The organism is Kocuria sp. CPCC 205297 (assembly GCF_040981035.1).
In the GTDB taxonomy this organism is placed as follows: domain Bacteria; phylum Actinomycetota; class Actinomycetes; order Actinomycetales; family Micrococcaceae; genus Kocuria; species Kocuria marina.
The window spans coordinates 1-162990 of the sequence record NZ_JAVKPY010000009.1; the positions used below are offsets into that span (position 1 = coordinate 1).

The 162990-nt window shown below is 68.9% G+C and carries 141 protein-coding genes and 1 pseudogene; 32 read left to right on the forward strand and 110 right to left on the reverse strand.

Going from position 1 to position 162990, the window contains the following annotated elements:
* Nucleotides 1–151: transposase (locus RF650_RS09555; protein ID WP_368814314.1), on the forward strand; the 151-nt coding region annotated here is incomplete at its 5' end.
* Nucleotides 152–676: 525 nt separating this feature from the next.
* On the opposite strand, the gene RF650_RS09560 is transcribed toward RF650_RS09555, so the two are convergent.
* The 4 genes from RF650_RS09560 to RF650_RS09575 form a co-directional block, all read right to left on the reverse strand.
* Nucleotides 677–1639 carry a hypothetical protein gene (locus RF650_RS09560; protein WP_368814774.1) on the reverse strand — a complete coding sequence of 321 codons (963 nt, stop codon included), beginning with the start codon at nucleotides 1637–1639 and terminating at the stop codon, nucleotides 677–679.
* Nucleotides 1640–1987: 348 nt separating this feature from the next.
* On the reverse strand, nucleotides 1988–2293 hold the full coding sequence (locus RF650_RS09565; RefSeq protein ID WP_368814775.1) for a hypothetical protein: 306 nt from the start codon (nucleotides 2291–2293) through the stop codon (nucleotides 1988–1990).
* Nucleotides 2294–2340: 47 nt separating this feature from the next.
* A complete protein-coding gene (locus RF650_RS09570) occupies nucleotides 2341–4401 on the reverse strand; it encodes a hypothetical protein (protein WP_368814776.1) in 2061 nt (686 codons plus the stop codon).
* Between the two features lie 31 nt (nucleotides 4402–4432).
* Nucleotides 4433–5269: a prolyl oligopeptidase family serine peptidase gene (locus tag RF650_RS09575; RefSeq protein ID WP_368814777.1), complete on the reverse strand. Its 837-nt coding sequence runs from the start codon at nucleotides 5267–5269 to the stop codon at nucleotides 4433–4435.
* Nucleotides 5270–5729: 460 nt separating this feature from the next.
* On the opposite strand from RF650_RS09575, the gene RF650_RS09580 reads away from it, so the two are divergent.
* On the forward strand, nucleotides 5730–8312 hold the full coding sequence (locus RF650_RS09580) for a hypothetical protein (RefSeq protein ID WP_368814778.1): 2583 nt from the start codon (nucleotides 5730–5732) through the stop codon (nucleotides 8310–8312).
* A gap of 706 nt (nucleotides 8313–9018) precedes the next feature.
* On the opposite strand, the gene RF650_RS09585 is transcribed toward RF650_RS09580, so the two are convergent.
* Together RF650_RS09585 and wecB are read right to left on the reverse strand one after the other, a co-directional pair.
* Nucleotides 9019–10365, reverse strand: coding sequence for a UDP-glucose/GDP-mannose dehydrogenase family protein (locus RF650_RS09585; protein WP_368814779.1), 1347 nt, complete (start codon nucleotides 10363–10365; stop codon nucleotides 9019–9021).
* A 42-nt stretch (nucleotides 10366–10407) separates the two neighbouring features.
* A complete protein-coding gene (wecB, locus tag RF650_RS09590; protein WP_368814780.1) occupies nucleotides 10408–11556 on the reverse strand; it encodes a non-hydrolyzing UDP-N-acetylglucosamine 2-epimerase in 1149 nt (382 codons plus the stop codon).
* Between the two features lie 340 nt (nucleotides 11557–11896).
* Between wecB and RF650_RS09595 the strand changes: the two genes are divergently transcribed.
* Complete coding sequence (locus RF650_RS09595) at nucleotides 11897–12652, forward strand: hypothetical protein (protein WP_368814781.1); 756 nt, start codon at nucleotides 11897–11899, stop codon at nucleotides 12650–12652.
* A 34-nt stretch (nucleotides 12653–12686) separates the two neighbouring features.
* On the opposite strand, the gene RF650_RS09600 is transcribed toward RF650_RS09595, so the two are convergent.
* The 4 genes from RF650_RS09600 to glgC form a co-directional block, all read right to left on the reverse strand.
* Nucleotides 12687–14384: an ABC1 kinase family protein gene (locus RF650_RS09600; protein ID WP_368814782.1), complete on the reverse strand. Its 1698-nt coding sequence runs from the start codon at nucleotides 14382–14384 to the stop codon at nucleotides 12687–12689.
* A gap of 17 nt (nucleotides 14385–14401) precedes the next feature.
* On the reverse strand, nucleotides 14402–15580 hold the full coding sequence (locus RF650_RS09605; protein ID WP_239318462.1) for a hypothetical protein: 1179 nt from the start codon (nucleotides 15578–15580) through the stop codon (nucleotides 14402–14404).
* A gap of 115 nt (nucleotides 15581–15695) precedes the next feature.
* Entirely contained in the window at nucleotides 15696–18392 is a 2697-nt protein-coding gene (gene pepN, locus RF650_RS09610) for an aminopeptidase N (protein ID WP_368814783.1), read from the reverse strand.
* 208 nt (nucleotides 18393–18600) lie between these two features.
* On the reverse strand, nucleotides 18601–19845 hold the full coding sequence (glgC, locus tag RF650_RS09615; protein WP_368814784.1) for a glucose-1-phosphate adenylyltransferase: 1245 nt from the start codon (nucleotides 19843–19845) through the stop codon (nucleotides 18601–18603).
* 178 nt (nucleotides 19846–20023) lie between these two features.
* On the opposite strand from glgC, the gene glgA reads away from it, so the two are divergent.
* Nucleotides 20024–21217, forward strand: coding sequence for a glycogen synthase (glgA, locus tag RF650_RS09620; protein WP_368814785.1), 1194 nt, complete (start codon nucleotides 20024–20026; stop codon nucleotides 21215–21217).
* A gap of 163 nt (nucleotides 21218–21380) precedes the next feature.
* On the opposite strand, the gene RF650_RS09625 is transcribed toward glgA, so the two are convergent.
* A complete protein-coding gene (locus RF650_RS09625; RefSeq protein ID WP_368814786.1) occupies nucleotides 21381–22091 on the reverse strand; it encodes a TetR/AcrR family transcriptional regulator in 711 nt (236 codons plus the stop codon).
* Between the two features lie 25 nt (nucleotides 22092–22116).
* Between RF650_RS09625 and RF650_RS09630 the strand changes: the two genes are divergently transcribed.
* From RF650_RS09630 to RF650_RS09645, 4 genes are all read left to right on the forward strand, one after another.
* Nucleotides 22117–23244 (forward strand): ABC transporter permease, encoded by a 1128-nt coding sequence (locus RF650_RS09630; protein ID WP_368814787.1) that lies wholly within the window; start codon nucleotides 22117–22119, stop codon nucleotides 23242–23244.
* Between the two features lie 611 nt (nucleotides 23245–23855).
* Entirely contained in the window at nucleotides 23856–24224 is a 369-nt protein-coding gene (locus RF650_RS09635; protein ID WP_144996666.1) for a YciI family protein, read from the forward strand.
* Between the two features lie 177 nt (nucleotides 24225–24401).
* Nucleotides 24402–24851, forward strand: a complete 450-nt coding sequence (locus tag RF650_RS09640; protein ID WP_368814788.1) for a DUF3054 domain-containing protein — start codon at nucleotides 24402–24404, stop codon at nucleotides 24849–24851.
* Nucleotides 24852–24948: 97 nt separating this feature from the next.
* Nucleotides 24949–25230 (forward strand): Lrp/AsnC family transcriptional regulator, encoded by a 282-nt coding sequence (locus tag RF650_RS09645; protein WP_239318451.1) that lies wholly within the window; start codon nucleotides 24949–24951, stop codon nucleotides 25228–25230.
* Between the two features lie 112 nt (nucleotides 25231–25342).
* Here RF650_RS09645 and trpD read toward each other — a convergent pair whose 3' ends face one another.
* Nucleotides 25343–26398, reverse strand: a complete 1056-nt coding sequence (gene trpD / locus RF650_RS09650; protein ID WP_368814789.1) for an anthranilate phosphoribosyltransferase — start codon at nucleotides 26396–26398, stop codon at nucleotides 25343–25345.
* 175 nt (nucleotides 26399–26573) lie between these two features.
* Here trpD and RF650_RS09655 point away from each other — a divergent pair, with 175 nt between their 5' ends.
* The 4 genes from RF650_RS09655 (at nucleotide 26574) to RF650_RS09670 (ending at nucleotide 30893) form a co-directional block, all read left to right on the forward strand.
* Nucleotides 26574–27212, forward strand: a complete 639-nt coding sequence (locus tag RF650_RS09655; protein ID WP_098053447.1) for a heme-copper oxidase subunit III — start codon at nucleotides 26574–26576, stop codon at nucleotides 27210–27212.
* Between the two features lie 57 nt (nucleotides 27213–27269).
* A complete protein-coding gene (locus tag RF650_RS09660) occupies nucleotides 27270–28061 on the forward strand; it encodes a c-type cytochrome (protein ID WP_098053448.1) in 792 nt (263 codons plus the stop codon).
* 70 nt (nucleotides 28062–28131) lie between these two features.
* The gene (locus tag RF650_RS09665) at nucleotides 28132–29226 is read left to right on the forward strand and encodes a Rieske 2Fe-2S domain-containing protein (RefSeq protein WP_368814790.1); all 1095 of its coding nucleotides are present in this window, start codon (nucleotides 28132–28134) and stop codon (nucleotides 29224–29226) included.
* Nucleotides 29226–30893 carry a ubiquinol-cytochrome c reductase cytochrome b subunit gene (locus tag RF650_RS09670; protein ID WP_098053450.1) on the forward strand — a complete coding sequence of 556 codons (1668 nt, stop codon included), beginning with the start codon at nucleotides 29226–29228 and terminating at the stop codon, nucleotides 30891–30893. Before RF650_RS09665 ends, RF650_RS09670 begins: the two co-directional genes overlap by 1 nt.
* Nucleotides 30894–31000: 107 nt before the next feature.
* On the opposite strand, the gene RF650_RS09675 is transcribed toward RF650_RS09670, so the two are convergent.
* Complete coding sequence (locus RF650_RS09675; protein ID WP_131332945.1) at nucleotides 31001–31453, reverse strand: hypothetical protein; 453 nt, start codon at nucleotides 31451–31453, stop codon at nucleotides 31001–31003.
* Between the two features lie 224 nt (nucleotides 31454–31677).
* Between RF650_RS09675 and RF650_RS09680 the strand changes: the two genes are divergently transcribed.
* The 3 genes from RF650_RS09680 (at nucleotide 31678) to RF650_RS09690 (ending at nucleotide 32854) form a co-directional block, all read left to right on the forward strand.
* A complete protein-coding gene (locus RF650_RS09680) occupies nucleotides 31678–32121 on the forward strand; it encodes a VOC family protein (RefSeq protein ID WP_368814791.1) in 444 nt (147 codons plus the stop codon).
* A gap of 200 nt (nucleotides 32122–32321) precedes the next feature.
* Nucleotides 32322–32528, forward strand: coding sequence for a hypothetical protein (locus RF650_RS09685; RefSeq protein ID WP_368814792.1), 207 nt, complete (start codon nucleotides 32322–32324; stop codon nucleotides 32526–32528).
* The gene (locus RF650_RS09690) at nucleotides 32525–32854 is read left to right on the forward strand and encodes a hypothetical protein (RefSeq protein WP_312917198.1); all 330 of its coding nucleotides are present in this window, start codon (nucleotides 32525–32527) and stop codon (nucleotides 32852–32854) included. Before RF650_RS09685 ends, RF650_RS09690 begins: the two co-directional genes overlap by 4 nt.
* Nucleotides 32855–32956: 102 nt before the next feature.
* Here RF650_RS09690 and RF650_RS09695 read toward each other — a convergent pair whose 3' ends face one another.
* The 5 genes from RF650_RS09695 to RF650_RS09715 all read right to left on the reverse strand — a co-directional run bounded on the left by RF650_RS09695 (nucleotide 32957) and on the right by RF650_RS09715 (nucleotide 38097).
* Complete coding sequence (locus tag RF650_RS09695; RefSeq protein WP_064845200.1) at nucleotides 32957–33361, reverse strand: cytochrome c oxidase subunit 4; 405 nt, start codon at nucleotides 33359–33361, stop codon at nucleotides 32957–32959.
* Entirely contained in the window at nucleotides 33358–35079 is a 1722-nt protein-coding gene (gene ctaD / locus RF650_RS09700) for a cytochrome c oxidase subunit I (protein WP_064845201.1), read from the reverse strand. The genes RF650_RS09695 and ctaD overlap by 4 nt, the downstream gene beginning before the upstream one ends.
* Nucleotides 35080–35089: 10 nt before the next feature.
* A complete protein-coding gene (coxB, locus tag RF650_RS09705) occupies nucleotides 35090–35896 on the reverse strand; it encodes a cytochrome c oxidase subunit II (RefSeq protein ID WP_368814793.1) in 807 nt (268 codons plus the stop codon).
* A gap of 334 nt (nucleotides 35897–36230) precedes the next feature.
* On the reverse strand, nucleotides 36231–36599 hold the full coding sequence (locus RF650_RS09710) for an iron-sulfur cluster assembly accessory protein (RefSeq protein ID WP_035961960.1): 369 nt from the start codon (nucleotides 36597–36599) through the stop codon (nucleotides 36231–36233).
* A gap of 85 nt (nucleotides 36600–36684) precedes the next feature.
* Nucleotides 36685–38097, reverse strand: a complete 1413-nt coding sequence (locus tag RF650_RS09715) for a dipeptidase (protein ID WP_368814794.1) — start codon at nucleotides 38095–38097, stop codon at nucleotides 36685–36687.
* 105 nt (nucleotides 38098–38202) lie between these two features.
* On the opposite strand from RF650_RS09715, the gene RF650_RS09720 reads away from it, so the two are divergent.
* The gene (locus RF650_RS09720) at nucleotides 38203–38835 is read left to right on the forward strand and encodes a DUF3043 domain-containing protein (protein ID WP_085106043.1); all 633 of its coding nucleotides are present in this window, start codon (nucleotides 38203–38205) and stop codon (nucleotides 38833–38835) included.
* Nucleotides 38836–38907: 72 nt separating this feature from the next.
* On the opposite strand, the gene RF650_RS09725 is transcribed toward RF650_RS09720, so the two are convergent.
* From RF650_RS09725 to RF650_RS09760, 8 genes are all read right to left on the reverse strand, one after another.
* The gene (locus tag RF650_RS09725; RefSeq protein ID WP_368814795.1) at nucleotides 38908–40002 is read right to left on the reverse strand and encodes a quinone-dependent dihydroorotate dehydrogenase; all 1095 of its coding nucleotides are present in this window, start codon (nucleotides 40000–40002) and stop codon (nucleotides 38908–38910) included.
* 185 nt (nucleotides 40003–40187) lie between these two features.
* On the reverse strand, nucleotides 40188–40979 hold the full coding sequence (locus RF650_RS09730) for an isoprenyl transferase (protein WP_131332949.1): 792 nt from the start codon (nucleotides 40977–40979) through the stop codon (nucleotides 40188–40190).
* Between the two features lie 79 nt (nucleotides 40980–41058).
* Nucleotides 41059–41817: a DNA repair protein RecO gene (gene recO / locus RF650_RS09735; RefSeq protein ID WP_131332950.1), complete on the reverse strand. Its 759-nt coding sequence runs from the start codon at nucleotides 41815–41817 to the stop codon at nucleotides 41059–41061.
* A gap of 91 nt (nucleotides 41818–41908) precedes the next feature.
* Nucleotides 41909–43663: a 2-isopropylmalate synthase gene (leuA, locus tag RF650_RS09740; protein ID WP_368814796.1), complete on the reverse strand. Its 1755-nt coding sequence runs from the start codon at nucleotides 43661–43663 to the stop codon at nucleotides 41909–41911.
* A 170-nt stretch (nucleotides 43664–43833) separates the two neighbouring features.
* Nucleotides 43834–45444 carry an LCP family protein gene (locus RF650_RS09745; protein WP_131332952.1) on the reverse strand — a complete coding sequence of 537 codons (1611 nt, stop codon included), beginning with the start codon at nucleotides 45442–45444 and terminating at the stop codon, nucleotides 43834–43836.
* 94 nt (nucleotides 45445–45538) lie between these two features.
* Nucleotides 45539–46588 carry a GTPase Era gene (locus RF650_RS09750; RefSeq protein ID WP_064845849.1) on the reverse strand — a complete coding sequence of 350 codons (1050 nt, stop codon included), beginning with the start codon at nucleotides 46586–46588 and terminating at the stop codon, nucleotides 45539–45541.
* Between the two features lie 52 nt (nucleotides 46589–46640).
* Nucleotides 46641–47096: an rRNA maturation RNase YbeY gene (gene ybeY, locus RF650_RS09755; RefSeq protein WP_231885507.1), complete on the reverse strand. Its 456-nt coding sequence runs from the start codon at nucleotides 47094–47096 to the stop codon at nucleotides 46641–46643.
* Between the two features lie 47 nt (nucleotides 47097–47143).
* The gene (locus RF650_RS09760; protein ID WP_064845851.1) at nucleotides 47144–48229 is read right to left on the reverse strand and encodes a PhoH family protein; all 1086 of its coding nucleotides are present in this window, start codon (nucleotides 48227–48229) and stop codon (nucleotides 47144–47146) included.
* A gap of 144 nt (nucleotides 48230–48373) precedes the next feature.
* On the opposite strand from RF650_RS09760, the gene RF650_RS09765 reads away from it, so the two are divergent.
* The gene (locus tag RF650_RS09765; RefSeq protein WP_368814797.1) at nucleotides 48374–49330 is read left to right on the forward strand and encodes a GerMN domain-containing protein; all 957 of its coding nucleotides are present in this window, start codon (nucleotides 48374–48376) and stop codon (nucleotides 49328–49330) included.
* A gap of 22 nt (nucleotides 49331–49352) precedes the next feature.
* On the opposite strand, the gene RF650_RS09770 is transcribed toward RF650_RS09765, so the two are convergent.
* From RF650_RS09770 to hrcA, 3 genes are read right to left on the reverse strand one after another with little or no spacing between them, the layout of a single operon-like run.
* Nucleotides 49353–50114, reverse strand: a complete 762-nt coding sequence (locus tag RF650_RS09770; RefSeq protein WP_368814798.1) for a 16S rRNA (uracil(1498)-N(3))-methyltransferase — start codon at nucleotides 50112–50114, stop codon at nucleotides 49353–49355.
* The gene (dnaJ, locus tag RF650_RS09775; RefSeq protein ID WP_098053461.1) at nucleotides 50111–51253 is read right to left on the reverse strand and encodes a molecular chaperone DnaJ; all 1143 of its coding nucleotides are present in this window, start codon (nucleotides 51251–51253) and stop codon (nucleotides 50111–50113) included. Before dnaJ ends, RF650_RS09770 begins: the two co-directional genes overlap by 4 nt.
* A 54-nt stretch (nucleotides 51254–51307) precedes the next feature.
* Nucleotides 51308–52330, reverse strand: coding sequence for a heat-inducible transcriptional repressor HrcA (hrcA, locus tag RF650_RS09780; RefSeq protein WP_131332955.1), 1023 nt, complete (start codon nucleotides 52328–52330; stop codon nucleotides 51308–51310).
* Between the two features lie 163 nt (nucleotides 52331–52493).
* Between hrcA and RF650_RS09785 the strand changes: the two genes are divergently transcribed.
* Complete coding sequence (locus RF650_RS09785; RefSeq protein WP_085106033.1) at nucleotides 52494–53372, forward strand: DUF3097 family protein; 879 nt, start codon at nucleotides 52494–52496, stop codon at nucleotides 53370–53372.
* A 213-nt stretch (nucleotides 53373–53585) separates the two neighbouring features.
* Complete coding sequence (locus tag RF650_RS09790; RefSeq protein ID WP_368814799.1) at nucleotides 53586–54017, forward strand: DUF4870 domain-containing protein; 432 nt, start codon at nucleotides 53586–53588, stop codon at nucleotides 54015–54017.
* 5 nt (nucleotides 54018–54022) lie between these two features.
* On the opposite strand, the gene hemW is transcribed toward RF650_RS09790, so the two are convergent.
* Both hemW and lepA read right to left on the reverse strand, forming a co-directional pair.
* Entirely contained in the window at nucleotides 54023–55267 is a 1245-nt protein-coding gene (hemW, locus tag RF650_RS09795) for a radical SAM family heme chaperone HemW (RefSeq protein ID WP_368814800.1), read from the reverse strand.
* Nucleotides 55267–57123 carry a translation elongation factor 4 gene (gene lepA, locus RF650_RS09800; protein WP_064845859.1) on the reverse strand — a complete coding sequence of 619 codons (1857 nt, stop codon included), beginning with the start codon at nucleotides 57121–57123 and terminating at the stop codon, nucleotides 55267–55269. Before lepA ends, hemW begins: the two co-directional genes overlap by 1 nt.
* An 81-nt stretch (nucleotides 57124–57204) precedes the next feature.
* Here lepA and RF650_RS09805 point away from each other — a divergent pair, with 81 nt between their 5' ends.
* The gene (locus RF650_RS09805) at nucleotides 57205–57789 is read left to right on the forward strand and encodes a type II toxin-antitoxin system PemK/MazF family toxin (protein WP_131332958.1); all 585 of its coding nucleotides are present in this window, start codon (nucleotides 57205–57207) and stop codon (nucleotides 57787–57789) included.
* A 165-nt stretch (nucleotides 57790–57954) separates the two neighbouring features.
* Nucleotides 57955–58215 carry a 30S ribosomal protein S20 gene (gene rpsT / locus RF650_RS09810; RefSeq protein ID WP_035961892.1) on the forward strand — a complete coding sequence of 87 codons (261 nt, stop codon included), beginning with the start codon at nucleotides 57955–57957 and terminating at the stop codon, nucleotides 58213–58215.
* A 118-nt stretch (nucleotides 58216–58333) separates the two neighbouring features.
* Here rpsT and holA read toward each other — a convergent pair whose 3' ends face one another.
* The 5 genes from holA to leuS form a co-directional block, all read right to left on the reverse strand.
* Nucleotides 58334–59335: a DNA polymerase III subunit delta gene (gene holA, locus RF650_RS09815; RefSeq protein WP_131332959.1), complete on the reverse strand. Its 1002-nt coding sequence runs from the start codon at nucleotides 59333–59335 to the stop codon at nucleotides 58334–58336.
* Nucleotides 59336–59498: 163 nt separating this feature from the next.
* Entirely contained in the window at nucleotides 59499–61874 is a 2376-nt protein-coding gene (locus RF650_RS09820; RefSeq protein WP_368814801.1) for a ComEC/Rec2 family competence protein, read from the reverse strand.
* 338 nt (nucleotides 61875–62212) lie between these two features.
* The gene (locus RF650_RS09825; RefSeq protein WP_368814802.1) at nucleotides 62213–63172 is read right to left on the reverse strand and encodes a helix-hairpin-helix domain-containing protein; all 960 of its coding nucleotides are present in this window, start codon (nucleotides 63170–63172) and stop codon (nucleotides 62213–62215) included.
* A gap of 356 nt (nucleotides 63173–63528) precedes the next feature.
* Nucleotides 63529–64512, reverse strand: coding sequence for a DegV family protein (locus RF650_RS09830; RefSeq protein ID WP_368814803.1), 984 nt, complete (start codon nucleotides 64510–64512; stop codon nucleotides 63529–63531).
* A gap of 83 nt (nucleotides 64513–64595) precedes the next feature.
* Complete coding sequence (gene leuS / locus RF650_RS09835) at nucleotides 64596–67106, reverse strand: leucine--tRNA ligase (protein ID WP_368814804.1); 2511 nt, start codon at nucleotides 67104–67106, stop codon at nucleotides 64596–64598.
* 178 nt (nucleotides 67107–67284) lie between these two features.
* On the opposite strand from leuS, the gene RF650_RS09840 reads away from it, so the two are divergent.
* Together RF650_RS09840 and RF650_RS09845 are read left to right on the forward strand one after the other, a co-directional pair.
* Nucleotides 67285–68340, forward strand: coding sequence for an alpha/beta fold hydrolase (locus tag RF650_RS09840; protein ID WP_131332964.1), 1056 nt, complete (start codon nucleotides 67285–67287; stop codon nucleotides 68338–68340).
* Nucleotides 68337–69440: a glycosyltransferase family 4 protein gene (locus RF650_RS09845; protein ID WP_368814805.1), complete on the forward strand. Its 1104-nt coding sequence runs from the start codon at nucleotides 68337–68339 to the stop codon at nucleotides 69438–69440. The genes RF650_RS09840 and RF650_RS09845 overlap by 4 nt, the downstream gene beginning before the upstream one ends.
* A 130-nt stretch (nucleotides 69441–69570) precedes the next feature.
* On the opposite strand, the gene RF650_RS09850 is transcribed toward RF650_RS09845, so the two are convergent.
* The 33 genes from RF650_RS09850 to RF650_RS10010 all read right to left on the reverse strand — a co-directional run bounded on the left by RF650_RS09850 (nucleotide 69571) and on the right by RF650_RS10010 (nucleotide 105895).
* Nucleotides 69571–70308, reverse strand: coding sequence for an ABC transporter permease (locus tag RF650_RS09850; protein WP_229566321.1), 738 nt, complete (start codon nucleotides 70306–70308; stop codon nucleotides 69571–69573).
* Between the two features lie 179 nt (nucleotides 70309–70487).
* The gene (locus tag RF650_RS09855) at nucleotides 70488–71666 is read right to left on the reverse strand and encodes an ABC transporter substrate-binding protein (RefSeq protein ID WP_145004743.1); all 1179 of its coding nucleotides are present in this window, start codon (nucleotides 71664–71666) and stop codon (nucleotides 70488–70490) included.
* Nucleotides 71663–72424 carry an ABC transporter ATP-binding protein gene (locus RF650_RS09860; protein ID WP_240505548.1) on the reverse strand — a complete coding sequence of 254 codons (762 nt, stop codon included), beginning with the start codon at nucleotides 72422–72424 and terminating at the stop codon, nucleotides 71663–71665. Before RF650_RS09860 ends, RF650_RS09855 begins: the two co-directional genes overlap by 4 nt.
* Nucleotides 72421–73506: an acyl-CoA dehydrogenase gene (locus tag RF650_RS09865; RefSeq protein ID WP_368814806.1), complete on the reverse strand. Its 1086-nt coding sequence runs from the start codon at nucleotides 73504–73506 to the stop codon at nucleotides 72421–72423. The genes RF650_RS09860 and RF650_RS09865 overlap by 4 nt, the downstream gene beginning before the upstream one ends.
* A gap of 87 nt (nucleotides 73507–73593) precedes the next feature.
* A complete protein-coding gene (locus RF650_RS09870) occupies nucleotides 73594–74133 on the reverse strand; it encodes a DUF4242 domain-containing protein (protein ID WP_318545540.1) in 540 nt (179 codons plus the stop codon).
* 253 nt (nucleotides 74134–74386) lie between these two features.
* A complete protein-coding gene (locus tag RF650_RS09875; RefSeq protein ID WP_368814807.1) occupies nucleotides 74387–76759 on the reverse strand; it encodes a primosomal protein N' in 2373 nt (790 codons plus the stop codon).
* Between the two features lie 29 nt (nucleotides 76760–76788).
* A complete protein-coding gene (gene metK, locus RF650_RS09880; protein WP_368814808.1) occupies nucleotides 76789–77994 on the reverse strand; it encodes a methionine adenosyltransferase in 1206 nt (401 codons plus the stop codon).
* 11 nt (nucleotides 77995–78005) lie between these two features.
* Nucleotides 78006–79301 carry a bifunctional phosphopantothenoylcysteine decarboxylase/phosphopantothenate--cysteine ligase CoaBC gene (coaBC, locus tag RF650_RS09885; protein WP_368814809.1) on the reverse strand — a complete coding sequence of 432 codons (1296 nt, stop codon included), beginning with the start codon at nucleotides 79299–79301 and terminating at the stop codon, nucleotides 78006–78008.
* Nucleotides 79298–79753, reverse strand: a complete 456-nt coding sequence (gene rpoZ, locus RF650_RS09890; protein WP_239318379.1) for a DNA-directed RNA polymerase subunit omega — start codon at nucleotides 79751–79753, stop codon at nucleotides 79298–79300. Before rpoZ ends, coaBC begins: the two co-directional genes overlap by 4 nt.
* A gap of 82 nt (nucleotides 79754–79835) precedes the next feature.
* Nucleotides 79836–80411, reverse strand: a complete 576-nt coding sequence (gmk, locus tag RF650_RS09895; RefSeq protein ID WP_239318378.1) for a guanylate kinase — start codon at nucleotides 80409–80411, stop codon at nucleotides 79836–79838.
* A gap of 111 nt (nucleotides 80412–80522) precedes the next feature.
* On the reverse strand, nucleotides 80523–80837 hold the full coding sequence (gene mihF / locus RF650_RS09900; RefSeq protein WP_064845875.1) for an integration host factor, actinobacterial type: 315 nt from the start codon (nucleotides 80835–80837) through the stop codon (nucleotides 80523–80525).
* Nucleotides 80838–81006: 169 nt separating this feature from the next.
* The gene (gene pyrF / locus RF650_RS09905; protein WP_368814810.1) at nucleotides 81007–82011 is read right to left on the reverse strand and encodes an orotidine-5'-phosphate decarboxylase; all 1005 of its coding nucleotides are present in this window, start codon (nucleotides 82009–82011) and stop codon (nucleotides 81007–81009) included.
* Nucleotides 82004–85324, reverse strand: a complete 3321-nt coding sequence (gene carB, locus RF650_RS09910; RefSeq protein ID WP_368814811.1) for a carbamoyl-phosphate synthase large subunit — start codon at nucleotides 85322–85324, stop codon at nucleotides 82004–82006. The genes pyrF and carB overlap by 8 nt, the downstream gene beginning before the upstream one ends.
* Nucleotides 85324–86508: a glutamine-hydrolyzing carbamoyl-phosphate synthase small subunit gene (carA, locus tag RF650_RS09915; protein ID WP_064845877.1), complete on the reverse strand. Its 1185-nt coding sequence runs from the start codon at nucleotides 86506–86508 to the stop codon at nucleotides 85324–85326. The genes carB and carA overlap by 1 nt, the downstream gene beginning before the upstream one ends.
* 57 nt (nucleotides 86509–86565) lie before the next feature.
* Nucleotides 86566–87060: a hypothetical protein gene (locus RF650_RS09920; protein WP_064845878.1), complete on the reverse strand. Its 495-nt coding sequence runs from the start codon at nucleotides 87058–87060 to the stop codon at nucleotides 86566–86568.
* Between the two features lie 22 nt (nucleotides 87061–87082).
* Nucleotides 87083–88393, reverse strand: a complete 1311-nt coding sequence (locus RF650_RS09925; protein WP_368814812.1) for a dihydroorotase — start codon at nucleotides 88391–88393, stop codon at nucleotides 87083–87085.
* A 10-nt stretch (nucleotides 88394–88403) separates the two neighbouring features.
* Nucleotides 88404–89387 (reverse strand): aspartate carbamoyltransferase catalytic subunit, encoded by a 984-nt coding sequence (locus tag RF650_RS09930; protein WP_064845879.1) that lies wholly within the window; start codon nucleotides 89385–89387, stop codon nucleotides 88404–88406.
* The gene (pyrR, locus tag RF650_RS09935; RefSeq protein WP_368814813.1) at nucleotides 89384–90046 is read right to left on the reverse strand and encodes a bifunctional pyr operon transcriptional regulator/uracil phosphoribosyltransferase PyrR; all 663 of its coding nucleotides are present in this window, start codon (nucleotides 90044–90046) and stop codon (nucleotides 89384–89386) included. Before pyrR ends, RF650_RS09930 begins: the two co-directional genes overlap by 4 nt.
* A gap of 108 nt (nucleotides 90047–90154) precedes the next feature.
* On the reverse strand, nucleotides 90155–90571 hold the full coding sequence (nusB, locus tag RF650_RS09940) for a transcription antitermination factor NusB (protein ID WP_368814814.1): 417 nt from the start codon (nucleotides 90569–90571) through the stop codon (nucleotides 90155–90157).
* Nucleotides 90568–91131 (reverse strand): elongation factor P, encoded by a 564-nt coding sequence (efp, locus tag RF650_RS09945; RefSeq protein ID WP_064845882.1) that lies wholly within the window; start codon nucleotides 91129–91131, stop codon nucleotides 90568–90570. The genes nusB and efp overlap by 4 nt, the downstream gene beginning before the upstream one ends.
* 146 nt (nucleotides 91132–91277) lie before the next feature.
* Nucleotides 91278–92363 carry a 3-dehydroquinate synthase gene (gene aroB / locus RF650_RS09950; RefSeq protein ID WP_368814815.1) on the reverse strand — a complete coding sequence of 362 codons (1086 nt, stop codon included), beginning with the start codon at nucleotides 92361–92363 and terminating at the stop codon, nucleotides 91278–91280.
* Nucleotides 92360–92917 (reverse strand): shikimate kinase, encoded by a 558-nt coding sequence (locus RF650_RS09955; RefSeq protein WP_368814816.1) that lies wholly within the window; start codon nucleotides 92915–92917, stop codon nucleotides 92360–92362. The genes aroB and RF650_RS09955 overlap by 4 nt, the downstream gene beginning before the upstream one ends.
* Nucleotides 92914–94164 carry a chorismate synthase gene (gene aroC / locus RF650_RS09960; RefSeq protein WP_368814817.1) on the reverse strand — a complete coding sequence of 417 codons (1251 nt, stop codon included), beginning with the start codon at nucleotides 94162–94164 and terminating at the stop codon, nucleotides 92914–92916. The genes RF650_RS09955 and aroC overlap by 4 nt, the downstream gene beginning before the upstream one ends.
* A 93-nt stretch (nucleotides 94165–94257) precedes the next feature.
* Complete coding sequence (locus tag RF650_RS09965; RefSeq protein ID WP_368814818.1) at nucleotides 94258–95175, reverse strand: shikimate dehydrogenase; 918 nt, start codon at nucleotides 95173–95175, stop codon at nucleotides 94258–94260.
* Between the two features lie 10 nt (nucleotides 95176–95185).
* Entirely contained in the window at nucleotides 95186–96385 is a 1200-nt protein-coding gene (gene mltG, locus RF650_RS09970) for an endolytic transglycosylase MltG (RefSeq protein ID WP_131332982.1), read from the reverse strand.
* 92 nt (nucleotides 96386–96477) lie between these two features.
* Nucleotides 96478–96981: a Holliday junction resolvase RuvX gene (ruvX, locus tag RF650_RS09975; RefSeq protein ID WP_206398801.1), complete on the reverse strand. Its 504-nt coding sequence runs from the start codon at nucleotides 96979–96981 to the stop codon at nucleotides 96478–96480.
* Nucleotides 96981–99668: an alanine--tRNA ligase gene (alaS, locus tag RF650_RS09980; RefSeq protein ID WP_131332984.1), complete on the reverse strand. Its 2688-nt coding sequence runs from the start codon at nucleotides 99666–99668 to the stop codon at nucleotides 96981–96983. The genes ruvX and alaS overlap by 1 nt, the downstream gene beginning before the upstream one ends.
* Nucleotides 99668–100126, reverse strand: coding sequence for a hypothetical protein (locus RF650_RS09985; protein WP_368814819.1), 459 nt, complete (start codon nucleotides 100124–100126; stop codon nucleotides 99668–99670). Before RF650_RS09985 ends, alaS begins: the two co-directional genes overlap by 1 nt.
* Before the next feature lie 2 nt (nucleotides 100127–100128).
* The gene (locus RF650_RS09990) at nucleotides 100129–100608 is read right to left on the reverse strand and encodes a DUF948 domain-containing protein (protein ID WP_241180694.1); all 480 of its coding nucleotides are present in this window, start codon (nucleotides 100606–100608) and stop codon (nucleotides 100129–100131) included.
* Between the two features lie 224 nt (nucleotides 100609–100832).
* On the reverse strand, nucleotides 100833–101474 hold the full coding sequence (gene rpsD / locus RF650_RS09995; RefSeq protein ID WP_098055916.1) for a 30S ribosomal protein S4: 642 nt from the start codon (nucleotides 101472–101474) through the stop codon (nucleotides 100833–100835).
* 222 nt (nucleotides 101475–101696) lie between these two features.
* Nucleotides 101697–103196 carry a glycerol kinase GlpK gene (gene glpK, locus RF650_RS10000; RefSeq protein WP_207387903.1) on the reverse strand — a complete coding sequence of 500 codons (1500 nt, stop codon included), beginning with the start codon at nucleotides 103194–103196 and terminating at the stop codon, nucleotides 101697–101699.
* 126 nt (nucleotides 103197–103322) lie between these two features.
* Nucleotides 103323–104057 carry an MIP/aquaporin family protein gene (locus RF650_RS10005; RefSeq protein ID WP_064845912.1) on the reverse strand — a complete coding sequence of 245 codons (735 nt, stop codon included), beginning with the start codon at nucleotides 104055–104057 and terminating at the stop codon, nucleotides 103323–103325.
* Between the two features lie 161 nt (nucleotides 104058–104218).
* Entirely contained in the window at nucleotides 104219–105895 is a 1677-nt protein-coding gene (locus RF650_RS10010) for a glycerol-3-phosphate dehydrogenase/oxidase (protein ID WP_206398907.1), read from the reverse strand.
* A gap of 227 nt (nucleotides 105896–106122) precedes the next feature.
* On the opposite strand from RF650_RS10010, the gene RF650_RS10015 reads away from it, so the two are divergent.
* Nucleotides 106123–107091, forward strand: coding sequence for a sugar-binding transcriptional regulator (locus tag RF650_RS10015; protein WP_368814820.1), 969 nt, complete (start codon nucleotides 106123–106125; stop codon nucleotides 107089–107091).
* Between the two features lie 23 nt (nucleotides 107092–107114).
* On the opposite strand, the gene RF650_RS10020 is transcribed toward RF650_RS10015, so the two are convergent.
* The 4 genes from RF650_RS10020 to hisS all read right to left on the reverse strand — a co-directional run bounded on the left by RF650_RS10020 (nucleotide 107115) and on the right by hisS (nucleotide 112738).
* Nucleotides 107115–108647 carry a replication-associated recombination protein A gene (locus RF650_RS10020; protein WP_286737737.1) on the reverse strand — a complete coding sequence of 511 codons (1533 nt, stop codon included), beginning with the start codon at nucleotides 108645–108647 and terminating at the stop codon, nucleotides 107115–107117.
* A gap of 47 nt (nucleotides 108648–108694) precedes the next feature.
* Nucleotides 108695–109147 carry a D-aminoacyl-tRNA deacylase gene (dtd, locus tag RF650_RS10025; protein WP_064845897.1) on the reverse strand — a complete coding sequence of 151 codons (453 nt, stop codon included), beginning with the start codon at nucleotides 109145–109147 and terminating at the stop codon, nucleotides 108695–108697.
* A gap of 221 nt (nucleotides 109148–109368) precedes the next feature.
* A complete protein-coding gene (gene aspS, locus RF650_RS10030; RefSeq protein WP_368814821.1) occupies nucleotides 109369–111186 on the reverse strand; it encodes an aspartate--tRNA ligase in 1818 nt (605 codons plus the stop codon).
* Nucleotides 111187–111382: 196 nt separating this feature from the next.
* A complete protein-coding gene (gene hisS / locus RF650_RS10035; RefSeq protein WP_064845898.1) occupies nucleotides 111383–112738 on the reverse strand; it encodes a histidine--tRNA ligase in 1356 nt (451 codons plus the stop codon).
* A gap of 252 nt (nucleotides 112739–112990) precedes the next feature.
* Between hisS and RF650_RS10040 the strand changes: the two genes are divergently transcribed.
* Entirely contained in the window at nucleotides 112991–114412 is a 1422-nt protein-coding gene (locus tag RF650_RS10040; protein ID WP_368814822.1) for a DUF349 domain-containing protein, read from the forward strand.
* A 226-nt stretch (nucleotides 114413–114638) separates the two neighbouring features.
* Nucleotides 114639–115262, forward strand: a complete 624-nt coding sequence (locus tag RF650_RS10045) for a type IV toxin-antitoxin system AbiEi family antitoxin (RefSeq protein ID WP_368814823.1) — start codon at nucleotides 114639–114641, stop codon at nucleotides 115260–115262.
* On the opposite strand, the gene RF650_RS10050 is transcribed toward RF650_RS10045, so the two are convergent.
* The 13 genes from RF650_RS10050 to RF650_RS10110 all read right to left on the reverse strand — a co-directional run bounded on the left by RF650_RS10050 (nucleotide 115252) and on the right by RF650_RS10110 (nucleotide 131198).
* Nucleotides 115252–117705 (reverse strand): bifunctional (p)ppGpp synthetase/guanosine-3',5'-bis(diphosphate) 3'-pyrophosphohydrolase, encoded by a 2454-nt coding sequence (locus RF650_RS10050; protein WP_368814824.1) that lies wholly within the window; start codon nucleotides 117703–117705, stop codon nucleotides 115252–115254. The two genes, RF650_RS10045 and RF650_RS10050, sit on opposite strands and share 11 nt — an antisense overlap.
* Nucleotides 117706–117967: 262 nt before the next feature.
* Nucleotides 117968–119002: a protein translocase subunit SecF gene (secF, locus tag RF650_RS10055; RefSeq protein ID WP_131332989.1), complete on the reverse strand. Its 1035-nt coding sequence runs from the start codon at nucleotides 119000–119002 to the stop codon at nucleotides 117968–117970.
* On the reverse strand, nucleotides 118999–120912 hold the full coding sequence (secD, locus tag RF650_RS10060; protein ID WP_368814825.1) for a protein translocase subunit SecD: 1914 nt from the start codon (nucleotides 120910–120912) through the stop codon (nucleotides 118999–119001). The genes secF and secD overlap by 4 nt, the downstream gene beginning before the upstream one ends.
* A gap of 102 nt (nucleotides 120913–121014) precedes the next feature.
* Nucleotides 121015–121587, reverse strand: coding sequence for a preprotein translocase subunit YajC (gene yajC / locus RF650_RS10065; RefSeq protein ID WP_242670423.1), 573 nt, complete (start codon nucleotides 121585–121587; stop codon nucleotides 121015–121017).
* Between the two features lie 104 nt (nucleotides 121588–121691).
* The gene (ruvB, locus tag RF650_RS10070; RefSeq protein WP_131333937.1) at nucleotides 121692–122792 is read right to left on the reverse strand and encodes a Holliday junction branch migration DNA helicase RuvB; all 1101 of its coding nucleotides are present in this window, start codon (nucleotides 122790–122792) and stop codon (nucleotides 121692–121694) included.
* A gap of 2 nt (nucleotides 122793–122794) precedes the next feature.
* On the reverse strand, nucleotides 122795–123436 hold the full coding sequence (gene ruvA, locus RF650_RS10075) for a Holliday junction branch migration protein RuvA (RefSeq protein ID WP_368814826.1): 642 nt from the start codon (nucleotides 123434–123436) through the stop codon (nucleotides 122795–122797).
* Nucleotides 123437–123620: 184 nt separating this feature from the next.
* Nucleotides 123621–124346, reverse strand: coding sequence for a crossover junction endodeoxyribonuclease RuvC (ruvC, locus tag RF650_RS10080; RefSeq protein WP_240918839.1), 726 nt, complete (start codon nucleotides 124344–124346; stop codon nucleotides 123621–123623).
* A gap of 4 nt (nucleotides 124347–124350) precedes the next feature.
* Entirely contained in the window at nucleotides 124351–125112 is a 762-nt protein-coding gene (locus RF650_RS10085; RefSeq protein ID WP_064846326.1) for a YebC/PmpR family DNA-binding transcriptional regulator, read from the reverse strand.
* Nucleotides 125113–125198: 86 nt separating this feature from the next.
* The gene (locus RF650_RS10090; protein ID WP_368814827.1) at nucleotides 125199–125930 is read right to left on the reverse strand and encodes a type 1 glutamine amidotransferase; all 732 of its coding nucleotides are present in this window, start codon (nucleotides 125928–125930) and stop codon (nucleotides 125199–125201) included.
* A gap of 9 nt (nucleotides 125931–125939) precedes the next feature.
* Nucleotides 125940–127253: a MurT ligase domain-containing protein gene (locus RF650_RS10095; protein WP_368814828.1), complete on the reverse strand. Its 1314-nt coding sequence runs from the start codon at nucleotides 127251–127253 to the stop codon at nucleotides 125940–125942.
* A gap of 52 nt (nucleotides 127254–127305) precedes the next feature.
* Nucleotides 127306–127881, reverse strand: a complete 576-nt coding sequence (locus tag RF650_RS10100; protein ID WP_144931830.1) for an HIT domain-containing protein — start codon at nucleotides 127879–127881, stop codon at nucleotides 127306–127308.
* Nucleotides 127878–130010 (reverse strand): threonine--tRNA ligase, encoded by a 2133-nt coding sequence (gene thrS, locus RF650_RS10105; RefSeq protein WP_368814829.1) that lies wholly within the window; start codon nucleotides 130008–130010, stop codon nucleotides 127878–127880. The genes RF650_RS10100 and thrS overlap by 4 nt, the downstream gene beginning before the upstream one ends.
* 321 nt (nucleotides 130011–130331) lie before the next feature.
* A complete protein-coding gene (locus RF650_RS10110; protein ID WP_368814830.1) occupies nucleotides 130332–131198 on the reverse strand; it encodes a DUF2382 domain-containing protein in 867 nt (288 codons plus the stop codon).
* 336 nt (nucleotides 131199–131534) lie between these two features.
* On the opposite strand from RF650_RS10110, the gene RF650_RS10115 reads away from it, so the two are divergent.
* The 3 genes from RF650_RS10115 (at nucleotide 131535) to RF650_RS10125 (ending at nucleotide 133751) form a co-directional block, all read left to right on the forward strand.
* Complete coding sequence (locus tag RF650_RS10115) at nucleotides 131535–132026, forward strand: NfeD family protein (RefSeq protein ID WP_368814831.1); 492 nt, start codon at nucleotides 131535–131537, stop codon at nucleotides 132024–132026.
* Nucleotides 132027–132076: 50 nt separating this feature from the next.
* Complete coding sequence (locus RF650_RS10120; RefSeq protein WP_064846997.1) at nucleotides 132077–133297, forward strand: SPFH domain-containing protein; 1221 nt, start codon at nucleotides 132077–132079, stop codon at nucleotides 133295–133297.
* 118 nt (nucleotides 133298–133415) lie between these two features.
* Entirely contained in the window at nucleotides 133416–133751 is a 336-nt protein-coding gene (locus RF650_RS10125; protein ID WP_035961581.1) for an RNA polymerase-binding protein RbpA, read from the forward strand.
* A 165-nt stretch (nucleotides 133752–133916) separates the two neighbouring features.
* Here the strand turns inward: RF650_RS10125 and RF650_RS10130 are convergent, their stop codons facing one another.
* From RF650_RS10130 to RF650_RS10200, 15 genes are all read right to left on the reverse strand, one after another.
* A complete protein-coding gene (locus RF650_RS10130) occupies nucleotides 133917–134657 on the reverse strand; it encodes a polyprenol monophosphomannose synthase (RefSeq protein ID WP_368814832.1) in 741 nt (246 codons plus the stop codon).
* A 188-nt stretch (nucleotides 134658–134845) separates the two neighbouring features.
* Nucleotides 134846–136108 (reverse strand): hypothetical protein, encoded by a 1263-nt coding sequence (locus RF650_RS10135; RefSeq protein WP_368814833.1) that lies wholly within the window; start codon nucleotides 136106–136108, stop codon nucleotides 134846–134848.
* A gap of 48 nt (nucleotides 136109–136156) precedes the next feature.
* Nucleotides 136157–138985, reverse strand: coding sequence for a DEAD/DEAH box helicase (locus RF650_RS10140; RefSeq protein WP_311254175.1), 2829 nt, complete (start codon nucleotides 138983–138985; stop codon nucleotides 136157–136159).
* A gap of 47 nt (nucleotides 138986–139032) precedes the next feature.
* Entirely contained in the window at nucleotides 139033–139845 is an 813-nt protein-coding gene (gene tatC, locus RF650_RS10145; RefSeq protein WP_311254180.1) for a twin-arginine translocase subunit TatC, read from the reverse strand.
* Between the two features lie 195 nt (nucleotides 139846–140040).
* On the reverse strand, nucleotides 140041–140394 hold the full coding sequence (tatA, locus tag RF650_RS10150; RefSeq protein ID WP_368814834.1) for a Sec-independent protein translocase subunit TatA: 354 nt from the start codon (nucleotides 140392–140394) through the stop codon (nucleotides 140041–140043).
* Nucleotides 140378–140758 carry a hypothetical protein gene (locus RF650_RS10155; RefSeq protein WP_035961557.1) on the reverse strand — a complete coding sequence of 127 codons (381 nt, stop codon included), beginning with the start codon at nucleotides 140756–140758 and terminating at the stop codon, nucleotides 140378–140380. The genes tatA and RF650_RS10155 overlap by 17 nt, the downstream gene beginning before the upstream one ends.
* Before the next feature lie 24 nt (nucleotides 140759–140782).
* Entirely contained in the window at nucleotides 140783–143047 is a 2265-nt protein-coding gene (locus RF650_RS10160) for a WYL domain-containing protein (RefSeq protein ID WP_368814835.1), read from the reverse strand.
* Nucleotides 143048–143443 carry an FKBP-type peptidyl-prolyl cis-trans isomerase gene (locus RF650_RS10165; protein ID WP_126874796.1) on the reverse strand — a complete coding sequence of 132 codons (396 nt, stop codon included), beginning with the start codon at nucleotides 143441–143443 and terminating at the stop codon, nucleotides 143048–143050. It abuts the gene before it with no gap.
* A gap of 64 nt (nucleotides 143444–143507) precedes the next feature.
* Nucleotides 143508–144515 carry an FKBP-type peptidyl-prolyl cis-trans isomerase gene (locus RF650_RS10170; RefSeq protein WP_368814836.1) on the reverse strand — a complete coding sequence of 336 codons (1008 nt, stop codon included), beginning with the start codon at nucleotides 144513–144515 and terminating at the stop codon, nucleotides 143508–143510.
* 104 nt (nucleotides 144516–144619) lie between these two features.
* On the reverse strand, nucleotides 144620–146029 hold the full coding sequence (gene pafA / locus RF650_RS10175) for a Pup--protein ligase (RefSeq protein ID WP_368814837.1): 1410 nt from the start codon (nucleotides 146027–146029) through the stop codon (nucleotides 144620–144622).
* Nucleotides 146030–146033: 4 nt separating this feature from the next.
* The gene (locus RF650_RS10180; RefSeq protein ID WP_368814838.1) at nucleotides 146034–146240 is read right to left on the reverse strand and encodes a ubiquitin-like protein Pup; all 207 of its coding nucleotides are present in this window, start codon (nucleotides 146238–146240) and stop codon (nucleotides 146034–146036) included.
* A gap of 52 nt (nucleotides 146241–146292) precedes the next feature.
* Nucleotides 146293–148020, reverse strand: coding sequence for a depupylase/deamidase Dop (dop, locus tag RF650_RS10185; RefSeq protein WP_368814839.1), 1728 nt, complete (start codon nucleotides 148018–148020; stop codon nucleotides 146293–146295).
* Nucleotides 148017–149729 (reverse strand): proteasome ATPase, encoded by a 1713-nt coding sequence (gene arc, locus RF650_RS10190; protein WP_368814840.1) that lies wholly within the window; start codon nucleotides 149727–149729, stop codon nucleotides 148017–148019. Before arc ends, dop begins: the two co-directional genes overlap by 4 nt.
* Nucleotides 149722–150801 (reverse strand): tRNA (adenine-N1)-methyltransferase, encoded by a 1080-nt coding sequence (locus tag RF650_RS10195; protein WP_368814841.1) that lies wholly within the window; start codon nucleotides 150799–150801, stop codon nucleotides 149722–149724. Before RF650_RS10195 ends, arc begins: the two co-directional genes overlap by 8 nt.
* Nucleotides 150802–150950: 149 nt before the next feature.
* The gene (locus RF650_RS10200; RefSeq protein WP_368814842.1) at nucleotides 150951–152129 is read right to left on the reverse strand and encodes a site-2 protease family protein; all 1179 of its coding nucleotides are present in this window, start codon (nucleotides 152127–152129) and stop codon (nucleotides 150951–150953) included.
* Between the two features lie 81 nt (nucleotides 152130–152210).
* Between RF650_RS10200 and RF650_RS10205 the strand changes: the two genes are divergently transcribed.
* A complete protein-coding gene (locus tag RF650_RS10205; protein WP_064846984.1) occupies nucleotides 152211–153107 on the forward strand; it encodes a PAC2 family protein in 897 nt (298 codons plus the stop codon).
* Nucleotides 153108–153135: 28 nt separating this feature from the next.
* Here the strand turns inward: RF650_RS10205 and mshC are convergent, their stop codons facing one another.
* The 3 genes from mshC to RF650_RS10220 all read right to left on the reverse strand — a co-directional run bounded on the left by mshC (nucleotide 153136) and on the right by RF650_RS10220 (nucleotide 155894).
* Complete coding sequence (gene mshC, locus RF650_RS10210; protein WP_131333005.1) at nucleotides 153136–154446, reverse strand: cysteine--1-D-myo-inosityl 2-amino-2-deoxy-alpha-D-glucopyranoside ligase; 1311 nt, start codon at nucleotides 154444–154446, stop codon at nucleotides 153136–153138.
* A 112-nt stretch (nucleotides 154447–154558) separates the two neighbouring features.
* On the reverse strand, nucleotides 154559–155392 hold the full coding sequence (locus tag RF650_RS10215) for an undecaprenyl-diphosphate phosphatase (protein WP_131333006.1): 834 nt from the start codon (nucleotides 155390–155392) through the stop codon (nucleotides 154559–154561).
* Nucleotides 155393–155516: 124 nt separating this feature from the next.
* Nucleotides 155517–155894 (reverse strand): primosomal protein, encoded by a 378-nt coding sequence (locus RF650_RS10220; protein WP_131333007.1) that lies wholly within the window; start codon nucleotides 155892–155894, stop codon nucleotides 155517–155519.
* Nucleotides 155895–155981: 87 nt separating this feature from the next.
* On the opposite strand from RF650_RS10220, the gene RF650_RS10225 reads away from it, so the two are divergent.
* Nucleotides 155982–156179: a DUF5703 family protein gene (locus tag RF650_RS10225; protein WP_094067061.1), complete on the forward strand. Its 198-nt coding sequence runs from the start codon at nucleotides 155982–155984 to the stop codon at nucleotides 156177–156179.
* 13 nt (nucleotides 156180–156192) lie between these two features.
* Here the strand turns inward: RF650_RS10225 and RF650_RS10230 are convergent.
* Nucleotides 156193–157377: pseudogene (locus tag RF650_RS10230) on the reverse strand (acyl-CoA dehydrogenase family protein).
* Between the two features lie 155 nt (nucleotides 157378–157532).
* Nucleotides 157533–158852, reverse strand: a complete 1320-nt coding sequence (locus RF650_RS10235; protein ID WP_368814843.1) for a M20/M25/M40 family metallo-hydrolase — start codon at nucleotides 158850–158852, stop codon at nucleotides 157533–157535.
* 211 nt (nucleotides 158853–159063) lie between these two features.
* On the opposite strand from RF650_RS10235, the gene RF650_RS10240 reads away from it, so the two are divergent.
* The gene (locus RF650_RS10240) at nucleotides 159064–159570 is read left to right on the forward strand and encodes an N-acetyltransferase family protein (protein ID WP_368814844.1); all 507 of its coding nucleotides are present in this window, start codon (nucleotides 159064–159066) and stop codon (nucleotides 159568–159570) included.
* Between the two features lie 255 nt (nucleotides 159571–159825).
* Here RF650_RS10240 and RF650_RS10245 read toward each other — a convergent pair whose 3' ends face one another.
* From RF650_RS10245 to RF650_RS10260, 4 genes are all read right to left on the reverse strand, one after another.
* The gene (locus RF650_RS10245) at nucleotides 159826–160272 is read right to left on the reverse strand and encodes a pyridoxamine 5'-phosphate oxidase family protein (RefSeq protein WP_098055514.1); all 447 of its coding nucleotides are present in this window, start codon (nucleotides 160270–160272) and stop codon (nucleotides 159826–159828) included.
* Nucleotides 160273–160405: 133 nt separating this feature from the next.
* Complete coding sequence (locus RF650_RS10250) at nucleotides 160406–161215, reverse strand: SOS response-associated peptidase (protein ID WP_368814845.1); 810 nt, start codon at nucleotides 161213–161215, stop codon at nucleotides 160406–160408.
* 31 nt (nucleotides 161216–161246) lie between these two features.
* Nucleotides 161247–161969, reverse strand: coding sequence for a biotin/lipoate A/B protein ligase family protein (locus tag RF650_RS10255; protein WP_368814846.1), 723 nt, complete (start codon nucleotides 161967–161969; stop codon nucleotides 161247–161249).
* Nucleotides 161970–162100: 131 nt separating this feature from the next.
* Nucleotides 162101–162535, reverse strand: coding sequence for a hypothetical protein (locus tag RF650_RS10260; protein ID WP_207387829.1), 435 nt, complete (start codon nucleotides 162533–162535; stop codon nucleotides 162101–162103).
* Nucleotides 162536–162990: the final 455 nt, after the last annotated feature.

Sequence of the window (162990 nt, forward strand, 5' to 3'; positions counted from 1 at the left end):
CGGGCCCACGGAAGCGGTCAATGGCGTCATCGAGACCATGCGTCGCGTCGCCCGCGGCTTCCGCAACTTCGGCAACTACCGGTTACGGGCTCTGCTCGCCGCAGGCGGTCATCGCCCCTGGCGGAGAACCGCTACCCACACTCAGCTGTGAAGGCCCGGAATAGGGCGCCGGAACCTACAAGCCTCGCTACGGCTTCGCCCCGTTCAACTCCAGCATTGATTACGGGCCCAGTCGTGGTACCGGTGAGGTCCCGACATGGCTGCTGCGCCACGGTGGGACCACCGCCAACAGCGCGGCCGACCACATCGGCCTCTTCGAAGCCGCCACCGCGGCCCTATCCGAATCGATATACGACCCGGGATGGGGACCTGCTACTGGCACACGCAGCTGAGCACCACGAACTGATCACCGCGCTGCTGGGAGCCATCACCGGCATCGGCGTGCCCGTACACCGTCCCGCGGTGCTGCTCAAGGCCTGACCACCGCGCCCCGCATTGACTAAGAGCACGAAAGCGGAGACCCCGCGGAACAAAGGAACCCCGTGCCCCTCCCGGTGACCCCGGGCCAAACGAGAACACCCAAAAACCACATTCTTCCCTTAGACACGGTAAAATCAAGACCGACCGGCCCACCACCACCGCGACGAGAATTCTGGGTTAGTATAAAAAACTGCATTCAAGTGACGGGTAATTCCCTGCGACGGCGGGCACATGTCAAATACTCGACGACCGCTCGTGCCTCGCGCTGATCATCGTCCGTCCAAGGGATCATGCCGGTAGCTCGAATTCGAGCGCACAGAGCATCATGAGCCTGCGGAGCCTCGATCCCTGATGAGACAGCGGCCACACGCTCATAGAAATCCAACCGAAGGTCTTTAAGAAAATCTTCAAGATCATCGGGTAGGTCTCTAACCATGGACTCGGCCCAGGAACGTCCGGCTCTCTTCGCCACCCACAGAACGAGAAAATCCACTGCGAAGGTCTCACCGAACACGAAATGCGGGCGAGACGGACGCTCAATCTCTGGAAGCTTGATGTCTATACCAAGCATTTTCGCCGAAAGTTCCAACAACACGTGCTTCCGATGAAGTTTTTCTTCTCGAGGGCCCGCCAGGGATACGAGTGAGTCAGAGATGTGATCCCTACAGAGCCTCAATGATGTAAGTGCCGTTCCAACCTCGGTCATTCCCCCCACAGGCCTCACCGCGGCTAAGTCAGTTAGCAGATCGAAGCCAGCGTCGTTGGAACTCTCTTCCGCTACGCCGAGGAAATCGAGCAAGCTGTGGGCCGATGACTCGAGTATCTGGCCAGTAGCAATTCCTGAGGCACCAATCGCTCGTGCCCGCAACAGGGCCGGAACCAGCATAAAATCATGGCCGTGGGCACGCAAATTGGAGCTTACGATATCCGTCTCGACAATGGTGGTTTCAAACTGCTGAAAGAATTTTCGCTCCCGACGGAAGCGGCCTCCAAAATCTATGGAGACTAGATCAATTTTTCTATCCGCCATTAAGGCACGGACCGAAAGCGAGTCTAAGCCGCCGCTAAAACTGAGTACAGTATGATCTCCATTTTGGTAGTCGCTTCGTAGTGATTTCGCTATTGGTGCATCAACGATGGCACCGCAGTATGCCTCCATGCGTTTATGGATATGTGGAGAGATAGCTAGAGGCAGGACAACACGATTGAAAGACGCCCCACTGAGTGCTGCCATAGCCAAGGCCAATGTCTCGTCGTCTTGGGCGAGTTCGGCGTCTCCCAAAAACCGTACGGACTCAGTGCGAGAATTTCCGGAAGGGTCATCTATCCAACAAGTGAATTCAACCCCGTTGTCGGCAAATAGCGACGGTTCTCGGAATTTAATTGTGCGTGTGGGTGTCAAGATCCTGCTCCTAATATTCCATAGTGCGGAGTGACCGAGCTTTACGTGCGCAGCGTACGTCAAACATCTCGAATCACCATTTTTCAGGAAGAAAAAGTTTCCCGTTCACCGGGCTACTTCGGGGTAGTGGGTTGCAAAGGCTTGCCGAAGTATGTCGAATTCCTTCCAATCCGCCTCACCGTGCAAGCCGAGGCCTAACTGATATAGGCGCCGCGCAAGGTCTGGCAAGAGTTTATCCGGAAAACGATTATAAAGGGTCGGATTGGTTCGTTCCACGAAACTGAAATCGAGCTTTGCAATGACTGCGTCAACACCCTCCGGTACATCGAAAATCACTACATCTCGAGCGGCGCGGCGGGCCCCGCGCATGGTCTGCAGCCGCGTTCTGTGAATCGGCATGATCGAGGGCATAGCAACCACCTTGTCGGGGAGAACTGTGGGCTGTTCGGGGGTGGTCCTCAGCTCATGGTACTGGCGTCGGACATGGCGACCGAGTCCGATGTGGTTGTGCCGCACGTTGCGGCGCCATGCTTCGTCCAAGGACTTGTTTCGGCGTAGGGATTGCTCGAGACCGCCCGCGGCGCTTCTTCCGGGGCCATCGGTGTGTAGGAAAGATCGAGGATCCCTGCGTGGGTCGCCCGGCTCCACGACTCCTTGGACATCGTCCGGAGCGCCACAACTTGCACCTCGATCGTGTCCTCCGCCCGCAGATTGTGCACGGTCACCCAGGAGTCGTACGGCCAGGCCGCGCCGTCGGTGCGGAGCAGAGTCTGTCCCGAGACCATCAGTCGGTACTCGAAACGGCCCAGCGAACGCTTGAACGCATAGGTGGAGCGGAACCGGAACTGCAAGGAGCCGTCCACCGGGGTGTGACCGATGACCCGGGTGGCGCTGTAGCCCTCAATGAACTGGTCGGTGGGCAGGAAAAGGTGGTTCGGTCCCGGCGCCGGCTGGAACGCCGGTTCCTCATCCGGTGTGCCGGGCAAGCCGGACAATCGCAGGCCTCGCTCGAGCCAGGCGTTGACGCGTTCCTTCCGCCGGAGATCAGACCGCTTTTCGTCCCGTACCTGCTGGTAGAGATTCCGGTCGTCGTTCTTCCCGAAGAAGTTCAATAACGGGAAATTGCGGTCGATCAACTCAGTGTAGGCGAAGCCATCCCGCCTATCCGCCACGTCGAAGGAGAGCAGCAGCTCGAAGATCGCGCGTACGCTGACGGGCAGGAACGTGTCGAAGCTGATGTCGGTCTCGTTGAGCACCTCGGACAACCACCGTCCCACGCGGAACTCCCAATGGAAGAGGTCCAGTCGGTGGTACCCGTGGAGGTCCTCGTGGTAGCCCAGACGTTGCACGGCTCCGTCGAAGTAGGCGTGCTGCTCGACATTCAGCGCAGGCGTGCCCGAATCCGTGGCGATGACGCCGGCCCGCTGCGCGTAATGCACGCGGACATCCTCGATCCTGTCGTTGTGCGGCCGGGGGTCACGGAAGGCACGGCCGATCTCGAAGGCGTTGCCACGCATGTGCATCACGTCGTCGCCGGGGAACGCCCGGTTGTAGTGGGGGATGAGCCAGCGCCCGTGCTCGAGGATTGAGTTACGGCTCATTAGTTGGGACAGTTCGGGGCTGGACGTGACGCCGGTGTCATCCCGGGAGAAGAACCTGTGGTCCAGGGGCAACAGATCCCGCAGCCCGCCCACAATTCTTTCGTCCTGGGCCAGCCGTTTGCTCCGGCGGCTCCTGACGTTTTTCCCGGGGGTATAGGTGAAGCCGTGTACCACCTGCAGGTGCCGGCGGGCCATGGCCAGCACCACCCGGCTGTCCGAACCACCGGTGACCGACACGACGACGTCCTCGAACGCCGTGGTGAACGCGTCCAGCTCACGCTGCCACATCGCCTCGATCGCAGACAGCTTCCGCCGGGTGGACCACCCGGCGTACCGGTTCGGCTGCCGTGGAAAAAAGCGCTCGACCTCCCACGTGCCCAGCACGAGGCGGTGGTTGGGCACCAGCGCCCGGATGCCCGCCCACGGTGACAGATCCCAGGTATTGGCCGCCCCGGTGGGCCTCAGGGTGGCGAGCGTCGGCTCGTGCGGCACCAGGTCGTGGATGAGATGGGCGTGGGAGGAAACCAGTCCGGCCCCGGGGGAGTAGTAGACGGAACGAGCACCCCCGGCGTCCTGATACACCGAGGCCTGCGTCGCGTCGCCCGCGACGACGACGTGGCGCCCGGCCAGCAGGTCGAGGCCGTCCAGGAACGTGTCCTCGCTCTCCAGCAGTTTCCGCAGCAGCCAGGCCGAGACGTCGACGACCGACTCCTCGCCCACGGGGAAACAGGTGCCGTGGGTCAGGACGAATCGACCGGTCACCTCGTCGACGCACACTGAAGGCGTGCGCAGAGGATCGAAGGAGAAGTGCCAACCGCCAGCCACCTCGAGGGAGCGGAAATTGCCGGGCACTGAGCGCTCGGGAGGAGCATGGCGGCTGAGGACGAAGCCGCGGGGATAGGGGGTGAGCCGTGGCACGTGAACTTCCTTAGGGGGTGGGGGGGAGGGGTCAGTCGAGTCGCGGGGGGCGATTGAGGATTTTCAGGGTCTGCTCCTTGGGCATCGGATTGTGCTCCGCCGCCGGATCCTCGTACGAGAAGATCCTGACGTTGCGTGTCAACCGTGGATGGGATCGGACGAAGTCGATGAACATAGGGTGGTCGACTTCGCGGTCGTGCTTGGACGCGAGGTTGACGTAGTAGTCGATGCTGACGGGCTTGCCGCGTTTGGCGAGCAGATTCAGCGCGTTGGTGCGCACCGGATGCGCCCGCCGCAGCCGGTCGGGGAGCATGTTGTCGAACCGGGCTTCCCGCAGCGGGTTGAGTCCCGTAGCCATCCAGCGCGTCCAGTCGAACTGGGCATTGTTGATGACCGCTGCGGCCCCGGCGTCCCCGGCCAGCAGCGCCAGTGCCATGAAGCCGCCGGCCGAAGAACCGTAGTAAACCCGCCGAGCCGGCTCCCGCACACCGAGCAGGGCAGACAGCGCCTGGGCCGCGCGCGCCGCATCGTAGGCGACCCAGTGCTGCCTGCTGAGTTGCCCCCACGCCAGAGAGAGGCGGTCCTCGCCCAGTGTCCCGGGATCGCAGAAGTAGACCTGGTGGTGGTCGATCTCCTGCCACCAACTGGAGCGTTGGAACACCGGGTGACCTTGGGCTATGTGGTGGTCTACCGCGCCATTGCTGAGCACGAGCACCCTGTCCGCTCCTGCCCGAGGGACCACGAGGAACGGCAGCACGGACCGCTTGCCGATCACATCGAAGCGGTGGGGTGTGTCGGGGGTGAGGTATCCGAGGCGGGTGCTCTCGAGCGCCGCGAGGGTCACAGTCGTGGTGGGGAATTCGTTCATGGAAGGTTTCAGGTGGTGGGGTGGGCCAGGGCCAGGCTGACCCCGCACATGGCCTCCGACCCCGTAATGTGGGTCGTCATGATCGAGGGCATAACAACCACCTTGTCGGGACGGGTACGGACCGCCGGGCTCGCACTGAGCTGTTCGCCCTCAGTTTAGGGGACGCGCCCATGGTTGTGTTCACGAGAGCAGGTTGTGGATGGCCTTGAGGCATCATGATCAGCGGCGCCGTGAGTGCGTGGGGCCCGGGATTGCGGGGGCCGCACACCATGCCGACGATCGGTGACCATCTCGATTCTTCCGTACCGTCGCCGTAGAATTCAGGACAGTCATGGAGTGGTGTTCCTCCTCCCTATGCGTCCACCCCCAATCACCGGGCGCAGGCGAACCGGGCGATTCGTCGGATCTGGGAACCACAGTGAAACGGGAGAGTCGCATGCACCAGCATCAAAACGTTTCCGTGCCCGCCGGGGTCTCCCGGCGCAGCCTCTTCTCGGCCGTCGCGGCTCTCGGATCGGCGGCAGCAGTAATGCCGATCGTGGGAACCCCGGCCCCCGCCACGGCCGCCGTGGTGCTGGGGACGGAGGCGCCGGTCGCGAAGCTGGGGATGTCCGGAACCGAGGTGGGTCGCCATCGGAACATCTTCCGCAGCTTCACTCTGACCTCGTCCGGTGGCATCGGTGTGGTCGCGGTGGGACAGAGCAAATTCGTGGTCACCTTCAACGCCGGGGACGGTTTGGACACGGTCCAGATCTTCAACGCCGACACGGGGGCGCTCCACTACAAAGCATCGACGCCTGCAAAGGCTGCCGGCAACTTCGTTCACGACGGTAAAGGAAACCTCTACTTCTCCTCAGGCAAGTTGTTGATGCATGTGTCCGTGACTGGCAGGACGATCCGCCAGCTAGCGACCGTCCAGGGCGGGATCACGGACTTGTACGACTTCCAGCTCGACTACAAGGGGCGGCTGTGGGCGGGGACCTATCCGACTGGCGTCGTGGTGTGCCTCGACCCGGCCAGCGGCAAGGAAATCACCCGTACGCCGCGACTGGGAACCGGCAACCACTACGCGCGGGGCCTTTCCATATCCCCGGACGGGAAGACCATCTGGGCGGGTACCGGGACCGCGGATCCGAATCTGTTCCGCTTCGACGTCGATGTCCCCTCCACGCCGAAACGCGTGGGCATCCCGGGTATCGGGACCAAGTCCATCGTTTCACGCACGGCTGCCCGGGGGCGCAAGGTCTTCGTCTGGCACAACGACAGAGCCGGCAAAGAGATCCTCTCGGTCTACGACACCGTGGCGCAAACCTGGGCGCCATCTCCGACCTCCTTCGCCGGACGCTCCGTATCCAAGACGGACGCCGCCGGCTACGTCTATGTCAACGCCTGGGGCGTCCTGCGGCGGATGCGCCCGGGCGACGCGGCCATGAAGGCCGAGAACGTGGCCACCGTCTCGGAGAAATCTCTCGTACACCTCGGAATAGCCGGCTCACACCTGTACTTGTTCACCGAGGCGCCGTCCGTGCTGAGGGCAACGAAGATCACCACGGCCGGGGCGCCCGCTGGGAGCGTGGGCTACCGAGTGGTTCCCGTCCCGCTCATGACGCAATCGATGGTCATTGATCCGCGCACAAACACGCTCTTTTCGGGCGGATACCGCGGTGACGGACTGTGTTCCACGAATCTGGCCACGGGGGCGTTTGCGCACTCTGCGCCTGCTTCCGGCATCGAACAGATCGAGGGGATGGTCGTCGACGGCGAGAAGCTCTACGTCGGTTCTTACATCTCCAGCGTGATCGTGGAACACCGGACAAACCGCGGTGTCACCGACTCCGCTTCCTACCGCACTCTTGCAAGGCTGGGACCGTCGCACCGTCAATCGCGACCCTTCGGATGGGCGGTCACCACATCACACGTGGTGTTCGGAACCGTGCCGGAGCCCGGGTATCGGGGCGGGGCATTGGGGACCATTGAGCGCTCCACCGGAAAGGTGACGGTCTACAACAAGATCGTGCCGGAGCTGTCGATCGTGGGCCTCGCCGCCGCGGGCGACATCGTTTATGGCTGCACGTCTGCACGGGCCGGGTACGGTGCGGACGATTACGAGGGCGCCTCCGTGGTCTTCGCAGCGGAATCCCGCACCGGGGCGGTTCGCTGGCGCCGGGCACTGCCCGGGACATCCGAGAATTACGGCCCGGTACTGATGGGCAGCTTCCTCTACGTCGGCACCCTTGACACCGTTGTCGAACTGCGGGCCTCGGATGGCCGCGTCATGCGCACCTTTGTCCTCGATGAGGGACGGTCGGAACGGCCCGCGTGGCAGAACGTGGAACTCGTCCGCATTCCGGGTACCACCAGATTGGCACATCTTGCCTGGGGCACGGTAACGGTCCTGGACATTGCAACCGGGCAGCACGGACGTGTATTGGCCAAAGCGCACAAGCACATGTCTTTCGACTCAACCGGGGCACTGTGGGTGACAACGGGTAACGACGTGGTCAAGTTGCGTCTGGATGCCGTAAATACCTCGGGGGCCATCGGTGCCAAGTATGCCGCCATGGGTGGCGCCCCCATACTGGGTTACCCCGAGGGTCCACAGCTAGCGGTGGCCACGAATTCTGGAATCATGCAGAGGTTCTTCCGCAATGGCAAGGCCACCTCGATCTACTCCTCGTCCAGCACCGGTACGCATGCGGTTGAGACCTCTAGCGCTATAGGCAAGAAATTCGTTGGCCTCGGCAAGGAGGATCGGGGCTATGGACTCCCGAGCACCGACGCTGTGCGATTCTCCGGCGGGGCGTACCAGGTCTTCAACAACGCGGGCCGTACGACTCGGGTGGTCACGACAACCCAGTACGGCACGTTCTCGATCGAAGAATATTGGGGTATCGGCAAGGCATGGGTCGCGGCCGGGCGCGACACAGCCTGGGGCTGGCCGACAGAGGACGAGCACGCCGTGGGCTCCGAGTACGTGCAGAGGTTCTCCAAGAACGTCACCGCGCATCGCGTGCCGGGCAAGTCAGTTTGGATTACGAAGTAGACGGGTATCGTCCGCTTCGGTCGAGGCGACCGCCCCTTTGTTCCCCGAACCTCTGGGGGGGGGGAGAGCCGGACCTGACAGACCACCCGGCAGCCGGATGGGACGACATCATCGACGCCTGAGACCAGGAGCTGTTTTCGGCTTCTAGTCCGGAATCGCTGGCCAGTCATCCGAGGCTGGCACCCACGGACGAGTCCCATTTCTTCCAGAAGTAACCCGCGGGGAACCACCAGAATCGCTACCTGGGCCATTGTCCTTTCTGTGGTCGCAGACATTGTGTCAACTCGTACGTTTTACCACATTTCCGTGTTGGGATATTTCAGTGTCGACAATCCATGAGGGGTTGGAGCAACCCGGATAAAAATTGCTAGACATTAAAACATTCCGTCCCGCCGTAGGTCCTAGTGACATCAGTGGAGACTCTGCAACTCGATAGCAGTTCGAATTTTTTGTTCACGGGCAGGAAAAGTATAGTTCGATAGCGTCTTTCGACTGCCGCAGAGCCGTCGCAGTGCTGGCCCGTCACTGGCTTTGCTTGAGAATCGAGACCGCCCGTTTATGTGGCTGCGGCTAGGCAACTTCAATCGTTGCAACCGGCGATGCCCGGCTATGACACGAATCATTCACGACGGTGGCTGGGGCGCAACCTCGACATCGAGCTGCGAGTGCGGTTCTGACGCTGCGAGTGCCGCCTACTGTGCAGTGGTCAGTGCCGCCGCCCCAACGCTCGATACCGCCACCCCGCATCCTGCCACGCCGCGGGGTCCAGGACGTTGCGGCCGTCGATGATCGTGGGGGTGGCCACCAGGGACGCGACATAGCGGGGGTCCATGTCCCGGAACTCCCGCCACTCCGTGAGCAGGAGGGTGACCTGCGCACCGGACACGGCGGCGTCGAGCGAATACACGTAGTCCAGGCGGGGGTAGCGCTGGGCGGCGTTGGCGTTGGCTTGGGGGTCGTAGAGGCGCACGTCCGCGCCCATCGAGTGCAGCCGGGCGGCGATGTCCAGGGCGGGGGAGTCCCGGACGTCGTCGGACTCGGGCTTGAACGCCGCGCCGAGCACGGCAATCTGCGTGCCGTGCAGGGAACCACCGCATTCCTGGACCGCCAGCTGCACGGTGTATTCGCGCCGTCGCAGGTTGATGTCGTCCACCTCGGCCAGGAACCGCAGGGACTGGTCCAGACCCAGCTCGGAGGCGCGGGCGCGCAGCGCGCGGATGTCCTTGGGGAGGCACCCGCCACCGAATCCCACACCGGCGTTGAGGAACTTGCGACCAATGCGCTCGTCCAACCCGATCGCGTCCGCGAGCGTACGGATGTCCCCGCCCACGGTCTCGGTGATCTCGGACAGCGCGTTGATGAAGCTGATCTTGGTGGCCAGGAAACTGTTGGCCGCGACCTTCACGAGCTCCGCGGTCGCGTAGTCGGTCACGATGAACGGGATCCCCGCCTCGAGCTGGTGCGCATACACCTCACGCAGCACGGCCTCGGCGGCCTGCGCCGCGGAGGTGGGGCGACCGGCGTCGTCGTACTCGAGGCCCAATACCATACGGTCGGGACGCAGGGTGTCCTCCACCGCGTGACCCTCGCGCAGGAACTCGGGGTTCCACACGAGGCTCACGCGCGTGCCCGAGGGCGCCGAGGTCAGGGCCAGTTCCTGTAACCGGGCCGCCGAGCCCACGGGAACCGTGGACTTACCGGCGATCACGCAGTCGTGCGTGGTGGCGCGGGAGATCTGCTCCACAGCCGAGTCCACGTAGGTCATGTCCGCGGCGTGGCCGTTGCGCTTCTGGGGCGTTCCCACCCCGATGAAGTGCACGTCCCCGAAGGCGCCGGCCTCCTCGTAGGACGTGGTGAAGCGCACCGCGCCCGTGGCCACGTGCTTGCGCAGCAGCTCGGGCAGCCCCGGCTCGTGGAAGGGCACCTGCCCGGTGGAGAGCAGATCGATCTTGGCCTGGTCCACGTCCACGCCGAGCACCTCGTGACCGAGCTCGGCCATGGCCACCGCGTGCGTGGCACCGAGGTATCCGGTGCCGATGACTGTCATGCGCATGAAGAGACCGTGATCCTTCCGTTCGAGGCGAGAGGGCTGGGCTTACGCCTGGGAATCGAAGTCCGCCACGCGCCGGCCCACATCGAACATCTGCTCGATCGCGGCCAGGGAGCGTTCGGCGGCCTTGCCATCACCATACGGGTTCACGGCGTTGGCCATCTCGTGGTAGGCGGCATCGTCGTTGAGCAACCGGTCCACCTCGGTCACGATCCGCTCCTCGTCCGTACCGATGAGCTTCACGGTCCCGGCCGTCACGGCCTCGGGGCGCTCGGTGTTCTCGCGCATTACGAGCACGGGCTTGCCGAGCGACGGCGCTTCCTCCTGCACCCCGCCGGAGTCGGTCAGCACCACGTGCGCCACGGACAGCATGCGGGTGAACTCGCCGTAGGCGAGCGGCTCGGTCACGACCACATTGGGCTTGCCCTCGATGGCCGGCAGCACCGCCTCGCGCACCACCGGGTTGCGGTGGGCAGGCAGCACGATGATCAGCTCGGGTTCCGCGTCCGCGATCCGGGCCAGGGCGCGTCCGACGCCGCGCATCGCCTCGCCCTGGTTCTCACGGCGGTGCGTGGTTACCAACAGCACGCGCTTGCCGGAGGACGCGATCTTCTCGAGCTGGGGGTCCGTGAAGGGCAGCTGCTGCTCCACGGTGTGCAGCAGAGCGTCGATCACGGTGTTGCCCGTGACCACGATGTCCTCCTCCGTGATGGCCTCGCGCAGGAGATTCTCCTTGGACGTGGCCGTGGGGGCCAGGTGCAGGGACGTGATCTGCGAGGTGATCTTGCGGTTCGCCTCCTCCGGGAACGGGGAGAACAGGTTGAAGGAGCGCAGTCCGGCCTCGGCGTGGATCACGGGGATCCCGCGGTAGAACGCGGCGATCGCCGCAGCGGTGGAGGTGGTGGTGTCACCCTGGACCACCACGGCGTCCGGGGGAGTGTCCTCGAAGATCCGGTCCAGACCCTCGACCGTGCGGGTCAGCACACCGTTGAGGGTTTGGCGGGGCTGGATGATGTTCAGATCGTGGTCCGGGGTGATCCCAAAGATCTCGTTGACCTGGTCCAGCATCTCCCGGTGCTGGCCGGTCACGGTGACCACGCACTCGAACTGGTCGCTGTTCTGCAGGGCGGTGACGATGGGGGCCATCTTGATGGCCTCCGGACGGGTGCCGTAAATCGGCATGATCGTGAACACGCAATTCATCCTTACCTCGGCCAATGACGCGTTACTTGAGCCGCGGATCACCCAGCCCGGCCCCACACGCCCTGTACGGCCACAGTCTAAGGGAATACCAGGGTTCACGCGGACAAGCTCGGATGATTGTGTCCACCATAGTGGCTACAAAAGTACCGAGGAGTAGGGGCGATGGTGCTCCCCAGGGTGTCCTACAGTGTGTACATATGAATGCAGGTGTGACGTCGGCGAATACCCCTTAGGAAAACGGCGTTATTGCCGGGAAATGTTCCCCCGAACACCCGGACCTCGGTGACCTGCATTACGGAGAAATGTCTCTGCGAGCTCGATGAAAGGCACCGTGGCACGCAACTATCTGGGCACCGTCCCCCCCAAGGCCCGTGTGATCGTCGCCGTCACCTACCGGGATGGCGACGGGCGACAGCTGGCCTTGCCGCAGTCACCGTTGCGCGAGAGCTTCACGGGTTTGCAATTGCTGACCCAGCAGTTGCTCGGGGATGCCAGGGGGATTATCTCTGGGTGGAACCAGGACTTCTCTATCGGCCAGCTGGGCCCATCAGCGTTCGAGATTGAGGTTCGGGCCGAGGCCCCGAAGCGCGTTAGTCTGCGCAGGCCGGCAACCATGGCGAAGCACTTAATGGTCCTGAGTCTGCTGGAGCACCTCACGGATGTCTTGATCGACCTCGGGGATGTTGCGTGTTTCATGGCTGGTCATCCGACGGCCCACCTGCGGTACATAGACGGGTACTACGGGCCCTATTACGAGTTCATACAGGACGGCCAGGCGGTCAAGACGATCGATGCACGCTTGCTGGAGCTGTTGGTGGCCCCGGGTTCCGTGGCCGGAATCCGCGCGGTGGTCGCGAACCTCAAACAACCTGGGGTCGCTTATGCGACAGTAGCCAAGCGCGTTCCTGGCCTGTACTACGTGAGCCACGTCCAAGTCCCTGCCAACGAGCACTTACGGGACTTCGCGAACGGAGGGTCGCTTCCGTTCAGTCAAGCGTGCCTGGATGCGGCGCGAGCCCAGGCTCTATCGGAGCAAACGGCTGACTCATCCTCGTCGAGGGCTTATGACGGGCGGGAGCAGGACTGACCGCCCGGTGGAGCCTCGTGGACCACGTCCGTGCTCAACGCACGGTGCGCTTGGACTTGTTCCCGCGCAGCACCCGCACCACGTGCCGGACGCGTTCCACGTTGGAGGACACGGCGAGATAGCCGCTGAGTGCCGCCACCGTGGACATCCCACCCACGATCAACGGCGTGTGGTACTTCTTCCACCGCTCGGGGTCCGAGGCGATGATGTGCGCAGTGCCGTTGATGGTCGCGGCGATCACGCCGCCGGCCACGACCTGGTGGCCGATCTTGGCGCCGCTCTTGACCAGGGGATCCAGCTCGTCCGTGCGCAGGTGGACGTCGAAGCCGCCGCGTTCGAGCACCACCAGGAAGCGGCGCACGTACTCAGGAACGTCCACGCCCATCTGCACGGCTTCTTCGATCGTGGAGCGCAACCGGTTGAACAGCATGTCCGGGGAGAGCCGGTTGATGATGAACCGCTCCGCGTAGGGCTGCACGGCCGAGACCAGGTCGAAGCCGGGGTCCAGGCCGGTACCCATGGACTCGGCGGTGACGAGCATGCGCAGCAGCAAGGCGGACTCGCGCGGGAGCTGCAGCTTGTGGTGGCGCAGCACGGAGATCAGATCCGCCATGAGCTCGCCCACCCGCACCTCTTCGAGCGGTTTGTTGGCGTAGCGGCGCATCATCACGGAGACGTCGCGTTCCAGGTCCCGCTTGGAGACGTCGTGCTGGCCGCTATCGGTCAAGCCCAGCAGTCCGGTCGCGGCGCGGCGCGGGTTGTTCTGCACGACGCCGAGCAGCAGGGTGATCAGGTGGTCCCGGAACTCCTCACTGAGGTTGCCGACCATCCCGAAGTCGATGACCGCGATCCGCCCGTCCGGCTCCACGAACAAGTTGCCGGGGTGAGGATCCGCGTGGAAGAACCCGTCCTCGAACACCATTTTGCAGATCGCGTCCGTGGCCTCCTTGGCCAGCAGGTGACGGTTGACGCCCTCGGCCTCGAGAGCGTCGTAGTCGTTGATCTTGACCCCGAACATCCGCTCCATGGTCAGCACACGGGAGGTCGTGGCCTCCCAATAGATCTCGGGGATGTGGATCTGCGGGTGGCCGATGAAGTTCTCGGCCATGCGCTGAGAGTTGCGGGCCTCCTGGATGAAGTCCAGTTCGTCCCGCAGGGAGGCGCTGAACTCTTCCACGAGCCCCTCGAGGTCGTAGTCCTGGGCGGCGGTCCAGTAGCGGGCCACCCACGAGGACATGTCCTGCAGAATCTCCAGGTCGCGATTGACCTCGTCGGTCACGCCGGGGCGGCGGACCTTGACGATGACTTCATGTCCCCGGAACACGGCGGCGTGGGCCTGACCGATCGAGCCGGTGGCCACGGGCTCGGGGTCCATGTGCGTGAGGATCTCCTCCGCCTGGGAATCCGGTTCGGCCTCGATCATGGCCCGGATCTGCTCCACGGGGATCGGTGGGGTGTCGTCCTGGAGCTTGAGCAGTTCGTCCGCGTAGCCGGAGGGCAGCAGGTCCGGGCGGGTCGAGACGAGCTGGCCTAGCTTGATGAACGTGGGTCCCAGTTCCTCCAGGGCCATGCGCAGGTGTTCGGGCTGGGAGTGGATGGTCTGCGGATCGATGAGTTTCACGCGCGCCAGGGGGGCCCGCCACTGCGGTTTCAACCCACCGAGAGCGAAACCGAAACCGTGCTTGGTGAGCACTTCGATGATCTGGAGGAACCGTTCGCGGCGAGAAATCATACGGGTGAAAGAACCCCTTACAGCGTTCTGTGCAGGTAGAAGGCCATGAATCCGGTGGCCACGGCCACGATCAACACGAGCGTCGTGGCCAATGGTTCCACACCCAGCAGGATGATGCTCACGAGTACCAGGATCACGGTGAGCGCGGCGAGCGCGGTGACCAGGGGCTTCAGCCCGCTCGTGAGTCCGCCCACCAGCCGGGCCGCACTGGACCCGCCGGTCGCGCGGCGGGGTTCACGCGCGGGGGCGGGTGCTGCGGGTCGGGTCTGGGCGCCGGGGCGGTTGCGAGCGGCGTCGTCGTCGGTGTGGGCGGCGCTGAAACCGCGGCGCCATTTCTTGGCGTTGCGCCCGCGGTCCGATTCCACAGGCACGTAGGCCGGGGGCACCTCGAAATCCTCGGCGTCCGGCAGCAGCTCGGGGACGTCGTTGGGCAGGTCCGTGAACCACTGCTGGGGGACCTCGGAGGCGCGGGCGGCCTGCAAGGTCATGGACACCTCGAACGAGGAACCACGAATCGTCCCCCACACGGCGGTGAGCAGATCCTGTTCGAACGCGTAGTGGATGATCGGGATGAACTGCTGGGACATCTGGGTAGAGAGCCGACCCACCTGTTTGCGTTCGTAGAGCACGTCCACGGTGTCGACGGTGAGCCCGTGGGAGTTCTTGACCTTGTTGACCTCGAGGGTGAGGATCACGCGGCCCTCACCGGAGGCTGGCACGATCGAGTGCAGGTACTCGGCGAACTCCTGTTCGTCCAAAACCTTGATCGAGGAGCCCTGAGGCAGCACGGCCGATTGCGCGGGCGCGGTGTTGAGGGGGAACAGCAGGTCCGGGGGAGCGATGCCGATCGTCGCGCGCGCGGCGACCTCCGCCTGCCCGTCCTGGCGCTGCAACTCGGCCTCCAGGTGCAGCGGGACCACGGGGGTGTAGCCGGAGGCGATCACGCGTGAGAGGGGGTGCCAGTAACGGTGTGCGTCCCCGGAACTGAGGTGGGCCACCTTGTTCCCGCCCACGCGCACGGACACGGTGCGCGGGTCGAAGGGGTTGTCCGGTTCCAGGACCAGCGCGGCCGTCCCGGTCCACGTCTGCGCCCGGCCCACGGAGAGGCCTCCGAACACCCGCATGATCTCGGTGTCGTAGAAGTTCTCGGTGACGACGTCCAAGGACCCTCGGTCGTTGAGCGCGTAATCCCTCATGGTCTCCCTCGCAATAGCGCCGACGCGTGCTCCGCCGCGGCATCACACCACATGCTAACCGTTGATCCCAACGCATCGATGTTCATCCGCTCGGTGGAAAGCGGACCCCCAGGGTTCACCGGGACAGGCACGCCACCTGCAGTTCCACGGCCCTTTCGGCATCCGCCGCGAGTTCCATGATGATGCGTCGCAGGGCCCCCGGGGCGTCCCGGTGGGCGTCCAACCACGCGTGGGTCTCCCGCACCACGGGGTGTTCCTTCGGGTCAGACGACGCCGCCCGCACCTCGATCGCGCGCGGGTACAGTCCGCGCACCATGCGGGTCGCGATCTCCATGGAGTGGGTGTCCCACCATTCGGCGAAGTGGGCGAAGTACTCGGACTCGTAGCGATGCAGCACGGCAGGGGCCGCCAACTGGAAGCCGGAGATCGTGGCGCTCAGCTCGTCGTTGGACAGCTCCCCGGCCACGATCCGCTGCCACGCCTCGTCCTTGGCCCGGTCCGAGCGGATGGCGGCCACGGCCCGGGTGTAGCCCAACCGGCCGTCGCGGGTGGGATCCTGCGCGTGTTCGGTCTCCAGCTCGGAGACCGTGGCGTGACCCGTGGCGGTGAGCGCGGTGAGAAGGGACCAGCGCAGCTCGGAGGACAGGGGCAGACCGGCCACCGTGCCCTCGTCCCCGAGCCACTCCTGCACCTGACGGGCGTAGCTGCCGTCCCGCGCCGCTTCGCGGGCGAAAGCGCGCGCGAGTACCAGCTGCTCACCGGAACCCGCCTCCGCGGCCAGCAGGGCATTGCGCAGGGCCTCGAGGAATTCACGCCGCGAGGCGGTGCGGTACTGGTAGGGCACGTACTCGCCCAGGGCCTGACCCGCGTGGTCCAGCACGGTCGTGAGGATCGCCGCGTGACGCTCCGCACCGCACTCACGCGCCGCCATGGACACGTACTCCCGCGGGGACAGCCGGGCGTCGCGCACCGCGGCCCACACCTGCGAGTGCGCCACCGCTCGCGCGAGCGGGTCCTCGATCGCCCCCACCAGGCGGGTGATGGCCGCAAGCGATCCCGGGTCCGGATGGGCCAGGCAGTACGTGAGGTCAGTGTCGTTGACCAGCAGGAACGACTCGCCGTCCTGGGCCTCGCTGCTCGGGGCGTCGCCTAGACCCGTGACGGGAACGGGCGTGTCCGAGGCCGGCACCCGTACCTCGGTGCGCGCCGTGGTCACCACGGCATCGCCATCCCGCGTGTACCGGGCCACGGTCAGCCCGTGCGGACGCAGCGACGCCGCTCGCTGGGTCAGCGTGGCGCTTGCCGCCGCGGTGCCGTCCCCTGCGGCGGGGTCACCGGACCCCGCGCCGTCGTGCGTGGCATGTGCACCCGGCGCCGCGGCGTCGTCGTCCACCGAGCCCGGGAGGCGGACCTCCAGGACGGGGACACCCGTGGTGTGCAACCACTGCTGGGCCCACGCGCGGACGTCGTGATCGCTGGCCTCGTCCAGGACCTCCAGGAAGTCGTCCAGGCTCGTGTTCTCGAACGCGAACCGGCGGAAGTACGCACGGCACGCGTCCATGAACGCTTCCTCACCCACGAACGCCACGAGCTGCTTGAGCACGGAGGCGCCCTTGGCGTAGGTGATGCCGTCGAAGTTCTGCCGCGCGGCCTCCAGGTCCGGGATGTCCGCGACGATCGGGTGCGTGGTGGGCAACTGGTCCTGGCGGTATGCCCACTCCTTACGGGCGAGCGCGAACGTGACCCACGCGTCCGTGTACTCGGTCGCGTGCACGGACGCGTACGCGCCCATGAACTCCGCGAAGGACTCCTTCAACCACAGGTCGTCCCACCACCGCATGGTCACCAGGTCCCCGAACCACATGTGGGACATCTCGTGCAACAGCGTGTTCGCCCGCCCCGCCAACTGCGCCCGCGTGGCACCCGACGGGAACAGGTACGCCTCCGTGAACGTCACGAGCCCCGGGTTCTCCATGGCCCCCAGGTTGTACTCCGGCACGAACGCCTGCTCGTACTTCCCGAACGGGTACGCGAACGCGAACAACCGCGGGAAGAAATCCAGACCCTGCTTGGTGAGCATGAACAGCTCCTGGGTGTCCATGTACTCAGCGAGCGCCCGCCGGCAGTACAGCGTGAGGGGGATCGTCACGGCCTCGCCCTGGGGGTCGGTGCCGGACCACTCGTCGGTGAACCGGGCGTAGGGCCCCGCCAGGATGGCGGTGATGTAGCTCGAGATCCGCTGGGTGGGGGCAAAGTCGTGGGCCACCGCGCCGGGGACGTCGCAGTCGTCGGTGGTGTTCTGCCCCGTGGGGTCCCCGTTGGACGCCGCGAGCCACTCCGGGGGCGTGATCACGGTGAAGTGGTAGACGGCCTTGAGGTCCGGCTGCTCGAACACGGGGAACACCCGGCGGCAATCGGCGGGCTCGTACTGGGTGTAAAGGTAAACGGAGTCGTCCTGGGGGTCCACGTAGCGGTGCATGCCCTCCCCGGAACGGGAGTACAGCGCGCGACCCACCACGTGCAGCTCATTGGCCGTGCCCAGCTCCGGCAACCGGATCCGCGAGCCCTCCACGACGTCGTCCACGTCCAACGACTCGCCGTTGAGTTCCACGGCGCTCACGGTGTCGTGGATGAAGTCGATGAACGTCTCCGCACCGGCCTCCGCGGTGAAGCGCACCGTGACCTCGGTACCGAATGTCGTGGCGCCCAGCTCCCGTGCTCCCGAGAGATCCACCGTGACCCGGTAGTCCTCCACCCGGATCTGCTCCGCGCGCGTCATGGCATCTTCTCTGGTCAGTGAGCTGGCTCCCATGACCCCAGTGTAGGCATCCGCCCGCCCGCGCCCGCTTGCGGCCCGCTGGGCGTGCCAGGCAGACGACGACGCTGCCGTCGGCAACCGCGCGATACGGCGTCGTCGTCCCCGCCCGGGCTCCCGACCGCGCCCTCGTCCGCGCCTACGACGGCGGCCCCGCTCGCGTGAGCGGGGCCGCCGAGTGGGTGTCACGGAACGAGAGCCGGACTCAGTCCTGGAAGCGGTAGTTCTTGGGCGCGATCGTCAACCCCGAATCCGTGACCGTGAGCCCGCGGGCGAGGTCGCGCTCGCGGTCCAGGCCCACCGTGAACCCGGGCGGGACGATCACGTTCTTGTCCAGGATGGTGCGGTGCACGGTGGCCCCGGCGCCGATCTGCACGTTCTGCATGAGCACCGATTCGGTCACGCGGGCGTCGTGCTCCACCTTGACCTTGGGGGAGAGCACCGAGGAGCCCACGTGCCCGCCGGTGATCAGCACACCGGGGGAGACGATCGAGTCGAAGGCCACGCCGGCCTGACCGTTGGGCCCGCGCACCGTCCTGGCCGGCGGGGCCATGATCTGGTGGGTGTAGATGGGCCAGTCGTAGTTGTAGAGGTTGAACACCGGCAGCGGACGGATCAGGTCCATGTGAGAGTCGTAGTAGGAATCCAGGGTGCCCACGTCCCGCCAGTACTGGCGGTCGCGGTCGGTGGAACCCGGGACGTCGTTGTGGGTGAAGTCGTAGACCATGGCCTCACCGCGGTCCGCGAAGTGGGGCATGATGTCCCCGCCCATGTCGTGGTTGGTGTCCCCGCGCTCGTTGTCCGCGCGCAGCGCCTCCACGAGGGCGTCCCGGTCGAAGACGTAGTTGCCCATAGACGCGAGGAACGCGTTCGGGTCGTCCGGCAGGGGAGCCGTGGAGTCCGGCTTCTCCACGAACCGCGTAATCTTCGTAGGCTCCTGCGGGTCCGTCTCGATCACCCCGAAGGACTTCACCATCTCCATGGGCTGGCGCACACCGGCCACGGACGCCTTGGCCCCGGACTCGATGTGCTTCTCCACCATGTCCGCGAAGTCCATCCGGTACACGTGGTCCGCGCCCACGACCACCACGATGTCCGGATCGGCGTCGTCGATCAGGTTCATGGACTGGAAGATCGCGTTGGCCGAACCCAGGAACCATTCCTTGCCGCGGCGCTGCTGCGCGGGCACCGAGGTCACGTAGTTGCCCAGCTGCGTGGACAACCGCCACGTCTCGGACAGGTGCCGGTCCAGGGAGTGGGACTTGTACTGGGTGAGCACCACGATCTGCAGGTACCCCGAGTTCACCAGGTTGGACAGCGCGAAGTCGATCAACCGGTACCCGCCCGCGAACGGCACGGCGGGCTTGGCCCGGTCCTCCGTCAACGGCATCAGGCGCTTGCCCTCCCCACCGGCCAGAACAATGGCAAGGACTTTCTTGTGTCGTGACATTCGTACCCCTCACTTCCCGAGCCAGTCAGAGCCCTCGCGGACCACAACACGGCGTCGTCTTTGACTGGTCTTCCCCGTCATTGTGTCCCACTCGGCGAGGCGGAACACCGTGTCGCCGGAAGTTTCACGAACTTTTGCGCACCTGTGTGCGAGCACCCCCGTGCAGTACGCTCGCAGTGTGCGAGTAGACATCCTGAGCAAAGAGTTCCCGCCGGCCATCTACGGGGGAGCGGGGGTGCACGTGGCCGAGTTGTCCCGCGTGCTCGCACCGCTCGTGGACCTCAACATCCGCTGCTTCGGCGAACCCCGGGACCCGGACTTCCATGGCGCCCAGGTGCAAGCGTATCCCGTGCCGGGTGAACTGGCCGATGCCAACGCCGCCGTGCAGACCCTCGGGGTGGACCTCACCATGATCGGGGACATCCAGGGCGCGGATCTGGTGCACTCCCACACGTGGTACGCCAACATGGGTGGACACCTGTCCTCCCTCATGTACGACATCCCCCACGTGCTCTCCGCCCACTCCCTGGAACCCCTGCGCCCGTGGAAGGCCGAACAGCTCGGCGGCGGGTACCGGGTGTCCAGCTTCGCGGAGAAGACCGCCTACGAGGCCGCTGCCGCGGTCATCGCCGTGTCCGACGGCATGCGCCGCGACATCCTCGCCTCCTACCCGGACGTGGACCCCCAGCGTGTACGCACCGTGCACAACGGGATCGACGTCAGCCAGTGGGACCGAGACGAGAACACCGACGTCCTGGACGAGTACGGCATCGACCCCACCAAGCCCTCCGTGGTCTTCGTGGGCCGCGTGACCCGCCAGAAGGGCGTGCCTTACCTCCTGCGCGCCGCTCTGCAGCTGCCGCCCGAGGTGCAACTGGTCCTGTGCGCCGGCGCCGCTGACACCCCCGAGCTCGGCGCCGAGGTCAACGCCCTCATCGACCAGCTCAAGACCGAGCGCGAGGGCGTGGTGCTCATCGAGAAGATGCTGCCCCGCCGCGCCGTGATCCAGATCCTCTCCCACGCCACCGCCTTCGCGTGCCCCTCCGTCTACGAGCCCCTGGGCATCGTCAACCTCGAAGCCATGGCCTGCGGCGCCGCCGTGGTCGCCACTGCCACCGGGGGCATCCCCGAAGTCGTCGTCGACGACGAGACCGGCCGCCTGGTCCCCATCGAACAGGTCACCGACGGCACCGGCACACCCTTGGACCCCCAGAAGTTCGTGGACGACTTCGCCGCCGCCCTCACGGACATGGTCTCCAACCCCGAGCGCGCTCGCCGCATGGGTGAGGCCGGGCGGCGCCGCGTGGAGGAGCACTTCTCCTGGGAGTCCATCGCGCAGCAGACCCTGGAGGTCTACCGCTCGGTGCTCTGAGGCCCGCCCCGCGCCTCCCGACTCGGACCACGTTGTCCCCGGGCCCCGGGGTCCGCGCATGCCCGGCACGCACGGCCCCACGGACAGGCCGGGGAACTCTCCCCTCTGCGGCGGGTTCGGCGCTCCCGGGCTGCCGTGCCACTATTCCTGCCCCGCCGCCCGGTCAGCCGTCGGCGGGCCCGGTGTCCTGACCCGTCTGGGCCAGAACACCGCTGAGCAGGGAGTCCACGGCGGCCACGTAGGCCTCGTGGGTCTGCTCCGGGTCCTCCGACAGACTCACCTGCACCATGTAGCCCTGGACCAGCCCGATGAACGCGGGACGGAGACGGTCGGCCAGCCGATCGGCGTCGTCCTCCGCCATGCCGTGCTCGGCTCGCAACCAGGCACTCAGGTAGCGACGCAGGTGGCCGCCCGCCTCCGCGAGGATGGCGCGGGCGGCCGCCCGCAGCTCAGGGCGGCGCACGGCCTCACCCCACACCTGCAGGGGAAGGCCCGGGAAGGTCGCACCCTCGGGCAGGTCCGTGACCACCATGGCCATGGCGCGGGCCGGATGGGGGAGCGGGCTGTGCTCGTGCAGCCGGTTCAGCGCCCCGAGCCGGTCCCGCATCACGCCGCGGCTCGCGTCCAGGAAGAGGTCGTCCTTGCCGCGGTAGTAGACGTACACGGCACCGGCCGAGAGGCCCGACTCCGCGATGATGTCCGCCATGGACACCGCTGAGAACCCCTTGCGGCCGATGCAGACCAGGGCGGCGTCCTGGATTCGACGCCGCATCTGCTCCCTGTGCTCTTCCGTGACCTTGGGCACGTCCACCTCCAAAAACGAATGATCGTTCTTGACAGCATAGCGGAGCGGGTCCACACTTTCCAAGAACATTCATTCTTTGTGGAAGGGGTGGGTTGTGTCCCACATCAGAACTCCGGAGCCCCGGCAGCGCCCGGACTGGCTCAAGAGCGTCAAGGCGGCACTGATCGCCACGGCGGTGGTCTCCATCGTGCTGCTCGCGTTCGCGTGGCCCACGGCCACCTCCAGGACCGAGAACCTGCCGGTGGCCGTCGTGGGCACGCAGGAGCAGATCGACGCCGTGACCGCCAAGATGCCCGACAAGCTGCTGGACGTGCACCCCGTGGCCCACCGGGAGGACGCGGTCAACGGCATCAGGACCCGCGAGGTGTACGGGGGCGTCGTGCTGGGGGACCAGCCCGAGATCCTCACCGCCAGTGCGGCCAGCCCCGTGGTCTCGCAGATGCTGGGCGGCGTGGCCACCACCATGCAGCGCGGCATCGACCAGAAGGTCATCGAGGGCACCACGCAGGCCCTCGAGAAGATCAAGGGCGCCCTGGCCAAGGGGCCCGCCGGCATGGCGGCCCTGAGTCAGCAGCCCCAGCAGCAGGCGGCCACCCCGCCCACCGTGAAGACCACCGACATGGTCCCGCTGTCCGAGGACGATCCGCGGGGGAGCGGGCTGGCGATTGCCGGGCTTCCCCTGACGATGGGCGGCATGATCGGCGGCATCCTCATCTCCACGCTCGTCACGGGCGTGCGCAAGCACCTGCTGGCCCTGGGGCTGTACGGCGTGATCGGCGGATTCGTGCTGGCGGCCATCCTGCAGGGCCTGTTCGGGATCCTGCAGGCAAACTTCTTTGCCAACTGGGCGGCCATCGGGCTGGGCATCGCCGCCACGGCATCGGTGATCGTGGGGCTGAGCTCGCTCATCGGACGCGCCGGACTGGCCGTGGGCGCCGTCCTCACCATGTTCATCGGCAACCCCATCTCCGCACTGACCTCTCCGAAGGAGTTCATCCTGCCGCCGTTCGGCGAGATCGGGCAGTGGCTCGTGCCCGGCCTGTCCGGAACGCTGCTGCGCGACCTCTCGTACTTCCCGGATGCGAACATCGCCGCGCAGGTGTGGGCGCTCATCGGGTGGGTGGCGCTCGGGATCATCCTGACGTTCCTGGGTCACCACAAGAACGAGTCGTCGCTCACAGGCAAGGAGGAGGCGCAGCCCGCGCCGGTGGCCGCGGCGTGAGGGGTGCCGAGAGCGACTGACGGCCAGGGGCGTACCCGGCCCGCACCGATCCGGTGGCAGCTGGTGCGGGGCCCGGAGCGCGTCGAGTTCGCCACGCAGCCCACACCGAGCGGACAGCAGACGCACCTGCAGAAGGAGCCAGGGGGAGCCGCACATCAGCGGTTCCCCCTGGCTCCTCTCGATGTACTTTACATAATGTACATTATCGGTCATAGAGGTACGTCGGCGGCGACGCTATATGGGGCGAACCTCATTCGGCCTCTGCGATGCCTCAGGTGGCCACGCGTGGACACCCAGCCTCGAATCTCTCCGGCACGAGTCACCCCGGGACGTAATGCGGCACGTTGTCTGCTGCACGACACACCGCACGACGACATGGATCAACGAATCGGGACATGTGCGGCATGAAATTCCTGCCGGTGTACATCCCGTTCAACATCCTGCGCCATGATGAGTTCCATGGTGGCCTATGGTCATCAGCCGACCGATTCCGTCCGTGGATTGCACCTGGTGCCTCATCCCGCCGATGGCTCCGGACAGCGCCACCATCGATGCGTCAAGATGCTCAATTGACAAGGCAGTAGATATTCCACAATGCGAAAGGCTCTACCATGACCCAGTTCATGATCTCCGTCTTCCACGATCCGGGCGTCCAGGCCTCCGGCGAGGCATATCAGTCCAAGGACGACATGCAACGCGCCTTCGACGCAGTCGCCGCCTTCAACCAGGATCTGCAGGATTCCGGTCAGTGGGTGCTCGCCGGTGGACTCACACCGCCGGAAACCGCTCACACCGTGGACGCCACGGGTGCGTCCGGTGATGCGCCTGTGGTCTCCCTTGGTCCCCGGGTGGGCTCGGGTGCGGCGTTGGGTGGCTTCTGGATCGTCGAGGTCTCGAGCGAGGCAGGCGCCATGGAGCTAGCAGCCAAGGCGTCGGCGGCATGCGGCCAACCGGTGGAGGTCCGAGCTCTCGAGGTGTGAATGGCCCCTGTGCGCCGACAATGACCCAAAAGGACCACGCGTCGCTGGGCGAAGCGCAGGTCGTTTGCTTCCAGTCTCAGGTGGGACTCGAACTCAAACCTAGAACCTTCACGATAAACTTCGCCCAGAATCACGTGCCGACAAGAGCCACTCCAAACACCGCCATAAAATAGAGACATGAGCTCGCAACTCAGTCCCGGATCGGACTCCCGCACATCAGTGGCCTCTCCCCCGCAGTCGCCCCGGCCAGCTCCTCCCGCCGAGCGAACCGCGAGGGCCTGGCCCCTTTTCTTGGCCGTGGACCTCGTTCTGGTGATCGTCTTCGCCGCCATTGGGCGATCCGCCCACGGCGAGGACGTCCTGGGCATGCTCACGACCGCGTGGCCCTTCCTCGTGGGCACCCTCATCGGATGGTTCGCGGCCCGAGGTGCGCACCGCCCGGCCGCCGTGGTGCCTACGGGCCTAGTCGTGTGGCTCAGCACCGAGATCGTGGGCATGTTCCTGCGGACGCTCACCGGCCAGGGCATCGCATGGTCGTTCGTCCTGGTCAGCCTGGTGGTGCTGGGAGCGTTCCTGGTGGGCTACCGCCTCGTTCTGGCAGGCGTAGCCCGAGTTCGTCGTCGCTGAAACGGCCACGACGCCCCTGGCTCATCGGCCGCCCCGAGACACCCACCGCGCCGTCGACCCACCGATACAGTGGAGTGACACCGTGGAAAGGAACCCCATGTTCACCGCCATCGTTTTGATCAAGACCTCGTCGGACCGGATTCCGGAGGTCGCCCAGGAGGTTTCGGATATCCGCGGGGTGACCGAGGTCTACTCGGTGACCGGTGAGTGGGACCTGATCGCCGTGGTCCGGGTCCACCAGCACGAACGACTCGCGAACGTGATCGCCGATCAGCTGTCGAAGGTCGAGGGTGTCGAGTCCACGAACACCAACATCGCCTTCCGCACCTACAGCACGCACGATCTCGACGCCGCGTTCTCATTGGGCATCGACGACTGATTCCCGGACCGTAGAACGAACGACGCCGGTCCCCCGGAACCCGGGCGAGCGGCGTCGTCGTCAGCTCATCGGAAGGCGAATAGGCCGCCCACGCGCGGCCGCCAAGTAGCGGTCAGCGGGCCGCGAACTCGACCCAGCGCGTGAGGACGTCGCGCGCGGCACCCGAATCCACGGACTCCGCTGCACGCCGGACCGCGACCTCGAAACGCTCTGCGAACGGAGCCTCGGCATTCTCATCGATGGCCACGAGGCCGGCCGCGGCATTCAACAAGACCGCGTTGCGCACGTGTCCGGGCGAGCCGTCGAGGACGTCGCGCACCACACCCGCGTTGTAAGTGGCGTCCTGGCCGCGCAGATCCTCGATCGTGGCGCGCGGCATGTCCAGGTCGAGGGGCTCGAGCGTGTGCTCGGTGGTGCGGCCGTCCCGCACCTCCCAGATCCGCGACGGCGCGGTGACAGTGAGCTCGTCGAGCCCGTCGCCGCCGCGGAAGACGAGAGCGCGGTCGCCACGGTTCTGGAACACGCCGGCCATCAGCGGGGCGAGAGCCTCGTCCGCGACGCCGATCGCCGAGGCCTTGACCTTGGCCGGATTGGTGATCGGACCCAGGAAGTTGAAGGCCGTGGCGACCCCGAGAGCCTTGCGCGCGGCGGCCGCGAAGCGCATGGACGGGTGGAACGTCTGCGCGAACAGGAAGGTAATCCCCACCTCGCTCGCGGCGCGCTGGACGCGCTCGACGGGCATGTCCAGCTGCACGCCCAGGGCCTCCAGGACGTCCGCCGATCCCGATTTGGACGACGACGCCCGGTTGCCGTGCTTCACGACCCGCACCCCCGCGCCCGCGCACACCAGGGCGGACATCGTGGAGATATTGACGCTCGAGAGGCGGTCCCCGCCGGTGCCCACGATGTCCAGCGCCGGGGCGGGAACGGAGATGGGGCGGGCGTGAGCGACCATGGCGTCCGCGAGACCGTTGAGCTCGGCCACGCTCTCCCCCTTGGTGCGCAACGCCATGAGGAAGCCCGCGACCACGGTGTCGGGGACCTCGCCCGCCATGATGTTGTCCATGGCCCAGTAGGACTGGTCCCATGACAGGTCCTCGCCGCGGGACAAGCTCGTCAACACGTCTGGCCAGTGGTTGTTCGTGCGGGAGGCGTTCGAGGTAGTCACGGCTTCGACTCTATCGCGCCATCACTCCGCGTGACGCAGTGCGGCGGCAGGCCGCGGCCCACCGCGGCCCGGCGGACGGGAGGGTCGTCCAGATCACACCTCGGGGACGCGACACGATGCGCTGCGGAGGCCGTGGTGGTTGGTTCGCCAGGAGTTTTGGCGACATAATGTCTCTGTGACAACTGCGACTCATACCCCAGCCAAACCGGTGGGCGCGACCATCACTCGCCCCAACCTCACTTCCGTGGGCACCATCGTGTGGTTGTCCTCCGAAGTGATGTTCTTCGCCGGACTCTTCGCCATGTACTTCACTCTGCGCGCCACCTCCCCGGAGGTCTGGCACGAGAACACACAGCTGCTCAACGTGCCCATGGCGTTGGCCAACACCATCGTCCTGGTGCTGAGCTCCGTCACGTGCCAGTTCGGCGTCTTCGCCGCCGAGCGGCTCCAGCCCCGGCGCACCGGCGGCATCCTCCAGTTCACCAAGTGGGGCATGACTGAGTGGTTCGCCCTGACCTTCCTCATGGGCGCCGTGTTCGTGTCCGTGCAGGTTTACGAGTACGTTGCTCTCGTTTCCGAAGGCATCACGATCGCCGCGAACGCCTACGGCTCCGCCTTCTACATCACCACCGGTTTTCACGCCCTGCACGTGACCGGTGGCCTGATCGCATTCCTGTTCATCATGGGCCGCGCCTTCGTTGCCAAGCGCTTCGGTCACTACGAGGCCACCTCGGCCATCGTGGTGTCCTACTACTGGCACTTCGTCGACGTGGTCTGGATCGTCCTGTTCGTGCTGGTCTACTTCATCAAGTAGGCCCCCAGGACCGTTGGCCCATCCAAGTTCTAGAACCGAGTAAAAGGAACGTTTGACGTGAAGGCACTCTCACAAAAGCGCCGCCATCCCATGGCAGCCCTCGCGCTGTTGGTCATGGCTTTGCTTCTGACCGGTGGACTCTACGCAGTTGCCACAACCACCAATGAAGCCAAGGCCGACACCACCACGTACTCGGCTCAGGACGTCGAGGAGGGGCAGAAGCTCTTCCTGGCCAACTGCTCCACGTGCCACGGCATGCAGGCCCAGGGCACCAACACCGGTCCCTCCCTGATCGGCGTGGGCGCTTCCTCCGTCGACTTCCAGGTCGGGACCGGCCGTATGCCCATGCAGATGCAGGGCCCCCAGGCGCAGGTCAAGCCGCAGCAGTTCAACGACGAACAGACCAAGCAGCTCTCCGCGTACGTGGCTTCCCTGGGCGCCGGCCCCTCCGTCCCCGAGGAGGAGTACCTCGACATCAGCGAGGGCAACTCCGCCAACGGCGCCAAGGTGTTCCTGGCCAACTGCGCCATGTGCCACAACGCCGCTGGCCAGGGCGGTGCCCTGACCCGCGGCAAGTTCGCCCCCTCCCTCATGGGCGTGAGCGAAAAGCACATCTACGAGGCCATGCAGACCGGCCCGCAGAACATGCCGGTGTTCAACGACGCCAACATCACCCCCGAGGAGAAGCGGGACGTCATCACGTACCTGAAGACCCTCGACAACAACACCAACGTGGGTGGCTTCAGCCTCGGCTCCCTGGGCCCCGTGTCCGAGGGCCTGTTCATCTGGACCATCGGCCTGGTGATCGTCATCGGCTTCACCGTGTGGCTGACCTCGCGCTCCGCCTGAGAGCGCCCCGCCGGTACCCACCGGCACCCGAAACAGTATTCACAGCACCAAGAGAAGAATGAGGGACCACATGGGCGACCATCGTGACGGCACTCCCCACAAGAGCGGGGCGGTTGTCACCTCGGACGGAACGGGCACGGAAAACTTCCCCAACCCGGGGCTTCCACCGCACCGCCCCCGCGTGACGGACGTAGATCCCAAGGCCGCGAAGCGAGCTGAACACCAGGTGGTCCTGCTGTTCCTGCTCTCCATCATTGGATCCATCCTGTTCTTCGTGGCGTACTTCGGTATCCGCGTGGACGGTCCTCTGTACGACGCCGTCAACACCGAGCCCACCGCGCAGCTGCGGTTGCAGAACCTGCTGCTGGGCCTCGGCATCGCCCTCGGCATGTTCGGCATCGGTATCGGGGTGGTCCACTGGGCCCGTACCCTCATGCCGGACCACGAGATCGTGGAGATGCGCCACGACCTGCGCCCGGAAAAGGACCGCGCCGAGGCGCAGGGCATCCTGAACACCATCTACGACGAGTCCGGTGTGCGGCGCCGCCCGCTGCTGCGCAACACGCTGATCGGCGCCGCAGTGCTCATGCCCCTCCCCTTCGTGGGTTTGCTCAAGGACCTCGGTCCCACCGACCTCAAGGTCCTGCGCCACACCATGTGGGACGAGGGCGTGCGTCTTGTACGCGATCCCTCCGGTACCCCCATCAAGGCGTCCGACGTGACTCTCGGTTCCGCGTTCCACGTGGTCCCGGAGAACCTCAGCAGCCTGAGCCACGAAGAGGGCTACCTGGACGAGAAGGCCAAGGCCGTGGTCCTGCTCATGCGACTGGCCCCGGAGGACGTCAACGTCTCCCCCGAGCGCAGTGACTGGAACGTGGACGGCATCTTCGCCTACTCCAAGGTCTGCACGCACGTGGGTTGCCCGATCGCCCTGTACGAGCAGCACACGCACCACCTGCTGTGCCCGTGCCACCAGTCCACGTTCGACCTCACGAACGAGTGCGAGGTCATCTTCGGCCCGGCATCCCGCCCCCTGCCGCAGCTGCCCATTACCGTTGATTCCGACGGCTACCTCGTTGCCCGTAGCGACTTCCACGAGCCCGTGGGACCGACCTACTCGCAGCGCGATCTCGCCGTCCAAGACATGCAGGATGAGGCGAACTAATGTCCACATCAACAGACTTCGAATACCGCCCCACGACCACCACGGGCCGGATCGCCAACTTCGTGGACACGCGCGTGGGCGCCTCCGCGATGGTCAAGGAGTTCGGCCGTAAGGTCTTCCCCGACCACTGGTCCTTCATGTTCGGTGAGGTCGCCCTCTACAGCTTCATCATCCTGTTGCTGTCCGGCACGTTCCTGGCGTTCTGGTTCGACCCCACCATGACGTCCCTGCCCTACAACGGCAGCTACGTCCCCATGCAGGGTGTCGAGATGTCCGGGGCGTACGCCTCCACCCTGCACATCTCGTTCGACATCCGCGGCGGCCTCTTCCTGCGGCAGCTGCACCACTGGTCCGCGCTGCTGTTCGTCATGGCGCTGTCCGTGCACATGCTGCGCGTGTTCTTCACCGGCGCGTTCCGCCGCCCGCGTGAGCTGAACTGGGTCGTGGGTTGCGTGCTCTTCATCTTGGCGATCGTGGCCGGCTTCTCCGGCTACTCGCTCCCCGACGACGTGCTCTCCGGTAACGGTCTGCGCATCGCGGACGCGATCGCCAAGGCCGTCCCGATCGTGGGTACCTACATCTCCATGTTCATGTTCGGTGGCGAGTTCCCCGGCCACGCGATCATCGGTCGCCTCTACATCGTGCACGTGCTGATCATCCCCGCGTTGATCCTCATGATGATCGTGATCCACCTGTTCATGGTCGTGGTCCACAAGCACACTCAGTTCCCCGGTCCGGGTCGCACCGAGGACAACGTGGTGGGCTTCCCCGTGGGTCCCATTTACGCCGCGAAAGCGGGTGGATTCTTCTTCATCGTGTTCGGCATCCTGGCCGCCATCGCCGCGACCACCACGATCAACGCGATCTGGAACTACGGTCCCTACGATCCCTCCCCCGTGCAGGCTGGCTCCCAGCCCGACTGGTACATGGGCTTCTCCGACGGCGGTCTGCGCCTGATGCCCGGTCACTGGCCCTTCTCGTGGGAAGTCAACATCTTCGGTCTGGCGGTTCCGCTGGCCATTCTGTTGCCGCTGATCCCCATGGCCCTGATGTTCGGTGTCATGTTCGCGTGGCCGTGGATCGAGCGTTGGGTGACCCGCGACAACCGCGTGCACAACATCCTGGACCGTCCGCGTAACGCGCCGTTCCGCACCGCCGTGGGCGCCGCCGGCGTCACCTTCTACGCCGTCCAGATGATCGCGGCCAGCGGTGACCTCATCGCCACCCACTTCCATGTGGCCGTGAACGACGTCATCTACTGGCTGCGAGCCCTGTACTTCCTGGGCCCCATCCTGGCGTTCATCATCACCCGCCGCTTCTGCCTGTCCCTGCAGCGCAAGGACCGGGAGATCGTGCTCCACGGCCGCGAGTCGGGCCGCATCCAGGCCCTGCCCCACGGTGAGTTCGTGGAGGTCCACGAGCCCCTGGATGAATACCGTCGCTACAAGCTCGTGAACTTCGAGGACCGCAAGGTCCAACCCGCTCGTGCCAATGCCAAGGGCAAGGTCACGACGAGTGAGAAGATGCGCGGCGGTCTGAGCCGGATCTTCTTCGAGGACCGTGTGGCCCCCGTGACGCCCGCCGAGCTGGAAGCGGCTCACGGTCATCACGACGCCGAGCCCGCCAGCGTCGGCGCCGGCTCGCACAGCGCGCAGATCGAGAAGTAGGCCCCAGGCCCACGCACTCGATCTCCTCCACGAAGGGCCCGTCCGGATCACCTGATCTGGACGGGCCCTTCTGTATGCCTCGAGCGCCGAGCGTGCCGGATGCGGCCCTACCCGCCGACCTCGGGATCCGCACACGGGGGCGCGGAGCTGACGGGCACGGCAAGGGTGACGCTCCCATCCGTGTGGAAGGTCTGACGGTACGGTCCGACTGCCGCCAGGCCCAGACGTCGGAGCTCCGTGTCCAGCACTAGCCACGCGTCTCCGGTATCGACCGGCCGGTCCCCCAGGCGCACAACAGCCGCCACGTCGGCCCCGGGGAAGGTTATGGGGCGGGTGCCCGACACCGGCTCTCGCACGGCCACCGTGACCCTGATCAGGGTGCCGTCACGCGTGCCGTCGTAGCAGAGTTGGACATCCCGTGGCCGATCAGCGCCGTGGACGCCCAGACGCTGCCAGAGGCGAGCCACGGCCTCCGGGATCTCGGTCTCGTCCCGCACCGCATCCGAAACCCCGTGAAGCTCGAGTTCCGGCAATCCGACCAATGCGACCTCGCGTGCCATCGCGCCTCATTCGCTTTCCGTGGGACCGACTTCTCGCCGATGTCCGGCGGTGCCGCAGCATGCGGCGGGACACGCCCGTGCGCTGCGACAGCTCCCCTATGGATTCCATGGAACCATTCCACCCCATGACGCGGTATCAGACGCAAGGTGTACCCAATGGCCGCCGTGGACCCGCCCTCGCCCGGTCCGCCGTCGCCGAGGGTCGATACATCTAGGCTTGATTCATGGGCATTCAGCGAATGGACAACGTGGCCGTCGTGGTGGAGGACCTTGACGGCGCCGTGGACTTCTTCACCGAACTGGGCATGGAGCTGGAAGGACGAACACCCATAGAGGGGCTCTTTGCAGACCAGACCCTGGGCATGGACGGGGTTCGAAGCGAGATCGCCATGATGCGCACCCCTGACGGCCACGGCCGGGTGGAGCCGACCACCTACCACTCCCCGGCGCTCGTCAAGCCGGATCCACGCGCCCCGGCGCCCAACACCGTAGGGCTGCACCGGATCATGTTCGCGGTCGACGACATCGACGACACCATAGCCCGCCTCCGCAGCCACGGCGCCGAAGTCCTGGGCGAGGTCGCCAACTACGAAAACGTCTACCGCCTCTGTTACCTACGCGGCCCCGAGGGCATCATCGTGGCGCTGGCGAGTCAGGTAGGGCATTGATCCTTCCGAGTTATGACGCCGCTGAGACGCGCCCTGGGGCAGTACCCCACCGGGTTCCATGGTGCGGTTCCATCGCATGACGCGATGCCAGGCGCAAGAGCCGCCCAGTCGCCGCACCTGCCGCAGCCAGCGCCGCAATCACCCGACCCCCTGCCCGAGGCCACCCGCTGTGACGAACTGGGGGCACCTAGGATGAGGACATGACTTCACCAATGCTCCCGCGCGGTATCCAGCACATCGGCGTCACCGCGCCCGATCTCGACGCCACCACCCGGTTCATCGTCGACAGACTCGGTGCCGGGGTCGTGTACGACGGCCTGACCGCGCACGACGAACCACGCCGAGGGCGGAAGTCGAGCGTCGACTCGGCCTACCCGAGGGCGCGGCGATCCACGAGCAAGGCATGATCCGCATCGGCAACGGTCCCAACCTGGAGGTCTTCGAGATCAGTGGACAGCAGAGCGCCGAGGCCGGTCTGACAGATCTGGGGTTGAACTACATGTGCTTCTACTGCGACGACATCGACTCCGCGCTAGCGCGCCTCGTGGCGGCCGGTGGCCAGGCCCTCAGCGAGGTGCACGAGAACAGCCGCTATGCGGACTCCGAGGGCGAAGGGTCGGTCCACGTCAAGGCACCGTGGGGAATGCTCGTCGAGCTCCAGAGCATCCCCGCCGGCCACCACTACCTTGAGGGCTGCACGACGCGCGTATCGATGCCGGACCCCCGCCCGTAAGGCTCGGGGCTGATCGCGAACCCTGCCCCGGTTGGGAGATATGACGAGGCCCGCACCATCCCATGATGGTGCGGGCCTCATCGTAGGGTCAGCGGATGCTGATCAGTGAGCGTGCTCCCCGCGGGAGTGCTCGAAGACCAAGCCCAGCAGGCCGAGAGCGGCCACCGGGACCGCCAGGCCGATGATCCACCAGCCGACCGCCAGCGCGGTCACGAACAGCGCCGAACCGATGCCGAGCAGCAGGGGCCACCAGCTCCACGGGGAGAAGGCCCCGTAGTCACCGGACATCTCCACGATCTCACCGTCCTCGCGGTCCTCCGGGAGCGTGCCCCCGGTGGAGCGCTGCACGAGCCAGAGGTAGACCACGAGCATGAAGCTCATTGCGGCCACGGCCAACAGGGCGGGGAACCCGGCGAGTTCCTGGAACTCGGTGACGAATCCGTACACCAGGCCCACCACGGTGCAGAACACACCGAGCAGCAGGAACGTCTTGATAGTTGCGCTCATCGTCCGTTCCTTCCGGTGCCGCCCACCAGGGGGGTCTCGGCCTCATATTGTTGGCTGGAGAACGCCGAGAGCTCCGGGTGGTGGAGATCCAGCGCGGGGCGCTCGGAACGGATCCGAGGCAACGAGGTGAAGTTGTGACGCGGGGGCGGGCAGGAGGTGGCCCACTCGAGGGAACCACCGAAGCCCCACGGGTCGTCCACTTCCACCTTCTTGGCGTTGCGGTGGGTGGTGTACACGTTCCAGAAGAACGGGATCATGGACACGCCCAGCAGCATGGAGCCGATGGTCGAGAACTGGTTCATCCAGGTGAACCCGTCCTCGGGCAGGTAGTCGGCGTAACGACGCGGCATGCCGTCCACACCCAGCCAGTGCTGGATCAGGAACGTCATGTGGAAGCCCACGAACAGCAGCCAGAAGTGGATCTTGCCGATCCGCTCGTTGAGCATCTTGCCGGTGAACTTGGGCCACCAGAAGTAGAAGCCCGCGAACATGCCGAACACGATGGTTCCGAAGATCACGTAGTGGAAGTGCGCCACCACGAAGTAGGTGTCGGAGACGTGGAAGTCGAGCGGCGGCGTCGCCAGGATAATGCCCGTGAGACCACCGAACAGGAAGGTGAAGAGGAAACCGAGCACCCACAGGATGGGCGTCTCGAACGTCAGCGACCCCTGCCACATGGTGCCGATCCAGTTGAAGAACTTCACGCCGGTGGGCACTGCGATCATCATGGTCATGAAGGAGAAAAAGCCCAGGGCCACCGCGCCGGTCACGTACATGTGGTGTGCCCACACGGTCACGGACAGCGCCGCGATTGCGATGGTTGCGAAGACGAGACCCTTGTACCCGAAGATCGGCTTGCGGGAGAACACCGGGACGATCTCCGAGACGATGCCGAAGAACGGCAGGGCCAACACGTAGACCTCGGGGTGACCGAAGAACCAGAACAGGTGCTGCCACAGGATGGCGCCACCGTTCTCGGCGTCGAACACGTGGCCGCCGAGTCGCCGGTCCATACCCAGCGCGAACAGGGCGGAGGCCAGCGGCGGGAAGATCATGATGATCAGCATGGAGGTGATCAGCGTGGTCCAGGTGAAGATGGACATGCGCCACATGGTCATACCCGGCGCACGCATGCACACGATGGTCGTGATGAAGTTCACGCCACCCATGATGGTGCCGAAGCCCTGCAGGCCCAGGCCGAAGACCCATAGGTCACCACCAACGCCCGGACTGAATGTCGTGCTGTTCAGTGGCGCGTAGGCGAACCATCCGAAGGAGGCCGCGCCCTGCGGGGAGATGAACCCGGATACCGCGATGAGCGAGCCGAAGAGGAAGAACCAGAACGCGAGGGCGTTCAGACGGGGGAAGGCCACGTCCGGCGCACCGAGCTGCAGGGGAACGATCACGTTGGCGAAACCGATGAACAGCGGGGTGCCGAACATCAGCAGCATGATGGTGCCGTGCATGGTGAACAGCTGGTTGTACTGTTCCTTGGTCTCTAGGATCTGCATGCCCGGCTGGAAGAGCTCGGCGCGGATCAGCAGAGCCATCACGCCACCGGCGCAGAAGAAGATGAAGGACGAGATCAGGTACATGTACCCGATGGTCTTGTGGTCGGTCGAGGTGAGCCAGTTGACGATCACCCGGCCCTTGGACCGTGGGACAACGCGGGGTGCGGTCGTGGCCGCGTCGTCCCGCGAATATTCGAGCGTAGACATTGCCTATCCCCTAGTTGTTGGACGTTTCGTTGAGGTTCGGGTTGCGGTTGTACTCGTCCCCGAGGATGCCCGTGTTGCCTTCGTCGCGCAGGCGCTGCATCTGGGTGTCGTACTCCTGCTGGCTCACGACGGCCACGTTGAAGAGCATCTCGGAGTGGTACTCACCGCACAGCTCGGCGCACTTGCCGGCGAAGGTACCCTCGCGGCCGGTGGTGAAGCTCATGTAGTTGGTGCGATCCGGGATCATGTCGATCTTCTCGAGGAAGGCGGGCACCCAGAACGAGTGGATGACGTCGCGGGACGTGATCTCCAGCTCGACCTTGCTGTCGGCCGGCAGGTACAGGGTGGGCAGGGTCTCCTCGACGCCGGGCTCGCCCGTGAGGTGCGCCTGGATGCCCTGGTAGTGGACGTTGTCGTCCAGGTAGTTGAAGTCCCACGCCCACTGCTTGCCGTACACCTGGATCTTGACGTCCGGGTTCTCGAAGCGGTCCGTGATGGCCGTTTGCGCGCGGAACGAGAAGAAGAAGAGGGTCACGATCAGGGCGATCGGGACGATCGTGTAGAAGATCTCCAGCGGGGCGTTGTACGCGAGCTGGCGGGGGTAGCCGGTCTCGTTCTTACGACGCCGGTAGGCGACCATGCACCAGAGCATCAGACCCCACACCACGAGACCCACGCCGAGCGCCGCGATCCACGACCCGATCCACAAGTCGATGACCTGATCGGCGTTGTCGGTGGTGCCCCGTTCGGTGGGCAAGAAGCCCAGCTTCGATTGCTCCGAGCAAGCGGTGAGCGAGATCGTCGCCAGGACTGCCACTGCCGAGGCCTTGAGCGCTCGGCCGCGGCGGCTGCCGGTTCGAGTTTGCGAACTCACAGACGGCCCTTCCTCTTTGTGTGTGTGGGTTCCGCATCGGTCCTGCGCGTGGGCACAATGGACGCGTTGCCCGTGGATGGTTCTCCCTAGGAAGCTTACCCCTCCGCCCCCGGATCCGCTGACACTGTGTCAGCGCGCCGTGTCGCGAGCGGGGCCGTCCGCAGACCCCGCCGATCCCCTCCCCTACGTGCACCGATGAGCCCCTCGAGCGGGCACGGAAAAGGGGTGCGCACGGACCCCCTGAGGATCCGAACGCACCCCTGTTCGGTGCGATCGATCAGTGGAACGAGTCACCGCACGCGCATGAGCCCTGCGCGTTGGGGTTGTCAATCGAGAAGCCCTGCTTAGAGATGGAGTCCTCGAAGTCCACGGTGGACCCGCTCAGGTACGGGACGCTCATCTTGTCCACGATGACCTCCACGCCGTCGAAGCCGCGGACGTGGTCGCCGTCGAGGACGCGCTCGTCGAAATACAGCTGGTAGATCAGCCCGGAGCAGCCGCCCGGCTGCACGGCGACGCGCAACCGCAGGTCGGTGCGCCCCTCCTGCTCGAGCAGGTCGCGGACCTTCTGGGCCGCGGTGTCCGTGAGCAGGACCTCATGGGTGGGCATGTCCTGGGTGGTCTCGTTGTCGGTGGTGACGCTCATGGTGCTCACTTTCTGTGCGACGCGGGGTTGCGACCCCGGGTTCGGTGGATCCCTTCTGCCTGGTGGAACGCGCCGGCGCGGGGAATCATTCCGCGCTGCGCTCTCCCTGTTGGGCCAGCGCCGCGAGCACGAGGGCCTCGGCGGTGACGGCGTGCAGGAAGTCCCCGATGTGCAGGGATTCGTTGGCGCTGTGGGCCCGGGTGTCCGGGTCCTCGATACCGGTGATCAGGATCTGTGCCTCAGGGTACGCCCGGGTGAGGGTCGCGGTGAAGGGGATGGATCCGCCCATCCCCGCCGTGACGGCCGGGCGCCCCCACGCCTGTTCGAAGGCCCACAGGGCGATCTGCGAGCTCACGGCACCGGTGTCCGCACGGAAGGCGGGGCCGGTCTCCTCGAGTGCGAAGCTCACGTGCGCGCCGAACGGGGCGTTGTCCTCCACGTGCTTGCGCAGCGCCTCCCCCGCTTCCCGCTCGTCCTGGCCAGGAGCAATCCGCAGGCTCAGCTTGGCGCGCGCGGTGGCCGCGATGGTGTTGGAGGCGGTCGCGACATCGGTGACGTCGATCCCCGTAACGGACAGCGCCGGCTGGGTCCACAGCCGCGACGAGATCGAGCCGCGCCCGGCAAGTTGCACACTGTCCAACACGCCGGCGTCCTCGCGGAAGCGGTCCTCGTCGTAGTCCACGTCCGTGTCGTCCTCGCTCAGCAGCCCCGCGATGGCCACGGCGCCGTCGTCGTCGTGCAGGGTCGCGATCAGTCGCGACAGCAGCGTGGGTGCGTCCAGAACGGGCCCGCCGAACATGCCGGAGTGCACCGAGTGGTCCAGCACGCTGACCTCCACGATCCCTCCGACGACGCCGCGCAGGCTCGTCGTCAGTGCCGGGACGCCCACTTCCCAGTTCGCGGAGTCCGCGATCACGATGACGTCCGCGGCGAGCTTGTCCCGGTGCGCGGCCAGGAAGTCCTCGAAGCCGGGCGAACCGGCCTCCTCCTCGCCCTCGATAAACACGGTCACACCCAGGCCCGGGTGCTCGCCGATGCGCTCGAAGAACGCGCGCAGCGCGCCCACGTGCACCATGACGCCGGCCTTGTCGTCGGCCGCGCCGCGACCCCAGAGCCGACCGTCCTTCTCCACGGCCTCGAACGGCTCGGTGTTCCACAGTTCACGCTTGCCCGGGGGTTGGACGTCGTGATGGGCGTACAACAGGATCGTGGGGTACCCGGGTGCCGCGGCCTTGCGAGCGACGACGGCGGGGTGCCCCGCAGCGTCCCCGCGGGGCTCGCGCAGGATCTCCACGCTGTCGAAAGGCAGGCCCCGGAGCAGACCGGCCACGGCCTCGGCACTGCGCTCGAGGTCGGCAGCGTCGAACGAGTCCCACGCGATGCCGGGGATCGCCACGAGGGAGCCGAGTTCTTCCAGCAGGATGTCCCGGGAACCGTCCACGCTCGCCCGGAGGGCATCGACGGTGTCGGAGCTGGGACGTGTGAAGTCAGTGGCCATGGGACCAGCCTAACGGCGGGAGCTCGGCGCGCACCGTGGCAAGCCGGTTCGGTTGCCTCCTGTCACGCGCGCGGCGACGTCGTGGCACTCCGGTAGGCTTGTCGGGTGTTTCGACGCAAGAAGTCAGCTGAATCCTCGGGATCCACAGCCGTGGGCGCGCGCGCCACGGCCGATCCCGCCGTGCCCACCGACCGCGGTGGGCAGCCCGGTGGCGGGAGGACGCCCGAGGGCAAGAAAGGCCGCCCCACCCCCACCCGCAAGGAGCAGGAGGCCGCGCGTCGCCGACCCCTGATCCCGGAGGACCGCAAGGCCGCCAAAGCCGAGTCCAGGATCGCGGAACGGGAACGGCGCGCCCAGGCACAGGCCGGCATGGCCGCCGGAGACGAACGCTACCTGGGCCCGCGGGACGCCGGGCCCCAGCGCCGTTTCGCCCGGGACTGGGTGGACTCCCGGTTCAACATCGGCGAGTACGTGCTGATCTTCCTGCTGCTGATCCTGGTCCTGATGTTCCTGCCGGTGCAGTCCGTGGCCATCACACTGATCTGGGTCGTGTACGGCTACATCATCCTGTGCGTGATCGACGCGATCATCATGTCCAACCGACTGCACGCGGCACTGCGCCGCACGTTCGGCACCGTCCAGCCCGGCACCCGCTGGTACGCCGCGATGCGTACTTTTACGATGCGCCGCATGCGCCTGCCCAAGCCGCAGGTGCGCCGGGGCGAGCGTCCCGAGTAATACCCGCAGAACCCGCGAGGGGCCGGCCCACCATGATGGGCCGGCCCCTCGTTCCATCGGTTCCGTGGGTCCTCAGTGCGGGGTGCGCCGTGCGGCACGGCGCAGGCCGCGGTTGATCCGCGCCGCCCAGAACGGCCCCTCGTACAGGAACGCAGTGTAGCCCTGCACCAGGGAAGCACCGGCGTCCAGTCGCTCGATCACGTCCCGGGCGCTCGTGGCGCCTCCCACGGAGATGAGCACGAGGTCCTCCCCCACGTGACCTCGCAGCAGCTTGAGCACCTCGAGGGAACGACGCCGCAGGGGCGCCCCCGAGAGTCCGCCGGCTCCACACGCGATCACGTCCTGTGCGTCGCTGCGCAGACCGAGCCCGTCGCGGGCGATCGTGGTGTTTGTCGCGACGATGCCGTCCAGCCCCAAGTCCCGGGCCAGGTCCGCGACCGCGAGGACGTCCTGGTCCACGAGGTCCGGGGCGATCTTGACGAGCAGCGGCACGTGCCACGACGTGACCCGGTCCGCTTCCTCCCGCACGGCTCGCAACAGCGGTCGCAGCGCGTCGAGTTCCTGGAGTTGGCGTAGTCCGGGGGTGTTCGGGGAGGAGACGTTGACCACGAGGTAGTCCGCATACGGGGCGAGCACGCGGGTGCTGCGCACGTAGTCGTCCGTGGCGTCCTCGAGACCCACGGCCTTGGTCTTGCCGATGTTGACGCCCACCACGGGGCGCGCACGATGCGTACGGGCGGCGTCCTGGGCGAGGCTCTGCAGTGCCGAGGCCACTCGCGGGGCCACGGCCTCCGCGCCGTCGTTGTTGAAGCCCATACGATTGATCACGGCGCGATCCTCGACCAGGCGGAACAGCCGCGGACGGGGATTGCCCGGCTGACCCTGGCCCGTGACCGTGCCGATCTCCACGTGGCCGAAGCCGAGGTCCGTCAACGCGTGGGTACCGGTAGCGCCCTTGTCGAAACCCGCGGCCAGACCGAATGGGGACGGGAAGGTGAGCCCCATGACATGGACCTCGTTGCCCGGATCCGGGCGGGTGAGGCGGTGCAGCACCCGCCCCAGGCCCACACGGCGGGCCAGCTTGATCCCCGCGAACCCCACGGTGTGGGCGAGTTCCGGGTCCATCCAGGAGAAAACGAGATTGAAGAAAGCGGGGTACACGCGCATGGGGCCAGTTTTTCACACGGGATGCCCGCTCCCGGACCACCTCGGGCGCATCACCGGCGGGTACGCCAAGTGGGCGCCAATACGACGGGAAGACGAGTTCAGGTTAGATACAGTCTCAATCTCAACTCGAACTATAAGTATCAATATTCAGTTGAAACTCTAGATACTGAGGACCCATCCGGTGGTTACTCCCCCGTGGCCGGGGTCGTCTGATCCATCGCTCCTCCGTATCGTCGGTTGCGGTGAGCGTAATCCTCTACCGCACGCCACAGCACACGGCGGTCCATGTCCGGCCACAGGATATCCAGGAACATCATTTCCGCATATGCGGACTGCCACAGCATGAAATTGGACAGCCGCTGTTCTCCCGAGGACCGCAGGAACAGGTCCACGTCCGGCAACTGGGGCTCATCCAGGTACCGCTGGACCATGTCCTCGGTAATCGACCCGGGCGTGAGCCGCCCCTCCTGGACGTCCCGAGCCATCGCGACCGCGGCGTCGGCGATCTCCGCGCGACCGCCGTAGTTCACGCACATGGTCAGCGTGATGACATCGTTGTCCTGGGTCTCGCGCTCCGCGGTCTCCAGTCGGTTGATCACGGACTTCCACAGGCGGGGGCGCCGCCCTGCCCACCGCACCTTGATCCCCCATTCCTTGAACGTGGGTAGCTGGCGGGACATCACGTCCCCCGTGAAGTTCATCAGGAACGCGACCTCGGCCGGGGACCGTTTCCAGTTCTCCGTGGAGAACGCGTACGCGGACACGTACGGGATCCCCAGGTCGATGGCTCCCGCGACGACCTCCATGAGGGCTCGCTCACCCTCCCGATGCCCCTCGGTACGCGGCAGTCCGCGGTCGTTGGCCCAGCGGCCGTTGCCGTCCATCACGAGGGCCAGATGTCGGGGAATGGCATCGCGATCCAGGGCGGGCACCGTGGCACCGCTGGGATGGGGCGGCGGCGGGGCGAAGCGGCTCATGCGGGGATCCTTTCGAGAAGCGACGGGGTGGTCCTCCCCCACCCTAGAACTTCCCACCGAGTGGCGGGCACTCCCCGCCTCAGCCGTCCCCTCGATCCACGAGGGCCAGAGAACGCACCGTGCGCTCCATGTGCCATTGGATGTACGCCGCCACGAACCCGGCAGCTGCGCGCGCGGTCTTGGTGTCGGCGGCGTCGATCGTGGACCAGTCCCCGCGCAGCAGCCCGTCCAGCAACACGAACGTGGCCGCACTGGGCGCGGCGGATCCCGGCGGACGGCACTGAGGACACACCGCACCGCCGAGGGCCGCGGAGAACGAGCGATGGGGCCCGGGAGCCCCGCACCGTGCGCAGTCCACGAAACTGGGCGTCCAACCGGCCAGGGCCACGGCGCGTAGCAGATAAGAGTCCAGGATGCGCCCCGGCTCGTGCAGACCACGCGCGAGGGCGGACAGCGCTCCCACGAGCAACTGGTAGTGCTGGGCTGCGGTGTCGTAGTCGTCCGCGGTGAGTTTCTCCGCGGTCTCGACCATGGCCGCCGCGGCGGTGTATCTTTCGTAGTCGGCCACGATGCTCTGCCCGTATGCCCGTTTGCCGATGGCCTGCGACACGATGTCCAGGTTCCGTCCGTGCACGAGCTGCACCTGGGCCACGTGGAAGGGTTCCAGGCGCGCACCGAACCGCGACGTGGTGCGCCGCACCCCCTTGGCCACCGCCCGGACCTGGCCGTTCTCGGCCGTCAGCAGGATCACGATCCGGTCCGCTTCACCGAGGTCGTAGGTGCGCAGCACCACGGCGTCGTCCCGATAGCTGCGCGATGCGAAGGTTGAACGGGCCATCGGGTCATTGTGTCACCTACCCCGGACACGACTCCGCTACGGCGCATCCGGGTGCCCGCGGCGGAGTCGTCGGAGAAGGAAAGGAGCGCGCTCAGTCCTGCTGGGCCAACTGCGCGTCACGCACGGCGCGGTTGACCGCAGAGATCACGGCTTTCAGGGACGCTCGCGTGGTGTTGTTGTCCATCCCCGCACCCCACAGCACGCGGTCACCCACGGCGAGCTCCACGTAGCTCGCGGCCTGCGCGTTCGCGGACGCGGACAGCGTGTGCTCGGTGTAGTCCAGCAGGCGCACGTCCACGCCCTCCGCGTTGAACAGCTGAATCAGCGCGTCGATGGGCCCGGTGCCGTGCGCGGTGCGCTCGTGGTGCTCGCCGCCCACGTCCAGGCCGATCTCCAGGACCGTGTTGCCCTCGTCCTCGGCATGGGTGGAGATGGACGTGATGCGGTAGTGACCCCACAGCTCGCCGCCGCCGTCCTTGGCGGGCAGGTACTCGTCGGTGAAGATCTTCCACAATTGCTGCGCGGTGACCTCCGAGCCCGAGGTTTCGGTGTACTTCTGCACGACCCCGGAGAACTCGATCTGGGCCCGGCGGGGCAGGTCGATGCCGTACTCGCTCTTGAGCAGATAGGCCACGCCACCCTTGCCGGACTGGGAGTTCACGCGGATCACGGCCTCGTAGCTGCGACCCACGTCCTTGGGGTCGACCGGCAGGTACGGGACGGCCCATTCCATGTCATCGATGTCCACGCCCCGCTCCTGCGAGTCCCGCTGCATGGCTTCGAAGCCCTTCTTGATCGCGTCCTGGTGGGAACCGGAGAACGCGGTGAAGACCAGGTCACCGCCGTACGGGCTGCGCTCGGGCACGGGCAACTGGTTGCAGTACTCCACCGTGCGGCGGATCTCCTCGATGTCCGAGAAGTCGATCTGCGGGTCCACGCCCTGGGTCAACAGGTTCAACCCCAGGGTCACCAGGTCCACGTTGCCGGTGCGCTCGCCATTGCCGAACAGGCACCCCTCGATCCGGTCCGCCCCGGCCAGGTAGCCCAGCTCGGCGGCGGCCACACCGGTCCCGCGGTCGTTGTGGGGGTGCAGCGACAGGATGATGTCGTCGCGGTGGTACAGGTGCCGGCCCATCCACTCGATCGAGTCGGCGTAGATGTTGGGAGTGGCCATCTCCACGGTCGCGGGCAGGTTGATGATCATCTTACGACCGTCACCCACCTCGAAGGTCTCGGCGACCTCGTTGCAGATCCGCGCGGCGAACTCGAGCTCGGTGCCCGTGTAGGACTCCGGGGAGTACTCGTACGTGACGTCGGTGTGCTTGAGCTGTTCCTCGTACTTGCGGCACAACCTGGCACCGGTCAGGGCGATGTCCACGATGCCGTCTATGTCGCGGTCGAAGACCACGCGTCGCTGCAGGGTGGACGTGGAGTTGTACAGGTGCACGATCGCGTGCGGTGCGCCCTCGATCGCCTCGTACGTGCGCTCGATCAGGTGCTCGCGGGACTGCGTGAGCACCTGGATGGAGACGTCCTCCGGGATCAGGTCGTCCTCGACCAGGGTGCGCACGAAGTCGAAATCGATCTGCGAGGCGGACGGGAAGCCCACCTCGATCTCCTTGTAGCCCATCTTCACCAGCAACTGGAACATCTTCAGTTTGCGCTCGGAGTCCATGGGGTCGATCAACGCCTGGTTTCCGTCCCGCAGGTCCACGGCGCACCAGCGCGGGGCCGTGGTGGCCACCTTGTCCGGCCACGTGCGGTCGGACATGTCGAACGGGAAGTTCTGGTGGTACGGGGTGTACTTGTGGACGGGCATTCCGGAGGGACGCTGCAAATTCTTCATGGGACGGGGCCTTTCGATCAGAAGCTTGTGGGCCGGCACCACGGAACTCCGCAGCGGGTGGTCGGCCGTGAGGATCGGTTCAGGCCCCGCTGCGGCACGTAAGCAGGAGTAGCGTCATCCCTTGCCGCATGTGATCCAACGTACCACTAGGTCGCCGGCACACCGGATCGTTACCCCGCCGCGGTCTCCTGGCACGTGAACTGCTCCGCGGTCTGGCCCTGCAGGTCGTCGGGCAGGGCGGCGTTGCGGTCCATCGTGTCACCGCTACGGAAGTCCTGGCCCACCGCGACCTCGATCCCGGGCACGTCGTAGCTCGCCACGAGTTGGCTCGGTGAGACGTTCAGGACAGCGGCGACGTCGTCCGCGGCCAGCGCCCAGTTGGGGTTGTAGAACATCTGCGTGGCCGCGAGCTGGGTGCCGGAGGACGCGGTACGCGCCTGGTCGTAGCCGGCGCGTTCGAGCACGCTCACGAGCTGGTAGTCCCGGCCCCCGGCGTCCGTGCGGTTGCTCACCGTGATCGGCACGAGCGACGGGTCCACGGCGGGGCCGGTCGCGGTGGGCGATGCCGCCGGCTCCGTGGGGTGCGCGGCACTCGGCGCGGGGGTGGCGGTCTCCCCCATCGCGTGGGAGGGCCCGGGGGACGCCGACGGCGCGTCGCGGGCCTCCGTGACGGACACGTCCCGACGCAGGGTCTCGAAGAGCCGCTCGGCGGCCTTCTCGTCCAGCTGCAACCGGTTGGGGTCCTGCGGGTAGGGCTCGGACGGCGCGGTCACGAACGCGATCCGGCCGGGATCGATGCCGTTGAGCGCACCGGCCATGCCCACGAGGGTGGGGATGGAGGTCAACCCCTGGTCCACGTGCAGGTTTTGGGTCATCACCTCGGCGATGTGGTAGAGCTGCGGGAGGTTGGTGAGCGTCCCGTCCGCCTGGATCTTGCGCGTGAGGGACGCCAGGAACGACTGCTGCGAGCGGATGCGGGCCTCGTCCCCACCGTTGCCGAACGCCGCGCGGGAACGCAGGAACGCGAGTGCCTGTTCGCCCTCCACGGAGGAGATCCCGGCGGGCAGGCGCAGCCCGGACTTGGGGTCATCCACGGGTTCGTTGACGCACACCTGCACGCCGCCCACGGCGCTGGAGAGTTCCTTGACGGCGTTGAAGTCGGCGAGCATGAAGTGGTCGATGTTCACGCCGGTGAGTCGGTTGATCGCGGCCACGGTGCACCCAGGGCCGCCGTGTTCCACCGCACTGTTGAGCATCCCGGTCGTGGCCGGGTACACGGTGCCGCTCTTGGGGTCCGTGCACTGCGGGATCCTGACCATGAGGTCCCGGGGAAAGGAGACCACGGTGACGGCGTCGCGGTTCGCGGTCACGTGCACGAGCATCATGACGTCGGTGCGGCCCTCGGCGTCGTCCTCGCTGCCGTATTCGCTGTTGCCCTGACCGTGGCGAGTGTCCGAGCCCATGACGAGGATGTCCAGGGGGCCGTCGTCCACGTTCTCGGTACCGTCGGAGAGGTTCAGGGGGCTCGAGGTGAGGTTGCCGGTCAGGCGCAGCGCGGCGATCCCGCCGATGCCGAGTACGGCCAGGAGCCCGAACACGGCCAGGATCACGGCGATCCTGCGCACCGAGGAGCGGTGGACATGGGCGCGGTGATGACGTCCGGTCTGGCGCAGGTCGTACGCCTCGCCGTCGCGATCCGTGCGGCGGGCGGGGTGCGTACTCCACGGCGCGCTCGTACGCGAACTCCGGCGGCTCCGGCGTGGTGCTGAGCTGGGATCCACCGGTGACGTCTCCTGGGGTCTCGGATCGGGGGGCGTGCGGCCCTGACTGGTGGGTCAGGCTACGGCGCCGGGTTGACGTGTGGTGTGTGTCCGGTCAGAACCCGAGCTTGGACAGCTGTCGGGGGTCCCGTTGCCATTCCTTGGCGACCTTGACGTGCAGGTCCAGGTAGATCCGGGTGCCCAGTAGAGACTCGATCTGGGCTCGGGCGCGCGTTCCGATCTCGCGCAGTCGCGCACCGCGCTTGCCGATCACGATGGCCTTCTGGGAGTCCCGTTCCACGTACAGGCTCGCGTGGACGTCCAGCATGGGGTTGTCGGGTGAGCGGCCTTCACGTTCGGAGACCTCGTCCACGACCACGGCGAGCGAGTGGGGCAGTTCGTCCCGCACGCCCTCGAGCGCAGCCTCGCGGATGAGTTCGCCCATCATGGTGACCTCCGGCTCGTCGGTGAGGTCCCCTTCCGGGTACAGGGGCGGGGAGACGGGCATCAGCGACACGAGCAGCTCGGCGATCTCGTCCATCTGGAAGCCGTCCGCCGCGCTCACGGGGATCACGTGGGCCCATCCGGCCGGCGTGTCCTCGGTGCGCTGCGCGGCCGGGCGACCGCCGGTGCCCTTGGCGGACGGCGCCGCGTCGCGACGTCGTCGTCGTGCGTCGCGCTGGGCGCGCTCCTCGGTGACGACCTCGCGCCCGAGCTCGCTCACGGCCACGAGCTGTTCGGCGAGGCGCTGCTGGGGGACGAGGTCCGCCTTGGTCACGATCGCGACCACGGGGGTGCGCCCGACGGCGGCGACGACCTGCTGGGCGATGTACCGGTCCCCCGGGCCCACCTTCTGGTCCGCGGGCACGCAGAACCCGATCACGTCCACCTCACCCAGGGTCTGGGCCACGACGTCGTTGAGCCGCTGACCGAGCAGCGTGCGCGGACGGTGCAGGCCGGGGGTGTCCACGAGGATCAACTGACCGTCGGTGCGGTGCACGATCCCGCGGATGGTGTGCCGCGTGGTCTGCGGACGGTTGGACGTGATCGCGACCTTGCGCCCCACGAGCGCATTGGTCAGCGTGGACTTGCCCACGTTGGGCCGGCCCACGAACACGGCGAAACCGGCGCGGAAGTCAGCGGGCTGTTCAGTGGGCTGGGTCATCGCGGGTCCTCGGTCGTTCAGTCGGTGCGGGGGTCGGAGGCGGTGCGGCGCCTCACGTCATGGTCTCCACGGGCGCGTCCCGGCCCAGGAACTCCTCGAGCAGCGAGCGCTGGGCGGTGAACATGCGGGCGCGTTCGTCCTCGTGGGCGTGGTCGTGGCCCAGCAGGTGCAGCAGGGAGTGGGTGGTGAGCAGGCACAGTTCGTCCTGGGTGCTGTGGCCGGCGGCCGCGGCCTGGCGTTCGGCCACGGGTGGGCACAGTACGACGTCCCCGAGGACGCCCAGGCTAGGGTCGTCGGGGGTGCCCTCGCGCAGTTCGTCCATGGGGAAGGACATGACGTCGGTGGCTCCGGGCAGGTCCAGCCACTGTTCGTGCAGTTCGGCCATGCGGGTCTCGTCCACCACGGCGATGCTGACCTCGGTGTCGGGGTGCAGGTGCCAGCGGGTGAAGGCGAGGTCCACGAGGGCCTCGAGCTGGTCGGTGTCCACGGCGCGGTAGGCAGTGGGCAGCTCGGCCTGTTCGGCGGGGGTGTCCCAGGGCAGGTCGAAGGCCACGCTCACGGGGTGTCTCCCCCGGTGCGCTCGGACGACGCCGCTCGGCGTTCGTCCTTGCGGCGGGCTCGTTCCACGCGGTGGCGGTTGGTGGTGTCGAACCGGTCGTAGGCGGCCACGATCTCGCCCACGAGTTCGTGGCGCACCACGTCCGCGGAGGTCAGTTCGCAGAACGCGATGTCGTCGATCTTCCCGAGCACGTGTTGGACTTGGCGCAGTCCGGACTTGGTGGTCCCGGGCAGGTCCACCTGGGTCACGTCACCGGTGACCACGATCCGTGAGCCGAAGCCTAGACGGGTGAGGAACATCTTCATTTGTTCCGGGGTGGTGTTCTGGGCCTCGTCGAGGATCACGAAGGCGTCGTTGAGGGTGCGCCCGCGCATGTAGGCCAGCGGGGCGACCTCGATGGTCCCGGCCTCCATGAGCCGCGGAATGGACTCGGGGTCCATCATGTCGTGCAGGGCGTCGTAGAGGGGACGCAGGTAGGGGTCGATCTTGTCGTTGAGCGAACCCGGGAGGAAGCCCAGTCGCTCGCCGGCCTCCACCGCGGGACGCGTGAGAATGATCCGGTTGACCTCCTTGGCCTGCAGGGCGCGCACGGCCTTGGCCATGGCCAGGTACGTCTTGCCGGTACCGGCGGGCCCGATCCCGAAGACCACGGTGTGCTCGTCGATCGCGTCCACGTAGGTCTTCTGGTTCACGGTCTTGGGCCGGATGGTCTTGCCGCGGGTGGAGAGGATGCTCGTGGACAGCGCGCTCGACGGGCGCAGGTCCTGGGCGTCACGCATCATGCGGGCCACGCGCAGCACCGTGCGTTCGGTGATCTCGGTGCCGCGCAGCGCCATCGCGAGAAGTTCCTCGAGCAGGGAGGCGGCCAGGCGGGTGTCGATCACGGGCCCCTCGAGGGCCACGTCCAGGTCCCGCACGGTCATCCGCACGGCCGGGAACTGCTGCTCGAGCAGACGCAAGGTCGCGTCCCCGTGGCCCAAGGTCCGGACGGCGGTCTCCCGATCCGGTACGTGCACGGTGACGCGGGTTCGTTCGGTGGGCGGAGTGCTCAGTGCCTCGGTCCCTTCGGTTGGTTCGCTCATCGGGTCCAGCCTACCGGTGCGCGCGGACCCGGACCCGCCGGGACCGACGGGCTCGCACGCCGCAGGTTGCAATCCAATAACGGTCCGCCCGGATCCACGTGCGACGTTAGCGCCCGTGGCTTCCGGTGGGTAAGTTGTGTAGCCGTGAAAAATCCCGCAGGAACGACCGAGCCGCAGCGTCGTCGCGCCACCGCGCCCGGCGGACTTCGGCGCGCCGCGACGGGGGCGCTCGCCGCGTCGCTCGCCGCGGTCGTGGCCTCGTGTGGGACCGCCGCCGACCGACCGGACCACAACTCCGAAGCCGCCCCCGGGATCGCCTCCGCGCCCATGAACACGGACACCGCGATGGAAGGCGTGGCCACCGAACAGGCCCCCGTGTACTGGGTGGGCACCGGGGACCAATCGCGCTACCTGTTCCGCGAGTTCCGCACCCCGACCTCCCAGGACACGACCGACCCCGTGGCCCAGGCGGCGCTCATGGTCACCTCGGCCACCCCCGCGGACCCGGACTACCGGTCCCTGTGGTCCGCCGTGGACACCGTGGGCACCTCCGTGTCCCCGGACGGAACCATCACCGTGGACCTGCCCGCCGCCGCGTTCGCCTCCCAACTCTCCCCGCAGGACGCGCGGGTCGCACTGCAGCAAATGGTGTACACGGTCTCCGCGGCGGCCGTGACCGCCGGGCTGTTGGACTCGTCCACGGCCAAGGAGGTGCGGGTCCTCGTGAACGGGCAGAGCGGGTACAAGGCCTTCGGAGCCGTGGAACTTAATGCCCCGCTCACGCGTGACCCCGCACTGGCCGCGCCCGTGTGGCTCGTCGACCCCCAGACCGGGGCGGAACCCAAGAGCCCCGTGACGGTCTTCGCCCGCGTGCTGCCCTCGGTGCGTGACGCCCGCTGGGAGGTGCTCGAGGACGACCGCGTCGTGCACAGTGGGAACATCGCACCCGCTTCCCCCGGCTCGGATCCGACCACGGGCACGGAACTACGCACGAGTGTCACGCTCGACCCCGGGACGTACACCGTGCGCGTGAGCGGCACGGACGATTCCGGCACCACCGTGTCCGACGATCACACGATCACGGTGCGCGCCGGGGACTGAGCCCTCCCCGTTGGGTCCCGGGTCAGTCCCAGAGCCCGAGCACCGCGTGCAGCGCGGCCAGTGCCGCGGGTCCCGCGGTGGACGATCGCATGACAGTGGTCCCCAGGCGCATCGGCTGAGCACCGGCAGCGCACAACGCCTCGAGCTCTCCGTCACCGATCCCTCCCTCCGGGCCCACGATCACCGCGATCCGGGACCGATCACCCCACAGGGTCACGCCCGGGGTGGACCAGCGTGCGCTCGCCGATTCATGCAACACGAGCCACAGCGTCTCGGGTTCTGCAGCGATCAGCCGGGCCAGGCCCGCGGTGTCCACCCAGTCACCGCGTTCGGGCCAGCGGGCGCGCCGGGACTGCTTGGCCGCCGCGGCCAGGGTGGAGTCCCACTTGGCCATGAGTTTGGCCGCGCGGTCCGCGTGGACGCGCACGATGCTGCGCTCCGCCTGCCACGGGATCACCCGGGAGACCCCGAGTTCGGTGGCGGCCTCCGCGGCCTGCAGGTCCCGGTCCCCCTTGGCGAGTGCCTGCACCAGCGTGAACTCCGGTTGCTGCGCGGCGTCGTGGTGGATCTCGTGGACGGTCACGCTCATCCGGTCCTTGGCCCCGGAGTCGAACGTGCACACCGCACGGGTGCCGTGCCCGTCCACGAGGTCCAGGGCCTCCCCCGCGCGCAGGCGCCGCACGGTCACCGCGTGCTTGGCCTCGGGACCTGCGATGTCCAGGACCTCCCCCGGGTGCGCCCGGAAGAGGTTCTCGGCGGGGACGTGGAAGACGGGGTTGGTCACAGGTCGTTGAACCGGTCCCGCAACCGGGAGAAGAACCCACCGGAGTGGTTGGTGTTCACGGTCGTGCCGTCCGCTGCTTCCTCACCGCGCAGCTCGGCGAGTTGCTCGAGCAGTTCGCGCTGTTCGGAGGAGAGGTCCTTGGGGGTCTCCACCTCGAAGTGCACCTTGAGGTCCCCGCGGCCCTTGCCCCGCAGGTGGGTGACACCCAGGTCGTCGAGCGTGACGGTCGCACCGGACTGGGTGCCGGGATCGACGTCCACCGTGCGAGCGCCGTCGAACGTCTCGAGGCTCACGGTGGTGCCGAGCGCGGCGGCGGTCATGGGGATACGCAGGCGGGCGTGGAGATCGTCGCCCTCGCGGAGGAAGGTGGGATCGGGGTCCACCTTCAGTTCCACGAAGAGGTCGCCGTTGGGTCCGCCGGCGGTGCCGGCCTCACCCTGGCCGCTCAGGCGGATGCGGTTGCCGGACTGGATGCCGGCGGGGATCTTCACGGTCAGGGGGCGGCGGTCGCGCACGCGGCCCTCGCCGTAGCACTCGTGGCACGGGCTCTCGATGACGGTGCCGAAGCCGTTGCACTGGGAGCACGGGGCCTGGGTGGTGACCATGCCCAGGATGGACTGGCGCTGGTACTGCATGTGGCCGGAGCCGCGGCACATGGTGCACGTCACGGGGCTCGTCCCGGGCTGGCAGCACGTGCCCTGGCACGTGGGGCACACGACGGCGGTGTCCACCGTGATGTCCTTCTCCATGCCGAACACGGCGTCCTTGAGGGAGATCCGCACGTTGATCAGGGCGTCCTGGCCCTGGCGGGTGCGGGACTGGGGGCCGCGCTGGCCACCGGCTCCCGCGCCCTGGAAGAACGTCTCGAAGATGTCGGAGAAGCCGAAGCCCGTGCCGGGGAAGCCCCCGCCAAAGCCGGTGTCCGTGCCGTTCTCGTTGCCTGTGGCGTCGTAGACACGGCGCTTGTCCGGGTCGGAGAGGACGTCATTGGCGTGGGAGACGCGCTTGAACTCCTCGGCGGCCTCGGGTGAGGGGTTCACGTCCGGATGGAGTTTGCGGGCCTTCTTGCGGTAGGCGCGCTTGATCTCTTCGGCGCTGGCGTCCCGGCTCACGCCGAGGGTTTCGTAGTGATCGCTCACGATGTCGTCGTTTCTTCTTTCGTCGGTTCTACGGTCGAGCGGGGCGGGCGGCGCTCACGTGCGCTCAGCCCCCAGGTTCTTGGACAGGTAGCGGGCCACCGCGCGCACGGAGGCCATGGTCGTGGGGTAGTCCATGCGTGTGGGCCCCACGACTCCCACCTTGGACGCGGCGTGCGGACCGTAACCCGTGGCCACCACGGACGCCTCCGCCAGAGGGTCGTCGCTGTGGTCGGAGCCGATGCGCACCGCAACCCCGCGTTCGTCCTGCTGCATCTCGGACAACAATCGCAGCATGGCCACTTGTTCCTCAAGCGCCTCGAGCACCGGGGAGATGCTCTGCGGGAAGTCCCCGCTGAAGCGCGCGAGGTTCGCGGTCCCGGCCATCACCAGGCGGTGTTCGTCCGACACCGCTGCGAGCACCGCGAGCGCCCCGGTCACCGCGGTCCCGGCGTCGCGCAGTTCCTCGGGCAGGGCCGGGGGCAGGGTCACGGCGGCGTCGGGGACGTCTTCCACGGGCGTGCCGAGCAGGCGTGCGAGCACGTGGGCGCGCAGCTCCAGCAGCTGGGCCTCGGTCAGGGTGACGGGCAGTTCCACGGTGCGTTGGGCCACGCGTCCGGTGGTGGGGATCAGGATCACGAGTACGCGGGCGTCCCCCACGTCCACGAGTTCCACGTGGCGCACGGTGATCCCGGTGCGCACGGGATACTGGATCACGGCCACCTGGTGGGTGAGCTGGGCGAGCAGGCGCACGGTGCGCTCCATGATGTCGTCCAGGTCCTGGGCGCCGTCCATGAACACCTGGATCGCGCGGCGCTGGGCGGAGGTGAGGGGCTCCAGGGCTGCGATCTGGTTGACGAACTCGCGGTAACCTCGGTCCGTGGGGATCCGCCCCGAGCTCGTGTGCGGGGCCACGATCAGCCCGTCCTCCTCGAGGGCGGCCATGTCGTTGCGCACCGTGGCGGAGGAGACGGGTAGGCGGTGGCGTTCCACGAGCGCCTTGGACCCCACGGGTTCACGCGAATGGACGTAGTCCTCCACGATGGCGCGCAGGATCTGCGCTCGGCGCGGATGCTCCATGTGTCTCACCTCCCGTTGCTGGTAATTCTGGCACTCAAGAGTTCACAGTGCTAATCCTGGCCGTCCGGGGCCCGTGGGTCAGGGGCCGATTTTGATACGCTCGCGGCTGATTCGCCTGCCCGGCGGCGCGCTCGCGCCGCGGTACGACGTCGAGGAGTCGCCCGTGAACGCATCCGGCTGGTCCTGGGGTCCCCAGGACCTAGGCAGTCCCGACGTCGCCCGCACCGGTGCCGTCTCCCGGGATGTCCCCGTGGCCCGGGACATGGTGCTCGAGGACGTGGAGACCGGGTGGGTGGGCGCCGTCGTGGGCGTGGAGACCATCGGCGGGATGCGCGTGGTGGGTCTGGAGGACCGGCACGGGCGCGTGAAGTCCTTCCCCCTGGGCCCGGGCTTCCTCCTGGACGGCGAACCCGTGCGGCTGGGCCCGCCCGAGACCCGCAGCGCCCCGGCCAAGCCCCGGATCACGCGTTCGGGGTCGGTCGAGGTCGAGAACCTGCGCGCGTCCGTGGCCAAGGAGTCGCGTGTGTGGGTCGAGGGGTACCACGACGCCGAGCTCGTGGCCAAGGTGTGGGGCCACGACCTCGCGGTCGAGGGCACCGTGGTGGAACCCCTGCACGGGATCGACGACCTCCCCTCAGCCATCGCCGAGTTCCACCCCGGCCCGCAGCGTCGGCTCGGGATCCTCGTGGACCACCTGGTCGCGGGCTCCAAGGAGTCCAGGATCGCCCAGGAGGCGCTCGCGGTCCCGGGTGCCCGGGACAACGTGCTCATCCTCGGACACCCCTACGTGGACATCTGGCAGGCCGTGAAGCCCAGCGCCCTGGGGATCCGGGAGTGGCCCGTGATCCCGCGCGGGGTGGATTGGAAGACCGGGATGGCACGCGCGCTGGGCCTACCGCACCGCACACCCCAGGACGTGGGGCGGGCGTGGCAGGCGATCCTTGCACGAGTGAACACGTACGCAGACCTCGAACCGGCCCTGCTGGGCCGCGTGGAGGAGCTCATCGACTTCCTCACCGCCCCGGACGCTGCCGATTCCTGACCCGGGCTGCGCCTGACCTGCGGTGACCCACGACGTCGACGGCGCTCGCAGCCGGTGGTCCACGGCTTCGGTGACCCGCGTTAGCGGTAACCCCCAGCGTGGGTGACGCCTGGCGTCGTCGTCCGGCGCGAGGCACGCGGGAACGACCGTAGGATGGGAGCACCGGCGTCCTCCGACCCGGATGGCTACCGCCCGTGAAAGGCACACCCGCTCGTGACTGACGCTGCTCCCTCCCCCTCCACTCGCTCCGCCGAGACTCCGTTCGAGTCCGTGGCCCCCGTGGCGCAACCCCTGGACGTGTCCCAGGACCGGCAGTGGGCCACCCTCTCCCACCTGGGTGGCGTGGTGGGCGTACTGCCCAGCTACATGATCCACCGGGTGTTCAAGGACCGTGGTCCCTTCACCGCTCAGGAATCCCGGGAAGCCGCCAATTACGCCATGCTGCCCACCCTGGTGATCCTCGCGGGCATCGTGCTCTCACTCATCCCGTTCATCGGATGGCTCTTCTCGGTCATCGCCGCCGTGACCTGGCTGTTCCTGGCCATCACCTCCGTGCGCGCGGGCGTGAAGGTCAACCGCGGCGAACCGCACCAGTACCGGTTCAACACCCACCTCTACGACACGTTCGCGGCCCGCAACTCCTGACACGGTCACCAGTCGAGCAAGCGGCGCGTCACGGCGTCGGCCATCAGACGCCCCGCGTCCGTGAGGACCGCGGACCCGCGGAGGGCGGCGGCGCCGTCCAGCCAGCCGTCGGCGATCAATCCGGCCGCCGCGTGCCGCCCCTCCGGGCGCAGCCCCTCGAGCGGGAGTCCCTCACGGATCCTGATCCCGAGCATCACGTGTTCCACGTACTGCGTCTCGCCATTCAAGGTCTCGCGGCCCACGGCCGGTGAGTCACCCCGGCGCACGGCGGCCGTGTAGGGCAACGGGTGCTTGAGGTTCCACCAGCGCACGCCGTCACTGTGTGAGTGCGCCCCCGGGCCGATCCCCCACCAGTCCTGATTGCGCCAGTACGCGAGGTTGTGCACGCTGCGGTTCTGCACCGCGCTGCGCCCGTGGGCCGCGCGGGACCAGTTGGACACCTCGTACCACTCGAACCCGGCCTCGCGCAGCAGCGCGTCCGCGAGCGTGTACTTCTCCGCCTGGTCGTCCGGATCCACGTCCGGCACCTCACCGCGGCGGATCTGGGCGGCCAGCTTGGTGCCGTCCTCGATGATCAGGGAGTACGCGGAGACGTGGTCGGGGTCCATGGCCAGCGCGGCCTCCAACGAGGTGCGCCAGTCGGCCACGCTCTCCCCCGGTGTACCGTAGATCAGGTCCACGCTCGCGCCCAGTCCGCGGTCCTTGGCCCAGCCGACGGCGCGCGGGACGTTCGCCGGCGTGTGCGTGCGTTCCAGCACGCGCAGCACGTGGGGCACCGCGGACTGCATCCCGAAGGACACCCGGGTAACCCCGGCCGCGGCGAGCACGTCGAACGTCTCCTCGCTCACCGAGTCGGGGTTGGCTTCCACGGTGACCTCGGCGTCCGGGGCCAGCCCGAAGCTCTCCCGGGCCTGCTCGAGCATGAGCGCGAGCTCCCGGGCGGGCAGAAGGGTGGGCGTACCCCCGCCGAAGAACACGCTGTGCAGCGCGCGCGGCGGTGCCCCGGCGGCGTCGAGCACGGACCGGGCGAAGCGGACCTCCGCGGCGGCGTCGGCGTGGTAGTCGCGCTGGGAGACGCCGTCCCCGAGCTGGTCCATGGTGTAGGTGTTGAAGTCGCAGTACCCGCAGCGCACCGCGCAGAACGGGACGTGGACGTACAGGCTCAGGGTGCGATCGGTGGCACGGGCGACCGATGCCGCGGGGAGCGCGCCGTCCCGGGGTGCGGGATCACCCTCCGGTTGGGCGGGCATTACTTCTTCTTGTCCTTCCCGGTGTCCTCGTCCGAGGACAGCGCGGCCACGAAGGCCTCCTGGGGGACCTCCACGCGGCCCACCATCTTCATGCGCTTCTTGCCCTCCTTCTGCTTCTCGAGCAGCTTGCGCTTACGGGAGATGTCACCGCCGTAGCACTTGGAGAGCACGTCCTTACGGATCGCGCGGATGTTCTCGCGCGCGATGATCCGGGAACCGATCGCGGCCTGGATGGGGACCTCGTACTGCTGGCGCGGGATGAGCTTCTGCAGCTTGCCCGTCATGAGCACACCGTACGAGTACGCCTTGTCCTTGTGGGTGATCGCGCTGAACGCGTCCACCTGCTCGCCCTGCAGGAGGATGTCCACCTTCACGAGATCCGCGGCCTGCTCGCCGTCCGCCTTCCAGTCCAGGGACGCGTAGCCCCGGGTCTTGGACTTGAGCTGGTCGAAGAAGTCGAAGACGATCTCCGCGAGCGGCAACCGGTAGCGCAGCTCCACGCGGTCCTCGGAGAGGTAGTCCATCCCCTTCATCTCACCGCGCTTGGACTGGCACAGTTCCATGACCGCGCCGATGAACTCGGACGGCACCAGGATGGTGGCCGAGACCATGGGTTCGCGGATCTCCAGGATCCGCCCCTCCGGGAACTCGGACGGGTTAGTAACCTGCTCCTCCGAGTTGTCCTCGAGCGTCACGTTGTAGGACACGGACGGCGCGGTGGAGATCAGGTCCAGGTTGAATTCGCGTTCGAGTCGGTCGCGGGTGATCTCCAGGTGCAGCAGGCCCAGGAAACCGCAACGGAAGCCGAAGCCCAACGCGGCGGAGGTCTCGGGTTCGTACACCAGGGCGGCGTCGTTGAGCTGGAGCTTCTCGAGGGCGTCCCGCAGCACGGGGTAGTCCGAACCCTCCACGGGGAACAGTCCCGAGAACACCATGGGCTTGGGGTCCTCGTACCCACCCAGGGACTGCTGCGCGGGCTTGGTCTGGCTCGTGACCGTGTCACCCACGCGGGACTGGCGGACGTCCTTCACGCCCGTGATCAGATAGCCCACCTCCCCCACGCTCAGCCCCTGCGAGGGCACCGGCTCCGGGGAGATCACACCGAGTTCGAGCAGCTCGTGGGTGGCCCCGGTGGACATCATCTGGATCCGCTCTCGCGGGGACAGCGTCCCGTCCACCACGCGCACATAGGTCACCACGCCGCGGTAGGTGTCGTACACCGAGTCGAAGATCATGGCACGCGACGGCGCGTCCTTGACCCCCTGGGGCGCCGGGACCTGGCGCACGATCGTGTCCAGCAGCTCCTCGACGCCCTCACCGGTCTTGCCCGAGACCTTGAGCACGTCCTCGGGTTCCACGCCGATCAGATTGGCGAGTTCAGTAGCGTACTTCTCCGGCTGCGCGGCCGGCAGGTCGATCTTGTTGAGCACCGGGATGATCGTGAGGTCGTTCTCGATCGCGAGGTACAGGTTGGCCAGCGTCTGCGCCTCGATCCCCTGGGCGGCGTCCACGAGCAGGATCGTGGCCTCGCACGCGGCCAGGGACCGGGAGACCTCGTACGTGAAGTCCACGTGCCCGGGCGTGTCGATCATGTTCAGCGCGTAGTCCGTGCCGTCCACGTTCCACGGCATCCGCACCGCCTGGGACTTGATGGTGATCCCGCGTTCGCGTTCGATGTCCATGCGGTCCAGGTACTGGGCCTTCATCTGCCGGGGCGTCACCACGCCCGTGGCCTGCAGCATCCGGTCCGCGAGGGTGGACTTGCCGTGGTCGATGTGGGCGATGATGCAGAAGTTCCTGATCACCGAGGGGTCGGTCGAGGCGGGAACCGGTGGATTGACGGCCAACGGTGACACGGGCGGTCCTTTCGATCGGATGACTCCCCAGTTTCCCACGTTCCGCGGCAACGGACGAACCGCTGCCCCTACGATGAGCACATGGCTGACTTCATGCGCCTCGCGCGCCAGGGCCTGCGGGCCTACCGGATGTACCAGCGGGTCTCGCGGACCCTGCGCGGGCGGCGAGACGCCGGCCGCGCGCCGTTGCCCCGGGACGCCTCCGGGCACGCGCGCCGCGATCGGGCCGCCGCGCCGGGGACGACGACGTCGCCCGCCGGCACCTCCCGGCTCTACCCCGGTGACTGGACGGGGCCGGTGACCCCGCACTACGACCCCCACCCGGATGGTCGCCCCGATCCGGGCGAGGTCGTGTGGACCTGGGTACCCTACGAGGAGGACCACTCACGCGGCAAGGACCGTCCCGTGCTGATCGTGGACCGCGCCGGGGAGTACGTGCTGTGCGTGATGCTCACCTCCAAGGACCACGACACCGCGACCCACGACGATCCCGACTTCGTGGACGTGGGAACCGGCGACTGGGACCGCTCGGGCCGCCCGTCCGAGGCCCGGATCGACCGGATCATCCCCGTGCGCCCCGAGGACGTGCGCCGGGAGGGCGCGGTGCTCGCCCGCTCACGCTTCGACGCGGTGGCCGCGGAGCTCGCCACCCGCGCCCGCCACTGACCGGCGCCGCGGCCGGTGATCTGCTAAAGTGGATCGCTGTGTGTCCGCGCTGGTCGTCGGGCACAGCGGATGGTTGCCACCGAGCATCCCCACTCTCACAACTCAGTCGATGACCATCCGTGAGCCCTCACTGACCTACTTCCGCAAACGTTCTAGGAGTTTTACGTGGCCAACATCAAGTCGCAGAAGAAGCGCATCCTCACCAACGAGAAGGCTCGCCTGCGCAACAACTCTTACAAGTCCGAGCTCAAGACCCTGATCCGCAAGGTGGACGCCGCGGTCGAGTCCGGCAACAAGGAAGCTGCGACCGAGACGCTGCGCAACGCGTCCCGCAAGCTCGACAAGGCCGTGTCCAAGGGTGTGCTGCACAAGAACACCGCGGCCAACAAGAAGTCCGGTCTGGCCAAGAAGGTCGCCAAGATCTGAATCGACTGACCCCGTCCGCACAGGACGCCTGCGGGCCCGGCACCGTTTCTCGGTGCCGGGCCCGCAGTCTTTCCCCGGGTCTTCCGGGATCGCAATGGTGACCCTCAGAGATGGCCCCTCAGTGGTGACCGGACGTCGCGATCACGGTGATCGCCCGCTCCACCGCGAAGTACGGGGACCGGGACGCACCCTTGACCTGGGCGTCGGCCTCGGCCACGGCCTGCAGGGCGGCGGCCACGTCCCCGGCGGTGAACCGGCGGGCCTCGTTCTGCGCGCGCTCCACTTGCCACGGCGCCGCGCCCACGTCCCGCGCAAGTGCTCCCGCTCCCCCGCGGGATCCTGCGGTCAGCGCGATCAACCGCATCTTGGAGCCCAGCGCGGCGACCATGGGGACCGGGTCCACTCCCACGTCCACGGCTTGCCGCCACAGCTTCAGGGCCTGATCCGCGTTACCGGCCACCGCGGCGTCCGCGACGCGGAACGCGGTGACCTCCACGCGCCCGCCGTAGTACTTCTCCACGAGGTCGTGATCCACCGTGAGCGGGCCGTCCGCGATCAACTGCGCGCACGCGGCGGCGAGCTCCGCGGTGCTCGTGCCCACGGCCGCGGCGAGGGCGCGGGCGGCGTCCGGCTCGATGCGTTTGCCGTGCGCGCGGAACTCGGCTAGGACGAAGGCCGTCTTGTCGCGGTCCGATTTGGGCGGCGTGCAATCGAGGACGAGCGCCGACTCCTTGAGAGCGTCCAGTAGTTTCTTGCCGCGGTTACCCCCGGAGTGCTCCCACAGCACGGTCACGTCCGGGTCCGGGTTGGCCACGTACGACAGGCCGTCCGCGAGGAGGTTCTCGTGCATGCTCGCGAGGTCGTGGACGCACACGAGTTTGGGATCGTCGAACAGGGAGGGGCTCGTGACCACGGCCAAGCTCCCGCTCTCGTAGTCGGCGGCGGAGATGTCCGTGACCTCGCACGACCCGCGCTGCTCCCGGGTCTGGTCCCGCAGGGAGTCCTTGATGCGCTGCAGGATGTACTCATCGGAGCCGGAGGCCAGCACGAGCGGCTGCGGGGTGACGTCCCGCCACGAGGTCTGCGGCGGCGCGGCGGCCTTGCGACGGGCTGGGGGCATCGGAACTCCTCAGGTGCGCGCGGCATGGGAGGGCGCCGCTGTGGTCCTCATGCTAGCGCCGGGTGGGGACATGCCGTGGCCCGGTGTGGACGGGTGAGGCATTGGAACAAGAAACGTGAGCCACACGCGACGAACCCGGTGCACCCAGTGGCTCGACGCGCGGTCACCGTGTCGAGACCACGAGCTGATTCCCTTCCTTGCGGATCCACAACGAACCGCTGAGGTCCGTGCGCGCCACCGCCGCCCCGGTCTCCTGCAGGGCCGCCACGGTTGCGGGGTGGGGATGGCCGTAGCTGTTGCCCTCCCCCACCGAGATCACCGCCAGGGCGGGATCTGAGTCCCTGATGATGTCGGTCCCACCGTTGCGCGCGCCGTGGTGGGAGACCTTCAACACATCTGCCTGTGGGGCGGCTGCTGTTGGCAGGAGCCTGGTGGCCGCTCGGTACCCATCGGCTTCGAGGTCCCCCGCGGTCAACCAGGTGGTGGTCCCCTGGTCAGCGGTGCGGGTGATGAACAGGACGAGGGACGCATTGTTCTCGTCCTCCGAACTCACCCGGCTGTGCACGGGAGCGCGCGGGATTCCGCCCGTTGCAGTAGGCGCGACCCGCGGGGCGAGTACCTCGACCGTGAGCGGTCCGGCGGTTAGTCGTGCCCCGGGCGCAGGCTGCTCGGCCTTCTCCGCGAGCGGTGCCAGTTCGCGTGGTAGCTCCGTCCCGGCCGTGGAGTACCACACCCGCTCCACATCCACCGCATCGGAGAGCCCCTCCAGGCCGGCCACGTGGTCGTCGTGGTTGTGCGTGGCGATCACCGCGTCCAGGTGCGTGATGCCCGCCTGGTCGAGACAGCGACGCAGAGCCCTGGGGTCGGGCCCGCCATCCACGAGCACCGCGCTGTGCTCCCCGGTGCGGTGCAGCACGGCATCTCCCTGCCCGACGTCGCACACCACGGACTCCCACGCGGGCGCCGGTCGGAACCACCACACCGCACCCAGGACGACCAACACGACCACCGCGAGGGACGCGATCACCGCGAGCACGCGACGTCGTACCCGTAGCCTGCGCGCGCGAACGCGCCATACGGCATCGGGCTCGGGCGGCGGGGCCGATGAGGCGTCGACCGTGCCCGCGATGGGTGGTGCCTGACGCAGGCGGTGGTCCACCCCGTGCAGGATGCCGAGGAACAGCAGTGTGACCGCGGTGAGGATGACAATCCCCGGGACACCGCCCGGCCAGGGCAGCTGCGCGCCGGGCAGGGCGGCGAAACCGTCCGCGAGCCACGCAATGACCCGCGCGGGAACCGAGGCGGCGCCCACGGGCAGGGAGGCGGCGCGCTCCCAGCCGGCGAGCGCCGCGGCGTCGTGGGCGCCGGGGAGCAGCCAGCTCAGAGCGGGTGAGGCCAGGTGCCCCGCGAGCAGGACGCATACTGCAAGTAGACCGGCGACGGTGACCACGGGAACGAGAGGGGCGGCGGCCATGTTGGCGGGCAACGAGTACAGGGGCAGAGCGGGGTTGAGCACGAGCAGGGCGGGCCCGCACCACAGTTGGGCGACGAGGGGCACGGCTATGCACGCGGCGAGCGCTGTGGGGATCCGGGAGGCGAGGACGCGGGTCACGGGGCGGGCGCTCACGACGATGCCGGCGGTCGCGAGGACGGAGAGGATGAAGCCGAAATCGATGGCGAGGGGCGGTTGTACGAGCACCAGGCCGGTGACGGCGGCGCACAGGGCATTGAGGCTGACGCCGGCGCGGCCGCTGAGCATGGCGGCCCCGCCGAGTGCACCCATGACGCCGGCGCGCAGGACGGAGGGGTCGGGGCCCACGAGCAGCACGAACCCGGCGAGCGCGGCGAGCCCGATACCCACGCACAGTCGCCGCCCCGCGCCCAGGGTCAGGGCGGCGTACCCGGTCAGGGTCATCACCACGGTGCAATTGGACCCGGAGACGGCCGTGAGGTGGGTCAGTCCGGTGTCCCTCATGCTCTGCGCCAGCGCCTCGGGCAGCTGGGAGGTGTCTCCCACGGTCATGCCGGGGATCAACCCGGCGCTCACTGCACCGAACCGTCCGGACACCCGGGTCAGGTTCGCGCGCACGGTGTCCAGCAGTCCGGGCCGGGCTCCCCGGCAGCCGTGATCGCATCCGGTGGGTGGGGAGGTGGCCCGGGCAGTGAGCCGCGCCGGGTCCGCGGTGCGCGTCACGTTCACCACAGCGTTGACGGTGTCCCCGTCGCGCAGGCCGTCCCACCCGGGGTGGGCGGCGAACACCGTGAGTTCGGCGGTTGCGGCCTTCCCGTCCGCGGCGTGGACGGCCAGGGGTACGACGACGCCGCGCGATGCCTCCTGCTCCCCTGGCGCCGGTGAACCCGTGTATTCGCGGGGCATCCCGGTGACCGTGGCGTTGACGCGGACCACGGAACCGGGAGGATGCCCGGTCAGGAAGTCGCGGGACGGTGCGGTGGCGGCGAGCGCCGTCGTGATGGCCGCGGCGGCACTCAGCGCCACGACCCCCGCCAGAACAGCCAGGCTGGGCGGGAGGGACCTCATCCGGGCGCGGGACTCGCTGGATGATGGCCGCGGGCATCCATGGGAGGAGGAACCTCCGTGCGCGTCCGACGCATGCGTCCAGGATCGCGCGCGGCTCGGCTGCCCGGCCGGCGGACAGCTGCGTTGTGCCGAGGCGGGCGCCTTCCCTCGTGGCCCGCGGTTCGCCCGCCGGATGCGAGACCGGTCGAGAAGAGCGGGTGCGCACCACGCGAGGCCGAAGACCAGGACGCAGCCGAGAGCCCCCACGGCCCCCACGGTCCACCCGGCACGTAGTGTCAGCGATCCGCACACCCACGCGGTGATGGCAACCGGGACCAGGCGCAGGTCCCATCGCACGCTCACACCGTGACCAGTGGTAGCAGTGCCTCCAGCATGGCGGGACCCACCCCGCTGACGTCGTCGAGCTGTTCCGCGGAGGTGAACGGGCCGTGCTGGGTGCGGAACTCCACGATCCGCTGTGCGAGGACCGGTCCCACGCGAGGCAGGGTCTCGAGCTCCGCTTGCGAGGCCGTGTTGAGGTTGACCGGGGCGCCGCCGGGCAGGGCGGCCGCACCACCCGCCTTAGCCGCAGCGCCTGATCCGGACGATGAACCTCCTGTGGCCGCGCCACCCTCGGAAGCACTGCCGCTCACTCCAGTCTTAATGCTGGCGCTGTTCGCTGCTCCCTCGGCCGGGGCACCGGTCCCGGCGCCATTCACGGAACCGCCCTGCGGGGCAGCCTCGGCCACCCGATCGACGTTCTTCGCATTGGGAATCGTGATCTGGGCGCCGTCGCTCACGGGCTGCGCCAGGTTGATCCGGTCCTTCACCGCACCCTTCGTGAATCCACCGGCTGCCGCCACCGCATCCATGACGCGCGCACCCGGGGACAGCGTCACCACGGATGGGTCCTTGACCTCCCCGATCACGTGGACCGTGAGCACCCCGGCTTCTTCGGCGGAGGCGGTACCGTCGCCCGCTGAATCGGCTCCGGCTCCCCCGACGAGCCCTGAGGACGTCGCGGATCCGGACACCCCGTGAGGTGCTGTGTCGTCCCGGCCGGTGGCTTCAGTGCCCTCACGGGCGGCGTCAGCGCGGTCGGAACCCTCATCTGCCCCCGCGCCATCCGTACCGGCGACGGCGCCCTCCGATTTCACGGAAGTGGACGTGACGACGTCGTCCCCCTGTCCATCGGGGAGCAGGTTCCAGCCCCCGATCCCGAGGGCCACCAACAGCACGGCGGACAGTGCTACCAGCGCGGGGCGAGCAATGTGCCGACGGACCACGACGTCCTCGCGATGCCGGGAGTGCTCGGACACCGGGTCTGCGTTGAGCGACGGACCGGTGGCACCATCGGCGGCGTCGTCGGCCGGTTCAGCACCACCGTCCGGAGCCAGATCGGCGCCCTTTTCATTATGGCCAGCAGCACGGCGACCCGTCGCACCACGGCCGGCCACATCACCATTCCGATCGGGCCCTGGCTCCGCCCATGGCAGCCCCGCACCCGACTGCCGGTCTTCCCGCAAGAGCGCCGTCAACCGCTCCGTGGCCTCACTGTCCCGGAACCGGCGCCGTCCCCTGAAATCGATTCCGCTCATGCGCCCACCCCACCGCACGGGCGACAGGGCTCGTGGGTGCGCGACGCCACCGGTGGATTACTCGGGCGACACGCGGATCAGGGGTGCGGTTGTGCAGCCCGCCCGCCGTGCCACACGGGCCGAGACGTGGGGCCCTCGATCACCGCGGCCTTCGTTCCGAGCCCCACGTGCGCGCTGAGCACCGGGGGCAGGTCACTGATCACGAGCTCCGCGTCCGGGCGGTAGCGATCCATGAGCACCTCACCAATCTCGCGCGCCCCGTGCGGGTCCGCGACGTGGTGGATACACAACACCGGCCGGTCGGTCTCTGCGTGGGCCAGAGCCTCCCCCGCCAGCACCATGAACCGCGCCTTAGCCCGCGACAAGGACACCGGCCGCTCCACGGTCACGATCTTGCCTTCGGCCATGCTCAGCAGCGGTTTGAGCTGGAACATGGAACCGACCATCGCCGTGGTCGGATTCACCCGTCCACCCCGGCGCAGGGTTTCCAGCGAGCGCACCTGAATCAGTACCAGTGCCTGGGCGGCGGTCCCACAGGCGGCCGCAGCGACGTCGTCGATCCCCGCCCCCGACGCCACTGCCCGCAGTGCCGCGCGCACCCCCAGACCCTGCGCCAGACCGGCGCTCGCGGTGTCGACGATCCGCACGGGGATCCCGATGTCCTGGCGAGCAATCCGGGCGGCGCCCACCGTCCCGGACAGCTCCCCCGACAGGTGCACCGAGACGATGGCGTCGTACCCCTCCTCCTCGAACCGCCGGTACGCGGCACGCAGCTGCCCCGGGGCCGGCCGGGACGTGGTCACGGGTGTGCCCTCCGCGAGCGCAACGACGAGCGAGGACAGGGTGTCGGATTCACAGGCCGTGTAGAGCTGACCGGAGATCAGCACGGGCATGTCCACGAGCGCGAAGCCCGGTGCGTCCTCGAACGCGCGCAGCCAGGAGTCCGGCAGGGCGGCGGCACTGTCGGTGACGACGGCGACGCGGGGCGGCGCGGCGTCGTCGTCCCCCGAGGACGCGGAAGCGGACGCAGACGGGGACGCTGACGGCGCGCCGACAGACATAGAGGCCGCATCTCCGCACGGGCGGAGCCCGCCCTCCCGCTCGGTGGAACGGGGGGACGGGCTCCGGGGCTCGCGCGGGAACATCAGACCACGATGTTCACGAGCTTGGGGGCGCGCACGATGACCTTGCGCACCGTGGCCTCGGACAGCAGGCGCTGGACGGCCTCCGATCCCATGGCCGCGGCCTCGAGGTCCTCGTCGGTGATGTCCACGGGGACCTGCAACCGGTCACGGACCTTGCCCTTGATCTGCACGATCGCGGTGACGGTGTCCTCCACGAGCAGCGCGGGGTCCACGGTGGGCCACGGGGCGCGCACCACGGAGTCCTCGTGCCCGAGCAGGTGCCACATGTCCTCGGAGGTGTACGGCGCCACGAGGCTCAGCAGGATCGCCACGGCCTCGGTGGCCTCGTGCACGGCGGGATCGGCCGGACCGCAGCCCGCGTCGATGGCCTTGCGTACGGTGTTCACGAGCTCCATGGTCCGGGCGATCACCACGTTGAACTTGTGCGCGTCGAGCAGCTGTTCGGCGTCCGCGACCGTCTTGTGGGTCGCACGGCGCAGCGCATGGTCCCCGGTGGTCACGTCCGCGTCCCGGGCGGCCGTGCAGTCCTTCGCGAGGCGCCACGCGCGGGCCAGGAACTTCTGGGCGCCCTGCGGGGACACGTCCGCCCAGTCCACGTCGTCCTCGGGCGGTGACGCGAAGACCATGGTCAGGCGCACGGCGTCCACGCCGAACTCGTCCAGCTGCTCACCCAGGTCCACGCCGTTGCCCAAGGACTTGGACATGGCCTTGCCCCCGTTGAGCACCTGACCCTGGTTCAGCAGCGCCTTGAACGGCTCGGTGAAGCCCACCAGCCCGAAGTCGTAGAGCGCCTTGGTGAAGAACCGCGAGTACAGCAGGTGCAGGATCGCGTGCTCCACACCGCCCACGTACTGGTCCACGGGCAGCCACCGGTCCGCCTCGGCGCGGTCGAACGGCGCAGCGTCGTCGTGCGGGGACGCGTAGCGCAGGTAGTACCACGAGGAGTCCACGAACGTGTCCATGGTGTCGGTGTCGCGCTTCGCCGGGCCACCGCACTCGGGGCAGCTCACGTTCACCCAGTCCGACGCCGCCGCGAGAGGGCTCTGGCCCTTGGGTGCCAGCTGCTCACCGCGCAGGTCCTCGGGCAGCCGCACGGGCAGCTGGTCCTCGGGCACGGGCACTTCACCGCACGAGGGGCAGTGCACGATGGGGATCGGTGCACCCCAGAACCGCTGCCGGGACAGCAACCAGTCCCGCAGTCGGAAGTTCACGTGATGCTCGCCGGTCCCGGCCTCAGTGACGATCTCGATGGCCTTGGCCACCGCCTCCGCCTTGGACAGCCCGTTCAGCGGTCCGGAGTTGATCAGGGTGCCGTCGCCGGTGGTGGCGACCCCCGTGCTCGCGGGGTCCTCCTCGCCGGTGTCCAGGACCGCGCGCACGGGCAGGTCGAAGGCCCGGGCAAAGTCCAGGTCCCGCTGGTCGTGGGCGGGCACCGCCATGATCACGCCGGTGCCGTAATCAGCCAGGACGTAGTCCGAGGCCCACACCGGCAGCTTCTCGCCCGTGAGGGGGTTGACCGCGTAGCGGCCCAGGAACACACCGGTCTTCTCCCGGTCGGAGGCCTGACGCTCGATGTCCGACAGTGCCTTGACGTCCTCCCGGTACGCGGCGAGCGCGTCGGCGTGTTCGGGGGCCACGATCTCCTGGGCGATCGCGGCGTCCGCGGCGACCACGCAGAACGTGGCGCCGTGGAGGGTGTCCGGGCGGGTCGTGAACACGGTGACGGTACGCCCGGAGGTGTCCTCGGGGTCCGCGCCCTCGGCGGGGGCGCCCTCGATCACGAACTTCACGTGCGCGCCCTCGGAACGCCCGATCCAGTTGCGCTGCATGGCCAGCACGCGCTCGGGCCAGTGGCCCTCCAGCTCACCCATGTCGTCCAGCAAGCGCTGGGCGTAGTCGGTGATCTTGAAATACCACTGGTTCAGGGACTTCTTGGTCACAGGGGTGTGGCAGCGCTCGCACGCACCGTTGACCACTTGCTCGTTGGCGAGCACCGTCTGGTCCTTGGGGCACCAGTTGACCGGGGAGTCCTTCCGGTACGCCAACCCGTGCTTGTAGAACTGCAGGAACAGCCACTGCGTCCAGCGGTAGTACTCGGGGTCGGACGTGTGGATCTCCCGGTCCCAGTCCACGCTGATCGCGTAGCGCTTGAACGAGGCGCGCTGGGTGTCGATGTTGCGGTAGGTCCACTCCGCGGGATGGGCGTCACGCTTGATGGCGGCGTTCTCCGCCGGCAGGCCGAAGGAGTCCCAGCCGATCGGGTGCATCACATCGTACCCGCGGTGCAGCCAGTAGCGGGAGACGACGTCCCCCATGGCGAACGCCTCCGCGTGGCCCATATGCAGGTCCCCCGAGGGGTAGGGGAACATGTCCAGGACGTAACGCCGGGGAGCGGAACCGTCGTCCCGGGGCGCGAAGACCCGGTTGTCCTCCCAGTAGCCGGACCAGGTGGCCTCGATGCGCTGGACGTCGTAGTCCGTGCCCGCATCCGGGGTGCTGTGCTCGCTCACGTGCCTCGCCTTCAAAGTTCACGGGGATGGGCCGGGGATGCTCGTTCGCCCCGGTACCGGCGCGGTGACAGCCTGGTCCCCCGTTCTCGTGTGGGGATTTCTCCCAGTTTAGACCAGCCCGCCACCGCGCCTCTCCCGGCTAGCATGGATGCGCCGACGCCGCACGACTGGAGGACCCGTGGAGAACACCTACGCCGAACGCCGCAGCGTGCAATTGGACGGGTACCGCGTGCGCTACTGGTTCTACGACGCGGACAAGAAGCACAAACCGTTGCTCGTGATGCTCCACGGGTTCCGCGGGGACCACCACGGTCTGCAGCTGATCGCGACCGCCCTACGCGAGAAATACCACGTGGTGCTACCGGACCTGCCCGGTTTCGGACGCTCGGAGCCCTTCCCTGACCGAGAACACTCGGTGCCCAGCTACGTGGAGTTCGTGCGCGAGTTCCTCGAGGCACTGACCGATAACGCCGTCCATCCGGGCTGCGAGACGGGCATCGTGCTCGCGGGGCACTCCTTCGGGTCCACCCTGGCCGCGCACTTCGCCGTGGAGTACCCCGCCATGGTGGAACGGTTGATCCTGCTCAACCCCATCTCAGAACCCGCCCTGGCCGGACAACAAAGGCGGCTGACCAAGCTCACGGAGCTCTACTACTCCGCGGGCGCGTCCCTCCCCCGGCGGCTGGGCACCAAATTGCTGGCCTCGAACGCCGTCGTGAAACTCATGACCGACGTGATGGTCAAGTCCGAGGACCCGGCGATCCGCAACTACGCGCTGCGCCAGCACCAGGCCTACTTCAACACCTTCGCCAACCGGGACGTGCTCACCGAGGCCTATCAGGCGTCGATCTCCCACACCGTCGCGGAGGTCGCGATGAACCTGACCATGCCCACCCTGCTCATCGTGGGCGACCAGGACGAATTGGGCTCCGTGCGCTCGCAACGCACCATGGCCTCGTGGATCCGCAGCCACAGCCTCAAGATCATCCCCGGGGTGGGTCACCTGATCCACTACGAGACCCCACAGCTCGCGGCGGATTACATCGAAGACTTCCTGGCGTCCCCCGCGCCGGAACCCCTCGAGGGCTACGACCAGTTACCCCACGCGGACACGACCGCCTCCACCCCGGACCAACTCACCGGGATGATCCCCGCGGTGGACCCCGGCTCCGGTGAGCACCAGCTCACCAAAGAGGCCACCGCGCGCGGACTCTACGGGACCCACGAACGGTGAAGCTGCTCTTCGACGCCCGCTACATCCGCACCGATTACCACGATGGGATCAGCCGCTACAGCGCCGAACTGCTCGCCGCCACGGCCCGGGCAGTTGCCTCCGATCCGCGCGTCCGCCTCGCCGCACTGATCAGCGATCCCGCCCAGGCTGCCCTGATCTCCGAGGGTCTGCCCACGCTGCTGGGCCCGTCCGTTACGTCCCCGGCCGAGGTGCTCACGGGCGCCCTGCTGAGCCGGTACGCACCCGACGTCGTGTTCTCCCCCATGCAGACCATGGGCTCGCTGGGGCGCCGCCACAAGCTGATCCTCACGCTGCACGACCTGATCTACTACGAGCACCCGCAGCCCCCGGGCGATCTCCCCTTGCCGGTGCAGTGGGGCTGGCGCGCGTACCACAAGGCCTGGTGGCCCCAGCGGCTCACGCTCAACCGCGCCGACGCCGTGGCCACGGTCTCCGAGACCTCCCGGCAGCAGATCCTTGCGCACCGCCTCACGAAACGGGACGTGCGCGTGATTGCCAACGCGGCGCCGTCGGCGGGGGTCCCCGAGGACGAGGCGCTCGCGCGGCTTTCACGCCGCGGCACGGACCTGGTGTACATGGGCTCGTTCCTGCCGTACAAGAACGTGGAGACCCTGCTGCGGGCGATGGCCCACCTCCCGGGGCGCACCCTGCACCTGCTCTCGCGCATCTCCCCCGCGCGCCGCCACGAGCTTCAGGCCCAGGTGCCGGCCGGGGCCCGCGTGGTCTTCCACGGCGGAGTGGGCGAGGAGCAGTACCGCGAGCTGCTGTCCTCGTGCGCCGCGCTGATCACGGCCTCCCGCGCGGAGGGCTACGGCCTGCCGCTCGTGGAGGCCTTCGCCGAGGGTGCGCCTGTCGTCTGCTCCGACCTGCCGATCTTCCGCGAGGTCGCCGGCGATGCCGCCGGCTACGCCCCCGCGGACGACGACGCCGCGTTCGCCGCCCGGGTGCGCGAACTCACGAACCCCACCATGGCCCACGAACGCGTGCTCGCGGGGTTGGAGCGGATCTGCGAGCACACCTGGGAGGACTCCGCGCGGGACCTGCTGGACCTGGCGTGGGAGCTGCACCAGCGCGGTTGAACCGCTGTGCACAGTTCCCCCGTACTCGCCCCCCCGGTTCTCGGCCCTGGGGTCTTCAGCCCGGAAGGTTTCAGCAGCCAGAGCTCCGGACGGTGACCGGGGGTGCCCGGGGGTGCCGTGGGTGACCCGCTCAGGTGCGCACCACCCGTTCCCGCAGCAGCCACTGGGCGAGGGCGTCCAGCGCGATGCCGAGCAGCCCGATGACGAGGATCACCACGAGCATCTCGTCGTAGGCCAGACGGTCCCGCGCGTTGAGGATCTCGTAGCCCAGCCCGGTGCTGACCCCAAGCATTTCCGCGGGCACCAGCACAACCCACGAGATGCCCAGCGCTAGGCGCACCCCGGTCATGACGTAAGGACGGATGCTTGGAAACACCACCGTGAGCAGCCGCTCGAACGGTGTTGCGCCCAGGGTACGTGCCACCCGGAGGTGGGCCGGGTCCAGCGCGGCGACCCCCGCCGCGGTGTTCAGGGTGATCGGCCACACGGCGGCGGCCGCCACGAGGAAGACCACCGGCGCACTGCCCACTCCGAACAGGGCCACGGCCACCGGTGCCCACGACAGCGGCGAGACCATCCGCAGGAACTGCACCACGGGCGCGCTCGCCCACCGCACCCGTTGCCAGGAACCGATCACCAGTCCCAGCGGCACGCCGATCGCCGTCGCCAGCAACAGACCGCCGAGCAGGCGCCACAGACTCGTGACTGCGTCCTGGACCACAACTCCCCGTTCCAGGAGGGAACCGACGGCACCTGGCAGCTGCTCGGGGCGGAAAGCCGCGATCATCGTGGACCCGCCGGCGGCCGCGTGGGTGAACGCCCACCACGCCGCCACGGTCACGAGGACACCGAACGTGCCCCAAGCCACGGCCGCACCTCGTCCGGCGCCCCCGCCCGCCCGTCTCCGGGACGTGGACGGCGATTTCGCTCGGTCACTGTGCGCACCCGCTCTGGAGTCTCGGACAGGGGCCGGGCCGGTGCCACCCGCTGACGGTGCGGCGGCGAGATCCGTGCCCGTGCTCTCGGGCGTGCTGCTGGATGTGGGACTCATGCCTGGATCTCCTCGGTGCGTGTGGTGCCGCGCATCCCGAACGCACCCCAGCCGCCTGCCCTTGCGATGCTCCGGGTCACCAATGCGTCGTCCACCAGCTCGCGGTGCGCGGTGGCAGGATCGAGCCCGGTGAGGAACCCGGCGGGGGCATCCACCACCGTGTCCTGCATCGCGCGCACCAGCTCCTGCGTGAAACTCGGGTACGGGTAGGGCCGGAAGTCCAGGGACTCGCCGTGCCAGTCAGGGTGGTGCAGCGCGTCGGCGTGCGCGGCCGCGGTGTAGGTCAGGGCCCGCTGGATCACGGGCTTCGGCTGCGGGAGGTAGCCGGAGGCCAGCACCGCCGCGGTCTCGGGGCGGTTTGTCCGCGCCCACGCCTGCGCGCGGACCAGCGCGTCCATGAAACCCGCTGCCTGCTCGGGACGATCCCTCAGCAGCTCCCCGCGCAGCATGGTCACGCAGCAGGCGTGGTCGCGCCACACGTCCCCCAGGAACCGGTGGATCGTGCCCACGTGCTTCGCCTCCGCGGCCGCGTTGAACGGGTCCGCGACCACGTACCCGCCGATTACCCCGTTGTTCAGTGCGGGCAGCATGTCCGAGGGGGCCATCGGGACCAGCGTCACGGTCCGGGCGCTCGTGGACGGGCTCTCACGCATCACGGGTGTCAGCCCCTCGGCGCGGAGCATCTTCTGCACCACCACGTTGTGGATGGACCACCACGCGGGAATCGCCACGGTGCGGCCGGCAAGCCCCGCCAGGTCCGTGATCTCCGGGTGCACAGTGAGCGAAGAGCCGTTCGTGTGGTTCCACGCCGTGATCCGCACGTCCGCCTGCAGCTCGTAGCGCATGTACAGGGCCATGGGCATGAGCATGTGGATGGCCTCCACCTTGCCCGCCACGAAGGCCTCGGACAGTGAGGACCAGCTGCGGAACAGGACGGGCCGCGCGACGGCCACCCCGGCGTCGTCGTAGTAGCCGTTGGCGTGGGCAACCAGCAGGGGCGCGGCATCAGTGATCGGCAGGTACCCGATGCGCACGGGCCGTGAGCCGCCGTCACCACCGCTGCCGATGCGGGTTCCCGTGTAGAGGGAACCGGCGCCCCACGCCGCACCCGTCAGTGCCACCGCCGCGGTCCCGGCGCGCAGGACGGTCCGCCGTGTGGTGAGAGACCCGCTCATATCTCCCAGGTTCCCGCCTCGTCGTCCGTGCCGCGGTACGTCGCGAGAATCTGTCCGGCCGTGGTGCCGTCCTGGGACGGAACCCACTGCCGCCGAAAACCGCGCGGTCCGGCGAAGAAGCCGATGCGGTCCCCCAACGCCATGGCCTCGGCGACGTCGTGCGTGACCAGGAAGACCGTCAGCCCGAGGTCAGTGGTCAGCTGCCGCAGCCACTGCTGCAGGTCCTCGCGGGTGGCGGGGTCCAGCGCGCTGAAGGGTTCGTCGAGCAGCAGCACGTCCGGGCGCACGGCGAGCGCCCTGCCCACGGAGACCCGCTGGGCCTGGCCGCCGGAGAGCTCCTGCACGGGGGTGTGGGCGAGGTGGGAGAGGCCGAGGATCTCGAGCAGCTCGCCCACGTGCTCGTCGTCGAAGCGGTCGCGGTTGCGCCGGTACCTGCCGCCGAGGGCGATGTTGCGCCGCACGGACAGCCAGGGGAACAGTGCCGGGGTCTGGAAGACCACGGCAAGGCGGGCGTCAGGGTCCGAGAACTCGATACTGCCTCCGTCGAGGGTCTCGAGCCCGGCGATGGCACGCAGCAGGGTGGACTTCCCGGAACCGCTGGGGCCCAGCACGGCGAGGGTCTCGCCCCGGTGCAAGGTGAGGTCCACGCCGTCGAGGGCGGGGTCAGAGGCCCCCGGGTAGGTTTTGCTGACACCGTGCACCCGCAGTGCCGTGCCCGGGTCCGTGGTCACCGCGGTGCCGTCGTGCCCGTGCCTCACCCGAGCCTGCGCAGTTCCCACCGCAAGTGGCCTTCCGTGGGCGACTGGACTGGCAAGAACGCTGCTTCCCGTGCGCGGCGCGCCGTGGGCGAGAACAGCGCGTAGCCACGGCCGCCCACGATCTTCGCCTCCAGGCGGGTGGCCTCGCCGGTGAGCAGGGCTGCGTCGAGGCGCAACTGCAGGAGCTCGCGGGGTGCGGCGGCACGCGGTTCCCGTGCCAGTCGCACGAGGTCCGCGCGCAGGCGCTGCTGCTCCGCCACGGCGTCGTCCAGGTCCTCGCGGAACATCTCGCCGACGCCGCCCAGGTTCTCCCGCGCGCTCGTCAGCGCCGCCGCGGAGAGACCGAGGCAGAACGAGGTCTGCAGCAGCAGGAACGGTCCGCGGACCGTGGCCAGGAACCCGGGGACGTCCTCGGTGAGGACGTCCTGCTCCGCGTCGATCTCCACACCCTCCAGGCGCAGGATGCCGGACGCCGTGGCGTTGAGCGCCATGAGGTTCTCCAGCGGCCGCACGCTGACCCCGCGGGCCGCCACCCGGGTGCGGACGATCGCGGGGCGTCCGTCCTCCCGGACGACCGGCAGGATCACGACGGCGTCCGGGTACAGGTTCGAGGCCCACGGCACGGTGCCGTCGAGCACCAGGTGGTCCCCCCGGCGGGTGAGCGTCACGGGGATCTCACCGATACCTGCCGCGGCCTTGAACGCCGGTGCCATGGCGGAGCACAGCGGCACGTCACCGGTGCGCAGCTCAGACGCGACGGGCGCCCCCACCGCGTCGAGGTACTCGAGGCCGGAGCGGTGGCCCCACAGTGAGAACGCCGTGGCCGTGCACTCGGCCGCGAGGTCGAAGACGACGGCTGCCTGTCCACGCAGGTCCCCGCCCCCGAGACCCAGGTCCAGCAGGCCCCGCTGCCCGAGCTCGCGCAGGGTCTCGAACGGGGTGGTGTCCGCCTCGTCGGTGGCCCTGGCACGCTCGGCCGCGCGTGCCCGGACCAGGCCGTGTTCCGGGTAGTCGGTCAGTGGGGCCAGGAGCTCCTGGTCGGAGGCAGTCTCGAAGGTTGCCGAAGCACTGGGCTGGGACATGGGTTCCGTTCTGACGAGGCGTGCGCCGGGTGCCGCGGCCCGTGGCGGGCTGCGGCACCCGGTGGTGGTGACGGGTGGACGCGGGACTCAGACCTCGAGCTTGAACATCCGGTCGAAGGGGGTGTCCACAGCCGCGCGGGCACGCACCACGGCGTCCTCGTCCGGAGCGTTGTAGAAGCACAGGCACTTGGCGGTGTCCTCGCGGACGTAGGTGCGCAGGAACGACACCTCGGGAACCTCGGCGTACTTGGGCGCGTTCGCCTTCTTGCGGGTGAGGTACTGGTCCATAGTGATCTCGGCGGGGATGTCCCACTCCACCAGGTAGTCGGTCTGGCCACGGAGCTTCTTGATGTCCTCGAGCTCCGCGCCCACCAGGCGTACCTCGTCCGGGCCGGTGACCTCGGTGACGGACTCGCCCAGCGCCGTGCGCACGGTCTGCGCAAGACCCTCGGGCGTGTCCTGCTGCGTCTCCACGATGACGAACACGCGAGCGTGGTCCGCCGTCACCTGGGACTCGATGAGTTCGGCAGAGGCCTGCGTGACAGCGCTCGACGTCGCGTCGATGATCGAGCGCACGGCCTCCTTCTCGGCCACGGCGGGAACAATTTCAATGAGCTGCAGCGACATGCGGATCCTTTCGGGAACGGGTCTGCGGTGATGACTCGCGCGCACGCCGGGACTCTTTGCCCCGGTGCGCGGTGCCACCCCGCGTGAACGTGTCCTCCACCGTAGGACTGCCCCGTCCACCCCGTGCAAGAGGATTAACAATTCGACACATTTGACTGAGCAGCTCAGCCAGTCCTGGTGCACGCATGCGGTCCGGGTCCCGCCTCGCGATCCGCGGCACGTCAGGGTCCGTCGACGACGGCTGTGACGCGCTCTACAGCAGGTCGGCGACGTCGCAGCGCACCGTGACCGGCGCGTGTTCGCGCAGCGCGGAGGCGCGTGCCTTCTCCGCCCGCAGGGCACCGGTGACCCGCGGCGCGATCCCGAAGCCGAAGAACAGCAGCGCACGGTAGGGCCGGTTCCCGCCGCGCTCCGAGGAGCGGGCGGCGTCGGCACCGTCCAGAGTGGCGGCGTCGTTGGTGACGGTCTCAGCAAGGTCGGCGCCATTGCCGGGAGTCTGCTCCACCGGTGCGGGGCCAACCACACGAACGGGCTCGGGCAGCGCGAGGTCCCGCAGGGTGGCCTCCACGGCATCCCGCGGGCCGGTCAGCGCCGCTGTCCGCACAGCCGGTGGCAGACCCAGCTCGTGGCGCTCCCGCAGCTCTCGCTCTGCGTGCCCAGCCGGGTCCCAGCGCACGAGTGCCGAGACGGCACGGTCCAGGTCCGCCGTGACCACCACGGTGCCGCCGTCGGAGGACGCCCGCACCAGGGCGGCGGCGTTGAACCACCGGCGCAGGGTCTGCTCCTCCGCACGCAGCCACGGCCGGGCAAGCATCCGGTTGCCGTCCAGCAGCAGCGCGGCGGCGTAGCCGCCGTCCGCGACGGGCTCCGCTCCCGGAGTCGCCACCACGAGCGCCGGGGCGGACCCCACCCGGGTCCGCACGGTGCGGTCGCTCGACGAGATCACGGGCACCTGCGGGAACGAACGGCCCAGCTCCTCCGCGGTTCGGGACGCCCCCACCGTGCTCAATCGCACCCGGGTGAACCCACACTCCACGCACCGCCAGTCATGGGCGTGACGCCCGCACCACGTGCACACCGGCACGGCGTGGGCGGAATCCAGCGCGAGGGGCCCGTCGCATGCCTGGCAGCGCGCGGGCGTACGGCACCGCTGGCAGGCGAGCACGGGAGCATAGCCCTTACGCGCCACCTGCACGAGCACGGGCCCGGACTTCAGGGCCTCGCGTGCCACCCGGAACGCCTCGTGCGGCAACCGGGCGCGCGCCGCGAGCGGGTCGAGGGCGGTGTTGTAGGAATCGGAGGTCGCTTCGATGCGCGGGGAGAACCGGCGCAGGTCCGCGCGATCTGGTGCCACGCGCGCCGCCCACCCTGTGGCCACGAGCCGCAGCACCTCGGGACTCACCGCGTACCCCGTGAACAGTGCGGCCATACCCTGTTGCTGGGTGCGCAGCAACAACACGTCCCGCGTGTGCTGGTAGGGGGCGCGCTGCTCCACGAAGTTCACGTCCCCGTCGTCATGACAACACACGAGCGCGAGGTCCTGCACCGGCGCGTACGCGGCCGAGCGCGTGCCCACAGCCAGGCGCTTCTTCCCGAGTGCGAGCTCGAGGAACCCCCGGTAGCGGGGCGTGGGTCCGTCGTCGGCGTGCAGGCGGACGACGGCGTCCTCCCCCACCAGCTCGCACAGCGCCCGTTCGAGCCGCTCCAGTGCCTTATGGTCCGCGACCACGCCCACAGCCCCGCGACCAGCGGCGTACGCGGTGGCCATGGCACTCGCGGTCAGCCCCGCCCAGTCGTGGTCCTCGGCCGAGGGCAGTACCTCCACGACCGCGCGCACCGGCTCACCACGCCCCACGGACGCCACGAACTCCAGGCCGCCCGTGTAGTGCTGCCAGCCGGTCGTCCCGGGCTCCACGGGGGATGAGGGCGCTCGGCCGGGCTCGGGCGCCGCGGTCGGGTCCGCATCGGCAGCGCCGTCGGAAGCGGGGCCCGCTGATAGGTCGGCCGGCACCGCGGCGTCGTCGTCCGCATTCACGACGCCCGTCTCGGAGGTCTCGGCGGCTTCGGGAGCCGCGAGCTCCTTGTCCACCCGCGCGACCCGCGGGGCGATCGCGACCCGCAGGACGTCCGCGACCGTGCCCGCGCAGCGTTCGGCCACGGCCTGCGCGAGCTCGACGATCTCGGGGCGGGCCACCGGCAGCGGCGTGAGCACACGGCGGATGGGCAGCAATCGGTCCTCGGGGACGTCCGTGTGGGCCACGCGATCCACGACCCACCCGGACATCTTCCGTCCCGCGAAAACCACCGAGACCTTGGACCCCACGACCGCCTGGTCGTCGAGGGCAGCGGTCACGCGGTAGTCGAAGACCCGGTCCAGGTGCGGGACGTGGGCCTCGAGCAGGACCTTGGCCACGGGGTCGCACGCCGCGCGACCCTCGGAGCCCAGGGCCTTTCGGGGCAAAGTACGCGGCTGGACCGGGGGTGCGGCCTCGGGCAGACCCGCGAGCGCGAGCTGCTCACCGGACGTGTCCCGCTCGGGGGTGTCCCGGTCCGCGGGGACGGAACCCGCAGTCGCGGAGTCCGGGCGCGCGGTGCCCGCCGACTCCAGCCTGGGAGACTCCGGCATGACGGGCTCCGTCCCGGCGGGGTCGGGACTCACAGCCCCGCGGCGGAACGCAACTCCTGGACCCGGTCCGTGCGCTCCCACGTGAAGTCGGGGTCGTTGCGGCCGAAGTGACCGTGGGCGGCGGTCTTGGCGTAGATGGGTCGCTTGAGGTCCAGGTCCTCGATGATCGCCAACGGCCGCAGGTCGAAGACCTCGGAGATCGCCTGCTCGATCCGCGCGGGGTCCGCGGTCTCGGTGCCGAAGGTCTCCACGTACAGGCCCACGGGACGGGCCTGGCCGATCGCGTAGGCCACCTGGACCTCGGCGCGACGGGCCAGTCCGGCGGCCACGACGTTCTTGGCGACCCAGCGCATCGCGTACGCGGCGGAGCGGTCCACCTTGGAGGGGTCCTTGCCGGAGAACGCACCACCGCCGTGGCGGGCCATGCCGCCGTAGGTGTCCACGATGATCTTGCGCCCGGTCAACCCGGCGTCCCCCACGGGCCCGCCGCGTACGAAGTTGCCCGCGGGGTTGACGATGATCTTGGTCGCGGACAGGTCCAGTCCGGAATCCTCCAGGACGGGGCTGATCACGCTGGTCGTGAGATCGCGCGTGAGCTGGTCCAGGTCGTAGTTCTCCGCGTGCTGGGAAGAGACGACCACGGTGTCCACGGAGACGGGGGTGTGCCCGTCGTAACCCAGGGTCACCTGGGTCTTGCCGTCCGGGCGCAGACCGGGCAGCACCGCGGTCTTGCGCACCCGGGTGAGCTGCTCGGACAGCCGGTGCGCCAACAGGATGGGGGCGGGCATGAGCGTGTCGGTCTCGTCCGAGGCGTACCCGAACATGATGCCCTGGTCCCCTGCGCCCTGCGCGTCCCGGGGGTCACGCGCGGCACCGGTACGCTCCTCGAGGGACGTGAACACACCCTCGTAGATCTCGTTGGACTGCTCGCCCACGCTGATGGACACACCGCAGAACTCGCCGTCGAAACCGTGCACGGAGGAGTTGTACCCGATGTCCAGCAGGGTCTTGCGCACGATGTGGGGGATCTCCACGTACGCGTCCGTCTTCACCTCGCCCGCCACGTGCACGAGGCCCGTGGTGACCATGGTCTCCACGGCCACCGAGGAATTGGGGTCCTCGGTCAGCAGGGCGTCCAGGATCGAGTCGGAGATCTGGTCACAGATCTTGTCCGGGTGCCCCTCGGTCACCGACTCGGACGTGAAGATTCTCAGGTGCTTGCTCGCTTCGTTCACGGGAGACCACATTACCCGTCGGTGCGGATGTCCTCGGCGATGCGCTGCACCACGAACCTCGCCACCTCGTCCTTGGTCCCGCGCGCCCCGCGGTCCTCGCTCGAGCGGGCCGAGATCACCGTGACCTCGGTGTCGTCGCGACCGAAGACCTTGTCCGTGCCCACCTCGTTGAGCACGAGCAGGTCGCAGCCCTTGCGTTCGAGCTTGGCGCGGGCGAAGTCGAACACCGAGTGCTCGGCGTCCCCGGTCTCGGCGGCGAAGCCCACGATCAGCTGCTCGAGAGAGCGCTCGGCACGCTGGGCCACGACGGCGCGCAGGATGTCCGGGTTGCGCACCAGCCGGATCACGGGGTCCGTGCCGTCCTCGGACTTCTTCATCTTGTGCTCGCCCACGGTGTCCGGGCGGTAGTCCGCCACGGCGGCGGCCATGATCACGACGTCGGCCTCGCGCGCGGCAGCCAGGGTCGCGTCCTGCAGCTCACGTGCCGAGGACACGCGCGTGATGTCGACGCCGCTCGGCAGCTCGGTCTCCACGTGCGCGACGATCAGGTGCACGTGTGCGCCCGCGTCGAGCGCGGCACGGGCCAGGGCCACGCCCTGCTTGCCCGAGGACCGGTTGCCCAGGAAGCGCACGGGATCCAGCGCTTCGCGCGTACCACCCGCGGTGACCAGGACGCGGCGCCCGCGTAGAGCGGCGTCGTCATCGGAGACGGAGTCGGAGCTGGAGGCCGGAGCCACGAGGGCGAGTGCGGCGTCGAAGATCTCCTGCGGCTCGGGCAACCGGCCCGGGCCGCTGTCCTTGCCGGTGAGCCGACCACTGGCCGGGTCGAGGACCGTGTGGCCGTGCTCGCGCAACAGGGCGACGTTGCGCTGCGTGGCCGGGTTCTGCCACATCTCGGTGTGCATGGCCGGGGCCAGCAGCACGGGCGCGGCGGTCGCGAGCACCGTGGTGGTCAGCAGGTCGTCCGCGTGCCCGTGGGCCACCCGGGCCATGAGGTCCGCCGTGGCCGGGGCGATCACCACGAGGTCCGCGGCCTGGCCCTGAGCCACGTGGTTGACCATGTCGATCCGGTCGAACACCGACCCCGAGACGTGCTCGCCCGTGAGCGCCTCCCACGTGGGCGCGCCCACGAATTGCAGGGCGGCCTCGGTGGGCATGGGCACCACGTGATGGCCGGCCTCGGAGAACAACCGGGACAGCAGGGCGGCCTTGTATGCGGCGATGCCCCCGCCCACACCCAACACCACGCGCAACGGGGCGCTAGGCGGGGCGGGGACGGGGGCGTCGCGGCCGTGCGGGTCGGTCACTGCTCGGAGGACTCCGCGGAACCCTCGGCGGGGTCCTCGGTGTCCGTGGCCGGGGTCTCCTCGGAGGTCTCCCCCAGCTGGACGCCGTCGGAGAACACCGCGGTGCCGTCCTGCTCACCCTGGGCGAAGAAGTCGCCGGTGAACATGTCCGTGGCGGTGGGCTCGTCGCTGACCATCTGGCCGTTGGGGGTGAACCCGGCGTGGTCAACGTGCACGGCCTCGATCAGGCCCTCGTCGACCTCGCGGAACGCGATGGACAGGGGCTTCTCGTTGAGCTGGGTGTCCACGAGCGGACCCACGTACTCGAACAGACCCTCGTGCAACTGCGAGTAGTACGCGTTGATCTGGCGGGCGCGGCGGGCACCGAAGATCACGAGTCCATACTTGGAATCCGTCTTGTCGAGCAACCGATCGACGGGCGGGTTGACGATGCCTTCGTTGTTCGTGCTCACGTGTTTCATGACTCCTGTGGTGGACGGAAAAGGTGGTGCTACTGGCCGTGGGGGTTGCGCAGATCCGGGGCGGGTGACCGCCTCAACGGTGCGATGCGCTCGGCAACCCCATGAGGGCCACGAGTTCGGCGGCGGCGCGTTCCACCGTGTCGTTGACGACGGTGTGATCGAACTCGGGTTGCGCCGCGAGTTCCAGTTTAGCCGTTTCCAGCCGACGCTGCTGTTGCTCGGGGGTCTCGGTGCCCCGGCCCACGAGCCGGTGCACCATTTCCTCCCAGCTCGGCGGGGCCAGGAACACGAACTGGGCGTCCGGCATGGTCTGGCGCACGCTGCGCGCTCCCTGCAGGTCGATCTCAAGCAGGACGCTGCGCCCGGCCGCGAGCGCTTCCTCCACTTTGTGGCGGGGTGTGCCGTACCGGTTGAGGTTGTGCACGACCGCCCATTCGAGCAAGTCGTGGCGATCGATCATGTCGTCGAACTCGGCGTCGCTGACGAAGAAGTAGTGCACGCCCTCCACCTCGCCGGGCCGCGGCGCACGCGTGGTGGCCGAGACGGACAACCACACCTGCGGGTAGTGGTCCCGGATATAGGTGGACACCGTTCCTTTGCCCACGGCCGTGGGGCCGGCCAGAACGGTCACGGTGGGTGTGGGACGCACGGATACCTCCGGGAGAAGACGGTGACGGGCGAGCGGTCAGCTCGCCCGTCACTGTATCAACCGCGGGTCCTAGTGGTTGCGCCCGGGATCGTGCGGATCGGGGACCAGGGTTCAGCGGTCCAGGTAGTCCACGAGCGCCTTGCGCTGGTGCTGACCCAGGCCACGCACCCGGCGGGTGGGTGCGATCCCGATCTGCTTCATGATCGCCGCCGAGCGCACCTTCCCGATCCCGGGGGTGGCCTCGAGCAGTTCGGTGACCTTGAGGCGGCTGACGGCTTCGTCCTCCTCGCCCCTGCGCAGCACTTGTGCCACGGTGATCGACCCGTCCCGCAGTCCCTTCTTGATCTCCGCCCGCGCGGTCCGCGCCGCCGTGGCTTTCTCGCGCGCGCGTGCGCGCTCTTCGTCCGTCAGTGGCCGCAATGCCATGCCCAGCTCTCCTCCTCGTGTGACAGCGGCTCGGCCGTGCGCCTGATGGGGGGGGGGACGCACGCAAGCCGTCCCCCTGAAAGTACCGGACACGTTTGCCGCCGTAAACACGATGAACGCCCCCCTGACGTGGCCTTTCGGGCCGCCGCCAGGGGCGTTCACGGGGGTCTCAGGAGAGCTGGAGGTGCGTGCGTAGTTCCTCGGTGCTGCGGTCGATGGCGTCCCGCAGCGCGGGGACGTCGGGGCCGTGACGCAGCACACCTCGCGAGGAGTTCGCGAGCACTGTGGGCCTGACGTGCTCAAACACCGTGGCCACGGCCGCGGCGTCCGCGCCCTGGGCACCGTAACCGGGGGCAAGGATCGGCCCGTTCAGGGTGCTCAGATCGATGTCCAGGGACGCCAGGGCCTCCCCCACGGTCGCCCCGATCACCGCTCCGCACGAGCCCAGGGTGGCCACCGACGGTGACGTCACGATTTCATCACGATTGTTCCCGGCCCCCGTATTGGCGCCGGTGACACCGCGAGCGGCCGCCGCGGTGGCGCCGTCCGACGGCGCCGTCGAACCGTCCGGGGACGACGACGCCGTGCCCGGCCGGGGCTGTGCCGTCGCGTTCTCCCGGGCGATCGCGGCCAGGACGGACCCGGCCACGGACCCGGTGCCGCCCACGTGCTGGACGGACGCGCCCTCCGGGTTGGAGGTCAGCGCGAGCACGAACGTCCCGCGCCCCGTCTCACGCGCGAGGTCCAGTGCCGGGCGCAGGGACTCGAAGCCGAGGTAGGGACTCAGCGTCACGGCGTCGGCCGCGAGGGGCGAGTCGTCGGAGAGCCACGCGCTCGCGTAGGCCGCCATGGTGGAGCCGATGTCCCCGCGCTTGGCGTCCGCGATGCTCAGCAGCCCGGCCGCGCGGGACTCCCGCAGGACGCGCTCGAGCACCGCGAAGCCCGCGGAACCGTACGCCTCGAACAGGGCGACCTGCGGTTTCACGGCCGCACACCGCTCCGCCGCGGCCTCCAGGACGCCCAGCGCGAAGCGTTCGAGGCCGTTCGCCGTGGCGGGCAGCCCCCACGCGTCCAACAGGGACGGGTGGGGGTCGATGCCCACGCACAATGGACCCGCAACGGTCATCGCCCGTTCGAGGCGGGCCCCGAAGGGAACGCGCGCGAACTCAGCCACGGGTGTCCCCCGCGGCGGCCTGCTCCCGCAGCTTCTGCTCGTGCTCCTGCAGGGACGTCACGGACCACGAGTACTGCCGCTGCGCGGTGATCGCCTGCAGCGCCGCACCGAGCTCCGAGACCGTCGTCATGGTGGGCACGCCCACGGACGTGGCCGCCGCACGGATCTGGTACCCGTCGCCGCGGGCCTGCTGACCGCCGGAGGGCGTGTTGAAGATCAGGTCGATCTTCCCGTCCGTGATCAGGTCCGCGACCGAGGGGGACCCGTCGTCGGCGTCGGCGATCTTGGCCACGACCGTGGACTCGATGCCGTTGCGCCGCAGCACCTGGGCCGTGCCCCCCGTGGAGACGATCTCGAAGCCCAGGTCCGCGAACATCTTCACGGGGATCACCGCGGAGCGCTTGTCCTTGTTGGCCACCGAGACGAACAACCGCCCGGACGTGGGCAGCGGCCCGCCCGCGGCGGCCTGCGCCTTGGCGAACGCGGTGTCGAAGTAACGGTCGATGCCCATGACCTCACCCGTGGAGCGCATCTCGGGGCCCAGCAGGGAGTCCACCACGGTGCCCTCCGAGGTGCGGAAGCGCGCGAACGGCAGCACGACCTCCTTGACCGCGGTGGGGGTCTGCTCGGGCAGGGTCGTGCCGTCGTAGTCCGCGGGGAGCATCCCCTGCTCGCGCAGCTCGGCCACGGTGCGCCCGGTACCGATCAGCGCGGCGGCCTTGGCCATCTGCACGCCCGTGGCCTTGGACACGAACGGCACCGTGCGCGAGGCCCGCGGGTTGGCCTCGATCACGTAGAGCACATCTGAGGCGAGAGCGAACTGCAGGTTGATCAGACCCTTCACGCCCACGCCGCGCGCAATGGCTTCGGTGGCCTCGCGCACGCGGGAGATCACGTCCGGGCCCAGGGTGATGGGGGGCAGCACGCACGCGGAGTCACCGGAGTGGATCCCGGCCTCCTCGATGTGCTCCATGATCCCCCCCACGTAGCAGTCCTTGCCGTCGTAGAGCGCGTCCACGTCGATCTCGATCGCGTCCTCGAGGAACTTGTCGATCAGGGCCGGGCGGCTCGGGCTGACCTCGGTCGCGTTCTCGAGGTAGGACTTCAGGGACGCCTCGTCGTAGACGATCTCCATCCCGCGCCCACCGAGCACGTAGGACGGGCGCACCAGCACGGGGTAGCCGATCTCGTGGGCGATCCGGCTGGCCTGCTCGAAGGTGTGGGCCGTGCCGTTCTTGGGCTGGCGCAACCCCGCCTCAGTGAGCACGCGCGCGAACTCCCCGCGGTCCTCGGCCAGGTCGATCGCCTCGGGGGTCGTCCCGAGGATCGGCACGCCCGCGGCCTTGAGGTCCGCCGCGAGCTTGAGCGGGGTCTGCCCGCCGAGCTGCACGAAGACACCGAGCAGCCCACCCGAGCGGCGCTCGGCCTCCACGACCTCCATGACGTCCTCGAACGTGAGCGGTTCGAAGTACAGCCTCGTGGAGATGTCGTAGTCGGTCGAAACGGTCTCCGGGTTGCAGTTGAGCATCACGGTCTCGTACCCGGCCTCGCGCAACACCATGGACGCGTGCACGCACGAGTAGTCGAATTCGATCCCCTGCCCGATCCGGTTGGGCCCGGAACCCAGGATCATGACCGAAGGCTTCTCGTGCGGGGCCACCTCCGTTTCGCGGTCGTAGCTTGAGTAGTGGTACGGGGTGAACGCCTCGAACTCGGCGGCGCACGTGTCCACGGTCTTGTAGACGGGGCGGATGTCCAGCGCGTGGCGCACCCCGCGCACCACCGATTCCTCGAGGTGGACCAGCTCACCGATCTGGGCGTCGGAGAAGCCGTGACGCTTGGCCTCCCGCAGCGTGACCGGGCGCAGGTCCGGGTCCGCGCGCACCAGGTCCGCGGTCTCGTTGAGCAACTGGATCTGGTCCAGGAACCACGGGTCGATCGCCGTGGCCTCGAAGACCTGTTCCACGCTCGCACCCGCGAGAAGGGCCTGCTGCACGTTGCGCAACCGGTGGGTGGTGGTCTCGCGGCACGTCTCCACGAGCCGGGCCACCGTGTTGGGCCCGGGCTCCACGGCCGGGCGGGCGAAGCTGAAGGACGAACCCTTCTGCTCGAGCGAGCGCATGGCCTTCTGCAGCGCCTCGGTGAAGTTGCGCCCGATCGCCATGGCCTCACCCACCGACTTCATGGTCGTAGTCAGCGTGGGGTCCGCGGCCGGGAACTTCTCGAACGCGAAGCGCGGGACCTTCACGACCACATAGTCCAGGGTGGGCTCGAAGCTCGCGGGGGTCTTCTGCGTGATGTCGTTGGGGATCTCGTCGAGCGTGTACCCCAGGGACAGCTTGGTCGCGATCTTGGCGATCGGGAAGCCCGTGGCCTTGGACGCGAGCGCCGAGGAACGGGAGACGCGCGGGTTCATCTCGATGACCACGATCCGCCCGGTCGCGGGTTCCACCGCGAACTGGATGTTGCACCCGCCTGTGTCCACGCCCACTTCACGGATCACGGCGATCGCGATGTCACGCATGCGCTGGTACTCGCGGTCGGTCAGGGTCAGGGCCGGGGCCACAGTGATCGAATCGCCCGTGTGCACGCCCACTGGGTCCACGTTCTCGATCGAGCACACGACCACCACGTTGTCGTTGGCGTCGCGCATCATCTCGAGCTCGTACTCCTTCCACCCCAGGATGGACTCCTCGAGGAGCACCTCCGAGGTGGGTGAGTACTGGATCCCGGCGCCGGCGATGCGGTGCAGATCGGTCTCGTCGTACGCGAGACCCGAGCCCAGTCCGCCCATCGTGAAGGACGGGCGCACGACCATGGGGTAACCGAGCTTCTCGGCGGCGACGAGCGCCTCGTCCATGGAGTGCACGATGATCGAGCGCGCGGACTCCGCGCCGCAGCGTTCGACGACGCCCTTGAAGGCCTCGCGGTCCTCGCCCAGGTTGATCGCGTCCACGTCCGCGCCGATCAGCTCGACGTCGTACTTCTCGAGCACGCCGTTGGCGTCCAGGGCCAGGGCCGTGTTCAGCGCGGTCTGCCCGCCCAGGGTGGGCAGCACGGCGTCGGGACGTTCCTTCGCGATGATCTTCTCGACCGTCTCCGGGGTGATGGGTTCCACGTAGGTGGCGTCCGCGAACTCGGGATCGGTCATGATCGTGGCCGGGTTGGAGTTGACCAGGATCACGCGCAGCCCCTCATCCTTGAGCACGCGCAGGGCCTGGGTCCCGGAGTAGTCGAACTCGGCGGCCTGCCCGATCACGATGGGACCGGAGCCGATCACCAGGACGCTGTTGAGGTCTTGCCTGCGGGGCATTACTTGTCTCCTGCTTCCGGATCGGGGCTCTGACCGGCCCGGTCCATCATGTCGATAAAGCGGTCGAAGAGGTAGGCGGAGTCGTGCGGACCCGCGGCGGCCTCGGGGTGGTACTGCACCGAGAACGCGGGGATGTCCTCGCAGCGCAGTCCTTCCACGACGTCGTCGTTGAGCCCCACGTGGGACACGCTGACTCGCCCGTAGCGTGACTCGGGCGCGGTCACGGGCTCCCCCACGGGCGCGTCCACCGCGAAGCCGTGGTTCTGGGAGGTGATCTCCACCGTGCCCGTGGCGAGGTCCATGACCGGCTGGTTGATCCCGCGGTGGCCGAACGTGAGCTTGTACGTCCCGAAGCCCAGCGCGCGGCCGAGCAGCTGGTTACCGAAGCAGATCCCGAAGAACGGGATGCCCTCGTCCAGCACGCGGCGCAGCAGAGCCACCTGCTCGTCCGCGGTGGCCGGGTCCCCCGGGCCGTTCGAGAAGAACACGCCGTCCGGGTGCAGCGCCTGGACCTGCTCAAAGCTCACGTCCGCGGGCACCACGTGCACACGTACCCCGCGTTCGGCCAGGCGCTGCGGGGTCATGGACTTGATCCCCAGGTCCACCGCGACCACCTCGTGGCGCACCGGGGCGTCCCAGCCGTGCTCGCGCGGCTCCACCACGTAGGTCTCGTCCGTGCTCACGTGCTCGGCGAGCGCGCGGCCTGCCATCCCCGGCTGCTCGGTGACCCGCTGCACGAGCTGGGCCACGGGCTCACCGGCCTGATCGCCGGAGAAGATCCCGGCGCGCATCGCACCCTTGTCGCGCAGGTGGCGGGTCAGCGCGCGGGTGTCCACGCCCTGGATCCCGGTGATGCCCTGCTCGGCGAGCTCCTCGTCCAGGCTGCGCTCGCTGCGCCAGTTGGAGGGCCGGCGGGCGGGGTCACGCACCACGAAGCCGTTGACCCAGATCTTGCGGGATTCCATGTCGTCCAGGTTCACGCCCGTGTTGCCGATGTGCGGGGCGGTCTGGATCACGATCTGCCCCGCGTACGAGGGGTCGGTCAGGGTCTCCTGGTAGCCGGTCATCCCGGTCGCGAAGACCGCTTCGCCGAAGGCCGTCCCGGGGGCACCCCAGGCGCGGCCCTCGAACACCGTGCCGTCCTCGAGGACCATGACGGCCGGTTCGATGCGTGGTGAGTTCATGGCGAACTCCTTTCGTTGAGCGTGCCGGGAGCGTGAGGGCTCCCGGGAATTCGGTTCTCAGGCGTCCAGCAGGGCCGACGCCGCGTCCTCCAGTTGTCGGGATCCCTCACCGGTGCGCGCGCGGAAGCCGGTGTCCACGCGGGTGTCCCCGAGGTCCCAGGTCAGCACCACGAGTCCGTCGCGTTCCACGAACTTGCCGACCATCCCGGACGCGGTGGACACCGCGCGCAGATCCGCCCGTGGAATGAACACGTCCGGGGCGCCCTGGCGGTTGAGGAACACGCCGTCCGGGGCCACGATCGCCTCCGCGTTCGTGCGCACCCCCAGGTCATGCCCCGCGATACGTTCGAGCGGTTGGGCGGTGTAGGTGGTGACCACGTACATCCCGTCCACGCGCGCGGTGGCCCGCTGCAGCAGGTCCCGGGGCGCCTGGGCCGGCGCGGCCAAGCCCGCCTGGCGTCGCACCCGACCCCGCCAACCCCACCGGATCAGGGCGAAGAGCACCACGACGATCAGTATGGTCAAGAGGGTGGGTACGAGCTTGTCCGACATGGGCGGCCTTTCGTGGGGGTGGTCAGCGGGTCAGCGGCGTGGTGGGTTCGCCGTCGCGCACCACGGGGTGACCGCGGTAGAACGTGGCGCGCACACCGCCGGGCAGGGTCATCCCCCGGTACGGACTATTGCGGCCCTTGGACGCGTGGATCGTGGGATCCACGGGGGTCTGCCCGCTGGGTTCCCACAGCACGATGTTCGCGGTGGCCCCGGGGGCCAGTTCCTGGCCCTGGTCGGTCAGGCCCAGGATCCGGGCGGGGGTGCGGGACATGATCTGCGCCACGCGCTCCCACCCGATCAACCCGGTGTCCACGAGGGTCGACTGGACCACCGCGAGGGCGGTCTCCAGACCCGTCATGCCGTGGGCCGCGCAGCTCCACTCGCATTCCTTGTCCTCCGCGGTGTGCGGGGCGTGGTCCGTGCCGATCACGTCGATCGTGCCCTCGGCCACGGCACGGCGCAGGGCCTGGACGTCGTCGTCCGTGCGCAGCGGCGGGTTGACCTTGTAGACGGGGTCGAAGGTGCGCACGAGCTCGTCGGTGAGCAACAGGTGGTGCGGGGTGACCTCCGCGGTCACGGCCACGCCGCGCTCCTTGGCCCAGCGCACGATGTCCACGGACCCCTTGGTGGAGAGGTGGCAGATGTGCAGGCGGGAGTCCACGTGCTGGGTCAGCAGCACGTCCCGGGCGATGATCGCTTCCTCGGCCACCGCGGGCCAGCCCGTGAGACCGAGGTCAGCGGAGACCGCGCCCTCGTTCATCTGGGCGCCCTCGGTCAGGCGCGGTTCCTGGGCGTGCTGGGCGATGATCCCCCCGAAGGACTTGACGTACTCGAGTGCCCGGCGCATCAGAACGGGGTCGTGGACGCACTTGCCGTCGTCGGAGAACATCCGTACACCCGCGCGGGACTCCGCCATCGCGCGGATCTCGGACAGCTGCGTGCCCTCGAGCCCCACCGTGACCGCGCCCACCGGGTGGACGTCCGCCCAGCCTGCGTCGCGGCCCAGCTGCCACACCTGCTCGACCACGCCGGCGGTGTCCGCCACGGGGTGGGAGTTGGCCATCGCGAACACCGCGGTGAACCCGCCGCGGGCCGCCGCACGCGTTCCGGTCTCCACGGTCTCGGCGTCCTCGTGACCCGGTTCGCGCAGGTGGGTGTGCATGTCCACGAGACCCGGAAGGGCCACGGCGCCGGCGGCGTCGATCACGTCCGTGCCCTCGGGCACGTCCAGGGTGCCCACGGGCCCCACGGCGGCGATCACCCCGTCCGTGAGCAACAGGTCCGCGGGCTCACCGCCCTCGGGGCGGGCGTTGCTGATCAGGTAGGAGCTCATGCGGGCCACCTCAGTTCTCGCTCGGGTACGGGGAGCTCTCGTCGCCGGAGAGCAATAGGAACAACACGGCCATCCGCACGGCCACACCGTTGGCCACCTGCTCCAACACGGTGGAGCGCGGGGAGTCGGCGGCCTCTGAGGAGATCTCCAGGCCGCGGTTCATGGGCCCGGGGTGCATGAACACCGTGGGCGCACCCATGTGCTCGAGGCGCTGCACGCGCTGGGACGTGAGCCCCCAGCCGCGCGTGTACTCGGCCTCGCTCGGGAAGAACGCGGCGTTCATGCGCTCACGCTGCAACCGCAGCATCATCACGGCGTCCGGGGCCTCGGCCAGCACGGCGTCCAGGTCGTAGCCGACCTCGCACGGCCAGTCGTCCATGGCCACGGGGACCAGGGTGGGCGGGGCCACGAGCGTGACGCGTGCGCCCAGGGTCGTGAGCAACCACACGTTGGAGCGGGCCACGCGGGAGTGCAGCACGTCCCCCACGATCACCACGTGCATCCCCTCGAGGTCCATCCCGGTGCTCGCCATGCCCGTGGCCCGCGAACGCACGCGGCGCAGGGTCATGGCGTCGAGCAGGGCCTGGGTGGGGTGCGCGTGCTTGCCGTCCCCGGCGTTGATCACCGCGGCGTCGATCCACCCGGAGTCCGCGAGCTGCTGCGGGGCGCCGGAGGACGCGTGACGGATCACCACGGCGTCCGCGCTCATGGCCATGAGCGTCTGTGCGGTGTCCTTGAGCGACTCGCCCTTGGACACCGAGGAGCCCTTGGCGGAGAAGTTGATCACGTCCGCGCTGAGCCGTTTGGCCGCGGTCTCGAACGAGATCCGCGTGCGCGTGGAGTCCTCGAAGAACAGGTTGACCACGGTGCGCCCACGCAGGGCGGGCAGTTTCTTGACCGAGCGCGAGGACACGGCGGCCATCTGGTCCGCGGTGTCCAGGATCCGCACTGCCTCGGGGTAGCTCAGCTCGTTGGTCGTCAGCAGGTGCTTCATACGCGCGGCCCCTTCCCGGCGGTACCGGGGGCGCGGGCGACGTCATCGTCGGAGACCACCGGCGAGTCGATGATCACGCAGTCCTCGTGACCCCTCGCGCGCGGCTGGGGATCGGACTCGCGCAGCAGCACACGGACCTTCTCGTGGGAGGACGTGGGCAGGTTCTTGCCCACGTGATCCGCGCGGATGGGCAGCTCGCGGTGGCCACGGTCCACGAGCACGGCCAGGCGCACCGCGTTGGGGCGTCCCACGTCCACGAGGGCGTCCAGGGCCGCGCGGATCGTGCGCCCCGAGAACAGGACGTCGTCCACGAGCACAAGGGTGCGCCCGTCGATCCCGGACTCCGGGATCACCGTGGGTTGCGGGGTGCGCGCGGGATGACGCCGCAGGTCGTCGCGGTACATCGTGATGTCGAGCTGACCTGTGCTCTGTTGCGCGTGGAAGTCGGGGTCGATCTGCTCGAGCTTGGCGGCCAACCGCTGGGCCAAGGGGTAGCCGCGACGGGCGATCCCCAGCAGCACGAGACCCCGGGAGCCCTTGTTGGACTCGAGGATCTCGTGGGCGATCCGGGACAGGGCCCGGTCGATGTCGGGTGTCGAGAGAATTACGCGGGACGTCATGCTCCGCGGTGACTGCTCGGCGTGTTCGGGCACGCTCACGTGCCGCCTCCTTCCCCGCCTCACCGGACGGACTTAAAGGGTGCGATCCGTAGTCGAAGCTACCACACGAAAAACCCCGGCCCGTGGCGAGCACGGACCGGGGTGGGTTCAGTCGTCGAGCAAGGAGGGCTTGACCTTCTGCAGCCGCCCCAGCAGCCCGTTGACGAAGCGGGGCGAATCGTCCGTGGACAGCTGCCGGGCCACGGCCACCGCTTCCGCGACGGCCACGCCGTCCGGGATCTCCGAGTTGTACAGCAGCTCCCATGCCCCCACCCGCAGCACGTTGCGGTCCACCGCCGGCATCCGGTCCAGCTCCCAGCCCTGGGAGTAGGTCTCCAGGAACTCGTCGATGTCCTCGCGCCGGTCGTGGACGCCCTCGAGGATGTCCACCGTGTACGGGTTGATGGGCGAGGAGGAGTTCTCCCGCCGCCGCACCAAGGCGTCCCGGACGGATTCGTCACGTTGTTCGGCCTCGAACAGGATCTCGACGGCGCGGATCCGGGCCTTGCTCCGGGCGCCGCTCACTCGTTGACGCGTCCCAGGTAGTCACCGGTGCGGGTGTCGACCTTGACCTTGGTGCCCTGCTCGAGGAACAGCGGGACCTGGATCTGGTAGCCGGTCTCGACCGTGGCGGGCTTGGTGCCGCCCGTGGAGCGGTCACCCTGCAGACCCGGCTCGGTGTAGGTGATCTCGAGCACGACCGACGGCGGCATCTCGATGTACAGGGGCGCGCCCTCGTGCATGGCCACGGTCACGTTCTGGTTCTCGAGCATGAAGTTCGCGGCGTCCCCCACGACGGCGGCCGGCACCGTGATCTGGTCGTACGTGGAGTTGTCCATGAAGACGTAGTCCTCGCCGTCCTGGTACAGGTATTGGTACTCGCTGCGATCCACCGTGGCGGTCTCGATCTTGGCACCGGCATTGAACGTCTTGTCCACCACCTTGCCGCTGGTCACGTTGCGCAGCTTGGTGCGCACGAACGCGCCACCCTTCCCGGGCTTGACGTGCTGGAACTCGATGGTCTGCCAGAGGTTGCCGTCGAGCTTGAGGATGGTGCCGTTCTTGATGTCGTTGCTGGTTGCCACGGTGTCACTTTCTCGTCGGGAACGTCGCCGCGCGGCGGCGGGGCGCGTGGAGCCGGACCAGTCTACCGCGTGCGCCCGCCCGCCGTGCCAGCCGAGCAGTGCTCAGGGGCGCGGACGACGGCGCTCGCCGTGCCGTCCGCGCGGGCTCACTCCGCGATCTCCTGGTAGCACGCGAAGAGGATCGCGGGGTCCGGGACCTCCATGATCCGCGGTGCGGCGATCCGGTCCAGCACCACGAAGCGCAACAGGTTGCCACGGGTCTTTTTGTCCCGCTTCATGACCTCGAGCAACCGGGGCCACTGGTCCGCGCGATACGTCACGGGCAGCCCCAGGGACGTGAGGATCTCGCGGTGCTCGTGCACGACGTCGTCGGACAACGACCCGGCCGCGCGCCCGAGTTCCGCCGCGAAGACCATGCCCACCGACACCGCCGCGCCGTGGCGCCACTGGTAACGCTCGTTGTGCTCGATCGCGTGCCCCAGTGTGTGGCCGTAGTTGAGGTATTCGCGCCGCCCGGATTCCTTCAGGTCCGAGGAGACGACCTCGGCCTTGACCCGGATCCCGCGCTCGATCAGCTCGCGCACCACGGGCGACGCCGCGTCCCGCACCTCCTGCGGGTTCTCCCGGATCAGCTCGAGGATGCGCGGGTCCGCGATGAACCCACACTTGACCACCTCGGCCATGCCCGTGAGCAGCTCGTTCTGCGGCAGGGTCTGCAGTGAGTCCAGATCGCACACGACCGCGGCCGGTGGGTGGAATGCTCCCACGAGGTTCTTGCCCTCCGCGGTGTTGATCCCGGTCTTCCCGCCCACGGCGGCGTCCACCATGCCCAGCAGCGTGGTGGGCAGGTGGATCACGCGCACCCCGCGCAACCACGTGGCGGCCACGAAACCGGCGAGGTCCGTCACGGCGCCGCCGCCCACGGAGACCACGGCGTCCGTGCGCGTGAAGTCCGACTGGCCCATGATCTGCCAGCAGAACGCCGCGACCTCCACGCGCTTGCCCTCCTCAGCGTCCGGGATCTCGGCCACGAAGCTCTGGATCCCGACGGCGGAGAGGTTCTGCTGCACCACGTCACCCGTGGCGCGCAGCGCGCGGGGGTGGATGATGAGCACCTTCTTGACGCGCTCGCCCAGCAGTTCGGGCACGCGGTTCAACAGGCCGTTGCCCACGAGGACGTCGTAGCGGTTGTCGGGACCGCCGTGGACGGGGATGCTGACGGGATCACTCATGCGGTGTGTTCCTTTCCGCGCGGCTGCGCGATCGGTTCGCCCAGCGCGAGGTAGAGCTCACGGGCGATCTGCGCCACGGTGCGCGGCGCGGCGCCGTCGAGCCGGATGGTCGCGAGGCGTTCGAAGGTCTCGCGGCGCTCGGCCATGATCTGGCTCCAGCGGGCCTCGGGATCCGGTTGGAGCATGGGGCGGGTCGTGTTGCCCTTGATCCGCGGACGGACGGTGTCCAGGTCCACCTCCAGGTATGCGACCGTGTGCCCGGCCAGCAGCGGCTGTACGAGCGGGGACATGGGTGCGCCCCCGCCCAGGGAGATCACGCACCCGACAGTGTCGGGGTCGTCGAGCAACTCGGCGACGACCTGCGCCTCGATCCGGCGGAACTCGGCCTCCCCGCGGGCGCGGAACAACCGCGGGATGGGTCCGTAGCGGGACTCGATCACGCGATCGGTGTCCACGTGGGGCAACCCGTAGTGCTCCGCGAGATGCTGTGCCACGTGGGACTTGCCCGCCGCCATCGGCCCGATCAGCACCACGGGCAGGGCCGGGCGCGTCACGCCAGGTCCCCGCGCACCTCGTCCAGGGCGGCCAGCGCGGCGGGGTCCGCGAGCTCGGGGGACGTGCGCAGGTTGGCGGGGATCCCCGCGAGGTAGGCGTCCTTGTTGCGTACCGTCTCGGTGATCGAGTCGCCGCCGAACTTCTCGAGGGCGGCCTGGGCGAGCACGAGCGCGACCATGGCCTCGGCCACCACGCCGGCCGCGGGTACCGCACACACGTCCGAGCGTTGGTGGTGGGCGCGGGCGGGTTCACCCGTGGCCACGTCCACGGTGTGCAGCGAGCGCGGGACCGTGGCAATGGGCTTCATCGCGGCACGCACGCGCAACAGGTCACCGATCGACATGCCGCCCTCGATGCCGCCGGCGCGATTGGAGACCCGGTGCACGGTCTTGTCGGCAGCCAGCGTCTCGTCATGGGCCGCGGAGCCCGGGCGCGCGGCGGTGCGGAACCCGTCCCCGACCTCCACGCCCTTGATGGCCTGGATGCCCATCAGGGCCCCGGCCAGGCGCGCGTCCAGGCGTCGGTCCCAGTGCACGTACGAGCCGAGTCCCGGGGGCAGGCCCTCGGCGAGGACCTCGACGACGCCGCCCAGGGTCTCCCCCGCCTTGTGCGCCTCGTCCACCGCGGCCACCATGGCCTCGGAGGTCCCGGCGTCGAAGCAGCGCAGCGGATCGGCGTCCAGCGCGGCGACGTCGTCCGGGCCGGGCAGCGCGGCGCCCTCGGGCACCGACACTTCCGCGATCGCGGTCGTGTGGGACACGAGCCGCACCCCGAGGGCCGCGAGGACCTGGGAGGCCACGACACCGAGCGCCACGCGCGTGGCCGTCTCTCGGGCCGACGCCCGTTCGAGCACGGGGCGGGCCTCGGCGAAGTTGTACTTCTGCATGCCGGTGAGGTCCGCGTGACCGGGGCGCGGGCGGGTCAGGGGCGCGTTGCGGGCCCGGCCCTTGAGCACCGCGGGATCCACCGGGTCGGAGCTCATGACGTCCTGCCACTTGGGCCACTCCGTGTTGGCGATCTCGATCGCGACCGGCCCGCCCTGCGTGAGCCCGTGGCGGACCCCGCCCAGGATGCGCACGCGGTCCTGTTCGAATTTCATGCGGGCGCCGCGGCCGTACCCGAGCCGGCGCCGGGCCAGCGCGTCCTGGATCATCCCGGTGGTCAGTTCCACACCGGCGGGGACACCTTCGATGATCCCCACGAGCGCCTCACCGTGTGATTCCCCGGCCGTGAGCCAACGCAACATCTAAACACTCCAGTTCTCGCCCGGGGTCCACGCCCCGCGGTCAATTCGTCTCGCTCGGTCGTGCGCGCCGGCCCGGGCGGCACGCGCGCCGGGTCACGGCGCGAGTCGTGTGGCTTGCGCGATGCGCACGCGCTGCGGGATGCCACGTTCGGGCCGTCCCACCGCGCGACACATGGCCGCGGTCACCCGGTCCTCGTGCGGTGTCGCCACGAGGGGATCGCCCTGCGTGAACCAGCGGACCTGATCCACGGCCTGGAAGATCAGCATATCGACACCGGGGGCGATCGCGCCCCCCGCGTCCTGCCATGCAGACGCCAGCCGTGAGGGCCACGGGTCGTACGCGGCGTCGAGCAGCACGCCGGACACCGACGGCGCCTGGGCGCGCCACTGCAACGCGAGCTCGTCCGCACCGCGCGGGGGCAGGGTCGCCACGACCACGTCCGCGGTGTGCAGTGCCTCGGCGGCGTGCTCCCACGCCACGGTGCGCACCTCGGTGCCCACCGCCCGCGCCACGGCCTCGAGGGTCCGAGCACGCGAGGGTGTCCGCACGACGACGTCCACCGTCTCGGCCCCGAGCCCGTGCAGGGCCGCGACGGCCGCGCTGGCGGTGGCCCCTCCGCCGAGCACGACGGCGCGCGGGGTCCCCGGGATCGCGCCGGCCGCGCTCACGGCGGACATGATGCCCATGACATCTGTGTTGTCCGCGACCACGCGTCCGTCGTCCTCGAACGTGAGTGTGTTGGCCACGCCGAGCGCCCGCACGAGCGGGGTGACCCGGTCGGCGTCTCGGGCGGCGAGGGGTTTCAGGGGCATGGTGACCGAGAACCCGCCCCAGTCCCCCGCAGCCCGGGCGCCCGCCCAGAAGGTGTCCCATTCGCCCACGGGCACGTCCCGGCGCGTGTAGTGCGCCGTGAGCCCCAGGGCCTCGTAGGCGGCCGCGTGCAGCACCGGGGACAGAGAGTGGCCCACGGGGTGCCCCAGCACCGCGGCCCGCACGGAGGATCGCGTCATCGCGCGCCCCTCAGGAGCACTTACCGGGGTTGTCCGAGCACCACTGCTGGTACTCCTGCACGTAGCGCTGGTGCTCCTCGTACGTCTTGGAGAACTTGGTCTCACCGGTGTCGAGGTTCACCGTTACCCAGTAGTAGTAGTCGTTCTTCTCGGGGTTCGCCGCTGCGGCGATCGCGTCGTCGCTCGGGGACCCGATGGGACCCACGGGCAGGCCCGGGTTCGCGTACGTGTTGTACGGATTGGACTTGTCCCGCTTCTCCTCGTCAGTAAGGTGCACGGTGGTCTTGCCGAGCCCGTAGGTCACGGAGGCATCCGACTGGATGAAGCCGCTGGTCTCGCCGTTCGGGTTGTTGATCCGGTTCTCGATCGCCCCGGCCACGGAACGGTAGACCTGGGGCGTGCCCTCGAACTCCACGATGGAGCCGATCGTGAGCACCTCGAACCAGCGGTCCTCGGGGACGTCGTTCTTGGACAGCGTGTCCTTGGTCCGGTCCACCATTTCCTGCAGGATCTGCTCCGCGGTGGCGTCGAGCGGGAAGTGGTACTCCCCCGGGTGCAGCCAGCCCTCCAGGTCGGGGAAGCGGTCCGGGATGCCGAACTTGGCCTTGTCCGTGGCGAGCTTCTCGAACTCGGACTTGTCGATCCCGGTGGCCTGGCTCAGGGCCGCGAACGTGTCCCCCTTGCGCTGGGTCTTGGGGATGGCCGCATAGTGGGTGGCCTCCCCCCGTTCCATGAGAGCGTCGATGGCGGCGTCGGAGCTCATGCGGGTCTTGAGCTGGTACTCCCCGGGCTGGATGAACTGCTCTGGGTATCGCTGCTGGAAGGTGGAGACGAAGTGGGAGGCGTTGGCCACGATGTCCTGCGTCTGCAGGTCCTGGGCGATCTGTCCCGTGGAACTGCCGTCCGCCACGGAGAACGTGACGTCCTGGTCCCCGGAACCGCGGTAGTCCTTGCGTTCGAACAGACCGAACGCGGACCCCAGGACGGCCACGACCACGACCAGAGCCGCGATGAACAGCGCGATCGCCGTGGCCAGGGACGCGCGCGAACGGACCTTGCGGCGCTGCCGCTGTTCCGGGGTCACGTCGTGGTGTTCGAAGGCCCCCGCCAGGCGGGATTCCCCCGCGTCGTTCGAAGAGGTCAGCACGTCACCGTCGGACCGGTGGCCCTGTCCGTCACCGGTGCCGGTCTCCCGCGGCTCTCTGCTCACGAATTCTCTCCGCTCACGAATTCTCTCCGTCCGCCGTTCATGGTGCACATGTGGGGTGCTGCGGGCCAGGATCACCGCCCGCACGGTCAACTCTAATCAGCAGCCCGGTCCGGGACGGGTTCGCCCGGTTCCGTACCGGTCCGCCGCCCCTCGTCCACCGCCGTCTGCAGGAACGTCACCGCGGCGGCCTGATCGACCCTGTCCATGTGATGACGTCGTGACACACCCGAGTCCGACAGCGACCGGTGCGCGCTCACCGTGGACAACCGCTCGTCCACCAGGCGCACCGCTGTGGTGCACCCCCGTGAGCCTAACCGACGAACCAGTGAGGCCGCGTAATCACGAGCCATCCGCGTCGAGGCATTCTCACCGCCGTCGAGGCTGCGCGGCAGCCCCACGTAGACGGTCATCACGTCCCGTTCCTCGCACAACCGGGTGATGATCTTCACATCGAAGGCCTTACGGGGGTTGCTGTCCCGCCCGAGGGTGTCGTGCGGGGTCGCGAGCACGGCGTCGGGGTCGGTCAGGGCGATACCGACCCTGACCGTCCCCACGTCCACGCCCATGCGCACACCGCGTGCGAAGGGTTGCGGCATCAGCCCGCCGTGGCCAGGATCTGCTCGCGGATCCCGGCCAGCGCGTCGGGGATGCGGGCCGGGTCGGAACCGCCGCCCTGGGCCACGTCCGGCTTTCCGCCCCCGCCACCACCGAGCGCGGTCGCTGCGGTGCGCACGAGCTGGCCCGCGGCCAGGCCGGCGTCGCGAGCGGCGTCGTTGACGGCGACGACGACGAGCGGGCGCCCGTTCGCGACACCGGTCACCGCGGCCACGGCGGCGTCGGATCCCAGACGGGCGCGCAGGTCGAGAGCGAGGGTGCGCAGAGCGTCCGCCGAGGCGATCTCACCGGCGTCGTGCAGGACGGCGCGCACGGAGCCCACGGTCTGCGCGTCCTGCGCGAGCTGGCCGGCCTGCGCCTGCAGCTGCTGCTGGCGCAGCCCCGCGAGCTGGCGCTCGGTCTCCTTGAGCTTCTCGAGCGTCGCCGCGAGGCGCTCGGGCAGTTCGGCGCTGGACTGGACCTTGAGCATGCCCGTGAGCTGGTTGACCAGGGTGCGCTCGGCGGCCAGGTGGTTGAACGAATTCAACCCCACGAGCGCCTCCACACGGCGGTTGCCCGAGCCCACGGACTGCTCCGAGACCAGGGACAGCGAACCGAGCTGGGACGTGGAGCCCACGTGCGTGCCACCGCACAGTTCACGTGACCACGGGCCGTTCATCTCGACCACGCGCACCTCGTCCCCGTACTTCTCACCGAACAGGGACATCGCCCCGAGCTTTTTGGCCTCGGCGAGCGGCATCTCGCGGGTCACGACCTCGAAGTCGTCCCGGATCGCGGTGTTGGCGATCTGTTCGATCTCCTGCACCTGGGACGGCGTGAGGGCCTCCCCGTGGGAGAAGTCGAAGCGCAGGTAACCCTCCTTGTTGAACGACCCGCGCTGCACGGCGTCGGGACCCAACACGTCGTGCAGCGCCGCGTGGATCACGTGCGTGCCCGAGTGGGCGGCCTCGCCGTCGTGACGGCGCCGCGAGTCCACGCGCGCGGTGACCTCGTCACCCGTGACGACCTGGCCAGCGGCCACGGTGACCCGGTGCACGGACAGTCCCTTGACGGGTTGCTGGACGTCCTCCACGGTCAGGCGCAGCCCGTCCGCGGAGTCGATCACGCCGGTGTCGGCGGCCTGGCCACCGGACTCGGCGTAGAACGGCGTGGCCTCGAGGACGACCTCCACGCGCGCGCCCTCGCTCGCCGCGGGCACCGGGACACCGTCGGCGAGGATCGCGCGCACGGTCGTGGGGGTCACGAGCTCGGTGTAGCCCGTGAACCGGCTGCCGTGGTCGTCCAACAGGCGGCGCAGTTCGGACAGGTCCGCCATGGCGCCCTTCTTGGCGCGCGCGTCCTGCTGGGCCCGCTCACGCTGCTCGGCCATGAGCTCACGGAAGGCCCGCTCGTCCACGGCCACGCCCGCCTCGCCGGCCATCTCCAGGGTCAGGTCGATGGGGAAACCGAACGTGTCGTGCAGCGCGAACGCGTCCGCGCCGCTCAGGGCGCGCTTCTCGCCCTTGGCGAGCTCCACGGCGTGCTCGAGGCGGGTGGTGCCCGACTCGATGGTCTTGAGGAACGCGCGTTCCTCGGCGTACGCGATCTTGGAGATCCGTTCGAAGTCATCCTCGACCACGGGGTAGACGCCCTTCATCGCGTCGCGAGAGCGCGGCAGCAGCACGGGCAGGCAAGGGTCCGTCACCCCGAGCAGGCGCATCGCGCGCACCGCGCGGCGCAACAAGCGGCGCAGGATGTACCCGCGGGCCTCGTTGCCCGGCGTGACACCGTCCGCGATCAGCATGAGCGAGGAGCGCACGTGGTCGGCGACGACGCGCATGCGGACGTCGTCCTCGTAGCCCTGCTCCCCCGGCTTCTCCGCGCCGCGGTAGGCGCGACCGGACAGTTCGGCGGCGGCGTCGAGCACGGGGCGGACCTGGTCCGTCTCGTAGAAGTTCTCCACGCCCTGCAGCAGCATGGCCAGGCGCTCCACGCCGAGACCGGTATCGATGTTCTTCTGGGGCAGGTCCCCCAGGATCTCGTAGTCCTTGCCGTTGCCCTCGCCACGCTGGTACTGCATGAACACGAGGTTCCAGATCTCGATGAACCGCTCGTCGTCCACGGCCGGACCGCCGTCCTGGCCGTAGCGCGGGCCGCGGTCGTAGAAGATCTCGGAGTCGGGACCCGCGGGACCCGGCTGTCCGGTGTCCCAGTAGTTCTCGTCCCGGCCCATGCGCTGGATCCGCTCGGAGGGCAGCCCCACGGTGTCGTGCCACAGGTCGTAGGACTCCTGGTCCCCCTCGTACACGGTGACCCACAACCGCTCCGGGTCCAGCCCGAAGCCGCCGTCCTCGAGCGAGGAGGTCAGCAGCTCCCACGCCATGGGGATCGCGCCGGACTTGAAGTAGTCACCGAAGGAGAAGTTCCCGGCCATCTGGAAGAACGTGCCGTGCCGGGCGGTCTTGCCGACCTCGTCGATGTCGAGGGTGCGGATGCACTTCTGCACCGAGGTGGCCCGCGAGTACGGGGGCGTCTCCTGGCCCAGGAAGTACGGGATGAACGGGACCATACCGGCAATGGTGAACATGGCTCCGGGCTGCTGCGACACCAGCGAGGCCGAGGGCACCACCTGGTGGCCCTTGCCCTCGAAGTAGCTCAGCCAGCGCTGTGTGATCTCATGGGAGAGCATTACCGGTCATTCCCTTCCGATGGGACGTGTGTGATGATCCGACCCCGGGGGTCGCCCGGTGCGGGGCCCGGCTCGTGGGCGGTGTCCGCCCGCCACGGGGCATCCGGCGGTGGTGCCGCGTGGTGCGGGGCGTCCGGGTGGTTCGCGGTGTGGTCCACGGGCGTGCGCACGCCGAACTTCTCGTGCAGCTCGGCCTCGCGTTCGTTCATCCCCGCGCGCACCCGGGCGGCGAAGTCCTGGAACCGCCGCGCGGCGGTGCGGAAGAGCTCCACGGCGCTCCCGCTCGCGCGGCGTTCGACGGCGGCCTCGGAGCCGTGGCGGGCCACCGCACCCTGGGTGCCGCTCTGCACCTGCCGCCCGATCGCCTCGCGTGCGGCGGGGTCGGAGGCCACGCGCGTGGCCGCTCCGCCCACCACGGCGCCCGCGGCGAGCAGTGCGAGTTTGGACCACAAACCCATGCTCAGCTCCTGGTGTCCGTGGGCCCGGTCGCACGGCCTGCGGCGTGCGCGTCCGTGGACCCGGTGGTCGTGCCGGTCGCCGCGCCACCGGGCGCGGCACCGGGCTCGGTATGGGGGCCGGGCCGGGTCTGGGCACCGGCCTGGGGGCTGAACGCGCGGCGCAGCCCGTGGGAGAAGGACGCGACCTTGATCAGCGGCTGCCCCACCGTGGAGGCCACGAGGGAGGACAGTGCGGAGACATTGGCGGAGGCGTCCGAGACGTTGGACGTGATCCCGTCCACCTTCTCGAGCTGGGTGTTGGTGGTGGCCACGGTGCGCGTGACCTCGTCGATCAGTGGGGCGGTGCCGTCGTTGATGGAGCGGATGCTCAGGCGCAGCTCATCGAAGACACGACCTAGCTTGATGATGGGCACCGCGAGCAACCCCACGAGCACCGCGAAGACCAATGCCGCGAGCAATCCGGCGATATCCCCACCGTCCATGAGCGACCACAACTCCGTTCCTACTTCGAGATCAGGGTCGGACCCGCGCGCAAGACCGACCGAAGCGCAACTCTACCCAAGAACCCGGGTGCAACGGGGAATCCGGCGCCACCGGGCCCGGTGTGCCCGTGCGCCGTCGTCCCCGGGACGCGAACAGCCCGCAGCCGAGGGCCGCGGGCTGTTCGCCCGTCACCCGTGACATGGGCGACGGAGGGCACGGAGGATCAGGCCATCCGTGCGTAGTACTCCACCACGAGCTGTTCCTCGCAGGTCACGGGGACCTCGGAACGCTGCGGCTTGCGCGTGAGCTTGGCCTGCAGACGGTCGATCGTGACGTCCAGGTAGGCCGGGGTGTCCGGGAGGACATCCTGGTTGGCGCCGGTCGCGGCGATCTGGAACGGGACCATCTTCTCCGAACGCGGGTGCACGTGGACCGTCTGGCCCGGGCGCACGCGGTACGAGGGGCGGTCCACGCGCTGACCGTCCACCATGATGTGGCGGTGCACCACGGCCTGGCGGGCGGCGGCCATCGTGCGGACGAAGCCGGCACGCAGGACAAGGGCGTCGAGACGGGTCTCGAGCAGGGCGATGAGGTTCTCACCGGTCTGACCCTCGACACGCTTGGCCTCGACGTACGCGCGGTGCATCTGCTTCTCGCGGATGTTGTACTGCGCGCGCAGCCGCTGCTTCTCCATCAGCCGGACCTTGTAGTCGGAATCCTGCTTGCGGCGGGCACGGCCGTGCTCACCGGGAGCATACGGGCGGCGCTCGAAGTACTTCTCGGCCTTCGGCGTCAGCGGGATGCCGAGGGCACGGGACTTGCGCACCTGACGGCGCACACGAACACTGTTGGAGCTGTTGGACACAACTTGCCTTTCATGCGGTTCGACGGCGTACGGGATGGACCCGCGTTCCGTTCTGGGTGGTACTGGCCTCCGGCGCGGGAATCGGTTCCCACGGGAGAGGTGCGGATCAGCCGCAATCCGACGGACCTAGCGTCCGCCGGGCACGCGCGGGATCGTGAGGGTGCCACGGGTTCCGGGAGTGCGCCGACGAGACGTGCCAGCCAACCGTCCACTATAGCCGATTCAGTCCACGTCCTCGTTCACCCAGTCGAGCGACTTGGTCACGGCCTTGCCCCAGTTGCGGAACAGCTTCTCCTGCTGCTCACGGTCCCCCTGGAGGTCCCAGCGCTTCTCTTCGGCCCAGTTGCGGGAGATCTCCTCGAGGTCCGCCCAGAAGCCCACGGCGAGACCGGCCGCGTACGCCGCACCCAGGGCCGTGGTCTCAGTGATCTTCGGCCGGATCACGGGCACGCCCAGCTGATCCGCCTGGAACTGCATGAGCAGCTCGTTGGCCGTCATGCCACCGTCCACGCGCAGCTCCGTGAGGTCCTGCTTGGAGTCCTTGTTCATGGCCTCGACCACCTCACGGGACTGGTACGCGGTGGCCTCGAGCACGGCACGGGCGATGTGCTCCTTGCGCACGTAACGCGTGAGCCCCACCAGGGCGCCGCGGGCGTCCGGACGCCAGTGCGGTGCGAACAGACCCGAGAACGCGGGGACGAAGTACGCCCCGCCGTTGTCCTCGACCGCGCGCGCGAGCGGCTCGATCTCCTTGGCGTCCTGGATCAGCCCCAGGTTGTCCCGCACCCACTGCACGAGCGAACCCGTGACCGCGATGGAACCCTCCAGCGCGTAGACCGGCTTCTCGCCCTCGATCTGGTAGCACACGGTGGTGATCAATCCGTGCTCGGAACGCACCGGGGTCTCCCCCACGTTCATGAGCAGGAAACTGCCGGTGCCGTAGGTGTTCTTGCCCATCCCGGGTTCGAAACACGTCTGGCCGAACATGGCCGCCTGCTGGTCACCCAGGATGCCAGCGATCGGGACCTGTTTGAGGAACCCGCGGGCGCGGCCCTTGCCGTAGACCTCGCTGCTGCACCGGATCTCTGGGAGCATGGACATGGGCACGCCCACGGTCTCGCACAACTCCTCGTTCCATTCGAGGGTGTCGATGTTCATAAGCAGGGTTCGGGACGCGTTCGTTACGTCCGTGACGTGCACCCCGTCCTCGGAGCCGCCGGTCAAGTTCCACACGAGCCAGCTGTCGGTCGTACCGAAGAGCAGGTCCCCGGCCTCGGCGCGCTCACGGGCGCCCTCCACGTTGTCCAAGATCCACTTGACCTTGGGACCGGCGAAGTAGCTGGCCAGGGGCAGACCCGTGAGCTCGCGGAAGCGTTCCTCCCCGCCGTCCTTGGCGAGTTCGTCTACGATCTCCTGCGTGCGAGTGTCCTGCCACACGATCGCGTTATACACGGGTTTGCCTGTGTTCTTGTCCCACACCACAGTGGTCTCGCGCTGGTTGGTGATACCCACCGCGGCGAGATCGTCCTTGGTCAGCTCGGTCTCTGCGAGCGCGTCCGCGACGCAACGGCGGGTGTTGCGCCAGATCTCCTGTGCGTCGTGTTCGACCCACCCGGCGCGAGGGAAGATCTGCTGGTGCTCGTACTGGCCCACACCCATGATGGTGCCGGAATGGTCGAAGACAATGGCGCGGGTGCTCGTGGTGCCCTGATCGATGGCCATCACGTACTGGGGATCACCAGAACCTGTGGTCCTGGTACCTCGGGCGGTCTTGGTGGTGTTTGATGTGTTCATGGTGCTCACTCCTTGGGTCGAGGGGCGGGAATCGATGGGGATGCGTTCAGGGGATCAGAAAGCCGCACCCGGGAACAACTGGAAGACACCGCCGGCGAGCAACGCGCCGAGGATGGGACCCACGATCGGGACCCACGCGTAGCCCCAGTCGCTACCACCCTTACCTCGGATCGGGAGGATCGCGTGGGCGACGCGAGGGCCCAGGTCACGCGCGGGGTTGATCGCGTAGCCGGTGGGGCCGCCGAGGCTCGCACCGATCCCGACCACGAGCAGCGCCACGGCCAGGGGGCCCAGGCCGGAGGGGGTCCCGCCGAACATGAGGATGACGAAGACCAGGACGAACGTGGCGATCACCTCGGTCAGCACGTTCCACCCCGCGGAGCGGATCTCCGGTCCGGTGGAAAACGTGCCCAGCTTGGCGGCCGGGTCCAGCGGCTCGTCGTAGTGCTGCTTGTACGCGATCCAGCAAACCACGGCACCCAGGAAGGCACCCAGGAACTCGGCGGCCAGGTAGACCACGGTCGACGCGGCGGTGATGGCCACCCCCGGCGCGTAGACATCGGCTCCGGAGGCCCAGATGCCGACCGTCACGGCGGGGTTCAGGTGGGCGCCCGATTGCCAGGCGACGTACACGCCGGCGAACACGGCGAGACCCCACCCGAAGCTGATGAGCAACCAGCCGCCGGCATTGCCCTTGGTCTTGCCCAGGAGGTGGTTGGCCACGACACCGACACCCAGAAGGGTCAGCAGTGCGGTGCCCAGGACTTCGGACCAGAACACCGTACCCAGGGGCACCACTTCCGCCGCCTCCATGGGCAGCATCGCGTTCAAAGTGGTCATGGATTGACTCCTTGCAGTTCGTGTCGTTGGTGGGTGATTTGGACACACCGCCTCCCCATGGCGTGAGCCACCGGGAAGCGGTGTCGGCGGGAATGGGACGCCCGCCTACGTCACAGGGTGTTGAGCGAGGGGGCTGCGCTGCGCGCGGCCGCCGCGGAGGCGTCGTCCGTGGTCTGCGCGGCGGCGTCCTCGGCGGCGCACACGGCGCGGTAGGCCTGGATCTCCTGCTCCTTACGGGCGTCGTCCCAGCCCAGTTCGGCGGCGAGCAGATCGGCGACCTCCTCGACCGCGGCCAGACCGTGATCGGGCTGGTCGTAGGACATCCGGGTCCGGGTCTCGAAGACGTCCGAGACGTGCAGGACACCCTCGTGCCGCGCCGCCTGGACCACCTCGGCCCGCAGGTAGGCGGGCGCCGCCGCGAGCGGCCGGGCCAGATCCTCCTGCTCCGCCACGAGGTCCTCGATCTCCGTGATGGCCGATCCGTAGCGGTTCAACAGGTGGTCGACCATGTCGTCGCTCCAGCCGTGGCGTGCGCCGATCCGGTCCGCCTGCCGAGTCATGGGAACGTACCCGTTGGCACCGTGGAGCAGCGTCCGGTCGGTGACCGAGGGCAGGCTCTTGGCGCGCTCCTTGCCGAGCGCGAAGTCCACGGCGTCCTGGGCCATGATGCGGTAGGTGGTCAACTTGCCGCCGGCGATCGAGATCAGCCCCGGCGTCGCCTCCGCGACCGTGTGCTCGCGGGAGATCTTGGTGGACGCGGTTTCCGTGCCCTCCTTGACGCCCGGCTGCAGCAACGGCCGCAGACCCGCGTAGGTGCCCATGACGTCGTCCCGGGTCAGGGGCTCGTCCAGGACCACGTTCGCGTGTTCGAGTACGTAGTCGATGTCCGCGGCCGTGGCCACGGGGGCCGAGATGTCCTGCTCGTAGGGGGTGTCTGTGGTGCCGATGATCCAGTAGTGCTCCCACGGGATCACGAACAGCACCGATTTCTCGGTCTGCAGGATCAGGCCCACCTCACCGCGGATCCTGTCCCGGGGCACCACGATGTGGATGCCCTTGGATGCGAGCACCTTGAGGCCCCCGTCCGTGTGGGCCATGTCCTGGGTCTCCTCGGTCCACACGCCGGTGGCCGCGATGACCTTGCGGGCGCGGATCTCGTGCTGCGTGCCGGCCTCGAGGTCCGTGACGCGCGCGCCCACGACGGCGCCGTCGTCGTTCTTGAGGAGTTCCGTGACTCGCGTGCGGGTCGCGGCCAGGGCGCCGTAGCCCACGGCCGTGCGGATGAGCGTCAGCACCAGACGGGCATCGTCCACGCGACCGTCCCAGTACTTGACGGCGCCCACCATGACGCCCGGCTTGATGCTGGGGAACGCCTCCTTCACGCCGCGCTGCGAGAGCTGACGGTGGAAGGGCATGGACGCGACCTTGGAGCCCACGTGGGCCAGGGTGTCGTAGAGACCGACGCCCGCCGTCACGTACGGGCGCTCCCAGAACCGGTGCAGGATCGGGTAGAGGAAGGGGACGGGCTTCACCAGGTGGGGAGCCAGCGTGTACAGCAGGCGCTCCCGTTCGTGCAGCGCCTCCGTGACGAGCTTGAAGTCGAACTGTTGCAGGTAGCGCAGGCCACCGTGGACCAGCTTGGACGACCAGCGGGACGTCCCTCCCGCCCAGTCCTGGGCCTCCACGATGCCGGTGCGCAGCCCTCGCGTGGCCGCGTCCAGCGCGATGCCGGCACCCGTGATGCCACCGCCGATCACCAGGACGTCCAACTCGGCCCCTTCGCTCATTTCACGGAGCGCGGCCTGACGGGTCTCGGAATTCAATTGGGTGGCAGTCACAGTATCTTCCTCACTCAATGTCGGTGTGGATGCGGTGTGGCCCGCAGTTCTTGCGGACCACGCTACGCACTGGGATGTGACGTACATCCCATTTCGTAGCCGTGCGCACTACCATGTCGCGCCGATGCACGTATGCTCAACCTATTTGCACATGTGTGCACGGGAGGTGAGGGGCGATGCACGACGATTCACTGCTCTACCACGCCGCGGAACTGTACTTCGTGCAGGACATGACCATGGGTGCCGTGGCCGAGCGGCTGGGGGTCTCACGGTCCACGGTCTCGCGCATGCTGGCGGATGCGAAAGCCAGGGGCATCGTGACGATCACCCTGCGCCCACCCGACACACCCACGGACCGGCTGTCCCGTCGCATCCACGACACGTTCCGGGTCACGGCGCACATCGCGGGGACCCAGCGGGCGTCGCATAGCGGCCAACGACTCGACGCGGTCTCGCGCTACACCGCACAACTACTCGCGTCGTGGGTCCAGGATGGGACGTCCCTGGGGGTCGCGTGGGGCACCACGACCTCCGCGATCGCCTCTCACGTGCGCCACACCAACACCCAGGACGTCTCGGTGGTGCAGCTCAACGGGGCCGCCGGGCCGCGGACGGCCGGCACGGATACGTCCGCCCCACTGCTCTCGACGTTGGCGCAGGCCTTCAACGCCGAGCTGTACCCGTTCCCGACCCCCGCTTTCTTCGACTGGGAACAGACTCGGACGCTGCTCTGGCAGGAATCCTCGGTCCGCCGCATCCTCGCGGCCCGGGCGAGTGTTGACCTGGCGGTGTTCAGCGTGGGGGCCTTCCACGGCCCGGTGCTGTCCCAGGTCTACACGGAGGGCCACCTCAGCTCGTCCGAGCTGCGCAGTCTGAGCGCGCACCGCGTCGTCGGGGACATCTGCACCGTCTTCATCCGCGAGGACGGCAGTTACTCGGACATCGAGCTGAACCGGCGGGCCTCCGGACCCACCCCCGCGGATCTCTCCAGGATCCCCCGCCGTGTGTGCGTGGTGTCCGGGCGGCACAAGGTGCGCGGCATCGTGGGTGCGCTGCGGTCGGGCGCGGTGACGGACCTGGTGATCGACGACCTGACCGCCAAGGACGTGCTGGACCACGTGGACGGCGCGGGAGCACGGCCCTGACCACCCACCGTCGTAGCCGCGCCCTACGGCCGGGTGCCGCCGCGCACAATGTCGCGCAACCGGATCACGCGCTGCGCCAGGTCTCGTTCGTGGCCGTACCCCGTGGGCCGGTAGTAGTCCTTCCCCACGAGCTCGTCCGGCGGGTACTGCTGGGTGGCCACCGCGTTGGGCGTGTCGTGGGCGTAGACATAGCCCGCGCCGTGGCCGAGCTCGTTCGCGCCCGGGTAGTGCGAGTCCCGCAGGTGCGGGGGCACGGGCCCGGCACGTCCGGCGCGGACGTCCGCGATGGCCTCGTCGATGGCCAGGTACGCGGCGTTCGACTTGGGTGCGGTGGCCAGATGTGCGACGGCCTCGGCGAGCGGGATCCGCCCCTCGGGCATCCCGATTAACTGCACGGCCTGGGCGGCCGCGACCGCGGTCTGCAGCGCCGCGGGGTCAGCGAGACCGATGTCTTCCGACGCGCTGATGATCAACCGGCGCGCGATGAACCGGGGGTCCTCCCCGGCCTCGATCATCCGGGCCAGGTAATGCATCGCGGCGTCCACGTCCGAGCCGCGGATCGATTTGATAAACGCGCTCACGACGTCGTAGTGCTGATCGCCCTGCTTGTCGTAGCGCACCGCCGCGCGGTTGACGGCCTCCTGCGCGTGCTCCAGCGTCACGGTCACGACCGATGCATCGGGGGTTTCGCCCGCTGCCCCGGGCTCGGCCGCGCCGTCGTCCGATACCTCGGCTCCCGAACCCTCCGTGCCCGGGCCCTCGGCCCCGGAACGCGCGGCGCCATCGGCGTCGTCGTCCAACGCCGCCGTGTGGGAGAGCGCGACCGCCGCAGCCGCCTCGAGAGACGTGAGCGCCTTGCGCGCGTCTCCCCCCGAGACGTCCAGCAGGTGCTCGCGCGCCTCCGGACTCAGGACGACGGCACCGTCCAGCCCGCGCGGGTCGGTCACCGCGCGGTCGAGCAACTCCCCGATGTCCGGGCGCTCGAGCGGTTGCAGGGTCAGCAGCAGGGAGCGCGAGAGCAGCGGTGCGATCACGGAGAACGAGGGGTTCTCGGTCGTGGCGGCCACGAGGACCACCCACCCGTTCTCGACCCCGGGCAACAGCGCGTCCTGCTGCGCCTTGGTGAACCGGTGGATCTCGTCGAGGAACAGCACCGTGGTCCGCCCGTGCAGGTCGCGCGCGGTCAGCGCCTCGTCCATGACGCGCCGCACGTCCTTGACCCCGGCCGTGACGGCGGACAGCTCCACGAAGGTGGTGTCGTGGCCGCGCGCGATCACGTGCGCGATCGTCGTCTTGCCCGTGCCCGGCGGGCCCCACAGGATGACCGACGACGCCGCGGTCGGTCCCGAGCGACCCGCGGTCAGTCCGCGCAGGGGCGAGCCGGTGCGCAACAGGTGCTTCTGGCCCACGACCTCGTCCAGGGTGCGGGGGCGCATGCGCACGGCGAGCGGTGCGCGGGAGCGCGCGCGGGACGGGGTCCGATCCCTCGCGTGGGCGGATGGGCCGGACCCGTCCTCGCTCAGGGGATCCGGGACGTCGAACAATGCATCGCTCACGCCTCGACCCTACTGCCAGCCTCGGACACGCACGGGCCGCCGCGGGTTCAGCCGCGACGCGGGCGCTGCAGCTCGTCGCTGTCCACCACGAGGGTCACGGGCCCGTCGTTGACGAGCGAGACCTCCATGTGCGCACCGAACTCCCCGGTTTCCACCGGTAGACCGCGCTCACGTAGCGCCGCCACGAAGGCGTCGAAGAGGGGTTCGCTCACGTCCCCGGGGGCGGCGCGGGACCACGACGGTCGGCGCCCCCTCCGCACGTCCCCGTACAGCGTGAACTGGCTGACCACGAGCACCGGGGCCGAGCGGTCCTCGCACGAGGTCTCTCCCGGCAGGATGCGCAGCCCGGCGATCTTGGCCGCGAGCTGCGCGGCGATCTCCGGGGTGTCCGAGTGGGTGACCCCCACGAGTGCGACGAGTCCGGGGCCGGTGATCTCGCCCGTGCCCCGTTCCCCCACGGCGACACTGGCACGCGACGCCACCTGTAGCACGATTCTCATGCCCCCAGTCCATCACACTCGCACCCCGGCACCGTCCCACTGCTGACACGGCCCGTCCCATGGGGAAACGGGTTGCCCCGGGAGTGGAACCGGTCGTCCCGCGAGCGCGGCGGGTCACGCAACCGGACCGCGCACGAAGGCTGCGGGGCCACCGACCTCGGGGGGACATCCCGGATCGGCGGCCCCGCAGCGAGTAGCGACGGTGTCACGTGTCGATGGCGTTACTTCGCGTCGCCGCCCTTGTCGGCGGAGGCTGCCTCGCGCGGCGCTTCGGCCTTCTTGGGCTCGGGCTTGGCGTCCACGCCGGCTTCCTTGCGCTGCTGCGCCGTGATGGGCGCAGGCGCGGCGGTCAGGGGGTCGTAGCCGTTGCCGGTCTTGGGGAACGCGATGACGTCCCGGATGGACTCGGTGCCCGCGAGCAGCGCGACCACGCGGTCCCAGCCGAAGGCGATGCCGCCGTGCGGGGGCGCGCCGAACTGGAAGGCGTCCAGCAGGAAGCCGAACTTCTCCCGGGCGTCCTCCTCACTGAGCCCCATCACGCGGAACACGCGGTCCTGCACGTCCCGGCGGTGGATGCGGATGGAACCGCCGCCGATCTCGTTGCCGTTGCACACGATGTCGTACGCGTAGGCCAGCGCGGAGCCGGGGTCCGTGTCGAAGGTGTCCATGAACTCGGGCTTGGGGGACGTGAACGCGTGGTGCACGGCGGTCCACGCACCGGAGCCCACGGCAACGTCGCCGGACTCGACCGCCTCGGACGCGGGCTCGAACAGCGGCGCGTCCACGATCCACACGAAGGCCCAGTCATTCTCGTCGATCAGGCCCACGCGGTGGCCGATCTCCACGCGCGCGGCACCGAGCAGCGCGCGGGAGGTCTTGGCTCCGCCCGCGGCGAAGAACACGCAGTCGCCGGGCTTCGCGCCCACGGCCTCCGCGAGTCCGGCCTTCTCCTCCTCCGAGATGTTCTTGGCCACCGGCCCGGCGATCTCGCCGTCCTCCTTGAACAGCACGTAGGCGAGGCCCTTGGCGCCGCGCTGCTTGGCCCACTCCTGCCACGCGTCGAGCTGGCGGCGGGGCTGGGATGCACCGCCTGGCATGACCACGGCACCCACGTACGGGGCCTGGAACACGCGGAACGGGGTGTCCTTGAAGTACTCGGTGAGCTCCGTGAGCTTCAGGTCGAAGCGCAGGTCCGGCTTGTCGGAGCCGTAGTCGGCCATGGCATGGGCGTAGGTCATGCGCGGGATGGGGGTCGAGACGTCCACGCCGATCAGAGCCCACAGGGACGTCACGATCTGCTCGCCCAGGGCGATGACATCGTCCTCCTCCACGAAGGAGGCCTCAACGTCCAGCTGGGTGAACTCGGGTTGGCGGTCCGCGCGGAAGTCCTCGTCCCGGTAGCAGCGGGCGATCTGGAAGTACTTCTCGATCCCGCCCACCTGCAGCAGCTGTTTGAACAGCTGCGGGGACTGCGGCAGCGCATACCAGGAGCCCGGGGACAGCCGTGCCGGCACCACGAAGTCACGGGCACCCTCGGGAGTGGAACGGGTGAGGGTGGGGGTCTCCACCTCGGTGAAGCCCTGCTCGTGCAGCAGGGTGCGGGCCACCCGGTTGACCTCGGAACGCAGCCGCATGATGCGGGCGGGCTCCGGGCGGCGCAGGTCCAGGTAGCGGTACTTCAGGCGGGCTTCCTCGCCCACCTCCACGTGCTCGTCGATCTGGAACGGCAGGGGGGCCGCGGTGTTGAGCACGGTGAGCTCATCCACCATGACCTCGACCTCACCTGAGGGCAGGTTGGGGTTCTCGTTGCCCTCGGGGCGGCGCTCCACGGTGCCCGTGACCTGCAAGACGTACTCGTTGCGCAGCTGGTGGAACTGCTCCTCGTCACGCACCACGACCTGCGCCACGCCGGAGGCGTCACGCAGGTCCACGAACGCCACGCCGCCGTGGTCGCGGCGCCGGCCGACCCAGCCCGCCAGCGTGACGGTCTGTCCAATGTTCTCGACGGTCAACGTGCCGAGTTCATGCGTTCGCAACAAGTGCATTCACCTTTTCAATCAATGGGATGGTCGGGATCGCGGGCCGGCGGAGCGCGTCGCACCGAGTGCCCGCGGAGCCGCACCGGATCGGGCGCCCCGGAGCAGGGCGTGCTCCCGTCCCCGCGAGTCTACAAGCCGACGCCGCGAGCGCACGGCCGTCGCGCGCGGGCACGCCTCTCGGAGGACAGAGCCGGCGTCAGTCGTCCGTCGTGGCCGCGCGCAGCACCGTGGCGTGCAGGTCCTCGGCGGGCGGCTGCCACGATGCGGGGTCCGCGGCCACCTGCTCGCCCGAGCGGATGTCCTTGACCTCGTGGGTCGGGCTCCCGTCCTCGGCCACCGAGGAGAACCACACGAACGGGATGCCGCGGCGCTCGGCGTAGCGGATCTGCTTGCCGAACTTCTGGGCCGTGGCGGCCACCTCGGTCGCGATCCCGCGAGCGCGCAACTGCCCGGCGACGTCCTGCGCGGCGGACCACGATGCGTCGTCGTTCAGGGCCACGAGCACCGCGGAGGGCACCGAACGGGAGGCCTGGGCCATGGAGCGGGACAGAATCCGGGTGACCAACCGGGTCACACCGATCGACAGGCCCACACCGGGGTAAGTCTTCTTCCCGGAGGACGCGAGGGACTCGTAGCGACCACCCGAGCACACGGAACCGAGCTGTTCGTGACCCACGAGGACCGTCTCGTACACGGTGCCTGTGTAGTAGTCCAGACCGCGGGCGATGGACAGGTCCGCCACGACTTTGCCGGGGGCGCGGCGGGAGGCCTCCCCCACGACCTCGGCGAGTTCGTTCAGGCCTTCGTCCAGCAGGTTGTTGCTCACACCGAGTTCCCGCACGCGCTCCACGAAGGACGTGTCCTCGGTGCGGATCGCCGCGAGGGACAGCGCGGCCTCCGCCTGCTCGGGCGTGGCACCCACCGTGTCCTGGAGATTTCGGGAGACCTGCTCGGCACCGATCTTTTCGAGTTTGTCGATCTCACGCAGCACCGCGGGGGCGTCCGTGAGACCCACACCGCGGTAGAAACCCTCGGCTAGCTTGCGGTTGTTGACCCGCAGCACGAACGGCGGGATGGGCAGCTCGGACAGCGCCTCGATCATCACGAGCGCGAGCTCCACGTCGTAGCGGAACGCGAGCGTGCCGTCCCCCACCACATCGATGTCCGCCTGGGTGAACTCGCGCGCCCGGCCCTCCTGGGGGCGCTCGCCGCGCCACACCTTCTGGATCTGGTAGCGGCGGAACGGGAACGTGAGGTAGCCACTGTTCTCCACGACGTAGCGGGCGAACGGCACGGTCAGGTCGAAGTGCAGCGCCAGCGCGTCCTCGCGCGAGGAGTCCTCGTCCTGTTGCAGCCGGGAGACCCCGTAGACCTCCTTGTCGATCTCACCCTTGCGCAGCAACTGCTCCACGGTCTCCACCGCGCGCGTCTCGATCGAGGAGAAGCCGTGGAGTTCGAAGGTCCTGCGCAGGGAGTCCAGCACGTGTTGCTCCACGATCCGTTCCTCCGGGAGCCATTCGGGGAAACCGGACAGAGACGTGGTGCGGGCCATGGGTGGGAACTCCTCGGTAGTGGGTCTCGGGCGGTCCGGGGCTCGGCCTGTGCGCCGTGGAAGCCCCGGGCGGCGCGGCGTCGTCGTACGAGCAACCCCCGGAACCGGGGCATGCGCGAGCGCGGACGGTGTCAGCTGCCAGTCTAAGCCGCGCGGCTCGATAGGATGGCCGGTGTCCACCATGGGAAACCCCACCGCGACGCCCGCAGCTGCGGGCAGCGCCGGCGGGGTCGTGCAGAAAGAGTTGTAGCGGTGACAGAACGTACTGAATCCGACGACCGCCGTCCCGTCCCGGGACCGGCCACCCCCGCGGCGCCGTCGACCCCCAAACCCACCTCGAGCGCGGCACCCGCGCCCGCAACGGCGGCGGCTCAGCCACGTCCCGCGGAGGGCACCCACGCCGCGCTCGCCCCGGCCGATTCCGTGGAACGCGCTCGGGCCTTCGGCCGCGCGGACGAGAACGGCACCGTGTACGTGAGCGTGCAGGGCACCGAGTACGCGTGCGGGCAGTTCCCGGACGCCACGCCGGACGAGGCGCTCGCGTACTTCGCGCGCAAGTTCGACGACGCCGAGGCGCAGGTCGCACTGCTTGAACAGCGCATCGCCGCCAAGGCACCCGCCGGTGACATGCGCAAGACCGTGGACCATGTGCGCGAGCAGGTGGACGCGCACACCATGGTGGGCGATCTCACGGATCTCTCCACGCGCCTGGATACCCTCGAGGACGCGATCAAAGTGGCCCTGAACCGCGAACGCGAGGAGACCAAGGCCGCCAAGGCGCAGCAGCTCGCGCACCGCACCGCGATCGTGGAGGCCGCCGAGGAGGTCGCCGCGCAGGATCCCGCCAAGACGCAGTGGAAGCACTCGTCCGCGCGCATGGCGGAGCTGTTCTCGCAGTGGCAGGACCACCAGCGCTCGGGCGGACGCCTGTCCAAATCGGACGAGGACGCCCTGTGGAAGCGCTTCCGCAAGGCCCGCACCACGTTCGACCGGCACCGCAAGGCCTTCTTCTCGTCTCTGGACGAGACCAACGCCAAGGCCAAGCGCGTCAAGGAGGGCCTGATCAAGGAGGCCGAGGCGCTGTCCTCGTCCACCGAGTGGCGTGAGACCGCCGGGAAGTACCGAGAGCTCATGGACCGGTGGAAGGAGGCCCCGCGCGCGTCCCGCAAGGAGGACGACGCCTTGTGGGCCCGGTTCCGCGCCGCCCAGGACGCGTTCTTCTCCGCGCGCACCGCCGCGAACGAGCGGATCGATCAGGAGTACGCGGGCAACCTCACGGTCAAGGAGCAGCTGCTCGCCGAGGCCAAGCAGATCCTGCCCGTCAAGGACCTCGACGCCGCCAAGAAGCAGCTCGCGTCCGTCCAGCAGCGCTGGGAGGAGGCCGGTAAGGTCCCGCGCGCCCACATGCGCCGCGTGGAGAACGAACTGCGCGCCGTGGAGGACGCCGTGAAGAAGGCCGAGGACGACCGCTGGCGGCGCACCGACCCCGAGACCAAGGCGCGCTCCAACTCCATGCTGTCCCAGCTGGAGAACAAGATCGCCGACCAGCGCGCTGCCCTCGAGGCCGCCCGTGCGGGTGGCAACACCAAGAGGGCCGCGTCCCTCGAGAAGGACCTGGCCACGAGCGAGCAGTGGCTCGCCACGCTGCAGGCCTCGGCGTCCGAACTGCGCTGATTTTCTGCCGCTGACTGCAGGAACGCCCCCGTCCCCGGTGTGCCGGGACGGGGGCGTTCCACTGGTTCCTAAGGGTGGGGGCGTTCCTCGCCTCGGCGCGCGATGCGTACGGCACCGGCCCGCGCACCGTGGCGTGGGAGCGCGCCGCAGGTCTCGGCCCACGGGCGTTCTCCACAATCGGTGCGCTGCCCTGCCCTTCCGGTTCGCCGTGGGGTGGGATGGGTCCATGACCTCCGTGCTCACCGCTCGCGGCACCACCGCGCCCCTCGTCCTGCTCCCGGGCCACCCGTTCAGCCGCGCCGAACTGAGCGCGATGACCGAGGACGGTTTGTTGCGCCGCGAACTGCTCGACGCCTACGTACCCGCGACCACCGCCCCCACGCTCCAGTTGCGAGCCACGGTGGTGAGCAGGGTCGTGCCCGGGCACCTGCAACGGCGGGGTGTGCTGGGGCGGCTCGGAGCCGCGTGGTTCTACCGCTGCGCACCCGAGCCCTCGCCCGTGACGATCCTCGTGGACAAGTCCGCGCGCACGACCACCACGGTGCCGCCGGGCCTCGTGATCCACCAGACGGGGTTCGCGCCGCGGGACCTCGTGGTCCACCACGGCATCACACTGACCACTCCCCTGCGCACCGCCATGGACCTCGCGATACACGTCACCGGCCCGGCCGGCGACGCCGCTCTGCTCGCCCTACTGAGCGCACCGCGCCTGCACTGCTCACCGCAGCACCTGCTCGCCGAACTCGAGGCCCTGGCAAAGCTGCCGGGGCGCCGGGTCGCGATCGCTCGCGTCCGCAAGCTCGCACGGGCGCTCGAGGCCGGACGCGCGGGCGGACCCGTCAGGAGTTGACCGGGCGGTGTCCCGAGGTGCGGTAGACGTCGTAGACGCCGTCGATCCGGCGCACCTGGTTGAGCACGTGGTCCAGGTAGCGGGTGTCCCCCATCTCGAACGAGAACCGGGAGATCGCCAACCGGGATCGCGAGGTGTGCACCTGGGCCGAGAGGATGTTCACGTGGTTCTCCGACAGCGCCTTGGTCACGTCGTAGAGCAGGGACTTGCGGTCGAGGGCCTCCACCTGGATCTCCACGAGGAACAGGGAGGACTGGGTGGGCGCCCACGAGACGTCCTTGATCCGGTCGTCGTCCTCCGGGATGACCCGCATGTTGGCGCAGTCCTTGCGGTGCACTGAGATCCCGGACCCGCGCGTGACGAAACCCACGATCTCGTCCGGGGGCACCGGGGTGCAGCACCGGGCGATCTTGACGTAGACGTCCGAGGCCCCCTGCACGAGCACACCCGCGTCCAAGACGCCGGGGCGCACGGGGTGGGTCACCCGCGTGGTCTCGGCGAGGTCCTCCTCCGTGCCCTCGGCCCCGCCCAGGTGTTGCAACAACTTGTCGACGACCTGGTGGGCGCCGACGGCGTCCGAACCGATGGCTTCGTAGAGCGCCGCCACGTCGCCGCGGTTGAAGTCCTGGGCCACCGCGAGCAGCGCTTCGCTCGTGACCGTGCGCTGCAGCGGGAGGTGGTGTTTGCGCAGCGCCCGGGTGAGCTGGTCCTTGCCCCGCTCGATCGCTTCCTCGCGGCGTTCCTTGGAGAACCACTGCCGGATCTTGGTGCGCGCCCGCGGGGAGCCCACGAACTTGAGCCAGTCCTGGGACGGAGCGGCCTGTTCCGACTTGGACGTGAGGATCTCCACGCGGTCCCCGTGCTGCAGCCGGGAGGAGAGCGGGGCGAGCTTGCCGTTGACGCGCGCGCCGATCGTGCGGTTGCCCACCTCGGTGTGCACCGCGTACGCGAAGTCCACGGGCGTGGACCCCGTGGGCAGGGCCATGACCTCGCCCTTGGGCGTGAACACGTACACCTCGGCGGTGTTGATCTGATAGCGCAGCGAGTCCAGGAAGTCCGAGGAGTCCTTGGCCTCCTCCTGCCACGACACCAGGGAGCTGAGCCAGTTCAGCTCACCCTCCTTGGCCTTGGGGGTCGCGGAGTTCGCCTGGTTGACCTTGTCCTTGTACTTCCAGTGCGCGGCCACGCCGTACTCGGCGCGGCGGTGCATCTCGTGGGTGCGGATCTGGATCTCCACGGGACGCCCCGCGGGTCCGATCACCGTGGTGTGCAAGGACTGGTACATATTGAACTTGGGCATGGCGATGTAGTCCTTGAACCGCCCGGGCAGCGGCCGCCACTTGGCATGCAGCACGCCCAACGCCGCGTAGCATTCGCGCACGGAGTTCACGAGCACGCGCGCGGCCTGCAGGTCGTGGATCTCGTCGAAGTCCTTACCCCGCACGATCATCTTCTGGTAGATCGAGTAGTAGTGCTTCGGCCGGCCCGTGATGGTGGCCTCGATGCCGGAGGCGTCCAGCGCCTCGGCGATCTGACCGCGGATCTCCGCGAGGTGACGCTCGCGCTCGGGGGTGCGTTCCCCCACCATGCGCACGATCTCTTCGTAGACCTTGGGGTGCAGGGCCGCGAAGGACAGGTCCTCGAGCTCCCACTTGATCGTGTTCATGCCCAGTCGGTGGGCCAGCGGCGCGAAGATCTCGAGGGTCTCGCGCGCCTTGCGCCCGGAGGACTCGGAGGACACGAAGCGCCACGTCCGGGCGTTGTGCAAACGGTCCGCGAGTTTGATGACCAACACGCGGATGTCCTTGGCCATGGCCACGATCATCTTGCGCACGGTCTCCGCCTGCGCGTTCTCCCCGTATTGGATCTTGTCCAGCTTGGTCACGCCGTCCACGAGCGCGGCGACCTCCTCGCCGAACTCCTCGCGCACCTGCTGGAGAGTGTAGGACGTGTCCTCCACGGTGTCGTGCAGTAGACCGGCCACGAGCGTGGCACCGGTCATCCCGAGTTCCGCGAGGATCGTGGTCACGGCCACCGGGTGGGTGATGTACGGGTCCCCGGACTTGCGCTTTTGTCCCTCGTGGTGGGTGTCCGCGACCGTGAAGGCCCGCTCCAGGACCGAGAGGTCCTCCCCGGGATGCGTGTTCTGCACCGTGCGCAGCAGGGGCACCAGGATGGGCGAGCTCGGGACCGATTCACCGCTGAGCACCGAGAGGGTCGAGCGGGTGCGTTCACTGCGCCCCGGGAAGACCGCCCGCCCGAACACGGGCCGAGAGGCGGGTAGGACGAAATGGGTGCCCCCGAAGTCACCGCGCGCGACACTCGGGCGAGCGGGCGGGGCGGCATTGGGACGGGACGCCTCTTGAGCGGAGGGCGCGCCGGAGGACGTGACCGCGGAGCCCAGGGGTGCCTGGGCACCACCGTTCTCGGACTGGCTGGACATGATCCGTGGCCTCCTCATCGTCGCCGCGACCGCGGGAAGCCGGGCATGAGCCCCCGCGGGCTGATGTCCCAGTCTAAGCCCGCGCCGACACGCCGCGGACAACGGTGCGGATGTGCCACGGACACGGTACGGACGCGCCGCGGACGCAGTGCTCACGTGCCGCGGACGCGGTCCTGAGCGACGTCGTCGCCCGCACCGTTCGGTCACAGCGCACGTGGCCGGTCACGCCATGCGCGACCGGCCACGAGTGCGAGGTGTCGCGTCAGACCTCCACGGGATCCGCGCTCACCGGAGGGGCCTCGCCCGTGCGGTGCTCGAGCACCCGGCGGGTCTGCTCCCGCACGCCGGCTTCGCGGTCTCGCAACCACGAGTACAGGGGCGCGGCCACGAACAGCGTGGCGAGCGTGCCCACGATGATGCCCACGAACAGGGACAGCGAGAGGTCCTTCAACGTTCCGGCCCCGAGCAGGTACGCACCGATGAACAGGATGGACCCCACGGGGAGGATGCCCACCACGGACGTGTTGATCGAGCGCACGAGGGTCTGGTTCACGGCCAGGTTGACCTGTTCCCCGAACGTGCGTTTCCTGCGTTCCTCCGGGGCGCTGCCGCCCACGAGCCCCGCGGTGTTCTCACGCACCTTGTCGAAGACCACCACGGAGTCGTAGAGCGAGTAGGACAGCACCGTGAGGAAGCCGATCACCGCGGAGGGGGTGATCTCGAAACCCACCAGGGAATACACACCCGCGGTGATGACGATCGTGAAGAGCATGGCCGCGATCGCGGCCACGGACATCTTCCACGTGCGGAAGTACAGCGCCATGAGTGCGAGCGCGAGCACCACGAAGATCACGAGTCCCCACAGGGCCTGCCGGGTGACACCCTGGCCCCACGTGGGTCCCACGAAGTTGGAGGTCACCTGGTCCTCGCCCACGCCGTAGGCGTCCTGCAACTTGTTCTTCAGGGTCAGGGTCTGGTCGTCGTCGAGCTGCTGAGTCTGCACCCGCACAGTGCCCGGGGCGATGTTCGTCACGGTCGCCTCGTGGGCACCGGGGGTCTCCGCGACCGCCCGCTCGCCCAGGGAGACGTCCGTGGTGGACACGTCCGAGACCGTGAACTCGGAGCCGCCCGTGAAGTCGATCCCCAGGTTGAACCCGCCCTTGATCACGGGGATCAGCACGGAGATCACCACGAGGGCCAGGCTCACGGCGAGCCACGGTCCCCGCTTCTGGACGAAGGGGTAGGACCTGCGCCCGCTGTGCAGGTCATTGCCGAAACGCGCGAGTCGGTTGCTCATCGCTGGGTCTCCTCGGAATCGGGACGGGCGGTGGCCGCGGTGGAGCCGACGGACGTGTTCCCGTGGGCTCCGGCGGTGGACGACGGCGCTGCGCTCGCCTGCTGTGCTGCGCGGCGTCGTCGTTCGGCGATCGTGAGACCGTCACCGTCCTCGTGGCTGCGCAGCCGGCCGGCGCCGCGGTAGAGCGGGACGGCGTCGAGCGCTTCGGGATCCAGACCGGAGTGCCGCGCGCCGTTGCCGAAGTAGGGCGTGCGTGCGAGCAACACCATGATCGGGTGGGTGAACAGGAACACGACCAGCAGGTCCGCGATCGCGGTGAGACCGAGCGTGAACGCGAAGCCGCGCACATTGCCCACGGCCACGAAGTAGAGCACCACGGCGGCCAACAGGTTCACGGCCTTGGACGCGAGCACCGTCTGGCGCGCGCGTTGCCAGCCGTGGTCCACGGCGGCCGGGATCGTGCGCCCGGCGCGGATCTCGTCACGGATGCGTTCGAAGTACACGATGAACGAGTCCGCGGTCTGACCGATCGCCACCACGAGACCCGCGACGCCGGCCAGGGACAGCCGGTAGTTCGCGCCCCACCCCAGCAGGGTGATGGCCAGGTAGGTCACGACACCAGCCACGACGAGTGAGGCGATGGTCACGAGACCCAACCAGCGGTACTGGAACAGCGAGTAGATGCACACGAGCGCCAGACCGATCAGCCCCGCGATGATGCCCATCCGCAACTGGTTACTGCCCAGGGTTGCGGAGATCTGCTGCTCGGAGTCGATCGAGAAGGACACCGGCAACGCACCGTACTTCAACTGCTCGGACAGGAACTTGGCCTCGTCCTCGGTGAAGCTGCCGGTGATCTGCGCACGACCGTCCGTGATCACGGCGTTCATGGTCGGCGCGGAGACCACGGAACCGTCCAGCACGATCGCGAACCGGTTGCGTGCACCGTTCTGTCCACCCTGGCCAAGTCCGTAGAGCCGTTCGGAAAGTTCCTTGAAGGTCTGCGTGCCCTCGTCGTTGAACTGCAGGTTCACGGCGAACCCGCCCGTCGCGTGGCCCTGGGAGTTGGACGCCTGTGCGTAGGACGCCGTGGCGATGTCCGTGCCGGGGATCTCGACGGGGCCCAGGATGAACTTGGCGTTGCTCTGCGGATCGCACGCCACGATCGCCTTGTCCTGCGGCTGGGAGGCGCGCTCCTCCTGGGGCCGCGGCGCGCTGCAGTCGAGCGCCTCGTACCTGGCGAAGAGATCCCGCGTGACCCACTTGGGGTCGGACGAGTTCTCGGGCTCACCCTCCGGTTGGGGGATCGACGTGGGGTCGGTGCGCTGGTTCTCCGGGGTGGCCGCGCCGGAGCCCGAGACGATCACGGGACGGAACGCCATCTGCGCGGAGGTCTGGATCAGCTCACGCGTCTCGGACGAGGGCACACCGGGCATCGACACCACGATGTTGCGCCCGGACTGCGTGGTGATCTCCGCCTCGGAGACACCCGCACCGTCCACGCGCTGGCGGATGATCTCGACCGCCTGGTCGAGCTGCTCCTGGGAGATGTCCTGACCGGAGTTTTCCCCCTGCAGCGTGGGCGAGAGCACCATCTGCGTGCCACCCTCGAGATCCAGCGCCAGTTTGGGCGCCCACCCGGTGCGGTCGGTCGTCACACCGTAGACGAGGACCCCGGCGAGGATCGCGATCACCGCTGCAAGGGCCACCAGGGCCTTGCGCGCCGCCGACGCCCCCGCTCCGGAGCGGGGGCGCCGCTTCGCGGTACCCGTCCCGTTCCGACCGGACGTGCCGTTCGCCGCTGTGGTCCCGTTCCCGGGGGTCCCCTCCGACGTGCTGGAGGCCTTGGTGCGCCGCCAACGGGACCCGCCACGCGATCCCGGGGTCTGCGCCTTCTTCTCTACTGCCATTGGTGTCCTTCAACGTGTCCTCGACCGGGGCCGCGGCCCGGTCGACACATGAGAAACGGGCCGAGGTCCTCGGCCCGTGTCCCGGTGGGGGGGGGGGGGAAATCAGGTAGTGGGGTTACCGCGATCGTCGCGGTCGCCGGCGTCGCGCCAGGTCCGTTGCGAGGCATCCGGGGCCGCCGCGCCCGGTGTGGTGCCGGGCTGGGTGGCGCCGCGCTGGGTAGTGCCCTGCTCGCCGGCGGCCGTGGAACCGTCCACGGGGTCGACCGGATCCACGCGATGCGCCGAACCGGCCGCCTCGGGGGTACCGGCCTGGACGGACTCCGCCTCGACCACGCCGGGGGCGGCGGTGGCCGCGGACTCGGCGGGCAGCTCGTCCACCACGGTGGTCACGGTCTGGGAGTGCACCGTGACGAGCTGGCCCGGGGAGACCTCCAGGACTGCCTTGTTGTTCTCCCGGTCCATGTCCCGCAGGGTGCCGTAGAGACCGAAGCTCGTCATCACGCGCGTGCCCGGCTCCATGGTGGCCTGCTTGGCCTTCATCTGGGCCTGGGCCTTCTTCTGTCGGCGCATGGGCAGCCACAGCAGCAGGACCATGACCACGAGCATCACGGGCAGGAACCATGCGGTTCCGGCGCCGCCACCGGCAGCGTCCTGGGTCTGAGCGAGGATGGTCACGAAGGATCCGTTCTGTCGAGGTGCACGTACAGCGCGACCGGGCACGACTGCGCAGGGGTGCGAAGGTCCCGGCCGATCCTCCCCAGCTTAGGGGATGGATCTGGTCACGTGCTGGACGGATCCTCCGAGTCCGGTTCGGTGGCGAGCGCGGTTTTCAGCGCCGGGTCCTTGAACGCAGCGTGCTCGGGGACGTCGAGTCCCAGGTGCTCCCACGCCGCGGCCATGGCGATCCGCCCGCGCGGGGTGCGACCGAGCAGGCCCTCGCGGACCAGGAATGGTTCCGCGACGGTCTCGACCGTCTCGGTCTCCTCCCCCACGGCGATCGCCAGGGTGGACAGCCCCACGGGGCCGCCGTTGAACTTGTTCACCAGGGCCGAGAGCACGTTGCGGTCCAGGCGGTCCAGACCCCGGGCGTCCACCTCGTACATGTCGAGTGCGGATCCGGCGGCCCGCGCGTCGATGCGCACCACGCCGTGCACGAGCGCCCAGTCCCGCACGCGCCGCAGCAGTCGGTTGGCGATACGAGGGGTGCCGCGTGAGCGCGACGCGACCTCCGTGAACGCCTCGCTCGTCATGGTGAGGTCGAGCAGCCCGGCCGAACGGCGCAGCACGAGCTCGAGTTCCTCGACGGAGTAGAACTCCAGGTGACCCGTGAAGCCGAACCGGTCGCGCAGTGGCCCGGGCAGCAGCCCCGCGCGGGTGGTGGCACCCACGAGCGTGAACGGGGGCAGGTCCAGCGGGATGGACGTGGCACCGGCGCCCTTGCCCACCACGATGTCCACGCGGAAGTCCTCCATGGCCATGTACAGCATTTCCTCCGCGGGCCGGGACATCCGGTGGATCTCGTCCAGGAACAGCACCTCCCCGTGGGTCAGGGAGGACAGGATGGCCGCGAGGTCACCGGCGTGCTGGATCGCGGGACCGGACGAGATCCGCAGGGGGACATCCAGCTCCTGCGCGATGATCATGGCCAGGGTCGTCTTGCCGAGGCCTGGAGGCCCGGACAGCAGCACGTGGTCCGCGGTGCGCCCGCGCAGCTTGGAGGCCTCGAGCACGAGGGACAGCTGCGCCCGTACCCGCTTCTGCCCCACGAAGTCGTGCAGGGTCCCCGGGCGCAGGGACGCCTCGAGCTGCTGGTCGTCGTAGTCGCCCTCGGCGCCCACGAGACGTTGTTGGCCCACCGATCCACGTTCCTCCACGGCCATGCTCACCGCCCCCTGGTCCGCGTGTGGGACGTGGCCTTGGCGGTGCCGAGCCAGGACAGCACGGCGCGCAGGATCTCGGCCACGTTGGCGGACTCCGCCAGTTCCGGCTGGGTCTCTAGGGCGTCGTCGATCCCGCGGGCCGCGTCCTTCTCGCTCCAGCCCAGACCCGTGAGAGCGTCCACGACCTGCTCACGCCACACCTGCATGCCGGGCTGTGCGCTCTGCTGCGGCGCGGGGTCCGGCAGGACGAGCTTGTCCGCGAGTTCCAGGACGATGCGCCGCGCGGACTTCGGTCCGATCCCGGGGACGGCCGTGAAGGCCTTGTCGTCGCCGGCGGCGATCGCGCGCCGGGCGTCGTCGGGCCCGAGGACAGAGACCGCGGCGAGCGCGGTGCGCGGGCCCACCCCGGAGACCCCGAGCATGACGGAGAAGATCTCCTTCTCGTCCGCCTGGGCGAAACCGAACAGCACCGGCGCCTCGTCCTTGCGGGCGATGTACGCGGTGTGCAGGTGCGCGGTGGCACCGACCCGCAGCCCGGCGAGCGTGCGGGGGCTCGCGTTGACCTCGATGCCGAAGCCCGAGACCTCCACCACGGCGAACGTGGCGCCAACGAAACGCACCTCACCGGTTATCGAGGCGATCACGGTGCCCCTCCCCTCCCACGGCCGCCGGCCGAGAACGTCGGTGTGTCCGAACGCGCCGCGACCTGGGGCAGGACGTGGCGCGCCGTTCGAACACGTGTACGAATTCCTGCCCGTCACTGTACCAAGCGCCGGGGACACCCGGAACGAGTGCTCCCGCTCGTGAGGCGGGCCCGCAACGGGAGGCTCAGGACACCCGGCCGCGCCGCCCGCGGGTACCGGTCGCTGCGCCCGGCGCGCGGGACGCGGCCGTACCTGATGCGCGCGGCGCGGTGGCACCGGGGGCTCGCGACGCGGTCTCGGCGCGTCGCCACGCCTGCTGCGCCGGAGTCAGTGCGGCACCCCGGCGGGTCTGCATCGGGCGCGAACCCGAGTGGGTGGACGTGCGCTCGGCCGCGTTGACACCGGCCATCCCACCGCGCCACCCGTGGCACACGGCCAGGGCCAGCGCGTCGGCGGCGTCCGCGGGCCGCGGCGGGGCGTCCAGGCGCAGGATGCGCACGACCATGCGGTTCACCGATTCCTTGTCCGCGGAGCCGTCCCCGGTGACCGCGGCCTTGACCTCGGACGGGGTGTGCCACGCGACCGGGATGCCCCGCGCCGCGGCCGCGGCGATCACGACGCCCGTGGCCTGGGCCGTGCCCACGACCGTGGGAGCGTTGTTCTGCGCGAACACGCGTTCCACGGCCACGACGTCCGGGCGGAAGCGGTCCATGAGTTCCTCGGCGGCCCGCATGATCGACAGCACGCGGTGTTCGAGGGCCTCGTGCGCGCGCGTCCCGCTCACCTGGACGTGCACGAACGTTCCGGTTCGCTGCGCGGACATGTCCACCACGGCGAAACCGCACCGGGTGAGACCGGGGTCCACCGCGAGCACGCGCTGTTGGGACTGCCGGGCCACCACGGGACTCACGGAATTACTCGTCGTCCTCGAGCACGGCCATGACCTCGGCCGGGATGTTGGCGTTCGAGTAGACGTTCTGCACGTCGTCGAGCTCCTCGACCGCGTCCGCGAGCTTGAGGAACTTGCGGGCGCCCTCGGCGTCCAGGTCCACCTTCATGGTGGGGCGGAACTGGGGGTCGTCGTTGTTGTACTCGAGACCGGCCTCGTCCAGGGCGGTGCGGATAGCGGGCAGGTCGGTCGCCTCGCTGACCACCTCGAAGTCGTCGGACTCGTCGAGCACTTCCTCGGCGCCGGCGTCGAGCACGGCCATCAGGACGTCGTCCTCGGTGAGACCGTCCGTCTTGGCGACCTCCACCACGCCCTTGCGCTCGAACAGGTACGCCACGGAACCGGAGTCCGCCATGGTGCCGCCGTGGCGGGTCACGGCCACGCGCACCTCGGAGGCCGCGCGGTTCTTGTTGTCCGTGAGGCACTCGATGTACAGCGCGGTGCCTTGCGGGCCGCGGGCCTCGTAGAGGATCTCGGTGTAGTCGATCGTCTCGCCCGTGAGCCCGGCGCCGCGCTTGATCGCGCGGTCGATGTTGTCGTTGGGCACCGAGTTCTTCTTGGCCTTGGAGACCGCCAGTTCGAGCGCGGGGTTACCCGAGGTGTCCGCGCCGCCCATGCGGGCCGCGACCTCGATCCCCTTGATGTACTTGGCGAACGCCTTGGCGCGCTTGGCGTCGATCGCCGCCTTCTTGTGCTTGGTCGTGGCCCACTTGGAGTGACCTGACATGAATGACCTCCTCGAAAGAATGCGTCCGGCCCCTGCGGGCCGGACACGGATCGACCTCCATGATAACGAGCGCGGGGCGTGGCCCGTCAGCGCGGGCGCGACGCGGCGACGTCGCGGGCGCGCTGGGCGAGCGTGTCGTCGAGTTCCCCCTCCGGCAGGGTCTCGCCGCGCAGCTCGAGCGCCGCCGCGAGCAGGAAATCCGCGACGCGCGGGTTCTTGGGCAGCAGCGACCCATGCAGGTAGCTGCCCAGCACGTTCGCGGTGCGCGCACCCTCCGTGGCGTCCTGCCCGTTGTTGCCGGCCCCCGAGGCGACACTCGCGAGGGGTTGTTGCCCGGCGCCCAGGTGGGTGAGCCCCGAGTGGTTCTCGTAGCCGACGATCGTGCCCAGGTCCGCGGACTCGGTCACGATGTTGCCGATCAGCCGTTCCGGACCGGCCACCGTCTCGAGGTCGAAGATCCCGATCCCGGACAGTGTCTCCCCGGCCCCCGTGCGGAAACTGTGCCCGAAGAGCTGGTAGAGCCCGCAGATCGCGAGCATGGGCACGCCTCGGGCCACGGCCTCGTGCAGTCGCGGTGCCACCACGACGAGGTCGTCGGCCACGCGGAACTGTCCCGAGTCCTGTCCTCCGCCGCCCACGAAGAGGTCGGCGTTCTCGGGCCACGGGTCGCCGGGGTTGTAGTCCACGATCTCGGTCTCGAGGCCGCGGCGTTCGGCGCGGCGCTTGAGCGTGAGTGTGTTGCCCCAGTCGCCGTAGATGTTCATGTCCCGGGGGTAGAGCTGCACGATGCGCAGCGCCCCGGCGGTGTCGTGTGCCACGGTGTCCTCCTAGATGGCCGCCACGTGCGTCATGTCGCCCAGGATCCTGCGCAGGGAGAGCATGGCCGTGTACGTGCAGAAGATTCTCATGGGGCGCTCCCCCGAGTCCGCGATGAACCGGCGTAGCGCGTCCTCGAGGTCCGGTTCCACCGCGGCCACGCGCACGAGGTCGTAGTCCAGGCGCAGCGCCATGTCCCACGCGCGCACGCCCGAGACCATGTCCACGCCGCCGTCGCGCAACGCGTCGAAGTCCACGTCCCACAGCCACGAGACGTCCCGGCCGTCCGCGTACTGGTCGTTGATCGCGATCATCGTGGCGTAGTCCTGCGCGGAGGCCGAGGCCAGGGAGAGCCGGAAGCCCGCGGGGTTCTTCACGAGCAGCAACTGCAGGGGCTTGTCCTGGACCGTGATGGTTTCCCCGCGACCGAACGCCGGGGTGACCTCCCCCAGTTCGGCCACGAGGGAGGGGACGTCCGCGACGTCGCCGAGCACCTGCAGGCTCGTGGCGAGGGCGGCCGCGGCGTTGTACTGGTTGTAGACGCCGTACAGGTCCACCGTGGCGTCGTGCTTGCGCCCGCGCACGTCGAGTTCCACGCTGCGCGCGTTCACGGCCTCGAGCACGACGTCGGCGTCGGGCCGACGCGCGGACGGCACGTGCGAGTCCTGGGCGCCGGGGTCCACCTGTCGTAGCCCGTCACGCATGTCGTCGTCGGACGGGAACATGGGGCGCAGTGCGTCCGAGAGCCCGAACCAGCTCACGGCGGTGCCCTCGGTCACGTCCTGGGCGAGGCTCGCGATCCGAGGGTCCTCGCGGTTGAGCACGACCGTGCCCGTGGTGGCGCGCGCGACCTGGCTCAGCATCCGGCGCGTGGTGTCGATCTCCCCGAACCGGTCGAGCTGGTCCCGCATCACATTGAGCAACAGCGAGATCCGGGGCCGGACCTGCTTCACGAAGTGCACCGCGTGGGCCTCGTCCAGCTCGAGCACCGCGACGTCCGCCACGAGCCGACCGAACGCGTCCATCTCCGCGAGCAGGGACGCCGCGACACCGCGCACGAAGTTGGAGCCCGTGCGATTGGTGAACACGCGCAGTCCTTGTGAACGCAACAACTGGACGGTCATCTTGGTCGTGGTGGTCTTGCCGTTGGTGCCGCTGATCACCACCACGCCGAGTGGCAGCTTGGCGAGCTCCTCCGCGACGAACCCGGGGTGCAGTTTCTCCATGACCAGGCCGGGGAAGGCGGAGCCACCGCCGCGCAGGCTCGACGCCCAGCGCACCCCCTGGCCGAGGACACGTACGAGTGGTCGGGACATGGTCTCCATCCTAGTGAGCGGGCGGATTCGCCCGGCGGGGCGGTCCGGGGCCCGCGGGGGGTCAGTCCCGGGGCCACGCGCGGGCGATGTCCTCGCGCGTGGCCGCCAGGGTCTGGATGAGGGGTTTGGTGTGGGCGACGACGGGCATGAAGTTCGCGTCCCCCGTCCAGCGCGGGACCACGTGTTGGTGCAGGTGCTCGGACAGCGAACCGCCGGCGGCCTGGCCCAGGTTGAGTCCCACATTGAACGCCGCGGGGCTGGCGACGTCCCGGATCACGAGGACCACGGTGCGGGTCAGCGTGTTGAGCTCCCACAGTTCGTCGTCCGTGAGCTCCGTGAGCTCCGCCACGTGGCGGTACGGGCACACGAGCACGTGGCCCGGGTTGTACGGGAAGAGGTTGAGCACCGCGAAGCAGTGCTCCCCGCGGTGGACGATCAGCGCGTCCTCGTCCGAGCGGCCCGGCGCGGTGCAGAATGGGCAGCCCGGAGGCTGCTCCACGGACGTCTCCTCCCCGCGCACGTACGCCAACCGGTGCGGGGTCCACAGCCGTTGGAAACCGTCCGGGTCGCCGGGCAGTTCGAACTCGTCCCGGCTCACGCCCTCCCCGTCCGACGCCGCGGCGTCCGGGGCGCTCACGACTGTCCCGACGCCGCGTCACCCGCCGCGGTGTCGGCCGCGACGGCGCCGTCCCCTGCGGCCGGGGCCTCCGGGGTGTCCTGCGCGGGCGCCGTGGGGTCTGCGTTCTGACGCCGATCGATGTGGCCCGTTATCAGTTCCACCGCGTCCTGCTGGGACACTCCGTTGTACTGCGAGCCATCGCGGAAGCGGAACGAGACGGTACCGGCCTCGGCGTCGTCGCCCCCGGCGATCACGACGAACGGGATCTTGTCCTTGGAGGCCGTACGGATCTTCTTGGGGAACCGGTCCGAGGACGTGTCCACCTCCACACGTACGCCGCGTTCGCGCAAGGCCTGAGCGAACTCGTCGAGGTAGTCGTCGAAGGCGTCCGCCACGGGGATCGCCCGGACCTGGGTGGGCGACAGCCACACCGGGAACGCCCCCGCGTAGTGCTCGGTGAGCACGCCCATGAACCGCTCCACGGACCCGAACAGGGCCCGGTGGATCATCACGGGCCGACGCCGGGTGCCGTCCGACGCCTGGTATTCGAGGTCGAAGCGCTCGGGGAGGTTGAAGTCGAGCTGGATCGTGGACATCTGCCACGTGCGCCCGATCGCGTCCCGCGCCTGCACGGAGATCTTCGGGCCGTAGAACGCCGCTCCCCCGGGATCCGGTACGAGCTGGAGCCCCGAGTCCTGGGCGACCTCCTGCAGGGTGCGGGTGGCCTCGTCCCAGATCTCGTCCGAACCCACGAATTTCTCCGGGTCCTTGGTGGACAGCTCCAGGTAGAAGTCGTCCAGACCGTAGTCCTTGAGCAGGGACAGCACGAAGTTCAGTGTGCTGGTCAGCTCGTCCTTCATCTGCTCACGCGTGCAGTAGATGTGGGCGTCGTCCTGCGTCATCCCACGCACACGCGTGAGGCCGTGGATCACACCGGACTTCTCGTAGCGGTAGACCGCACCGAACTCGAACAACCGCAGCGGCAGTTCCCGGTAGGAACGGCCCCGGGAGCGGTAGATCAGGTTGTGCATGGGGCAGTTCATGGGCTTGAGGTAGTAGTCCTGGCCCGGTTTGGTCAGCTCACCCGTGGCCGGGTCGCGCTCCTCGTCCACGTGCATGGGAGGGAACATCCCGTCCCGGTACCAGTCCAGGTGACCCGAGACCTCGTAGAGATGACCCTTGGTGATGTGGGGCGTGTAGACGAACTCGTACCCAGCCTGGGCGTGGCGCTCGCGGGAGTAGTCCTCCATCTCCTTGCGGATGATCCCGCCCTTGGGGTGGAACACCGGCAGCCCGGAACCCAGTTCGTCCGGGAAGGAGAACAGGTCCAGTTCCACACCCAGCTTGCGGTGGTCGCGGCGCTCGGCCTCTGCCAATCGTTCCTTGTACTCGCGCAGTTCGTCCTTGGTGGGCCATGCCGTGCCGTAGATCCGCTGCAGCTGCTTGTTCTTCTCGCTCCCGCGCCAGTACGCGGCGGCCGAACGCATCAGCGCGTAGCCGTTGCCGATGTGCTTGGTGTCCGGCAGGTGCGGGCCGCGGCACAGGTCCCGCCACACCACGTCCCCGCTCTTACGGTCCAGGTTGTCGTAAATCGTGAGGTCACCGGCGGCCACCTCCACCGAGGCACCCTCCGCGGACTCGTCCATGGCACCGGAGCCGGGACCGCCGGCCAGGTCGATGAGTTCGAGCTTGTACGGCTCGTCCGCCATCTCCGCCCGGGCAGCGTCCTCGCTCACGCTGCGCCGGCGGAAGATCTGGTTCTTGTTCACGATCTTGAGCATCGACTTCTCGAGCTTCTTCAGATCGTCCGGGGTGAACGGCTCTTCGACGTCGAAGTCGAAGTAGAACCCGTCCGTGATGTAGGGCCCGATCCCCAGTTTCGCGTCCGGGCGCAGCTCCTGCACGGCCTGGGCCATCACGTGGGCCGTGGAGTGGCGCAGCACCTCGAGGCCCTCGGGGTCACCGATCAGCACGCGCTCCACGGTGTCCCCGTCCCGCACCTCGGTCGCGAGGTCCTTGAGCTCACCGTTGACGTGCGCCACCACGACGTCGCGCTGCTCGCTGTACAACTCCGCGGCCGTGGTGCCCTTGTCCACGGTGCGTGACTCGCCGTCCACCGTCAACCGCAGGGAAGGGGCATCCGTCATGGTGTTTCTCCTCGTCAGATCTTGGGTGCGCCCGCCCGTACCGGGGGCGGGCCGTCGTGCAGGACTCGCGCGCTGGACGCGCCGACGACCTCATTGATGCTACCGCCCCGGCCCCGCCGCCACGAAGACGGGCACGACGCCGCTGCGGGGCCGCGTCCGTGCGGACCGCGCCTCTCCGACCGAGCCGACCGCCTCCACGACAGCGCAGTGCGCGGACGCGGGCGTGCCCCGGCGCGGTTGTACCCGGACATGGCTGTACCCCGGGCCGGAACCCGGGGTACAACCGTCAGTGCTCACACGGCGTCAGCCGCGCGCCGCGGATCAGCGGCGGGGAGCCTCGCCGTCACGGCCGAGGTCACCACGATCGACGTCGGTCTCGACATCGACCTGTTCCTTGCGGACGTCGGCCTCGACGCGCTGGGTCTCCTGGACGGTCTGCTTGTTCAGCCCGACCTCTTCCACGGCCACGGCTTCCTTCTGGACGACGGGACGCTCCTCGTGCAGGGTCACGTCCACCTCTTCCTCACCAATGGTGCCGTTGTCCACGCGAGCGTTCGTGTCGTTGATCGGCGTGCGCTCGACGGTGACCTCTTCGCGCTCGACGGGGACGTCCACGGTCTCGTGGTCGGTCACGACGTACTTGCGCAGGCGGGCGTGGCCGGCCTCGCGCTCCTGCGTGCCCACGTTGAGGCGCTCCTCGTGGCGGACCACGGAGGCCTCGTCACCGGCGGTCGCGGCGACGTCGCGGCGGTCCTGGTCCACGGCGTCGCGGTCACGATCGGCGACATCGCGATCGGCGGCGGCGGTGCCGGCGACACCCGCGGTACCAGCGGCAGCGGTGGTGCGATCACGATCGGTGCCCGCGGTACGGTCGTCGTTGTAGTTCAGCTCGTAGTAGCGGTACAGCTCCTCTTCCTCGGCCGGGGAGAGGTGCTGGTCGGCGTCGACCTTCGGAGCGTCCTTGATGACGTCCTTGGTGTAGGGCAGGACCACACGGTCGCCGTCCTGACGAGCGCCCTTCACAGGAACGAAGTTCTCCTTGGCGCCGAACAGACCGGTGTTGACGGTCAGGAACGTCGGCTCGCCCGAGTTGTCGTCCAGGAAGACCTGCTCGACCTTGCCGATCTTGTCACCGTCGGAACCGTAGGCCGTGCTGGACAGAATTGCATTCACGTCGAACGTGGTCATCGCATTAACTCCTCAGTAAGTCTCTGCTGCCGGCGCACGGTTTGTGCGCCGTAGGCCGCCGCACCCGCAATGGGTGTGTGGTCTGGCTTCGTGACCCATATTACGACCCACGTAGTGACGCGCCACTGATTTCCCGCACGTTTCTCTCACGGGGAAACCGGCGCGCCGTTGCCGCGGGAGCGCCGCGGCATGTGATTACCAGCGACACTGGCGTGGGGCCTGCGGGATCACGTCGGTGTCGTAGGGCACAATGGGCTGGACCACGTGAGATGGACCCCCGGGCTCGCACCGGGGCATCCGAGAACCGACGACACCGGACGAGGACGGAGCCGCACCGTGTGGGACGCACTGGTCAACAATCCCTGGATCCTGTGGCTGATCGTGATGCTGGTGCTCGCAGCCATCGAGATGCTCACCCTGGACTTCCTCTTTCTCATGATGTCGCTCGCCGCCCTGGTCACCACCGGCGTGAGCCTGGTCGTGGACAGTTTCACCGCGCAGGTGGTGATGTTCGCGCTGGTGTCGGTGCTGCTGATCTTCTTGATCCGCCCGATCGCCCTGCGACGTCTCAACAGGTCCGCGCCCACGACCCGCTCCAACACCGATCGCCTCATCGGGCTGCGGTGCATGGCGCTGGAGCCCGTGAGCCAGCACAGCGGCCTGGTGCGCCTGGAGGGGGACATCTGGACCGCCCGCACCGCCACGGCCGCCGCCCTGCCCGCGGGTAGCACCGCCTACGTCCACCGCATCGAGGGGGCCACCGCGGTCGTCGCGGACGTGGCCCCGGTGCCCACGCAGACCAACCCCGGGCGCGGCGTCCGACCCTGACCCCGGACGAGCGCCCCGGCGCACCGCCGAACCCCCACCGAAAGGACCCCATGTCCATCGTCATCATCGTCCTGTTGGCCGTGGTGGTGCTCGCCGCGGTCATCGCCCTTATCAAAGCGGTGCGGATCGTCCCGCAGTCGCGCGCGGGCATCGTGGAGCGACTGGGCAAGTACCAGTCCACCCTCAATCCCGGGCTGCACTTCCTCATCCCCTTCATCGACCGGTTGCTGCCCCTGATCGACCTGCGCGAACAGGTCGTGCCGTTCCCCGCCCAGTCCGTGATCACCGAGGACAACCTGGTCGTGGGCATCGACACCGTGGTCTACTTCCAGGTCACTGATCCCCGCGCCGCCACGTACGAGATCACCAATTACATCCAGGCCGTGGACGAGCTCACGAGCGCCACGCTGCGTAACGTGGTGGGTGGGTTGAACCTCGAGGAGACCTTAACCTCCCGCGACAAGATCAACGCGGAGCTGCGCGGCGTACTGGATTCCACGACCGGGCGCTGGGGCATCCGGATCTCCCGCGTGGACATCAAGGAGATCACTCCCCCGCCGTCCATCCAGGACTCCATGGAGAAGCAGATGCGCGCCGAGCGTGACCGCCGCGCCGCGATCCTCACCGCCGAGGGCGAGAAGCAGTCCCAGATCCTCACCGCCGAGGGTGAACGTCAGGCCGCCGTGCTCTCCGCGGAGGGTGACGCGAAGGCCGCGATCCTGCGCGCGGACGGTGAGGCGCAGGCCATCTCCAAGGTATTCGACTCGATCCACCGCGCCCGCCCCACCCAGAAGCTGTTGGCGTACCAGTACATCCAGACCCTGCCCAAGGTCGCCGAGGGCACGGCCAACAAGGTGTGGATGATCCCCGCCGAGTTGAGCACCGCGCTGCGCGGTGTGGGTTCCTACCTCAACCCCGGCGCGTCGGACGGCCCCGAGGACGACGAGTACGAGGACGAGGCCCCCGTGGCACCGGACCTGCCGGAGAGCGCCCCCATCGTGGAGCACGAGACCGTCAAGGTCACCGAGAAGGACCTGGAACCGGACCTCACCTTGACGGACCCGAGCGAGTTCGAGATGCCGGATTCGCCCTACACGTCCCCGATCGCCCAGGAGGCCGCCGATCCCCACGTGGACGAGGTCAACCTGCCGGTCACGGACTCGGAACCCACGACCGCCGGCACCACAGGGACGGATGCCGAGTCCGGCTCGTTGCCCCGGCACGCCCGCCCGGAGGCCCCCGAGACCGACCCGGGGAATGAATCCCGTTGACTCCCCGTTACGCTGGGGAACGAAGGGTGGGCCCGCGAGGACGGGACGCCGGGTGTGAACGCACCGCAGCGTCGTCGTCCCGCGGCCCACGAAAAAGTACGTCGGGAAGGATCGTCGCGTGAGTGATCGCAGCCTACGAGGGATGCGCCTGGGCTCCCAGTCCATGGAAACCGAGGCCGGGGTGGAGCCCGCGCCGCGTCAGCGCGTGGAATACCGCACCGCGGACGGCGAGTCCGTGTCCGTGATGTTCGCGGCGGAGGCGGAGATCCCCCCGGTGTGGACCACCAAGACCGGCCAGGAAGCCATCCTGGTCAACGGTGAGAAGCCCGAGAACCCCAACGAGAAGCACCAGCGCTCCCACTGGGACATGCTCCTGGAGCGGCGCAGCATGGAAGAACTCGAGCAGACCCTCGAGCAGCGGCTGGCGTTCTACAAGGAGCAGCACGCCCTCTGATTCCCCCGGGCGGTCGGTGATCGACCGCCGACACACCGACGGAACGACCCCCGCCCGATGGGCGGGGGTCGTTCCGTCGGACGAACAGCAGGTGCGCGCGAGCCCATGCCGGCGCGGTGGCTCGAACCGACCCGCGAGCCGGCCGGGCACGGGACAGCGGCCCGGTCAGCGGCCCAGGCCCAGCTTCCCGGCGAGCGTGCGCGCACGGGCCGTGAGGCCCCACTTGGCCACGCTCGTGGCGGCCTCCACGGTGACGTCGTTGCTCATCTTGGACGCGCCCTCCTCGCGTTCGACGAACGTGATGGGCACCTCCACGATCTTCAGCCTCAGGCGCTCGGCGCGCCACGCGAGGTCGATCTGGAAGCAGTAGCCGCGCGAGCGGACCGAGTCCAGGTCCAGGGTCCGCAACGTGGTGTCCCGGTAGGCGCGGAAGCCACCCGTGATGTCGTGGATGGACGTGCCCAGCAGGACACGCGAGTAGATGTTGCCACCGCGCGAGATCAGCTGTCGCTGCAGTGGCCAGTTCTCGGTGCGCCCACCCGGGACGTAGCGCGAACCGATGGCCATGTCCGCGCCCTGCTCCACGGCGTCGAGCAGCAACGGCAACTGCTCGGGCTGGTGGGAGCAGTCCGCGTCCATCTCCACGAGGACGTCGTAGTCGCGCTCGAGACCCCACGCGAAACCGGCCAGGTACGCAGGCCCCAGGCCCTCCTTGGCGGGTCGGTGCAGGACGTGGATGTTGCCGTCCCGCTCGGCCATGGCATCGGCCATGTCACCGGTACCGTCCGGGCTGTTGTCGTCGGCGACCAGCACGTGGGCGTCCGGCACGGCGGCGCGCAGCCGCTTGATGACCGTGGGCAACGATTCACGTTCGTTGTACGTGGGGATGATGGTGAGAACTCGCACCGGGCGTCCTTTCATGCCGCTGGTAGCCGGGCACCCGAGCCCGGACAGACCACTGGGCGGGCCCATCCGCCTTCGGACCAGAGCGGCCCGAAGGGCGCGCGCTGTTTTCTAAGGACGGATGAACCCACCCGGCAGTAAGAACTCAGTCTAACGTCAGGGGCGATCAGGACCAAGATGAAAACGCTACGTCACGGGCGCGGTTCCGCGCCGCTCACGAGCGTCCCGGCCACCACGGTGGCCTCGCACCGCGGCAAGCGGGAATCGTCGAGCGCGGGCAGGACGGGCGTGCGCGCCCGCGGGTCCGTGCTCCACGACGCGCCCGTGCCCTGGGCCTGTTGCACCATGACGGATTCGGCATCCCACACCGCGAGCGTGGCCTCCGCGCCCGGTGCGAGCTGCCCCGCGAGGGGTGTGCCCCCGCGGTGAGCACGCCACACCCCGCGGGTCAGAGCCAGGAACGCAGCGCGCGCGGAGGTGCGCAGGTGCTCGTCGGGTGCCTCGAGGGCCGCCTTGACGGCGGTCCACGGATCGGGGTCGTCGGTCATGAGCGTCACGGGCACACCGGCACGGGACAGGTCCCGCAGCGGCGCCCGTCCGGGCACGCACGAGACGGTGATCGCCAGATCGGCCAGGTGTTCGCACTGGGCCTCGGACAACTGTTCGACGCCCACGATCCGGTGCCCCCGCGCATGGAACGCCCGGCCGCCGAGTTCCTCCGCGGCGGCGTCCGCGGCGTCCAGCAACGCGTCAACGCGGGGATCCCCCGACGACGACGCATCTTCCGTCGACGCCTCGTCCTCCCCCGCGGTCTCGTCCGGATCGTCCTCGGGGCGGTCGTTGCCGGAGGCGTCGCTCCCGGACAACTCGTTCCCGGACGGTCGGCTTCCGGACGGGTCGTCCCCGAACGAGCCACTCTCCGACGCGCCGTCCCCGGACGGGGGCAGAACGAGCACCGCTTGCAGCCCCACTCGCGTGCATGCCACGAGGTGCTCCCGCGCGGCATCGGCCAGAGCAGCAGGATCACCGAACGGAGCGGCGTCGAACCCCAGGGCGGGCGACGGCAGTGCCGAGGGGTCGAGCTCGTCGGTGTCCCGCGCGCGGCACACCAGGATCGGCAGGGCGTGCAGCCCGTCCGCGCGGACCTCCCGCGTCGCGGCGTCGAGCGCGTCGGGGTCCGAGCTCACCAGTTCCACGGCTCCGTAGCCGTGCTCGGCGCGCGGAAGCTGCCCGGACCCGATTACTCGGTGGTGGGCGACGAACGCGGGGGTGACCACCGCGGCCCGCAGGTCTCCCGGGGTGACGTCCGCGCCGGCCATGGCCCGGGCGGCGTCGTCGGAACCGACCCACGCCACGGTCGCGCCGTCCAGGAGGATGGCGGTGGCGAACGGGTCAGCGGGCGAGTACACCGATCCGTTGATCCACACCCGCACGGCTTGTTGTTCTGACTTCACGTGATTCCCTCCGACCGGGCCTGCGGAACCCCCGCGCCCGGCATTGTCCTACTGGTCGAAGACGCTGTACTCGACGACGCCGCGGCGCACGGCTTCGATGGCCCGGTGCGCGGTCTCGCGCAGCTCGGGATCGAGCCCTTCCACGCCGCGCAACTGGTCCAGGACGTCCACGGTCTGTTTGGCCCAGCGCACGAAATCCCCCGCGGCCAGGTCCGTGCCGGTGAGCGTCCGGGTCAGGGTGGCGCCCCGGGCCCAGCGGTACATGGCGTCCGCGAGCCCCAGCTCGGGGGCGGCGGTGAGCGGCAATCGGTGCTCGGCCTCGCGCGCGGAAAGCACCGACCAGTTGTGGAGCAGGATCTGGACGGATTCCTCCATGTGGGCCGTGGGCATCTTGGGACGCGCGCCCTGGTCCTCGCGCCGGGGCTGGTAGACGAGTGCGGTCATGACACCGGCAAGTCCGGGGGCGTCCAGTCCGTCCAGGAAGCCGTCCCGCAAGCACAGTGCGAGGAGCAGGTCCCGCTCACCGTAGAGCCGGCGCAACTGTTCGCCCGCCGCAGTGGGCTGCAGGTGGCCGGATTCGTCCGGGCTCAGGTACTCGAAGTGGGTGAGCACCGCGCACACGCGATCGAAGGTCGCCGCGATGCTCCCGGTGCGCCCGGCGATCTGCTTACGCAGTGCCTGGGTGTCCTTCTCGAGCTTCCACGCGCGCTCCGCCCAGCGGGCGTGTTGTTCGCGGTCCGAACAACCATGACACGGGTGCGAACGCAACCGTCGGCGCAGGTCCTCGATCCGGTGATCGCGCGCGGAGGTCCCCCGGTCGAAGCGGATCGCGTGACCACCCGAGCGGGCGCGCGCGGGACGGTGCTCGTGCAACGCGGCCCGCACGGTCGCGGCGAGGTCCTTGCGTTCCTGGGGGGACTTCCCCGAGAAGTGCTTGGGGATCCGGATCCGGGATTCGGGTTCCAGGGAACCGTCCAGATCGTTGACACCCACCCGGCGCAGTTTGCCGTCCACCGTGAGAATGTGGGGGCGCGGGTCGAAGGGGTGCGCGTCCTCGCGCAGCACCACGGCCCACCCGGCGTTGCGGCCCTGAGGGATTTCGATCACGTCCCCGGGCAGCAGGTCCTGCAGGGCCACCGCGGCGTCGTTACGTTGACGCGCCGAGCGGGACTTGCTCGCGGACTTCTCCTCGGCCATGAGCTCACGGCGGAGCGCAGCGTACTCGGTGAAGTCGCCCAGGTGGCACGTCATGGCGTCCCGGTAGCCCTCGAGGGTCTTCTCCTGGGAGCGCACCCGTTTGGCCAGGCCCACGACCGAGCGGTCCGCCTGGAACTGCGCGAACGAGGTCTCCAGGATGGACCGGGAGCGTTTGGCCCCGTAGCGCGCGATGAGGTTGGTGGACATGTTGTATGTGGGCCGGAAACTCGAGTTCAGCGGGTACGTGCGCGTGGACGCGAGTCCTGCGACGGCCTGGGGGTTCATGCCGTCCCGCCACAGCACCACGGCGTGGCCCTCGACGTCGATCCCGCGCCGGCCCGCGCGCCCCGTGAGCTGGGTGTACTCCCCCGGGGTGATGTCCACGCGAGCCTCACCGTTGAACTTGTCGAGGCGTTCGAGCACCACGGAACGGGCCGGCATGTTGATCCCGAGCGCCAGGGTCTCCGTGGCGAACACGGCCTTGATGAGCCCCTCCGAGAACAGCTGCTCGACCACTTCCTTGAACACGGGCAGCATGCCCGCGTGGTGGGCGGAGATCCCCCGGATGAGGCCCTGGTACCAGTCCTCGTAGTTCAGTGCCGCGAGGTCCGCGGTGGACATGTGCGCGGTGGCCTCCGCCGCGAACGCGCGCAGGACGCGCTGCTCCTGCGGCGTGGTGAGCCACAGGTCCGCGGCCACGCACTGTGCCACGGCGGCGTCGCACCCGGCGCGGGAGAAGATGAAGGTGATGGCGGGCAGCAGGGCCTCGGCGTCGAGCCGGCGCAACAGCTGGGGGCGGGAGATCCGCTCCTGCCGCCCGGTGCGGGGCTCCTGGTGGCGGCCGCCGTGACGACGGCGATTGCGATGACCGGGTCCGCGCCCACCCGACCGACCCCCGCGGGGATGCTGGGCGCGGAACAACCGCAGCAGCTCGGGGTTGACCTCGGGTTCGTCCCGGTGTTTGTCCGAGTGACGCTGCGCGGCCTCCTCGACCGTGGTGTCGTCCACGAACAGGTCCAGCAGCTGCGGCCCCACCTGGACGTGCTGCCACAGCGGGACCGGGCGGTGTTCGGAGACCACCACGTCCGTGCTGCCGCGGACGTCGTCGAGCCACGCACCGAATTCCTCGGCGTTGGAGACGGTCGCGGACAGGGACGCGAGCTGGACGTGCTCGGGCAGGTGGATGATGACCTCTTCCCACACAGCACCGCGGAAGCGGTCCGCAAGGTAGTGCACCTCGTCCATGACCACGAACCCCAGGTTCGCCAGGGTGGACGAGCCCGCGTAGAGCATGTTGCGCAGCACCTCGGTGGTCATCACGACCACGTCCGCTTCCGAGTTCACGGACGTATCACCCGTGAGCAGACCCACACGGTCCGAGCCCCAGCGGCGCGAGAACTCGTGGAACTTCTGATTGCTCAACGCCTTGATGGGCGTGGTGTAGAAGGCCTTCTTACCCCGGGTCAGTGCGAGGTGGATCGCGAACTCCCCCACCACGGTTTTTCCCGCGCCCGTGGGGGCGGCCACGAGCACTCCCCGGCCCTCCTCGAGAGCGCGGCACCCCTGCGTCTGGAACGGGTCCAGTTCGAAGTCCACGGTGTTCTCGAAGGCCGACAGCTCCGTGCTCACGTGGGCCGCGCGAGCCTTCGCGGCAATGTACCGTTCGGCGGGGGAAGACATGCTCCCACCCTACGCGGTGCCTCTGACACCCCGGGAATCGGGGCGGATCAGTCTTGGTGGGCGGTGCTGCCCATCGAGCGCAGCGCTTCCGCCGAGGTTCCCCGGTCCGCGTTGGCACCGGTCGCGGCGGCCTGCCGGGCCTGCTTCTTGGCACGACGCCGGTCCAGGTACAGACACAGCCCCACGGCCACGAAGAACAGCACCAGCAGCGGGATGGCCAGGTAGAGCATGGTCACGGGATCCGGACCCGGCGCGGCCATCGCGGCGATCACGAGAACGACCACCACCACAATCCGCCACGCCTTGAGCACGGTGCGCCCGGACAGCAGGCCCAGCACGTTGAGACCCACGAGCAGCACGGGGACCACGCACGAGATCCCGAACGTCAGGATGAGCTGAAGGAAGAAGCGCAGGTAGATCCCGGCCTCCACGAAGTTCGCCCCGCCCTCGGGCGTGAACGCGGTGAGCGCGTAGACGGCCGCGGGCAGCGCGGTCACGGCCAGGGCGCACCCACCCAGGAACAAGGGGATCGCCGCGGCGAGGAAGCCCAAGGCGTAGCGGCGTTCGTTCTTGTGCAGCGCGGGCGTGATGAACGCCCACAACTGGTACAGCCACACCGGCGACGCGAAGATCAGCCCGAGCACCACGGCGACCTCCACCATGATGTTGAAAGACCCGCCCACCGAGGAGTAGTTGATGGTCGCGGTGCGCCCGGACTCGGCCAGGCGCTGCAGCGGCTCGGTGATGTACTGCATGAACGGCTCGTACGCCATGAAGCCGAGCACCGCGCCCAGCACGGTGGCCACGGCGGACTTGATGAGGCGGTTACGCAGTTCCCGCAGGTGCTCCTTGAGCGCCATCTGGGCCTGCGGGTTGTGCCGCCGCGACGTGCTCTTGCGGCGTTCCCGGCGCTGTTGTCGGGTGGAACCGGGGGCCTTCCCGGAATCCGTGGTGGACATGGGTCCCTGTCCTCTCTGACGGGCCGTTCACCCGCATGCGACGGGGCCGAGCCGTACGGCTCGGCCCCGCGCGGGTCCCGACGGACGATGCCGGGATCAGGCGGTGGGGCGCTGGTTCTGGTCCACGGCGGGCGCGGGCTGGCCCGGCTGCGGGGTGATCACGGTGGGCTGCTCGGCGGCCGGCTGTTGCACCGAGGGCTGCACCGTGGGCTGGGTGCTCGACTGCGCGGCGGTGGTGCCCGCGACGGGCTGGCCATCGGCGACCGGCTGGCCGTTGACGGTCACGTTCGGATCGTCGTCGCGCTTCATCTCCTTGACCTCGGACTTGAAGATGCGCAGGGACTGGCCCAGGCTACGAGCCATCCCGGGCAGCTTGGGGGCACCGAAGAGGAGCAGGATGACCACGAGGATCAAAACGAGGGTCAGGGGGCTGTCAAACAAGCGGCCCATGGCGGAGTCCTTTCTGTTCAGCCCGGCGCACGTCCGAATACCTCTGGGGCTGCCCCAGGGTGTCCCTGCGCTGCATCCTGCGGATGAGCCGAGCTGTCTGTCGTTGGTCCCGGCCGCTACGGTAGGCGGCGCGGGTCTCGTCCACCGGGGTGAACATGGCTGGCGGGGCGGGTGTGCGCAACGGCGTGGAGTGTCCCTGGGCCGCGGCGTTCCAGCGGGTGGCGAAATCGGTACCGCTTCGCTCGATCTCGTCCAGCGCGGGCAGCACCTGCGTGCGCACGACCCGGTAGAGCACCCACCCGATGAACGCGGCAGCGCCCAGGACCAGAACGGTCCACAGCACGACCCACATCCACCACAGCATGGCCCCAGTATAGGCAGTCGACGGCTACGGACGCCCGGGGGTGGACTCGGGACAGCTGCTGTTCAACCACTGTTCAACGGCGGCCACGGCCTCGGGCGGTGAGACCACGCCCACGTGTCCCGCATGCCGTGTGACCAGGGACGACAGTGCATCCAGTGTGGGGAAGTCCACCTCCGCGGCCACGTACTCGGGCAGTGGACGCGGCCCCCGCGCCGCGCGTGCGCGGGACCCGGGAATCGGCTGGGAGTTCGCCTCCCGGGGCGCGGCGTCGGATTCCTCCGTCTCCCCCGGTGCCGAGGGCACGGAGACCTCCACGAAGCGCTTGGCGTGGTAGTGCTCCACGATCCACCGCCCGCGCCGATCGGTGACGACCACGGCCTGGACCGGACGACGCTTGGCCGGTTGGATACTCGAACGCACCTCCGATTCCATGCGCGGGTGCACCTCGGCCTCACCCACGTCCTCGCAGCCCACGATCCGGTCGGTGCGGAACGTGCGCGGCGCGTTGGCCTGCAGGCACCAGCCCCGCACGTACTGCTGCCCGTCCGAGAAGATCATCCGCACGGGGTCCACATGCCGCTCCGTGACCTCGTCCCGGGAGGCCACGAGGTACTGCAACCGCACGCGCCGGCCGTTCTTGATCGCGTCCCGCAGGCGGGTGACGAGCGCGCTGTCACGGGGCTCCGCGGCGGCGTCGGCGTCCGGTGCCGCAAGCGCGTCCGCGAGCGGCAGCGCGTCCGCGGCGGTCGCGACCTTCTGCATGGCCGAGCGCACGACCCTGCTGTCACCGCCCGGAACGGCCTGCAGGGTCTGCAACCCCATGAGCAGCGCGCTGGCCTCGGGGACGGTCAACCGCACGGGTTCGGACAGTTCCTGCGCGTTGCCCAGGTAGATGTGGCCGTCGTCCCAGGACGCGTCGATGAGCTGGTCCGGCATGTGCCCCGGGCGCCCGCACACGAACAGGGTCTGCAGGTCGTTGACGAGTTCGGCGTCCGTGATCCCGAAGTGCCGGGCCGTCTCCTCGAGCTCCGCGCCCTGGTGGGCGTAGACGTGGCGCACGATGTGTAGCAGCCGCGCGAGGTGCTGTTCGGTGCTGGCCTTGGCCGCGCCGTGACGGCGCTGCTTGCCCCAACGCACGTCCACGCCGGGCATCCGCGCCTGGAAGGCCCGCGCGTCACGGAGTCTGCGGGCCACGGCGTCGGCGACCGCGTTCTGGGTCGCGATGTCCTCGGCGGTCGGGGCGTCGTCGCTCGTCGAATTGGGTTCGGCCGACGGCCCGCCCTCGGCCGTCGGGGCGCTCCCGCCCTGTGCGGCGTCGCCCCGAATGCCGGGCACGGGTTCGCGGGGCACCCGGGCGTCCGGGCCCGCCGCGCACACGTGTTCCGCCGCGGACTCGGTGTCGTGCACCGCGAGCTGCACGGCGTCGTAGCCCTCGGGAGCCCGCCACGCGGGTGAGTCGGACGGCGCAGCAATGCGGCGCAGCAGCTGGCCCGCGCCCTGGCGGACATGGACCACCACGCACAGCTGCGGCGGCTGGCTGACCATGCGCGCGAGCTGACCGCCCATGGAAAAGTCCCGGGGCGGCTCGAACGTCTCGCGCGTGGTTTCTACCTCGGAGATGATGCGGGAGAGCCGGAACGTGCGCTGTGCACGCCGGTCCGTGTCCCAGCCCGCGAGGTACCAGGCTCCGTAGCGGGAGCCCACACCCCACGGCTGCACCGTGCGCTGGGAGAATGCCCCGGTGCGGTCCACGTAGTCGAAGCGCACTGTGCGGTGCGCAAGCACTGCCGAGAGCAGCGGCTCGAAGGCGGGGTCCGCCACGGCCACGGTGGGCTGCAGGTCCCGGCCCGGCGCGGCCTCGCCGCTGAGCGCCGGTTCGAGCTTGTCGAGGGCGCGGCGTGCGAGCCGGTCCTGGGCAGCGTCGTTCCACGCGTCCGCCGCGACGGCGAGCACCGCGGATTCCTCCGCACTGAATCGCACCCGGGGCAGCCGGTACGAGCCCCGGGGCACGCGGTAGCGCGGGGTCAGCTGCGCGTCCGAGGCCCAGGGGTCGTCGTCCGGGATCTCCTCCACCGGGTACCCGAGTGAGCGCAGGTGGGCTTTGTCGCGCTCGAACATGCGCTCGAACGCGTCCTGGTTCCCGGCGCGGTCGTAACCGGGCACGATCGCGCGCAGCTGCTCACGGGTGTACCCGGACTCGCGGTCGAGCAGGGCGATCAGCAGGTTGAGGAGCCGTTCGGCGGACGCCGTGGTGGAACGGCGCGCCGAGGGCCCCGCGGAGGGCGCCATTCAGCGGACGTCGAGCAGGTCCACCACGAAGATCAGGGACTCGTCCGGGCCGATCGCGGCGCCGGCGCCGCGCGAGCCGTACGCCAGCTCGGAGGGGATCTCCAACCGACGCCGACCACCCACCTTCATGCCCAGCAGACCCTGGTCCCAGCCCTGGATGACCTGTCCCACGCCCACCGTGAAGCCCAGCGGCTCACCGCGGTTCCAGGAGGCGTCGAACTCCTCGCCGCCCGAGTACGTGACACCCACGTAGTGGCACGAGACCGTGTCCCCGACCTTCGCCTCCCGGCCGGTGCCCTGGATCTCGTCCACGATCCGCAGCTCGGTGGGAACCGGGTCCTGGGGGAAGTCGATCTCCGGCTTGGAACGATCAAGCTTGCGCTGTCCGAATGACACGGGCTCTACCTTTCGTCGTGGGCCCCCGGGCGGGGCCGTGCCGAGCACACAGTGTAGCCGTGTCTCACTTGCCGGACGCAGAGGACTTCGGGCTCGCGCTCGGTGCCGTGGACGCACCGAGAGTGGCGCTCGCCGAGGCCTGCGGGCTCGCGGTCTCCGTCTTCGGGGTGGGTGTGGTGCCGAGGATGTCCACCACGAACACGAGCGCGCCCGCGGGGTACTGGGAGTCCTTGCCGAGCTCCTTCTCCGTGCCGTAGGCCTTGTCGGTGGGGATCACCAGCTCCACGCGCGAGCCCACCTTCTGGCCCTCCAGACCCTCCTTCCAGCCGGCGATCACACCGTTGAGGGGGAAGGAGGCCGGGGTGCCCTTCTCGTAGGAGGAGTCGAAGGACTTTCCGTCCGCCCAGCGCACGCCCACATAGTTCGCGATCACGGTGTCCGACTCCTTGACGGTGTCACCGTCCCCCTCGATCAGCACGTCCGTCTTCAGCTCCTTGGGCTCGCTACCGGAGGGCTTGGCGATCGTGGGGGTGCCCTTGTCGTCCTGCGTAACGTTGGGCATGCCCTTGGAGGGGGTCTTCATCTTCTCGTTGAGCGACGGCATGATCTTCTTGGTCACCTGGTAGACCTCCACCGAGGTGGAGTCGTCCCCCTCGGAGGCCGCGCCGCTGGTCTTGGGAGAGCTGTACGCGATGATCTCCCCCTCCTTGGCTTTCGTCAGGGCGTCGTACATCTGCGGCAGGGAGTCCTTGAGCTCGTCGTTGACGGTCAGCACCTGTCCGGCACCCTGACTGTAGGTGTCCCCCAGCGAGGAACCATCCGAGCCCTTGTACAGGGCTGCCTGCAGCATGATGCTGTCGCCGGCGTGGATCTCCTCACCGTCCCCCTCCTTCAGGACCTTGGTCTGCGCGTCGTCCACCTTTATTGGGGTCTTGAAGGACACCGACGGCGCGGTGCCCTGCGAGGGGTCTGCGGACAGTTCCACGGAGTCCCAGCCCGAGCCCCCGCCGCAGCCGGTCAGCAGCAGGGACAGGGCGAGCGCGGCGGTGCCGGCAGGGATGATCTTTCGCACGAGGGGGTGACCTTTCGTCATCGGGGTGCTGGCTCGGGGCCAATGTAGAGGACCCGCGTGGGCCGCGGCTGGGAGAGTCCCCGGAACACTGCGGGCGGGTGGGGTCAGGCGCGTCCGGAGGTGATCTCTGCGATCAGCTCCTCGACGTCCGGCTGGGTGGTGGCGAAGGGGTCCTTGCACATGACCGTGCTCTGCTGGTGCTCCCCGTTGAGCTTCAGGTGCACCCAGTCCACGGTGGTGCTGACCCCGGCATCGTGGGCCGCGGCCACGAACCGCCCGCGCATCCGCGCCCGGGTGGGAGGGCCTTCGACGACGGCGCGCTCGACGTCCTGCGGGGCCACGAACGTCTCCACGGCACCGCGGCGCTCCAGCATATGGAAGAGTCCGTGGCGCGCGGAGGTGTCGTGGTAAGCGAGGTCTAACTGCACCATGCGGGGGTGGGACCAGTCCATCCCGTGGGCGCTCGCGTAGGAGTCCAGCAGCTTCTTCTTGATGGCCCAGTCCAGCTCGCGGTCCACCAGCGAGTTGTCCTGCTCCTCGACGGCGCGCAGCCCACGGTCCCACAGCCCGACGACCCAGTCGAGGCGGTCGTGGTGCGCGCCGTGGCGCTGCACGAACCGGGTGACTTCCTCAAGGTACTCGCGCTGCAGTTCGATCGCCGAGCGGTAGCCCCCCGCGGCCAGCTCCAGCGGTGCCAAACCGGTGAGGTCGTGGGAGACCTGCCGCAGGGCGGCAGCCGGGTCCGCGAGCGTGCGGTCCGGCAGGATCTGGCCCGCCTCGATCATGCGCAGCACCGCGTCCGTGATGCCGATCTTCAGCGCCGTGGTGGTCTGGGACATGGACGAGTCGCCCGTGATGACGTGCAGCCGGCGGTAGCGCTCGGCGTCCGCGTGCGGTTCGTCCCGGGTGTTGATCATGGGGCGGGAACGGGTGGTGGCCGAGGACGACCCTTCCCACACGTGGTCCGCCCGCTGGGAGAACGAGTAGCCGGGGCGCCCGTCCCCCAGGGCCAGGGAGCCGAAGGGCGGCGGCCCGTCCGGGTGCACCCGACCCGCGCCCACGAGGATCTGCCGCGTCACCAGTAGCGGCAGCAGGTGCTGGACCAGCCGGGAGAACTCCGTGCGGCGGGCAATCATGTAGTTCTCGTGCGAGCCGAACGAGTTGCCGGCGGAGTCCGTGTTGTTCTTGAAGAGGTGCACCGTGCCGCCCACGCCCTCGGCGTCCAGGCTCTCCTGAAGCTGAGCGCGCAGGTCGTCCACGATCCGTTCGCCGGCGGCGTCCTGGGCGACGACGTCGTGCAGGGTTGCGGCCTCGGCCGTCGCGTACTCGGGGTGGGAGCCCACGTCCAGGTACAGGCGCCCGCCGTTAGGCAGGAACACGTTGGAGGCCCGCCCCCACGCGAGCACCGGTGCGAACAGCCGCCGCGCCGTCTCGTCCGCACCCAGGGGACGGCCCTGCGGTGCGCTGTGGATCAGGCCGAACTCGGTCTCGATCCCGTAGATCCGCCGTTCCACGGTATTACTGGCCGCCCTTCTGCACGAAGCCCTTCACGAAGGCCTCCGCGTTGGTCTCGAGCACGCCGTCGATCTCCGCGAGCAGGTCGTCGGTGCACTGGGTGTCCCGCTGGGCCTGTGCGGCGCCCGAGGCGGGCGGGGTCGCGGGGGCCGGGGCGTCCGGTTCCTCCTCGCGGCGGGATCCGGTGCGGAAGATGCGTTCCTGTGCCATGGTGTCCTCCTGTGGCTTCTCGAATGAGGTGTGCTGCGCCCGACCGGGCGGTTCAGCCGATGTCGCTGCCCGTGACGAGGGCGGGTCGGTTCGCGGCCACGCGCTCGATCCAGGTCTCGACGTCCGGGGCGTCGAACCAGTCCTCGCACGTGTCCCGGGTGAGGTCGTGGGGTTCGGGCATCCTGACCCGCGCTCCCCGGCGGATCCCGGGGAACGTCACGGTCAGTGTGTCCCAGCCCACCGCGACCATGTCCCGCGGGTATCGGGACACCGCGGTGCCCCGGAAGTACGCGCGGGTGTCGATCGGCGGATGGTCCGCGGCCGCGGTGATCCGCTCGTGGTCCACGAGGGTGCGGATCCGTCCGGCGGCGGCGAGCTTGTGGTAGAGCCCCTTGTCGGGGCGCACGTCCGCGTACTGCAGGTCGATCGCCACGAGCCGGGGATCGTCCCACGCGAGACCGTCGCGTGTGCGGTACGCGGTGAGCAGCGCGTACTTGGCCGCCCAGTCCAACCGGTCGGACAAGCGCGCGGGGTCCTCGGCGAGGTCCGTGAGCACCTCGTCCCAGGTCTGCAGCACGTGGGCGGTGTCCTCGTCCAACCCGTTCGGGGCCAGCTCGGTCTCCAGCGCCAACGCTGCGCGGTAGTACTCGCGCTGCAGCTCCACCGCGGTCAACTCCCGACCGTTCGCGAGCGCCACCGTGGTGCGCAGGGACGGGTCGTGACTGATGGCCTGCAGCGCGGCCACGGGATCCTCGAGCTCGAGGCGCGGCGCCCGGTCGTGTTCCACGAGGTTCAGCACCAGGGACGTGGTCCCGAACTTGAGCAGCGTGGCCACGTGGGAGAGGTTGGCGTCCCCGATGATCACGTGCAGGCGCCGGTAGCGGGTGTCGTCCGCGTGGGGTTCGTCCCGCGTGTTCACGATCGGGCGGTGGATCGTGGTCTCGAGCCCCACGGTGCGTTCGAAGAAGTCGGCGCGCTGACTCAGTTGGAACCCAGGACATGAACCGTCCACCCCGAGGCCCACACGGCCTGCACCGCACATGATCTGCCGGGACGCGAAGAACGGCAGCAGGGCCGCAGTGATCCGCTCGAAGGGCACGGCGCGTTCCACGGTGTAGTTCTCGTGCGCGCCGTAGGACACCGACTTGTTGTCCGTGTTGTTCTTGTAAAGGTTTACCGGCGCGGCATCCGTCCCCGTGGAAACCTTCGCGAGGTACTCCACGGCGCGGGCGGCCACCACGTCCCCCGCGGCGTCCCACGTGAGCGCGTCCAGGGGTGTGGTGACCTCCGGGGACGAGTACTCCGGGTGGGAGTGGTCCACGTAGACCCGCGCGCCGTTGGGGATCACGGTGTTCATGATCACGCGGCGCCAGTCGAGGTCCTCCGTGTACATCGCGGATTCGCTGATCGCCTCCGCGGCGATCTCCTCCGCGGTGAGCACCGGCGCCTCATCGGTGAGCTGGCTCGGGTGGGCGTCCTCGCGGGCCACGGTAAACCCCCGGGCATCCGCGAGCGGGGTCTCGGAACCGTAGTCCCACCCTGTGCCGAGCGGGGCGTCCGGGGAACCGGGCTGCGCGGCGTCGTCGTCCGATGGCGTGGGCCCAGCCGAGCCAACGGACCGTTCCCCGCGTGCCGTCTCCTGTTCCCGAAGCCGTCGGGCGACCCACGCGGCGTACCCCGTGACCACGCGGGTCGAGAGCACCGTGGGGTTCGCACCCGGTTCACCCTGGGCCAGCACACCGAACTCGGTCTCGCTGCCCATGATCCGCCGTACCGTCATGCCGCGCCCCCGTCCGGACGCTGCGTGCCGGAGACCCCGGGGCGGTCCACCGCGATCCGGACGTCCTGGATGGTGTCCGCGCGCCGACCGGTCAATCGGGCCCAGTCCTCCGGGTCCGCAGTGTTGGGCAGGTCCTGTTGTTCGTGGAACTCCTGGTTCACCGCGTCCACGAGGTGCTGCGAGGTGATCCCCCGCCGGCCCGTGGTCAGCAGCGTCTTGATGGCCTGCTTCTTGGCGCGGTCCACCACGTTGCGGATCACCGCTCCGGACGCGTAGTCCGCGAAGTACAGGGTCTCCTGGCCGCCGTCGCGGTACGTGATCGTGAGGAACTCGGTGTCCGGGGTGCGCGCGTACATGCGCCCGATCGCGGCGTCCACGAGCTCCCGGGCGGCCTGCGCGCGGGAGCCGGCGCGAGCGACATCGTCCTCACGCAGGGGCAGGTCCTCGGTGACGTACAGCGAGAAGATCTCCCGCGCGCCCTGCTCGTCCGGGCGGTCGATGCGGATCTTCACGTCCAGGCGACCGGGGCGCAGCACCGCGGGATCGATCATGTCCTCGCGGTTGGTCGCGCCCACCACGATCACGTTGTCGAGCTGTTCCACGCCGTCGATCTCCGTGAGCAACTGCGGCACGATTGTGGTCTCCACGTCCGAGGACAGCCCCGAACCGCGCACGCGGAACAGCGAGTCCATCTCGTCGAAGAACACCACAACGGGGATCCCGCGCGCCGCCTGCTCGCGCGCGTTCGCGAAGATCGAGCGGATCTGGCGCTCGGTCTCCCCCACGTACTTGTCGAGCAGCTCGGGACCCTTGATATTGAGGAAGTAGCCCTCGGGCCGCGCGCGCCCGGCCTTGGCCGCGCTGCGCTCGGCGAGCGAGCGCGCAACAGCCTTGGCGATCAGCGTCTTGCCGTTGCCCGGGGGACCGTAGAGCAGGATGCCCTTGGGCGGGCGCAAACCGTGTTCACGGTAGATGTCCGGGTGGACGTAGGGCAGTTCCACGGCGTCGCGGATCGCCTCGATCTGAGGCCCCAGCCCGCCGATGTCTGTATAGCGGACCTCCGGGACCTCCTCGAGCACGAGCTGTTCCACGTCCGTGCGTTCCACGGGTTCCAGGGCGAAGCCCGTGCGGTGGTCCACGGTCAGCGCGTCCCCGGGCTTGGGGCGCTCACGCCGCAACCGACCCGAGAGCAACAGCACGCGTTCCTCGTCCGAGCGGCCCACGGTGAGGACGCGGTCGTGGTCGATGACCTCCTTGACGGTGGCCACCTCCCCGGTGCGCTCGTAGTCGAGCACCGCGATCACCACGTAGTGCTCGTTGAGCAGCACCCCCAGTCCGGGCTCGCACGCACTCAGCGACACGAGAGGGCTCAGGGCCACGCGCATCTTCCGTCCCGCGGAGAGCACGTCCACCGACGGGCCCGTGACCACGGGACCGTTGCCGGTGGCCTCCCCCAAGGGCTGGCGACCGTGGTTGACCTGCAGCACCACGGCGAACGTCGCGGGCGCCTCGGCCTCCGCCGCGAGGGTCTTCTTGAGCGTCACGATCTCCTGGCGGGACGCGTTGAGCAACCGCACCAGCTTCTCGTTCTGCGATCCCACCGCCGCGAGCTGCTTGTCCAGGTTGCGCTTCTGGTCCCGCAGCATGTTGACCTGGCGCTGGGTGATGTCCGCGGCCGAACGGCCCGCGGTGCCGCCCGATTCAGTCATCGCGCACCTGACCCCCGTCCGCGCGGGCCTGCTCGTCGATCTCCCGCTGGGCGCGCGCGGCGTGCTCGGCCAACGATGCCGCATCGCGACCCGCGCGGCGCAGCTTGCGGTCCGAGACCACGCGCTCGCCCAGGGCCACGGGAGTCCACGCCTGCAGATCCTCTTCCGTGTACTCGCTCTTGGAAGCGCGCCGCTTCGGAGCCAACCTGGGTGCGCCGTCCACGAGTCGGCGGGACTGGATCAGGAACCCGGTGTGCGCGACCATGCGGTGGTCCGGGCGCACCGCGAGCCCCTCCACATGCCACCCGCGCACCATGGTCTCCGAGGCCTCGGGCTCGGTGAAGCGGCCGTCCGCGCGCATGGCCTCCGCCACGCGGGACAACTGCGGCACGGTGGCCACGTAGCAGATCACCACGCCGCCGGGCGCGAGGGTTGTGGCCACGGCGTCGAGGCACTCCCACGGGGCGAGCATGTCCAGGATCACGCGGTCCACGGACCCGGGCTCCTCCCGCGCGCCCAGTTCCTCCGCGAGGTCCCCGAGGCTCAGTTCCCACGCGGGGTGCGGGCCGCCGAACATGGTCTCGATGTTGCCCCGGGCGATCTCCGCGAACTCCTCCCGGCGCTCGAACGAGTGGACGTGGCCTTCGTCCCCCACAGCGCGCAGCAGGGAGATGGTCAGCGCGCCGGAACCGACCCCGGCCTCCACGACCCGGGCGCCCGGGAAGACGTCCGCCATGGTCACGATCTGCCCGGAGTCCTTGGGGTAGACCACCGCGGCTCCGCGGGGCATGGACAGCACGAAGTCCTTGAGCAGTGGCCGCAGCGCCTGGTACTGGATCCCCGAGGTGTTGGACACGACCGTGCCCTCGGGTTGGCCGATCAACAGCTCATGTGCCATCACCCCGCGATGGGTGTGGTGTTCCCCTCCGTCCACCAGGGTGATGGTGGTCATCTTCCCGGTCTCGTCCATGAGTTGGACGCGCTCGCCGGAGCGGAACGGGCCGCGCCGGTTGGCTGCTCCCCGCACGGTGGCGCCGGTGGGGTTCGGGTGGGATTCCTGCTGCTCGCTCATCTGCTCGCTCTCACGCGTGGTCGTCGTCCGGGCCGTCCGGCTCCGTAGGTACGCCCGCACCGCGGGCCGCCCCGGGCCATTCTCCCACCGTAGCCCCGATCGGATCACCACGCCCCGCGGTGATGGCCCCCACCGCGCTCATGAAGCGATCAGGCGCGCAGGGCCAAGCGTGCGAGGTCCTCGTGGTGCACCACGCCCGTGACGTGACCGGCACCGTCCACGACGCACACCCAGGCGCGGCGCCCGGTCTCCAGCACGCGGGCCAGTTCGCCGCCGGGGGTGCCCGGGTCCACGGTGGCGTCCGCGGGGTGCCATTCGGCTACGTCCCCCACGGCGACGACGCCGCGGTGCGCCGGTGCCACCCGTTCGGCGAGCTCGGGGTCCAGCAGGCCCACGGCACCGCGGTCACGGACGACGACGTCCGGGGTCCATCCCCGGTAGTCGTCCCCCGTGGCGGCCATGACGGTGGCGTCCACGAGGGCCAGGGGCGTGGTCGGGGAGAACTCCATCGCGGGACGCGCGACACCCCCGGCCCGCACGGCGTCGAGCACGCCCAGAACGCGTGCCTGGCGCAGCGCCTGCCCCGCGCCCATGAAGATGAACCCGGCCACGAGCAGCGTGATCACGAGCACCACCGGTTGGCGCCATACCTGCGCCCACAGCAACCACGCGACCGTGAGGATCGCGATCCCGCGCCCGCACCACGCGGCCACGGTCGTGCCCTTGGCCTCCGAGCGGGTCAGTGCCCACACGATCGCTTCCACCACGCGCCCGCCGTCGAGCGGCAGTCCGGGCAGCAGGTTGAACAACCCCAGGATCCAGTTGGCCAGGATCAGCAACTGGACGAGCGCCCACCCCGGGCCCGCGAGGCTGTCCGCGGTCACGAAGAGCACACCGGTGCCCAGCGCGGCGAGCACCACGTTGCTCAGTGGTCCGGCCAGGGACACGAGCGCGGTGGGCAGCGGTGTGGTGCGCACGCTGCCGAACGCCGTGTGCCCGCCCATGAGGGTCAGCACGATCCGGGTCACTGGCCACCCGGCCGCGCGACCCACGAGCGCGTGGGCGAGTTCGTGCACCAGCACGCTCAGGGCCAGGCCCACCGCGAAGCCCAGGGCCAGGAGCAGGTTGAGCCAGCCGAGCTCGGGGTACAGCCGCCACAGCACGGGCCCGTACATCACCAGGGTCAACCCCGCGATGAGGAACCACGAACGGTCCAGCAACAGCTCCACGCCCAGCAGCAGACCCAGCCGCACGCCGCGGGGTCGGGGGCCGGCGGGGGCCGGTGCGGCGCGATCGTCGGAGGGCTGGCGGAACCGGGGAAGGAGCATGCTGAACATGGTAGGTGCGCCCGCCGGTACCGCGCTGGGGATCGGCTCGTGGAACACCCGCACGGGCCGTACAGTGGGACGGTGACCACGTTGGACAATAATTCGGAGCAGCCCGGTATCGGACCTTTCGGGGTCGTGCGTGACGGTGCGGACCAGGAGACCGTCACGGTGCTCATCGCCGCGTTCGAGGGCTGGAACGACGCCGGCGACGCCGCCACGGACACCCTCAAGCTCATCCGCGAGCAGCTCAACGCGAAGGACGTGTTCGAGGTCGCCTCGGACGACTACTACGACTACCAGTACTCCCGTCCCGTGATCCGCCGGCCCCTGACCGGGGAGCAGAAACTGCACTGGCCCACCACGCGGTTGTCCAAGGCGTCGGTGCCCGGGACCAACCTGGACGTCGTGCTGTTGCACGGCTGGGAGCCGTCCTACCGGTGGCGCGCGTTCACCGCCGAACTGCTCGAGCAGGCCGCGGCCCTGGACGTGGACTTCGTCATCATGCTCGGCTCGCTGCTCGCGGACGTCCCCCACACCCGCCCGATCCCCGTGACCCTGACCTCGGACACCGAGGAGCTGCGCGAGGAACTGGACATCGATGCCCCCCAGTACGAGGGACCCACCGGGATCGTGGGGGTGCTCTCCCACATGGCCGCGCTCGCGGGCTTCCCCACGCTGAGCATGTGGGCCGCCGTCCCGCACTACGTGGCGCAGTCGCCCTCCCCCAAGGCGCAGCTCGCGCTCGCGCGCCGCCTCGAGGACCTGCTGGGCATGGCCCTGCCGCTCGAACCCGTGGTCGAGGACGCCGAGGCGTGGGAACGCGGCGTGGACGAGCTCGCCTCCGAGGATCCGGAGGTCGCGGACTACGTGCGCCAGCTCGAGGAGGCCAAGGACACCGTGGACCTACCGGAGGCCACCGGGGACGCGATCGCCCGCGAGTTCGAGCGTTACCTGCGCCGCCGCGACGACCGCGGCTGATCGCGAGGGTCCGTCGGAGGCGGGGCGCTCAGAGTTCGATGCCGAGCAACGCCTCGACCGTGGCGCGCGCCAGCGCGGCGTCCTCGGCCGACGCCCCCGCACCACGCGCGGCGGCACCACCCAGGTTGCGTGCGGCCCACGCGTCCACCGCGATCAGTGCCGCGGGAGCGTTGAGGTCCTGACCGAGGGCCGCGCGCACGGCCTCGAGCAGGGAGTCCGCCCCGGCCGTTTCGGGTTTGACGGCGGCCTCACGCCACGTGGCGAGGCGACGCTTCGCCTGCTCGAGCAGGTCGTCCGTCCAGAACCAGTCCGTACGGTAGTGGTTGGCGAGGATCGCCAGACGGATCGCGGCGGGATCCACTCCCTCCCGGCGCAAGGTCGAGACGAGCACCAGGTTGCCCTTGGACTTGGACATCTTCTCGCCGTCCAGCCCCACCATCGCGGTGTGGACGAAGTGCTCGGCCATGGGCTCACCGGACAGCGCGTACGAGTGGCCTGCGCCCATATCGTGGTGCGGGAACGCGAGGTCCGAGCCCCCGCCCTGCACGGTGAACGGCGCGGGCAGGTACTGCAGCGCGATGACGCTGCACTCGATGTGCCATCCGGGGCGGCCCTCACCCAGTGACGCACCGTCCCAGAACGGTTCGCCCTCGCGCTTGACGCGCCACAACAGCGGGTCCAGCGGATCACGCTTGCCCGTGCGTTCGGGGTCGCCGCCGTGATCCGCGAAGAGGGGCAGCATGCGCTCCCGGTCCAGGCGACACGTGGAGCCGATCACCCATGCGTCGGGGTCGTCGGCGCGCAACCGCCCGGCGGCGTCGACGTCGAAGTAGACGTCCCCCGCGGGCTCCGAGCGACCGTCCTGACGGGTGCCCTCCGGGACGCGGTACGCGAGCCCGCGTTCCACGAGGCGTTCGACGGCGGGCACGATCCACTCGACGGCCTCGGTGGCCCCCACGTAGTGATCGGGGGCCAGCACGTTCAGGGCCGCCATGTCGGTGCGGAACAACTCCGTCTGTTCCACGGCGAGCTCGCGCCAGTCCACGCCGGTGTCGTTCGCCCGCTCGAGCAGGGGGTCGTCCACGTCGGTGACGTTCTGAACGTAGTCCACGGGGAAGCCGGCGTCCCGCCACACCCGGTTGAGCAGGTCGAAGTTCACGTACGTCGCGGCGTGGCCCATGTGCGTGGCGTCGTACGGGGTGATCCCGCACACGTACAGTCCCGCCCGGCCCTCACGCGGTTCCAGCCGTTCGAGCTCCCCCGTGCTTGTGTCGTGCACGAGGGGTGCGGGCGAGGTCCCGGGCAGTTGCGGAACCGGACGGCTGGACCAACGCTTCATGTTCACCTTCGCTTGGACGATTCTTGGACTCCCTCGAACGCAACGGGCGCACCGGGGCCGCTATTCCCTGGTGACCGCGAACGCGCACGTCACGGGTCGAGGGCGGTGCTGATCAGGCGCTGATGAGCCCCGTTCCGAGCATCACGAACAGCGCGGCACCCAGCAGGATGCGGTACCACACGAACAGGTTGTAACTGCGTTCCGAGATGTAGTGCATGAACCACCCGATGATCAGGTAACCCACGCCGAACGCGATCAAGGTTGCCACCGCGGTCTGGCCCAGGGAGTAGACCCCGCCGGGTTCAGCGCCGCTGACCGCCTTGTACAGCTGGTACAGGCCGGAGGCGAACACCGCGGGAATGGCCAGCAGGAACGCGTAGCGTGCCGCGGCCGCGCGGGTGTAGCCCATGAGCAGACCCGCGGTGATCGTGCCACCCGAGCGGGAGACACCGGGCACCAGTGCCAGCGCCTGGGCGAAACCGAAGCCCACGGCGTGCTTGACGGTCAGGTCCTCCAGGTGACGTTCCTGCTTGCCCATGTAGTCCGCGATCGCCAGGAACAGACCGAAGACGATCAGCATGGTCGCGGTGATCCACAGCGAGCGGAACTGGGTCTCGATGTAGTCCTGCAGCAACAGACCGAGCACGGCGATGGGCAGTGAACCCAGGATGATGAACCACCCCATGCGGGCGTCCGGGTCCTTGCGGTCCACGCGGCCGCTCAACGACAGCGCCCACTTCGTGATGATGCGCACGATGTCCCGCCAGAAGAAGATGATCACGGCGGTCTCGGTGCCCAGCTGGGTGATCGCGGTGAAGGTGGCCCCGGGGTCCGCCCCGTTGGGCAGGAACTCGCCCACGATCCGCAAATGGGCGGAGGAGGACACCGGCAGGAATTCGGTCAGCCCCTGTACGAGGCCCAGGATTATCGCTTCGATCCAGTTCACGCGACAACTGTACGGCACCCCCTCTGAGGTGCTTCCCGGCCCGTCCTGGGAAGCCGCTGGACACGCACGAAGGCCCCCGCCCGCGGCGGAGGCCTTCGCAGCTCACGTGATCCGATCCCCCGGGTCAGCGCCCGGAACGGCGTCCGTTCGAGGAATCACGGCCCTCGTTCTCGTCGTCGTCATCGTCGTAGTCGTCCTCGTCGATGAGATCCTCGTCCATCATCTCGTTGTCCTCGAGAAGATCGTCGTCGTCATCGTCATCCTCGTCGTCGTAGTCGAGGTCGTCGTCGGAGTCGTCCTCCTCGGCGAAGACGGTGAGCGGGGTGACCTCGTCGTAGGCGTCGTAGAGGGCTTCCTCGTAGGCTTCGAAGGTGTTGGCGATGGCCAGGTAGGCTCCGTCCACCGTGGGATCGTCGTCCGAACGGCGGTTCGCCGCGGCGGCGAGGTGTTCTTCGAGGGCGTTGACGAGCGCTTGCAGCGCGGCGCGGGGATCGGTGCTCATGGTGTAGACGTTAGCCGTTATCGGAGCAGAATGGGAGCAATGAAAGAACAACGTCTGAAGCACAGTTCGGTATCCGGTCACCCCACCATGACCGGGCGCGACGACCGGTACGAGTACCTCTCGCTCACGGTGGCGCCGCGGGAGAAACCCGCCGAGGCACGCAGCCGGGTGCGGGAACACACCGAGTACGGCAAGTGGGAACTCATGCGCTCGGCGGTGCTCTACGGGGGCCAACGCCGCTATGTACTGCGCCGGCGGATCATGCGGGTGGACCGCACGTTCTGAGCCCGGGATCCGCTCAGGAGGAGACGGGTCCCAGCAGGGATTTCGCCGTGGCCGCGTGGACGGATTCCTCGTCCGAGGGGTGGTACATCCCCGCCAGCACGTCCCGGTAGAGCCGCTCGAGCTCGGAACCGCGCCGGTACTGCGCTCCCCCGGACGCCCGCAGCGCCAGGTCCACCACGGCGCGCGCGGCTTCCGTGGCCCGGTGCTTGACCCCGGAGAACAGGATGAACCACCGCGGCCCGTGCGCCGGCTCCCGGTCCGAGCCCAGGGCGTCCACGTCCGCGCACAACTGCCGCAGTTGCAGTTCCACCCCGTCCCGTAGCACACCGGCCCCGGCCACGTGCCGGCGGATGTCCGGGTCGTCCGAGTACGGGGCGTCCTTGGCCAGGGATCGCCTCGTGGTCGTGATCTCCACGGCCACGTCGATCGCGCGGTCGGCGATCCCCGTGTACACCGCCGCGAGCAACAGTTCGAAGCACCCGAAGATCCCCCACACCACGGGGTCCGGGTTGGGTGCGGCAGGGATCCTGGTGAGCACGTCCTCGGTGCGCAGCAGCGCACCGTCCAGCACCGTGGTGCACGACTGCGAGGCCCGCATCCCGAGCGCGTCCCAGTCCTCGCGCACCGTGACCCCTCCCGCCGGGGACCCGTGGTCCTCCCGAGCGAGGAACCCGAAGACGAGGGGTGCGGCGTCGTCGTCCCCGGAGACCCGGGCGTGGACGAGCAGGCGCGTCCATCGCGGGGACAGGGACGTGAAGATCTTGGTGCCGTGCAGGCGCCAGCCCTCGGCCACGGGCTCGGCGCTCGTGGTCGCGTCGAAGAGGACGGAATCGTTGCCCGCCTCGGAGATCCCGAACGCGAAGACCTCCCCGGCCACGGCGTCGAGGAAGATCCGCTGCGCGCGATCGTCCCCGCGCAGGTGGAGGGTGTGGCCGATCCCCACGATCACGTGGTGCATGTTGATCCCCAGCGCGGTGGCCGGTGCGGCCGTGGCGAGGCGGCGCTGCGCCTGCGCGGCCTGCTCGAGCGTGAAGCCCAGCCCGCCGAACTCGCGCGGGACGAGCATCCGCAGTTAGCCGATCTCGCGCAGCGCATCGAAGTCCTCGGCGAAGAACGCATTGTCGCGGTCGGTCGCGGCGGCGCGGTCCCTGATCTCGGCGAGCAGCTCGTCGGATAGCAGTTCGGTCACGGCGGTCATGGGGGCTCCTTCGGTGGTCGGGCCGGTGGAATGGGGCGGAACGCAGGACGGGTCGGCGTCGCGCGGGTCCGGTCGCGGGGGGCATGCACGAGGTCGCTACGACTTGGCAGTACGACGCGGGGCCGACGTCGTTCGGGCCGGCGAGCGCGGGGGGCTCAGTACGTGCGCAGCAAGCCGTCCAGCACACGCGAACCGAACTCGAGCGAGGTCACGGGCACGCGCTCGTCCACGCCGTGGAACATGCCCGTGAAGTCCAGTTCCGGGGGCAGCTGCAGCGGGACGAATCCGTAGCCGGTGATCCCGAGCGTGGCCAGGGACTTGTTGTCGGTGCCCGCGCCGAGCATGTAGGGCAGCACCACGGCGTCGGGGTCCTCGGCCTGCAGCGCGTCCACCATGGCGTCCACCACGTTGCCCGAGAACGGGACCTCCAGCCCGATGTCCTCGAACTCGGCCTCGAAGCGCACCTTGTCACCCGCGAGCTCCTGGAGCTTCTCCATCACCAGATCACGCTGATCCGGCAGGAACCGCACGTCCACGGTGCCCTGCGCGGTCCCGGGGATCACGTTCGTCTTGTACCCGCCGTCGAGCATCGTGGGGTTCGAGGTGTTCTGCAGGGTCGCCCCCACGAACCGGGCCACATCCCCCAGTTCGCGCAACAGCCGCTGCGGGTTCTCCGGATCGAACTCCACGCCGGTCAGCTCGGTGACCTCGTCCAGGAACGCGCGGGTGGTCTTGGTCAGTTCCACGGGCCACGTGTACTGCCCGATGTTCGCCATGGCGCGGGACAGATGCGTCACGGCGTTGTCCTCGTGCAGCCCGGAGCCGTGCCCGGCCTGGCCCTGTGCGATGAGCTTCAACCACAGCAGGCCCTTCTCCGCGGTCTGCAGCAGGTAGGCCCGCTTGCCGCCGATGTTCGCGGAGAACCCGCCCACCTCGCTCAGTGCGTCCGTGACACCGTCGAAGACCTCGGGATGTTCGCTCACCATCCACTTGGAGCCGTAGCGCATCCCGGCTTCCTCGTCCGCGAAGAACCCGAAGACGATGTCCCGCTCGGGCACGGTTCCCGTGCGGCGCATGTGGCGCAGCACCGAGAGCATCATGGCGTCCATGTCCTTCATGTCCACCGCGCCGCGGCCCCAGATCATCCCGTCCCGCACCTCCCCTGCGAACGGGTCTAAGGACCAGTCCTGCGCCGCGGCGGGGACCACGTCCAGGTGGCCGTGCACGAGCAGCGCGTCCGCGCTCGGGTCCTTGCCCTCGATACGGGTGAACACGTTCGCGCGGCCCGGGGCGGACTCGAAGTACTGGGCCTCGAGGCCCACCTCGTGGATCAGCTCGGCCACGTACTCAGCCGCCGCACGCTCGCCCTTGGCCTCGCCACTCGCGTAATTGCTCGTGTCGAAGCGGATCAACTCGCGGCAGATCCGGGCGGTCTCGCCCTCCGGTGTGGAATCGGTCTGGGGGTTCTCGGTCATGGTTCTCGCTCTCCTCACTAACGGCGGACGGTGGCCTCCGGGCTGCGGTCCTCGCGTGGGACGACGACGCCGCTCGCGCCCACCGCGGTGCCGTGGGCCGGGGCTCGGACGGGCCCGCCCCTCCACCGTAGTACGCCCGTGGAAACCGGGGTCTTCTCGGTTACCCTGAGGGGCAAGAACTGCCATGTGCACCGATGACCCATGGGAGGCCATGATGACTGGAACCATCACGCTGATCGCGCGGACCGAGCTGACCCCCCGGGAGCTCACGGCCACGAGCCGTTCCGTGACGGACGAGGACACCGCCGCGCTCGCCCGGTTGCTCCGGGAGGCCTACGGCTCCGGGACCGTGGGCACGCAGGGGGACGCGGAGACCACGGTCCGAGACGCCTTCCGGGGTGAGTTCGGCCCGTTCCTGCAGGAACAGTCGCAGGTGATCGAGGACGAGGACGGCAACCCCGTGGCCGCGGCCATCGTGCTCGAGCGCCGCGATGACCCGCACCTGCCGGACGTGCCGTACCTGTTCGAACTTTTCACGGCGTCCTCGCACCGCCGCCGCGGCTTGGCGGAGCAGCTCGTGCGCCAGGTCATGACGTCCCTGCACGAGAACGGCTATCACGAGGTGTGCGTGCGGATCCCGGAGGACAACTCCGCGGCGCTCGCGCTCTACCTCACGCTCGACTTCAACCGCTGGATCCCGGAGCAGGACGAACTCTGACGGTGCTGCGGCTGTTCGGGACGCAGCTGCCCGGAACCGAGCCGTCCAAGACCGACCCGCCCAGAACCGAACCGTTCTGAACCTGATGCAAGAGACCCGGATCGCCTGAGGCGACCCGGGTCTCCTGCTGCGGATGGATGCACTGCATGTCGTGGAACGAATCGGCGTCCGCCGAGCGCACCGGCGCCCCTCCGTGACGCGCCCGCGCCGTCGTTCGACAGCGAGGGGCGAACCCGTCAGCGTGGCAGCAACCCGTCAGCGCAGCGTGAGCTCGTCGCTGCGCGGCGGGACCTGGGATGCGTCCGTGCGCGTGGCCCAACGCACCGTGATGTCCAGGACCCGCAGGTTCTCGGGATCGTTCGTATCGGTCGCCCCCGGGTGCTGTGCCGCGAGCGTCTGACCGGCCGGAGCGGCGTCGGCCCCTTCGAGGACCCTGGCCTCTCCCTCGAGCTGCACCTCGTGCGTGCCGTCGCGCATCACGACCATGGACACGCGCGGGTCGGACGTGATGTTGGAGAACTTCCGGGACTTGGTGTTGGTCCCGAAGACGATGTGTCCGTCGTCCGTGGCAGCCACGTGGACGTACGCGGATTCGGGATATCCCGTGCCGCTGTTGCTCGCGAGCACGCCGGCTCCGGCGGAGCGGACGAAGTCGATCAGCCAGCGCGTGTCATCGGTCAGGGTGTTGCCCAGTTCAACCATGTCTACCCCCGGTTATCGTCGGTGTGGGTGCGTCGGTGCACCGTCTCCACCATAGGCAGAGGGCCGATGTCTTGCGGTGCGGCGGGCCGCACCGAGGACATTCACCGGGGTTGTGACACGCCTCCGGCTGCGGCTACAGCAGGGTCTGCAGGGGTTCCACGAGGTACTCCCCCTGGGACTTCACCGACCCCACGTCCGTGCTCACGGCATGCATGCGCCACTGCGCGGCGACCTCCAACGCGCCGGCCACCGCGCGGTCCACGAGTTCCGGGGCGTGGTCCTTGTCCGGGGTGATCCATTCGCGCGCGAACGCTTCGGTCATGCCCATGGGCAACCGGTTGTGCAGGGCTCCCAGCGCGGCGAGGTGCGAGTTCTCGTCGTGCGCGTCCGGGGCCTCGCGCGTGAGGATCGAACACGAGAGCAACCACCGGCCCGCGTCGTCCTGCGCGTTCTTGCCCGGCCGGGTCTGCTCGGCACGCGCGAGGTCCGCGGCGTCGTCGGGAACGTGCCACCACTCGTAGATCCCGGCGAACCAGATCGGAGAACCGTCCTCGGGGTGCACGAAGTACGGTTGCTTCTTCCCGCGCCCGGACTCCGGGGCCTTCCACTCGTAGTAGCCGTCCGCGGGGATCGCGCAGCGCCGGGCTTTGACCGCGGCCCGGAAGGACGGTTTCTCGGTCACAGTCTCCGAGCGGGCGTTGAACATCTTGGACCCGATCGACAGCTCCTTGGCCCACGAGGGCACGAGGCCCCAGCGCGCGGCGTGGATCTCCGGGAGCAGTTGCCCGTCCTGCGAGAGCCGTTCGAGCAGGATCGGGACCGTGTGCGTGGGCGCCACGTTCCAGTTCGGATCCACGTCCCCGGCGATCGAGTCGTCCATCCGCGCGTCGAAGGGCAGGGCGAGCTGGCCCGGGGTCCGGGCGATCACGTAACGACCGCACATGGCGTTCTCCTCCTGTGAGGGGTTGTCGGTCCTACCGCGGTCCGCTCACGGGGCCGTACCCCATGTAGGACGAGTACCGGTCGTACACGCTCATGAGCGCGGCCTCGATCTCGGCGACCGTGGTGCCCGGTCGGACGTCCGCGGCGCACCCGGCGGTGGCCGGTTCCCACGACACACCCAGGCACGCGTAGACGTCCTGCAGGACGCTGCGCAACGGCTCGGCTTCCTCGATCACGAGCACCGTAGAGAAGTACCACGCCCCTGCCACGACGCGCTGGGCCGTGCCCGCGAGTTTGACCGGCTGATCGGGGTCCGCCGCGGTCCCCGGCGCGTGCACGCTGTACTCACCCGCGCAGTACTCCCCCGGGATCTCGCCCACCTGGGCGGGGATCTCGAGTTCTTCCAGCGCGGCCACCACCATGTCCCCGAACAGGCGGTAGCGGTCCTGGATACCCGTCTTGGGATCCGGATCCGGTTCCACGTGATCGATGACCAAACAGCCCCCGTGGTACGCGGCCGCACGGCCACCCACGCGGCGCACGAGCGGGGTGAACGCGGCGTCGAGCGCGGCCTGACGGGCCCGGGGGAACCCGGGGTTCAGTTCGTCGCGGCGACCGAAGGCCACCGTGGGCCGCGGTTGGTACACGCGCAGCACGGGTTCGGTGGCGCCACCGCGCGCGGCGTCGAGGATGGACAGGGCGCGGCGGTAGTCCTGTTCGGCACCCAGGGATTCGCGCTGACGTATGAGTTTCATGCTGGCGCCAACTCTAGTGCAGCGGGGCCCGCTCGGACCCCGGACGCGGCGGCACGGGCGGGTCCGTTCCCCACAACTCCTCGCTCACCCGGCCGGACGTGGCACGCGTTAAGTCGACGACGTTTGGAGCATCACGCCGCGGAGGTGGTCAACCGCGCGGCCGGACGGGGCGGGGTGATGAGCGCAGTGGCCATGCGGCTCTCCTCGGCCGCGGTGACCGGACCGTGAGCGGCGGCAGCTACCATCGCGGTCTTGAGCACGTGGTGGTTCGCGAGCAGATCCGTGGAGTTGCCCAAGGAACGCAGCACCCGCCACGACATGGCCACACCGCCGCGTGAGACGTAGCGATTGACGTAGCGCACGGCGGCGTTCCACCGTTTGCGCTGGTCACGGGTGAGTTCCGCGCCCTCTTCCTGTTCCTGCAGCCACGCACGAGCACCCACGAACACGCGGGACACCAGTTCACGTTCGAACGGTTCCACCGTGCCGGCACCGCGCATGAGCTGGTTGAGCGTGCCCAGCTCGGCGACCGAGAGCACTGATTTGACGGACGATTTTGCGCGCATCACGTTCAAGCCCCCTACGAAGATCTCCCGTGGCGAGTGCATGACTGTGCAGTTCTTCACGGTTGTCGATCGTGCCCCCACCAACCCGGCGTTCCCCCCGGAACGCCTGAGGGTTGGCGGGAAACCTCTCCCCTTGCGGCTCCAGCCTAGGAACAGCGGCCACGTGATGACAGCCGCACATTGGGGGACGCACCCGCGCGCCACCCGCTCTTCATTCCATGGCCTTGTTTCCCGCACACTCCTACCCAACCCGCCCCCGGGCCCGCATACACCGTGCGGATCCGGGCCTCGGAACGCTCTCCGGGAGGGCGGGCGCTCAGTGACTCAGAAGTCCCAGTCCTCGTCAGGTCCCCCGGAATCTTGCGATTTTCAGTGGCTAGGTCGTGGGCCGCCCCCTTCATTCGGTCCGGTCGCTCTGTGAGTCGTCGGTTTCGAATTGATGGGTGCACTGCAGA

Bases quoted from the DNA above. Each gene is read 5' to 3' on its own strand.
- RF650_RS09715 (WP_368814794.1), bottom strand. From the start codon at position 38,097: ATGGCCACTGACTTCACACGTCCCAGCTCCGACACCGTCGATGCCCTC.
- RF650_RS09635 (WP_144996666.1), top strand. From the start codon at position 23,856: ATGACCCAGTTCATGATCTCCGTCTTCCACGATCCGGGCGTCCAGGCC.
- RF650_RS10240 (WP_368814844.1), top strand. From the start codon at position 159,064: ATGATGACTGGAACCATCACGCTGATCGCGCGGACCGAGCTGACCCCC.
- thrS (WP_368814829.1), bottom strand. From the start codon at position 130,010: ATGACGGATGCCCCTTCCCTGCGGTTGACGGTGGACGGCGAGTCACGC.
- RF650_RS09685 (WP_368814792.1), top strand. From the start codon at position 32,322: ATGACTTCACCAATGCTCCCGCGCGGTATCCAGCACATCGGCGTCACC.
- carA (WP_064845877.1), bottom strand. From the start codon at position 86,508: ATGAACTCACCACGCATCGAACCGGCCGTCATGGTCCTCGAGGACGGC.
- RF650_RS09865 (WP_368814806.1), bottom strand. From the start codon at position 73,506: ATGTCCCAGCCCAGTGCTTCGGCAACCTTCGAGACTGCCTCCGACCAG.
- hisS (WP_064845898.1), bottom strand. From the start codon at position 112,738: ATGGCCCGCACCACGTCTCTGTCCGGTTTCCCCGAATGGCTCCCGGAG.
- RF650_RS10235 (WP_368814843.1), bottom strand. From the start codon at position 158,852: ATGACCGAGAACCCCCAGACCGATTCCACACCGGAGGGCGAGACCGCC.
- RF650_RS09725 (WP_368814795.1), bottom strand. From the start codon at position 40,002: ATGCGCGTGTACCCCGCTTTCTTCAATCTCGTTTTCTCCTGGATGGAC.
- RF650_RS09640 (WP_368814788.1), top strand. From the start codon at position 24,402: ATGAGCTCGCAACTCAGTCCCGGATCGGACTCCCGCACATCAGTGGCC.
- leuA (WP_368814796.1), bottom strand. From the start codon at position 43,663: ATGAAGAATTTGCAGCGTCCCTCCGGAATGCCCGTCCACAAGTACACC.
- holA (WP_131332959.1), bottom strand. From the start codon at position 59,335: ATGCCCCCAGCCCGTCGCAAGGCCGCCGCGCCGCCGCAGACCTCGTGG.
- RF650_RS09925 (WP_368814812.1), bottom strand. From the start codon at position 88,393: ATGAGCTCCTACCTGATCAGCAACGCCCGCCCCGAGGGCGGTGAGCCC.
- RF650_RS09855 (WP_145004743.1), bottom strand. From the start codon at position 71,666: ATGAGCGGGTCTCTCACCACACGGCGGACCGTCCTGCGCGCCGGGACC.
- aroB (WP_368814815.1), bottom strand. From the start codon at position 92,363: ATGAGTGATCCCGTCAGCATCCCCGTCCACGGCGGTCCCGACAACCGC.
- RF650_RS10260 (WP_207387829.1), bottom strand. From the start codon at position 162,535: ATGCGCGCAAAATCGTCCGTCAAATCAGTGCTCTCGGTCGCCGAGCTG.
- RF650_RS10225 (WP_094067061.1), top strand. From the start codon at position 155,982: ATGACCGGGCGCGACGACCGGTACGAGTACCTCTCGCTCACGGTGGCG.
- hemW (WP_368814800.1), bottom strand. From the start codon at position 55,267: ATGCCCGCCCAACCGGAGGGTGATCCCGCACCCCGGGACGGCGCGCTC.
- RF650_RS10110 (WP_368814830.1), bottom strand. From the start codon at position 131,198: ATGACCACGTTCGACGTGAATGCAATTCTGTCCAGCACGGCCTACGGT.
- RF650_RS10120 (WP_064846997.1), top strand. From the start codon at position 132,077: ATGTCCATCGTCATCATCGTCCTGTTGGCCGTGGTGGTGCTCGCCGCG.
- RF650_RS10045 (WP_368814823.1), top strand. From the start codon at position 114,639: ATGACCTCCGTGCTCACCGCTCGCGGCACCACCGCGCCCCTCGTCCTG.
- RF650_RS09930 (WP_064845879.1), bottom strand. From the start codon at position 89,387: ATGAAGCACCTGCTGACGACCAACGAGCTGAGCTACCCCGAGGCAGTG.
- RF650_RS09985 (WP_368814819.1), bottom strand. From the start codon at position 100,126: ATGGGTTTGTGGTCCAAACTCGCACTGCTCGCCGCGGGCGCCGTGGTG.
- ruvB (WP_131333937.1), bottom strand. From the start codon at position 122,792: ATGGCCGTGGAGGAACGTGGATCGGTGGGCCAACAACGTCTCGTGGGC.
- dtd (WP_064845897.1), bottom strand. From the start codon at position 109,147: ATGAGAATCGTGCTACAGGTGGCGTCGCGTGCCAGTGTCGCCGTGGGG.
- RF650_RS09920 (WP_064845878.1), bottom strand. From the start codon at position 87,060: ATGTCGGACAAGCTCGTACCCACCCTCTTGACCATACTGATCGTCGTG.
- RF650_RS10220 (WP_131333007.1), bottom strand. From the start codon at position 155,894: ATGAGCACCGATCCCCGCGCCGCGCTGCAAGCGCTCGTCAACGCCCTC.
- RF650_RS10160 (WP_368814835.1), bottom strand. From the start codon at position 143,047: ATGGCGCCCTCCGCGGGGCCCTCGGCGCGCCGTTCCACCACGGCGTCC.
- RF650_RS09690 (WP_312917198.1), top strand. From the start codon at position 32,525: ATGATCCGCATCGGCAACGGTCCCAACCTGGAGGTCTTCGAGATCAGT.
- tatA (WP_368814834.1), bottom strand. From the start codon at position 140,394: ATGGGCCGCTTGTTTGACAGCCCCCTGACCCTCGTTTTGATCCTCGTG.
- secD (WP_368814825.1), bottom strand. From the start codon at position 120,912: ATGGCAGTAGAGAAGAAGGCGCAGACCCCGGGATCGCGTGGCGGGTCC.
- RF650_RS10095 (WP_368814828.1), bottom strand. From the start codon at position 127,253: ATGGAGACCATGTCCCGACCACTCGTACGTGTCCTCGGCCAGGGGGTG.
- RF650_RS09565 (WP_368814775.1), bottom strand. From the start codon at position 2,293: ATGCCCTCGATCATGCCGATTCACAGAACGCGGCTGCAGACCATGCGC.
- RF650_RS10085 (WP_064846326.1), bottom strand. From the start codon at position 125,112: ATGTCAGGTCACTCCAAGTGGGCCACGACCAAGCACAAGAAGGCGGCG.
- secF (WP_131332989.1), bottom strand. From the start codon at position 119,002: ATGAGCAACCGACTCGCGCGTTTCGGCAATGACCTGCACAGCGGGCGC.
- RF650_RS09600 (WP_368814782.1), bottom strand. From the start codon at position 14,384: ATGATTTCTCGCCGCGAACGGTTCCTCCAGATCATCGAAGTGCTCACC.
- ctaD (WP_064845201.1), bottom strand. From the start codon at position 35,079: ATGTCTACGCTCGAATATTCGCGGGACGACGCGGCCACGACCGCACCC.
- RF650_RS10245 (WP_098055514.1), bottom strand. From the start codon at position 160,272: ATGGTTGAACTGGGCAACACCCTGACCGATGACACGCGCTGGCTGATC.
- tatC (WP_311254180.1), bottom strand. From the start codon at position 139,845: ATGGCGCTCAAGGAGCACCTGCGGGAACTGCGTAACCGCCTCATCAAG.
- carB (WP_368814811.1), bottom strand. From the start codon at position 85,324: ATGCCCCGCAGGCAAGACCTCAACAGCGTCCTGGTGATCGGCTCCGGT.
- RF650_RS09990 (WP_241180694.1), bottom strand. From the start codon at position 100,608: ATGGACGGTGGGGATATCGCCGGATTGCTCGCGGCATTGGTCTTCGCG.
- RF650_RS10195 (WP_368814841.1), bottom strand. From the start codon at position 150,801: ATGAGCGAGCAGCAGGAATCCCACCCGAACCCCACCGGCGCCACCGTG.
- RF650_RS10250 (WP_368814845.1), bottom strand. From the start codon at position 161,215: ATGTGCGGTCGTTACGTGATCGCCCGGACCCCGGGCCAGCTCGCCCTG.
- RF650_RS09645 (WP_239318451.1), top strand. From the start codon at position 24,949: ATGTTCACCGCCATCGTTTTGATCAAGACCTCGTCGGACCGGATTCCG.
- RF650_RS09870 (WP_318545540.1), bottom strand. From the start codon at position 74,133: ATGTCGCTGCAGCTCATTGAAATTGTTCCCGCCGTGGCCGAGAAGGAG.
- RF650_RS10010 (WP_206398907.1), bottom strand. From the start codon at position 105,895: ATGAGCGAAGGGGCCGAGTTGGACGTCCTGGTGATCGGCGGTGGCATC.
- RF650_RS09965 (WP_368814818.1), bottom strand. From the start codon at position 95,175: ATGACGCGATCCTCCGTGCGGGCCGCGGTGCTGGGGCACCCCGTGGGC.
- RF650_RS10050 (WP_368814824.1), bottom strand. From the start codon at position 117,705: ATGTCCAGCCAGTCCGAGAACGGTGGTGCCCAGGCACCCCTGGGCTCC.
- RF650_RS10140 (WP_311254175.1), bottom strand. From the start codon at position 138,985: ATGTCTTCCCCCGCCGAACGGTACATTGCCGCGAAGGCTCGCGCGGCC.
- hrcA (WP_131332955.1), bottom strand. From the start codon at position 52,330: ATGGAGCATCCGCGCCGAGCGCAGATCCTGCGCGCCATCGTGGAGGAC.
- RF650_RS09680 (WP_368814791.1), top strand. From the start codon at position 31,678: ATGGGCATTCAGCGAATGGACAACGTGGCCGTCGTGGTGGAGGACCTT.
- RF650_RS09560 (WP_368814774.1), bottom strand. From the start codon at position 1,639: ATGGAGGCATACTGCGGTGCCATCGTTGATGCACCAATAGCGAAATCA.
- arc (WP_368814840.1), bottom strand. From the start codon at position 149,729: ATGACTGAATCGGGCGGCACCGCGGGCCGTTCGGCCGCGGACATCACC.
- RF650_RS10015 (WP_368814820.1), top strand. From the start codon at position 106,123: ATGCACGACGATTCACTGCTCTACCACGCCGCGGAACTGTACTTCGTG.
- alaS (WP_131332984.1), bottom strand. From the start codon at position 99,668: ATGCTCTCCCATGAGATCACACAGCGCTGGCTGAGCTACTTCGAGGGC.
- RF650_RS09665 (WP_368814790.1), top strand. From the start codon at position 28,132: ATGGGCGACCATCGTGACGGCACTCCCCACAAGAGCGGGGCGGTTGTC.
- dop (WP_368814839.1), bottom strand. From the start codon at position 148,020: ATGACGGTACGGCGGATCATGGGCAGCGAGACCGAGTTCGGTGTGCTG.
- RF650_RS09805 (WP_131332958.1), top strand. From the start codon at position 57,205: ATGGCTGACTTCATGCGCCTCGCGCGCCAGGGCCTGCGGGCCTACCGG.
- RF650_RS09730 (WP_131332949.1), bottom strand. From the start codon at position 40,979: ATGAGCCGCTTCGCCCCGCCGCCGCCCCATCCCAGCGGTGCCACGGTG.
- RF650_RS09625 (WP_368814786.1), bottom strand. From the start codon at position 22,091: ATGTTCTTGGAAAGTGTGGACCCGCTCCGCTATGCTGTCAAGAACGAT.
- glgC (WP_368814784.1), bottom strand. From the start codon at position 19,845: ATGTCACGACACAAGAAAGTCCTTGCCATTGTTCTGGCCGGTGGGGAG.
- RF650_RS09760 (WP_064845851.1), bottom strand. From the start codon at position 48,229: ATGAGCGAACCAACCGAAGGGACCGAGGCACTGAGCACTCCGCCCACC.
- RF650_RS09585 (WP_368814779.1), bottom strand. From the start codon at position 10,365: ATGCGCATGACAGTCATCGGCACCGGATACCTCGGTGCCACGCACGCG.
- ruvX (WP_206398801.1), bottom strand. From the start codon at position 96,981: ATGCCGCAACCCTTCGCACGCGGTGTGCGCATGGGCGTGGACGTGGGG.
- RF650_RS09670 (WP_098053450.1), top strand. From the start codon at position 29,226: ATGTCCACATCAACAGACTTCGAATACCGCCCCACGACCACCACGGGC.
- aroC (WP_368814817.1), bottom strand. From the start codon at position 94,164: ATGTTGCGTTGGCTCACGGCCGGGGAATCACACGGTGAGGCGCTCGTG.
- pepN (WP_368814783.1), bottom strand. From the start codon at position 18,392: ATGGGAGCCAGCTCACTGACCAGAGAAGATGCCATGACGCGCGCGGAG.
- RF650_RS10255 (WP_368814846.1), bottom strand. From the start codon at position 161,969: ATGAAACTCATACGTCAGCGCGAATCCCTGGGTGCCGAACAGGACTAC.
- RF650_RS09875 (WP_368814807.1), bottom strand. From the start codon at position 76,759: ATGCCGGAGTCTCCCAGGCTGGAGTCGGCGGGCACCGCGCGCCCGGAC.
- RF650_RS10180 (WP_368814838.1), bottom strand. From the start codon at position 146,240: ATGGCACAGGAACGCATCTTCCGCACCGGATCCCGCCGCGAGGAGGAA.
- RF650_RS09830 (WP_368814803.1), bottom strand. From the start codon at position 64,512: ATGTCTGTCGGCGCGCCGTCAGCGTCCCCGTCTGCGTCCGCTTCCGCG.
- RF650_RS09675 (WP_131332945.1), bottom strand. From the start codon at position 31,453: ATGGCACGCGAGGTCGCATTGGTCGGATTGCCGGAACTCGAGCTTCAC.
- RF650_RS10155 (WP_035961557.1), bottom strand. From the start codon at position 140,758: ATGCTGTGGTGGATGTGGGTCGTGCTGTGGACCGTTCTGGTCCTGGGC.
- RF650_RS09575 (WP_368814777.1), bottom strand. From the start codon at position 5,269: ATGAACGAATTCCCCACCACGACTGTGACCCTCGCGGCGCTCGAGAGC.
- RF650_RS10200 (WP_368814842.1), bottom strand. From the start codon at position 152,129: ATGCTCCTTCCCCGGTTCCGCCAGCCCTCCGACGATCGCGCCGCACCG.
- RF650_RS09820 (WP_368814801.1), bottom strand. From the start codon at position 61,874: ATGAGGTCCCTCCCGCCCAGCCTGGCTGTTCTGGCGGGGGTCGTGGCG.
- recO (WP_131332950.1), bottom strand. From the start codon at position 41,817: ATGGCCCGTTCAACCTTCGCATCGCGCAGCTATCGGGACGACGCCGTG.
- RF650_RS09695 (WP_064845200.1), bottom strand. From the start codon at position 33,361: ATGAGCGCAACTATCAAGACGTTCCTGCTGCTCGGTGTGTTCTGCACC.
- mshC (WP_131333005.1), bottom strand. From the start codon at position 154,446: ATGAAGCGTTGGTCCAGCCGTCCGGTTCCGCAACTGCCCGGGACCTCG.
- glpK (WP_207387903.1), bottom strand. From the start codon at position 103,196: ATGGCCATCGATCAGGGCACCACGAGCACCCGCGCCATTGTCTTCGAC.
- RF650_RS09750 (WP_064845849.1), bottom strand. From the start codon at position 46,588: ATGACCCAGCCCACTGAACAGCCCGCTGACTTCCGCGCCGGTTTCGCC.
- RF650_RS09710 (WP_035961960.1), bottom strand. From the start codon at position 36,599: ATGAGCGTCACCACCGACAACGAGACCACCCAGGACATGCCCACCCAT.
- RF650_RS09605 (WP_239318462.1), bottom strand. From the start codon at position 15,580: ATGAGGGATTACGCGCTCAACGACCGAGGGTCCTTGGACGTCGTCACC.
- mihF (WP_064845875.1), bottom strand. From the start codon at position 80,837: ATGGCATTGCGGCCACTGACGGACGAAGAGCGCGCACGCGCGCGCGAG.